226 protein-coding genes, 7 tRNA genes and 3 rRNA genes (2 of these 236 cut by a window edge) are annotated in these 230,686 nt (G+C 27.6%); 76 read left to right on the top strand and 160 right to left on the bottom strand.

What is annotated here, in order from left to right; genetic code table 11:
• Together AMYT_RS10735 and nosZ are read right to left on the bottom strand one after the other, a co-directional pair.
• On the bottom strand, positions 1-222 hold the beginning of the coding sequence (locus tag AMYT_RS10735) for a cytochrome C (RefSeq protein ID WP_114842527.1). The gene continues 540 nt to the left of window position 1, outside the view; the window shows 222 of its 762 coding nt (coding positions 1-222); it begins with the start codon at positions 220-222; the stop codon falls past the left edge of the window.
• Between the two features lie 58 nt (positions 223-280).
• A complete protein-coding gene (nosZ, locus tag AMYT_RS10740) occupies positions 281-2,875 on the bottom strand; it encodes a Sec-dependent nitrous-oxide reductase (RefSeq protein WP_114842528.1) in 2,595 nt (864 codons plus the stop codon).
• 495 nt (positions 2,876-3,370) lie between these two features.
• Between nosZ and AMYT_RS10745 the strand changes: the two genes are divergently transcribed.
• The 10 genes from AMYT_RS10745 to AMYT_RS10790 all read left to right on the top strand — a co-directional run bounded on the left by AMYT_RS10745 (position 3,371) and on the right by AMYT_RS10790 (position 10,629).
• The gene (locus tag AMYT_RS10745) at positions 3,371-3,805 is read left to right on the top strand and encodes an NUDIX domain-containing protein (RefSeq protein WP_114842529.1); all 435 of its coding nucleotides are present in this window, start codon (positions 3,371-3,373) and stop codon (positions 3,803-3,805) included.
• Between the two features lie 3 nt (positions 3,806-3,808).
• The gene (locus AMYT_RS10750; RefSeq protein ID WP_114842530.1) at positions 3,809-5,332 is read left to right on the top strand and encodes a sensor histidine kinase; all 1,524 of its coding nucleotides are present in this window, start codon (positions 3,809-3,811) and stop codon (positions 5,330-5,332) included.
• Positions 5,333-5,390: 58 nt separating this feature from the next.
• Complete coding sequence (locus AMYT_RS10755) at positions 5,391-5,687, top strand: hypothetical protein (protein WP_114842531.1); 297 nt, start codon at positions 5,391-5,393, stop codon at positions 5,685-5,687.
• A gap of 335 nt (positions 5,688-6,022) precedes the next feature.
• Positions 6,023-6,250 carry a hypothetical protein gene (locus tag AMYT_RS10760; RefSeq protein WP_114842532.1) on the top strand — a complete coding sequence of 76 codons (228 nt, stop codon included), beginning with the start codon at positions 6,023-6,025 and terminating at the stop codon, positions 6,248-6,250.
• Positions 6,251-6,410: 160 nt separating this feature from the next.
• Positions 6,411-7,562, top strand: a complete 1,152-nt coding sequence (locus AMYT_RS10765; RefSeq protein WP_114842533.1) for an Opr family porin — start codon at positions 6,411-6,413, stop codon at positions 7,560-7,562.
• Positions 7,563-7,793: 231 nt separating this feature from the next.
• A complete protein-coding gene (locus AMYT_RS10770) occupies positions 7,794-8,120 on the top strand; it encodes a DUF2325 domain-containing protein (RefSeq protein WP_114842534.1) in 327 nt (108 codons plus the stop codon).
• Positions 8,120-8,884 (top strand): hypothetical protein, encoded by a 765-nt coding sequence (locus AMYT_RS10775; protein ID WP_114842535.1) that lies wholly within the window; start codon positions 8,120-8,122, stop codon positions 8,882-8,884. Before AMYT_RS10770 ends, AMYT_RS10775 begins: the two co-directional genes overlap by 1 nt.
• 17 nt (positions 8,885-8,901) lie before the next feature.
• Complete coding sequence (locus tag AMYT_RS10780; protein WP_114842536.1) at positions 8,902-9,399, top strand: flavodoxin; 498 nt, start codon at positions 8,902-8,904, stop codon at positions 9,397-9,399.
• 124 nt (positions 9,400-9,523) lie between these two features.
• The gene (locus AMYT_RS10785; protein ID WP_114842537.1) at positions 9,524-10,033 is read left to right on the top strand and encodes a flavodoxin; all 510 of its coding nucleotides are present in this window, start codon (positions 9,524-9,526) and stop codon (positions 10,031-10,033) included.
• A 92-nt stretch (positions 10,034-10,125) separates the two neighbouring features.
• Positions 10,126-10,629 (top strand): flavodoxin, encoded by a 504-nt coding sequence (locus AMYT_RS10790; protein WP_114842538.1) that lies wholly within the window; start codon positions 10,126-10,128, stop codon positions 10,627-10,629.
• A 23-nt stretch (positions 10,630-10,652) separates the two neighbouring features.
• On the opposite strand, the gene AMYT_RS10795 is transcribed toward AMYT_RS10790, so the two are convergent.
• The 10 genes from AMYT_RS10795 to AMYT_RS10835 all read right to left on the bottom strand — a co-directional run bounded on the left by AMYT_RS10795 (position 10,653) and on the right by AMYT_RS10835 (position 17,593).
• On the bottom strand, positions 10,653-11,096 hold the full coding sequence (locus AMYT_RS10795) for a Fur family transcriptional regulator (RefSeq protein WP_114842539.1): 444 nt from the start codon (positions 11,094-11,096) through the stop codon (positions 10,653-10,655).
• Between the two features lie 85 nt (positions 11,097-11,181).
• Entirely contained in the window at positions 11,182-11,391 is a 210-nt protein-coding gene (locus tag AMYT_RS10800) for a hypothetical protein (RefSeq protein WP_114842540.1), read from the bottom strand.
• Positions 11,378-11,500, bottom strand: a complete 123-nt coding sequence (locus tag AMYT_RS15150; RefSeq protein WP_265936023.1) for a hypothetical protein — start codon at positions 11,498-11,500, stop codon at positions 11,378-11,380. Before AMYT_RS15150 ends, AMYT_RS10800 begins: the two co-directional genes overlap by 14 nt.
• 87 nt (positions 11,501-11,587) lie before the next feature.
• The gene (locus AMYT_RS10805; RefSeq protein WP_114842541.1) at positions 11,588-13,693 is read right to left on the bottom strand and encodes a heavy metal translocating P-type ATPase; all 2,106 of its coding nucleotides are present in this window, start codon (positions 13,691-13,693) and stop codon (positions 11,588-11,590) included.
• 3 nt (positions 13,694-13,696) lie between these two features.
• A complete protein-coding gene (locus AMYT_RS10810) occupies positions 13,697-14,026 on the bottom strand; it encodes a YtxH domain-containing protein (protein ID WP_114842542.1) in 330 nt (109 codons plus the stop codon).
• Positions 14,019-14,396: a hypothetical protein gene (locus AMYT_RS10815; protein WP_114842543.1), complete on the bottom strand. Its 378-nt coding sequence runs from the start codon at positions 14,394-14,396 to the stop codon at positions 14,019-14,021. The genes AMYT_RS10810 and AMYT_RS10815 overlap by 8 nt, the downstream gene beginning before the upstream one ends.
• Positions 14,381-14,668, bottom strand: coding sequence for a hypothetical protein (locus AMYT_RS10820; protein WP_114842544.1), 288 nt, complete (start codon positions 14,666-14,668; stop codon positions 14,381-14,383). Before AMYT_RS10820 ends, AMYT_RS10815 begins: the two co-directional genes overlap by 16 nt.
• A gap of 3 nt (positions 14,669-14,671) precedes the next feature.
• A complete protein-coding gene (locus AMYT_RS10825) occupies positions 14,672-15,343 on the bottom strand; it encodes a ferritin-like domain-containing protein (protein WP_114842545.1) in 672 nt (223 codons plus the stop codon).
• Positions 15,343-15,657: an HMA2 domain-containing protein gene (locus tag AMYT_RS10830; RefSeq protein WP_114842546.1), complete on the bottom strand. Its 315-nt coding sequence runs from the start codon at positions 15,655-15,657 to the stop codon at positions 15,343-15,345. The genes AMYT_RS10825 and AMYT_RS10830 overlap by 1 nt, the downstream gene beginning before the upstream one ends.
• 100 nt (positions 15,658-15,757) lie before the next feature.
• Positions 15,758-17,593 carry a sensor domain-containing diguanylate cyclase gene (locus AMYT_RS10835; protein ID WP_114842547.1) on the bottom strand — a complete coding sequence of 612 codons (1,836 nt, stop codon included), beginning with the start codon at positions 17,591-17,593 and terminating at the stop codon, positions 15,758-15,760.
• Positions 17,594-17,770: 177 nt separating this feature from the next.
• On the opposite strand from AMYT_RS10835, the gene AMYT_RS10840 reads away from it, so the two are divergent.
• Together AMYT_RS10840 and feoB are read left to right on the top strand one after the other, a co-directional pair.
• Entirely contained in the window at positions 17,771-17,998 is a 228-nt protein-coding gene (locus AMYT_RS10840) for a FeoA family protein (protein WP_114842548.1), read from the top strand.
• Complete coding sequence (gene feoB, locus AMYT_RS10845; protein ID WP_114842549.1) at positions 17,988-20,096, top strand: ferrous iron transport protein B; 2,109 nt, start codon at positions 17,988-17,990, stop codon at positions 20,094-20,096. The genes AMYT_RS10840 and feoB overlap by 11 nt, the downstream gene beginning before the upstream one ends.
• Before the next feature lie 20 nt (positions 20,097-20,116).
• Here the strand turns inward: feoB and AMYT_RS10850 are convergent, their stop codons facing one another.
• Positions 20,117-20,563 (bottom strand): Fur family transcriptional regulator, encoded by a 447-nt coding sequence (locus AMYT_RS10850; RefSeq protein ID WP_114842550.1) that lies wholly within the window; start codon positions 20,561-20,563, stop codon positions 20,117-20,119.
• The gene (locus AMYT_RS15155; protein WP_265936024.1) at positions 20,563-20,694 is read right to left on the bottom strand and encodes a hypothetical protein; all 132 of its coding nucleotides are present in this window, start codon (positions 20,692-20,694) and stop codon (positions 20,563-20,565) included. Before AMYT_RS15155 ends, AMYT_RS10850 begins: the two co-directional genes overlap by 1 nt.
• A 139-nt stretch (positions 20,695-20,833) precedes the next feature.
• Here AMYT_RS15155 and AMYT_RS10855 point away from each other — a divergent pair, with 139 nt between their 5' ends.
• Positions 20,834-21,250 (top strand): hypothetical protein, encoded by a 417-nt coding sequence (locus AMYT_RS10855; RefSeq protein ID WP_114842551.1) that lies wholly within the window; start codon positions 20,834-20,836, stop codon positions 21,248-21,250.
• Here AMYT_RS10855 and AMYT_RS10860 read toward each other — a convergent pair whose 3' ends face one another.
• From AMYT_RS10860 to trpA, 4 genes are read right to left on the bottom strand one after another with little or no spacing between them, the layout of a single operon-like run.
• Entirely contained in the window at positions 21,251-21,583 is a 333-nt protein-coding gene (locus AMYT_RS10860; protein WP_114842552.1) for a hypothetical protein, read from the bottom strand.
• A 2-nt stretch (positions 21,584-21,585) separates the two neighbouring features.
• Positions 21,586-21,801 carry a hypothetical protein gene (locus AMYT_RS10865; RefSeq protein ID WP_114842553.1) on the bottom strand — a complete coding sequence of 72 codons (216 nt, stop codon included), beginning with the start codon at positions 21,799-21,801 and terminating at the stop codon, positions 21,586-21,588.
• Positions 21,791-22,528 carry an arginyltransferase gene (locus AMYT_RS10870; protein ID WP_114842554.1) on the bottom strand — a complete coding sequence of 246 codons (738 nt, stop codon included), beginning with the start codon at positions 22,526-22,528 and terminating at the stop codon, positions 21,791-21,793. Before AMYT_RS10870 ends, AMYT_RS10865 begins: the two co-directional genes overlap by 11 nt.
• Before the next feature lie 2 nt (positions 22,529-22,530).
• The gene (gene trpA / locus AMYT_RS10875; RefSeq protein WP_114842555.1) at positions 22,531-23,271 is read right to left on the bottom strand and encodes a tryptophan synthase subunit alpha; all 741 of its coding nucleotides are present in this window, start codon (positions 23,269-23,271) and stop codon (positions 22,531-22,533) included.
• A gap of 99 nt (positions 23,272-23,370) precedes the next feature.
• Between trpA and panB the strand changes: the two genes are divergently transcribed.
• Genes panB through AMYT_RS10895 form a run of 4 tightly spaced genes read left to right on the top strand, consistent with a single transcriptional unit; the run spans position 23,371 to position 27,154 of the window.
• Positions 23,371-24,216: a 3-methyl-2-oxobutanoate hydroxymethyltransferase gene (gene panB / locus AMYT_RS10880; protein ID WP_114842556.1), complete on the top strand. Its 846-nt coding sequence runs from the start codon at positions 23,371-23,373 to the stop codon at positions 24,214-24,216.
• A 13-nt stretch (positions 24,217-24,229) separates the two neighbouring features.
• On the top strand, positions 24,230-25,255 hold the full coding sequence (gene ruvB / locus AMYT_RS10885) for a Holliday junction branch migration DNA helicase RuvB (RefSeq protein WP_114842557.1): 1,026 nt from the start codon (positions 24,230-24,232) through the stop codon (positions 25,253-25,255).
• Positions 25,252-26,286 (top strand): AI-2E family transporter, encoded by a 1,035-nt coding sequence (locus AMYT_RS10890; protein ID WP_114842558.1) that lies wholly within the window; start codon positions 25,252-25,254, stop codon positions 26,284-26,286. Before ruvB ends, AMYT_RS10890 begins: the two co-directional genes overlap by 4 nt.
• Positions 26,287-26,311: 25 nt before the next feature.
• A complete protein-coding gene (locus tag AMYT_RS10895) occupies positions 26,312-27,154 on the top strand; it encodes a response regulator (RefSeq protein WP_114842559.1) in 843 nt (280 codons plus the stop codon).
• A 2-nt stretch (positions 27,155-27,156) separates the two neighbouring features.
• Here the strand turns inward: AMYT_RS10895 and AMYT_RS10900 are convergent, their stop codons facing one another.
• The 6 genes from AMYT_RS10900 to clpS all read right to left on the bottom strand — a co-directional run bounded on the left by AMYT_RS10900 (position 27,157) and on the right by clpS (position 32,800).
• The gene (locus AMYT_RS10900) at positions 27,157-27,903 is read right to left on the bottom strand and encodes a ferredoxin-thioredoxin reductase catalytic domain-containing protein (protein WP_114842560.1); all 747 of its coding nucleotides are present in this window, start codon (positions 27,901-27,903) and stop codon (positions 27,157-27,159) included.
• 97 nt (positions 27,904-28,000) lie between these two features.
• A complete protein-coding gene (gene aat, locus AMYT_RS10905; protein WP_114842561.1) occupies positions 28,001-28,672 on the bottom strand; it encodes a leucyl/phenylalanyl-tRNA--protein transferase in 672 nt (223 codons plus the stop codon).
• A 34-nt stretch (positions 28,673-28,706) separates the two neighbouring features.
• Entirely contained in the window at positions 28,707-29,555 is an 849-nt protein-coding gene (locus tag AMYT_RS10910) for a flagellin (protein ID WP_114842562.1), read from the bottom strand.
• 17 nt (positions 29,556-29,572) lie between these two features.
• Positions 29,573-30,193 carry a c-type cytochrome gene (locus tag AMYT_RS15195; RefSeq protein ID WP_322934303.1) on the bottom strand — a complete coding sequence of 207 codons (621 nt, stop codon included), beginning with the start codon at positions 30,191-30,193 and terminating at the stop codon, positions 29,573-29,575.
• 99 nt (positions 30,194-30,292) lie between these two features.
• Positions 30,293-32,497 (bottom strand): ATP-dependent Clp protease ATP-binding subunit ClpA, encoded by a 2,205-nt coding sequence (gene clpA / locus AMYT_RS10920; RefSeq protein ID WP_114842563.1) that lies wholly within the window; start codon positions 32,495-32,497, stop codon positions 30,293-30,295.
• Positions 32,498-32,500: 3 nt separating this feature from the next.
• Positions 32,501-32,800: an ATP-dependent Clp protease adapter ClpS gene (gene clpS, locus AMYT_RS10925; protein WP_114842564.1), complete on the bottom strand. Its 300-nt coding sequence runs from the start codon at positions 32,798-32,800 to the stop codon at positions 32,501-32,503.
• Positions 32,801-32,859: 59 nt separating this feature from the next.
• On the opposite strand from clpS, the gene bioD reads away from it, so the two are divergent.
• Positions 32,860-33,492, top strand: a complete 633-nt coding sequence (gene bioD / locus AMYT_RS10930; RefSeq protein WP_114842565.1) for a dethiobiotin synthase — start codon at positions 32,860-32,862, stop codon at positions 33,490-33,492.
• Here the strand turns inward: bioD and AMYT_RS10935 are convergent.
• The 38 genes from AMYT_RS10935 to AMYT_RS11120 form a co-directional block, all read right to left on the bottom strand.
• On the bottom strand, positions 33,461-35,452 hold the full coding sequence (locus tag AMYT_RS10935; protein WP_114842566.1) for a sensor histidine kinase: 1,992 nt from the start codon (positions 35,450-35,452) through the stop codon (positions 33,461-33,463). The two genes, bioD and AMYT_RS10935, sit on opposite strands and share 32 nt — an antisense overlap.
• 164 nt (positions 35,453-35,616) lie before the next feature.
• Positions 35,617-36,798, bottom strand: a complete 1,182-nt coding sequence (locus AMYT_RS10940; protein WP_114842567.1) for an MFS transporter — start codon at positions 36,796-36,798, stop codon at positions 35,617-35,619.
• Positions 36,785-37,645, bottom strand: a complete 861-nt coding sequence (locus AMYT_RS10945) for a molybdopterin-dependent oxidoreductase (protein ID WP_114842568.1) — start codon at positions 37,643-37,645, stop codon at positions 36,785-36,787. Before AMYT_RS10945 ends, AMYT_RS10940 begins: the two co-directional genes overlap by 14 nt.
• Positions 37,620-38,492: a molybdopterin-dependent oxidoreductase gene (locus AMYT_RS10950; RefSeq protein ID WP_114842569.1), complete on the bottom strand. Its 873-nt coding sequence runs from the start codon at positions 38,490-38,492 to the stop codon at positions 37,620-37,622. The genes AMYT_RS10945 and AMYT_RS10950 overlap by 26 nt, the downstream gene beginning before the upstream one ends.
• Positions 38,479-39,186, bottom strand: coding sequence for an HlyD family efflux transporter periplasmic adaptor subunit (locus AMYT_RS10955; protein WP_114842570.1), 708 nt, complete (start codon positions 39,184-39,186; stop codon positions 38,479-38,481). Before AMYT_RS10955 ends, AMYT_RS10950 begins: the two co-directional genes overlap by 14 nt.
• The gene (locus AMYT_RS10960) at positions 39,183-40,649 is read right to left on the bottom strand and encodes a BatD family protein (protein ID WP_114842571.1); all 1,467 of its coding nucleotides are present in this window, start codon (positions 40,647-40,649) and stop codon (positions 39,183-39,185) included. The genes AMYT_RS10955 and AMYT_RS10960 overlap by 4 nt, the downstream gene beginning before the upstream one ends.
• A gap of 1 nt (position 40,650) precedes the next feature.
• Positions 40,651-42,765, bottom strand: a complete 2,115-nt coding sequence (flhA, locus tag AMYT_RS10965) for a flagellar biosynthesis protein FlhA (protein ID WP_114842572.1) — start codon at positions 42,763-42,765, stop codon at positions 40,651-40,653.
• A 12-nt stretch (positions 42,766-42,777) separates the two neighbouring features.
• Positions 42,778-43,923: a flagellar hook-associated protein FlgL gene (flgL, locus tag AMYT_RS10970; protein WP_114842573.1), complete on the bottom strand. Its 1,146-nt coding sequence runs from the start codon at positions 43,921-43,923 to the stop codon at positions 42,778-42,780.
• A complete protein-coding gene (fliI, locus tag AMYT_RS10975) occupies positions 43,920-45,227 on the bottom strand; it encodes a flagellar protein export ATPase FliI (protein ID WP_114842574.1) in 1,308 nt (435 codons plus the stop codon). The genes flgL and fliI overlap by 4 nt, the downstream gene beginning before the upstream one ends.
• Positions 45,227-47,221 carry a YfgM family protein gene (locus AMYT_RS10980; RefSeq protein ID WP_114842575.1) on the bottom strand — a complete coding sequence of 665 codons (1,995 nt, stop codon included), beginning with the start codon at positions 47,219-47,221 and terminating at the stop codon, positions 45,227-45,229. Before AMYT_RS10980 ends, fliI begins: the two co-directional genes overlap by 1 nt.
• Before the next feature lie 4 nt (positions 47,222-47,225).
• Positions 47,226-48,278: a flagellar biosynthesis protein FlhB gene (gene flhB, locus AMYT_RS10985; protein ID WP_114842576.1), complete on the bottom strand. Its 1,053-nt coding sequence runs from the start codon at positions 48,276-48,278 to the stop codon at positions 47,226-47,228.
• Between the two features lie 8 nt (positions 48,279-48,286).
• Entirely contained in the window at positions 48,287-49,036 is a 750-nt protein-coding gene (locus AMYT_RS10990) for a flagellar biosynthetic protein FliR (RefSeq protein WP_114842577.1), read from the bottom strand.
• Positions 49,036-51,558, bottom strand: coding sequence for a ring-infected erythrocyte surface antigen domain-containing protein (locus AMYT_RS15085; protein ID WP_228197859.1), 2,523 nt, complete (start codon positions 51,556-51,558; stop codon positions 49,036-49,038). Before AMYT_RS15085 ends, AMYT_RS10990 begins: the two co-directional genes overlap by 1 nt.
• Before the next feature lie 2 nt (positions 51,559-51,560).
• Positions 51,561-52,022, bottom strand: a complete 462-nt coding sequence (gene flgC / locus AMYT_RS11000) for a flagellar basal body rod protein FlgC (RefSeq protein WP_114842578.1) — start codon at positions 52,020-52,022, stop codon at positions 51,561-51,563.
• A 12-nt stretch (positions 52,023-52,034) separates the two neighbouring features.
• Positions 52,035-52,337, bottom strand: a complete 303-nt coding sequence (gene fliE / locus AMYT_RS11005; protein WP_114842579.1) for a flagellar hook-basal body complex protein FliE — start codon at positions 52,335-52,337, stop codon at positions 52,035-52,037.
• Positions 52,338-52,348: 11 nt separating this feature from the next.
• Positions 52,349-52,672 carry a hypothetical protein gene (locus tag AMYT_RS11010; protein ID WP_114842580.1) on the bottom strand — a complete coding sequence of 108 codons (324 nt, stop codon included), beginning with the start codon at positions 52,670-52,672 and terminating at the stop codon, positions 52,349-52,351.
• A gap of 77 nt (positions 52,673-52,749) precedes the next feature.
• A complete protein-coding gene (locus tag AMYT_RS11015; RefSeq protein WP_114842581.1) occupies positions 52,750-53,565 on the bottom strand; it encodes an AAA family ATPase in 816 nt (271 codons plus the stop codon).
• A 2-nt stretch (positions 53,566-53,567) separates the two neighbouring features.
• Positions 53,568-54,719: a flagellar biosynthesis protein FlhF gene (gene flhF / locus AMYT_RS11020; RefSeq protein WP_114842582.1), complete on the bottom strand. Its 1,152-nt coding sequence runs from the start codon at positions 54,717-54,719 to the stop codon at positions 53,568-53,570.
• Positions 54,716-55,114, bottom strand: coding sequence for a hypothetical protein (locus AMYT_RS11025; protein WP_114842583.1), 399 nt, complete (start codon positions 55,112-55,114; stop codon positions 54,716-54,718). The genes flhF and AMYT_RS11025 overlap by 4 nt, the downstream gene beginning before the upstream one ends.
• A complete protein-coding gene (locus AMYT_RS11030) occupies positions 55,101-55,478 on the bottom strand; it encodes a hypothetical protein (protein WP_114842584.1) in 378 nt (125 codons plus the stop codon). The genes AMYT_RS11025 and AMYT_RS11030 overlap by 14 nt, the downstream gene beginning before the upstream one ends.
• A 2-nt stretch (positions 55,479-55,480) precedes the next feature.
• Positions 55,481-55,780, bottom strand: a complete 300-nt coding sequence (locus AMYT_RS11035) for a hypothetical protein (RefSeq protein WP_228197860.1) — start codon at positions 55,778-55,780, stop codon at positions 55,481-55,483.
• Entirely contained in the window at positions 55,777-56,559 is a 783-nt protein-coding gene (locus tag AMYT_RS11040; RefSeq protein WP_114842585.1) for a flagellar motor protein MotB, read from the bottom strand. Before AMYT_RS11040 ends, AMYT_RS11035 begins: the two co-directional genes overlap by 4 nt.
• A 9-nt stretch (positions 56,560-56,568) precedes the next feature.
• Positions 56,569-57,324 (bottom strand): motility protein A, encoded by a 756-nt coding sequence (locus tag AMYT_RS11045; RefSeq protein WP_114842586.1) that lies wholly within the window; start codon positions 57,322-57,324, stop codon positions 56,569-56,571.
• The gene (locus AMYT_RS11050) at positions 57,325-58,224 is read right to left on the bottom strand and encodes a FliM/FliN family flagellar motor switch protein (protein WP_114842587.1); all 900 of its coding nucleotides are present in this window, start codon (positions 58,222-58,224) and stop codon (positions 57,325-57,327) included.
• A 22-nt stretch (positions 58,225-58,246) separates the two neighbouring features.
• On the bottom strand, positions 58,247-58,558 hold the full coding sequence (locus AMYT_RS11055) for a flagellin (RefSeq protein WP_114842588.1): 312 nt from the start codon (positions 58,556-58,558) through the stop codon (positions 58,247-58,249).
• 65 nt (positions 58,559-58,623) lie between these two features.
• A complete protein-coding gene (locus tag AMYT_RS11060) occupies positions 58,624-60,621 on the bottom strand; it encodes a tetratricopeptide repeat protein (RefSeq protein ID WP_228197861.1) in 1,998 nt (665 codons plus the stop codon).
• Positions 60,622-60,630: 9 nt separating this feature from the next.
• Positions 60,631-60,960 carry a hypothetical protein gene (locus AMYT_RS11065; RefSeq protein WP_228197862.1) on the bottom strand — a complete coding sequence of 110 codons (330 nt, stop codon included), beginning with the start codon at positions 60,958-60,960 and terminating at the stop codon, positions 60,631-60,633.
• A 50-nt stretch (positions 60,961-61,010) separates the two neighbouring features.
• A complete protein-coding gene (locus tag AMYT_RS11070) occupies positions 61,011-63,353 on the bottom strand; it encodes a flagellar hook-basal body complex protein (RefSeq protein WP_114842589.1) in 2,343 nt (780 codons plus the stop codon).
• A 95-nt stretch (positions 63,354-63,448) separates the two neighbouring features.
• Complete coding sequence (locus tag AMYT_RS11075) at positions 63,449-64,906, bottom strand: flagellar hook-basal body complex protein (RefSeq protein ID WP_114842590.1); 1,458 nt, start codon at positions 64,904-64,906, stop codon at positions 63,449-63,451.
• 9 nt (positions 64,907-64,915) lie between these two features.
• A complete protein-coding gene (locus AMYT_RS11080; protein WP_114842591.1) occupies positions 64,916-65,662 on the bottom strand; it encodes a flagellar hook assembly protein FlgD in 747 nt (248 codons plus the stop codon).
• Between the two features lie 9 nt (positions 65,663-65,671).
• Positions 65,672-65,959 carry a FliM/FliN family flagellar motor switch protein gene (locus AMYT_RS11085; RefSeq protein ID WP_114842592.1) on the bottom strand — a complete coding sequence of 96 codons (288 nt, stop codon included), beginning with the start codon at positions 65,957-65,959 and terminating at the stop codon, positions 65,672-65,674.
• A 91-nt stretch (positions 65,960-66,050) separates the two neighbouring features.
• Positions 66,051-66,722, bottom strand: a complete 672-nt coding sequence (locus AMYT_RS11090) for a FliH/SctL family protein (protein ID WP_114842593.1) — start codon at positions 66,720-66,722, stop codon at positions 66,051-66,053.
• Positions 66,722-67,729: a flagellar motor switch protein FliG gene (gene fliG / locus AMYT_RS11095; protein WP_114842594.1), complete on the bottom strand. Its 1,008-nt coding sequence runs from the start codon at positions 67,727-67,729 to the stop codon at positions 66,722-66,724. The genes AMYT_RS11090 and fliG overlap by 1 nt, the downstream gene beginning before the upstream one ends.
• Positions 67,726-69,468 carry a flagellar basal-body MS-ring/collar protein FliF gene (gene fliF / locus AMYT_RS11100; RefSeq protein ID WP_114842595.1) on the bottom strand — a complete coding sequence of 581 codons (1,743 nt, stop codon included), beginning with the start codon at positions 69,466-69,468 and terminating at the stop codon, positions 67,726-67,728. Before fliF ends, fliG begins: the two co-directional genes overlap by 4 nt.
• A gap of 15 nt (positions 69,469-69,483) precedes the next feature.
• The gene (gene flgB, locus AMYT_RS11105; RefSeq protein ID WP_114842596.1) at positions 69,484-69,888 is read right to left on the bottom strand and encodes a flagellar basal body rod protein FlgB; all 405 of its coding nucleotides are present in this window, start codon (positions 69,886-69,888) and stop codon (positions 69,484-69,486) included.
• The gene (locus AMYT_RS11110) at positions 69,885-70,604 is read right to left on the bottom strand and encodes a flagellar hook-basal body protein (RefSeq protein ID WP_114842597.1); all 720 of its coding nucleotides are present in this window, start codon (positions 70,602-70,604) and stop codon (positions 69,885-69,887) included. The genes flgB and AMYT_RS11110 overlap by 4 nt, the downstream gene beginning before the upstream one ends.
• Before the next feature lie 22 nt (positions 70,605-70,626).
• Positions 70,627-71,628 (bottom strand): hypothetical protein, encoded by a 1,002-nt coding sequence (locus tag AMYT_RS11115; protein WP_191287668.1) that lies wholly within the window; start codon positions 71,626-71,628, stop codon positions 70,627-70,629.
• Between the two features lie 38 nt (positions 71,629-71,666).
• Positions 71,667-72,041, bottom strand: coding sequence for a response regulator (locus tag AMYT_RS11120; RefSeq protein ID WP_114842599.1), 375 nt, complete (start codon positions 72,039-72,041; stop codon positions 71,667-71,669).
• 154 nt (positions 72,042-72,195) lie between these two features.
• Between AMYT_RS11120 and flgG the strand changes: the two genes are divergently transcribed.
• The 3 genes from flgG to AMYT_RS11135 are packed head-to-tail and all read left to right on the top strand — an operon-like array spanning position 72,196 to position 74,527.
• Positions 72,196-72,984 (top strand): flagellar basal-body rod protein FlgG, encoded by a 789-nt coding sequence (flgG, locus tag AMYT_RS11125; RefSeq protein WP_114842600.1) that lies wholly within the window; start codon positions 72,196-72,198, stop codon positions 72,982-72,984.
• 16 nt (positions 72,985-73,000) lie between these two features.
• Entirely contained in the window at positions 73,001-73,438 is a 438-nt protein-coding gene (locus tag AMYT_RS11130; RefSeq protein WP_114842601.1) for a hypothetical protein, read from the top strand.
• Positions 73,439-73,441: 3 nt separating this feature from the next.
• Positions 73,442-74,527, top strand: coding sequence for a coiled-coil domain-containing protein (locus AMYT_RS11135; protein ID WP_114842602.1), 1,086 nt, complete (start codon positions 73,442-73,444; stop codon positions 74,525-74,527).
• Between the two features lie 8 nt (positions 74,528-74,535).
• On the opposite strand, the gene rimM is transcribed toward AMYT_RS11135, so the two are convergent.
• The 14 genes from rimM to AMYT_RS11205 form a co-directional block, all read right to left on the bottom strand.
• Positions 74,536-75,069 carry a ribosome maturation factor RimM gene (rimM, locus tag AMYT_RS11140; RefSeq protein WP_114842603.1) on the bottom strand — a complete coding sequence of 178 codons (534 nt, stop codon included), beginning with the start codon at positions 75,067-75,069 and terminating at the stop codon, positions 74,536-74,538.
• A gap of 5 nt (positions 75,070-75,074) precedes the next feature.
• Positions 75,075-75,314, bottom strand: a complete 240-nt coding sequence (locus tag AMYT_RS11145; protein ID WP_114842604.1) for a KH domain-containing protein — start codon at positions 75,312-75,314, stop codon at positions 75,075-75,077.
• Positions 75,315-75,328: 14 nt separating this feature from the next.
• Complete coding sequence (rpsP, locus tag AMYT_RS11150; protein ID WP_114842605.1) at positions 75,329-75,556, bottom strand: 30S ribosomal protein S16; 228 nt, start codon at positions 75,554-75,556, stop codon at positions 75,329-75,331.
• An 88-nt stretch (positions 75,557-75,644) separates the two neighbouring features.
• Positions 75,645-76,997, bottom strand: coding sequence for a signal recognition particle protein (gene ffh / locus AMYT_RS11155; RefSeq protein ID WP_114842606.1), 1,353 nt, complete (start codon positions 76,995-76,997; stop codon positions 75,645-75,647).
• Between the two features lie 179 nt (positions 76,998-77,176).
• On the bottom strand, positions 77,177-77,920 hold the full coding sequence (locus tag AMYT_RS11160; RefSeq protein ID WP_114842607.1) for an RluA family pseudouridine synthase: 744 nt from the start codon (positions 77,918-77,920) through the stop codon (positions 77,177-77,179).
• Complete coding sequence (waaA, locus tag AMYT_RS11165) at positions 77,913-79,058, bottom strand: lipid IV(A) 3-deoxy-D-manno-octulosonic acid transferase (RefSeq protein ID WP_114842608.1); 1,146 nt, start codon at positions 79,056-79,058, stop codon at positions 77,913-77,915. Before waaA ends, AMYT_RS11160 begins: the two co-directional genes overlap by 8 nt.
• Positions 79,058-79,777 carry a zinc ribbon domain-containing protein gene (locus AMYT_RS11170; protein WP_114842609.1) on the bottom strand — a complete coding sequence of 240 codons (720 nt, stop codon included), beginning with the start codon at positions 79,775-79,777 and terminating at the stop codon, positions 79,058-79,060. Before AMYT_RS11170 ends, waaA begins: the two co-directional genes overlap by 1 nt.
• Positions 79,770-80,534, bottom strand: a complete 765-nt coding sequence (locus AMYT_RS11175) for a Nif3-like dinuclear metal center hexameric protein (RefSeq protein WP_114842610.1) — start codon at positions 80,532-80,534, stop codon at positions 79,770-79,772. Before AMYT_RS11175 ends, AMYT_RS11170 begins: the two co-directional genes overlap by 8 nt.
• A gap of 1 nt (position 80,535) precedes the next feature.
• Positions 80,536-81,417 carry a glycine--tRNA ligase subunit alpha gene (gene glyQ / locus AMYT_RS11180; RefSeq protein ID WP_114842611.1) on the bottom strand — a complete coding sequence of 294 codons (882 nt, stop codon included), beginning with the start codon at positions 81,415-81,417 and terminating at the stop codon, positions 80,536-80,538.
• The gene (locus tag AMYT_RS11185; protein ID WP_114842612.1) at positions 81,418-81,651 is read right to left on the bottom strand and encodes a glutaredoxin family protein; all 234 of its coding nucleotides are present in this window, start codon (positions 81,649-81,651) and stop codon (positions 81,418-81,420) included. It lies immediately after the preceding gene.
• Positions 81,651-82,145, bottom strand: coding sequence for a 5-(carboxyamino)imidazole ribonucleotide mutase (gene purE / locus AMYT_RS11190; protein WP_114842613.1), 495 nt, complete (start codon positions 82,143-82,145; stop codon positions 81,651-81,653). The genes AMYT_RS11185 and purE overlap by 1 nt, the downstream gene beginning before the upstream one ends.
• Positions 82,146-82,183: 38 nt before the next feature.
• Positions 82,184-83,491, bottom strand: coding sequence for a glycosyltransferase family 9 protein (locus AMYT_RS11195; protein WP_114842614.1), 1,308 nt, complete (start codon positions 83,489-83,491; stop codon positions 82,184-82,186).
• The gene (locus AMYT_RS11200; RefSeq protein ID WP_114842615.1) at positions 83,488-84,783 is read right to left on the bottom strand and encodes a peptidase U32 family protein; all 1,296 of its coding nucleotides are present in this window, start codon (positions 84,781-84,783) and stop codon (positions 83,488-83,490) included. Before AMYT_RS11200 ends, AMYT_RS11195 begins: the two co-directional genes overlap by 4 nt.
• A 141-nt stretch (positions 84,784-84,924) precedes the next feature.
• Positions 84,925-87,819, bottom strand: a complete 2,895-nt coding sequence (locus tag AMYT_RS11205) for a methyl-accepting chemotaxis protein (RefSeq protein ID WP_114842616.1) — start codon at positions 87,817-87,819, stop codon at positions 84,925-84,927.
• 337 nt (positions 87,820-88,156) lie between these two features.
• Between AMYT_RS11205 and AMYT_RS11210 the strand changes: the two genes are divergently transcribed.
• Positions 88,157-90,049 carry an ankyrin repeat domain-containing protein gene (locus AMYT_RS11210; protein WP_114842617.1) on the top strand — a complete coding sequence of 631 codons (1,893 nt, stop codon included), beginning with the start codon at positions 88,157-88,159 and terminating at the stop codon, positions 90,047-90,049.
• Between the two features lie 8 nt (positions 90,050-90,057).
• Here the strand turns inward: AMYT_RS11210 and AMYT_RS11215 are convergent, their stop codons facing one another.
• From AMYT_RS11215 to rpsL, 5 genes are all read right to left on the bottom strand, one after another.
• Entirely contained in the window at positions 90,058-91,581 is a 1,524-nt protein-coding gene (locus AMYT_RS11215; protein ID WP_114842618.1) for an AAA family ATPase, read from the bottom strand.
• A 5-nt stretch (positions 91,582-91,586) separates the two neighbouring features.
• Complete coding sequence (locus AMYT_RS11220) at positions 91,587-92,453, bottom strand: NAD(+)/NADH kinase (RefSeq protein ID WP_114842619.1); 867 nt, start codon at positions 92,451-92,453, stop codon at positions 91,587-91,589.
• Positions 92,454-93,042: 589 nt separating this feature from the next.
• Complete coding sequence (gene fusA / locus AMYT_RS11225; protein WP_114842620.1) at positions 93,043-95,151, bottom strand: elongation factor G; 2,109 nt, start codon at positions 95,149-95,151, stop codon at positions 93,043-93,045.
• A 9-nt stretch (positions 95,152-95,160) separates the two neighbouring features.
• Entirely contained in the window at positions 95,161-95,628 is a 468-nt protein-coding gene (gene rpsG, locus AMYT_RS11230; protein WP_114842621.1) for a 30S ribosomal protein S7, read from the bottom strand.
• A 16-nt stretch (positions 95,629-95,644) separates the two neighbouring features.
• On the bottom strand, positions 95,645-96,028 hold the full coding sequence (gene rpsL / locus AMYT_RS11235) for a 30S ribosomal protein S12 (RefSeq protein WP_114842622.1): 384 nt from the start codon (positions 96,026-96,028) through the stop codon (positions 95,645-95,647).
• A 305-nt stretch (positions 96,029-96,333) separates the two neighbouring features.
• On the opposite strand from rpsL, the gene AMYT_RS11240 reads away from it, so the two are divergent.
• Positions 96,334-97,479, top strand: coding sequence for an MFS transporter (locus tag AMYT_RS11240; protein ID WP_114842623.1), 1,146 nt, complete (start codon positions 96,334-96,336; stop codon positions 97,477-97,479).
• 3 nt (positions 97,480-97,482) lie between these two features.
• Entirely contained in the window at positions 97,483-98,235 is a 753-nt protein-coding gene (locus tag AMYT_RS11245; protein ID WP_114842624.1) for an alpha/beta fold hydrolase, read from the top strand.
• Between the two features lies 1 nt (position 98,236).
• On the opposite strand, the gene AMYT_RS11250 is transcribed toward AMYT_RS11245, so the two are convergent.
• From AMYT_RS11250 to AMYT_RS11285, 8 genes are all read right to left on the bottom strand, one after another.
• Positions 98,237-99,166 carry a methyltransferase domain-containing protein gene (locus AMYT_RS11250; RefSeq protein WP_114842625.1) on the bottom strand — a complete coding sequence of 310 codons (930 nt, stop codon included), beginning with the start codon at positions 99,164-99,166 and terminating at the stop codon, positions 98,237-98,239.
• 44 nt (positions 99,167-99,210) lie between these two features.
• Positions 99,211-100,023, bottom strand: coding sequence for a DUF2971 domain-containing protein (locus tag AMYT_RS11255; protein ID WP_114842626.1), 813 nt, complete (start codon positions 100,021-100,023; stop codon positions 99,211-99,213).
• A 9-nt stretch (positions 100,024-100,032) separates the two neighbouring features.
• Positions 100,033-100,785 (bottom strand): arylamine N-acetyltransferase family protein, encoded by a 753-nt coding sequence (locus AMYT_RS11260; protein ID WP_114842627.1) that lies wholly within the window; start codon positions 100,783-100,785, stop codon positions 100,033-100,035.
• A 76-nt stretch (positions 100,786-100,861) separates the two neighbouring features.
• Positions 100,862-101,512 carry an energy-coupling factor ABC transporter ATP-binding protein gene (locus AMYT_RS11265; protein WP_114842628.1) on the bottom strand — a complete coding sequence of 217 codons (651 nt, stop codon included), beginning with the start codon at positions 101,510-101,512 and terminating at the stop codon, positions 100,862-100,864.
• Positions 101,509-102,153: an energy-coupling factor transporter transmembrane component T family protein gene (locus AMYT_RS11270; protein WP_114842629.1), complete on the bottom strand. Its 645-nt coding sequence runs from the start codon at positions 102,151-102,153 to the stop codon at positions 101,509-101,511. The genes AMYT_RS11265 and AMYT_RS11270 overlap by 4 nt, the downstream gene beginning before the upstream one ends.
• Positions 102,150-102,623, bottom strand: a complete 474-nt coding sequence (locus AMYT_RS11275) for a hypothetical protein (protein ID WP_114842630.1) — start codon at positions 102,621-102,623, stop codon at positions 102,150-102,152. Before AMYT_RS11275 ends, AMYT_RS11270 begins: the two co-directional genes overlap by 4 nt.
• Entirely contained in the window at positions 102,620-103,222 is a 603-nt protein-coding gene (gene cbiM / locus AMYT_RS11280; protein WP_114842631.1) for a cobalt transporter CbiM, read from the bottom strand. Before cbiM ends, AMYT_RS11275 begins: the two co-directional genes overlap by 4 nt.
• Before the next feature lie 8 nt (positions 103,223-103,230).
• A complete protein-coding gene (locus AMYT_RS11285; RefSeq protein ID WP_114842632.1) occupies positions 103,231-103,953 on the bottom strand; it encodes a DUF4198 domain-containing protein in 723 nt (240 codons plus the stop codon).
• Positions 103,954-104,344: 391 nt separating this feature from the next.
• On the opposite strand from AMYT_RS11285, the gene AMYT_RS11290 reads away from it, so the two are divergent.
• From AMYT_RS11290 to AMYT_RS11305, 4 genes are all read left to right on the top strand, one after another.
• On the top strand, positions 104,345-104,563 hold the full coding sequence (locus AMYT_RS11290; protein WP_114842633.1) for a cold-shock protein: 219 nt from the start codon (positions 104,345-104,347) through the stop codon (positions 104,561-104,563).
• Between the two features lie 397 nt (positions 104,564-104,960).
• The gene (locus AMYT_RS14980) at positions 104,961-105,113 is read left to right on the top strand and encodes a hypothetical protein (RefSeq protein WP_162919503.1); all 153 of its coding nucleotides are present in this window, start codon (positions 104,961-104,963) and stop codon (positions 105,111-105,113) included.
• A 159-nt stretch (positions 105,114-105,272) separates the two neighbouring features.
• Complete coding sequence (locus AMYT_RS11300; protein ID WP_114842634.1) at positions 105,273-105,887, top strand: trimeric intracellular cation channel family protein; 615 nt, start codon at positions 105,273-105,275, stop codon at positions 105,885-105,887.
• A gap of 116 nt (positions 105,888-106,003) precedes the next feature.
• The gene (locus AMYT_RS11305; protein ID WP_114842635.1) at positions 106,004-107,128 is read left to right on the top strand and encodes an SGNH/GDSL hydrolase family protein; all 1,125 of its coding nucleotides are present in this window, start codon (positions 106,004-106,006) and stop codon (positions 107,126-107,128) included.
• A gap of 16 nt (positions 107,129-107,144) precedes the next feature.
• Here the strand turns inward: AMYT_RS11305 and AMYT_RS11310 are convergent, their stop codons facing one another.
• The 10 genes from AMYT_RS11310 to AMYT_RS11355 form a co-directional block, all read right to left on the bottom strand.
• On the bottom strand, positions 107,145-108,164 hold the full coding sequence (locus AMYT_RS11310; RefSeq protein WP_114842636.1) for a hypothetical protein: 1,020 nt from the start codon (positions 108,162-108,164) through the stop codon (positions 107,145-107,147).
• A 9-nt stretch (positions 108,165-108,173) separates the two neighbouring features.
• Entirely contained in the window at positions 108,174-109,643 is a 1,470-nt protein-coding gene (locus tag AMYT_RS11315; RefSeq protein WP_114842637.1) for an MBOAT family O-acyltransferase, read from the bottom strand.
• Between the two features lie 7 nt (positions 109,644-109,650).
• Positions 109,651-110,622, bottom strand: a complete 972-nt coding sequence (locus AMYT_RS11320) for an SGNH/GDSL hydrolase family protein (protein WP_129085757.1) — start codon at positions 110,620-110,622, stop codon at positions 109,651-109,653.
• Positions 110,623-110,881: 259 nt separating this feature from the next.
• The gene (locus AMYT_RS11325) at positions 110,882-111,724 is read right to left on the bottom strand and encodes a glycosyltransferase family 2 protein (protein ID WP_114842639.1); all 843 of its coding nucleotides are present in this window, start codon (positions 111,722-111,724) and stop codon (positions 110,882-110,884) included.
• A gap of 37 nt (positions 111,725-111,761) precedes the next feature.
• Positions 111,762-112,385, bottom strand: a complete 624-nt coding sequence (locus tag AMYT_RS11330) for a cyclase family protein (protein ID WP_114842640.1) — start codon at positions 112,383-112,385, stop codon at positions 111,762-111,764.
• Positions 112,386-112,389: 4 nt separating this feature from the next.
• The gene (locus AMYT_RS11335) at positions 112,390-113,259 is read right to left on the bottom strand and encodes an NAD-dependent epimerase/dehydratase family protein (RefSeq protein ID WP_114842641.1); all 870 of its coding nucleotides are present in this window, start codon (positions 113,257-113,259) and stop codon (positions 112,390-112,392) included.
• Positions 113,256-114,185, bottom strand: coding sequence for a phosphoglycerate dehydrogenase (locus AMYT_RS11340; protein ID WP_114842642.1), 930 nt, complete (start codon positions 114,183-114,185; stop codon positions 113,256-113,258). The genes AMYT_RS11335 and AMYT_RS11340 overlap by 4 nt, the downstream gene beginning before the upstream one ends.
• On the bottom strand, positions 114,175-115,635 hold the full coding sequence (locus AMYT_RS11345) for a B12-binding domain-containing radical SAM protein (protein ID WP_114842643.1): 1,461 nt from the start codon (positions 115,633-115,635) through the stop codon (positions 114,175-114,177). Before AMYT_RS11345 ends, AMYT_RS11340 begins: the two co-directional genes overlap by 11 nt.
• On the bottom strand, positions 115,632-116,567 hold the full coding sequence (locus tag AMYT_RS11350) for a transketolase family protein (RefSeq protein WP_114842644.1): 936 nt from the start codon (positions 116,565-116,567) through the stop codon (positions 115,632-115,634). Before AMYT_RS11350 ends, AMYT_RS11345 begins: the two co-directional genes overlap by 4 nt.
• A gap of 8 nt (positions 116,568-116,575) precedes the next feature.
• Positions 116,576-117,403 (bottom strand): transketolase, encoded by an 828-nt coding sequence (locus AMYT_RS11355; RefSeq protein WP_114842645.1) that lies wholly within the window; start codon positions 117,401-117,403, stop codon positions 116,576-116,578.
• A 383-nt stretch (positions 117,404-117,786) separates the two neighbouring features.
• Between AMYT_RS11355 and AMYT_RS11360 the strand changes: the two genes are divergently transcribed.
• The 5 genes from AMYT_RS11360 to AMYT_RS11380 all read left to right on the top strand — a co-directional run bounded on the left by AMYT_RS11360 (position 117,787) and on the right by AMYT_RS11380 (position 124,739).
• Positions 117,787-118,887 carry a hypothetical protein gene (locus AMYT_RS11360; RefSeq protein WP_114842646.1) on the top strand — a complete coding sequence of 367 codons (1,101 nt, stop codon included), beginning with the start codon at positions 117,787-117,789 and terminating at the stop codon, positions 118,885-118,887.
• A complete protein-coding gene (locus tag AMYT_RS11365; RefSeq protein ID WP_114842647.1) occupies positions 118,884-120,176 on the top strand; it encodes a cytochrome P450 in 1,293 nt (430 codons plus the stop codon). The genes AMYT_RS11360 and AMYT_RS11365 overlap by 4 nt, the downstream gene beginning before the upstream one ends.
• 37 nt (positions 120,177-120,213) lie before the next feature.
• Positions 120,214-122,145 carry a carbamoyltransferase C-terminal domain-containing protein gene (locus tag AMYT_RS11370; protein WP_114842648.1) on the top strand — a complete coding sequence of 644 codons (1,932 nt, stop codon included), beginning with the start codon at positions 120,214-120,216 and terminating at the stop codon, positions 122,143-122,145.
• A gap of 141 nt (positions 122,146-122,286) precedes the next feature.
• Positions 122,287-123,720, top strand: coding sequence for an MBOAT family O-acyltransferase (locus AMYT_RS11375; protein ID WP_129085758.1), 1,434 nt, complete (start codon positions 122,287-122,289; stop codon positions 123,718-123,720).
• Positions 123,721-123,728: 8 nt separating this feature from the next.
• On the top strand, positions 123,729-124,739 hold the full coding sequence (locus AMYT_RS11380) for a hypothetical protein (protein ID WP_114842650.1): 1,011 nt from the start codon (positions 123,729-123,731) through the stop codon (positions 124,737-124,739).
• A gap of 445 nt (positions 124,740-125,184) precedes the next feature.
• Here the strand turns inward: AMYT_RS11380 and AMYT_RS14985 are convergent, their stop codons facing one another.
• The 23 genes from AMYT_RS14985 to mraY all read right to left on the bottom strand — a co-directional run bounded on the left by AMYT_RS14985 (position 125,185) and on the right by mraY (position 146,040).
• Positions 125,185-125,322 (bottom strand): hypothetical protein, encoded by a 138-nt coding sequence (locus tag AMYT_RS14985; protein WP_162919504.1) that lies wholly within the window; start codon positions 125,320-125,322, stop codon positions 125,185-125,187.
• Between the two features lie 30 nt (positions 125,323-125,352).
• On the bottom strand, positions 125,353-126,543 hold the full coding sequence (locus AMYT_RS11385) for a Fic family protein (protein ID WP_114842651.1): 1,191 nt from the start codon (positions 126,541-126,543) through the stop codon (positions 125,353-125,355).
• 181 nt (positions 126,544-126,724) lie between these two features.
• Positions 126,725-127,954 carry a tyrosine-type recombinase/integrase gene (locus AMYT_RS11390; protein ID WP_114842652.1) on the bottom strand — a complete coding sequence of 410 codons (1,230 nt, stop codon included), beginning with the start codon at positions 127,952-127,954 and terminating at the stop codon, positions 126,725-126,727.
• Positions 127,955-128,114: 160 nt separating this feature from the next.
• Entirely contained in the window at positions 128,115-128,399 is a 285-nt protein-coding gene (locus AMYT_RS11395; protein ID WP_114842653.1) for a YciI family protein, read from the bottom strand.
• A gap of 57 nt (positions 128,400-128,456) precedes the next feature.
• The gene (locus AMYT_RS11400; protein ID WP_114842654.1) at positions 128,457-129,164 is read right to left on the bottom strand and encodes an EAL domain-containing protein; all 708 of its coding nucleotides are present in this window, start codon (positions 129,162-129,164) and stop codon (positions 128,457-128,459) included.
• 54 nt (positions 129,165-129,218) lie between these two features.
• Positions 129,219-129,605: a hypothetical protein gene (locus AMYT_RS11405; protein WP_114842655.1), complete on the bottom strand. Its 387-nt coding sequence runs from the start codon at positions 129,603-129,605 to the stop codon at positions 129,219-129,221.
• A gap of 28 nt (positions 129,606-129,633) precedes the next feature.
• Positions 129,634-134,166 (bottom strand): DNA-directed RNA polymerase subunit beta', encoded by a 4,533-nt coding sequence (rpoC, locus tag AMYT_RS11410; protein ID WP_114842656.1) that lies wholly within the window; start codon positions 134,164-134,166, stop codon positions 129,634-129,636.
• Positions 134,159-138,304, bottom strand: coding sequence for a DNA-directed RNA polymerase subunit beta (gene rpoB / locus AMYT_RS11415; protein ID WP_114842657.1), 4,146 nt, complete (start codon positions 138,302-138,304; stop codon positions 134,159-134,161). The genes rpoC and rpoB overlap by 8 nt, the downstream gene beginning before the upstream one ends.
• 173 nt (positions 138,305-138,477) lie before the next feature.
• Entirely contained in the window at positions 138,478-138,849 is a 372-nt protein-coding gene (gene rplL / locus AMYT_RS11420; RefSeq protein ID WP_114842658.1) for a 50S ribosomal protein L7/L12, read from the bottom strand.
• 56 nt (positions 138,850-138,905) lie between these two features.
• Positions 138,906-139,394, bottom strand: coding sequence for a 50S ribosomal protein L10 (rplJ, locus tag AMYT_RS11425; RefSeq protein ID WP_114842659.1), 489 nt, complete (start codon positions 139,392-139,394; stop codon positions 138,906-138,908).
• Positions 139,395-139,557: 163 nt separating this feature from the next.
• Positions 139,558-140,256: a 50S ribosomal protein L1 gene (gene rplA, locus AMYT_RS11430; protein WP_114842660.1), complete on the bottom strand. Its 699-nt coding sequence runs from the start codon at positions 140,254-140,256 to the stop codon at positions 139,558-139,560.
• Positions 140,257-140,327: 71 nt separating this feature from the next.
• Positions 140,328-140,753, bottom strand: coding sequence for a 50S ribosomal protein L11 (gene rplK / locus AMYT_RS11435; protein ID WP_114842661.1), 426 nt, complete (start codon positions 140,751-140,753; stop codon positions 140,328-140,330).
• A gap of 99 nt (positions 140,754-140,852) precedes the next feature.
• Positions 140,853-141,383, bottom strand: a complete 531-nt coding sequence (nusG, locus tag AMYT_RS11440; RefSeq protein WP_228197923.1) for a transcription termination/antitermination protein NusG — start codon at positions 141,381-141,383, stop codon at positions 140,853-140,855.
• Between the two features lie 7 nt (positions 141,384-141,390).
• Complete coding sequence (gene secE, locus AMYT_RS11445; protein ID WP_114842663.1) at positions 141,391-141,573, bottom strand: preprotein translocase subunit SecE; 183 nt, start codon at positions 141,571-141,573, stop codon at positions 141,391-141,393.
• 76 nt (positions 141,574-141,649) lie between these two features.
• A tRNA-Trp gene (locus tag AMYT_RS11450) sits at positions 141,650-141,725 on the bottom strand.
• Positions 141,726-141,749: 24 nt separating this feature from the next.
• On the bottom strand, positions 141,750-141,908 hold the full coding sequence (gene rpmG / locus AMYT_RS11455; protein WP_407657359.1) for a 50S ribosomal protein L33: 159 nt from the start codon (positions 141,906-141,908) through the stop codon (positions 141,750-141,752).
• Positions 141,909-141,927: 19 nt separating this feature from the next.
• Positions 141,928-143,136 carry an elongation factor Tu gene (gene tuf / locus AMYT_RS11460; RefSeq protein WP_114842665.1) on the bottom strand — a complete coding sequence of 403 codons (1,209 nt, stop codon included), beginning with the start codon at positions 143,134-143,136 and terminating at the stop codon, positions 141,928-141,930.
• Between the two features lie 249 nt (positions 143,137-143,385).
• Positions 143,386-143,462, bottom strand: a tRNA-Gly gene (locus AMYT_RS11465).
• An 11-nt stretch (positions 143,463-143,473) separates the two neighbouring features.
• Positions 143,474-143,558, bottom strand: a tRNA-Tyr gene (locus AMYT_RS11470).
• A 61-nt stretch (positions 143,559-143,619) separates the two neighbouring features.
• Positions 143,620-143,696 (bottom strand) — tRNA-Thr (locus AMYT_RS11475).
• Between the two features lie 8 nt (positions 143,697-143,704).
• Positions 143,705-143,780: transfer RNA gene (locus tag AMYT_RS11480), tRNA-Phe, on the bottom strand.
• Positions 143,781-143,818: 38 nt separating this feature from the next.
• Positions 143,819-144,982 carry a UDP-N-acetylmuramoyl-L-alanine--D-glutamate ligase gene (murD, locus tag AMYT_RS11485; protein ID WP_228197924.1) on the bottom strand — a complete coding sequence of 388 codons (1,164 nt, stop codon included), beginning with the start codon at positions 144,980-144,982 and terminating at the stop codon, positions 143,819-143,821.
• Positions 144,979-146,040: a phospho-N-acetylmuramoyl-pentapeptide-transferase gene (mraY, locus tag AMYT_RS11490; protein WP_114842667.1), complete on the bottom strand. Its 1,062-nt coding sequence runs from the start codon at positions 146,038-146,040 to the stop codon at positions 144,979-144,981. Before mraY ends, murD begins: the two co-directional genes overlap by 4 nt.
• A gap of 95 nt (positions 146,041-146,135) precedes the next feature.
• Here mraY and gpmI point away from each other — a divergent pair, with 95 nt between their 5' ends.
• Genes gpmI through AMYT_RS11510 form a run of 4 tightly spaced genes read left to right on the top strand, consistent with a single transcriptional unit; the run spans position 146,136 to position 150,714 of the window.
• On the top strand, positions 146,136-147,611 hold the full coding sequence (gene gpmI, locus AMYT_RS11495; RefSeq protein ID WP_114842668.1) for a 2,3-bisphosphoglycerate-independent phosphoglycerate mutase: 1,476 nt from the start codon (positions 146,136-146,138) through the stop codon (positions 147,609-147,611).
• 10 nt (positions 147,612-147,621) lie between these two features.
• A complete protein-coding gene (locus AMYT_RS11500) occupies positions 147,622-148,002 on the top strand; it encodes a response regulator (protein ID WP_114842669.1) in 381 nt (126 codons plus the stop codon).
• 7 nt (positions 148,003-148,009) lie between these two features.
• Positions 148,010-148,705 carry an ATP-binding cassette domain-containing protein gene (locus AMYT_RS11505; RefSeq protein WP_114842670.1) on the top strand — a complete coding sequence of 232 codons (696 nt, stop codon included), beginning with the start codon at positions 148,010-148,012 and terminating at the stop codon, positions 148,703-148,705.
• A gap of 2 nt (positions 148,706-148,707) precedes the next feature.
• Positions 148,708-150,714 carry a penicillin-binding protein 1A gene (locus tag AMYT_RS11510; RefSeq protein WP_114842671.1) on the top strand — a complete coding sequence of 669 codons (2,007 nt, stop codon included), beginning with the start codon at positions 148,708-148,710 and terminating at the stop codon, positions 150,712-150,714.
• A 60-nt stretch (positions 150,715-150,774) separates the two neighbouring features.
• Here the strand turns inward: AMYT_RS11510 and glnA are convergent, their stop codons facing one another.
• The 5 genes from glnA to AMYT_RS11535 form a co-directional block, all read right to left on the bottom strand.
• Entirely contained in the window at positions 150,775-152,202 is a 1,428-nt protein-coding gene (glnA, locus tag AMYT_RS11515; protein WP_114842672.1) for a type I glutamate--ammonia ligase, read from the bottom strand.
• 113 nt (positions 152,203-152,315) lie between these two features.
• Positions 152,316-153,122: a histidinol-phosphatase gene (locus AMYT_RS11520; RefSeq protein WP_114842673.1), complete on the bottom strand. Its 807-nt coding sequence runs from the start codon at positions 153,120-153,122 to the stop codon at positions 152,316-152,318.
• Positions 153,119-154,372 (bottom strand): diguanylate cyclase, encoded by a 1,254-nt coding sequence (locus tag AMYT_RS11525; RefSeq protein ID WP_114842674.1) that lies wholly within the window; start codon positions 154,370-154,372, stop codon positions 153,119-153,121. Before AMYT_RS11525 ends, AMYT_RS11520 begins: the two co-directional genes overlap by 4 nt.
• Positions 154,372-154,815, bottom strand: a complete 444-nt coding sequence (locus tag AMYT_RS11530) for a molybdopterin synthase catalytic subunit (protein ID WP_114842675.1) — start codon at positions 154,813-154,815, stop codon at positions 154,372-154,374. Before AMYT_RS11530 ends, AMYT_RS11525 begins: the two co-directional genes overlap by 1 nt.
• A 4-nt stretch (positions 154,816-154,819) precedes the next feature.
• Positions 154,820-155,041 carry a MoaD/ThiS family protein gene (locus AMYT_RS11535; protein ID WP_114842676.1) on the bottom strand — a complete coding sequence of 74 codons (222 nt, stop codon included), beginning with the start codon at positions 155,039-155,041 and terminating at the stop codon, positions 154,820-154,822.
• A 67-nt stretch (positions 155,042-155,108) separates the two neighbouring features.
• Between AMYT_RS11535 and AMYT_RS11540 the strand changes: the two genes are divergently transcribed.
• A complete protein-coding gene (locus AMYT_RS11540; protein ID WP_114842677.1) occupies positions 155,109-155,768 on the top strand; it encodes an MqnA/MqnD/SBP family protein in 660 nt (219 codons plus the stop codon).
• A complete protein-coding gene (locus AMYT_RS11545; protein WP_114842678.1) occupies positions 155,768-156,553 on the top strand; it encodes an undecaprenyl-diphosphate phosphatase in 786 nt (261 codons plus the stop codon). Before AMYT_RS11540 ends, AMYT_RS11545 begins: the two co-directional genes overlap by 1 nt.
• On the opposite strand, the gene AMYT_RS11550 is transcribed toward AMYT_RS11545, so the two are convergent.
• Both AMYT_RS11550 and AMYT_RS11555 read right to left on the bottom strand, forming a co-directional pair.
• Positions 156,521-157,546: a UDP-N-acetylglucosamine--N-acetylmuramyl-(pentapeptide) pyrophosphoryl-undecaprenol N-acetylglucosamine transferase gene (locus tag AMYT_RS11550; protein WP_114842679.1), complete on the bottom strand. Its 1,026-nt coding sequence runs from the start codon at positions 157,544-157,546 to the stop codon at positions 156,521-156,523. The genes AMYT_RS11545 and AMYT_RS11550 overlap by 33 nt on opposite strands.
• Positions 157,547-158,773 carry an FtsW/RodA/SpoVE family cell cycle protein gene (locus tag AMYT_RS11555; protein ID WP_114842680.1) on the bottom strand — a complete coding sequence of 409 codons (1,227 nt, stop codon included), beginning with the start codon at positions 158,771-158,773 and terminating at the stop codon, positions 157,547-157,549.
• 28 nt (positions 158,774-158,801) lie between these two features.
• Between AMYT_RS11555 and AMYT_RS11560 the strand changes: the two genes are divergently transcribed.
• Both AMYT_RS11560 and AMYT_RS11565 read left to right on the top strand, forming a co-directional pair.
• On the top strand, positions 158,802-160,676 hold the full coding sequence (locus AMYT_RS11560) for a peptidoglycan D,D-transpeptidase FtsI family protein (protein WP_114842681.1): 1,875 nt from the start codon (positions 158,802-158,804) through the stop codon (positions 160,674-160,676).
• A 9-nt stretch (positions 160,677-160,685) separates the two neighbouring features.
• Positions 160,686-161,195 (top strand): peptidylprolyl isomerase, encoded by a 510-nt coding sequence (locus AMYT_RS11565; protein WP_114842682.1) that lies wholly within the window; start codon positions 160,686-160,688, stop codon positions 161,193-161,195.
• A 759-nt stretch (positions 161,196-161,954) separates the two neighbouring features.
• Here AMYT_RS11565 and rrf read toward each other — a convergent pair.
• From rrf to AMYT_RS11615, 10 genes are all read right to left on the bottom strand, one after another.
• Positions 161,955-162,070, bottom strand: a 5S ribosomal RNA gene (gene rrf / locus AMYT_RS11570).
• A 114-nt stretch (positions 162,071-162,184) separates the two neighbouring features.
• Positions 162,185-165,098 (bottom strand): 23S ribosomal RNA (locus AMYT_RS11575).
• Positions 165,099-165,373: 275 nt separating this feature from the next.
• Positions 165,374-165,449: transfer RNA gene (locus AMYT_RS11580), tRNA-Ala, on the bottom strand.
• 19 nt (positions 165,450-165,468) lie between these two features.
• Positions 165,469-165,545: transfer RNA gene (locus AMYT_RS11585), tRNA-Ile, on the bottom strand.
• 85 nt (positions 165,546-165,630) lie between these two features.
• Positions 165,631-167,147 (bottom strand): 16S ribosomal RNA (locus tag AMYT_RS11590).
• The 16S, 23S and 5S rRNA genes sit together here with 2 tRNA genes alongside, the layout of an rRNA operon.
• 349 nt (positions 167,148-167,496) lie before the next feature.
• Positions 167,497-168,126, bottom strand: a complete 630-nt coding sequence (locus tag AMYT_RS11595) for a type II secretion system protein (RefSeq protein ID WP_114842683.1) — start codon at positions 168,124-168,126, stop codon at positions 167,497-167,499.
• Positions 168,123-169,322 (bottom strand): ArnT family glycosyltransferase, encoded by a 1,200-nt coding sequence (locus AMYT_RS11600; RefSeq protein ID WP_114842684.1) that lies wholly within the window; start codon positions 169,320-169,322, stop codon positions 168,123-168,125. The genes AMYT_RS11595 and AMYT_RS11600 overlap by 4 nt, the downstream gene beginning before the upstream one ends.
• Positions 169,319-169,888: an anthranilate synthase component II gene (locus tag AMYT_RS11605; RefSeq protein WP_114842685.1), complete on the bottom strand. Its 570-nt coding sequence runs from the start codon at positions 169,886-169,888 to the stop codon at positions 169,319-169,321. Before AMYT_RS11605 ends, AMYT_RS11600 begins: the two co-directional genes overlap by 4 nt.
• Before the next feature lie 236 nt (positions 169,889-170,124).
• Positions 170,125-170,394 (bottom strand): hypothetical protein, encoded by a 270-nt coding sequence (locus AMYT_RS11610; protein ID WP_114842686.1) that lies wholly within the window; start codon positions 170,392-170,394, stop codon positions 170,125-170,127.
• A gap of 49 nt (positions 170,395-170,443) precedes the next feature.
• Positions 170,444-170,692: a hypothetical protein gene (locus tag AMYT_RS11615; protein WP_114842687.1), complete on the bottom strand. Its 249-nt coding sequence runs from the start codon at positions 170,690-170,692 to the stop codon at positions 170,444-170,446.
• A 144-nt stretch (positions 170,693-170,836) separates the two neighbouring features.
• On the opposite strand from AMYT_RS11615, the gene AMYT_RS11620 reads away from it, so the two are divergent.
• Genes AMYT_RS11620 through AMYT_RS11630 form a run of 3 tightly spaced genes read left to right on the top strand, consistent with a single transcriptional unit; the run spans position 170,837 to position 174,450 of the window.
• Positions 170,837-171,844 (top strand): Fe(3+) ABC transporter substrate-binding protein, encoded by a 1,008-nt coding sequence (locus AMYT_RS11620; RefSeq protein WP_114842688.1) that lies wholly within the window; start codon positions 170,837-170,839, stop codon positions 171,842-171,844.
• Between the two features lie 6 nt (positions 171,845-171,850).
• Positions 171,851-173,458, top strand: coding sequence for an ABC transporter permease (locus AMYT_RS11625; protein ID WP_114842689.1), 1,608 nt, complete (start codon positions 171,851-171,853; stop codon positions 173,456-173,458).
• Positions 173,459-173,460: 2 nt separating this feature from the next.
• Positions 173,461-174,450: an ABC transporter ATP-binding protein gene (locus AMYT_RS11630; RefSeq protein WP_114842690.1), complete on the top strand. Its 990-nt coding sequence runs from the start codon at positions 173,461-173,463 to the stop codon at positions 174,448-174,450.
• 18 nt (positions 174,451-174,468) lie between these two features.
• Here AMYT_RS11630 and AMYT_RS11635 read toward each other — a convergent pair whose 3' ends face one another.
• Positions 174,469-176,283: a menaquinone biosynthesis decarboxylase gene (locus AMYT_RS11635; RefSeq protein WP_114842691.1), complete on the bottom strand. Its 1,815-nt coding sequence runs from the start codon at positions 176,281-176,283 to the stop codon at positions 174,469-174,471.
• A 77-nt stretch (positions 176,284-176,360) separates the two neighbouring features.
• Between AMYT_RS11635 and AMYT_RS11640 the strand changes: the two genes are divergently transcribed.
• The 20 genes from AMYT_RS11640 to AMYT_RS11735 all read left to right on the top strand — a co-directional run bounded on the left by AMYT_RS11640 (position 176,361) and on the right by AMYT_RS11735 (position 200,326).
• A complete protein-coding gene (locus AMYT_RS11640; protein ID WP_114842692.1) occupies positions 176,361-177,524 on the top strand; it encodes a MalY/PatB family protein in 1,164 nt (387 codons plus the stop codon).
• Between the two features lie 150 nt (positions 177,525-177,674).
• Positions 177,675-178,037: an NADH-quinone oxidoreductase subunit A gene (locus tag AMYT_RS11645; protein WP_114842693.1), complete on the top strand. Its 363-nt coding sequence runs from the start codon at positions 177,675-177,677 to the stop codon at positions 178,035-178,037.
• Positions 178,028-178,543, top strand: a complete 516-nt coding sequence (locus tag AMYT_RS11650) for an NADH-quinone oxidoreductase subunit B (RefSeq protein WP_114842694.1) — start codon at positions 178,028-178,030, stop codon at positions 178,541-178,543. The genes AMYT_RS11645 and AMYT_RS11650 overlap by 10 nt, the downstream gene beginning before the upstream one ends.
• Positions 178,536-180,170, top strand: a complete 1,635-nt coding sequence (locus AMYT_RS11655; RefSeq protein ID WP_114842695.1) for an NADH-quinone oxidoreductase subunit D — start codon at positions 178,536-178,538, stop codon at positions 180,168-180,170. The genes AMYT_RS11650 and AMYT_RS11655 overlap by 8 nt, the downstream gene beginning before the upstream one ends.
• On the top strand, positions 180,170-180,667 hold the full coding sequence (locus AMYT_RS11660) for an NADH-quinone oxidoreductase subunit NuoE family protein (protein WP_114842696.1): 498 nt from the start codon (positions 180,170-180,172) through the stop codon (positions 180,665-180,667). Before AMYT_RS11655 ends, AMYT_RS11660 begins: the two co-directional genes overlap by 1 nt.
• A complete protein-coding gene (gene nuoF, locus AMYT_RS11665) occupies positions 180,645-181,895 on the top strand; it encodes an NADH-quinone oxidoreductase subunit NuoF (protein WP_114842697.1) in 1,251 nt (416 codons plus the stop codon). The genes AMYT_RS11660 and nuoF overlap by 23 nt, the downstream gene beginning before the upstream one ends.
• Before the next feature lie 15 nt (positions 181,896-181,910).
• On the top strand, positions 181,911-183,197 hold the full coding sequence (locus AMYT_RS11670; RefSeq protein WP_114842698.1) for a citrate synthase: 1,287 nt from the start codon (positions 181,911-181,913) through the stop codon (positions 183,195-183,197).
• Between the two features lie 30 nt (positions 183,198-183,227).
• The gene (locus AMYT_RS11675; protein WP_114842699.1) at positions 183,228-184,664 is read left to right on the top strand and encodes a 2Fe-2S iron-sulfur cluster-binding protein; all 1,437 of its coding nucleotides are present in this window, start codon (positions 183,228-183,230) and stop codon (positions 184,662-184,664) included.
• Complete coding sequence (locus AMYT_RS11680) at positions 184,661-185,944, top strand: complex I subunit 1/NuoH family protein (RefSeq protein WP_114842700.1); 1,284 nt, start codon at positions 184,661-184,663, stop codon at positions 185,942-185,944. The genes AMYT_RS11675 and AMYT_RS11680 overlap by 4 nt, the downstream gene beginning before the upstream one ends.
• A gap of 1 nt (position 185,945) precedes the next feature.
• On the top strand, positions 185,946-186,452 hold the full coding sequence (locus tag AMYT_RS11685; RefSeq protein WP_114842701.1) for a NuoI/complex I 23 kDa subunit family protein: 507 nt from the start codon (positions 185,946-185,948) through the stop codon (positions 186,450-186,452).
• Positions 186,445-186,966 carry an NADH-quinone oxidoreductase subunit J family protein gene (locus tag AMYT_RS11690; RefSeq protein WP_114842702.1) on the top strand — a complete coding sequence of 174 codons (522 nt, stop codon included), beginning with the start codon at positions 186,445-186,447 and terminating at the stop codon, positions 186,964-186,966. Before AMYT_RS11685 ends, AMYT_RS11690 begins: the two co-directional genes overlap by 8 nt.
• On the top strand, positions 186,966-187,280 hold the full coding sequence (nuoK, locus tag AMYT_RS11695; RefSeq protein ID WP_114842703.1) for an NADH-quinone oxidoreductase subunit NuoK: 315 nt from the start codon (positions 186,966-186,968) through the stop codon (positions 187,278-187,280). Before AMYT_RS11690 ends, nuoK begins: the two co-directional genes overlap by 1 nt.
• Positions 187,277-189,163: an NADH-quinone oxidoreductase subunit L gene (nuoL, locus tag AMYT_RS11700; protein ID WP_114842704.1), complete on the top strand. Its 1,887-nt coding sequence runs from the start codon at positions 187,277-187,279 to the stop codon at positions 189,161-189,163. The genes nuoK and nuoL overlap by 4 nt, the downstream gene beginning before the upstream one ends.
• Position 189,164: 1 nt before the next feature.
• Positions 189,165-190,646, top strand: a complete 1,482-nt coding sequence (locus AMYT_RS11705; RefSeq protein WP_114842705.1) for a complex I subunit 4 family protein — start codon at positions 189,165-189,167, stop codon at positions 190,644-190,646.
• On the top strand, positions 190,643-192,145 hold the full coding sequence (locus AMYT_RS11710; RefSeq protein ID WP_114842706.1) for an NADH-quinone oxidoreductase subunit N: 1,503 nt from the start codon (positions 190,643-190,645) through the stop codon (positions 192,143-192,145). Before AMYT_RS11705 ends, AMYT_RS11710 begins: the two co-directional genes overlap by 4 nt.
• A 225-nt stretch (positions 192,146-192,370) precedes the next feature.
• On the top strand, positions 192,371-193,153 hold the full coding sequence (locus AMYT_RS11715) for a fumarate reductase cytochrome b subunit (protein ID WP_114842707.1): 783 nt from the start codon (positions 192,371-192,373) through the stop codon (positions 193,151-193,153).
• A gap of 1 nt (position 193,154) precedes the next feature.
• On the top strand, positions 193,155-195,140 hold the full coding sequence (locus AMYT_RS11720) for a fumarate reductase flavoprotein subunit (RefSeq protein WP_114842708.1): 1,986 nt from the start codon (positions 193,155-193,157) through the stop codon (positions 195,138-195,140).
• Positions 195,140-195,871, top strand: a complete 732-nt coding sequence (locus tag AMYT_RS11725) for a fumarate reductase iron-sulfur subunit (protein WP_114842709.1) — start codon at positions 195,140-195,142, stop codon at positions 195,869-195,871. Before AMYT_RS11720 ends, AMYT_RS11725 begins: the two co-directional genes overlap by 1 nt.
• A gap of 109 nt (positions 195,872-195,980) precedes the next feature.
• Positions 195,981-198,308 carry a dynamin family protein gene (locus tag AMYT_RS11730; protein ID WP_114842710.1) on the top strand — a complete coding sequence of 776 codons (2,328 nt, stop codon included), beginning with the start codon at positions 195,981-195,983 and terminating at the stop codon, positions 198,306-198,308.
• Positions 198,305-200,326, top strand: a complete 2,022-nt coding sequence (locus AMYT_RS11735; protein ID WP_114842711.1) for a dynamin family protein — start codon at positions 198,305-198,307, stop codon at positions 200,324-200,326. The genes AMYT_RS11730 and AMYT_RS11735 overlap by 4 nt, the downstream gene beginning before the upstream one ends.
• A 59-nt stretch (positions 200,327-200,385) precedes the next feature.
• Here the strand turns inward: AMYT_RS11735 and AMYT_RS11740 are convergent, their stop codons facing one another.
• The 3 genes from AMYT_RS11740 to AMYT_RS11750 all read right to left on the bottom strand — a co-directional run bounded on the left by AMYT_RS11740 (position 200,386) and on the right by AMYT_RS11750 (position 202,580).
• Positions 200,386-201,537 carry a glycerate kinase gene (locus AMYT_RS11740; RefSeq protein WP_114842712.1) on the bottom strand — a complete coding sequence of 384 codons (1,152 nt, stop codon included), beginning with the start codon at positions 201,535-201,537 and terminating at the stop codon, positions 200,386-200,388.
• Between the two features lie 20 nt (positions 201,538-201,557).
• Positions 201,558-202,079, bottom strand: a complete 522-nt coding sequence (locus tag AMYT_RS11745) for a GNAT family N-acetyltransferase (RefSeq protein ID WP_114842713.1) — start codon at positions 202,077-202,079, stop codon at positions 201,558-201,560.
• A gap of 69 nt (positions 202,080-202,148) precedes the next feature.
• The gene (locus AMYT_RS11750; protein WP_114842714.1) at positions 202,149-202,580 is read right to left on the bottom strand and encodes a hypothetical protein; all 432 of its coding nucleotides are present in this window, start codon (positions 202,578-202,580) and stop codon (positions 202,149-202,151) included.
• A gap of 201 nt (positions 202,581-202,781) precedes the next feature.
• Here AMYT_RS11750 and AMYT_RS11755 point away from each other — a divergent pair, with 201 nt between their 5' ends.
• A complete protein-coding gene (locus AMYT_RS11755; RefSeq protein ID WP_114842715.1) occupies positions 202,782-204,173 on the top strand; it encodes a chloride channel protein in 1,392 nt (463 codons plus the stop codon).
• An 11-nt stretch (positions 204,174-204,184) separates the two neighbouring features.
• Here the strand turns inward: AMYT_RS11755 and AMYT_RS11760 are convergent, their stop codons facing one another.
• Positions 204,185-205,744, bottom strand: coding sequence for a nitrite/sulfite reductase (locus AMYT_RS11760; RefSeq protein ID WP_114842716.1), 1,560 nt, complete (start codon positions 205,742-205,744; stop codon positions 204,185-204,187).
• Positions 205,745-205,897: 153 nt separating this feature from the next.
• Here AMYT_RS11760 and AMYT_RS11765 point away from each other — a divergent pair, with 153 nt between their 5' ends.
• From AMYT_RS11765 to AMYT_RS11795, 7 genes are all read left to right on the top strand, one after another.
• Positions 205,898-206,401, top strand: coding sequence for a M48 metallopeptidase family protein (locus AMYT_RS11765; RefSeq protein WP_191287669.1), 504 nt, complete (start codon positions 205,898-205,900; stop codon positions 206,399-206,401).
• 361 nt (positions 206,402-206,762) lie between these two features.
• Positions 206,763-208,433, top strand: a complete 1,671-nt coding sequence (locus AMYT_RS11770) for an acetolactate synthase large subunit (protein WP_114842717.1) — start codon at positions 206,763-206,765, stop codon at positions 208,431-208,433.
• Positions 208,426-209,820, top strand: coding sequence for an aldehyde dehydrogenase family protein (locus AMYT_RS11775; protein ID WP_114842718.1), 1,395 nt, complete (start codon positions 208,426-208,428; stop codon positions 209,818-209,820). The genes AMYT_RS11770 and AMYT_RS11775 overlap by 8 nt, the downstream gene beginning before the upstream one ends.
• 115 nt (positions 209,821-209,935) lie before the next feature.
• Complete coding sequence (locus AMYT_RS11780; protein WP_114842719.1) at positions 209,936-210,130, top strand: DUF1653 domain-containing protein; 195 nt, start codon at positions 209,936-209,938, stop codon at positions 210,128-210,130.
• Positions 210,131-210,214: 84 nt separating this feature from the next.
• Positions 210,215-211,381, top strand: a complete 1,167-nt coding sequence (gene sucC / locus AMYT_RS11785; RefSeq protein WP_114842720.1) for an ADP-forming succinate--CoA ligase subunit beta — start codon at positions 210,215-210,217, stop codon at positions 211,379-211,381.
• Positions 211,381-212,256: a succinate--CoA ligase subunit alpha gene (gene sucD, locus AMYT_RS11790; RefSeq protein ID WP_114842721.1), complete on the top strand. Its 876-nt coding sequence runs from the start codon at positions 211,381-211,383 to the stop codon at positions 212,254-212,256. The genes sucC and sucD overlap by 1 nt, the downstream gene beginning before the upstream one ends.
• Before the next feature lie 105 nt (positions 212,257-212,361).
• Positions 212,362-213,099 (top strand): phytanoyl-CoA dioxygenase family protein, encoded by a 738-nt coding sequence (locus AMYT_RS11795; RefSeq protein ID WP_114842722.1) that lies wholly within the window; start codon positions 212,362-212,364, stop codon positions 213,097-213,099.
• Between the two features lie 13 nt (positions 213,100-213,112).
• Here the strand turns inward: AMYT_RS11795 and AMYT_RS11800 are convergent, their stop codons facing one another.
• The 7 genes from AMYT_RS11800 to AMYT_RS11830 all read right to left on the bottom strand — a co-directional run bounded on the left by AMYT_RS11800 (position 213,113) and on the right by AMYT_RS11830 (position 218,120).
• A complete protein-coding gene (locus tag AMYT_RS11800) occupies positions 213,113-213,478 on the bottom strand; it encodes an acyl-CoA thioesterase (RefSeq protein WP_114842723.1) in 366 nt (121 codons plus the stop codon).
• Between the two features lie 93 nt (positions 213,479-213,571).
• Positions 213,572-214,342 (bottom strand): NUDIX domain-containing protein, encoded by a 771-nt coding sequence (locus AMYT_RS11805; protein ID WP_114842724.1) that lies wholly within the window; start codon positions 214,340-214,342, stop codon positions 213,572-213,574.
• Between the two features lie 10 nt (positions 214,343-214,352).
• Positions 214,353-214,970: a LysE/ArgO family amino acid transporter gene (locus AMYT_RS11810; protein ID WP_162919505.1), complete on the bottom strand. Its 618-nt coding sequence runs from the start codon at positions 214,968-214,970 to the stop codon at positions 214,353-214,355.
• Positions 214,967-215,593, bottom strand: a complete 627-nt coding sequence (locus AMYT_RS11815; RefSeq protein WP_114842726.1) for a MarC family protein — start codon at positions 215,591-215,593, stop codon at positions 214,967-214,969. Before AMYT_RS11815 ends, AMYT_RS11810 begins: the two co-directional genes overlap by 4 nt.
• Positions 215,594-216,559, bottom strand: coding sequence for an amino acid ABC transporter permease (locus AMYT_RS11820; protein ID WP_114842727.1), 966 nt, complete (start codon positions 216,557-216,559; stop codon positions 215,594-215,596). It lies immediately after the preceding gene.
• Between the two features lie 3 nt (positions 216,560-216,562).
• Positions 216,563-217,378, bottom strand: a complete 816-nt coding sequence (locus AMYT_RS11825) for a transporter substrate-binding domain-containing protein (RefSeq protein WP_114842728.1) — start codon at positions 217,376-217,378, stop codon at positions 216,563-216,565.
• 13 nt (positions 217,379-217,391) lie between these two features.
• On the bottom strand, positions 217,392-218,120 hold the full coding sequence (locus AMYT_RS11830; RefSeq protein ID WP_191287697.1) for an amino acid ABC transporter ATP-binding protein: 729 nt from the start codon (positions 218,118-218,120) through the stop codon (positions 217,392-217,394).
• 192 nt (positions 218,121-218,312) lie between these two features.
• Here AMYT_RS11830 and AMYT_RS11835 point away from each other — a divergent pair, with 192 nt between their 5' ends.
• Entirely contained in the window at positions 218,313-219,425 is a 1,113-nt protein-coding gene (locus AMYT_RS11835) for a glycosyltransferase (protein ID WP_114842730.1), read from the top strand.
• Between the two features lie 6 nt (positions 219,426-219,431).
• Here the strand turns inward: AMYT_RS11835 and AMYT_RS11840 are convergent, their stop codons facing one another.
• The 9 genes from AMYT_RS11840 to AMYT_RS11880 all read right to left on the bottom strand — a co-directional run bounded on the left by AMYT_RS11840 (position 219,432) and on the right by AMYT_RS11880 (position 226,058).
• Complete coding sequence (locus AMYT_RS11840) at positions 219,432-220,223, bottom strand: class I SAM-dependent methyltransferase (protein ID WP_114842731.1); 792 nt, start codon at positions 220,221-220,223, stop codon at positions 219,432-219,434.
• Positions 220,224-220,225: 2 nt separating this feature from the next.
• A complete protein-coding gene (locus AMYT_RS11845) occupies positions 220,226-221,131 on the bottom strand; it encodes a bile acid:sodium symporter family protein (protein WP_114842732.1) in 906 nt (301 codons plus the stop codon).
• Between the two features lie 62 nt (positions 221,132-221,193).
• On the bottom strand, positions 221,194-221,739 hold the full coding sequence (locus AMYT_RS11850; protein WP_114842733.1) for a cysteine hydrolase family protein: 546 nt from the start codon (positions 221,737-221,739) through the stop codon (positions 221,194-221,196).
• Positions 221,705-222,589, bottom strand: coding sequence for a DMT family transporter (locus tag AMYT_RS11855; protein WP_114842734.1), 885 nt, complete (start codon positions 222,587-222,589; stop codon positions 221,705-221,707). Before AMYT_RS11855 ends, AMYT_RS11850 begins: the two co-directional genes overlap by 35 nt.
• 4 nt (positions 222,590-222,593) lie before the next feature.
• A complete protein-coding gene (locus tag AMYT_RS11860) occupies positions 222,594-222,971 on the bottom strand; it encodes a tautomerase family protein (protein ID WP_114842735.1) in 378 nt (125 codons plus the stop codon).
• An 83-nt stretch (positions 222,972-223,054) separates the two neighbouring features.
• Positions 223,055-223,624: a TetR/AcrR family transcriptional regulator gene (locus AMYT_RS11865; RefSeq protein WP_114842736.1), complete on the bottom strand. Its 570-nt coding sequence runs from the start codon at positions 223,622-223,624 to the stop codon at positions 223,055-223,057.
• A 5-nt stretch (positions 223,625-223,629) separates the two neighbouring features.
• Positions 223,630-224,133, bottom strand: coding sequence for a dihydrofolate reductase (locus AMYT_RS11870; RefSeq protein ID WP_114842737.1), 504 nt, complete (start codon positions 224,131-224,133; stop codon positions 223,630-223,632).
• On the bottom strand, positions 224,133-224,996 hold the full coding sequence (gene thyA / locus AMYT_RS11875; protein WP_114842738.1) for a thymidylate synthase: 864 nt from the start codon (positions 224,994-224,996) through the stop codon (positions 224,133-224,135). The genes AMYT_RS11870 and thyA overlap by 1 nt, the downstream gene beginning before the upstream one ends.
• A gap of 84 nt (positions 224,997-225,080) precedes the next feature.
• Positions 225,081-226,058 carry a hypothetical protein gene (locus AMYT_RS11880; protein ID WP_114842739.1) on the bottom strand — a complete coding sequence of 326 codons (978 nt, stop codon included), beginning with the start codon at positions 226,056-226,058 and terminating at the stop codon, positions 225,081-225,083.
• A gap of 180 nt (positions 226,059-226,238) precedes the next feature.
• On the opposite strand from AMYT_RS11880, the gene prpB reads away from it, so the two are divergent.
• The 3 genes from prpB to acnD all read left to right on the top strand — a co-directional run.
• Positions 226,239-227,123: a methylisocitrate lyase gene (gene prpB / locus AMYT_RS11885; RefSeq protein WP_114842740.1), complete on the top strand. Its 885-nt coding sequence runs from the start codon at positions 226,239-226,241 to the stop codon at positions 227,121-227,123.
• A gap of 63 nt (positions 227,124-227,186) precedes the next feature.
• Complete coding sequence (gene prpC, locus AMYT_RS11890) at positions 227,187-228,335, top strand: bifunctional 2-methylcitrate synthase/citrate synthase (protein WP_114842741.1); 1,149 nt, start codon at positions 227,187-227,189, stop codon at positions 228,333-228,335.
• 167 nt (positions 228,336-228,502) lie between these two features.
• A protein-coding gene (gene acnD / locus AMYT_RS11895) for a Fe/S-dependent 2-methylisocitrate dehydratase AcnD (protein ID WP_114842742.1) crosses the window boundary here: on the top strand, positions 228,503-230,686 show its 5' portion. 411 nt of this gene lie beyond the right edge of the window; only the first 2,184 of its 2,595 coding nucleotides appear in the window; it begins with the start codon at positions 228,503-228,505; its stop codon lies off the right edge, out of view.

Consider the following 230,686-nt stretch of genomic DNA (forward strand, 5'->3'; position numbering starts at 1 on the left):
CAACATATTTTCTAAAGAACCAATTGCTTTTTTAGGTGTATTAGGACTTTGATATTGAAATTTCTCATAAAAATTCCAAATAGAATATGAATAAGAAGGAATTGCATCTGTATTATGATTTTTAATTTTATTCATAACTCCGTGAAAACCAATTATTGGTATTGTAAAACAAAAACTTATTAATAATAAAGCCAATACCGTAAAAACTTGGTATTTTTTCATTTAATTTCTCCTAAAGGGTATATAATCAGTAAGAAAAAACTTTCTTACTGATTATTATTTATTGATTTAAATGTGCGTTTTCGTCAATCCATTTCATATATTCAATAATATTTTTAACCTCATCTGGTTTCATATTTTGATTTGGCATTCTTAGATTAAATGCTTTAATCATTGCATCAATATAAGGATGGTCATAATATTTTTCTGGATTTAAAATAAAGTTATATAAGAATTTTTCTGCATTCTCATGTCTTAAAAGTGCACCCGTTAAATCAGGACCTGAACTTACTTTTCCAATAACATGGCAGCCATTACATCCACCTCTTAAGTAAGCTTCTTCACCTTTTCTAGCTTTTTCACTCATAGGAGTTGATAACTCTTTTGCTAAAAGATTTTTAGCTCTTAATCCAACATCTGCTGTTTTAACCATATATTGCCATACTTGGTTTTCCCATAAAATTGCAGTATTTAAATCACCCTCTTTATAAGCTTTATTTGCTTTTTCTTTTTCCGCAGGAATTTTTCCATATTGGTCTAAAGCATCAGTAACTAAGGCTTTAACTTGAGGATATTTTTCAAAACCTTTCTCTTTTAAGAATTTAACAACAGTTTGAATAACAGCATCTGTTGCTTTATTTGTAGCTACTATTTTTTTATACTCTTTTTGTAACTCTTCAGGAGACATTTTTGCTACTTTTGCAGCTTTATAGTTTGGATATTTTTTATTATCATCTTTAATTGTTAAATATCCCATCATCTCTAAGTGTAAGGCAGAACAAAATTCTGTACAATAGTAAGGGAATACTCCCTCTTGGTCAGCTTTAAATGTAACAGAAGCTGTTTTTCCAGGCTCAACAGAAGCGTGTACATTTAATCCTGAAACACCAAAAGCATGAGTTTCATCTGTTGCTCTTTCTAAGTTTGTAATATAAATAGTAACTTCATCACCTTTTTTAACAGTGATATTTTCTGGATTTAAGTGACTTCTAATAGCAGTCATATAAACTTTAACTTTATTACCATCTCTTTCTATTCTTTCTTGTCCAGCAAGTGTAGCACCTTCGTGAACTTCTCCTGTTCTACTATTTGTACCCATTTTGTCATAAGTTTTTTTAGGTTTAATTTTACTTGCATGAATAGATACAACATCATGAGGCTCTCCTAAAGGTAAAGGCATATCATAAATTAATTCCATCTTATCACTTTGTAAATCAATTAATTGATGATTTTGAGGATGAAGTGGTCCCACAGGTAAAAATCTATCAATTGATAGTTTATTTAAAGCAATACCGTATTCACCCCTTGGTTTTGTAGATTTACCTTCCATTGTATCTAGGTGTCCAATATTATAATGAACATTTACCCTATCAAGAATTTTTAGATTTTTATAATCCCATTTTACAATTTGAGAATCCACATAAAGTGAAGTATAAAGAATCCCATCTTCTTTATCAAATGAAGTATGTAAAGGCCCAAGTCCCAACTCAAGCTGACCATGTAAACTTTTTTTCATATCTAAAATTGGAATACCAAAAGGGTCTTTTCCAATAAAATCTTTAGTATCAATTAAATTTTTAATCTTTTTAAAGTCATAAATAGAAACATGCGTATCTAATTTTCCACCAACAATTAAATATCTTCCATCAGGAGATACATCAACCCCATGGGGAGATTTTGCTTCAGGAATTAAAAATAAAGCTCCAGCTTTTACAGCTGCATCAATAGTTACAACTTTATGATTATTAATAACCTTTACATTTTTAGGATCTTTTGCAAGTTTTTCTAAAATTTGCCAGTTATAAATATGCATATAGTCTGTATCATTTCTACTCATACCAGCTTCAAAAGGAGGTAAGCCTTTTTCAATACCACCAGTATACATCTCTGAGTTAAAACTATTTGTAAAAGCCCATCCCATTGAAACACCCTTACCAGCATCACTTAAATCTTGCATATAAGGTGGAAGTTCTAAAGTAAAAGACTCTTTTTCATTAATCTTTCCTTTTTCATAATCAAACTTCCATAAAGTTACTCCTCCTCTATATTTTTCTTCATATGCTTCAATTGGAACCCATTCATTTTCAAAAGGAGCAGCATATTGTGCAGCATCAACTATATATTCAGTATTTGGAGTAACAAAACTACCTCCATGAGTACTTCTTAATACTGGGTTTACCACTATTTGAGTTGTTTCAAAATCATGAAGATTAATAACTGCAACTCTTGGGTTTGCCTTATCATTAATAAATAGATAATCTCCTACATATTCTCCATTTTTTTCACTAAAATTAGGATGGTGTGTATCTCCCCATTCTATTTTTTGTCCTCTAATATAACCACTTTCAAGAATTTTTCTTGATTCATTATCAAAACCATATCCTTGCCAAGGTTCAGGTGTAAAAACTCCAATATATTTTAGAATTCTCATAGAAGGAACACCATATACTAATACTTGTCCAGATTGTCCTCCTGAACTAAATACATAGTATTCATCTTTCATACCTGTTGGAGTATATGTCTTTGCTGCTGATAAAATATCTCTTTCAGTTAAACCTCTATTTTTCATGATTGTTTGCAAATCAGAAGAAGCAAAACTAGAAGAGACAAATAACGCAGAAAGTAACACTATACTTTTACGAAAATTAGATAGCATCTCGTCTCCTTAACTTTAAATTTATTAAAGTTTTAAATTTTAATTTTTAAAATTAACATTTAATTAACTTTAATATGATTGTAATTCTAACCCTTAAAGGAAAATTTTTCATTGATATATATCATTAAAATTTTCTTAAAAAAAATAGTTTGTTATAAGTTCTATTTATAAAAAAATTATTAAATATCTATTTGATGGTATCTTGTAAAGCATTTAGTTTTTAATAATATTTAAATTAGTAATTTATATTATAAGATATAATTATTTTTAATTTTTCAAATAAATTATAATTCTAAAAAAAAAGCCATAAAATAGGAGTTTTGTGTTTTATTTTAATTTAATAATCAGTTTATATTTTACTAAATCAAAATATTTATCTTTTTAAAAAAATTTATTGTTTTTTTGTAATATTTATACTAAATAAAAAAGAAATAATTAGTAAAAATAAGTTATGCTAAAATAAAAATAATATTTTATATAAGAATAGGAAAAAACTTGCAAAGCTTTAAACATAAACTAAAAACTCCTTTTTTAGCAACAGATGGAATTATAAAAATTTATACTAAAGAAGAGAAATTAAAAGGCATTGTTTTAATACAAAGAAAAAATCCTCCATTAGGATTTGCCCTACCTGGTGGCTTTGTTGATGTGGGAGAAAAAGTAGAAGAGGCTTTAAAAAGAGAGATGAAAGAAGAGGTAAACTTAGAAGTAAGTATTGAAAAATTATTAGGAGTATATTCAGACCCTAAAAGAGATAAAAGATTTCATTGTGTATCTTGTGTATATATTTGTAAGGCATATGATGACCCAATTGCAGCAGATGACGCTAAAAGCGCACACATTTATAGTTTAAATGAAATCCCTTTTGATAAACTTACATTTGACCATGAAGAGATAATTAAAGATTTTTTAAAAGATGAGGGTTTATAAAAAATGACTAAAAAAGGTTTCTCTATAATAGAAGAACTTCTATTTAATGCAAATGATATTGTATTTATAACAGATATAGAAAACTCAACAATATTCTATGCAAATAAAATGTTTTTAGATAAATTTGAATATTCAAAAGAGGAACTTTTTAAAATTGATATAGAAAAAATAAGAAAACCCTTAGAAAATGAAGCTTTTCCAAAACTTATAAAACAAATAAATAAAACTCAAGAAAGCACAACATATTCTAAATATTTTTCTAAAAGTGGAAAAAAATACTATTTAGAATCAAATAATAAATTACAAATAATTAATAATAAAAAATATGTTATTACTATTGCAAGAGATATTACACAAAAAATAGAAAAAGAAATTGTATTAGAAGATAAAATAAAAGAAAAAATAAAAGAGATTGAAAATCAAAAACTATTTTTGCATACTTTATTGAAAAATAATCCAACTTCAATTTTTTATAAAAATATAGAAGGTAAATATCTTGGTTGCAATAAAGCATGGGAAAAATTAACAGGAATAAATGCAGATGAAATTTTAGGTAAATCTGTATATGATATAGCCCCAAAAGATATTGCACAAATCTATCATTTACAAGATGAAAAAGTATTTAAGCTAGAAGAAAACCCTCAAATTTATCAATCTGAAGTTTTTAATAAAAGTGAAAATAAAAGATTTAATGTTGTTTTTTATAAATCTGCATTTTTTGATTCAAATCATAAGGTAGCTGGTCTTATTGGTGTAGTTATTGATATTACAGATATAACAATTCTTGAAAAAGAAAAAGAAAAAAAAGAAAAGCTTTTATATCAACAATCAAAAATGGCAGCAATGGGAGAAATGATAGAAAACATTGCCCATCAATGGAGACAACCCTTATCTACTATGACAGCAAGTGCTAGTGGTATAAAAATGCAAAAAGAGTTTGGTATTTTAGATGAAACTAATTTAAATGAATTTTTAGATGCAATTTTAGAATCAGCAAAACATCTATCTCAAACAATTGATGATTTTAGAAACTTTTTTAAGTATTCTAAAAATGAAGAAAACTTTAATATAAAAATTGTTTTTGATAAGACTTTATCTTTACTTTCGTCAAAACTTAAAAATAGAAATATTAAAATAATAAAACAAATAGAAGAGATAAATATTTTAGCCTTACAAAATGAACTAATTCATGTAGTTTTAAATATTTTAAATAATGCAAATGATGCTCTTGAAAAAATAAATGAAGAAGAAAAATATATTTTTATTTCTTGTTATAAAGAAAATAATCAAGCCATAATTGAGATAAAAGATAATGCAAAAGGCATAGAAGAAAAGATTTTTAATAAAATTTTTGAGCCTTACTTTACAACAAAACATCAGACAAATGGAACAGGGATTGGGTTATATATGAGTAAAGAAATAGTACAAAAGCATCTATATGGAACAATTGATGTTCAAAACTCTACATATACATATAAGAATAAAACTTACACAGGAGCAAAGTTTATTATAAAACTTCCTTTATAATAAGTTCTATTTAAGAACAGAATACATAAAATAGTAAACTTTAATAAAGAGGAGTGTTATGCAAAATTTTGATCAAATTATAGTTTTAGTTATTGTTTTTACAGCTGCATTTGTAACTTGGAAGATGGTAAAAGATTTCTATATTACAAAGATGAATATGGTTTTTGCACATATTATAGCCATTGCAACTTCATCATTTATGCTTCTTTCTACAATGTTTTTATTTGTGCCTAAAAACTACCAAAGAGGACAAACAGCAGAAGTAGAGCTATCATTTTTATCTGTTGGAATAGTTATAATTATGGTAGGTATTTTATATTTATTTTTTAAATATATTCCTTCTAAAGATAAATAATTTTATCTTTAGAAACTTTTTTTATCTTTCATCTATAAATTCTAAAATAAGAATTATTAATTTATATCAATGATACTTACTATTATTTCTGACACTATTCTAAAAATTAGAATTTAAACTTTGGAAAAATTCAGATAAATTAAGTATAAACTATAAAATATCAAAAAATGGTGATTTTTTTATTGGAATTGCTAATATTTTTGATAAAAAAGTAGAAGAGGTATTAGAAACTAATATTAGAATATTTTTTACACGGAAGTAAAATTTAAATTCTAATTAATTTTTTTATAAGTTCAGATTGATAATAATTATCAAAATTTATTATAAGGGCTTAGATGGAAGATTTTTTTCTTATTGAACTTGGAGAAGATGAATATAGTCATCAACTAGAATATGAAGAAATGGTTATTGAGTATTGTATTGATGTACTTGATATTCCAGAAGAAAAAATTGAATGTGTAAATATCTTAAACAACCAGTATATTGAACTTACACTTCAAAATTTACAAAAAGAGGATGTAAGTGAAGATTGGTATGTAAATTTACATAAAATTTCAAGGTAAATGCAACTAAGTTGCATTTAATCTCTTTTAAGATAATATTTTTATAAAAGTTTTTGGTATGATATTAATAACAACTATCATTATAAGCTTTTTTTAATGTTTATTTTTTTATTATTGCATCACAAAAAAGATTCTTCTAAAAAATACACAAAGGAAATATATGAAAAAGAATTTAAGTTTATTTGCAAGCGCGGCAATTTTATGCACTACTTCTTTATTTGCTGACTCAACTTCTATTGATGAAGCGTTTAAAAATGGTAAAGTAAGTGGAGATATTTCTGTTCATTATGAAACATGGAATAAAAAAGGTGGTGAGGAAGATAGTGGTTTTTCTACACCTTCAGTTGGATTAAAATTTGAAACAGATACATATAAAGGTTTCCAAGCAGGAGTTGCATTTAGAGGTAATACAGAATTATCAGAAGAAAATCACGATGATTACGAAGCTACAATGCAAAAAGATGGTTCAGTTACAGAAGCATATGTACAATATGAAAATGATACTTTTTTAGTAAAAGCGGGGAGACAAGAGATTGATTTAGAGTGGTTAGGAGATTATAATGATGGTGTTGTTGCTGTATTAAAAGCAATCCCATATACAACTTTAACTGCTGGATACACAAATAGACAAGCGGAAATTACACTAGATACACATGACAAATTTGAAAGATTTGAAAATAAAAAAGGTGATAACTCTGCTGGATATGTAATTGATGCAAAAGTTGAGCCATTAAAAGGTTTAGTATTTAATCCATATTTTTATACTGCAAAAGATATTGCTGATTATTATGGATTAAAAACTACTTTTGATACTGATGTTTATGGATTAACTGCACACTACGCACAAACAAACGAAGATAATGTAAATGGTTCAAATGATGAAGATGGAAGCATTTTAAATTTAGAAGCAAGATTAAATATTGCTGATTTTACTTTTACAGCTGGATATATAAAAACAGATAGTAAAGGAGGAATTGGTTCAATGGATGCATTAGGTGATAATATTGATCCAACAGAAGAATTAGGTGATGCAGTTTATGCAACTGATTCAAAATCTTACTATTTAGGTGCAGGATATACATTTAAAGATTTAGAAATTTCTGCACTATATACTCAATCAAAATATGAAAATACTGATAATAATGAAAACAATGTAAAAGATAAAGAATTAACTTTTGCAGCAGCATACAGTATCACTGAACAACTAGGTGTAGAAGTAATCTATACTGATGTAGATGCAGATAAAGACTCTGTATTAAATGATGGACATGATTTTAATAAATTTGTAGCAAATGTTACATATAGTTTTTAAAATATTTTCTCTTTTATTAAGATAAAAGGTCAAGATTAACTCTTGGCCTTTTTTTATTTTCAATCTTTTTGATAACAAGTATCAATATTAATCTTACTTTAAGAAAACTTTCTATATTATTTTAATAATGATTATCATTTAAAGGATAGAAAATGGCTTCTTTATTTATTTGTAATAACAAAGATGAACTAATTAAACCAACAGGTTGTACTTGCTAAAAGGGGAAATAAAATGAGCGTTTTAATTATTGGAGGAGATAAGATCTCTCAAATATCAACAATGTTAGAAGATTTAGGTGCAAAAACAATCAATCATTGGGATGCAAGAAAAAAATCATCTGCTCCCAAGAAAAAAATACCACAAGATACAGATTGCATTATAATGCTTACTTCTTTTTTAAACCATAATACTATGCTTAAGTATAAAAGTGAAGCAAAAAGAAAAGAGATACCTTTTATTTGTGCTAAAAGAAGTGTAAATTGTGTTTATGATGAATATGTAAAAGTTATGGGTATCAAAAATTGCAATGACTGCTATGCAAATTGTGGAAATAAATAATGATATTAAATACTATTGATTTTCATAAAAATTTTTTAGGTTTTATTGATAGTAATGAGTTCTTGCCGGAAGATTTTGATCAATTCAACTCTAGTTTTAGATTAAGACAGCTTTTTTTAAACTTAAGTAATAATATATTAAAAGACACATGTACTTTTAATAAATTTGAGCAAAAAAAACTGGCAAGATACCCATTAAAAAATGCTTTTAAATATAAAATTGATTCATTATTACCTATTAGTTATATAAAAACTTTTAAGCTTTCTTCATCTTTTAATTTCTGTAAAAATTCTACATTAATAATTAATGCTTATAAAAATAGAAAATCTACTTTTATAAGTAGTTCTCAAAAGATGTTAAAAATAGCAAAGCTTATTAATTTATGCTATGTAAATAATCAACTTCAATTAATGCTAGATAAAGATTTACTATTTCATGAGTTTGTTTTTCAAAAAATTAAAAAATTACATAAAGATAAAAAAGTTCAAGATTTGGGTGATTCTATTTCCATAAAAGGAAAAGATATTGATTCACTTAAAATTTACACTTCTTGGAAAAATATAGAAGTTAAAAAACCAAATATTAAAAATGAATTAGAAAATGCAATCAAAAGTATCAAAAATGAAAACTATACGCAAGTATATTTAGTCTATCCAAAAGCAAATGATTTTAAAAGACATATACCTGTTTTTGTAGATGAATTAAAACATAAACCTTATGTAATAAAAGCAATTCCATATTCATTAAGGTCAATAATTAGATAAAAGGAGAATAATAAAATATGGCAACAGCACTTTTTTTTGCTAGTAGCACAGGAAATACTGAAGAAGTTGCAAATAAAATTGCAAAATCTTTAGGGGATATTAAAATATATAATATATGTGATAGCGATGTAAATGATATATTAAACTATGATAAGATAATCCTAGGTACTTCAACTTGGGGAGAAGGTGAACTTCAAGATGATTGGGATGAGATTTGGGAAGAGTTTTGCTCACTAGATTTTTCAAATAAAACAGTAGCACTATTTGGACTAGGGGATCAAGATGGTTATGGTGATGAGTTTTGTGATGCTTTAGGAATAATGTATGAACAAGTTAAAAAAGCAAATGCAAATATTATAGGATTTACTTCAACTGATGGTTATGAGTATGAATATTCTAAAGCACAAATTGGTGATGAATTTGCAGGTTTAGTTATAGATGAAGATAACCAAGATGACCTAACTGATGAAAGAATTGCTTCTTGGATTGAGAAAATAAAAAACAAGATTCTATAAAAAGTCAAGATTTACTCTTGACTTTCTTAAATAAAACTTATTATACTATCTAAACAAAAATTTATACCTTATTTAAAAATAATTGTTTTACTATATTAATAAAGATTAAAGCAAAGGAGTTACTATGACTTGTGCAATATTTTATGCTAGTAAGAGTGGACACGCAAAAGAGGTAGCAAATAAAATATCTTTTGCTTTAGATGAAATTAGAGTTTTTGATATAGCTGTTACAGGAAGTGAATATATCAATGACTACAAGCATCTAGTTTTTGGTATTTCAACTTGGAATCATGGTCAAATGCAACAGGACTGGCAAAAGATTTGGAAAGATTTTTCACATATTGATTTTAAAGGTAAAAAAGTTGCAATTTTTGGTCTAGGAGATCAAAAAAAATACCCTGATGAATTTGCAGATGCAATGAGATATGTTTATGATGATTTAATATCTCATGGAGCAACTGTTGTTGGTTTTACTTCAACTAAAGGATATGAATTTAACTCTTCAAAAGCAGTGATTGATGGTAAATTTGTAGGTTTAGTTTTAGATGAAGATAACCAAAGTCATTTAACAGATGAAAGAATAAAAAAGTGGGCAGAAGAGATAAAAAGTGAAATCTTATATGCAACTTCTTAAAAATAAATTAACAAAATAGATACTTAATTTAAATAAGACATTTTTTATCCTATTTATATAAAATTATAAAAAATTTTATATAAAGGATTAAAATGTCAAGTGCCATATTCTATGCAAGTAGTACAGGAAATACTGAAGAAATAGCAAATAAAATTATAGAAAAATTAGGAAATATTGATTCATATAATATAAGTAATAATCAAGAAGATGTAAAAAAAATTGCTACTTATGATAAACTAATCTTAGCCACTTCAACATGGGGTGATGGGGATTTACAAGATGATTGGGATGAATCTTGGGATAATTTTAAAGAAATTGATTTTTCAAATAAAATTGTAGCACTAGTTGGATTAGGAGATCAAGAAAGCTATGATGATACTTTTGTAAATTCACTAGGAACAATGTATGAACAAGTTATTTCTCAAGGTGGGAAAGTTATTGGTTTTACTTCTAAAGAAGGTTATGAGTTTGAAGAATCAACGGCACTAAAAGATAACCAATTTGTAGGTTTAGTTATAGATGAAGATAACCAAAGTGATTTAACTGATGAAAGAATAGATAATTGGATAGAGAAAATTAAAGAGGAAATCTTATAAGTGTTAAGGAGTTTACTCCTTAATTACTTATCTTGGCACTCTTTACAAGTTCCATACAATTGCATAGAATGACTTGTAATTTTAAAGTTATTCTTTTTAGCAATTCTATCTTGTCTTTTTTCAATCTCATCATCTATAAATTCAATAATTTTTCCACAAGTTGTACAAATCAAGTGGTCATGATGTGATTTTGCATTACTTTCATATTTTTTACCTTCAGTTCCAAAAGCAATTGATGTAATTAAATCAACTTCTTCTAAAAAACCCAAAGCTCTATAAACTGTTGCAATTCCTATATTTGAGTCTGAATATTTATTTTTAATCTCATTATAAACATCTTCAGCACTTAAATGTCCCTTAGCATTTATAAGAATATCTAAAACAATTTCCCTTTGTTCTGTATATTTTAGACCTTTTTGTTTTACTATTCTTTTAAGTTCTTCTATTACTTCTTCATTATTTGTCATAAAAATACGCCCTTCAAATTTTATACACAATTATAGTATATCTAAAGTTAGCAAAAATTTCAACATAAATATATATAAGTAAAATTTATTTGTTTTTCAGTTTTTTACTCTTTTTTTCAGGTTGGTAAAGCATATGATGCCATAAAGCAAAACCACAAAATGCGGCACCGGCAACTATGTGAGTTTTTTTAGCAATACTATTTTTCATAAACATAGAAGTTACAACCGTTGCTCCTAAAGTAGCAGTCATTCCTATTTTTGCAACTTCTTTTTTTATTTCATTATCGACTTTCATTCCTTTGTTTCCTTCTTTGTCTTCTTTGAATAGTCTTTTTTGTCCCTTTTATAGTCTCATAAGTTAATGCTGCTGTTAATATAGTAGCAATAGGTAAAATGAAAGGCATAAATTTATCTCCTAATGATAATAGTTATCATAATTTTATCCTTTTAAAGTTTAAATAAAACTGATACTAATTATCATAATAAATTTATTAAGCCTTTACTCCTTTTATAGAGTTTAAAAGTAAACCAATTGTTGTTCCATTATGTAAAACTGCAGTAACAATAGGAGAAAAAGCTCCAAAAGTTGCACCTGCTAAAATTGCTGAATTTACCCCAACTGTTGCTTTAAAGTTTGTATTTATAAGTCTCATAGTTTTATTTGCTAACTCTTTTGCTTCAACAACAGCTTGTATATCATCTTTTAATAAACTAACATCTGCTGTTGCTTTAGCAATATCAGCCCCTTTACTCATAGAAATACCAACACTAGCACTAATTAAGGCAGGTGCATCATTTATCCCATCACCAACAAAAGCAACTTTTCTACCTTCATCCATCATTTTTTTAACAATTGCTGCTTTATCAGTAGGAAGTAATTCAGAAAAAACCTCATCAATACCTAATTCTTCAGCAACCATTTGGGCTTTTTTATCAACATCTCCTGTTAGCATAACTAGATGTTTTACACCCAATTGTCTTAATCTTAATAAAGATTCTTTTGCATTATCTCTAATCTTATCACTTAAAGCAATTGTTCCTAATAGTTTCCCATTAAATCCAATATAAAGTAGAGTTTTACCCTCATCTAAACTTTTATTTATTTTCTCTTTATGTGAAGAAAAATCTATTTTTTCATCATCCTCTAGAAAATGTCTACTTCCAATTATAACTGATTTACCATCAACTTCTGTTTTTACACCATGAGCAACAATAAATTCTACTTCTTCATGGTGCATATGTACAAAGCCCCTTTGTTTAGCAGCTTTAACAACCGCTTCTGCAACTGGATGAAAGTAGTGTTCTTCTGTACTTGCTGTTAGATTTAAAACCTCTTCTTCTGTCCATTGTTCATCAAAAGATTGAACTTCTATTACTTCTAAATCACCTTTAGTTAAAGTTCCTGTTTTATCAAAAATAAAAGTATCCACATTTGATAACGATTCAATTGATTTTGCACCTTTTATCATAATTCCATTATGACCTGCTTTTGAAATAGTTGATTTAAAAGCAACTGGAGTAGCAAGTTTTAAAGCACAAGAATAATCAGCTTGTAAAATAGAAGCTACCCTTTCAAAATCTTTAGTTATCAAATAAGAAAAACCTGCTAAACCTAAAGTTACAGGAACTAATTTATCGGCTAATTTTGTTGCTTTTAGTTGTACTGAAGATTTTTCATTTAATGAACTTTCAATATAGTGTTTAATTCTTTGTGTGGCAGTATTTGCCCCCACATGTTCAGCCCAGATTTTTAACCTACCCTCTTCTAAAACAGTTCCAGAAATAACCCTATCTCCCCTTTGTTTTTTTATAGGTTCAGCTTCACCTGTCATAGATACTTGATTTACACTTGCATCTCCAAATACAATATGTCCATCAACAGGGATTGTACTACCAGCACTAACTACTACTATATCTCCAACATCAATCTCTTCTGTTTTAACTAAAACTTCAACTTTTTTACCATCTTGAAGCTTTTCAATCCATGCCTCTTTTACATTTGGTTTAGCTAACTCTTTTAATAAATCATCACTTTTATGAACAGTAGTCTCTTCAATATACTCACCAAGAGCTAGCATTGTATTTGTTGAATTTGCTGCTAAATAATCTTTTCTATAAACAGAAATACCAACGGCTGCACTTTCTAAAACCTTTGAAGTTAAACCTTCATTAAAAAGTTCTTTTGTTCCTTCAATTAATAAAGGAGTTGCAGCTGTTGTAGTAAGTAAAGCTTTAGCTAAATTATTAGAAATAAACCTTTCAGCAACTAAAGCACCACCTGCTCTTACAACTCCTTCTAAAGAAGGCTTTTCATTTTTTATACAACTAACACAAACAGCATTATCTTCACAATTTGTTGAAAGAAGATCTTCTAAAGTAAGAGTTTTTAAACTCTCTTCAATAGTTTTTTTAATATCAATATTTTCAATATTAAAAATAATACTATATGCTTTTTTATTTACACGAACACTATTGACACCTTGTATATTCTCAAGATATGCTTTTAAAATATTTTCATCAATAAACTCTTCTTTTAAAAGTTCAAATTTATATCTTAATCTTGTTAAGGTTTCATGTACTTTTATAAATTTATTCATAAACTACTCTTGATTTGCTTCCATAGCAGCTTTAGCATCTTCCATTCTCTCTTTTAACTCTTCCATTCCAGCTTGAAAAAGTTCAGTACCTTTTGATACAGCTTTCATTATATTTTCTTGCGCACCTTTATTTGTAAGAAGATAAGTAACAGCTGCACCAATTAATGCACCTTTTATAAAATCACCACTATTAAATCCACTATTTTGCCCATTTTGCATATTTTGTACATTTGTTGGTGATTGATTTATATAAGGATTTTGATTTAAAGTATTATTTTGAATAGCTCTACTATTTTCAATATTTATATCATACATATTTGTATTCTTATTCATAATCTTCCTCTTTTAAAGTTTTAATTTCATCTTCTTCATAAGCCAAAGTTTCATATTTTTCATTTAATTTATCATCAATAACTTCAACAGCATAAATTCCAGCCATCCCAATACTTAAAGCAGTCATAGCTTTTAAAAAGCCACCTTGTTGCCCTAAATAATTTGCAGTAGCAATTGCAGTTCCTGTTGCAATCGCACCTTGTGTTGTTTTTTTAACTGTATCTTTTATAGCTTCATTTGAAGAAATTTTAGCCTCTTTTGCTTTTTTATAATTAATTGTTCCTGAAACTACCGCACTTGCTATTGCACCACTTATTACATGTCCTAAGACATTTCTTGGTGTTCCTGTATCAATTACGCCTTTTTGCATTCTTCATCTTCCTTTATCTCTTCGATTTTTTCAATTACATCTTCTTTTATTTCTTTTAAAGACTCTTTTTTCTCTTTAATGCACTCTTTTGTTGCATTTATAGTATCTTTAACATCACTTGCTAAATCTTTACTTTTTTCTAATTTAGATGAAGCAAAATCTTTTGATTTACAAAACAACTCTTTTGATTTTTCTTTTAAAGTTTTACTTTTAGTAAAAGCAATAACTGCCCCTGCTCCAATTGCCAATCCAGCTATAAATGGTAATGCCATAATTTACTCCTTTTCTTGAGAATAACTATTTAAAAAAGCAACTAATGCTGCACCAAGTCCTGCACCACTTAACATAGAGATATTTAATTTTGATAAAAGTAAAGAGATTTTATCTTGATTAATATTCCCATTTGCAATATCTTCTAAAAGCATTTGATACTCATTTGCTTTTCCCATCATCTCTTCAATACTATTTAAGCTAGTTGAATTACTTACGCCATTATAATGGTTTAGCACAGCTTTTCTAAAAGCTGGAAGATGGTTGTTATATGAAGCTGCTTGAAGCTTGAAAAGCATATCTTTAATATCCTGCTGTTTTGTATTTGCTATTAAATTATCATACATTGCAATATTATTAATCTCACTTGCAACACCCAATTCACAACATTCTATATAAGTATTTGGTACTTTTATTTTTTCTGCCCAATCATTAATTGGAACTTCAACATTATATTTTTGTAAAAGGGGAATTAATGCACTATAATGTATTGCTTCAGCCTCTTTTATATTAATAAAAGGAGTTATTGCTCCAAATTTTTCTATTATTTTTGTATAAGTTTCATAAGCTTTAAATTCATCATAAACAGCAATTCTTAAAACTTGTGAAACAACAGGTTGTTCATTATTTAAATCAACTCTTTGAGAAAGTAAAATATTCTCATCTAAATTTACCACTACATTACCTCCTTTGCAAGATTATTTATAATTTCTGTAATCTCTTCTAAATTTCTTTTATTTATTAAATCTTCCCAAATTTGAGGTTTAAAAATAGTAGCATCATAAGTTATTGTAACAGAAGCAATAATCTTATTTATCTTAATATCTTTTATTCCATTTATTTTCTTAGGTAAATTTTCAATATCCAAAATTGAAATATTTGAGCTTTCATTTTTTATTTTTGGATTTACTCTTACTCTTAATCTACCTGGAGTATGGGCAATTATTGAAAAATAACTAGCAATTTTAATAATATCTTCTGTTTTTATCAAAAAAAATCCTTTAATTTCTTTAATCTTTCCTAAATCTTTTTTAAGTCTGACTTAATATAAATTTACACTCATTATCAAAAAAGAGCAAAATTATGAATAATTAATTATAACATACTTTATTTCTTCCACTTCTTTTTGCTTCATATAAAGCTTCATCTGCTCTTTTATATACAACTTCATACTTTTCATTTCTTTTACAAAAAGTTGCACCTAAACTAATTGTTACATTTATTTTGTGATTTTCATATACAAAATTATAATCTTCCACAACTTGTTTTAATCTAGTAGCTATATTTATTATATTTTCATTACTATTATCATCAACCAAAACAATAAACTCTTCTCCACCAAATCTTCCAATAATATCCTCTTTATGTAAAAAACTTTTAATTAATTTTGATAAATCTCTTAAAATACAATCTCCAATATAATGTCCATAAGTATCATTGATTTTTTTAAAATAATCAATATCAAAAATAATTAAACAAAAATCTTTTACTTCTAACCAACAATTTAAAAGTGAAGTTATAGTATTTTTATTATAAATAGAAGTTAGCTCATCAATTGTTGCTTTTTGTTCTAAATGACAAAGCTTTTCATTGTAAGAGGAAATATCATTCATACATATTAAATATTTTTTCATATCAAGTTTTTGAACATCAAAAATAAAATATTTATGATTATCATCCTGTACTTTTAATTTTGCAGGATTTTCATAGGATTCATATTTTTTAGCAAAATTAACTAAATTTGCTTGTGTTTGATTATCTAATAGTGCAATATTTGTCATAAAATGATCTTTTGATTTAAAAATATCCACAAATTTTTTATTTGTACTTTCTATATCTTTTCCATCAGTAATTAATATAATATTTTTTTGAGAATCTAAAACTGATTGTAAAAAATCTCTTTCTTTTTTTAACTCTTCATGTTGTTTATTATTAATAGAAATAAACATTTCATTAATTTTTTTTGAAAGATAACTAATCTCATCATCATAATCTATTTTAATTTTTAATTCTAAACTATTACTTTTAGATACTTTTTTAATAATATTTGTAATATTTTTAATTCTTTTTGCAAAAAGTTTATCAATAAAAAAGTAAATGCACATAATTAATAATATAAAAGTAGTTATAAAAATGTAAAATAAAAACTCATTATTTTTAGATATTTGTATAAAAAAATCCCTATTAATTTTCATACTTATAAAAAAAGAGCTATTATCAAACTCATCAAATAATTCAATAAAAGAAAAAAGATTTTTTTCATCTACTCTATTTATATCATAATTTATCAAACTATTTTTTATTTTTAATTCATTTTTATTTTTTAAAGAGTATGAAGGTAAAAATGAAATATAACTATGAGTAATTTTTGTAAGATTGGATAAAAAAGAAGAATCCAAGGTTCTTCCTATAAAAATATAGCCTAAAAGCTTATTTGCTTTTTTTACTTCTTCAATTGTAAAAAGAACTTTTTCATAATCAAGGGTAATAAAATGTATCTCCTCTTTATTTTTTAAATACTTATTTAAATTTTTTGATTTAAAAAAGTTTTTTATCTCATTTGGAGTAGAGATAAATTCATCTGAATTTATATCATATACATCACCAGAAACAAACTGTTTATTTTTATCAAATAGTATAAAATGAGTATATTTATCTTTGATAAAATATCTTTTTTTATCCTTTTTAATGTGTTCTTCTAAACTATTAATGATTTTTTCATTTGAAGAGTACTCATAGGCTATATTATTTAATAAATCAACTTTTGAATATAAAGCTTCAAAAAAAATCTTGATATTCTTTTCCACTTGAATATTTTCAAAACTTAAAGTTTTTTTTTCACTATCTTTTAAAATTGCAAAGATACATATTACTAAAAAAACTAAAATAGAACTAAAAAATAATGATATTTTAGTGGTAATATTCATAGCATTATACCTTTTTATAATTTTTCAGAAGTATAGTCTTATTTTCTTTAAATTTTAATGATAATTATTATCATTTTAATATTTTAATAAAATATTTGAAAATTATTATCATTATTAAGTAATATTAAATTTTAAGTTGAATATAATTTTATTTTTAAATTCATATAAGGATGTATTATGAAATTAAGTGAACTAAATAAAGGAGATAAAGCAATAATTGTATATATTAATTGTGAGAATACATTAAAAAATAGATTCTATTCTTTTGGTATTACTAAAAATAGTATTATTACTGTAGAAGAAGTAACTCTTACTAAAAGTACAATAGAAATAAAAATCAAAAATACAAAAGTTGCTTTAAGACTAAGTGAAGCTTCACAAATTGAGGTGAACTATGCAAACTAATATAATTAAAATTGCATTAGTTGGACAACCAAATGTTGGAAAGAGTATGCTTATTAACTCTATTTCAAATGCAAAATTAAAAGTTGGAAATTTTTCTGGTGTTACTGTTGCAAAAGAAGAGGTATTTGTAAAATATAAAAACTATAAAATTCAAATTGTAGATTTACCTGGTTCATACTCTTTAAATGATTATACACTAGAAGAAAAAGTTACAAAAAGTTTTTTAAATAATGAATATTATGACATTATTTTAAATGTAGTTGATTCTACTAATTTAGAAAGAAACCTGTTTTTAACTTCTGAATTGCTTGCTTTAGATAAAAAAATGATAATAGCTTTAAATATGAATGATGAAGCAATAAAAGAAGAGATTCAAATAGATGAAAAACAATTAACTAAAATTTTAGGGAAACCTTGTATAAAAACAAGTGCAGCAAATAAAGAAGGTATTGATTTACTTCTTGAAGAGATTGTAAAAAAATTTGAAAGTGAAAAACTTCCTACAAAACTTATCTTTTCTGATGTTATAGAAGAAGAGATTTCAAATATAAGTAAATTTTTTGAAGCAATAAATTTTAAAGCAAATGTTACATATAGAGAAATTGCTATAAAACTTTTAAAAGAAGATAAACAAACTTATAAATTTTTCCATGATGAACCAATATGGACAAAACTACAACCTTTATTAAATGAAGCTTTTGAACATATTTCATTACACTATAATACAAAAAATATAGAAGATATTTTTAATGAAGAAAAATTTGCCTTTGCAAGAGGTGCAGTTACAGAAACTGTTAAAGAAAAAGGATATAAAGAGAAAACTTTAACAGAAAAAATTGACTCAATTTTAATACATAAAATTTTTGGATTACCTATTTTTCTTTTTTTAATGTGGGGATTATTTCAATTGACATTTGAAATTGGAAATATTCCAATGGATATAATTGATACTTTTTTTGCAAATTTAATTGATAATACAAAAGAAGTTTTAGGAGATAATCAAATCTCATCAATTATAGCTGATGGGGCTATTGCTGGAGTTGGTGCTGTTATTTTATTTGTACCTAATATTGTAATACTATTTTTTGGAATTGCTTTACTTGAAACAACAGGATATATGAGTAGAGTTGCTTTTTTATTAGATGGTTTTTTTCATAAATTTGGACTTCATGGAAAATCATTTATTCCTTTAGTTACTGGATTTGGTTGCTCTGTTCCAGCCTATATGGCAGCAAGAACATTAAAAAATGAAAAAGATAGATTACTTACTTTATTTATTATTGGTTTTATGTCTTGTGGAGCAAGACTTCCTATTTATGTACTTTTTACAGGTGCATTTTTTAGTGAAAAAAATGCTGGAAATGTTTTATTTTTAATCTATATTGGTGGAGCAATTTTAGGTTTAATTGCAGCAAAAGTTTTAAAAATTGTAGTATTTAAAAGTGAAGATGAACCTTTTGTTATGGAAATGCCAAAATATAGAATGCCTTCATTTAAACTTATTTGGCATACAGTTTCAAATCAAGCTTTAATGTACTTAAAAAAAGCAGGAACATATATCTTAGCTGCTTCACTTTTAATTTGGGTGGCAAGTAATTATCCAAAACATTTGCAAGTAGAAGAAGCCTTTAATCAAAAAATTGAATTAGCCCTTACAGATGAAGAAAAAACCTCTTTAAAAAATGAATTGGCTTTATATAATTTAGAAAATTCATATTTAGGATATGTAGGTAAATTTTCAGAACCATTATTTGCCCCTTTAGGATTTGATTGGAGAATGTCAGTTGCGCTTGAAACAGGTCTTGCCGCAAAAGAGATTGTTGTATCAACTTTAGGTATTTTATATGGATTAGGAGAAGAAAATGATGAAAGTTCAAAAGGACTTATAGATAAAATCAAGGCAAATATTCCTTTTGCTTCAGCAATTGCATTTATTGTATTTGTAATGATTTATCTTCCTTGTTTAGCTGCTTCAATGGTATTTACAAAAGAAGCAGGTGGTTGGAAATATTTAGCATATTTATTTGTTTTTACAACTACAACAGCGTGGGTACTTTCATTTATAGCTTATAATGTAGTCTCATTTTTAGTAGCATAAGAGTTTTCTTATGCTACAACTTATTGGCAATCTTTACATAGACCATATATTGTCATAATATGATCTTTTAAAATAAAGTTACTATTTTTTGCAACTTTTTTTTGTTGTTCTTCAATTACATCATCATGAAATTCTATAATCTTATTGCATAAAGTACAAATCATATGGTCATGATGTAAAGATAAATTTAACTCATATCTTTTTACCCCATCTCCCACATCTAAAGAGTTTACTATATTTAACTCTTCAAAAAATTTTACAGTTCTATATACAGTTGCTATTCCCATATCTACTTTATAATTAGTTTTAGCAATTGCTACAATTTGTTCTGCACTTAAATGATCATCATTAAAATATAAAATTTTTAAAATATAATCTTTTTGAATAGAGTTTTTATACCCTAGTTTTGAAACTGTATTTTTAAAATTTTCTAAAAATGATTCAAAATTATCTTCATACTTTTCCACTAGCTTATTCCTTTTGTTGCAATTATTACTATACTAATTATCAAAGCTAGGGTATAAGGTATCCATAAATTTTTATGAATTTTCACATTGTGTTTATATAAAAAACCTTCACTTTGGCATTTTCTTTTCATTTTAAACCTTAATAATTAGTATCATTAGTATAATATTACACTATCCTTTCTTAACCATTTATTAATGATAATAATTATCGTTTTAATATACAATTAAGTTTATTTTATATAAGATTTCTAAATTATTTAAGGAGCAACTATGTTTAATATTAGTTTATCTTTAGTGGGGCAAGTTGCAAAAACTGCTGCTTTTGGTGCAATTGCAACTAAGGTTATTGATACTTTTATACTTTCAAAAGTAAATAATAAAATAGATCAAAAAAGATGGCTTAGACAATCTAAACTTGAAGCCTTTACAAAACTATCTCAAGAGATTTTATCAATTGATTTAAATAATCCTAAAGAAGAGTCATTAAGAAGTATTAAAGAGTATAGTGCAAAAACTATTTTATTACTTGAAGATAGAGTTTTAATTAATACAATTGAAGATTATTTAACTTATTTAGTAAATTTAAATAAAACTTGCCATGATAGCAGTAAAAATATGTTAAGTGTTGTAGATAAAAAAGGAATTAATTTAGTTATGGCTTTAAATAAAAATTTGAAAAAAGTATAACTACTTTAATTCAAATTTTGCTTCGTAAGCTTTATCTTGATCTATAACTTTAAAAGTCCAAATACCTTTTTTTCTTCCATCAATATATCTAAAATCATAAACTGAACCATGACCTGCTGGTATAAGCATCTCTCTACTTCTTGAAAGTTCATTTTCAGGATCAATCCACTGTATTGTTACTTTTTTTTCAAAATCAACTCTATCTTGTACATATTTACAAATTATTGAATTTTCATCTTCTAATATAACACAATCTACACTTTCCACTTCTACTTGTTCACTAGCAAATAGTGAAAATAAACTAAAAACAATTAAAAAAACTATTTTCTTCATAACTATTCCTTCTCTTCTTCAACACCCATTTTTTTAATTAGATAATATTTTATAGGTGCGTAAAATGTTGTCATTGTAACAATAGCAATTATTAATTGAACAATTTTAAATAAAGAATGTTCTTCTTCAAAAAACATTAATGTAAAATAATGACTTGCTAAAAGTGCAATAACAGCTGTAATTGCAATTGCAATAACTGAAACCATATTATAACTCATATTTTTCCCAAATTGTGTCTTCTTCTAAAGAAGGCCTATTTTTAAGTACTTCAAAGGGTTGATAAGAAACCTTATAACCCATTGAAAAATGATCTTTTATCCAATATCCCAAATAAATATATGGAATTTTTAACTCTTTAGCAATTTTTATTTGTGCTAAAATTGAAAATTTACCAATTGATAAATCTTGATAATCATGGTCATAAAAACAATAAATTGCAGAGATAGATTTTGGCAATATATCTACAAGTGCAACTGCTATTAGCTTATCATTTCTAAAATATAAAAACTCTTTTGCATACTTTTCTTTTCCTTGAACATATGAACGAATATATTCATCAGGAGTTATTTGATGATAAGGCCAATCTTTCTTATCACTCATAAACTTATGATATTTATCATAAAGTTGCAAATGGTCCATACTAATACTTGGAGGTTGAATAAAAAGTTTTGTATTTTTATTTTTAGCAATTACTCTTTTTTCAGATTTAGAAAAGTTATAATTTAGTGCATCTATTCTCATACTTACACACTTTGTACAATTTGCACACTCAGGTACAAAGTGCATTTTACCAAATCTTCTCCAACCATGCTCTAACATATTTTGATAATCTTCAATGCCACATTTATTTATATATCTATATCGCATATCTGATATTTCATTGCTAAAGTAAGAACATTCCCTATTCTCTTCTACAAACTCTAAGTCTTCATTTATAATTTGCATATTTATTCGTTAATTTTCCCTTTAATCTCTTTTGCAATTAAACAAATTTTATTTATTTTTTCATTGTATGATAAGGAATCATCAATTAAATATTTAACAAAAGCACTTCCTACAATTACTCCATCAACACCAATAGCTTTCTCTTTACAAGTTTTTTCATCCACTCCAAAACCTATGTATAAAGGTGTTTTAGTATTTTCTTTTACTGTTTTTATAATTTCAGTTAAATCTTCACTTTTCCCACTTCCTGTAATACCTGCATATGCCACCATATAAATAAATTTTTTTGCATCTTTTACAATTTGTGCAATTCTTTCTTTTGTATGAGTAGGTGCTACAAAAGCAATAAGTGCTTGTTCATATTTGGCAGCTAACTTTTGATAAGCTAAAGCCTCTTCAAAAGGTAAATCAGGAATAATCTCTCCACTTATTCCAAACTCTTTAGCCTTTTGCATAAAATTTTCCATTCCATAATGATAAAAAGGATTTAAATATCCCATCCATAAAGTATCTATATTTGGTGCAATTTTTGATGATACTTCAAATAAATCTTTTAATTTAAATCCTTTTTGTAAAGCTAATAAATTTGCCTTTTCAATTACTGGTCCATCAGCAACTGGATCTGAAAAAGGAATACCCAATTCTAATATATCTACACCTGCTTCTTTCATATTAAGTGCTAAATCTACTGTAAAACTGTTTTCAGGATAGCTAGCTGTAATATACCCTACAAGTTTTTTCAAAATAAAATCCTATATTTAATTAATTTGGCTATAATAGTACCATAATATAACAAGGTTATAGATTAATACTACTAAAATTTAATTTAAGGAACTATTACTATGAGTATTATTAAAAATGATTTTCAAGAGAAGTTGGCTTCTAATGATATTACAAACTTTGAAAAGATGAATATAACTAAAATTAAAAAAGCAAAAAATATAAAAAAACTTACAATGATTACTGCTTATGATGCACTTTTTGCTAAATTATTTGAAAAAATTGCAGATATGATATTAGTAGGAGATAGTTTAAATATGAGTTTTGCAGGGAAACCTGACACACTTTCTGCTACTCTTGAACAAATGATTTACCATACAAACGCTGTTTGTGCAGGTGCACCACAAGCTTTTGTAATTCTTGATATGCCTTTTGGAACATATATAAACAAAGATGAAGCTTTAAAAAATGCCGTTGAAGTTTATGCAAAAACAAATGCTGCTGCTATTAAAATTGAAGGTGGAGAAGATAAAGCTGAGATTATAAAACATTTAACTTCAAACTCAATTGCAGTTATGGGACATATTGGTCTTATGCCTCAATATGTTAGAAGTGAAGGTGGATATAAAGTAAGAGGAAAAACAAAAGAAGATGAAGAACAACTAATAAAAGATGCCCTTGCTGTACAAAATGCAGGTGCTTTTGCCATAGTTGTAGAAGGTGTTTTAAGCAGTGTTGCTAAAAAAATCACTGAAGCAGTAAAAATACCTGTAATTGGAATTGGTGCAGGTAATGTAACAGATGGGCAAGTTTTAGTTTGGTCTGATATGTTAGGTTTCTTTGAAGAGTTTAAACCTAAATTTGTAAGAAAATATTTAGAAGGTGCAACTTTAGTAAAACAAGCAGTAGAGCAATATAAAAGTGATGTTCAATCTCAAGCTTTTCCTGCAAAAGATGAAGAGTATTAATTTGGAGTAAAATGTGGAAAGACTTGTTGAAGTAGAGCAAATCTCTTTTGAAGAAGATAATAATGAAATAAGCTTAAGACCTTCTTCTTGGGATGATTATATTGGTCAAGAAAAAATCAAAAAAAATTTAAGAGTATTTATAGATGCTTCTAGAAAAAGAAATGAAGCATTGGATCATATTTTATTTTATGGACCTCCAGGTCTTGGGAAAACTACACTTTCATATCTAATTTCAAATGAGATGAATTCAAATATAAAAATCACTGCTGGGCCAATGATTGAAAAAAGTGGTGATTTAGCAGCTATTTTAACTAATCTTGAAGAGGGGGATATTTTATTTATTGATGAAATTCATAGATTAAGCCCTGCGGTTGAAGAGATACTATATCCAGCAATGGAAGATTATCGACTTGATATTATTATTGGAAGTGGACCAGCAGCACAAACAGTAAAAATTGATCTTCCAAGGTTTACTCTTATTGGAGCAACAACAAGAGCTGGAATGTTATCAAATCCTTTAAGAGAAAGATTTGGTATGCACTTTAGAATGCAATTTTACACTTATGAAGAGTTAGCAAAAATTATTCAAAAAGCCTCTTTAAAATTAAATAAATTTTGTGAAGATGATGCAGCTTTGGAAATTTCAAGAAGAAGTAGAGGAACACCAAGGGTTGCTTTAAGACTTTTAAGAAGAGTTAGAGATTTTGCTGAAGTTGAAAATGAAACAAAAATAATAAAACAAAGATGTGCTTATGCTTTAGATGAGCTAGGAGTAAATGAAAGTGGTTTTGATGAAATGGATATTAATCTACTTGAATTACTTGTATCAAATAAAGGTAAACCTATGGGGCTTTCAACAATAGCAGCTGCCTTAAGTGAAGATGAGGGAACAATTGAAGATGCAATTGAACCATATCTTTTAGCAAATGGCTTTATTGAAAGAACAGCAAGGGGTAGAGTTGCAAGTGTAAAAACTTATGAAATGTTTAGATTATCACACCCAAGTAGTTCAAAAATTCAAGAGGAAACCCTATTTTGAAACCACAACATTTTTTAATAGCTATTGCAGTAGCTGTTTTATTTTTTTTATTTGAACTTTTTAATCCTTTTATAAAAGCTATATTTGTAGCATTTTTATTATCTGTTGCTACAAATTCTTTAGATATTTTTATTACAAATAGAGTAAAAAGCCAAACCCTATCAGCCATACTTATGACAATAGTTCTTGCTGTCATCTTTTTTGTGCCAGTGATGTACTGTATTTTTTCTTTTGCAAATTTTATTAATAAACTTGACCAGCAAGCAATTATAAAAAACTTTGAAAATATTCAAAATTGGGTAGAGAATATACCAAGTGATTTTCAATTTTTAAAACACCAATTAAATTTAATCTTAGATAAAATTGATGTGGCAGAGGCTGTAAAAAATGTACTTTCTATTGGGGCATATTTAGGTAAAAATTCTGCTTCATTTATGATAGATATGGTTATGATTCTTATTTTTTATTTTTTCTTTACTCTTTATGGGACAGGATTATCTCACTATATAAAAGATATTTTGCCTTTAAAAAAAGAGGATGCAAACGCACTTTTTTATGAATCATCAAATGTTATGAGTATTGTTTTATATTCTATTTTAGTTACTGCTATTTTAGAAGGAATGTTATTTGGATTTTTTATCTCAATATATGGTTATAATGGTTTCTTACTTGGAGTTTTATATGGATTTGCTTCATTGGTTCCTGTTGTAGGAGGCTTAATAATGTGGCTTCCTATTGCCATATATGAAATATTTAAAGGTAATTTATATGATGCAATAGTAATAATTAGTTACTCAATTATTGTAATTTCAATAATAGCTGATACTTTTGTAAAACCAATTATAATTAAATATATAAATCAAAGAATAGTGAGAACTCCTTCAAAAATCAATGAATTATTAATCTTCTTCTCAATTATTGCAGGGTTATCAACTTTTGGTTTTTGGGGGATGATTATAGGGCCTGCAATGGTTACATTTTTTATCTCTATTGTACAATTATTAAAAAAGTATAGTAATGATATGATATAATGAGAAAAATTTGGGGAAAATATAAATGCAAATAGATTTAAAAGAGTTAAAAAAGATTACAATTTTATATGTGGAAGATGATGATATTATAAGAACTCAAACTCTAAGCCTATTTGAAAAAATTTTTAAAAAAGTATATAGTGCTTCAAATGGAGAAGAAGGTATTAATTTATTTAATGAACATATGCAAACTCTTGATGTTATAGTAACTGATTTAAATATGCCTAAAATGTCTGGTATGGAGATGGCAGAGGAGATTCATAAAGTATCAAAATATATACCTGTGATTTTTACAACTGCTTATACAGATGAAGAGTTTTTATTAAAAGCTATTTCATTAAATATTGATAGCTATGTAACTAAACCTCTAAAAATTAAAGAACTAACTGCAACTATTTTAACAAGTGTTAAAAAATATAAAGAAAGTAGAAGTTTATATAAAACAACAAAAGCTCTAGCAAATGAAATGCTAACAACAAGAAAAGATTATGATGAGTTAAAAGAAGAATATGATTTTTTGCAAAAAGAAGTTAATTTTTACAAATTTTTAGCTGAACATTTTATTGCTTCAGTAAAACTTGATAAATTTGGAATGATTGAAAAAATTTCAAATCAATTTTCAAATATCTATAAATATACAATTATTGAATTAAAAAATAAACCTCTTAGTGCAATTACAAGCAATCATGCAAATTTACAAAAAAAGATGCTTGAAGCAATAAAGAAAAAAGAAGCAGTTGGATTTAATGAGAAGTTTATAACTGCTGATAACCAAGAATTAAATTTTCATAATATTTTATATCCCCTATATGAAAATAAAGATGAATATGCAAGTGGATATATGTTGTATCAATCTTTAGAGAGATGAGATTACTCATCACCTCTTAGTATTTCACCTTTATAAGTCATAATTCCATAATTTAAGTTTGAAACAGATTTAAACCCTAAGTCTTTCATAATTTTTTGACAATAAGCACTTCTACTACCACTTAAACAATATACAATAACAGGCTTTTCTTTTTGATTTATTATTTGCTCTAAACTTTGATAAAAAGAAGTTGTAGGAATTAAGTAATCGCACCCTTTTATTCTTTGTCCTACCCACTCCATCCACTCTCTTGTATCAACTAAATTAAAATCTACATATTTTAACTCTCTTGCTTCTAAAAGTGATTCTAACTCATAAGCATCTATTTGTTCTTTTTTTAATAATACTTCACACTCTAGCTTAGTTAAACCTCTTGAGTGAGTATGAGTTGCTTCATTTATCTCTTCTTCAACCATTAAGCTTTTTGCATATTCAGGTGTACAAAAAATTCCACAATGACATTTTCCATCTTTTGGAATTTCAACTTCTAAAGCAGGTTTACAAGGACATAATCTATTATCTTCTTTTTCTTGTTCTTCTTTTGTTTGTCCAACTACCATAAAACAGGGACAAAACCTTTTATCATATATAAGTTTATTTCTTGTAAGACCTTGTTGGATTGATTCGTTTATCTCTTCTTGTGGATTATAAACAAAATTATATTTTTTTAAAACATCATTCGTAAACTCTTTTGTAAGTTCAAATTCCACTTGAAATTCATCTGAATTCATATCAATTTTTTTTATCATAATATACCTTGAGTTTATTTATTTTTGGTATTATAGAAAATTGTTCTTTATCTTTTTTGAACTATTTTATTATAAGTTTTTCTTAATTTACTTTTTATTAATTAAAACTTGGAAAGTTTTGTATTGAATGTGAGAGTCTATCTAAAAAATCATCCCTACTTATACATTTTGCACCTAAAGATTGAAGATGTTCTGTGGGAGTTTGGCAATCAAGTAAAGAAAAACCTTTTTCTTTTAATCTTTGAACTAAATAATATAAAGCTACTTTTGAAGCATCACTTTTTTTAGCAAACATAGACTCACCACAAAACATATCTCCTATTGATAAGCCATATCCTCCCCCTACAAGCTCCCCATTATAGTAACTTTCAAAAGAGTGGGCATAACCTAAATTATGTAAAGTAGTATAAGCATCAATTAATTCATCTTGTAACCAAGTTCCATCTTGCTTTGGTCTATATATATTTTTACATTCAATCATTACTTGCGTAAAATTTGTATTAAATCTTATTTCAAATTTATTACTTTTTATTACTTTTAATAAAGATTTTGAAACTTTAAATTCTTCCAATTCCATAATAAGCCTAGGATTTGGACTCCACCATAAAATTGGTTCATCACTATTGTACCAAGGAAAAATTCCATTTGCATATGCAGAAATAAGTCTTGTGGGAGTTAAATCTCCTCCATAGGCTAAAATTCCTTCATCACAAGCAAACCTTGGATTAGGGAAAGTATAAACATCATCAGTTAAAGAATAAATTTCCAAAAGTCACCTTAAAAGTTTTAAAATATTATCAAATTTATCTAAATAGATATTTTATCATGGTTTCTTGTACTTTAGAAGCTTGTGCCATTGCAAACATTCCAGCTTGAACTAATATATTTAATCTACTAAATTCTGCAGCTTCTTGAGCATAATCCACATCTCTTATTACAGACTCACTTGCTTTTAAATTAGTTTTTAATGTAATCATATATCTAACAGAAGATTCTAACTGATTTTGAGTAGAACCAAATTGGGCTCTAAATGTATTTAAAGAAGTTAAAGCATTATCTAAAGTCTCTAAAGAATTAGCAGCCACATCAGCTGTTAGAGCATCTTGTGCCAAAGCTTTCAAAGAATCAAGTCCTAAACCTATAGTATTTGATTGAACTGCTTGCATAGTAATAATATTATGAGCGTTTTCACCTACTTGAAACTCTTTTTTAGTAGAAATAGCACTATCTAATTGGCCTTTTTGTAAAAGATATACTCCATTATAATTAGTTTGAGAAGCAATATTATCAAGTTGAGAAAGAAGTTTTACAATATCTTTTCTTATTGCTTCTCGTCCCTCTTGTGTAGTTGTACTTGTTCGTGCTTGAATAAGCCTTACTTTAACCATATCAATAATATTTGATTGTTCAGCCATAGCCTTATCAGCAATTTGAGTTAAAGCTATAGCAGAGTTTGCATTTTCAATGCTTTGTTGTATTCCACTTGCTTGAGTTCTTAATTTATCAGCAATTGCTAAGCCAGAAGGATCATCACTAGCACTATTAATTTTAAGTCCTGTTGATAATCTTAGTAAAGATTTTGATAGAAGTCTACTATTGTAACTATAATTTTCATATGCCATTAATGCAGAAACATTTGTAAATAGTACCATAGTAAACTCCTTAAAGTTTATTTTAAAGTAGAAATATACTCAGCTAAAGCTTCTATCTCTGAATCATTTAAAGATAAAACTTGGCTTTTCATTACACCTTTCATTACAGATCCATAAGTATCATTTTTATAACCATTTAAAGCATCAATAGTTTTTTGTTTATCCCAACCTTGAATTACTAAAGATTTTCCTAAGGCTGGTTTTTCTCCATTTTGTCCATGGCAACCCGCACATTTTAAAAATAGTTGTTTCCCTTCACTAGAAGAATCACTATTTTTCATAATATTGTCTATTGTTTCTTCAATTTTATCTGCTGATTTTTTAACTTCAGTTGTAACTTGTTTTGTTATATCGTCACTTTTATCAACTATTTGTGATGCAACAGTTGAAGCTTCAGAACTTATTTCTTTTGAAGTATCAGCTACAATTTTACCTATTTCTTTCGAAGCTTCTGTTACTTTTGTAGTAATATTAGAGCTTGATTCTTTTATTTTATTTAATAAATCTTCTTTTGCATTAGATGACTGCTCACTACTTGATAAAGAAGAAGTTGTATTAGAACTCTCTTTAGTTTTTTCTTCCAAACACCCTGTTAGAAATAAAACAGCAACAAATGAACTTATCAAAATATTTCTCATAAACTTACCTTTTAGTAAATAATTATTCATATTATCTCATATTTCTTTTAAAATAAGATTAAACTACATTTCTAAATATTAACTTAAAGCTAATACTTTTTACTTATTTATTTCATACTCAAATACGAATTTGTCATTTGTAAAATCAATTTTTACTTCACCGCCTTTTTTAAGCTTACCAAATAAAATCTCATCTGTTATTTCATCTTTTATTTTATCACTTATTACTCTATTTAAAGGTCTTGCACCCATTGCTTTATCATAACCTAAAAGTGCAAGTTGTTTTTTTGCTTTTGTACTAATAGAAATTTTAATTTTTTTATCACTTAATTGTTCTTCTAAATCTTCTATAAATTTACCTACTACTTTTACAACAATATCCATATTTAAAGAGCTAAAGCTAACAATACTATCTAATCTATTTCTAAATTCTGGTGCAAAAAATTTATTTATTGCTTTATTTTCATTTAATGTTTCATCTTTTGCAAAGCCCATTACATTTGCTTCACTAGCCCCTAAATTTGAAGTCATAATTAAAATTACATTTTGAAAATCTGCTTTATTTCCACTATTATCTGTTAATTGGGCATTATCCATAACTTGCAATAAAATTGACATTAAATCAGGATGAGCTTTTTCAATTTCATCAAGTAATAATACACAATGAGGATGCTTTCTAATAGCTTCTGTTAAAAGACCACCTTTTTCAAAACCAACATACCCAGCAGGTGCTCCAATTAGTCTTGAAACTGTATGAGCTTCCATATACTCACTCATATCAAATCTTTCAAAATGAATTCCCAATTGCAAAGATAATTCTTTAGCAACTTCTGTTTTACCAACACCTGTTGGTCCAGAGAAAAGAAAAGTTCCTATAGGTTTTTTATCAAGTCCCAATCCAGCTTTATTTCTTTTTATTGATTTAACAATTGTACAAATAGCATCATCTTGTCCAAAAACTCTTTTTTGCATATTTTTTTCTAAATTTTTTAGTAAAGTCAAATCAGATTTCGTTGCTGATTTTGGAGGAATATGTGCCATTTTAGCAATAACTTCTTCAATATCATTTTTTGTAATTACTACAGCTTTTTTTGATTTTGTTTCTATTTTTTTAGAAGCTCCAACTTCATCAATAACATCAATTGCACTATCAGGTAAAAATCTATCATTAATAAATTTTTTACTTAATTCAACAGCAAGTTCAATGGCATTTTTATTATATTTTACATTATGAAACTCTTCATATTTAGATTTTAGCCCTTCTAAAATCTCTATAGTATCTTCAATTGAAGGTTCATTTATATCTACTTTTGCAAATCTTCTACTTAAAGCCTTGTCTTTAGAAAAATCATTTCTAAATTCACTAAAAGTAGTTGCTCCAATACATCTTAATTTTCCATTTGAAAGCATTGGTTTTAAAATATTTGAAGCATCCATTGCACTTCCACCAACACTTCCAGCACCAACTATTGTATGAATTTCATCTATAAATAAAATAGCATTTTTAACTTCTGTTATCTCTTTTAAAAGTGCTTTTAATTTTTTTTCAAAATCTCCTCGATATTTTGTTCCAGCTAATAAAGAACCCATATCTAAAGAGAATAATTTTGCATCTTTTAAACTTTCAGGTACATTATTATTTGCAATTTCTAAAGCTAAACCTTCTGCAATTGCAGTTTTTCCAACACCTGGTTCACCTACTAAAATAGGATTGTTTTTCTTTCTTCTACTTAAAATTTGAATTACACGGTGTATTTCTCTTTGTCTTCCAATAACAGGATCAATTTCACCATTTTTTGCTAAGGCTACTAATTCAGTTGCATTTTTTTCTAATACATTTGAAGATTTATCTTCACTTGAAGAATCTTCTATCTCATCATTTTGATTATGAGAAATCTCTTCTAAAATATCAACTTTTTGAATTCCATGGGATTTTAATAAATATGAAGCATAAGAGTTTTCATCTTTTATAATAGCCACAAACATATCTTCAACGCCAGCATCTCTTTTTCCACTTGATTGAGTATGAGCAACCATATATTCAATAGTTTTAGTTAAAGTAATACTTTCAATAGGTTCATCTTCAATACTTTCAGGTAAAAGTGGTGTATTTTCATCTATATATTTTTTTGTTTTTTCAAAAAGATCATCACTATTTAAACCTAAATTTAAAAGAAGATTCTCTATTACCTCATCATGTAAAGTCATTAAAAAAATATGTTCTATTGTTAAATATTCATGCTTACTTGTTTTTGCATAACTTACAGCTTGTGCAAAAATACTTCTTAATTCATTGCTTATCATAACTTACTCTTCTTCCATTACAGCTTTTAAAGGAAAGCCTTTTTCTCTTGCTAATACTTTTACTTGTGCTACTTTTGTTGAAGCAATTTCATGAGTATATACTCCACATAATTCTTTACCTTTATTATGTATATTTAACATTATTTTTGTTGCTTCATCTTGACTTTTTCTAAAAACTTTTATTAAAACATCTATTACAAAATCCATTGTTGAATAATCATCATTTAATAAAAACACTTTATATTTCTTTGGTTCTTCCAATTTTATGTCATTATCCAATTCTACTTCAAATTCATTAGCCACTTCAAACCTTTTTTTGATAAAATATAAGTCTATAATATTATACCAAAAAAGAAATTACAATGATAAAAGATAAAAATTACTATTTAAATAAAAGCTTATTTATAAGTGCTACAAATACAGATGTGGGTAAAACTTATGCTTGTAAAAGATTTGCTAAAGCTTTAGCTAGTTTAGGTTTAAAAGTAGGATATTTTAAACCCTTTGAAACGGGAGTTATAAATAAACCTATAGATGGTTCAAATATGTTAGAATTGGTAAAACAGTTAAATCCTAGTTTTGATTTTAATATAAATGATGTTGTTCCTTATCAGTTTACTCTTCCTGCTGCACCCTATGTTGCCAAAAAACAAACACAAATAGATTTTGATTTTCTATTAGAAAAGAAAAAAAAGTTAATGCAAAAGTGCGATGTTCTTATAATTGAAGGGGCTGGAGGTCTTATGGTTCCCATACTAAAAGATATTTTTATTATTGATTTAATTAAAATGTTTGATGCTAAAGCTATTTTAATTACCCCTAGTAAATTAGGATGTATAAATGATACTTTACTTAGTATTCAAGCTTTAAAAGCTAAAAATATTGATTTTGAATTTTATATAAATTTATATGAAGATAAAGATAGTTTTGAAGAAGTTTCATTACCTTTTTTAAAAGATTATTTTACACAGCTTCAATATTTACAGGAAGTTTAATCTCAAAACAAGCGCCTAGGTATTTAATACCTTCGTGCTCAAAACTTCTATTTTCTACTTTAATTTCACCTTTCATATGTTTTATAATTATCTCTCTTGTCATATAAAGCCCTATTCCTGTACCTTGAGATTTATGTTTTGTTGTAAAGTATGGTTCAAAAATTTTATCAATTATCTCTTTTTTTATACCCTTCCCATTATCTTGAATATAAATATATACAAAATCATTTATAGCTTTTGTTTGAATTTTTACAATTCTTCTTTCTTCAAGATGATTTATTTTTTCTATTAATACATCTTTTGCATTTGTTAAAATATTTAAAATTGCTTGAGTTAATTCATTTTGAATACTAAACATAGTTATATCTTCTAATGAAGTTATTAATTCAATATGATTATTTTTAAATGAAGAGTTTATTATATTTATATCTTTTTTAATTGAATCTACTAAATTAAAACTCTCTTTATGTTTATTTTCAATAAAAAAGTTTCTAAAATCTTCAATAGTTTGAGATAAATATTTAGTAGTATCCACTATTGATTTTAAATCATTTTTTGTCTCTTTTTCATTATACATTTTAAAATCAATATTTAAAGAAATTCCACTTGCAATAGTGCTAATCATACTTAAAGGTTGTCTCCATTGATGGGCAATATTTTCTATCATCTCTCCCATTGCTGCCATTTTGGATTGGTTATATAAAATTTGGTCTTTTTCTCTATTTTTACAAACCTCTTCTTTTATCTTATCTTTTAACTTTTTATTAAATTCTTTTAATTCTTTTGTTTTTTCTTTTACTCTATGCTCTAAAGTTGCATTAATATTTTTAAGTGCATTTTTTTGGCTTTCTATACTATTTTTATAACTTTTAAAAATACTTTCTATTTTTTTTGAAATTAGAAAAGTTAATAAAGTTCCAAAAATTATCACCATAAAAGCAATTTTAATACTCTCTTTTATAAATTTATCTTCTTCTTGTTGCTTTGAACCTAATATGTCAAGAATAATATCTTCTAAACTTTTTAAATTTATACTTGTAATAATTATCCAATCCCACTCTTTGATAAATTTATAAGCAAATAATTTTTCATAATTTTTAGTCCAATAAAAATTTGTTTTATCAAACTCTTTATTTTCTATACTTTTATCAATATAAGAATACAACTCCTTATATAAAAAGTTTTTATCTTCTACTCCATGAATAAACTCTTTTTTAAAATTTATTGTATAAATTAAGTTATTATCTTCAAAGTTTATTGAGTTTAGTCTAGCAAGAATGTCTTGTTTTGTTAGATTATCAATATCAAGTAAATACTCTCCATAGCCTATAATCCAATTAAAAGGTTCAAATTTTTTAATATATGAGATTTTTTCAAAACTATTTAAAGTATTGATTTTTTTTAAAGAATAAGTAATAAAACCAGCTTTTTTATCTTTTAAAAGCTCTTTACATCTATTTAAAAAATCTTTATGTTCTTTATCTTCTATATTTGTAATATCTTTATTTTCATATAAAATATATGAGGGATAAATTCTTGCAAAAATTTTATCTTCTTTTATTTCTTTTAAAAAAAGATATCCATTATTATCATATTTTACTTCTTTTAAAATATGAATTAATTCCTCTTTTATTTTATCTTGTTTTATAATTCCTGCATCTTTATTATATTTATTTGAAATAATATTATAAGCTAAATCAACTCTTTTTTTAATTCTATTTTTTAAAATTTTATTATTTTTAGATTTTTTATAGTTTATATAATTGCTAATTGAAGTTAGTTTTTGAGAAAGTTTATTTTTTTCTTCTTCTATAAGTTTTTGTTTAATCTTTTCTCTATCACTTAAAAACTTTTTTTCTAAATGGCTAATTTGAGAGAAAGTTACTAAAGTAGTAACTAAAATAATAAGAATAATTGGTGTAAAAATTATTAATTTAGAAAGATTTTTTTCTAAAAACATTTCATTTTAACCACTTTTTTACAACCACAGTAAAACCTTTCTATAATAAAAAAATAATATAAATTATTATATTTAGAAAAGTTTTAAAATATCCTTAAAATAATATTTAAAATTATTATTTTAGAAAGATTTTTTTCTAAAATCATTTCATTTCAACCACTTTTTTATAGCCATAGTAAAACCTTTCTATAATAAAAAGCAAATATAAAGAAACCAAAAGAAATAATATAAGTTATTATATCAAGTGAAGTTAAACTTGCCATTAAACCAATAAAAATTGTTGTAGCAACATTTGCTAACATAAAAATCATATCATTATATGAAATAACTCTACCCAAATACTTTTCTTCACAATTTTCTTGTAATAAAGCATAAGTATATGACCATATAATAGTAGTAAAAAATCCTGTAATAAATAAACCTATTAAAGCTAAATAGAAGTTAAATTGTAAAGAAGCCCAAATAGAAATCCCTACTCCTTGCAAAATTAAAAGATAAAAAAAGTTTTCTTTATTTGCAAATTTTCCTAAATAGTATGGACCTATCATAAGTGCTAAAGCTCTAACTGCATTTGAAATACCAATAGATAAAGGAACTGAAATTACATATTTATACTCATTTTTAGCAAGTAGTGTAACTAAAGTATCAAAAGAGGTTAAACCTACACTTGAATGTAAAATTATTAGATGTATTATAATTTTATTGTTTTTAATATAAACAAAACCATCTTTTATAATTCTAAATATTTTATCTTGAACTTCAGATTCTTTTACTACAAAATTAATATTTATAAATACAATTAGTGCAATTAAAAATAATAAAGCATCTAAAATAAAAGCTATTTTAACTCCCACATAATTAACTACAACCCCACTAATAGCCATACCAAAAGCATAACAAAAAGACCATAGAATTGAGTGAATTTCATTTGCTTTTTGTAAAGCAGGCCCTTTAAGTAACCTAGGAAGAAGTGACATTTCTGTTGAAAAAAACATAGAAGCACTACTCATTCTAATAAAAATTAAAATAAGCAATAACCACATATCTTCACTACTATCAATTAATAAAAAACCTAAAGTCATTAAAAATTCTGTAAATAATAAGCTTAGCATTAATGGTTTTATTTTAAATCTATCAATAATCGCCCCAGAAAAAGGAGCAATTACTATTGCAGGAATAAAGTGCATTGCAGTAACTACAGAAATAGCAAAAGCAGTAGATTGAAATTGTACTAGCATTGTATAAATTGCTACATTTGAAAACCAAGCACCAAAATAAGAAATAAACTGCACAAGGGATAAGTCTCTAATTACCTTGTGCTCTTTAAATAATTTACGATAGTTCAATATTAACTAAAACCTCTTGATACATAGCGCTGTGAGAAGATTCATCGCTTTGATAAGGAGTTAAATAATTTGCATTTTTATTACCAGCATAACATAAAACACAATTTTCTTTAACATCAAATGTTGTTTTTACTTCAAATTTAGCATTACCATATTTTGAAGATAAAGTTACAATATCACCATCTTTATAACCAGTTTGAGGATTTAAATATAAATAGTTGTCAATTTTAAAAGAAGAATTTAAATTTTTCTTTTTCTTTGCAGTTATAAAATAATATTGTTCTTTTAGTTTTTTTTCATATAGATGTTCTACTTCTATATCATCTATAAATTCAAACTTTTCAAACTCATATGCTTTAGGCTGATATTTTATATAATAATCCAATATCTCTTTTTCTTTTTTTAAACCATCAAATTTAAAAGTATCAAATAAATATTTTGTTAAATTATATTCGCTTATAGTCTCACTTAAAGGTTCTTGTACTTTATTTGAAATAGCTTTATATTCATGACCATAAGAAAGTCTTACATCATCTTTTTGTAAAAAAGAACAAGCAGGAATTATTAAATCAGCATATTCACAAGTATCATTTATATTTATCCCCAAATAAACTACAAAACTATTTTTTAATCCTTCAATAACTCTTTTTGTATTTGGAGCACTTACAACAGGATTTGCTCCTTGTATAAAAACAAGTTCATATTTTGAAAAATCAACTTCACTAACATTGATTTTTTGATGTTTAGTTGAAAAATTAAATTGTTCTTCATAACCATATTTTGAATTACTTAAATACCAAACCCCACAATGCTTTAAAGGATTATGCAATCCTAAAAAAAGCTGCAAAAGAGTCTATACATCTAGTAATATTTGCACCTTCATAATATTTTTGTACACCAAGTCCTAAAACAAGTGCTACTTTTTTATTTTCAATTATTTCAAAAAATCTATTTATATCCTCTAAGCTAACACCTGTTGCCTCTTCATAAGAAAGGATTGGTCTACTTTTAGCCAACTCAAAAAACTCTTCACTTGTTTCAAATTTATTACAAAACTCTTCATCTTCCAAATCTTGCATATATGCAAATCTTGTAAGTAGTAAAGCTAACTCATAATCTGTTTTTGGATTTAAAGCTAAATGTAACTCTGAATTCTTTGCTATATGAGTTTTTATTGGATCAATTGTAATAAAACTTTTATTTTTTACCAATTCATACATATGAGAAGAAGTAACAGAGAAATTTCTTCCCCATACAATTATCACATCAGCTTGTAATAGTTTTTCTAAAGGAGGGTTTACAACTTCTCCACGAGTAGCCTTAATCCCTTCTCCTCCTCCACCATCACATAAACTACCTTGTGTTAAAATAGAACCATATTTTGCAAAAAAACTTTTTAAGCTACTTTGCATTACTCCTAAATTACCACTACCTTTATAAAATAAAGAGTTTTCTGGTTTAACTTCTTTTAATTTTTCAACTAAAATATTTAATGCTTTATTTAATGTTATTTCAGCATTATTATAAATAGGAGTTTTTAAATATTCTTGTTTAATACAAGATATAAAATTAGCACACATATTTCCATTTGTAGGATAATGCTTTTTATTTCCTTTTATTTTTCCATTTTCAAAAACTGCTTCACAAGCATCATAACAATCTAAAGGACAAGCAATTTTATTATTTAAACTCAATTTTAATTAACCTTGAAAATTTTTTTGGATTTTTTATATGTATTTCCACTTTATATGAAGAGATATGTTCACTATCAGCCACATCATATATTTTTGTAATTTTTATATCTGATTTTTTATCATCAATATAAATATTTTTTGTTTTAATATCTTCAATATCTGCAATTGGAATAAAAATTTCTAATTTTCCTTTAGATAAATCTTTTGCTTCATAAAGTAAAGTTCCAGGAGTTACATAGTCTCCCTCTTTTACATTTATATTATAAATATAATTACTCTTCTCAACTAATTTTTTATTTTTAATACTATCTTCAAGATTTGCTATTTTTATTAAAGTATCAGCTTTTGAAGTCTCCAAATTTATAACTTTTATTTTTTGAGTATCTTTTTCAAACTCAGATTTTGAAGAGACTTTTGTTAATCTTTCAAAATTTCTTTGCTCAATAGAAATCATATTATTTATAGATTTTAATTTATTTTTAGTTTGTTCTAAATCAACTCTATCAACATATGAATCAAGTTCTATTACAGTGGAATTATTTGCAAGTTTTCCTTCTAATTCATCATTTGAAAAAATAACTTTACCACTTACACTTGCTTTTATTTGATAACTATTAATTGGTTCAAGTTTTGCATAATAAACAGATGCAAAAGCTAAATTCATAGTAAAGAAAAATATAACTAAAAGCCTCATTTTTTTATCCCTTTTTCATTTTTAATAATTGTGTAAATCTCTTTTTTTAAAGTTTTAAAATCTTTTTCATCACTTATATCTTGAAGTTGAAAAATCTTTTTGTCTAAAGTTTCATTAACTTTAAGAAAAACAATAATAATTTTTATTAATTCATTTTTATTTTTACTATTTTTTATTTTAGCTAGAAGATTACTCTCTTTTTGCTTTTTAAACTTTAAATTTATAGCGTATTTATATAAATAAATTATAAATAAAGTAAATATTACTCCTAAAAGGAAAAATAAAATTGAATTTTTATATGAGAATTTTTCTACTATTACCTTATTTACAACTTCTTGCTTTTTAGAAGGTAATAAAAGCTGTTCTTCTTTTTTATTTTGTTTAATTACTTTTATTTTATATAAAGGTGTACTTTTTTCTACAACTTTTTGTAAGTTTTTATCAAAATATTTTATTGTAATTGGTTTAATTAACATATCTTTATTTGGAATAATAGAAAATACCTTTTCATAAGTTCCAAAATATCTATTTTGTACAATATTAGTATTTATTGTTGGTTTATTTTCATAAATAGTTGCTTCAGTAATATCTAATTTTATATCATCTATATCATCTATATTTCCAAACCCATCAATTTTTACTTTAAATGAAACTGCATCTCCTTGAGTAACCTCAGTTTTAGATAAAGAACTATCAATATTAAACTCACCTACTAATTTAATACTTTGTGGTAATTCTTTTACTTCTAAAGTAAGTTTATTTGAATATATTGATTTATAAATATAATTATTAAAAAGCATAAAATCATTTGAGCTATTATCAACTAATTTCATAACCATTTCAAAAGGTTCAATATTTAAAGTTCCACTTTTTTGAGCAAATACTAAAAACTCCATTTCATGGACATAATACTCACCTTGTTTATATTCCTTTTGATTTTTTGTTTGTTTATACCAAAAGTTATCAAAATTTACTTGGGCTAAATTTAAGCCTTTTATATTTAAAGTATCTAAATATTTAAACTTTAATTTTAATCTAAACTCTTCTGAAACATATACACTAGCTTTTGAAACTGATAACTCAAAATCTGCATATTTACTAAAAGTTTTTGAAACTTCTTGTTTTTTTACTTCTACTTTTGTAGTTAAAATTTCTTTATTATCAATTACAAATTTAAAAGAGGGAATTGTAAAATCAGTTGTAGGAATAAAACTATATTTTCTTATAAAGTTTCTAGTAACTTTTGAATTTATTACATTTAAGCCATTTACAGAAGAGATTAACTCAACTTTATTACCTTGTATTTCTTCTATTTTGGGAAAATTTACTTCATTTCCACTTGCTATTATTTCAAAAACATAAGGCTTATTTACTATAAATGTTAAAGGTGCATTTATTTTTACCTCAGCATTTAAAAAGTTAAAAAAAAGTAATAAAATAATTAGAGTTTTTAAAGCTTTCATCTTAGAACTCTACTGTTCCTTCAATTGCAAAGTTTGCTCTTGAATCAAGTTCTGCATGGGATAATACAGCTACTTGTAAACCAAACTTTTCATATATTTCTGAAATTCTTTTTCTTAAAAGAGGATCAACAACCATAGCAACTTTACTATAGCCTTTTAGTTCAACCTCTTCCATTACAGCTTTTGTTTTTGTTACAAGATTATTAATTTCAGCAATTGATAACATAAGTTGTGAAACTCCATGATGTTCTTGTAATTTTCCAATAAATTGTTGTTCAATTTCTGGTTTTATTGTAATTATATGTAAAACCCCGTCTGTATCTTTAAATCTTTGTGTAATTAGTCTATATAACTTACTTCTTACATGTTCTAATAATACATCCGGTGCTTTAGTAAACTCTGCAATATCTGCAATTGCTTCAACTATTGTTAGCATATCAACAATTGGGATTTTCTCATGTAAAAGGTCTCTACAAACTTTTAATAGTGAGCCATAAGAAGTAACTTTCATAGCCTCTTCTACAACAATTGGGAAATCTTTTTTTAAACCATCAATTATATCAACAATATCTTGTCTTGTTATAATATCTTCTGCATGTTTTTTTATAACTTCTGAAATATGAGTTGAAATAATTGTTGGAGCATCAACTACTGTAAAACCTTTCATTAATGCTTCTTCTTTTAAATCCATATTAATCCAAGTTGCTTCAAGGTTAAAAACAGGTTCTTTTACATGTAAACCTTTTAGTTTTTCATTTCCTATACCACCCATTGCAAGAAGCTTATCTGTTTCAACTTTTCCTTTTACAATTGGAATTCTTTTTAAATACAATTGATACTCATTTTGCATAAGTGAGGCATCATCTGAAATTCTAATTTGAGGTATTATAAAACCTAAATCAGCCGCAATTGTTTTTCTTATACCTTTAATTTTATCTAATAATTCAGAATTTCCTTGCACTAATTGTAAAAGCCTAAAGCCCAGCTTTAATTCTAAAACTTCTAGTTTCATAATATTTTCAATTACTTGTCCCTCATCTTGAGTTTTTTGTTTTTTCATCTCTTTTAACTCTTCAGGACTTTTTGTAATTTTTTTAGATTTTTCACTAATTTGAGGTTTAAAAAATCTTGTTAATGCATTATCTTGATTATCTTCTATCATATAAATCGTATAACCAATAAACATCATTAAAATTCCCATAATCATTAAAATTCCCGTAGGGAACCCTGGAACAAAACCAAATAAAATCATCCCTATACCAACAAGGATTAAAGATTTACTATCTTTTACTAATTGTAAAACCGATTGATTTGCAAATCTATCTTCATCCATATTTGATCTAGTAATAATAATTGCCGTTGCAGTTGATAAAATTAAAGCTGGAATTTGGGCTACAAGACCATCTCCAATAGTTAAAATAGTATAAATTCTTCCACTTTCAGAAACAGTTAAATCATGTTGGAAAAGACCTATTAATAATCCTCCAATTAAGTTTACTAAAGTAATAATAATACCAGCAACAGCATCACCTTTAACAAACTTCGAAGACCCATCCATTGCCCCATAAAAATTTGCTTCAGAGATTAAAGATTTTCTTCTTATTTGAGCTTCTTTATCATCTATAAATCCAGCATTTAAATCAGCATCAATTGCCATTTGTTTACCTGGCATAGAATCAAGTGTAAATCTTGCAGTAACCTCTGCTACCCTTGTAGCACCCTTAGTTACAACCATAAAGTTAATAAGCACTAATATGATAAATACAATAACCCCAATTACCATATTACCACCTACAACAAACTCACCAAAAGCTGAAATTATGGAACTTACTGCATCAGGACCATTATGTCCTTCACTTAAAATTGATCTAGTAGTTGCAATATTTAAAGATAGCCTAAATAGTGCTAAAATTAAAATTAAAGTTGGGAAAGTTGTAAGATCTGATGGTTTTTGAATATATAAAGAAATTAATAAAATAAGTAGCGATAAAGATAAAGATACCACCAAAAAGAAATCCAAAATCCCTTTTGATAAAGGAACAATGATAATCATTAAAATAGCAACAAAAAGTGCTACAACAACTAAGTCTTTTGACAGTATCTTTTTTATATTCATTTATACCTAAAATTAGTTAATATAATTTACTAACGACAATTGATTCATTTTATTTACAGTTGAATAAAGTGCTGTAAATGTTAATTCCAAAGCTTTTGCCTCCATAGCAACTTTTCCTAAATCTACACCAGCAGTCTCTCTAAATAAAATATTAAAGTGAGTTATCTTTGCTGAAACTTTCTCAGAAGAAACTTCAAATATCTTATTTCTTACTCCCAAGGCACTATGTGCAGCATTAATTGAATCAAAGGCTTGATTTACTTTACCTAAGCCATCTTTTAATTGAGCTTTAGCTTGATCCTCAGTAATTGGGGCACCTGTTGAATCAACTTGATTTAAAGCATTTACAAGATTATCAATAACATCAAAAATATTCTCTTTTGATTTTAATACTTGACCTGGAGTTGAAATTGGATTTGTTGTTTCATATTTTGCAGGAACAGTTGCTGGTAAAATCTCTGTTAAAGGCATAGTTTCTGTTGATGCACCTATTTCAGTATGTTTTACAAGCTGCGGAACACCTGCATCTAAAACCCATTCATTTCCTGAATTATCAACTACTCTTTCATTTGCAGTAAATGTAAGTTTTTCTCCATAATAAGCTGTGTCATTAGTATTCATCATCATATCAAAACCAGTAACACCCCTATCCCTATAAGAGCCTTCATCTACAGCAACTTTTTTTAAGTAGCCATTACCTACATATGTTACATCTCCTGTAACTGGGTCTTGTTCAAAAGGAGGTTTAGTACCTTCTGTTCCAGAAAATAAATATTCTCCATTTGATTGTTCATTTGAGAATAAAAATAAATTCTTTTTCATCCCCTCTAAATTAATAGCAATATTCTTTTTTGATTCAGGATCAATTCCATCATCTAAAGCTCTAATAATTTCTGATTTTAAAGAAGAGATAATATCTTTAATTTCAGCCAATGAAGAATCAGCTGATTTATTTTGTGCTGCTGTAATATCAATTTGTTTTTTAATACCATCGAAAACAGATATTTTATCTTCAATATAAATCTCTTTTGTAAAAACTAATGAATCATCACTTCCATTATCTATCTTTTTTCCAGTACTTGATTGATAACTTATTCTTTCTTGCTCTGCATTTAGCAAAGATAGTCTATAAATAGATTCGCTTAAACTATTAATCATTGTAGCACCTCCTTAAACATTCGAACAATCTCTTCAAAGCTATATTGTTCTTTAGTGCTTTGAGTTAGAAAACTTCTAATTTTCTCTTTTTTAGCCAAGGCAACATCTAATTCAGGGTCCATCCCTGGTTTATATGCACCTACTCTAACTAACACTTCATTCTCTTTTATAAGAGATAATACTCTTTTTAACTTTAAAAAGTAATTATAGTGCTCATCTTCAACAACTTTATCCATTACCCTAGAAGCTGATTTTAAGAGATTTATAGGGGGATAAAACCCTTGTTCTGTTAAATCTCTTGTTAAAACAATATGCCCATCTAAAATTGATCTACTTTGATCAGCAATAGGGTCATTCATATCATCTCCATCAACTAAAACTGTAAAAAAAGCAGTAATTGAACCTTTTTGATTACTACCTGCTCTTTCCATTAATTGAGGAAGTAAAGCAAAAACGGAAGGAGGGTATCCTCTACTAACAGGTGGTTCACCTGTACTTAAACCTATTTCTCTTTGAGCCATTGCAAATCTAGTAACTGAATCCATCATTAAAAGAACATCATGCCCTTTATCTCTAAAAAATTCAGCAATTGCCATAGCTGTAAAAGCACCATATTTTCTCATTAATGCTGATTCATCAGAAGTTGCTGCAACTATAATTGTATTTTCAAGATTATCCCCTAAATTAAAGTGGATAAATTCAGGTATTTCTCTACCCCTTTCTCCAATTAAAGCAACAACTTTAATTTGAGCTTGGCAACCTTTAACAATCATACCCATTAAAGTAGATTTACCAACACCACTTCCTGCAAAAATACCAACTTTTTGCCCTTTACCTGTTGTTAGCATAGAATCTATTGCCTTAACACCTGTTGAAAATCTTTGATTAATTATACCTCTTTCAAGTGCAGGCATTGATAATTTATTTATAGCAGAACTCTCAAGAATATCTTTAATTTTTCCTTTATTATCAATAGGCTCTCCTAAGGCATTTACAACCCTACCTAAAAGACCATATCCAGTTTTAACACTAAGACCTTCTTTTTGTAAATAAACCTTATCATTTATTTTAAACCCCTCTATAAAAGAAAAAGGAACAATTGTAAAATTTTGTCCATCAATTGAAGCTACCATACCAAGAACAGTATAAAGATGTTGAACTGATTCAATTTTTACTATATCACCAACAGCTACTTCAATACCTGCTGCAACAATTGTTGTAGAACTAATATGATTAATTCTACCAAAAGCAATAGATAAATTTGCACTGTCAATACTATTTAATAAGCTATCAATATCTATCATTACATCTCATCACACATTTTTTTATATAAGCTATCTGTTGCGTCTTTTATCTCTTTACACTTTAATACAAATTCTGCTTTTTTTTCATTATTACCAAAAGTTTCATAGCTTTTAATTATTTCATAATAAGCCCTAGCCAAATCATTTGGTTTGATTTTTCTATTAGTATCCACTCCTTCAAGTAAATACTCCAAAGCCTTTGCTAAATTATTTTTATCTTTTTCATATTTTGCTAATTCTAATTCTACAAAAGGAGAATAAACTCTTGCTTTTATCTGCTTTTGTTTATTGTATAGTTTTAGTAAAATATCATACGCTTCATCTTTTTTATCTTGAGATAAAAGATATAAATAGTATTGATAATAAAAGTCAATTATTAAAGGATTATCTTTATTTTCTTCAATATAGTTTTTATTATTTTGAGCATAAGCATAAAATCTTTGCATTGAAGTTGGTTCATTTAAAGCATTTATAATTAAAAATCTATATAAAAACTCTTTACTTAGAATCTCTTGTTCATTTACCATTTCTACTTTAGCAGAATATGATAAAGCCTCTTCTAAAAGGCCTAATTTATAAGCAATTTGTTCTAAATATAAATAAATTTGTCCATCTCTACTTCTATTAAAAGCATCTTTTGCCATAAGATATGCTCTTTCATAAGGCTCTTCTACCATACACTGGAAAAATTTATATTTTGTATCATTATCTTCAATTAGCTTTTGTAAAGTCTCTCTTCTTGAAGTTTTTAAAACTTCAGTTAATTCAGAACATTTACCCTCTTCTAAATACTGCTTAATCATTTCAATATTAACCACATCAAAAATAGCACTCATACTATCATAACCAAATCGTTTAGCTATTTCATTTGAGATTTTACTATACACTCTTTTTTTTCTAAGAATAGTTTGATATTTTTTATCTCGCTTTTCAAGTAATAATTCTTGTAATAAAACTTTTTGTTGCATTGATTCAGAATTTAAATATTTATTAGCAATAGTAGCAGGGTCAATTTTCCCCTCCCTCATAAAAATCTCATCAATATACATTTTAGCTTTATCTACATACATACCCTCTGGAAATTCATTTAAAATATCTTCATATAAATCTTTTGCAAGTAGGAGATATTTGGGTGTTCCTTCATACATTAGCATATATGTATTTGCTAATTTATATTTAAAATCTTCAATAGCTTCTTTTTTTTGTGCTTTTTTTAGTAACTCTTTTAAAATTTCAACAGCAAATTCAGGCATCTTTGCTTTTATTAATTTATCAACTTTTTCTAAAGCCAAATAAGAATCATTTGCATAATAATCTATATTTTTCTTTAAAACTTTTGAAATTAAATCATAAGCTTCATCATATTTATTATCAGCAATATATACATCAAAAAGTTCATCAGCAACAATTGTTGCAACTAAAATATCAGTTGTTTTAGTTAAAACTTCATATAAAATTCTAATTGCTTTATCATATTTATATTGGTATTTATAAACCTTTGCTAAATGGATTTTACCATAAGCTTTTGTAACCTCATCATTAAAGTTATTTATAATAATTTCTGCAAAATATTGGGCTTCTGTTGTTTTATTTGATTGTAGTTTTAAATCCACTAATAACATATAAGCTTTTGGTAACTGGTCTTCCCTAATTTTTGAACTATTTATTGCACTTTCTAACTCTTTTGCAGCATCTAAAATATATTTTTTAGATTTTTTTCTTAATGAAAGTTCTGAATATAAAACATAAATATCACTTTCCAATAGTTTTATTTTATTTTTATTTTTAAAATCATTTATTTGAGTATAAGCTTCATCCACTTTACCCTCTTTTGCTAATCTTTTTGCATTTTCAATAATATCAAAACCATCAGTAATAGCTTGTTTTCTTTCTTGTGAAATTTGTTCATTTGAAGAGTTTATAAAGCTATAATAAAAATCTTTTTTTCCATAGGAAAAAGAAAATAACAATATTAAAATTAATAGATTTTTCAAAACTTTACCTTTTCTTCTTTTTTAATTCAAATACATAAGCAAATATTTCTGCAATAGCTTTATAAAAATCCCCAGGTATTTCTTGAGAAATTTCAATTTGGTCATATAAAGATCTTGCAAGAGCAGGATTTTCAATAATAGGAATATCATTTTCTTTAGCAACATCTTTTATTCTTAAAGCTAAAAAATCAATACCCTTTGCAATAACTTTTGGTGCAGTATCAACTTTATTATCATATTTTAAAGCAACAGCATAATGAGTTGGATTTGTAATAACAACATCTGCATCAGGTACATCAGACATCATTCTTTTCATTGCCATTTGCATTTGTATTCTTCTAATTCTACCCTTAACTAATGGATCCCCATCCATATTTTTAAATTCATCTTTAATATCTTGCTTACTCATTCTTAAAGATTTAAGATAATAATATCTTGTGAAATAAAAATCCATTATAGCAAAAATTATTATAATTAATAATATAGCTGCTAAATAGTAAATTGTTAAGTCAATCATCTTTTGCAAAGAGGCATATAAATTCATATCCATCATTGCTAAAAAGTCATTTCCTGTTAGTAAAATAACTATTACCATCACACCCATAATAATTATAAGTTTTAGGGTTAATTTAAAAGACTCTATTGCTTTTTTTACACCAAAAATATTTCCAAAACCTTTAATAGGGTCCAGCTTTTGTAAATCAAATTTTAAAGCAGTTGAAACAAAACCAAACTGCGTCCAATTTGTAATTAAAGTTAAGAGTATAACCAAAGCAAAAATTGGTGCAAGAGCTGTTAATATAGTTATTGTCATAGAATAAGTAATTGTATAAAGTACACTATTATCTAACTCTTGCCCTATAAAACTATAAGAATACATCATTAACTTTTTAATTTGAAGCCAAAAGTGATTTGAAAAAAACAATAAATATATAGAACCAAAAAATAAAATAGCTGCACCCGTAACTTCCATAGATTTATTGACATTACCTTCCTTTTTGGCATCTTCAATTTTCTTGGGTGTGGGTTCTTCGGTTTTTTCGTCTTCGTCAGCCATCTATTTTCCTATTGAAACTTTTGTATAAAAAAATTAGTGAAAGATTGAGTAAAAATCTCCATTCCAAATATCATAAAGATAAATATTATTGCAAATTTTAGTTGAAAAGTAATAACAAAAGGAGAGAACGCAGGCATAGACCTAGTTCCATATCCATAATATAAATCAAGAATAAAAGCTATAAAAAATAAAGGTAAAGCAAAAGCAAAAGCAAAGGCAAAAAGCCTATTTATCTCATCTATTATAATCTGTATTCCATTATAAGAAAAAATATCAAAATATCCTAAATGTATCATTGAAAAACTTTTAACTAAAATTACAAAAGTCATTTCATACATACCTGTTTCAAAAAATAAAACCAAAGCAATTATATAAAGTAGCCTATTTATTACCCCCTCTTGTGTTCCTGTAGAAGGGTCAAACATATTTGCCATAGATAAAGCAGTTGCATACTCAACTAACTCTCCCATAATTTTTACAGCAGAAAAAATCACATGTACAAAAAAAGCAGCAACTGCCCCTAAAGTAATTTCACTAACTAAAGATAAAATAAAAGTATCTTCAGTAATAATATTTTGTACTTCTATTATAGGAAATAAAAATACTGTTATAAAAAAAGCAAAAGTAACTCTAATAGTAGGATTTACAGAAATATGACCATATACAGGCATAAAAGCAACAAAAGATAAAATTCTAGCAAAAAGCAGTAAGAATTTAAATACTACTGCTTCATTTAATAAAGATAGAAATGCTTCCATTACATATAGTTTGAAATATCAGCTTTACTATTTTTATTACTATTTAATGAATTTAAAATTTCATTTGAAGAAAGACTCTCTCTTCTAGTAGAAGCTTGTTGTTCTTGAGGATTATTTGAAGAGCTATTTTGACTATTTTCATCTGAATTAAAATCAAGATTAAATTCACCTTCTGATTCAAATGTTTTTAATAAAGCACTTTTTAACCCCGTTTCATTATCAACAAAAGCTTCTAAAGTTGAAGAACTAGAGATATTTAAAGAGATATTTAATCCACCATTTTCTCTATCATTTTTCATTAAAATTGCAATTGTTCCCAATTGTGCAGGAAATAAATTAATTCTAAAAGCAGTTACAGGTGGCTTATAGTTTTCATACATAGTTCTTGCAATATCAGACATCATTGAAGACATTTGTTGCCTTGCTCCAATAATTTTACTTTGAATACTCATTGCCAAAGTTGAAGGTACAGTTAATGAAACATCAGGCATTTCATTTATAATAGTGTTATCTTGAGTACCTGCCAAACCACTTTGAGTTAAAGAAGAAGTAACTTGAGTTGGTAAATTACTATTTGTAAACTCTTGTACAAGATTTCTATTCATTATCATTTTTTCTAAAATTGTATTTTTACTAATCTCTTTACTTGCATTATCTTTAATTTCTACTTTTGCTTCAGTTAATTCTAATTCTAAGATTTTTGCACTTTTTTTAATATCTTCAATATTATTAGCCTCTTTTGCAATTTTTACACCCTCATGCTGTGCAATAATTGCTTGATTTGTAATACTATTTTTTTGAGAACTTAAATATATATTTGTTAATAAATCATTTTTAGTATTTAAAACCGTTTTTTCTTCAGTTTTTGTTTCTACTTTAGTTTGAATAATCTCTTCTTTTTTTAAACTATTATCTTCTTCTACTAGCTTTTCAATTAAAGTTTTTTTACTAGCAGGTTGTTCATTTTCTAAAGAAGTATCTTTTAGTTCTTGAGTACCTATTTGAACCTTTTTATTTTCACTTGCAGTTGTATTATCAATTTTTGCAAGTTCATTTGCTACTTTTTCATTTTTTGTGCTAGCTAAAGTTTCATCAATTGTACTTTCAACTGATGTTGCTGTATTTTTCGAAATTGTAGATTCATTATTTATATTTTTCTTCTCTTCAACAGCTTTTATTTCAAGTTCATTATTTTCAATTTTTTTATCAATTACTTTTGTTTCAGTAGCTAAGTTTTCTTGTGTTTTCACTTCTTTTACCACATCAGTTTTTACACTTACTTCTTCTTGTGCTGGTTTACTTAAAACCGCTTCATTTACAACTTTTGTTGAAAGTTCTTTATCTAAAGTTGCTTTTTCTTTATTAGTTAAAGTCTCTTTAGTATTATTATCTTCAACAACAAGCTCACCTTTATCTAAAGGTGTAGAAGGATTAAGAACAGTTGAAGTTTCATTATCTTTTAAAATCTTTTCATTTAAATTACTAGTTTCTACAATTGTTTTTTGTATAGAAGTTTTATCTTGAGTTGGTTGTATTACTAATTTTTGTGTTTCATTTTTAGAAGTATCTATATCTAAAGTAGCAGTTGTATTTATTGATTTATTTTCAATAATTACTTCAGAATTTTTTATCTCTTTTAATACTTGTGCACTTTCATTATTTTTAATATTACCTTTACTATCTTCAACCATTTCTAAAGTGTCATCAGTTGAAATTTGAGAACTATTTTCTGCAGTAATAACTTCAATATTATTTTCTTGATTTAATTGTGAATTTTTAGCTATTGCTGTATCCAAATTTGGTTTTTCTATCTTTTTATCTTCAACTAAATCTTCAGTTTTATTCTCTACTTTATTTTCTACTTTTTGCTCATTATTTAACTCTTTTTTAAAGTCATTATTTATTTTACCGTTTGGATTCTCTATTTTATTCTCTATTTCCTTATTATTATTTGATATAGTAGTATCTTGTGTTTTTTCACTTGTAATATTTTTACTATTTTCTTCTTTACTAACTAAAGTTTCTTGGGGTGTTTGTCTATTTTTAATATTATTTAAAATTTCATTACTTGAAGGTATCTCTTTTGTAGAAGAGTTTAATGGATTTGAAGTTATTTCTTCTGCTGTTGCTTCATTAGAAATACTTTTTTGTGCTTCTAAAAGCATCCTATCTAATAATGATAAAGAAGAAGAGTCAGTTTTAACAGAAGAAGTTTGAACTTCTGTTTGAACTTTTTCACTCTTATTTTCTACTTTATTTTCTATTGTATTAGCTGTTTTTATTTCTGTTTTTTCTTCAGTTGTTGTATTTAAAGAAATACTGTTTTTTCCAGTATTTTCATTAGATTTATTATTTACTTCTTCTTTTGAATTGCCACTTTTTGCAATATTTTCAGAAGAAGCTTCACTTAATAATGAATCAAATAAAGAAAAGCCTTCTTTTTTAACCTCATTTGAAGTAGTTGATGAAGAAGTATTTTCACCTTTTATTTTAGAAGAAGATAATAAATCTATTGTTTCCATAATTAAGCCTTTAAAATCTCCAGCGTTTTTGTATCAATACTTTTATGAGTATTAAATGCTGCGATATTTGCTTCATAAGATCTTGTTGCTTCAATAAGATTAACCATTTCAGTTACAGGATTAATATCTGGATATGCCACATATCCTTCCTCATTTGCATCAGGATGAGCAGGCTCATATCTCATAACTGGTTTAGCATCAGATTGAATTACAGATTTTACAGCAACACCTCTTAATTCATAATTTGAATCTTTACTATTTGTTTGTTCAATATCATTACTATTAACTTTTTTTCCAGTATTTAAAAGTACATCTTCAAATACAACATTTTGTTTTTTATAAGGCCCACCCTCAGCTGTATGAGTAGTTTGAGCATTTGCAATATTTGCACTTACTACATTAATTCTAGTTCTTTGAGCACTCATACCAGAAGTTGCTACATTGTATCCATCAAAAAACCCCATAACTACTCCTTATTATGCTTGAATTCTAGCAACTTCTTTATAAGCTGCAATTGCTTTATTTTTTACTTCCAATGCAAGTTTTAAAGAAAGTTCAGCTTCTTCAATTCTTTGAACTGCTTCTTGTAAATTTGCAACTTTACCAGTTGCAATTCCTTCCATTGCATTATACCCTTCAACTTGTGCTTGATTTACTTCACCAATAGCATCTTTTAACATATTTGAAAAAGATCCTTGACCTTGATTTTTTACATCAAGATTATTGTTTGAAGATATTCCTAAAGAACTTATCGAGTCTTTAATTGATGAAATATTCATTTATAAATCCTTTACTCTTTTTTCTCACCAGCTGCTGCTGCATCTTTTATACTTAACTCAGCTAACATTGCATCAATCTTTTCTGCATTATATTTAAAATCCAACTCTGAACGTTTGTTTTCTAAATTAAAAAGTAATATTATCAAAGATAGCATCATATTGGATACACCTTTTAAAACAACAGTTACACCAACTATTCCAAAAATCATTTCCAAAGGAGTAAATAAGTCTGCATTAATTACAAAAAATATAAGTGTAGCAAAGAATCCAGTAGCTATATATAATCTAAAGATTCCCGTATTAATTACGTTTTGCGAGAACTTTTCAATAATCATTAGATAATCCCGCTAATAAAACAATAATAATATTTAGTACACCTATTCTGTAAGATACAGACACCCTAGACTACCTTCTATTTAATATTTTTTAGTAAGGTATCAATTATTGCTTGTAGTTGTCTCGTTGAGTCATCATTTTTGAACTCATGACTAAATAACTTTCTTAACCGGCCAGTCGTTGAAATATTTGCAGAAGTTGATACATTACCTATATATTTTACCATAAAATTGTCATTTAATCTATTTTTTTTAGCCAAATTTATTAAAGAATTTGAAATTGTATCTCCAATTTGATGATTTCTTGTATGATTAAAGCACAACATAAGCTCTTCTTTATCTTTGGACAACATTTTCATAAGGGCATATAGGTCTGTTAAGGCACTTGGGTCTGTTGTAGTTATTGCTAAAATATTATTAGAAATTGCTAAAAACTCTTTTACATATTCATTTAATCCAGCCCCAGTATCAATAAGAACTATATCAAATTCATTTAAGTTTATTACATCTTCTACTATTCTTGCAAAGACAAAAGAATTAGAGTGATTTGCATATTGGTATCCACTTTTTCCAGCTACTAAAAAAAGATTTTTATAAGAAGTTTGCAAAAGGGCTTCTTCTATTGTAATTTTACCTTCTATATAATCAAATAAAGTAAATTTTGGTTTAATATCAAATAAAACTTGCATATTTGCTAAACCAATATCTGCATCTATTACAGCTACTTTAAAACCTCTTGAAGAGAGTAAATAAGCTATATTTCCAGTAAAAGTGGATTTACCAACTCCACCTTTTCCAGAAGTAATTGTAATAAGTTTTGTTTTTGAAAGTTGCTTATTTCTTCTTGTTAAATTAATAAGCTTACTAGCTTGATTTGAGATTGTATTAAACACTCTTATCTCCTTGGACAAGAGTTGTTCATAAAACAATCAATTAAAAAAGAAGCATCAGAAACAATTAAATCATCAGGAACATTTTGACCAACTGAAAAATAAGTAATTGATTTTTTTGTTTTATGTGCAAAGGAAATTAAATTACCAAAACTTCTTGTTTCATCAAGTTTAGTAAAAGTTAAATAATCAATATTTAATCTTGAATAATTTGTATATACTTCTAATAAATCACTTTGCTTCACATTTGCAGGTAAAACTAAAATTTTTTCAATAGGTAATTCATCAACTCTATTTTGATACTCATTTATAAGTTCAATTTTATCCACATCATATTGAGATGACCCAGCAGTATCAATAAAAATATAATTACAATCTTTTAATCTTAATAAAGCTTCTATTAAATCTTCAGGATTTTTTACAATTTCCAAAGGAAGTCTCATAATATTTGTATAAGCTTGTAATTGCTCAATAGCACCAACTCTAAAAGAATCCAGTGTAACAATTCCAACTTTATAATTTTGTCCTAATTTATAAGCATATCTTGCAGCCAATTTTGCAATTGTTGTTGTTTTCCCAACTCCAGTAGGCCCTACCATCATGGTAATTTTTCTTTGATGTTTTCTTAATGGAATTTCATGCTTTATTGGAATAATTCTTCTTAAAATTAATTTGAAAAAATCATTTACTTTTTTAGGATTTACTTTTAAAGAAACAGGCAATTGTTTAATTGTCTTTTTCATAATTGTATAAGTCATTTCTTGATCAAATTCATTTTGTTCAAAAAGATTATACATATCTACAAATTCAGGAGGAATTGTTAAATCATAAAGCTGACTTTTTGGGTCCCATAGTGATTTTTGAACTTGACCTATTGCATCTTGCATTTTTAAAATCTCAGCCCTAAAATCATAAACTGAAGCTTGAAATTTCTCATCTTTTTTAGGGTCTTTTGAAACTATTTTTTTTGTATAAACTGATTTTTTTACCTGTGTTTCATCCTCTAGTGCAACAACCACTTCATACATATCTTTATTTCCATCTTTTGCACTAGAAATTTTTTTTGTAGAAATTACAATTGCATCTTCACCACACTCTTCTTGTGCCTTTCTTAAAGCAATTGTAGGTGTTTCACCTAAAAAGGAAAGCATATTCATTCTATTCTTCCATCTTTATATATTTTTTCAATTTTCCCATCATTTCTTTTAATTCTTATATACTCTTCATTTTGAAAAATAATTTCACCATTTTTTTCAATTTCTATTGAGCCAAAACTAAAAACAACAGATTTCTTTTCAAAAATGCTAACATCTTTTGTGCAAATAATTGAACCTCTAGCAATATAATGTAAAGCTTGAAAAACTTTTCCATCAATATCAGAAAGTTTAAGAGGAGTACAAGTACTTTTTACAGAATCAACTTTCTGTAACATTAAATCTTTTACCTCTATTTTAGCTTTATAATGAATAACATTTTTTGCAACTAAAACATCAGTTGCTGCATAAGAGCTTGATAAAAAAACTAAAAATGTAAAAAGACTAAGCCTTAACATCAAATAGAACTCCACCATTTTTTTCTGTTAATTCATCTACAATATCTTTATACATTTGCTGAACAGGTAAAACTATTGCAGCAAGTTCTGAATTTAAACCATATAGTTTTTTTAGTTCACTTTCTAAATTATCAACTTCATCTCTATATTTATTTACATCTTCACCATTTTTCATAGCAAGAATTAATTGTTCATTTAGTTGAGATTTTAATTTAGCTATTTCATTAATCATCTCTTCTTTTTCATCATTTCTTTCAAGCAAGTTTTCATGTTTTGCTTGCTTAATATCTTCTATATCTAGGAGTATTGATTCTTGCATTTTTAAAGTAAGAGATAACATTTTATTTACTAATTCATTTATCATATCTACGACCTATTATTTTCACTTAAGAATTGATATAAAAGCTGACTAATACCCAAAGTACCTTGTGTATTTTTAGAAACAGCTTCAGTATACATACCTTTTATAATATCAGAACCTGTCCCCTCACCTGCAACACTAGTATTTTTTAAAGAGATATCCATAAGTTGCTGTGCAAAAAATGATTCAAAATCATCACATACTTTTTTAAGATTTTCTTCTTCTAATTTTTTAACATCAATATTTTTAAATTTATTATCGTCATATTGATTATATTGTACTAGGGGTGCACTTAATTCTATCATTTTTCTTCCAACCTATCAAAGAAATTTTCTTCATTTAAAATATCTGATTGAATATTTTCTGAAAAGAATCGCATTTCAACTCTTCTATTATCAGAAGCAACTTCACTTTTTGGATGATAAGAAGCAAAAGCAGAAACTTTTAATTGCGCTGGGTCAATTCTATTTTTAATTAACTCTTTTACCACTTCTATTGCTCTTAAAGCTGATAAATCCCAATCATCTCTTGGAATTTTATCACTTTTAAAAGCCCCATTATCAGTATAGCCTATTATTTCTATAGAGAAAGTTTGAGGCATTGTTCTTATTACTCTTGCTATTTTAGCAATAAATCTCTTAGAAGCAGGATTATCAATTTTATATTCTCCTGGTTTAAACATAATAGTTGAAGGAATATCTAAAACAAACTCATTTTTACCTTTTGTTATTTGCATAACCTGAGATTGATCAGCAGCTGTATCATTGGCCATCTCTACAATTTCTTTAATTTCATTAGAAGCCTCTTCTACACCCTCTTCAGCAGCCGTCATATTATCATCACTATCACTATTACTTTTATTATTAGAGTGTTCATCTGTTTGTTCTCTAACATCTGCTGTTTTATCCAAAAAGCCCATAGCTTTTCTCATAATATCAAAATACTCTTCAACTTTCTTTTTATCCATTACAGCCATAGATAGTAATAAAATAAAAAATGTTAAAAGTAATGACATTAAGTCACCAAATTGTACTAGCCAACCTGGTAAACATTTTGGGCATTCAGGACATTTATTTTTAGCCATATTTTCTTTCTATTCTGGTAATTCAACTAAGATTGCATTTAGTTTCATTTTTATATTACCAATTGATTCTTCTGCTGCAATCATAGAAGCACCAGCGATAATAACCTCACACGCTGTTATTTCAAGACTATGTTTTCTTGATAATTTATTTTCAATAATACCTGCAAATAAAGTACCTAAAAGGGCCCCATACATTGTAGTTAATAAAGCAACGGCCATTGCAGGTCCAACAGCAGCAGGGTCAGAAAGGTTTGCTAGCATGGCAACTAGTCCAACTAATGTACCAATCATCCCCATAGCTCCAGCTGTTCCACCAATATTTCCAAATATAGAGATCATTACGCTATGTCTTTTATCAATATGCTCTAATTTAGTCTCTAATAAAGGTTCAAGTACATCTGGTTTAGTTCCATCGACTATAAGTTGAAAGGCTTCTTTTAAGAAAGGATTTGTCTCTTCTAAAACTTTTTGTTCAATATGCATAACCCCATGTTTTTTAACTTCTGTTGCATAAAAAACTATTTTTTCTACCAATTCAGGTAAAGGTTCAGATTTAACTTCATTAAAAGCTACTTTAATTGCAGGAGTAATTCTTTTTAATTCTGAAATTTCAAATTGCCCTGCTGTAACAGCTAAAGTACCACCAAATACAATAATAATTGAAGGCACATCAACATATACACCAAAACCTGCACCACCTAATATAATAGCAAGAGAAACAAATGCCCAACCTGCAACTAATCCACCTAATGTACTCTTATCCATCTATTTTAATCCTAATTGATTCAGTCTTAAAGACTCATTTCCTATACTTTTTACTTTTAAACCAAATTTTCCTTCAACAATTACGGCTTCACCCTCTCCAATTTTAATTCCATTAACTAAAATCTCAAGTGGCTCATTTACCATTTGGTCTAACTCAATAATTTCACCAATATCCCATCTAAGAATATCTTTTAGTAAAAAGTTTTTTGTACCTAATCTTACACTTAACTTCAATTTTATATTAAATAATAGCTGTAAATTATGTGCTGAATTTTCAGAAAGTAAAGAACTTATGCTTAATTCATCACTTCTTATTGCTTCATTTGTATTTGAAGATGAAACAGCGGGAACATCAGGAGTTAAAGGTATATCATCAACTTTTGTTCCTGTTATAGAACTAACAAATGGTAAAATCAAATTATCAAAACTTATAATAATTGGTAATTTTTCATTATCCATAAGTAAATTTAGTTCAAAAATATTACTTTTTGAACTTATTGTTGAAGATTCAACAATAGATGCATTTAATATCTCAAATTTTAAAGTTCCCACATCTGGAAAATTTTGTGCATTTACTGAAGTTGCAAAACTTCCACAAATATTTGAGATTATTTCATTAACTGCATCAGCAATCTCATCATCAATATGTTCTTTTAAATCTCCCATTCCACCTAACATAAAATATTCAAATTTTGTTGCTGAAATAGTAGGAATAAAAAAAGAACAAGTTGAACTTCCTGCACTAAAATCAAATTTTACATCAACTTCAATACATTGACTTGATTCTAAAGAAGAAGTATCAAATTCAGAAATAGAATCAATTGAAGCATTTTTTGATAATAGTTGTTCTAGAGTATTACATAACTCATCTTTTAAAATATTTGATAAATCTGATGCCAATTAAACTAACCTTTTATTTTGTCTATTTTAGTTTTGATTCTAACTCTTGAAGTAACTGAGCTTTTACTCTCATCATATCTTCAGTTGGATACTTATATTCAGCTTCACCCCTTGTAACTTTTACAAAGAAATCTTGCGAATTTTTGTTATATCCAAATCTAACATTATCTAAAATCACTTCATTTTTATCTGAAATTTGATTTGAAGATTGTGCATTTTTATACTTTTCATCTGGTACAATTTTTTCTTTTGTATTAACTTCAGAAACTTTCTGAGCTTTTTCAATTTGGTTCATCTTTGCATTATCAATTTCTGCAATTCTTCCTAATTCCATAGAACGCTCCTATAAAATAGTATCTGCATTGATTATATCAAAAAATAAATAAATTTTTAACTGATTTATAAAGATTCTAAAAACTCATCTATATTAAGCAATCTAAAATCTATCATACTATCTAAATATTTTGATTTAAAATATTGTTTAGCACTAGATAATTTTAGCTCTTGAATTAATTGAACACCTGTTAAAAAATCTGCATCATGATCATTTAAAATCGCTTTAATTAATGAGATCTGAATTGAAGCTTCATTATATTTTTCTTGATCTAAAAGTGCAGCAACTTGCATATACATTGTATATCTATCTTCTAAACCATACTCTTTTTGAAGGTCATTTAAGATTTTAATTGTTTCATCTGCATTGCCAAGATATAACTGTTTTAAGGCTCTTGTTCTTAAATATGATGGTGTTTGTTTATTTTCTATATTTAAATTAGCTTTATAAAATAAACCCATAGCTTTTAAAATATCTAAGTAATATCTAGTTACAACTAAAGGTCCTTCTAAAAAGTTATCATTTATAAATAAAGGTACACTATCTTGAAGTTTTGAAAAATATTCAAAATCATTTTGTTTTTTATCTCTTTTTACTAGTTTAATTAAATATACAAAAGGATCTTTATAATACTCTTCAAAAAGTGGATGTGCTAAAGTATCTTTATTTTCTTTTTTTAAAGATAAATAGTCTAAAGCTTTATAAAAAATTGTATCTTTATAATATAAAGGATCTACTTTTACATTAAATTGATTATTTAAAACAGCTTTATATAAAGATAATCCAAAATATTTATATAAACCATGTTCAGATTTTATATTTGTATCAATATACTCAAAATCTGAAACTTTCTTATCAATTCTTTTAGCTGCAATTAAGGTCATAACAGCATATAGTTTATTCCCTGGATTTAATTTATATGCTTTTTCAAAATAGTTATAAGCATTGTTAAAATCAAAAATTTGAGCATATGATAAAGCTAAGTTATAATATACATATGATTTTGTTTTAGGAGTAATTAACTCTTTTAACTTCTTAACTCTTATAATTGGGTCTTCTTTAATAATTTCAATAAATTTAGCATTATATTCAACCATTTTTTCTAAGCTTTGAATATTTTGTTTACTTTTAAAGATAAATCCTTTAGAAATATCATAAATAATCTCTTGACTATCAGAAAAAACAAAAGGTGCAAAATAGAATAGATAATCTATCTCTCTTTTTACTGTAAAATTTGTAATAAAATCCAAATAATCTTTTGATGTATATTTATCTTTATTAAAAAATATTTGTAAAGGTAATTCTAAATTTGCTTTAAAATTACTTTTTCTTTTATTTATTAAATCAAGATTTTCTACTAATTTTTCTAAATCATTTGCTTTTAAATCTCTATAAACCATAATCCATAATATCTTATCTATCATATTTTGATTAAAAGTTTTTTCTTTTGCTTTAATTAAAAATTCTTGTGCTTTTTCATAATTTCTAAGTTTTAAATATAAAATAGCTTTTTTTAAATCCAAAGGAAATTTCATATTATTTAATACTTCTAAAGCTTTTTCATAATCTTTTAAAATGATTAAAGTATCAGCAAGCATTCTTTTTGAATGTTCTGTTAAATTTTTATGTTTTTTAGAAATATCAATAATAATATCTAAATATTGAGTATCTTTACTAATTTGATATAAATAATAGCAAGCAGACATATAAGAATAAGTATCAGTAAAAATTGCTTTCTTATATTCATAGATATTATTTAAATACAATTTAGCATTATCAAACTCTTCTAATTTATAATAAGCAATTGCAATATTTAAAAATGAAGGGATTTTTATAATAGTTGCAGTTTGTTTAAAGATTTCTATTGCTTTTTTATACTCTTTTTTTTCCATCATAAGTACAGCTTTATTAAAATCAAACTGTAAAGTAAAATTATCTTGTTCCTCTTTTAATTTATCATAATTGAAAATAATTTCTGGTTGAGATTCAATTAAATCTTTTTGTGCATATAAAGAGGTAAAGAAAAAGGGTATAAAGAAAAAATATAAATAAAATCTTCTCAAAATATTACCTTAAACCATTGTATTTACTTGGGCATATAACTCTTCAGTTCTTTGCTCTAAAATATCAATTTTATGCCTAAGTTCTGCATTTTCAAGCTTTGCTTTTTGTAAATCATTTCTTGCAACTTGTAAATTATCTTGATTATTCTTTAATGTAGATGTACTAATCTTTAACTGCTTTTCATATCTTTCAATAATATTTTCTAATTTTTTGTACTCTTCTTCCATAATATTTTTCTCTTCATTTACTTTTCTATATAAAGATTTATAAACACTCATACTAGAGAAAAAGTATAAAAGTAATACACCTGCTAAAATTAGTAATAAAAAATTTTCCAAGTTTATCCTCTGTATTAAAATAAAGTAGGAAAAATTCCTACTTTATTATTTTATCGTTTTAAGTTTATAAGAGTATTTAACAATTCATCAGATGTTGTAATTGATTTAGCATTTGCTTCAAATGCCCTTTGGAATACCATTAAATTAACTAAAGACTCAGATAAGTCAGCAGTACTTAACTCTAATGTTTTTCCTTCAATTTTAGCTGTTTTATTATTGTTAATATTATAAATAGGGTCACCAGACTCATTTGTTTTTGCAAGTAAGTTATCCCCAGAAGGTAATAATCCTCTTTGGTTATTAAATAAAGCAATAGATACTTGACCAATTGCAAAATCAACTCCACCTTGCTTCATAGTAATAAGTCCAGTTTGGTCAATATTAAATTCACCAAAAGGAGAGTTTGAAATATTTAGTGCATCAAGCTTTAATTGTAATGAACTTTGAGTTGCTGTTTGTTCAATAGTATTTGTAATTTCTAAGAACTCAGCACCTGCACCTTTTCTACCACTATAGTCTCCATTTTTATCTTTAACTATATTATTTGTAATATCAGTTAAAGTTGTACTAAATTCTAAATCATATTTAGAGTCTTTAGTAGAGATTACTAAATTTCCATTTACATTTTCAACAGTAAAATAGTTATTAAATTGAACTTGTTTTGTTGTATCAGCAGGGTTTCCACCAGCTTGAATAGCAGCTACCAATTCATCAACTGAAGTAATATCAACCCCACCACTTGTTCCAGCTAAATTCATTGTAAATTCAATATTTTTCTTTAATGTTGGATCATAAATAGAAAAATCTAAAGTATGATCAATTCCTGAAGCAAGTGCTGCTAAATCAGCAGGAGCATATACATTTCTTTGATTTCCTGTAATTGCTCTTGATAGTGCATCTCTAATACTTTCTAAAGCACCAACACCTGTTCCTGATTGTGCTTTTGTTCTACTTAAAGTATCATTTACTTCACCATTAACAGTTGTACTTGAACTCATCTCTTCAACTGTATTAATAATAAAATCTTGCCCAGGAATAAGTGATTTAATTTCAATCATACCTTTATATACTTCTAAAGGATTTGTTGTTGCAAAGAAAATATCTTTTTCTTCAAATTTACCTTGATCAACTGCTGTTGCAGTAACTGGGTCAATAATATTATAAGCTACCATTCCAGGAACAGTAGAAGAGATTTTATCTGCTAAAGCTTTATATGTTGCAATTTTACTAGCAACTAAATCATAATCTTCAGTTACATTACTTGCATATGTAGCTTCTGTTACAGTTGCATTTGAACCAAATGTTAATTGAATTGTTCCACCTACAGCATCTTTAGTAATACCAGTTACAGGATTAGCACTACCACTAATAGTAGCATTTGTACTAATTGCATTTTCTAATCCATCTAAAATCTCTTGCATTGTTGCATCTGTATCTGAGTCATAGTGAACTTCAACTCCATCAATAGTCATAGAGTATCTTGTATTATTTGCAACTACAATTGAAGTTGTTACAGTTGTTGTTCCTGACCCTCCAACTGATGCACTACCTGTATCAACAGCAAAATTTACTAATGAAGTAATTAAAGCATCGGTTGCATTTGTACTTAAGAAGTTTTGAGGAATTTTTGTACCATTAATAGTAATAGAGATTTGATCTCCTTCACCTTTAAATGTATCTCCCTCAAATCTTACTTGAGATTTTTGTGAAATTGATGTTGAAGAAGGTCCATCTGGAGTATTTTTAAGATCTTGTAATCTTCTAATATACTCTTTTTTTAACTCTTCAATATCATTTAATTTTGCAGCTTTATTTTTAAGTCCAGTTCCAGAGAAAGCATCAACTGCATCTCCTTTTGCTGTAGTTTCATAATCTGTTGATTTTGCTGTAACAGTTTCTACATATGTATCATGTCTAATAATTCTTGAACCTAATAATTCTGAATAATCATCAGAAAATAAAGTTGCATTTGGATTAGTAGAAATTACATCTGAATCAGGATCAATTGGTCTCATTGCCCAACCTTGAACCTCATTTCCAGCAGAATCTTGAAGAGTTCCATTGTCACCCATTCTAAAGTTTCCTGCTCTTGTATAAAATGTTTCAGATGTTCCACTTTGTCTACTATTTTTTACAGTAAAGAAACCATCTCCACTTAGAGCCATATCGTAATTAACACCAGTTAATTTAAGGTTACCTTGAACATAAAGTTTTTCTGCATCTAAGATTTTAGAACCTTTACCAATTCTATCTTGATACATTTGATCTGCAAAAGAGATCCTTGAGCTTTTATATCCAATTGTATTTACGTTAGCTATATTATTAGATTCATTATCTAATGCCGTTTGTTGCGACGATAGCCCTGAAATACCTGTCCAAAGTGCTCCAATCATGATTTATCCTTTTTTATAAATCTTAAACATTTAAAGTTTAAATGTTCAAAGCTTAATACTTAAAAAAGTACTAAGCTCTAAACATTCAGTTAAAACTATTGTTTTAACTGAATTGCTGTTTTTAAAAACTCATCTGAAGTTGTAACTGCTTTTGAACTTGCTTCAAAAGCTCTTTGATAAACCATTAAATTTGTAAGGTTTGTACCAAAATTTGAGTTACTTAGCTCTAAAGTTTTTCCTTGAAGTTTATTTGCTTTACTAGCATCAATAGCATCTCCTGATAAAGTTGTTTTAGAAAATAGATTATTTCCTTCAGGATTTAAACTAAGTTCATCATTAAAATATGCAGTAGAAATTGCACCAATAATAAATTTATTATCTCCATCTTTTGCAAAAATTTGTCCATTTTCTATTGAAATATTTCCTAAACCATTATCTGAAATATTTAACTTATCAAGTTTTAATTGTAAATCAGTTGTTACTAAACTTGCTCTTGCTGTTAAATCTAAATTTGTAGTCATATCAAGTAGTTTAGCCCCTGCATTTTCAAGGGCATTTTTTAAAGCTTCTCTTGCACTTGTTACAAGTCCTATACCACTTCCAACAACTGGAGTTACAATTTCATTTACAGCTGGTGCTTGGTCATTTAAAGAAGGATAAGTAACTTTTAAATCCTTTCCTGGAACCAAAGAATTAATAGTTAATAAACCATTTGCATCAACTGTTGCAGTAACCCCTTGGATTTCACTAATTTTATCTGCAAATTTATTCATTGTTGTTTGGGCATCTGTATCAAACTTTTGTTTTACAGTAATATTATTTATAGTAATTTGTAATAAATCATTTTCATCATCTAAATCACCTACAAAGTTATTAAAAGGAACTTGAGTTACAGCAGAAACAGAATCAACTGAAGTTGCATTTGGATCTGAACTATATAATTCAAGTTTATCTTTATAGTTAGTAATTAAAGCTTGTATATCATTTATTTTTGAAGATGCTGATTTATAACCTTGCCCAGAAATTCCACTAGCTTCTGCAGTTTTTGTAAAATCAGTTGCTCTTGCATTTATTGTTTGAATAAAATCATTATTTGAAATTGTTCTACTTGCAATAAATTGATTATATGTAGAGTTAAATTGTGTATCATTTGGATCAGTGGCAATAATAGTTGAATCCATACTTTGAAGACCTTGAACCTTCATTCCATCAATACTTTGTAAAGTACCATCAGAACCCATCTTAAAGTTACCAGCTCTTGTATAAAAAACCTGATTAGTGCTTAATTCTCTAACTAGAAAAAAACCTCTTCCATCAATAGCCACATCATAACTATTTCCAGTAAGTTTTAAATTTCCTTGAGAAAAATCTTTTTCTACAGTTTGAATATTTACACCTTTTCCATATCCTGCTTGATACATTAAATCTTGAAATGTAACATCATCTGATTTATGTCCAATTGTATTAACATTGGCAACATTATTTGATTCAGCACTTAAAGCTTTTTCAAATGCACCTAAACCAGAGATTCCATTCCATAATCCAGTAATCATAATAAATCCTTAGAAAATTTTAGTAATGTTTTCAAATGGAATTGTAGAAATTTCACTTGCAAAAACAGCTGTTGTTAAACCTTCATATGTATAAGTATGATCAGTTACTGTTTCATTGTTTTCATCTAAGATAACAGGTTTCCCCTCAGCATCAGTTGCAATTTCTCCAGGATTTTTTAGAACAATTTTTTGTCCTGTTTTTTCCCCATCAGTATTATAAATAAATCCATTTTGATCATACAATAATCTATTACCATCAGCATCTTTTACAACATCTTCCATATACATAATTTGCCTAGCTTTTACAACTAGTTGGTCATCTATTGTTTCAACAGAAAGAACTTTATAAGCTTTTGCAACACCATTTTCATCAGTATTAATATCTTCAATATTTTTACCAATAATATTTGCAGCATTTGATAAAGATGTTTGATTAAAAGTTGAAACTAATTTATCCATAGACTTAGCCATAGCCATATTTGTCTCTATTGTAGACATTTGAAGCTGTGTATCCATCATTCTTTGTGAATCCATAGGCTTAGTTGGATCTTGTAATTTTAACTCTTGAATCATCAAATTTAAAAAATCACTATTTGTTAATTGGTCATTACTAACAGAAGTAGTATAACTATTTCCATTTGCATCAGTAGCAGATTTAGTATCTACTTCTCTAGTTGTATATCCATTATCATCTCTATTTTTTATCTGATTATATTGCGCATCAGTATAACTACCTGTGTAACTTCCTGCATACATAATAAACTCCTATAATAAGTTTTCTTCAAAGAAGTATCTAACAACATTATCTGAATCCATAGCATCCTGAACTCGAACTGCTAATTTTTCATCGATTACTATAATATCGCCTGTTCCTATGATTCTAGAGTTAACATAAATATCTCCACCAGCACCAGCTAGTTTATCTAAAGATAAAATATCACCCTCACTAAGATCTAAGAATTCTTTAATCGTAATACTAGTTGAACCTAAGATTACATCAACAACAATCTCCGTATCAACTAATAAATCATAGTCCCTTTCACTAATTTCCATAGCCATTCTTTTTATTGTTTTGATATATTATAACACAAAGTTTTAGATATTGGGTTAAGTAAGCCTATTTTATAAGAAATTTTTTTAATTATTAAATTACAGTATCTAAGGTTTCTAGCATTGAAGCAACTTTTGCTTCTATATTTCCATCAAAATTACCTAAATCACTAGCAATTACTACTCCACCAATAGCAACATTTGCATCTTGAACTAATTCAATAAATGATTCTAAAGTTAATTCATGTCTTAAAATTTCATAATCTCTTGGGTTTAGATGAATTTTTACTTTTGAAGCTGTTTTTATTTTTGACATTAAATGAGTTATTGTCTCTTTTGCAATTTTTGAAGAGTTTTCTCCCACTTCAATAGAGATAATTTTTTGTGCAATTGCAATAGAAGTTTTAAGAAGTTTTGTTTCCATTTGAAAAGTTGCTTGTTCAAAAAAAGTAGCATAATTTTTTAAATCTTTTATTGCAGTTACAACTTGTCTATCAATATCTTTACTTGATACTCCATTTACTTCAATTGTATCAACTTTATTACTTAAAAAAGCAATTTGTTCAGAGATTTTTTTCATCTCTTCAACTAAAGGATCAACACTTAAAGGTATTTCTCTATCACTTAAAGTTGCTACACTTTGCATTTGTTGTGTTTGAGCAGTATTATCTAATTTATTATGTAAAAAAGTACCTAATTTATAATCTTGTACTTCATCATTAGTACTTATAATTTTTGCAGTTGAATAAACATTATTATTTGCCATTATTCATCCATTTCTCTTTCAATTACACCCTCTTCAATCATTTTTTGGGCCACATCTAGCATCTTTCTTTGAGCTGCTTCAATATCTTTAATTTTTACTTTATTTAACATCTCAAACTCTTCTTTAAATCTATCACTTGCCCTTTGAGACATAGCACTTGTGATTTTCTCTAAATCTTCATCAGTTGCATTTTTCATAGCAACAGCAACATCTGCTGTATCAACATTTTGTAAGATTTTCATTACATATTCTGTATCTAAATTTAGTAAATCCTCAAATACAAACATATTTTCTTTAATTTTTGTTGCCAATGAAGTATCAACTCCATTGATATTTTTAAGAATATCTTGTGATTTTGGCCCCACTCTATTTAACATATCAGCAACAACTTTAACCCCACCAACATTTACAATAGAAGATAAAAGTGATTCTAGTTTTTTCTCTAAAATAACAGAAATAGTTCTTACAACATCAGGAGAAACATCTTTAATTGTTGCCATTTGCATAGTAACTTTTATCCTAATATCTTCATCTAATTGCATCAATACTTCTGCTGCTCTTGGAGCTTCCATATGAGATAAAATTACTGCAATTGTTTGAGGAGACTCATCTTTAATAAAGTCTGAAAGTTGTTTTGGATTAATAGCATCTAAATAAGCAAATGATTGAGCAGCAAGTTTTAATCTTGAAAGTTTTGCTAAAACATCATCTGCTTCACCTTTTCCTAAAGATTTATATAAAATATCTTTAGCATAATCAAACCCACCCGAACTAATAAAACCTTTAGAACGAGTATAAAGATGAAATTCATCTAAAATTGCTAAAGAGATATCTTTATCAATAGCATTAATTTGAGTAATTGCTGTTGAAATATCTTCCACAACATTTTTAGGTAAATGTTGAAAGATTTTAACAGTAGCATCTTCTCCAATTAAAACACAAAAATGAGCTACTTTTTCTGTCATAGACATACCTTTAAGTAATTCTCTGCTTATTTCTTCACTCATTTTTTATTACCTCTTTTAACAAATTTACTATCACCTTCTGCTAATAGTAATTCTATCATTTTAGCCATTTCAGCTGGATTATTATTGATCTCTTTATCAAGTTCTTCAATTAGAACTTCATATTTAGCAGCACCCTCTTCATCTAATCCATTTAAGTTATTCATAATTTGGCTTTTAATTTTTGCTTTTAGTCTTCCTTTTGCACTTTGCATATCAAATTGCTCTTCAAAACCAGAAAGCATATCATCAACCAAACCATCAGAAGATCCATCTGCATTTCTCTTTTTAACAGTTCCATCACCTAATACAACCACATCATGATTTACAATAAATTTTCTATAAAAAATAAATAGTAAAATTGCTGCAATTATATATTGAATATACTCACTAAACTCTTTTAGTAAAGATTTTACCATAGCTAAAGTATCAGCAGTACTTCCTTCTTCTATAATATTACCATTTTCATCTACTTTTTGTCCAGCTGCATTAGCTATTGCTTTTAACCCAAAAAATTTAAAGCTTTTTACACTAATTTGATCACCTCTTTTTTGATCATAACCAATTGTATCTTGAACAATTGCTTCCATAGAAGAGATAAATTCATCTTTATTTTGAATACTATCTAATACAGTTGAATCAAATGTCACAGCAGCACTTATTTTTTGAATTGTTGAATAATTATTATCTTTTTGTTCAATTATCTTTTTTGAAATTTCATAATTTGTTAGAGTTTTTGTTGATTCACTTGAAGATTTGCTTCCTTCAGTCCCACCTGCTTCTTGAGGTTCTTGAATATTGCTATCAACTCCTGCAACTCCTCCATTATTATTTGGTCCACCTGTAGAATTTGAAACATTTTCAGTAGTCTCTTGACTTCTAATTGTTCCTTCTGGATCATATATCTCTTCTTGAATATTTTTCTTTATAAAATTTAAATCTATTGTAACTCTTGCAACTACTCTATTTGGACCAACAATTGGTTCAAGTAAAGAGATAATCTTTTTTTCATAACTGCTTTCTAATTTCTCTTTATATTTATTTTGAGTCATTGATTTTAAGTTATCAACATCATCTTTTGAATGTTCTAATAATGAACCATCTTGGTCAATTAATTTAATATTTTCATTTTTTAAGTCACTTACAGCAGAAGCTATAAAGTTTTTAATTCCATCAATTTGTTTTTGAGTTAAAAATACTCCAGGTTTTAAACTTAAAACAGCAGAAGCAGTTGGTTCACTTTTTCTTTCAGTAAAAATTGTATCTTTAGGAATAGCTATTTTTACACTAGCTCTTAAAACACCAGATAAAGACTCCAATGATCTAGATAATTCCCCTTCTAAGGCTCTTAAATATTTTACTTTATTTTCAAAATTTGTAGTACCTAAAGAAGATTTTTCAAAAATTTCCCAACCAACATGCTTGCTTGTTGCTGCTTCACTTGTTACTAATTTAATTTTTGCAATATTAATAAACTCTTTTGAAGTTCTAAGTGTTAAATCATTTCCAGAACCTATAACGGAAAAAGGAACTCCAGAAGCTTCAAGTTCGCTACTTGCTAACATAACTTGATTTTTTGTAAGATTAGAAGCAATTGTATAGTTAAATTTTTTATCTTCAGCTTTTATATTTGAATATATTAATAGTCCAATTAATAACACAAAGAGTAAAGAAAAACCCCCTATAATAACTGCTCTTTGTGCAGCATTTAAATTATTTACAAACTTAAAAAGTTGATCCATATACTATATATCCTATTAATTTTTTGCAGAAGAGTCAATTACTGATCTAAATAATAATGAGTCTTTTTTAATAGATGTCTGCAAAGCATCAAATATTACTTTATTTTTTGACATTTCACTCATTTGTGCATCAAGATTTACATTATTACCATCATTTTGTTCTTCTAAACCTTTTACATCAACCATTTGACTTTTAAAAGGTTTATTTATTTCATTTGAAGAACTTAAATGCATCTCATTAGTTTTGTATAATTGTAGTCTGCTATCATTTGCTTTTTGTAATTCATTTGCAAAAACCAAATCTTTTGTTTTATACTTAGGAGTATTTATATTTGCAATATTACTTGAAATAACCTCTTGTCTATCACCACGAAAACCTAATTGTGTAAAAAGTAAATCTGTTACGCTACTTGGCTTCATCTGTTATTATTCCCTATTTTATCAATTACTTTTGCATTAATATCATCAATTGTTAATACACCTTTTTGAGCTTGTTCAAATCTTCTATGTGCATCAATTAAAGCAACCATTGTAGAAACAGTATTAATATTAGATTTTTCAAGAGAACCTTGAATGAGTTGTCCATCATTTAGCTCTAATTGTTCAATTTGAGCATTTTGTTTTGTTTTATAGTTGTTGTAACCTACTTTTTCTAAATCTTTAAAGTCTATTTTAACTACAGAAATTTGATTTATAAATTCACCATCAGTAACAATTGGTTCATTATCATTACTTAAAATATTTCTACCTTTAGAATCAACTAAAAAGTTATCTAATATTTTAAAAGAACCATCTCTTGTATATTCAACATTTCCATTTTCATTTAAAACTTTAAAAAAAGCATTTGAATCTTTTAAAGCAAAATCTAAAGCATTGCCTGTAGCAACAATTGGTCCAACTTCTTCATTTATATATTTACCATCTAATTTTGGTATAGTATTAGTAATTTCATTTACTTTTGTAGGAGTGAAACCTTCATTTGAAGCCCTTGTAAGATAGTAATTAAATGAACCTTCTATCATTCCTTCTTGCTTAAACCCAACAGTATTAGCATTTGCTAAGTTATTGGAAATCATATCAACTCTATTAAGTTGATTTATCATTGCCGCTGCTAAAGGATATGTACCTTGATTCATTTATTACTCCTTCTTTAAGTTTTTAGTTACCAAATTCCGCTATTAGTGATTCTAAATCTGCATCATCCACAACATCTGCTGTGTTATCTCCATGAATATGTTTTGCTACAGCTATTTCTTGATGAGAACCTTCATCTTCAAATAGATTATTTAAATAAATTGATAATTTTCTAATTACTGCCATTACTCTTTCAATTTTTTGTCTATTAATATCATGAAATTGCATTAATTCCATAGCTTCAAAAATTTGCATATTTTCTGCATCTAATTTACCACTAATTGCAGAAATCCCTTCTTTTATTTTAGAAGCTTCTTCTAAATGTTGATTAAAAACTGAAATATTTGGAAATTTTTTATTTAAAGAGTCAAGTAGAGCTATTTGTTTTACTAAAAATTCATCAAATGATTTAATACCTCTTTGAACATCATTATTATCATCTAAAATAAAACTTAATACATCAAATATTTTAGATGCTTTTTCTTCTGAGTCATTAGCCACTTGGCTTAACTGATTTACTACTTTTGTGTCTTTTTCTGCTGGTAAAGGGAAAATCCCACTATCTATTTTAGACACTATATCATCTTCATCTGGTTTAGCATTATTTTCATTTACAGTTACTTTCTTTTCTACCATAGGTTCTTTAAGAGGCTCACTATCAGTTATACCATCAATCCCTGCTAAAATATCATCAAAGTTTTCTTCATCAATTGTTTCTTCTTCAACATCATTTAAATTATCAGTTACACCATCAATACCTTTTAAAAGCTCATCTATATCATCATTTGATACAGGACTATTATCATCCTCAGCTTCATCTATACTTGCTAAAATGTCATCTAAATCATCTTGTGAAGTTATTGAATTGTCTTCTTCGTCTATTATATTACTTTCAGATAATAATTTTTCAATATCATCATTTGACATAGGGTCATTTGACATTTCTTCCGTAGTAACTTCTTCTGACTTTTCATTTTCATTTAAATCTAAGCCATTCATTAGTGATTCAATTTCTTCTTGACTCATACTCATATTTAAACCTTTATTATTAATAAGTTACTAATTTAGTGATTTTTTAAAACCCCATCAAGTTTCTCTTTTAAGACATCTGCACTAAATGGTTTAACAATATAGTTATTTACACCAGCTTTTAAAGCAGTGATAACTTCAGACTTTCCACCCTCTGTTGTAATCATAATAATCGGAGTTTTTTGATGATTACCTTCCGATCTAACCTTTTTAACTAACTCTAGACCATTCATATTTGGCATATTCCAGTCAGTTAAAATAATATCATATTTCCCTTCAGATAATAATTTCCAAGCTTTCACACCATCTTCAGCTTCATCAAAATCCTCTTTTGAAAATCCAAGTTGCATTACTACATTACCAATAATTCTTCTCATAGTAGAACTATCATCAACTATTAAAATTCTCATTACTTAAGCCTTTTAAACATTTTAATTTTGAAAATTGTTAATTATTATATTTAATTTGTTTTAAATTTACACTTAATATTTTAATAAAATTTTATCTAACTTTAAAAATTCTTTAAATATAATCATTATATTATCTCTTTTAAAGGATTCTATTATGATTAGAGGTTTATACACTGCGGCAACTGGAATGAATTCCCAACAAAGTCAAATTGATGTTACATCAAATAATATTGCCAATGTTAATACATTAGGTTTTAAAAAAGATAGAGCTGAATTTCAAGATTTAATGTATGAAACATTAAACTATACAGCTGGACAAACTTCTGAAACAACAAGAAATCCAACAGGTATAGATGTGGGAATGGGAGTTAGAATTTCAGGTATTCAAAAAAGCTTCTTGCAAGGGGATTTAAAACAAACAAGTAACCCTTTAGATGTTGCTATTGAGGGTAATGGTTTTTTTAGAATTACTATGCCAGATGGAGAAACAGCATATACAAGAAGTGGTGCTTTTAAGCTAGATGATGAGGGAGCAATTGTAAACTCAAATGGATATAGATTAGACCCTGAAATAGTAATTCCTGACAATGTAATAAAATTAACTATTGGTAAAGATGGAGTGGTAACAGCAACAGATAAAGCAACTGAAACTATAGTTACTTTAGGACAAATTACACTATCAGATTTTATAAATCCAGCAGGACTTGCACCAATTGGTGAGTCACTATTTAAAGAAACAGAAGCATCAGGAGCTCCTGTTGAAGGCAATCCAACAGAAAACCAATTTGGAAATTTAAGACAAGGTATGGTTGAGTTATCAAACGTAAAACTTGTAAATGAGATGGTTGATTTAATTACTGCACAAAGAGCATATGAAGCAAACTCTAAAGCAATTACAACAACTGATGATATGTTAGATATTGTAAATAGATTAAAAAGATAAGGTAATTAGATAAAAGATGGATTTAGAAGAATTAAAAAGGCTTCGAAAAGAAAACTTTTTAGCTCATAAAAAGAAAAAAAGAGAATACTATCTTAAAAAGAAAATAGAAAAAACTCTTACTAAAAAAAGAAATAAAGTTAAAGAGTTTGATTATGAAACGGACTTAAATCCTTTAAACTTCGAAAGAAAGATTAAAGAGATTATCAAACAACAAAAAGAACATGTTGATAATAGAAAAGATAAAATTATTGAAAAAATAAGAGAATATAAAGAGAAAAAAAGAGAATACTATATAGAAAATAAAGATAGAAGACTTGAATATGATAAAGAGTATAGAGAACAAAAAAAAGAAGAATTAAGAGAATACAGAAGAGAATATTATCAGAAAAATAAAGATAGAATACTAAAAAAACAAAAAGAAAGAAGAAAACAACAATCTAATAACAAAGAGTAAAGAATGGCAGAACAAAATAGTACAAAAAATTCAAATGAAATTGTTGATGAAATTAAATTGGAAATTGAAGAGAGTTCTTTAGATGATAAATTATCAATTGATGAAGATGCTAACGAAATACAAATAGAAGAATCACAACTTGATAAAGATAAAAAAGATGTTTCTGAAAAAGATATTAGTGAATATGCTATTGATGAAGATGAATTAAAAGATTATTCTGTTCAAAAAAAGCAAACTAAAGTTCAAAGAATATTAACTGCTGTAATTGCAGTGTTACTAGTTGTTTTAACAATAGGTATTATTTTGTATATTACTGGTTTTTTTGATAAAAAAGAAGAGCCTAAAGTTCAAACAAAAGTAGAAGAAGTAAAAGAAGAAAAAACTTTTGATTTTAAATCAAGAGATATTGATTCTGATAAATTAAATAAAAAATTTGATAGATTAACTAAATATGACCCTTCATTACAAGATCAACTTGCAAAAGAAGAAGCTATAAAAAAAGCTAAAGAGGAAGAAGAAAGAAAAGCTTTAGAAGAGAAGAAAAAATTAGAGGAAATTGAAAATTTAAAAAAAGAATTAGAAGCTGAAAAAAAAGCTTTAGAAGAGAAACAAACAGCCTTAATTTCTGAAAAAGAACAATTAGAACAAATGAAAGAAAAATTACTTCAAGAAGTTGAAGAAAAGAAAAAAGAATTAGAAGCTTTAGAAAATAGTAAAGAACAAACTCAAGAAGAAGTAGTAGCTGTAACAAATGAGGAAGAAGAGAATAAAATGCCAGAAGCTATACAACAAGTTGTAGAAAATAGTGAAAATGCAAATATAAATACTTCTAAATCATTTTTACCTTTAATTAATGTTTCAGTAATAAAAGGAAACCTTAAAAAAGATTATTTAGCAAAAATTGAAAGAATTGATAAAAATATCTTACTATGTAGAGATAATCAAAATAATATTGAAATTTATGTTGGTCCTTATGAAATGCCAAGTGCTAGAAACAACTTATTGAACAAATTTCTTGATAGTGGGTTTAATCAAGCAATGCTTATAGATTTAACTAAAGAAGAATTTGATAAAAGATGTAATTATTAGAAAAACTCTTACGAGTTTTCTAATATATCAAAACAATCTTGTGTGAAAATCTTCTTCTCTTGAACATCTACATTAGTAATATAAGTATCTAAAATATATGGAATTAAAAAAGTTTTCGGTAAATTCTTTTCAACTAATTGCATAGAAGTAGTAACCTCTAAATAATCAGTTATAGGGTATCTGTGTATCTCTTTTACTTTTCCTAAAACTATATTTTTTTCAATAATTTCACAATCAATTATATCAAACCAAAAATGTTGATTCTCTTCCAATTGACAATTATCTTTTGTTGCTTCTTTAGAAGTGAAAAGTTCTTGATTTATAAGCTTTTTTGCTAAATCAATATCTTCATATGTTTCAAATTTAATTGTTCCATTATTATTGTTGTAGTTTAAGACTTTTAAAGTGAGATTTCTATTAGTAGTAAATGTAGCACCTTTTTTAAACTGATTAGGGAAATCAGAGTCTATATGAAGTTTTAAATCTCCTTTTAGACCTACTGTTTTTCCTAATTTTGCTACGTAAATTTTATCTTCTGTCATTGTGATTAATTTGATAGAACTTGTATCTTATATGATACACCATCTTTTGCTTTACAACCATTTGCCATAACTTTTAAAGCATTAATCATATTACCATTTTTACCAATTAGTTTACCTATATCTAAACTATCAGCTTTTATAGTAATTTCAGTAAATGTATCATCAATTTTCTCTTCTGATACACTTACCTCTTCTGGTTTACTTACAATTAGTTTGGCATAATTTTCTATAAAATTTACTATCATGATAAAAGCTGAAATTATTTAGCAGCTAATTTTTTAACTTTTTCACTTGGTTTAGCACCAACACTTAACCAATAGTTATATCTTTCTTCATCAATTTTTAAAACTTTTGGTTCAGATACTGGGTTGAAATATCCAATTGATTCAATCCATCCTGAATCTCTTCTTTTTCTTGAATCTGTTACAACGATTCTGTAAAATGGTTTTTTGTTTCTTCCCATTCTTGTTAATCTAATTACTGTCATGTTTTTTTCCTTTGTTTTTTTAATATATAGTATTGAATTCTAAACTCAAAATTTTAAGTTTACAACTCAATACTACATCTGTTGTTAATTATCTTGGAATTTTAGGCATTCCACCAGGACCCATTTGACTTAACATATTTGATAAGCCTTTCATACCACCTTTAGTAGAAAGTTTTTTAGCCATTTTTGATGCATTTTTAAACTGTTTTAGTATTTTATTTACTTGAACCTCAGTAAGTCCAGAACCAACTGCAATTCTTTTTTTTCTACTTGGATTTAATAAACTTGGTTCTTCTCTTTCTTTTGGTGTCATAGAACCAATTAAAGCTTTAATTCTTTTAATCTCATCAGAGTTTTCAAAATCCATATCTTTTATTGGTCCTGCCATTTGAGAAAGACCAGGAATCATACCAATAATTGATTTCATAGAACCTAACTTGCTCATCATTGAAAGTTGCTCTAAAAAGTCATTAAAGTTAAATTCACCTTTTTTAATCTTTTTAGTAACCTCTTTTGCTTTTTTCTCATCAATAATTGCAGAAGTCTTTTCAGCAAGTCCTTCAATATCCCCTAAACCTAAAAGTCTAGAAACAATTCTATCTGGAATAAATACCTCAAGGTCTGGCATTTTTTCACCAATACCTATAAATCTTAAAGGTGTTTCAACTTGATGTGCAATTGATAAGGCAACCCCACCTTTAGTATCTCCATCATATTTTGATAAGATAACTCCATCAATTCCAATTTTTTCTTTAAATGTAGTTGCAGTTTTAGTTGCATCATGTCCAGTTAAAGCATCCGCAACATAAAAAATTTCATCAGGTTTTACTGCATCTTTTACATTTGCAAGTTGTTTCATTAACTCTTCATCAATTGCAAGCCTACCAGCTGTATCTATTAATAAAACATCATAAAGCTCTTTTTTTGCTTTTTCTTGGGCTGCAACAGCAATTTTAACTGGGTCTTTTTCATTATCATCAAAATAAATATCAACTTCAATTTGAGCTGCAATTTGTTTTAATTGCTCAACTGCTGCTAATCTTTGTAAGTCACAAGCTGCAACTAAAACTTTTTTCTTTCTAATTTTTAAATAATTTGCTAATTTTCCAGTTGTTGTTGTTTTACCAGAACCTTGAAGTCCTGTCATTAAAATCGTTGTAGGAGGTGTATTTGAAAATACAAATCCTTGATTTCCTTCTGTTGTTAGAAGTTTTGTTAACTCTTTTCTTAAAGCATTAATAAAAGAGTCTTGTCCAATTCCATTTCTTTTTGTTTCAAGTTCAACTTCACTAACTAAAACTTTTGTAGTTTTATGGTGAACATCTGCTTTTAAAAGTGATTTTTTTAATTCTGCTGCAGCTTTTTTTAATGCTGCTTCATCATCTTTATGTCTTATTTTATTTATTGCATTTTTCAGTGAACCTGTTATTGAATCAAACAAAACGAACTCCAACTTTTTTAAAATTTTGTGGATTTTACAACTTTAATACTTTAATAAAGTTTAAATATGTATCATTTTAAGGAAAATTTAATTTTATAGGTTTTTATTTTAATTTAGAGACTTCCCATAAAATGGGAAGTTATATATTTTTGTTTTAATTTAGTAACCTTAAACTTTAATTAAAGGTCAAATACTTTAAACTCTCTTGGTTCAGGTGCTTCAAAAGTGTAATCAAAAATTTGTGTAACTTTTGAATGTAATAAAACTCTATTTACATTTGGAACAACTTTTCCATAAATAGAATCACCTATTATTGGAAATCCAATATAGTTTAAATGTACTCTAATTTGATGTGTTCTTCCTGTATCTATTACAACTTTGACTTTTGATTTATTACCTTCTACAAACATTGGAATAACTGTTGTTTTAGCAGGTTTACCTTTTTTAGCATCTACTTTTGATGTTGCTATACCATTATGCTTTGCAGTTAAAATTGGTTTATCTATTTCAATTTCATCAACAACTTTACCTTCAACTATTGCCACATACTCTTTATAAACCTTATTATCTTTAAACTCTTTTATTGCTCTTTTTTGAAACTGTTCATTTTTAGCAAATAACATTACTCCACTAGTCTCTTTATCAAGTCTATTTAATAAAAGATAATCTGGATACATTTTAGAGATTTCATCAGTTGTTATAAAAGGTGGTTTATCTACAACAAAAATATCATCATCTTGAAAGATAACCTTTACTTTTGCTAACTCTTTTACTACAAATCTAGTATTAACTTTTATTTCACCTCTAGCAATTAAAACTTTCTTTCCATTTGCTCTAACTAATCCTCTATCAATTAACTCTTTTGCTTTAGAATTTGAGATATTCTCTTGTTTAGCTAAAAGCTTATACGCTTTTTCATACATTTTTAAGTTCCTTTATTATTGGCTCAATTGTACCTGCTTTTGCCAATTGAGGCTTTTCTAACTTTTCTATTTTTTCTAAATATTCTTTTAATTGTGTAACTTCTATTATATAATAATTTTGTATACACTCAAACAAAGATTTTTGATTAAATATATTTTTGCCACTAATTATTTTACAACCAAAATATGCTGGTTCTATTGGATTGTGTCCTCCAACCTTTTCAAAACCACCACCTAAAATAACCACATCTGAAATTGCATAGATATTATTTAACTCACCTAATTTATCAACTAAAATAATATCTGAATTAAAATCTTCATTTTTTGAAAATCTATGATAAGTTAATGACTTATCTTTTATATACTCTTTTATTAATTCATCAACTTTATCAAATCTTTCTGGATGCCTTGGAACAATTATTAATTTTCCATATTTTCTTTCATAGGCATTTAAAATTAACTTTTCTTCATTTTGATGAGTACTACCTGCTGTTATTACAACTTCTTCTAACCTTTTAAACTTTTTAGTTATTTTAGGTAATTGTGCAAGTTTTATATTTCCAATTACTTCTATATTTTTAGCCCCAAGTTCTTCCAATCTTTTTTTATCAGTTTCACTTTGAGCAAAAATTTTATCAATATTTTTAAAAATCTGTTTATAAAACCATCTCATTTTTTTATATGAATTATAAGATTTATCTGAAATTCTTGCATTTATTAAATAGGTTTTAGCACCTTTTGTTTTTGCAAATAAAAATAGCATATACCAAAGTTCTGCTTCCATAACAACTAAGGCTTTTTGTCTATTTATCCAAAAGGGTAAAAATATCTCATAAGGAAGATACCTAACATTATTAGAGTACTTGCTTGCCTCTTCAAAGCCCGTATTTGTAATCACTGATAAATTACAATCACTAAATTCATCAATTAAAGGTTTTATAGCTTTTGTTTCACCCATAGAGCATGAATGAAACCAAATTTTATCTTCTTTAAATGAAGGATTATTTTTTAAAAAAAATTTAGCTGGAATTGCAATTTTATATTTATTGTTTCTAAGCTTTAAAAGTAATAGAGGCATAGCAATTATATAAACAATAATTGCTAAGATATAATAAAAAAAAGAGAAGAGGCTCAAAATTAAGCCTCAACAGTTTCATCTTCTTTATAAAGGATTCTTCCACAATGAGGACAGTTAATAATCTCTTCAGATTTAATAACCTCAGCATAAGTTTTATCATTGATTTTCATAAAACATCCATAACAAGATTGTTTTTTAACAGGAACAACAGCACTTTCTTTTGCCCATCTTTTTATTTTTTCATAGAAAGTTAAAATTTTATTATCAAATTTTTCTAATAATTCACTTCTTTCATGATACACAACATTTCTTTGATTGTTAATCTCTTCAATTTGATTATCAACTGCAACTTGAATATCTTTAATTTCTGCTTCTTCATTAGCTAGTTTTTCTTGTGACTCTTTTAACTCTATTTCTTTTACTTCAGTGATTTGATCCAATCTTTGAATCTCTTCATTTGCAAATGAAATTTGCTCTTTTGTAATCTCTTCTTCTAATTGTAAAGCTTTTACTTCTTTTTCATTTTGAACAAGATTATGTTTTTTTGAAATATCTTCTAATTTATTTTTTAATTCAGATAAATGAATATTATTTTTAGTTCTTTTTGATTTTACATCATCAATTTCTGCATAAGTCTTATTAATAGACTGCTTAATAGCTTCAGCTGTTTCTACAAAAGTAGCTAGCTTTGCTTTTTCTCTTTCAATTTGAGGTTCGAACATACTAATTTGTGTATCAAATTTTGATAATTTAACTAAATCCTCTAAATATTTATTCAACTGTTTCTCCTTGTATACAAAACTTAAATGGATTTTTCGAAGCTGATATTATAGCTTTTAATTCATTTTTTTTCAAATATTTTTCTAATAAGCCCAATAAAAGGGTATTAAAATACCTTTCACTTTCATAATGTCTTATATCAATTAATGAAATTCCTCTTGATTTTGCTTCCATTGCATCATGATATTTTATATCACCTGTTAAAAAACAATCAGCTTGAACTTCATTAAGTAAAGACATCCCTGCACCTGTAACAATAGCTACTCTTTCAACTTTTTGATTACACTTTACAACATTTGTATAATCAAGTTTTAATTTAGAAGTAATCTCTTTTGCAAATACCTCAAAATCTTTATTTACATTTGCATAGATAATAAACTCTTCTTCATTTTGTTTTTCAATAATATCTAAACCTAAAATTTCAGTTGCTACATATTTATTTAAATGAGTTTTATCTATATTTGTATGCATTGAAATTAATGCAATATTTTTTTGTATTAAAACTTTTAAAAGTTTTGTGGCATAAGTATCATAATTGATTCTTCTAAGAGGTGAGAAGATTAATGGATGATGAGTAATTACTAAACTATTTTCTTCAACATCTTCTAAAAACTCTTCATCTAAATCTATACTTATATAAATCTTTTTTATTTCATCTTCAAAACTACCTACAAGAAGACCAGAATTATCCCATTTTTCTTGTAAAGCAAAAGGTGAAATTTCATCTAAGATTTTATAAATATCTTTTACTTTCAAATTATCTTCCAACTCTTTTTAATCTCTCTTGTTCTTGCTCTTTATATAAAACAGCACAACCTTGAGCTAATTCTCTTACTTTTAAAATATAATTTTGTCTTTCTGTAACAGAAATAGCTTTTCTAGCATCAAGTGTATTAAAAGCATGAGAAGCTATCATACATTGATCATATGCAGGAAGAGGTAAACCAGCTTCTAAGCAAACTTTGCACTCATTAAAAGCATCTTCAAAATGTCTAAATAGCATTTGAGTGTTTGCCACTTCAAAATTATATTTAGAAAATTCATATTCACTTTCTTTATGAACATCAGCATAAGTAGTTTTTCCATGTGAATTTTCATTCCATACTATATCAAATACAGAATCAACCCCTTGTAAATACATAGCTAATCTTTCTGTTCCATAAGTAATCTCAACAGCAACTGGCTCACAAGGTAATCCACCCACTTGTTGAAAATATGTAAATTGAGTAACTTCCATACCATCTAACCATACTTCCCAACCAAGTCCCCAAGCGCCAAGTGTTGGAGATTCCCAGTTATCTTCTACAAATCTAATATCATGCTTTGATACATCTAATCCTAGATATTCCAAAGATTGTAAATATAAATCTTGAATATTTTCTGGGCTTGGTTTAATTAACACTTGGAATTGATAATAAGAACCTAATCTATTAGGATTTTCACCATATCTTCCATCTGTTGGTCTTCTACTAGGAGCAACATATGCTGTACTCCAAGCAGTTGAATCTAAACTTCTAAGTAATGTAGCAGGGTGAAATGTTCCAGCACCAGCTGGAATATCATAAGGTTGAACAATATTACACCCTTGTTCTGCCCAGAACTGTTGAAGTTTTAATAACATATTAGAAAATGTAATCATCTATTTAATTCCTAACTCTTTATTTATTTTTTCCTTATCAAAACCACAGATCCAACGATTACCTATTAAAATTACAGGGGCTCCATTGCATCCATGCTTTTGACAATCTTTTAATGCTTCTTTGTTTCTTGATACATCAATTTGATTAAATCTAATTTTTTTAGATTTTAAGTAAGCTTTGGCATTGTCGCACCATTTACAATTTGGTAGGGTAAATAGTGCGACAGGCTTCATTATAAAATAACTTCTATTTCTTTAGAGTCTGTTTCAACTGCTTTAGATTTAACAATTCTATCTTCTTTAAGTTTAACTGCTAATTCTTTATCTGATAGTGCTAAAATTTGCATTGCTAAATATGCAGCATTAACTGCACCAGCTTTTCCTAATGCAACAGTAGCCACAGGCATACCAGAAGGCATTTGAACAGTAGAAAGCATAGCATCCATACCATCCATTGCTCCACCTTTCATAGGAACACCAATTACAGGTTTAGTTGTAGTTGCAGCTAATGCACCAGCTAAATGAGCAGCCATACCAGCAGCAGCAATAAAAGCAACAGCACCTTTTTCTTCAGCACCTTTTACATACTCTTTTGTTCTTTCTGGCGATCTATGCGCAGAAGAAACTATCATCTCATACTTAACATTGAATTTTTCAAATGTATCAGCACAGTTTTTCATGATTTCATAATCTGACTTACTTCCCATTATAATTGAAACAAATTGCATATTTTTCCTTATTTATTTTTTTAAGTGTAGATATTTTATCAAATTTTTTCTAATAATTTTATTATCTTTTTTACTTTTAATTCTTTCCAACCTCTGAACTTATGCAAAATTAGGGCATCTTCACTGAATTTAAAAAATGATAAATTCTTTGATTTATTCTGTACAACTACTGCTTTTGTATAGATAAAATTTTCAATTCTTTTTAATGGATTTTCATTTGTAAAAATTACAATTGTAGGAATAAAAAAAGCTTCACTTATATGATAAGTTGCAGTATCAGTTGTAATAATATTATCCACATTAGAAATAATATATGAAAAATCATAAAAGCTTTTAGAATAAGAACTTAAGTCTATATAATTAGCATCATTTACTCCATCAATTTTTAAAGCTGATACAATAGTATAATCATGCAAATGATAAAGTAATTTTTTTAAAAACAATGTTGCTATTTCTTTAGGCATAGAACGCTCTACACTTGCAGAATATGGATGAAAAAGTAAAATCTTACCTTTTAGTCGTAACTCTTCAAACTTCTGTTTTAAAATTGAAGTAGGCTTATAAAAATTTAAATTTAAACTATTATATTTTCTACTTTTATCTATTTTCTTAAAATCAATCCCAAATTTATAAAGCCACGCATCTACATAATTTAACTCTTTATAAAAAAAACTTTTAGTAAAAAAACTTGTATCAATATAATAATCATATTCACATATTTTATTTACACTAATAGACAAAGCTGTTACTTTATTTATAAAAGATTGAGTTTGCATAATTTGCTTATCTCGCGTAAAGTTTCTATTATCAGAAGAGTTTAAATAAATATCTAAAATAACTGTTGAAAACTTTTTTTTAAGTTCTTCATAGAAAATTCTTAAGGCTGTTAAAGAGCTTAACATTTCTCCTATTTCAAAGCCAATATTCCCTAAAATTGCCACTTTTATATCAGGTTTTATTACCTCTTTTAATTGATCTTGCAAAAAAATTGTTTTGTCATTTAAATATGTAGCTAAAAAATCAATATTTTCAGAATAATCATGCTCTTTTGTAATAAGTTGTTTTTTTGCATTTGTTAATAATTCAAATTGATTTTTATATTCTAAACCTAATTCTTTAGGGAATTGTTCTAAGGAAGTAACTCTTTTTTCATCAATTACTTTTGCTTGATACTTTTTTTTATCAACATTTGAAAAAACTCTTCTAATATCTTGAAAGTCTTCATATGTTGTAATATATAAAGTATCATTTTGTAAGTTTGATGGAGTCTTTAGTTTATAATAGCTAACTAAAGTTCCATCAGTAGTCTTGATATTGATATTTTCAGTAACTCTAAAGATTATCATTCGAAACTACAACAATCCTTTTCATCAATTTCTACTCTTAACATTGTAAGATAAGGTAATTTTCCAGGTAATTGAATTTTATTTGTATTTCCACTATGTACTGACTCTAACTCTTTTGCAGTTTCTGTTAAAATTTTATTAAATGAGATATAAAATTTACCATTTTCTTTTTGATAAATTTTTCCAAGCTCATTATCACACTCTTCAATAGTAGAGTTTAAAGGTGCAAAAATTTCTATTTCATCATGTGGATAAATTTTATATTTGCAATAAAAATGTTTTTCATCTTCTGTTACAAGTCCACTAACTTCATAGCTTCCTTTACTTAAAGCATAATCATGATTTTGAGAATCTGTTTTTTCAAAAGGTCTATGAATTAAATAAGCATCTGTAAACCCTCTATTTTTTGTAGTATGTAATTCTCTTTGATATTTATCAGCTTCGAACTTATCTTCAAAATAATCATCAATTGCTTGTCTATATGCATAGGCAGTTACTCCTGCATAATATGGTGATTTTGTTCTTCCTTCAATCTTTACAGAATCAACTGCACCAGAATCTAAAATCTCTTTAATATGAGAAGCTAAATTCATATCTTTTGAGTTAAAAATATATGTTCCAACACCCGGTTCTTCTTCAAGTCTAAAAAGTGTTCCATGGTCTTCATTTGCTGCATATAAAGTGTATTGAAATCTACAATCATTTGCACAACTTCCTCTATTTGGAACCCTACCCATTTGAACAGCACTTATTAAACATCTTCCACTATATGCAAAACACATTGAACCATGCACAAAAATCTCTATTTCCATATCTGGTAAATGTTTTTTAATCTCTTGTACATCTTTTAAAGATATTTCTCTTGCCACAATTATTCTTTTAACACCCATATCCCAAAAAACTTGTGCATCTAAATAATTTAATACATTTGCTTGTGTTGATAAGTGAATATCAATTTGTGGAGCTAATTCTCTACATAATTTTACAACTCCAGGAGCTGCAACAATAAAAGCATCAGGTTCTAACTCTGCCATTTTAATAATATGCTTTTTTAATAATTCAATTTGAGAGTTAAAAGGAAAACCATTTATAGTTGCATATACTTTTTTACCTCTTGCATGGGCATAATCAATTCCCTCTTTAAAAGTTTCAAAAGTAAACTCTTTTCCTGCTCTAATTCTTAAACTAAAGTGGCTTACCCCACCATAAACTGCATCAGCACCATAAGCAAATGCAATTTTTAATTTTTCTAAATTCCCTGCAGGGGATAATAATTCAACATTTCTATTCATTAATAAATCCTTGTGCTTTATTGCACATTAAAATTTTTGGCAATTATATCAAATATAATGTATAAAAAAGATTTTACTTTAAATATAGAATTTTTTTTTATAAAAAAGTTAATTATTCAGGATAAGAAAGAAGGAAAGCTTTTAAAAGCTTTCCCACTCATCATCATCTTTTGAAGGTTTTGAAACTATTTTTGGTTGCTCTTTTGGCTTTGAAATAGTTTGTTTTTTAGGCTCTTTTTCTAAAGCTTTTGCTTCAATTACAACCTCTTCTTTTTTTATAGAAGTAGTAGTTTTTGAAAAAGAAGAACAATGTTCAGTTTTAATCATATCTAAACACTTAAATAGTTCATTTGTACAATAATCAACCTCTTTTGAGATTTCTGCTAATTTAATATTTGAAGCTTTTTTAGCATTTTCATCAATATACTCTTGAACTTTTTTATGTACACAAGAATGAAACTCTTTCATCACTTTCCAATTATTTGTTCTTGTATATGAACTACCTTTTGATTCTTCTTGTGCTATCCATTTTCCAAAATTACAATCAATGCATTTTGTTACTTGCCAAGAAGTTATATTTTGTTCTCCAACTTTTGCAAAGTTATTATCTTTAAATAAAATATGATCATTTTTTATTTTAGATATTGTAAATACCAAATCTATATCACAAATTTGTTTTTCTTTTGATTTATCAAAATTTGCTCTTTTTGCAATTGCATTTAAATCAGCAGAAAGTTTTGTAACACCCTCTGATAATGAACTTATCTCACTTGCAGAAGCTGCATTAATTTGTGTTGCTCTATCCAATGAATTAATAGCATCATTAATTTGAATAATTCCTGTTTCTTGCTCTTTACTTGCACTTGAAACATCTTCTATTAAATTAATTGTTTGATTAATTTTTTCATTTAATTCATTATATCCACCAATCATCTTATCAGAGATTGTTTTACCTTCATTTGCTTTTAAAGTAGCTTGTTCAACAATATTTTTAATCTCTTTTGCTGCTTCTGCACTTCTACTTGCTAGATTTCTCACCTCTTGAGCAACAACTGCAAATCCTTTACCAGCCTCACCTGCTGTTGCTGCTTCAACAGCTGCATTTAATGAAAGAATATTCGTTTGAAAAGCAATTTGATCAATTACAGTAATTGCATCATTAATAGAACTTACTTGTGCATCAATATCATCCATAGCTTTTGTAGTCATCGAAGCTAAGTTTTCACCTTGTTTTGCAGAATTTGTTAAATCATTTGCTAAAACTGACATTTGATGAACTTTTGAAGCACTTGACTTAATAATTGAAGTAATCTCTTCAACCGCTGCTGCTGTTTCTTCAAGTGAAGCTGCTTGTTCATTTGCTGATTTTGCTAATTTTGAAACTTCTAATGATAAGATTTTCGTATCATCATCAAGTTTTCTTCCACTTGTTGTAATCATTGCTAAAAACTCAGAAACTGTATTTCCAATAAATGATGTACTTGTAGAAATTGAACCTACAATTCCATTTGCACTATGATGTTCTTTGTTATTTACTTTATAATCAAAATTAGAATTTCCATACTCAACTAAGATTTTATTTATCTCTTCTAGTTTTTCATTCGTTTTATCAATCATTGAATTTATAGAAGTTTTTAGTTTTTGTATTTGAGGATTAGCTGAATTTTCATGTACTTTATAAACATAAAATCCATTATTTACTTTAGTAATAACATCTTCAACCTCTTCAATAACTTTTGAATCTTGTTCAAAACCTTCTTTTAATTTTCCAATATAAGAGTTGAAACTATCTACAACTTTTCCTATTTCATCATCAGAAGATTTTTTAATTAAATTATTTAAAGTAGTATCAGAACCTAGATTTTTAATTGCACTATTTAAATCATCTAGTGGATTAATAATTGCTCTTCTAATTAAAAATGTATAAATTAAATAAACTAAAATAACTGTAACTAATGTAGAAATTAAGATAAATTGTACAATTGTATTAATTTCATCTTCTGTTTTTTCTTCCATTTTTACAATTTCAGCTTGAATATCATCAACATAAGCTCCAGTTCCTATTATCCAATCCCACTCTTTAAATTTTTGAACATAAGAGAATTTTTCTTGTGGTTTATCAAAACCTGGTTTTGGCCAAAGATATGTAACTAAACCGCCCTCTTCTTTAGCATTTGACATTTTAGAAAATTCAACAAATAAAAGCTTACCTGCTGGGTCTTTGATTTGAGATAAATCTTTTCCATCAAGTGCAGGTTTTATAGGATGCATAACCATTTTAGGATAAGAATCATTTATCCAAAAATAACCATCTTCCCCATATCTCATCTTTGAAATAGTCTCTAAAGCTTCAGTTTGTATTTTTTTAGTAACATCATCCACATATTCACCTGTTCCTATTACCCAATTAAAAGGTTTAAATAGTTTTACAAATGATACTTTTGGTTGAGGAGTTTCAAAGCCTGGTTTTGGCCATACATAATCAACAAAACCTTCACCATCTTTTTTTGCAACTTGAGAAAATACAGAAAAGATTTTCTTTCCATTTTTATCTTTAAACTCAGATAAATCTTTTCCATCTAATGCAGGTTTAATTGGATGTGTAACTATAACTGCATTTGTATCATTCACCCAAAAATAACCAGTTTTTCCATATCTTGATTCTGCAATTATCTCTTTGATAATTCTTTTTAATTCTGCATCTGAAACTTTCCCATTAAGTTTATTATACTCAGCTTCAATAATAGAAAAAATAAAACCTGTTTGTTCTTTTAAATACTCTTGAACTTCAAGTTTAATTTTATCTATTGCAGTTCTCTTATGATATGCACTAACTGTTTTCATTGCCAGTGAAACATAATTTTTAAGTTCTTCTTCTTTTTTAGCATAAGCTTGTTCTTTATAATCTTCAACATTTTGCTTTGATAATTTATTAATTGAGTAGATAGACTCAAATGACACTATTAAAGCAACGGTAAATATTGATATAAGTGCTAAAAGTAGAAGTTTTGCTTTTATAGATACTTTACCTAACATACAAACTCCTTGTTTAATTAATTTATTATTGTATCTTTAGGTTTTATAAAAAGTCAAGACTAAATATAAAAATTATTAGTTAAAAATTAAAGTGTTTACATTAGTTTCAATTATAATTTATTTTTTGGCTATTATTCATTATATTTGATTTTAAATAGATTATTTAATTATTTTGCAATAGTGTTGTTTTTTTATTATTAAATATAAAATAATTTTTTTGATAAAAAAATAAGAGTTAAATAAGAGTTGAAAATGAAAAAAAGATAATAGGAGTTAATTTTTTCAAAACAATAGTTATGTTATTATTTATAGAATAATATAAAAATAGGTAAAATTTATGCTAGATAGACTTTTTAAAAAATATACTAGAGAAGATTTATTAGATGTACTAAAAAGTTCAACTTTTAAAGAAACAAAAGCAGATGCAATTTTAAAAGATGTTGATTTAACTTATAAAGATGAATATAATAGGTCTTTCTTACATATAGTTGCTCAAGATAACTTATTAGAGTCTGTAAAATGGCTAGTTTCTAAAAAATTAAATATAAATGATATAGATACAGATGGAAACACTGCTTTAATACTTGCAGCACGTGCAGGAGCAACTCAAACAGTAAGAACTCTATTAAGCTATAATGCAAATGCAGATATTAAAAATAAAGATGGAAGAATAGCTATACAAGAGGCATTAAAACATAATAAAAAAGATGCTTATGTTTTATTAAGAGATGCAACAAAAAACTATTCAAATATTGACGAAAATGGAAAATCTATAATTTATGATGCAATTGATAGTCAAAATATTGATTTAGTAAAAGATGTGATTAAATTATTGGGTAACTCTATTGATAAAAATATACTTTTTTATCCAAATACTTATGTAGATAGTAATGTTTTAAAATTTATAGGTGAAAATTTAGATTTAAATGTAACAGATAAAAAAGGTAGAACTCCACTTTTTTATCTAATAAAAAATGGTGCTTTAAACTCTAATTCTTTTACTTTTGCTATTGAAAAAGGTGCTGATATTAACCATCTTGATAATGAAGGAAATAATGTACTTTTAGCACTAATTCAAGAAATAATAGATACTCCTGTTGAAGAAAAAGAAAAAATAAAAAGTTTAACAGATATGATTCCTTGGCTAATTGATGAGAATATAGATTCAAATCGATGCAATAACAATGGGGATAATGCTTTAATGCTAGCTACAAAACATAATCAATTAAAAGTTGTAGAAAAACTTTTAGATTATGAAGTTGATCCAAACTTTATTAATGATAAAAATGAAACAGCACTAGCTCATGCTGCAATAAAAGGTAAATCATATATTGATATTGTATCTATTTTGCTTGATTATGGTGCTAGACCAAATATTAGTGATGAAACTGGTAAAACAGTTATTGAAAAACTTTTAGAAATTGAGCTTTATTTACGAAATGGTAAAAAGCTTAAAATGAAAGCAAGACAACATATTGATGAAAATGAAAATTATAAATCAGTTTTAGAAGAGATTTTATTAAATGGGGAAGTAAATCTTACAATGTTAAACTCAGAAGGAAATCCCTACTTCTTTGATGCAGTTGAACATGGAAATATAGATATGGTTAAAATGCTTGTAAAATATGGAGCCGATATAAATCAAAAAAATAAGGATGGATATAATATTATTTATTATTATATGTCTAAAAATACTTCTTTTAGAAAAATCGCTGACCAACAAAACTACTTAATAATGCTAAGAAATATTATAAGCTTAGGTGCAGATGTAAACTCAAGAGATGACTTTGGAGGAATAACTCTTCATAAAGCAATTTTGGATAATGATATTCAAACTATAAAAGTTTTAATAAATGCTGGTGCAGATATAAATGCTGTGGATAATAAAGGAAGAAATATGGTTCACAATACTATGTGGCAAAATAAAGTAAAAATATTTAGACTTTTATATTCATATAATAAAAAACTAATTAATAAACCAGATAAATTTGGTGTATTACCTATAAACTATGCTGCTTTTTTAGGATATGGAGAGCTTGTAATTGAGTTAATTGATTCTGGTTCTTATGTAAATAATCCATATAAGAAAACACACTATATTTTTAATTTCTTAAAGAAATTTCATAAAAACTTAAAACCTTTATTAGAAAATACTAGAAATCCAGCAGATCATTTAAAAATGAAAACTTTAGTAGAAAATATGATAAAAGAATTTAATGTACAACTATAAGTTGTACATTAATTTAAAAGATTTTTAGCAAATTGTAAAGCCTCTTTAGAAATATCTTCACCACTAATCATTCTTGAAATTTCATCAACTCTTTGCTCTTTATTTAAAAGTGTAACTGTAGATTCACCATTTACTTTATCAACTAAAAAATGCTGATTAGCACTTGAAGTTAATTGAGGCTGATGAGAAATTGCAAAAATTTGATATGATTTTGATAATTGGCTAAGTACAGTGGCAATTGCTGAACTTTCCTTTCCACTTAAATTTGCATCAATTTCATCTAAAAATAAAACTCCATTATTTACTATTTCAAACTCACTTATTGAAGTAAGTAAAGCAAGTCTTAATCTATTGAACTCTCCTGAACTAATAGTATCTAAATCAACTCCATTTAAATTAAATATAATTTCATCTATTCCTGTAGAATCTAATTCTTTTTTATTTGAAGTGATTTTTGCATTTGAAAGATATAGAAATTTTAAATAATGATTTACCCTATTTTCTAATTTAATTAAAGCTGTTTTTCTATATTCACTAATTTGTGAAGCTAAAGAGAATACAATAGCTGTTAAGTCTTCAATTCTTTTTTCTAATTTAGTTTTTTCAAAAGAGATATTTTCATATTTTTCTAAATCTTCTTGTTTTTGTTTTTTATACTCTAAAGCTTGTTGTATTGAACCAAACCTTTTTTGTAAAGAAGATAACTGCTCAATTCTATTTAAAATATTTTCAATATCTAACTCTTCTAATTCACTTAATGAGTCATTAAACTTTTCAAAATGATTATTTAACTCATTTATTGCATCATCAAAAAAAGAGCTATCAACTTCTAGTAATTCTAAAGCATTTGATACTAAATGAGAGCTATCAAAAATAGGAGCTAAACTTTTAAGTGCAGCTTCTATTTTATCTTTTTTTGATAATTTTCTTTTAACTTCAATTAACTCATCATATTCATCAATTAAAGGATTAATTGCTTCAATTTTTTCTATTTCAAATTTTGCAAACTCTTTTAAATCTTCAACTTTTTTTTCATCTTCTATTAGTTTATTTAACTCTTTTTTTTCTTTTTGAAGTGCTTGAAAAGTTGTATCAAATTCTTGTTTTATTTTTTTAAACTTACTGTTTTTTGAAGAAACTATATCTAAAAATTTTATAAGCTTCCAGCTTTCAAAATCAGTTTTATCTTTTAAACTTAGATGTTTAATAAGCATAGAAGAAAAAGTATAAAGTCTTTTTTTAGAAATAGATTGATTATTTAAAAGATACCTAGTTTTTTCCTTTTTTAACTCTTTTATAACAATTTCATCACCTATATTTATATCAAAATCTTCATCAATAATTGAGCTTTCAAGTATAACTTCAGAAAGTTTTGCTTTTGGCTCTTTTATACCAAATAAAGATAAAATTGCTTCCATTAAAATTGATTTTCCAGCACCACTTGAGCCTGTAAAAACAACTAAACCTTTTTCAAACTCTAAATCAACTTCTTTAAAAGATAAAAAATCCTTAATATATACTCGATTAATCATCTAAATTAATTTCCCCATTGTAGTTTTTCATTTAATACTTCAAAATAGTTTCTTTCTCTTCTATGAAGTAATTTTGCTTTTTTTGATGCAATTTGTATTTTAATTGATTGATTTTGCTCAATTTCATATATATCTTGACCATCTACTATAACAACAGCTCCTTGATTATCAGAAATTGTAAACTCAATTTCAAAATCAGCAGGTAATACCAATGGTCTTTGTGTTAAAGAGTGAGGTGCAACTGGTGTTACAATAAAAGCATCAGTTAAAGGATATACTAATGGTCCTCCTAAAGATAGATTATAAGCTGTTGAACCTGTAGGACTTGAAATAATTACTCCATCTCCATAATATGAGTTAAACGGTCTTCCATCTAGTTTTGCATCAATTCTTATCATAGAAGAAAGTGAATTTCTTGAAATTACAATATCATTAAAAGCAAAAAAAGTTCTTAGATTTGCACTACCTTTTATCATCATTCTGCTATCAATTCTATAATTATCTTTATCAAGATTATCTAAAAAAGTCTCTAATTCATTTAATCTAATATCAGTTAAAAAACCTAATGTTCCTAAATTTATCCCAAGAACAGGCTTATTATAAGAAAAACTTCTTCTTACAACAGAAATTAAAGTTCCATCTCCACCAACAGAAACTAAAAAATCAACATTTTCACAAATAGTATCTAACTCTATACCATCTTCATTAATCATATTTGCACTATTTCTTTCTAAATATACTTTTATATTGTGTTTTTCAAAACACTCTTTTATTTTTAAATAGCTATTTTTAATTTCTGGTGTTGAAGGTCTTAGGACTATTCCTACTTTTGATTTTGAAGCTAATCTTTCTTTTGATATTGTTCTTTTCAAATTTTATTCCACTTTGTTATTTATTTGGAATATTTTATCAAAATGTTAATAAAAGTAGGAAGAATTAGTAATTATTGGTGTATTTGTTAGATAAATTCTTTAAATAAGGTAGTTTGTATTATATAAAAGAAAAAAAGCCCCAGACAAGCTAGGGCTTTTTTAAAGAACGGACATTTGTGGTTCGCTTCGCAAACATCACAAATCTCGTTAAAACCTAAAATCGTGAAGCAGTTCACTTAAATGCAAAAAGCCCCAGACAAGCTAGGGCTTTTTTAAAGAACGGACATTTGTGGTTCGCTTCGCAAACATCACAAATCTCGTTAATCACTATAAGAGTGAAGCAGTTCACTTAAATGCAAAAAGCCCCAGACAAGCTAGGGCTTTTTTAAAGAATGGACATTTGTGGTTCGCTTCGCAAACATCACAAATCTCGTTAAAACCTAAAATCGTGAAGCAGTTCACTTAAATGCAAAAAGCCCCAGACAAGCTAGGGCTTTTTTAAAGAATGGACATTTGTGGTTCGCTTCGCAAACATCACAAATCTCGTTAAAACCTAAAATCGTGAAGCAGTTCACGATTTTAAACGGTTTTAACCATTTCTCTTTTTAATGATTTCTTCAGAAACGTTTTTAGGAACTTCTTGGTAAGAATCAAATAACATAGAATATGTTGCTCTACCTTGAGACATAGATCTTAAGTCAGTAGAGTAACCGAACATTTCAGATAATGGAATCATAGCAGTAACTAGTTTTACACCAGCTCTATCATCCATAGATTGAACTTGTCCTCTTCTTTTGTTACAATCACCAATAATATCTCCCATATATTCTTCAGGAGTTTCAATTTCAACTTTCATCATTGGCTCAAGGATAACTGCACCAGCTGCAGCTGATCTACAAGCTTGTTTAAATCCCATAGATGCAGCTAATTTAAATGCCATCTCAGATGAGTCAACTTCGTGGTAAGAACCATCATAAAGTGAAACTTCAATATCTACCATTGGGTAACCTGCTAAAATACCACCAGCCATTGCTTCTTCACAACCTTTTTGAACTGCTGGAATATACTCTTTTGGTACAACCCCACCTTTAATTTCATTGTTGAATTTAAAGTTTTCTTCACTTCCAGATGGTAATGGTTTAATATCTAAGTAAACGTGACCGTATTGACCTTTACCTCCAGATTGTTTTGCATATTTGTACTCTTGTTTTACATTGTTTCTAATTGTTTCTCTGTAAGCAACTTGAGGAGCACCAACTTCTGCTTCAACTTTAAATTCTCTTTTCATTCTATCTACAATAATTTCTAAGTGTAATTCACCCATACCAGAAATAATTGTTTGACCTGATTCTTCATCAGTATTTACTCTAAATGATGGATCTTCTTCAGCTAATTTACCTAAAGCAATACCCATTTTCTCTTGGTCAGCTTTTGTTTTTGGTTCAACTGCAACAGAGATAACTGGATCTGGGAAATCCATTCTTTCTAAAATAACTGGATCTTTTTCAGATGCTAAAGTATCTCCAGTAATTGTATTTTTTAATCCTACAACTGCACCAATTTCACCAGCATAAAGTTCTGTAACTTCTTCTCTGTTGTTTGCGTGCATTCTTAGTAATCTTCCGATTCTTTCTTTTTTCATTTTTGTAGAGTTAACAACGTATGTTCCAGATTGTAAAACACCTCTATAAACTCTTGCAAATGTTAATTGACCAACAAATGGGTCAGTCATAATTTTAAATGCTAGTGCAGCAACTTCACCATTATCAGTAGAAGGAACAATTACTGCATCACCATCTTGAGTTTCACCTCTAATATCAGCAACTTCAGTTGGAGCTGGTAAATACATAGCAACAGCATCTAATAAAGTTTGAACCCCTTTATTTTTAAATGCAGTACCACAAGTCATTGGAGTAAGAGACATAGATAAACAACCAGCTTTTAATCCAGAAACGATTTCTTCTTCAGATAAATCACCCTCTTCAAAGTATTTTTCCATTAACTCTTCAGAAGCTTCAGCAGCTGCTTCAACCATCTTTTCTCTATACTCTTGTGCTTTATCTAATAAATCAGCTGGAATTTCTTCTACATGGTAGTTAGAACCCATAGCAGCATCATCATCCCATACGATAGCTTTCATTTTTACAAGGTCAATAATACCTCTAAAGTTATCTTCTGCACCAATTGGGATTTGAATTGGAACTGGATTTGCTTTTAATCTTTCACTTACTTGTTTTTCAACATTGTAAAAATCTGCACCAGTTCTATCCATTTTATTAACAAAAATCATTCTTGGTACTCTATATTTGTTTGCTTGTCTCCAAACAGTTTCAGATTGTGGTTGAACCCCACCTACTGAACAAAATACAGCTACAGCACCATCAAGAACCCTCATAGATCTCTCAACTTCAATTGTAAAGTCAACGTGACCCGGAGTGTCAATAATGTTAATTTGTAATTGCTCATTTGTTTTTGGGTGAGTCCAGTGACAAGTTGTAGCAGCAGAAGTAATTGTAATACCTCTTTCTTGCTCTTGCTCCATCCAGTCCATAGTTGCAGCACCCTCGTGAACCTCACCTATTTTATGAGATACACCTGTGTAGAATAAAATTCTTTCAGTTGTTGTAGTTTTACCTGCATCAATGTGAGCTGCAATACCAATATTTCTAACTCTATTAAGTGGTGTTTTTCTAGCCATTTATAAATCCTACCATCTATAGTGAGCAAATGCTTTATTAGCTTCTGCCATTCTATGCATATCTTCTTTCTTCTTGAAAGATGCACCTCTTTCGTTTGCTGCTTCGAATAACTCGTTAGCTAATCTTTCAACCATAGTTCTTTCATTTCTTTTTCTAGAAGCATCAACAATCCATCTTAATGCTAATGTTTGTCTTCTTACTGCTCTAACTTCAACAGGAACTTGGTAAGTTGCTCCACCAACTCTTCTAGATTTAACTTCTAAAAGTGGTTTAACATTTTCAATTGCTCTTTCAAATAATTCAATACCAGCTTCTTCACCTCTAGCATCTAAGTTTGCAATTGCACCATACATAATTTTTTCTGCTACTGATTTTTTACCATCTAACATAACAGTATTAATAAATTTTGTGATCACTTTACTATTGTAGATAGGATCTGCCATTATTTCTCTAACTGGAGCTTTTCTTCTTCTCATTTTCTTATCCTTCTACTTATTTTTTACCAGCTTTTGGTTTTTTAGTACCATATTTAGATCTTGCAACAGTTCTGTTTGCAACACCAGCTGTATCTAAAGCACCTCTAACGATGTGATACTTAACCCCTGGTAAGTCTTTTACCCTACCACCTCTAACTAATACAATAGAGTGCTCTTGTAGGTTGTGACCTTCCCCACCAATATATGAGATAACCTCAAATCCTGTAGTTAATCTAACTTTTGCAACTTTTCTTAAAGCCGAGTTAGGTTTTTTTGGAGTTGTTGTATATACTCTTGTACATACCCCTCTTCTTTGTGGACATTTTGCTAATGCTGGTGATTTAGACTTTTTAATCACCTTTTTTCGCTCTTTTCTAACAAGCTGATTAATTGTAGGCATATTTTCCCTTTGTTTAAATTGGTTTGAGCAATTAAAGCAATGCTCATGCTTCTCGAATACTTTAACATACGGTAAGAACCATAGTTAAATCGATACTACCATTCTAGGAAACTGAAAGTTTACTAAAAAAGTTCAGGATTATACTTAAGTTTGACTTAATTTAATCTTAGTCTTTTTTTAATTCTATTATTGTTTTTTTTACAATTTAGAGATTTTTTTTAAACTTATAATATAAACACTATCTTTTAAGTTATCAATAAACTTTGAATACTATAATTCCCAAAATTTTTAACTAAAGTAAAAATATGACGAAACAACTTTTCCCCTTAGCATTAGGTGGTCTTGGTATTGGAACTACAGAATTTGTAATTATGGGACTTTTACCAGATATTGCAAATGATATAAATATCACAATACCAGTTGCAGGACATCTAATCTCATCTTATGCCTTTGGAGTAGTAATAGGTGCTCCAATACTTGTTGCACTTAGTGCAAAATTTCCAGCTAAAAATATCTTAATTGCTTTTATGCTTTTATTTACTATTTTTAACTTTTTATCAACAATTGCACCTGATTATTATACTTTAATGCTCTCTAGGTTTTTAAGTGGTTTACCCCATGGAGCTTTTTTTGGGGTAGGAACTGTTGTTGCAGCAAAATTGGCAAAAGAAGGTAAAGCTGCCCAAGCAATAGCTTCTATGTTTACAGGGCTAGCAATTGCAAATCTTGCTATGGTTCCTCTTGTAACATATATAGGGCATCACTTTCATTGGAGATATGCCTTTGGTATTGTTTCACTTATTGGTATTTTAACAATTTTATTTTTATATAAGTGGTTGCCAAAACAAAAAGCCTTAAGAACTGTAACTTTTAAAGAGGAGTTGGAGTTTTTTAAAACTATTAAAGCTTGGCATATTTTAATGATAGTTGCTATTGGATTTGGTGGTTTATTTGCTTGGTTTAGTTATATTGCACCTTTATTAATTTATGTATCAAAATTTGAAGTGGGAAGTGTTTCTTATCTTATGATAGTAGCAGGGGCTGGTATGGTTGTGGGAAATATTTTAGGTGGATATTTAGCAGATAAAAAAAATCCAGTTATTGTTTCTATTTTTTTACTTTTTTCTATGGTTACAGCTTTAATTTTAGTATTTTTCTTTTCTGAGTTTAAAGTTATTTCTATAATTCTTACTTTTATTTGTGGAGCATTAGCTATGTCTATTGGTTCTCCTATAAATATGATTATGTTAAGTAGTGCAAAACACTCAGCTATGTTAGGAGCTGCTTTTTTACAAGCCGCTTTTAATGTGGCAAACTCTTTAGGTTCTTTTTTTGGAGGAATACCTTTGTTTTTAGGATTTGAGTATAATTATCCTTCTTTAATTGGTGCAGCGATGGCTTTAGTTGGTGCAATTTTATGTTTAGTATTTTTAAAAAAGTATAAAGGATAAAATATAGAACTAAAATATAAAACTTTAGGAAAAGGGAAAAAAGCAGTATTTTTTTTGCATGAACTTATGGGAGATAGTAGAAACTATAATGCAATTATTCCTTATTTAAATATAAAAGATTTTAAATATTTTTTTATAGATTTAAGAGGATATGGCTTATCTATAAAGCTAAAAGGAAGTTATAGTTGCAGTGAAGCCATTGAAGATATTTTAACTATTATAAAAAAAGAAAAGCTATCAAAAGTAAATTTAGTAGGACACTCTATGTCTGCATTAATTGCTCAAAGCTTTGCTATTTCGTATGAAAACTATTTAGAAAATCTTATATTAATTACTCCTGTTCTTGCTAGTGGAGTAAAGATGAAAGAAGAAGCAAAACAAAAACTTTTAAAAGATATGCAAGAAGATAATAAAATAGAAGAAGTTGTACTTAATTCTAGTAAAAGATACAACCAAACTTGGATAGATTATAGAATAAATATGGCATATACCTCATCAACTAAAGAAGCAAGAGTTGGTTATATGAAGATGTATTTAAATGAAGATTTTTCAAATGAAGCTTCTAAAATAACAGTTCCAGTAAAAGCAATTGTAGGAAAATATGATTTTGTGGTTTTTAGTAAAGCTGTTGTAAATAAAGCTTTTAAAAGTTGGTATAAAAACTTAGAGCTAATAGAGTTTGAAGAAGCAGGACACTATCCTATGATAGAAACTCCTGTTTTATTTGCAAGTAAACTTGAAGAATTTCTTCTTTAGTTTACTTTCTAATTGAAGTTGCTGTTAAAAATATATAGTTTTTACCAGTAAGAGTTACTCTAAACTTCTTTTGTTGAAGATATTTTTTACAAAAAACCGCATCTTTATAAAGTAAAGACATCTCTGAATAAGAGTAATTTTTTGCCATTGCCCCATATATCATCTCTCCATCTATCCATCTACAATTTGGAAAGCCAAGTATCATTGAACCCTCTTTTTTTAGTAAGTTTTGAACAATACTCATAAAAGTAAGGTTAAAATTTATAGAAGAACTTTGTAAAGTTCCAATAGAAATAATTAAATCAAATTCTCCTAAATTTAAACTTTCTAAATTATTTATATCCTCTTTTAAAAAACTTACATTAGAAAACTCTTTAAATCTTTGTTTTGCTTCATTTATAGCAGATTGTGAATAATCAATACCTACTAACTCTAAACTTGAAAAATTTTCAACTAGATTTTTTATAACTTCAAACTCATCAGCTTTATTTACTCCTAAATTTAAAATTCTAATTCTATCTTGTACTTTTACATTTTTTAAAGCACTTATATAACTAAGTAAAAAAGCTGGTTCTTCATTTTTATTTATTTGATTAAAAGTTGATTGTATTCCATATTTTTCCTCTTTTTGAAGTTCTTGAATATGGAAGCTATCTTCTTTATTTAGTTTTTCAAAAGTAAGTTTTACAAGCTGATTTTCTATTATTATTGGTGTTTTAAATCTACAAAACAGACTTTCAGCCAAATCCATCCAAGCTTTATAACTTCTATAAAGATACTCTTTATTTTCTATTATTACTTTTTGTCCAGCATAAAAAGAAGGAAATTTATCAGGATTTAAAACAATAAACTCAACTTTATTTTCTTCTTTTAAGCTATTTTGTAAAATATTTATTATTTGAAACATTGTTTCATTTGAAAAGTGGTACATTAAGGCTCTTTTTTTTGCAAATTATAAATTAATCTGTATTAATCTTATCTATAAGAGGCATTGGATTTTTCTATTTTCATATCATGAAAGCCATTTATTGACATAAACATTCTAATTTCTTTGTCTATTGCTCTATTTTTTGGCCCTTTAATTATCTCTATAATTGGTGGTGTTTCTTCTTTATATTTATTAAATTTTAGTTCAAAATATGGGATTAAATTATCATGGCAACTTCTAAACTTCATATTTGAAATACTATTTTCAAACTTATAACAACCATTTTCTTTATCATTTATAATTATTGGATTATGTAGTATTCTTACTTCTTGTTCTTCTTTAAAAAGTTCATTTTTTGATTTTGCTGCAAGATTATTAATAGTAGTAATTGTTTCTTGACATAAAGTTTCAAACTCTTGTGTTTTTACTAAAGAGTTATCAAAGTTTTCAATAGTTGATAAAATAGACTCTATTTGCCTATTTTGTTCCTCTTCACTATATAAAACCTTGGAGATTTTTATATTTGATATTTCTTCAAAAAAGTTTGCATTAAACCCAATAGCTACACCTTTGCCATCATTTGCATAGGCTCGCCATTGACTAAGTAAATCTTTACCTTGGGAAAAAGAAGCCACATACACTAAAGGATGCTGTTTTAAATATAACTCTTCAAATATTTTATATTTTTTAAAACTATCTTTTGTAGTTAAATCTTTTATTCTTTTTGCAACTTTATCTTTTATCCAATGTATCTCTTTATAATCATTTAGATTATATATAGAACTTAGCCATAAAGTTTTATTTTGAATAATTGCTTTAAAAGAGTCAATATTACAATAATGGTATATTATATTTTCCATAATTAGCCTTTAAACTTCAATATCAAAATAGTCTCTTAAAACCTCAGCTCTATTTTCTAAAGAGATACCCCACATTCTTTTATCATTGTTTTTTTTATAAGTTATCATATCATCTGTTAGGGTTATTCTTCCATTTTTTAGTGCTTTTGTGACAATTAATGGGACATGATTAGAAAAATGTTCATAATTATTTTGATTTTGAAATATACCTGAAAAATCAGCAACTCTTTTTTCTTCTTTAGTAAAAATATATCTAGTTTGCCAACCTTTATGCTTATGGTTAAACATTAAGTGGTACTCTTGGTTATTCTTTTTTATTTTATACTCAATATTTTCACTAACAGCTATAAAATTTTCATCTTCAAGAGGTAAAGGAACTCTTACATTTTGTCCATTTGCCACATCCACTAAATACTCTTTATTATCAATTTCAACTAATAAAGCCAAATGTGGATAATCTGCACCAATATAAGTAATATCCATAACTTTAGAAAAAATCATCTTTGATTTAAAACCTAAAGTTTTTAATAAATATATAAATAAAGTATTTGATTCATAACAAATACCACCTCTATTATTTTCAACAATTTTTTCATATATTTTTAAAATATTTACAGAAAACTCTTTTTTAAAAACAAAGTCCAAATTTTCATAAGGAACATTTAAAATATATGCTTCTTGAAGTAAAATAAGGTTTTGCAATGTTGGTTCTATTGTATTTTTATCTATGCCAATTCTATTTAAGATTTTCTCAATTTCCATAAAATAATCCTTTGAAAAAATCTATTATATTAAGTTTTAAATAATTTATACTTAAGCCATAATCAATAAAAAAAATTTAAATTAATTCTAATTCATTACAACTTAGGTTATATATAGTAGGAGCTAATTTATCTATAAATGATTTATGATGAGAAACTATAATCATAGACTTTTTTATAGAGTTTAGTATCTCAATAATTCTATTTTCTGCTTGTGTATCTAAAGCATTTGTAGGCTCATCTAAAAGTAAAATTTTAGGCTTAGTTATTAAAATACCTGCAAGAGCAACTATTTTTTGTTCACCTCCACTTAACTCATATATTATTCTATCTTTTAAATGTGAGATTCCAAGTTCTTCAAGCATCAATATTGCTTTATGGTAAGCTTCTTCTTTAGCTTCACCTTTTGCTCTTAGATTAAACATCACATCTTCAATAACAGTGGGACACAAAAAATAATCATTTACATCTTGGGGTAAATAGCCCACATCACTTCTAAATTTTTCATACTCTTTTTTATTTTTTATTGGATTATGAAAAAGTTGAAGTTCCCCTTCAAAACAGAAGTTTAAACCTGCAATTATTTTTAAAAGAGTACTTTTCCCTGCTCCATTTGCACCAATAATTGCAACTTTTTCTTCATGTCCCACATTTAAATCTATATTTTTAAAAAGTTCATTTGCTTCATTTTTATATGAAAGCTTTTTTAATGTAATTGAGCAACTCATAAACTAACCTTTAAAATAATGATAATTCCTACTAAAAGTAATAAAAGTATATCTTTATTTGTAGTTTTAAACTTATCATTTAAATATATTTTTTTATTAAAACCTCTTGCTTCAAAAGAGTCTTTTAAACTTTGTGATTTTCTAATTGATTTTACAAAAAGCATACCTAAAATATTTCCAAAAGTATAATAAGTAAAAAGATTTGTTTTTGCTTTAAATCCCCTTGCTTTTAAAGTATTTTTTATATTTGAAAAATCATTTTTTAAATTTTCTATCATTTTTAAAGTAAAATATGTTGTAGATATAAAACTATCAGGAAATTTTAAAATATATAACCCTCTTACTATATCATAGCCTTTTGAATTATAAAAAATTGCAAGATTAAATAAGATAATCATATTTGTTCTAATATAGATATTTAAAGCCTCTTCATACTCATTTTGTATTAGTAAAACTAAAGCTAAAACAACTATAAATAAATTTAAAAATACTAAACTTTTAAAAATAGAAAAAATATTGTTTTTATTTAAATAAAGTATAAAAGCTATTGGTAATAAGTAGTATAATTCGTAGTTAGAAAAACTAACTATAATAGAAAATAAAAATGCAGCTATTAAAGAAATAGCAGGTGAGATTATCATTTTTTAACTCTTTTTAAAATATAAAAAATACCAAAAATTATAAATAAAGCAAAAATAGTTTTTAAAAACTCTAATTTTTCAAGTTTTTCTTCTAAAGCTTTAACTTTTGCTTTTAATTTAAAATTCTCTTCTTCTAAAGAATTAAGAGGCTTTTTTTCCTCTTTTACTATTTTATCACTTATCTCTTTTGTGATTTTTTCTTTTACAATATGTCCCCCACCAGCATCAACTAAAATATAAAAACTGTTTTTATTTATATTAAAAGAGGCTTCTCCTTGAGTATTTGTAAAAGCTTTTTGTATTAACTGACCAGTTTCATCTTCTATTTTTATCTTACAATTTTGACAACCATTTCCTGATGCAAAATATGCACTAATAAATAAAGTATCCTTTTCATAAGTTGTAAAAAGATTTAATTTATGAGCAAATAGTTGTAAAACAAAAATTGTTAAGATTAAAAATATTTTCATAATTTTGTACTTTTTAGTAAACTAGGAATTGATTTTTTTATATATTGTAGTAAAAATAAAGTTATAATTCCTTCTAAAATCATAGCTGGCATATTAGCTGCAATAACTGTATAAGAAGCTATTAAATACTCATCTTTTGCTAAAAGTAACACTAAAGCTAAAAAAACTGTTGCAAAAAAGACTCCTAGAAAACCAACTAAAAAAAATCTTATTTTTTCATTTATTTTTTTTGTAAATTCTAAACTAAAAATAAGATATACTAAATATGCTGGCAAGGCCATTATTATAATATTTGCGCCAAGAGAAGTTACTCCTCCAAAACCTAAAAGTGTTGCTTGCAATAATAAAGCAATTGAAATTGATAAAAAGCTTAAACTTCCTAAAAAGACTCCTATTACTCCAACTAATACTAAATGTATTTGAGTAGGACCTAAAGGAATATGAATAAAAGAAGCTATAAAAAATAAAGCACTCATTGCTGCACATAAAGCAATATTTTCATTTTTCATTTGCTTTAAAGAATAAGCAACCATTGATACAGCAACTACCCCTAAAGTTGTAGCTACTTCTATACTTAAAATTCCATCAGAAATATGCATCTATTTTCCTAATATGCTTTTACCCAAATTAAAGCACCATTTTCAATTGGGTATTTTTTACCTTGATACTCTTTTTCACCCTCTTCTATTAAAGCTGCAAATCCCCACCAACCTTTATGATTCATAGAAAAAGAGAAAACTCCATTTTCATCTGTTTTAACCACCTGAGTAATATGAGCATCACTTGGTGCTTTTAAACCAAATTCATTATATAACTCAACTTCTACTTCCACATTACTAGCAGCTTTTCCATTATGTAAAACCTTACCTTGAAAAAGATTTCCAGCATATAAAGCAAAAGGTTTTACCATAGGAATAATTTCATATTTTAAACCTATTGGCTCATCCCACCCCTCTTCAAGGCCAAAAGCACTTACAATGATTTTTGGTACATGTGAGATAAATTTTCCTTCACTTGGCTCAAAATATGGTTTTGGAATAGTAAAGAATTTATAAATACCTGGTCTTTTTATATTGTAAGTTGTACTCCAAGCAAGGTTATCAAATCTTTTTATCTCTTTTAACTCTAAAGCATTATTTTTACTATTTAAAAATATTCCTTCTGGTTTTTCCATATGCATACCACTTTGCTCAAAGGGATGAATAAACATAGCTTCTATATTAAGCTTACTATTTTTTTTATCACTAATATTATCTGTATTTGGTATAAGTGTTAAAAAATGTGCTTTTGCAAAAATTGCAAAAAGAATTAAAAGTAAAAAATTCTTCATATCTACTATTCCTTGTACTAAATTTAAAGTATTATATTCATATAGAAATAATATAAGTATAAATTTTTACTTTTCTTATGTATTTTTTGAACAAATTTGAATAGTTATTCGTTATATAGTAAACTATTTTTTTCTTTATAAAAAAGTATTAAATATGCTTTATAGCAGATAAAAAAAGCCTAAATAAGGGATTTGTACTTAAAATATATGCAAAATTTGCTTTTATTTGCTTTTTTGGCTACAATGAAAAACTTAAAGATGATTTAGGGTTTATAACCTCTTTTGTTTGCTTTTACTGTTAACTACAATTAATACTAATCTCTTACCAAAGAAAGCTTTATATTAAACTTTATATATATAACTTCATAGCGAAGAAAAACAAGGACATACCATGGCAAATCAATACAATGGAACTGTAAAATGGTTCAATAGTGAAAAAGGTTTTGGATTTATCCAATTAGAAAATGAGAATAAAGAATTCTTTGTTCATTATAGTGAGATTAACTATTCAGGATATGGAAGATCATCGTTAGAAGATGGGCAAAAAGTATCTTTTGAAATAGGTCAAAATGTAAAAGGTGAACAAGCTAAAAATGTTAAAATCGTATAGTAAAATATCTACTATACGATTTAAATATCAAACTAAAAAGTTTGGTTCATATAAGAACTCTTAGAGATAAACAGCAATTTTATGATGAAGATAATATTGCAGAAAAACTAGATATTTCTAATGCACTATGGTCGTTATTTGGTATTATTTGGTCCTCAAGTGAGGTTTTAGCTAATTTAATATACAAATATTACTAAAACTTACTATCTTCTTGAAGAAAAATAAAATACTAAACTTAGTAAAAATAATGAAATAATATTTGTAAGAATGCAAGAAATAAAATGCTTGATTTTGGTTTTACATGTGTATCTTTTAAACCTTCAAACATAGATTATCTAGATAAACCTTATAAAGGTAAAATCTTTAAGTATATTAAAAATTAAAAAAAGGAGAGAAAATGTCAATAATAAATATTAGTATAAAAATTAAATATTTAGTTTTATTAAGACTTATTACAAAAGGCGAAAATTTAATTGATGCTTGTTCAAAAGCTGGACTTAGTATTCAAACTGCTAAAGACTACTTATCTATTAAAAATATATCTTTATAATATATTTTTCAATACCCCATTTAACTACATAAACTAAAATACAATTTATCATATTTTTGTAGCTTTAAGTTTATTTTAGTTATCTCAATATTTATAAATAAATTTATTCTTTCTTATGCTTTATGGTTATACAATACGAAAATTTTTAAAGTAGGTCAAATGGAAATTATATTATTTATTGAATACATAGGTATCGCATCAGCAACTCTTAGTGGTTTTTTATTTGGAGTAAAAAAAGGTTGCGATTGGCTTGGATTATTTTTGGCTGCATTTTTAACTGCACTTGGTGGAGGAATAATTAGAGATATTATGGTAGGAAGAGAAATATACTCTTTTACATACTATATGCCAATGCTTATTGTAATAACTGTTTTATTTATGTCTAGATTTTTTAAAGTTTATAAAAAAAGAGAAGAATTAGAGAAAAAATTTATTTTTATTTTTGCAGATGCTATTGACTTTATTTGTTTTTCTATTGTTGGAGCAATGGTTGCAATTGAGTTTGGGTATAATATTTTTGGTGTTGCCTTTATCGCATTTTTCAATGGTGTTGGAGGAGGTATTTTAAGAGATATTTTATTAAATGAAGTACCTTGGTTTTTAACAACAGGACTTTATGGAACAATAAGCTTTTGTGTTGGAATAATCTATTATCTTTTATATCTAATGGATATAAATAATATCTTTGCTATTATAGTTTTACTAGCTTTTGGAATATCAATGAGAATGATTGCATATTATAAAGGTTGGCAATTACCTCCATTGAAAGATTAAGAGAAGTCTTATTCTCTTAATCCATAAATTTAAAAATCTAATTTGTATATTTTATTAATTTAACTTTAGTTATACTATTTAAAATCATAAGCAATAATTTTCTAAAGGGCTAACTTTTGTTCACATCAAAATCTATCTTTTCTATTTTAAAACAAATAATTATTAATATTAGTATATTTATATTATTAATAATCTTTCTTGCTTTTTTATCAATCACTATTAGTTATTTATATTACTCTTTTATTAAAAAAGAACCAACTTTTGGTAAAGATTTTATTGCGTTTGAGAATAAAAATTGGTTAATTAAGTATTTTCAAGAAGTTGAAAAAGTAAAAAATCTAGTATATTATGATTCATATGTTGCTTGGAAAAGACTTCCTTTTAAAGGAGAATTGATAAATATAACAGAAGAAGGGATTAGAAAAACACCTCAACATCATAATTTAAAAGAAGATGCTAAAACCGTTTATTTTTTGGGAGGTAGTACTATGTGGGGGCTTGGTTCAAGTGATAAACAAACAATTCCTGCATATTTTTCTAAATATTCAAAAGGAAATTTTAAGACAGTAAATTTAGCAGAACCAGGATACTCTTCCTTTCAAGAATATATTACACTAAGTATTAAACTAGCAAAAGGAGGAACTCCAGACTTAGTTATAATGTATGATGGAGTAAATCAAGCAATAACATTAGTTAAAGAATTTAATCAATTTTCTCATTTTGAAGAAAAAAGTATAAAATCTGCATTGGAGATTAAAAAAATTCAAGATTTAAAGAATATTACTTATTCTAATTACTTTTATTCAATAATAAATCCTATTTCAAAATTATTAGAAAAGATTATTAAAAAAAATAAAGAACCTCTTTTTGATTTAAATGAACAAAGAGTATATGAAAGTGCAATAGAAACAATTGAAAGTTGGGCTATGGCAAAACAAATAGCAAATAGTAAAGGCTCAAAATTTATAGCCATTTTGCAACCTGTTTCAGCAATAGGAAAGCCAAAAATTGATCATTTAAATTTAGATGAAAATTTAATAGAAACATATAAATTATTATATACAGAAATAAAAAAACTTTTAAAAACAGAAAAGTATAAAGATATATCAAAAAGTGTTTATGACTTATCAAATATATTTAATATTGATAAGTACCTATATTATGACTATTGCCATACATCTCATGAAGGTAATAAGATTGTGGCAAAAAAAATTATTGAAATTGTAGATAAATTAAAATAATAAGAACTAACTATTTTTAAATAGTTAAATGTAAAAATATATTAGTTTTATCTTTATATGTTTTATAATTAACTTTATATTTTTTTTCGTTTTTAATAGAATTAATTATAAATGAATTTACAGTTTCATTATAATGTATAAAATCATAGTATAAATTAGTATTTGTTATTAATTCAATATTATTTTGAAAATCATATAATTCCACATTATTATATTCTAATAAAGTTTTTGCAATATAATATTTAAAGTCCATCGTTGTTTTTAATTGAGAATTTCTATTTAAATATTTAAATAAATTTATTGAATATGGTGGATAAAATATTATAAATTTTATTTGAGGATTTTTTTTAATAATAGAAAGAATATTAAAATTAAAAGATTCTTTTAATTGTTCTAATTTATAACTATTTTTATTAAAGAGTTTATATAAGTTTTTTTCAAGTAATAAATCAACTCCATTATTAGATGCTTCAAGAAAATACATAGTATTAAAATCAAATTTGGGATCATTTGAATAATAATAGCTTCTAAATAGACTTTTTAATGATTCTTTTAATATATCAAAAGAGACTAAATATTTAAAATCATTGAAAATATTATTATCATAAAGATATTTTGGAAAATCCATATTATTATAATTTAATCTATCAATTTTACCACTAAATGAAAAAACATCTAATCCCAAAAATATTGTTTTTATATTTTTATTATTTTCTAATACACTATTTAATGTGATAAAATATTCATAAGCACTACCATTGCTTATTCTAAGTTTAATAGGATTTTCTATAATAGTTTTTAATTCATCTATTTTAAAATTTGCAATCATTGAACTACCAATAGCTATAGAGTCATAATTATATGTTTTTATCATTCCTGAATTTAAATATCTTGAAAAACTACTATTATAATAAACTTTATAAAGTTTTGCCTGTCTATATTGCTGAAAAGGGTCTATAATATAATTAAAAAGTCCAATAATAGGGATAATCATCAAGAAAAGAAACCAATATTTTATCCATTTTTTCTCACTCACAAATTATCCTTAGAAATTAAAATAAATAAATTCTGAAAACTTATTTAGTGATAATATACTACAAGAAAAAAGTATCACACTAATTATTAAAGTTTTATAGTTTAATTTAAAATTATCTCGTAACTGCATACTATTATTAAAAAATAAAACTACAATAAAAGCAGAAAGTAACCACAAAATAATATATTTATCTGCATTTATATTTTCAAAAAGATATCCAAAAGTAATATTATAATCTTTTAAAAAATAAAAACTTGAAGATAAAAATGATGGTAAAATTATACCATTAAAACCAAACATACCTTTTATTACTTTTATAGCATCTGCCCATTCATTTGCTCTAAAAAATATAATAGAAATTACAAAGGTATTAAAAGTTAGCACCCAGCCTATGTATTTATGTATTTTTATTTTAAACTTTTTCTTCCATATTTGATTAATTACAAGTGCTATAGCATTTATAAATCCAAATATTATAAATAACCAACTTGCTCCATGCCAAAGTCCAGAAATTAACATACTTAAAAAAATTGCTAGTAAAGCTTTTGAAAAACTATAAGTTCCTAATAAATTTAAAATAGGCTTAAATATATATTTATTTATAAAGCTTGATAATGTAATATGCCATCTATTCCAAAACTGTGTTATTGAAGTTGCTTTATATGGAGAATTGAAGTTTATAGGTAATTTTATATTAAATAGAAGTGCCAAACCTATTGCCATATCAGAATATGCACTAAAATCAAAATATAATTGAAATGCATAAGCATATGCAGTAGCCCAAGCTTCAAAAAAAGTCAATGTAATAGAGGTATCAAATCCTATATTTGCCCATTTTGCGAAAGTATCAGCAATAATTACTTTTTTAAATAATCCAATTGAAAAAATAAAAATACCTAAAACAATATTTTGATAATTGATTACTTTATTTCGTATATTAGAAAATTGTGGCATTACTTCTTTATGATGTACAATTGGACCTGCAATTAACTGAGGAAAAAAAGAGACAAATATTCCATAGTTTAATAAACTATACTCTTTTATTTCATATCTAAAAGAATCAACTAAATATGCTATTTGTTGAAAAGTAAAAAAAGATATTGCTAAAGGAAGTGCTAAATTTAACAACTCTTTATTTAAATTAAATACAAAATTAAAATTTTCAATAAAAAAGTCACTATATTTAAAGTAACCTAATAAAGCAATATTTCCTATTATACCTATGGCTAATAATTGTTTTCGAACCAATTGCTTAAATCTATTTTTTTTACATAAAGAAGAGCCTATTAAAAAATTAAATAATATTGAAGATAAAATCAAAGGTAAATAAATAATATTCCACCAACTATAAAAAAATAAAGAGCTAAGAAGTAAAAAAACTTTTGATAAAAGTGTTAATCTTTTTTTATTTAAATAAAAATATATAAAAAAAGATATAGGTAAAAATAAAAATATAAACTCATAACTATTAAATAACATCTAAATCTCAATCTAAAAGTTTTGTATTTAATATATAATTAGCTATTACTTCGTTACCTTTTGAAGTATGATGATAAAAATATAATTCTTTAATAGGTTTATTGTTAATTCTTGTTGCATTATATGTATCAATATATTCAATACCTAATTTTTTTAGTTTACTTAATAGATATTTTTTTTCTTCACTTATTATTTCATTCTCATCCCCACCATATTGTAATAAAAATATTTTTTTATAAGGCATTTTAGAAAACTCAGTTAATACAAAATCAATAATCTCTTCTTTACTTAATGCATCTTTATATGTTCTATCTAGTCTTTTTTGATAACCTTGAATTTGTTTCGTAAATAAAAGTCTTATAAAGTGAGAATATTCTGATAGTGTAATAAAAATATTTTTATTAGTCTGCACTGAACTATATTTTGATCCTATTATATCTAAGTCATTTTTACTAGGACAAAAATATTTTATAATATTATTTTCATTTTTATAAAGTGCAGTAGAAGGAAAACCTGAATAAAAGTCATAAGTATCTCTAATAAAATCAAAGCCCACTAAGGTTTGTAATATAACTAGTTTAGGAGTAATATTATATTCATCAATAAATGTTTTAAGTCTTAATAAGCTTTGAGCTGTCCCATAACCACCAACACCTAAATTATAAATATTATATCCTGCTTTTTGTAAATATGCTGGCCAAGTTTCATCATCATTTACTTGATTACCAAATACAAAAGAATCACCAGCTATTAAAATAGGATTATTTTTATCTATACTTTTTTCTATTCCTTTTCTAAATCCAAGTTCGTTTATGGTTAAAATTGATGAATTCCAATTTTGTAAATCTACTTTAAAATGTATATTTTTAATAGGAACATATCCTAAAGTAGGTGAATATTCAATAATACTACGATATTTATCCATTATAATTAAAGGTGGATTTCTTAAAAAAGATAACTCCATTTTATTAGTTATCATTAAATAAATTCGAGTAGAAAACTCTAAAAATATCAAACCTATAATAAGAAAAAAAACATTTATTCCTATTAATTTAACTACATTTTTAATCAAAAGAAAACTCTTTTTGTAAAATAAGTTGTTTCATAAAATTATTTTTGATGCTATGCTTCCTAAAAATTATTTGAATATAAATTTTTATAAAAATTAAATTGCAGTATATAATAAACTATTTAAAACTTATATAATTTTAATTAATAATCTAATTTATAAAAAAATTTCATATATTAAATAAATTTTTTATATATCTTTTTGTATATCTTGCATAATAATAAAAATTTGTCCAAAAAATTGATCCACCATTTTCAAAAGAGGATTCACGCACTTCTTTTATACCTTTAAAGTATTGAATATGAGAATTACCATCTAATGTAAAATAAGTAATTATATTTTCATTATATTTCCCTTTTAATCCTTTTTTATACAATCTAAGTAACCAATCATAATCAGGTGCAACTTTTTTATTTAAATTATAAAAACCAACTATATCTAAGCACTCTTTTTTAAAAACAATAGTTGGTTGATTTATCCTTGGCATAGTATATGAAATTTTTTTATAATAATACTTATCACCTTTTATCTTATGATTATACTCATTATAAGGTTTGCCTATAAACATATCCCCAAAAACAAAAGCACTATTATTATCAAAAGTTTCTACTGCTATTTTTATAAAATCACTATTTACAAAATCATCCGCATTTAATAAAAATATATAATCACCTTTTGCAATTTTAAAACCTTTATTTATTCCTTCTGTTGCACTTTCATCTTTTTGTGATAACCAAAAGCTAATATAAGCTTCATTTTTTTTAATAATATTAATTGTATTATCTGTTGATTCTCCATCAATTAATATATATTCTATATTTTTATAAGTTTGATTAATAACAGAATCAATAGTTTTTTGTATAGTTTTTTCTGCATTTCTACAAACTGTAATAATTGTAACTAGTGGTAAATCTTTATTATATTTTACATCTTCTTTTAAATATTTGCCACCTTTTAATAAAGTATCATCTTTTATATATGTACTTAAATCATTATAAATATTATTCGTCAATTAACTTTTCCTCTTTTTTTATAATTTTTATACTTAACTATGTAGAATAAACAAAACAAGGTACACCATCTGCTTCATTTATAAGTAAAGGACCAACAATTATTTTATTTGGTTTTGAATTTAGTTTATTTAGTTTCATATCTTCAAGTAGTAAAATATTATTTTTGCATAAAAATTCTATATGTGCTTTTCTTCCCATTTGTCTATCAAGATAGCTAGAGATAGAAAGCATATCAAAACCTAATACTCTAAGGTTTTTAAATTTTTTTCTTAATATATTTGCTAAGATAGGTTTTACTATTGGTTGTTCCATAATATACTTTTTAGTTCCTCTATACTCTTCAAAACCTGTTTTAACAATCAATATTTCAATATTGCAATCAAGTAAATCTAATTTAGAAACTAATTGATCAAATGAAGACTCAATAAAACCTACATTATTAAATAACCAAAAATCATCATTATAATTATTTAGACTTTTTCCATTATTACAAAAATGCTTAGGAAAATCAATATGCGTACCAATATGATTGGACATATTTATAAAAAGTGAATTAGAAGTAGCACCTTCACTTATAGAAGAAGATTTAATAATACTAATTTGTTCTTTTTTATTGCCATAAACTGGAGAATCATTATCTATAATATGCGATAATATCATCTACTTAGCCTTTATTTTGTATATCTATCATAATTTCAAGTAATCCTTGTCCAAAATCAATATAAGGATTATTTACAATTTTTTTACCAACTTTTGGATGATATAAAGAATAAGGTGAAAATTCATAATGTCCCTTATAATTTTCATTTGAGTATGTAATTACAATATCATCATTTATTATTTCTTTAATAATATTTAGCAATTCTTTATAAGTATGTTTTTCAATACCTGTTAAAATTATATGTTCATTTTTATATGATTCATTAAGAATTTCTACACTTAATTTTGCGGCATCTTTTACATGAATATATTCTCTAACCTCATTACCTGTACCTTTATATGTAATAGTATTACTTTCTAAAGCTTCTTTAATTAAACAATATATTCTATTTTGTTTATCTGCTCTTGGCCCATAAACAGAACCATATCGAATAATTGTATATTCTAAATTAAATTGTTCGTTATACTCTTCTATCATTTTTTCAGATGCTTGTTTGCTTATACCATAAAAAGAGCCTTTTTGAGAAAATACATATGCACTACTTGCATAAATATACCTTTTAATATTACTTAACCTACAAGCTTCTAAAATATTTGTATTACCTAAAATATTGAGTTTAACAGTTTTTAAAGGCTCACTTATAGCAATATTTATATCAGCTAAACCAGCAAAATTATAAACTATATCACAACCAGCAACTGCTTGTATAACACTATTTAAATCTAATATATCAACATATTTAAATATCTGTTTTTTAGATATATATAAAGACTCTTTAATATCAGCTATAATTACCTCAAAATTATTATTACTTAACTCATCAGCAACATGACTTCCTAAAAATCCAGAACCTCCAAAAACTATAGCTTTCATAAGTTTTTTTCTCCAAGGAACTTTTTTATATGTTTTATTGCACTTCTTCCCATTAATAAAATTGATTCATTTGAATTACCTCCAATATGAGGAGTACAAAATAATCTATCTTGATTTATTAATTTTTTATCAAAATTTGGTTCTTTTTCATAAGTATCAAGTGCAGCTGCTGCAATTAATTTATCTTTTAATGCTATTTTTAAATCATTATTATTTACGATTTCTCCTCTAGCAGTATTTATTAAAATAGCTGTTTTTTTCATTTTTTTAAATACTTCTAAATTAAACATATATTTAGTCTCTTTAGTTAAAGGGGTATGAATTGAAATAATATCCGAATTAGCAAATATTTCTTCTTTTGTTGCTTCTATTAAATTATATTTTTTATAAAACTCATCTTGAGAAAATATATCATTTACTAATATTTTACAATTAAATGGTTGCAATAGCTTTATAACTTCTTTACCTATATTTCCTACACCAATTATTCCAATTACTTTATTAGATAAATTATTACCACCTACTTTATTCCATAAGCCATTTTTCATTCCATATGAAGCAAATACCATATTTCTAATTGTAGTTATCATAAAACCTAAAGTCATTTCAGCAACTGATAGTTTATTTACACCACTTGTCCAACCAATACCTATATTTTTTGCTTTACAATAATCAATATCTATATTATCAAGTCCTACCCCATATTTTGCTATAAATTTAAGCTTTGGACAACTATCAAGAAGCTCTTTATCAATAGTTTCCAAACCAATAATTGCAATATCAGCATCTTGAAGATATTCTTTTAATATATTATCTTCAAAATGAATATTTGTATCATTTAATACAACATTATCAAAGTTATTTTTTAATTCTTCTATTAATATTGGATGAGTTGAAAAAGATGGAGAAGTTACTTTAATTTTCATAATTTCTTTCTAATTTTTTACTTGTCATAAATTTGATATGCTCTACTACTTTAACACCAAATTTTTCTTCAATCATATCTAAATATTTTTTACTTGTAAAATATTCTTGCCATGCTTTATCTCTAAATTTCAATACATCCATTGCACTTAAATATTTAGTTGATAAGGGTAATTGATTTTTTGCATGTTGAGAATAATCACCCCAATTTGAGGGTAATTTAATTCCTTTTTCAATTGCTTCATCATATAGTTTAGAACCAGGATATGCCATAGCACTATAGATATTAAAAAACTCTGTATTTAAATCAATAGCCATATCAAGAGTTTCTTGCATTGTTTTTTCATTATCATCAGGTAAGCCAACTATAAAGTTTGTAAGAACCCTTATTTTGGCATCTTGAATTGATTTTACAACTTCTTTTATATCCCTATATTTTAACTTTTTATCTGCTCCATCTCTAACAAATTCACTTGCAGATTCAATACCTAAACAAAACCAATTAAATCCAGCTTTTTTCATCTTTGGTAAGAAATCTTTTTTTACAGTATCTACTCTTGCATAACACCAAATATTTATATCAAGATTTTTTTCTAATAGTAATTCTGTTATTTTCATATAATGATTTTCATTAAGTATAAACATTTCATCAATAAATTTTATATTTTTAACATTATATTCTTTAGCTAAGTGTTCAATTTCATCTACTACAAGTTTAGGACTTCTATATCTTATACTTGGTTTTCCAAAAGTTGCATTTATACAACAAAAACTACATTTATAAGGACACCCCAAGCTTGTATATATTGCACCATAAGGTTGTCTTTCATCAATATTATCAAAACAGTGCCAATTGTGGGCTTTATACTTTTCCATTGGCAATAGATCCCAAGCTGCCATTGGTAAATATTCATCTAAATTATCAATTAATTTAGGCTTTTGGTTATTTACTATCATATTATTTTTATAATACCACAGCCCAGGTACCTCATCAAGAGATAAATTATTTTTTAATACTTCAATTAATCTTTTTAAGGGTATTTGCTCTTCACCTTCTATTACATAATCTACATCCTCTTCTTCTAAAGTTCTTTGAGGTAAAGCTGAAGGATGTAATCCTGCTATAACTATAGGCATAGAACAATTTTGTTTTATGATAGTACACATTTTACTTGCAATTGCCATTGTTTGGGTTGAAGCAGAGGGTTGCCCTCCGTAAACAATCATACAAACTAAAAGAGGGTTTATTTCATTTATTTTTTTTGCTGTTTCTTCAGGAGTTAAATTCTCAGCATTTGAATCAATAATATTTACACTTATATCATTATTTCTTAAATAAGCAGCAATAGAGGCTATCATAAATGGTGGTTCAACTGCAGCTAAATCAACTCCTAAATTTTGAAAAGTTATTTTTTTATTTCCAGGATTTACAAATACAACATCTATTTTCATTCTTTGTCTTTATAATAAAATTTTTTTATTTTTTCAATAATTGTATTAATATCTATACCAGATAATTTATGGATATATTCTCTTCCACCATTATCAAATACATATTTATCAACAATACCAATTCTTAAAACGGGTATTAAAATCTCTAAATCAGCTAATGTTTCTAATACACAGCTACCTAAACCTCCATCTAAGAAATGTTCTTCTAGAACTATTAATTTATTGTAGTTTATAGCTATTTCTTTAAGTTTTTCTTTATTTAATGGTTTTATAGTAAAAATATCAACTAAACCTAAATTAATACCTTCTTTAGCTAATTTTTCTTTTACAATTATTGCTTTTTGAAACATATATCCATTTGTAAGTATAGCAATATCTTTACTCTTTTCAATTTCAGATATTCCATCTAAAGGATTTTTATTTATATATATATCTGGTAAATATTTTCTATCAATTCTAATATATCTAAATTTAGGTTTTTCATATGTGACTTTAGCAGCTTGAATAGTAGATTTTTCGTCACTTGGATTTAAAATTTCAATATTTGGAATTACTCTCATACAACTTATATCTTCAATTGCATAGTGTGTTGGCCCAGCATCATCATAACTATACCCTGCACCTACTCCTATTATAGTAACAGGAAGATTCATACTAGCAATTACAACTTTAATCTGCTCATAACAACGATAAGTAACAAAAGGAGCCATTGCATAAACATATACTTTTTTCCCACATTGTGATAAACCAGCTGCAACATCAATCATATTTTGCTCTGATATACCACAATGAATAAACTGACTTGGAAGTTCTTGCCTAAATCGATCTAATGCTTTTGCTCCAAGATCAGCACTTAAGAAGTATATATCTTTATCTTTCTTTGCCAAATCAAATATAATATCTATAAACACATCTCTAGGTAAATTACTCATTTTCATCCTTACTCTATTATGCAATTTGTTGCTAATTCTTTATATGCTTGCTCAATTTGCGCTTTAGTTGGCATTTTATTATGCCATAAAGGATGATTTTCCATAAAAGAAATACCTTTACCTTTTACTGTATGTGCGATAATAGCTTTTGGTTTACCATTTTTATTGTTTATTATTTTAAACCCTCTTTGTATATCTTTATGAGAATGTCCATTTACATTAATAGTTTCAAAACCAAATGATCTAAATTTATTTTCTAAAGAACCTTGATCTATACAGTTTTTTGTTTCACCCATAATACATAATCCATTAACATCTAAAATAACAATTAGATTATCTAACTTATAATGTGAAGCAAACATTGCACTTTCCCAAATAGAACCTTCATAACACTCCCCATCACCTATAATTACAAATGACTTATAATCTTTATTATCTTGTTTTGCAGCATATGCATAACCATTTGAAATACCAAGTCCATGTCCTAAAGAGCCAGTGATAGCTTCTATTCCAGGAATTGTATGATCAGCATACATTCTTAATATCCCATCAGGTTTTGTAAATTTTTTTAATTCAGATTTATCAAAATAACCTAATTCTTGTAAAATAGGATATAGTACCATCGCAGCATGACCTTTACTAACAATAAGTCTATCTCTATTAGGATTATTAGGATTTGTAACATCAAAATTCATAATCTTTCCATAAAAAAGATTAAGTACAATTTCAAGCGATGAAAAAGAAGAAGGAATATGACCTTTCATATCTTGCATTACTAAATCAAATAACTTAATTCTTATTTCTTGTGATTTATTTATTAATCTTTCAATCTCCAATAAGGAACTCCTTAATTATAATACTACACATTATTTAACTTAAAAATTGAAATAATAGTTTTCTTTTTAATATTTTCTATATAAAAAACTGAAAAGCTTTTGTATTTTTTATAGTATTTGTTTTTTTAATTTATCTAATAATTTAAATAATACTATAAAAATAATAATTTTTTCATAAAGTATCTTTTTTATAACACCTAGTTTACTTTATAAGAAGACCTTTAAAAAGCCATATAAATTAAGATTTTATTAGATACAATAATAATTGACTCAAATTTTAAAGTGTTCATAAAATAACTTTAATATCCTTCTTAAATTAAAAAATAGGTTATTTATAAAAAATGGCATTTAAAATATTTAATTTAATAAAGTTAATTTAATATATGATTGATAATAAAAAAGAAACTAAGTTAGTATATAGAACTATACAAAGACATCTAATCTCATCACCTAATTTAAAACCTGCTTATGATATTGTTCAACAAATAATTCATATTTTTGCTAAACCAGCTTTTTATGAAATTAGTAATAAATGTAATTTAAAATGTGAAGGATGTTACTACTTTGACCCTTCAGTATTTAAAAGTGAACCTTTAGAAAATGAAATCTTTTCAAATAACTGGGAAAAGTTACTCGCTAGTGAATCAAAGCGAGGAGTAACAATGCCTTATTTTTTAGGTGCAGAACCTGCTTTAGAAGAAAAGCGTTTAATTGTTGCTGCTAAATATTTTAAAAGAGGTAATATTGGAACAAATGGCACAGTTTTTTTAAGTTCTGAGATTCCCTTTCGTATAAGTATTTCAGCTTGGGCTGGAGATGAAACAGATGATATAGTTTATCGTGGAGGTAAAGCTTTACATAAGGCTTTAAAACTTTATAAAAATGACCCAAGAGCAATAGTTTTATATACACTTAATAGATACAATATTACGCAAACAAAAGATATTGTTAAACTAAGTAGAGATAATGGTTTACCTATAACATTTAATTTATGGTCTCCTCCAAAAAACTTATTATTAAATTCAAATAAATCTATAAATTTATCATTTAGAAATGAAGATTTAAAAAAAGTACGTGAAACTCTTGATGAAATGATTGAAAGTTTTCCTGATACTGTAATTTATTCTCATAAATATAATCAATGGTCTACAGCATCTGGTCCCTTATATGATCTTGACTCTCAAGGAATTGCTAAAGATTGTGCATCTCGTCTTAAGGGTAATTTTGCATATTATGGACTTGATTTACAAAAAAAAGATTTTAAATGTTGTACATCATCTATTGAATGTAGTGAATGTAGACTCTATTCTGGTGGTTGGTCTAGCCATTTTTCTCCAAAAGAAGAACAAATAAGAACTATTAAAGATTTTTCCCAATGGATTGATATGATATTAACTATTGGACGAATTTTTCTTAGAAAAGAAATAGATACCAAAGCTTTTTTAAATAATGAAAACATCAACTACAAGGATATAATAGTATGAAATCTTTAATTCCACCACAACTAAAATTTCAACCACTAAAAAATATTAAAGCAACAAGTGCATTACGAGCAATGTTATATGCTGAAGAGTTTTGGCCAGAAGAAATTTTAAATAAACCTTCAGTATCATTAAAAACAACAACAGGAGAATTACTTTTTTTATCTGATCCTTTTTTAGTAAAAGAAGTTTTAACAAGAAATGATGGAACAATTCCTAGATCTAGACTTCAACAAAGATTTGCAGGACATGGGACAGGAAGAGAAAATGTGATTACGGATATTGGAAAACGAAGTGCTATGCATAGAAAAACTCTTGCACCTTTATTTTCTCCTGATAGATTTAATACATATTTTCCTTTTATCAAAATGACTTTAGAAGAAGCTATTAAACCTATATTTGATGCTATAGAAAAAAAAGAGCCCATAGATATAGGACGAGTATGTGTAAATGGAACATTTGGTGTTATTTGGCAAATATTATTTGGTGAAGACAAAAAATTAACACCTCCTTTAATCGTAGAACAAATGGCAAATACACTTTATGAAGCAGGATTAAGTGGCGAATTAACTCAGACTTCAAAAGCAGTTAAACAAGCAAAAGAAATAAGTTTATCTTTACGTCCTTTAGTACCTTTAGTATCAGATACACCCTTTGCAAAAAATCCTAAAATAAATTTACAATTAACAAATAAAGAATTAGAAGATAATGCGCAGTTTTTATTAACTTCAGGGCATGAAAGTACAGCTTTAACAATTACTTGGGCCTTATTTTTATTAGCTCATTATCAAGATGAACAAGAACTTATTGCAAATGAAATAAAAAATATTCTTGGAAACAAAGAACTTACATTGGATATTTTACATAAATTGCCAAGGCTTAATAATTTATTCAATGAAACCATGCGTCTTTATCCATCAGCAATTTTAGTTAATCGTGAAACAATACAAGATGTTACAGTAGGAGAACTAAGTATAAAAAAAGGTACACAAATAGCAGTTTGTTTTTATAGTATGCACCGGCATAAAAATTATTGGAAAGAACCAGATAGTTTTAACCCAGACCGGTTTAATACATTAAATAAAGAGCAACTTCGAGCTTTTATGCCTTTTTCAACAGGACATCACAGCTGCTTAGGTGGAAAACTAGCTTGGTTAGAAGCTATGACTATTTTAACAACTATTTTAAAAGATGTAAAAATACTTTCATGCAAAAATTCTATAAAACCCATAGCAAGATATACTCTTCGTCCAGATGGTCCTGTTATGTTAGAAGTTCAAAAAAGAAATTAATAGTTTGTATTTTTATTTAATATATGGATTTTAATCTATGAAAAAAAAGACCTATTTTTTATCTATTTATGCCCATATTGGTGAATTAGAAGCAGCATATAAAATTGTTAGAAGACATGACCAATGCATGGCATTATGGTATATTATTGAAAATAAACTCACTTTAGTTCGATATTGGGAATTTGAACGTTTAAGTGGTATTAAAAATCATGGTATCTCTTTTTCAAATATTGAAAATGCTAAAAAATTTATTATAGATCTTTTGAGTGAAGAAGGTTTAAAATTAGAAGATATTGATAATATTATTGGGACACCAGGATTAGAAACTATATCAGATAAATTTAGCTTAAATACAAAAAATTCCTTAACATATCATAGCTTATGTCACTTATATACTGGTTTATTTATAGACTCCTCAATCTTTTATAAAGAAAAAATACTTTGTTTAGCCTTAGATGCTGGTCCAGATCATGTACTAGATTTAGATGTATGGGAAAAAGACAATTATTTAGCTGCATATGTAAATAAAGGTGTAATGACAACTTTTTCAGTGGACTCTCCTGCAATTTTATGGGCTTTTTTAAGAGAATATTGCAATATGCAAGAAGGAACATTAATGGCTTTAGGAAATGCTTGTTTAGCAAAAGCAAATATTTCAATTTCTGCTTTACCAAAAATTTTTTCTTTAAAAGATAGAAATGAAGCTTATAAATGGTTTATTAATATAGCTGAACAAATTAATTCCTTAACAGAAAAAGATGAAGGGATTTTATTTGAAAATTTAGATTTAAGATTTAGTTTTTCAGAAAATAAAACTAGTATGCTTGTTAAAATCATACAAACATGTTCTGTAATGATGATTGAAAAAACTATTTGCAAAATTATTGATAGATTTAATATTTCTCCTAGTGAAGTATATTTATCTTTAGTAGGAGGTTTTGCTTTAAATTGCCCAGCAAATGCTCAATTAATGAATATCTTTAAATTTAAAGGATTTAAAGCTCCACCTGTAGTTAATGACTCAGGTATGGCTCTTGGAATAGGACTAATTTATGCTCATTTAACTTTAAATAAGTTTGAATTTTCTTTAGATAATGCCTATTATGGAAGAAAATATAATAATAAAGAATTACTCAAACAAACTAATAGCTTTAACAACTTAATTGAAAAAGTTGAAAAAGTAAATTATGATAAAATCGTTTCAGATATTATTGATAATCCAATTGTTTGGTTTGATGGTAGTGCAGAAATTGGACCTAGAGCTTTAGGTCATCGTAGTTTACTTGCTGATCCCCGTTATTTAGAATCAAAAGATAAACTTAATGATATAAAACAGCGTCAATGGTGGCGTCCAGTTGCACCTATTGTTCTTTTAGAATTTGTACATGAATGGTTTAACCTAATTGGAGATTCTCCTTTTATGTTGCAAGCAGTTGATGTTATAGATTCAAAAAAAGATAAGATACCTGCCGTATGCCATTTAGATAAAACTGCAAGAATCCAAACAATCACTTCTAAAGATTCTTCTAAACTATATGAAGTAATACAATGTTTTTATAAAAAAACTGGCGTACCAATGTTATGTAATACATCTTTAAATGCAAAAGATGAACCAATTATTGATACTTTAGAAAGAGCTATACTCTTTGCTTTAGAAAAAAATATCAAAATTGTTTATTTAAATGGTTATCGTATTCAATTAAGAAATACTATAAAAAAGCACTCTATAAGTTATAAAAGAACAAAACTTGATTACTTTATAAAAAACAATACATTAATAGATATTAAACTTAATCCATATAATTTGGCAAGAGAAGAACTTGTGGCTTATTTTTCAGACCCAAGGCTTATGAAAAAATATGATTTAACTAAGTATAAAGATGTTTGTATTATTCGTCGTCATTTAAATATAGAAAAAAAACAAAATAGTATAAGAATGCAAACAATGTTATCTAATGTTAGAAAATAAGTATAATAAAGAAAAATATTATATTCAGAAATATTTAGATAAAAGTTACTTTAGTTTCTAAAGATATATTACTATTCAAGAGATTATAAGTAATTAAATTGTATTTTAAGAAAAAATTATTTTAAAGTGTCATAATATTTCATGCAGTTTCACAGTTTTGAATACGCTGTTTTTTTAGTTCTTATTGTAATTAGTTATTATTTAATTCCTCACCGTTTTAGATGGGGATTATTATTGGCAGCTAGTTACTTCTTTTATGGAGCTTGGAGAATAGATTTCCTCCTATTATTAGTTATTTCTACATTAACAGATTTTATATTATCAATATTTATTGAAAAAGAAAAATCTGCTTATATACGAAAAGTATTATTAATCGTTAGTTTATCAATTAACTTGGGACTTCTATTTATTTTTAAATATATTGGTGTAATTATTAATTTTATTATAGGTATTATTTCTTTTGAAAACTTTTCTGAAATAGATATTATATTACCACTTGGAATATCATTTTATACTTTTCAAACTATTAGTTATACAGTTGATGTATATAGAAAAAGAATTCCTGCTGAAAAGCATATTGGTTATTATGCTCTTTATGTTGCCTTTTTCCCTCAATTACTTGCAGGTCCAATAGAGCGTGCATCAATGTTACTAAAACAGTTTAAAATTCCTAAAAAAATTAATTTTACAGGGATTAAAATTGGATATGGTTTAATTTTATTTGGTTTATTTAAAAAAATAGTAATTGCAGATAGTATTGATGAATACTTTGATCCAATTAGATTAAATCCACAAACATATAATGCTTTTGATGTATTTTTAGCTGCACCTGCAACAATATATCAGTATTATTGTGATCTATCTGGCTATGCTGATATTGCTATTGGTTCAGCACTTTTATTAGGTATTCAACTAAGTCAAAACTTTGATAGACCCTTTGCTGCCACAAGTACAAGAAAGTTTTGGTACAAGTGGCATATTACTGTTACAAGTTGGTTTAGAGACTATTTATTAAGGCAGTTTACAACAAAAGATAAACGTTCAGTTACAACAATTAGACCTATGCCACTTATTTTGACAGGATTATTAATTGGATTATGGCATGGGGCACAATTGGGTTGGATAATTGCAGGAATTTCTGTTGGAGTTTTATCTATATTAGAAAGTAGATGGATAAAGTGGAAAGTTAAATATAAAATTACTCCTAAAAATCGTTTTCAAAGAAGAATTTTTGATTGGATTGGACGATTTTATGTTTGGATAATTGTTTTTTTTGTAATAGGCTTTCCTTTAACTTGGGAAAATTTCAATAATATTCAAGCTGTTATAAATCAATTTATTTTATTCCTTCCTACGGATATTTTTCAATGGAAATTTAGTTTTATCTCATCAAAAATCATTATCTTAATTATAATCTTGGAGCTTTGGCAATGGCTAAATGAACAAAAAAAAATAAAACAAATAAAAGAAGCTGTTCCTTTTGAACTTTGGTGGTTCTTTCAACTTTTTTTCTTGATTTTTATTTTAAATTTTGCGGTATATGGAAAACCAGGCTTTTTATACTTTAAGTTTTAGGAGAAAAATTGCATCAATTAAAACAACTTATAAATCTTCGTAAAATATTAATTATTATCATAGGAACTATTATTATAGTAACTGGTTTAAATAAAATTAGTATAGTTTATCCTTCTAGTCATGAAACATACAACAAATATATTGATGAGGGTATTAAATTATTATCTACTAATGAATATACTGCAATTGCAATAGGAAGTTCAATAGGTTTTTCACTAAATTTTGATGATTTAAATATTAAAGGTCTAAATTTTTCTTATGCTTCAAGAGACCTCTTAGAAGATGCTTACTTATTAAAACTTTTAGTAGAACAGTCTAATTCCATAAAGTATATTTTTTGGAGTGTTGGTGGAGCAAATAGTATGATGACAAATAATGCTTGGTATGCACCTTTTGTAAGAAGAGAGTTCTACCGCGCTGTAAATAAATATGAAACTAGTTTATTAGAACCAATAGCTAATGATTGGAGTAATTATATACAAGGAAATTTTTTCCCTTTAATAAGAAAAGATTTTTGGAAAGAGCCTATAAAAAAAATTTTTAAACCTTCTAAAACTTATGAACAAAAAGATCTTTTTAAAGCTTTAAAAATAGTTAGTAAAGACTCACTATTAAGTAGAAATAGTAATACATTAACTCAAGAATATAATATTCAAAAAAATAATATGAAACAATTTGAAAACTCTCAATACTATTATCATAACACACCACAGTTAATTATGGAAGAAGTAATCAAAATGTGTAAATTTGTTGCTTCAAAAAATAAACAATTAATTTTTATCACTCCTCCATTTACTAAAAGTTATTTAGAACTTTCTAATACTCTTAATATCAAAGGAAAAGAATATTGGCAAAAAGTTATAAAAGAATGTAAAGAAAATAAAGCAATAGTTTTAGATTGGTCAAAAGATGATAACTATAAAAATAATTATAAATATTTTTATGATTATATTCATCTAAACCAAGAAGGCAATAAAATTTTTATGAAAGACCTATATAAAACTTTACAAAGACTTTAATAATATTATTTATATTAACTAATAACAAAAAAAACATAGAGTGTTTAATTTATATAAAGATAATTTCACTTTACTTTTTCAAGTTTAATTAAAATATTCATATCTTTGTTCAAATCAATCCATTGCCTTTTTGATTTATAGCCATCTTTTGTATTAAAATATCATATTTATCTTTTTTAACATAATTCCTTGTTTAAACTTTGTTTTTATATTCATTATTTTGATTATTGGGTTATCTACTTTCACTAATTTTAACATAATGTTTTTCTATGTCCTATTTAGTGTAGCCAGATCAAATAAACCTACTGTACCACTTAACCACTTTATTGCATTATTAATATTATTAAACATTAAATACTTTTATTTTTATAGAATTCTATTTGTTTATAAATTAAAATAGTTATACATGCTTCAAAATTTGGACATGCTAACAATTTTAAATTTTCTAATCTAAAATCTTTTTTTGTTCAATTGCAAATAAAAAATCAGTTATTACATCTGTATGGTGTTCATCTTTTTTCAATTGATTTACTGCATTTATATAATCATCTTGTGTAATTTCTTCTAGTTTTGATATTTTCATATTAGAACTCCTTTTATATTAAATTAATTATCAGTTCTCAAATAAATCAGGTATAAGATAGCTAGACAACTTACTATTTAATTTAAATCTTAATTTCCCTCTAGGACTATCTGTTTGTAAATAATCTTCTTCTAGTAACTCTTTTACAATAGCTATAGCCTTAGGAGCACTTACACCTAAGATTTCTTGAGCATCGCCTCTAGTTACTTCTCCATGAACCAATAAATACTCTAAGAGTTTATTTGAGTTTTTTGGTAGAGGTTTGACATTATGAATTAATTTTTTTTGTGATAGTTCAACATAAGCTTTTATTTTTGTTGCCATAGAATCTAATTTTAAATATTCACTCATAAATAATACTTGATCTAATGCAATATCTAACATAAATTCTAAAAAGTTTTCAAGTCCTTTTAATGTTAATGGTCCTCTTCCATCATTATATCCACTAAACTTTTCATCTGCTAATGATAAAAACTTTCTATACTCTTTTTGATTTCTAGCAAGCCCTCTTGATATATTCCATAGTCCATAACCTTGGATATCGCAATGATACATTAAGTAATCTAAATAAAGTCTAGATACTCTTCCATTTCCATCATAAAATGGATGTATATATGTTAATCTATGATGGGAGCACAAAGCATAGATTAGTTTCATTGTATGTGTAGAGTTTTTAGATTGATTATATAACATCTCAAATTCATTGAAACAAGCTATTAATTCATCACTTTGAGGTGGAATATGTTCTCCAACTTGAACATAACCTTCTCTTAGTTTACCAGGTATCATTTCTACTTCTAACTCACCATTTTTAATATTTAGTGCATATTTCATCTCTTCTTTACTATAAAATTCTTTATGAATCTCTAGTATTTTTTCTAATGAATATGGTTTAGTTGAGATATCTAGTGTTGTTTCTAAAAATTTTTGTACTTCAATATGTACCAATGACAGTTGTTGCATACTTTTCTTTTTAGTATCTTTAGAAAATTCATTTTTCATTGCACGTTCAATATCAATAGGATGTGTACCTTCTGATTCAATTTTATTTGAGTAATAAGAGTTTATAGTCCGTAAATTTTCTTTTATTGCATTAATTATATGAATATTTAAATTTCCTGTTAACTTAGCACTCTCAATTATAATACGTTCCGCTTTATTAAGTATCTCTTGTTTTAAAGGATAATGTTCAGTTTGTGGTATAATTGGAGTTGTGTACATTCGTAACCTTTTTATAGAAAAAGTATAGATTATATATACTTTTTTTTAAATTCTTTTTTAAATCTTTTAATAGATTAAATATACCATAAAATAGATATTTATAACACTATTTTTTTAAATTATATTATAAAGTTTTTAAATTCTTTTTTAAATAAAGGAAATTGATACTTATTTATCAGTTTTAAACTAATTTAATATTATCCAACCAATCAGCATACCACTGTATCAATTCTCTTTTCTCTTCAAAATACTTAAATTTTGATTCTCTATTATAAGCCCTTCTTACAGCATTTCTATCTTTATGAGCTAAACAAGCTTCTATAACATCACTATTAAATCCATGAGATTTCATATTATCATGACATACAGTTGAAAACATACTTCTAAAGCCATGAAATGTATGTTTATCTTTATAACCTAATTTGTTAAGTGTATCAGATAAAGTTGCACCAGCAACACCCCTATCATTTTTATAAGGAGAAGGAAAAACAAATTCACTTCTATTTTTAGAGTAAATTTCAACATTTTTAAGTATTTGAATTGCTTGTGTAGGTAAAGGGAAAATAAAATCATTATTAGTTGATACTTTCATATTCTTTTTAGAAATAGTCCATATACCTTTTTCTAAATCTAATTCTTTCCATCTCATTAATCTAATATTTGCACTTCTTACAAATACATACGGTACTATTTTCAATATCAATGCAGTACTAATATCAGTTTTAAATTTTTTTTGAATAGTACTAATATCTTTTAAAAGCTCTTTTATTTCATTTGGTTCTGTAATTGCAGGTAGATGATTTTCACTGTTTTTAACCAAAATAGATGACTTATCTATATCACCAATTATATTACGTTCAACATACTCATTAGTAACTGCAAATTTAAATATTTTATCTAGTAATGAAAATAGTCTATGAGCTGTTTCAATGTTACCTTTTTTTTGTACAACCTGTAAAGCAGAGATAATATCAACTCTTTTAATATCTTTTAGTGCAAAATCACCTAAAGTAGAAGTTACATTTTTTAGTATTCTTTCATTTTGTGTTACAGTAGCAGGACTACTATTTAACTTTCTTAAATCAAGCCATTTTGATACAATAAAGTTTAAGTTAATACCCTCTTCTAGCTTTTGACTATTTTTATATGTTATAGGGTTAATATTCTTTAAAAGTTGTTCTTTTGCTCTTTCCCTAGATTCTCGTGCTTCTTTTAAAGAAACAAGAGGATAAGTACCAAAAGACATTGATTTTCTTTTACCACCATAAGAAAAATCAAATCTCCACATTTTGTTTCCACTTTTTCTAACAAGTAAAAAAAGTCCATTTCCATCAGATAACTTGTATTCTTTATCTTTTGGCTTAGCTTTTCTAATTTCTGTATCAGTTAGTGGTTTTACGGTAGCTGGCATTTTTTACGGTACTCCATATTAAAAATCAATTTTATACCGTAAAATATACCGTATAAAAGCTGAAATTTGTTTGAAAAAATATGAAAAAATATGAAGTAATATGAAATATATAAGATAGACAAAGCCCCATTTTAAAGGGGCTATATGATTTTAAATGAAGTTATTTGTTAAGTAATTTAACTGGCACGATTTGGAATTCTTCCATATTCCAAACACCATTTGTTACATATGGCTCATTATCTAACCAGTCATTTAATTCATCTTCTGTTTCAAAATCTACAAATAAAGTTGAACCTACCATTTGTTCTTCTTCAATTAATGCACCAGCATTGATAATTTTACCCTCAGCCATTAGTTTTTTTGCACCTTCAACATGAGCTTCTCTAACAGCTAATCTTTTTTCTAAAGCATTATCATTATCATATGCGATTATTAAATATTGCATTTTTTTCCTTTTTAATTTTTAGAAATTATATCATAAATAAATAATATTAAAAAACAGTTAGACAACTATTTGATATTCATCAAAATAGTAGCCTTGAACATAATCACAATCTAAAGTTTTAACTAGATTATAATCAGCTTGTGTTTCTACTCCTTCTATAATACTTAATTGGCCATTTAATCTAATTGTTTTTAATATACCTTTTAAATAGTGTAAATAGTTTCTATTACACTCTATTTGTCTTAAAAAAGATTTATCAATCTTTATATATTTACTTCCATTCATCATATAAAATGAAAACATAGAACCATCTTGCCCAAAATCATCAAGTGCAGTATCTATTTGCTTGGAATTAAGCCAAAGAGAAAAGTTTCTCATTATATTTGCACTTGTTTCATCATCACTACCATTTTCAGTAATTTCAACTACGATATTATCTTTTAGTTCATTTAAAAAAAGTTCCCAATAAGATTGCTGTTCATTCGAGACACAAATATCAGCATCAAAATTTAAAAATAACTTTTTTTTCTTAGGGAAATTTTTTATTTGTAATAATTTATTTCTTTTTTCAAGTTCAAAAAATAATTTATTATTATGGTGTAAATGTCTAAAAATTTCTTCAGTAGAAATTAGATTATTATCAATTTCAAATTTTGACAAAGCCTCATAGGCAAAGATTTTTTGTGTTTTTATATTAATTATGGGTTCATATTTTGTAAAATATTTCGCATTTAAAATTAAGTGTTTAAACTCTATATTATTCATAAATAATAATATAACAAAAAACTACTTAATATTTTATGATAATTAGTATCAATATTAAAAATAATCGGAAGCAAATAGAAAAGTTATAGGATAAGCAACTGCATTAAAATATCTAAGCATAGGAGTGATTTTAATATTTGGCATAATCTCTTCAAAATATGCACCTTGATTTAGTTTTTGCATAAGTGAAAGTTTAAAAGCAATATCAAAAAATTTAATTCCAACAATACTTAACATTAAAAAATTATAATTATGTAAATATACAGTTAAAAAAATAGAGTAAATAAATCCAGTATTTAATAAGAAATATAAAAATAGGCTTTTATTAAAAACCATCAAATTGTTAGATAATAAACCATAAAGAGTTTCAGCTTTTTGCCAGTTTGATTCAAAAAGCTCAATAGCAATAAAAATAAAAAACAGAATTAATATTGTATCCATAGGTAAAAATAAGTAAGGAATTCCTTACTTATTTTTTATCTCCATAAGAGAATTTTACTCTTTTGTTTTTATATAGACCAGTTCCAACAGGAATTGTTCTACCAATAACAACATTTTCTTTTAAGTCTTCTAACATATCCATTTTTGCAGAAATTGCGGCTTCTGTTAGAACTTTTGTTGTCTCTTGGAATGATGCAGCTGAGATAATAGAGTCAGATGTTACAGCAGCTCTTGTAATACCTAATAATAAAGGTTCTGCAATAGCTGGTTCTCCACCAAGTTTAATAATTCTAGTATTTTCAGCTTGAAATCTTTTCTTAGAAACCATATCACCAATGATGAATTTTGTATCTCCACCATCTAAAATAGATACCTGTCTTAACATTTGAGATAAAATAACCTCAATATGTTTATCAGCAATATTTACCCCTTGAGATCTATATACTTGCTGTACTTCAGATACAATAAATGAGTGAAGTGCTTTTTCACCTAAAATTCTTAATATATCATGAGATGAGATTTGTCCATCAGTTAATGCTTCACCAGCATGAACGAACTCACCTTCGTGTACTAAAATTTGTTTAGATTTTTCAACTAAATACTCAACTTTAGCACCATTTTCATCTGTAATTAAGATTCTTTGTTTATTTCTTAATGGTTTTCCAAAAGAAACAATTCCATCAAATGAAGCTAAGATTGCAATATTTTTTGGTCTTCTTGCTTCAAATAATTCAGATACTCTTGGAAGACCTCCAGTAATATCTTTTGATTTTTGAGTAGCTTTAGGAGTTTTACCTAATACATCTGCTACTTCAACTTTTTGTCCTTCATTTACGTTTAATGAAGTTTTTGGATCCAATGTATATCTAATTAACTCTTTTTTATCAGTAGCTAATACGATAGCTGGTTTATATCCAGCTGGGATATACTCACTAACAACAAGTTTTGAAGTTCCTGTTAGTTCATCATATTGCTCAGAAACTGTTACACCAGGAATAATATCTTCAAATGTAACTGTACCTGCTTTTTCAGCAATTGTTGGGTTTGCATATGGATCCCACTCAGCAATTACTACTTGCTCAGAAGTTTTTGGAACTGCAATTAAAGAATCTTTTTCAACAGCAACATTGTCATCTAATTGAACAATAGATCCTCTTGCAATATAGTGTCTTAATGCTTCTCTATCGTCTGCATCAACAATAACTGCAAAAAGTCCTTTTTCATTTACTTCGTCACCAGATTTAATATCATGTCTTCTTTCTAAATAGTCACCAGTTAATTTATAATATTTAACTACACCTTTTGCATTTGATACAATTTTAGATGTAATTGGCGCACCATCTTCAACTTTTAATAAAGATGCATAAGGGATTCTGTTTGGTACATTCCATCCATCTTTAATCATCTCAACAATAGATTCATTTACATCTACTTCATCACCATCTGAGTATGGAAGATATAATTTACCATCAATTTTTCCAGAAACACCTGCTAATTCATTTGCTTTAGCAACATCATTCTTTCTTAAATAGTATTTTTTCTCTTCTTTTCCATTTGAGATTGTTAAAACTGTCTCTTCGTGGATAGTATCAACTGTTACTCTACCTTTAAATGGAGCATTGATTTTTGGTTCAACTAATAAAATACCAGCATTTCTTCTGTTAGCAACAATGTTTTTACCATTTTTATCAACATACTTTTTAATGTTATAGTATCTAATGAAACCTTCTTTATCTACTCTTAACTCTCTTTCTGTTTGAGTTGCACTTGCAGTTCCCCCAACGTGGAAAGTTCTAAGTGTCAGCTGAGTTCCTGGTTCCCCAATAGATTGAGCAGCAAGTACCCCAACAGCTTCACCTGGATTTGCTTTTCTTTGCTCACCTAGGTTTAGACCATAACATTTTGAACATAAACCATTTTCTTCTTTACAAGTTAATGGAGTTCTAATAACTACTGATTTAACTTCCGCATCTGCAACAACTTTTGCATCTTCTTCAGTAATTAGAGTCCCTTCTGTAAATAAAATCTCATTTGAGATAGGGTCAATAATATCTTCAGCAATTACTCTTCCTGTAATTCTCTCTTCTAAACTTTCAATTAACTCATTACCAGAAGATAAATCTGTAATTTCAATACCCTCATGAGTTCCACAATCCTCATTTGTAATTCTTACATTTTGTGAAACATCGATAAGCTTTCTTGTTAAATACCCTGCATTGGCAGTTTTTAAAGCTGTATCGGCAAGACCTTTTCTAGCTCCGTGAGTAGAAATAAAGTACTCAAGAACGTTTAGACCTTCTCTAAAGTTTGAAATAATTGGTGTCTCAATAATAGAACCATCTGGTTTTGCCATAAGACCCCTCATACCTGCTAGCTGTCTAATTTGAGCAGCAGAACCCCTAGCTCCTGAGTCAGCCATCATGTAAATTGAGTTAAATCCATCTTTATCAGATTGGATCATTTCCATCATCTCAGAACCAAGAGTATTATTAATCTCTGTCCAAATATCAATAATTTTATTATATCTTTCTTGCTCAGTTAATAAACCTTGCGAGAATTGTTTTTGAACTTCAATAACTTCTTTTTTAGATTTAGCTACGTGCTCAGTTTTTGCTTCTGGTACTCTAATATCATCAATAGATACAGAAATTCCAGCTTCTGTTGCATATCTAAAACCTAAGTTTTTAAGGTTATCTAAAAATCTTGGAGTTACACTATATCCACCATGTTTATAAATATAATCAACTAATGTTCCAATATCTTTTTTCTTTAATCTTTTATTCCATAATGTATCAGGAACAAATGATGGTAAAATTTCTTTAATAATAAGTCTTCCAATTGTTGTATGGATAACTTTATTATCTACTTTTGTTCTAATTTTTGCATGTAAATCAACTTTACCCATCTCTAATGCAGCTTTTGCTTCATTAACATCAGTAATAAGTTTATGCTCTCCTTTTACACCATCTTTTTCTAATGATAGGTAATAAATACCTAAAATCATATCTTGTGATGGAACTGCAATAGCTCTACCTGATGCAGGTAAAAGAATATTCATAGAAGACATCATTAAAATTTTAGCTTCTGCAACTGCTTCTTGAGATAAAGGCACGTGAACAGCCATTTGGTCACCATCGAAGTCGGCGTTAAACGCAGCACAAACAAGTGGGTGTAACTGAATAGCTTTACCATCAATTAATACAGGGTGGAACCCTTGAATTGAAAGTTTGTGAAGAGTTGGTGCTCTGTTTAATAATATAGGATATTCATTTACAATTTCCGATAAACATTCCCAAACTTCATTTGTTTCACTCTCAATTAATCTCTTTGCAGATTTTAAAGTTGTTGCATAACCTTTTTCTTCTAACTTAGCCATTAAATGTGGTTTAAATAATTCTAAAGCCATTTTCTTTGGAATACCACATTGATCCATATTTAAACTTGGACCTACAACAATAACTGATCTTCCAGAGAAATCAACCCTTTTACCAAGTAAGTTTTGTCTAAATCTTCCTTGCTTACCTTTGATAATTTCAGATAAAGATTTTAAAGGTCTTTTATTTGCACCTTTAACCGCATTAGCTGTTTTACCATTATCAAATAAAGCATCAACTGCTTCTTGAAGCATTCTTTTTTCATTTCTAATAATAATTTCAGGTGCATCAAGTTCTGTTAATCTTTTTAATCTGTTATTTCTATTAATAACTCTTCTATATAAATCATTAACATCTGAAACAGCAAATTTACCACCTTCTAAAGATACAAGTGGTCTTAAATCTGGTGGAAGAACTGGTAATTTAGTTAACATCATCCATTCAGGTCTATTTCCAGAGTTAATAAAGTTTTCTACTACTTTTAATCTTTTAACAATAGTTTTTCTTTTTGCTTCAGATTTAGTATTTTGCATTTCATCTTTTAAAGATTGTAAAAGCTCAAATAAATCTAAATTTTCTAATAAATCTCTAACTATATCCCCACCCATATTTGCTCTAAATCCAGTGTGGTCAAATAAATCAGAAATTGTTCTATATTGTTCTTCATTTAAAATATCATATTTTAAAACTTTTTTAGTTTTTTCATTATCATAATAAGCTTCACCTGGTTCACTTACTATATATGCTTCATAATATAATACTCTTTCTAAATCTTTTAGTTTTACACCTAATAAAGTACCAATTCTTGTAGGAAGAGAAGATACCATCCAAATGTGTGCAACTGGAGATACAAGGTCAATATGACCCATTCTGTGTCTTCTAACTTTTGCAGATGTTACTTCAACACCACATTTTTCACAAACAACACCTTTATATCTCATTTTTTTGTATTTACCACAAAGACACTCGTAATCTTTTATTGGTCCAAAAATTTTAGCACAAAAAAGACCATCTCTTTCTGGTTTTAAAGTTCTATAGTTAATTGTTTCTGGTTTTTTAACTTCACCACAAGACCAAGAAAGAATCTTCTCTGGACTTGCTAATCTTAATTGAAACGCAGAAAAATCTTGTGGTCTTTCTAACTCTTTTATTTCGATAGGTTCTAATACTTTTTCGTTATTACTCATTCTCTTCTACCTCGTCAAAAATATCAACGTCTAATCCTAAAGCTTTTAACTCTTTAGTTAATACGAAGAACGTTTCAGGAACACCTGATTTTGGAACATTTTCACCGTTTGCAATAGCTCTATATGCTTTTGTTCTACCTTCAACATCATCCGATTTTGTAGTAAGCATCTCTTTAAGAACTGAAGTTGCACCATAAGCTTCTAGTGCCCAAACCTCCATTTCTCCGAATCTTTGTCCACCAAATAGTGCTTTACCTCCAACTGGTTGTTGTGTTACTAATGAGTAAGGTCCAGTAGATCTTGCGTGTACTTTTTCATCAACTAAGTGGTGAAGTTTAAGCATATACATATAACCTACATTAACTCTCTCTTTCATTTTATTACCAGTTTTTCCATCATAAAGTGTAGATTTACCATCGCTATCAATTTTTGCTAATTCAAATAGTCTTTCAAACTCTTCACCTTTAACACCATCAAATACTTGAGTAGCAAATCTTACACCTTTTGCCCAATCTTGTGCATAAGATACTAAATCTTCATCACTTAAAGTTTCAATAAATTCTTTTGCTTTCATTAGTTTTGCAACTGAAGCAATTTCAGTCATCTTATTTCTAAGGTCATTAATAAAGTCTTCTCTTTTTGCTTCAAAAATACCTTGGATTTGATTACCTAATCTTTTACCAACTAATCCTAAGTGTACTTCTAGAATTTGTCCAATATTCATCCTTGAAGGAACCCCTAGTGGGTTAAGAATAACATCAACTGTTGTTCCATCTTCTAAATATGGCATATCAACTTGAGGAACTATGTTAGAAACGATACCTTTGTTACCGTGTCTTCCGGCCATTTTATCCCCAACTTTGATTTTTCTTTTTGTAGCAATATAAACTTTTACTTGTTTAATAACACCACTTGCTAAAATATCATCGTGCTCAAGAACTTGAAGTTTTTCTTCATGCTCTTCTCTTAAAATAGATTTTTGTTTAATAAAGTGTTCTTTAATATTATTATATTCATCTTGAACTGCTTTACTATAAGAAGCAACTACTTTTTTCATAGCAAATCTATTTACATTTGCTAAAGCATCTAAAGGAATACTTTCACCTTTTTTAAATACTGTTCCTTCTACATCTACATCTTTTTCTAATGCTGCTTTAGATAATAAATTGTTGATTTTTAAAATCTCTTCTCTATCTAACATTAGTAATTTATCATGATGCTTAACATCTAATTCATTTTTCTCAGATTCAATTTCAGCTATTGCTCTTTCGTCTTTTTCATATCCTTTTTTAGTGAATACTTTAACATCAACTACAATACCTTCCATTGATGTTGGACAATATAATGATTTATTAATAACATGCCCAGCTTTTTCCCCAAAGATTGCTCTTAAAAGTCTTTCTTCAGGAGTTGGTTTAATCTCACCTTTTGGTGTTACTTTTCCAACTAAAATCATTCCAGGTTTTACATAAGTACCAATTTTAACGATACCTGATGCATCTAAATGAGAAATTGACTCTTCTTTTACACCTGGTAAATCTCTAGTAATTTCTTCATTTCCATGTTTTAATTCTCTACATTCAACTTCTTTTTCATAAATATGAACAGAAGTAAAAGCATCTTCTTCAATTAATCTTTGAGATAATACAATTGCATCCTCGTAGTTATATCCATTCCATGGCATAAATGCAACCATTGCATTAACACCTACTGCTAACTCACCTTTATCCATAGATGGACCATCAGCAATAACTTGTCCTTTTTCAACTACATCACCAGCTTTAACTGCAACTCTTTGACCAAATGAAGTATTATTATTTGTTCTTACATTTTTATTTATTTCATAGTGATCAATGAAAGCACCGTTTTCATCTTCACCTCTAATATAAATATTTTTAGCATCTGCTTTTTCTACAACTCCACCTCTTGAAGCTTTAATTGCTTCCCAAGCATCTCTTGCAACTGTTTTTTCTAAACCAGTTCCAACGATTGGAGCATTAGGTCTTAATAGTGGAACAGCTTGTCTCATCATGTTTGAACCCATTAATGCCCTGTTGGCATCATCGTGTTCTAAGAATGGAATTAATGAAGCAGCAACTCCCATAACCATTTGAGAAGAAATATCAATATAATCTACTTTATTTTTTTCAATAAGTAGGATTTCTCCATCTTGTCTTGCTTCAATTAAAGGCTCAATAATTTTTCCATTATCATCAACTTTTGTTGAACCAGGAGCAATTACAAGTCCTTCTTCTAATGTTGCAGTCATATAAACGATTTCGTTAGTTACAACACCCTCTTTTACTTTTTTATAAGGAGCTTCAATAAATCCTAATTCATTTACTTTTGCAAATGTAGATAAAGTATTAATAAGACCAATATTTTGACCCTCTGGAGTTTCAACAGGACAGATTCTTCCATAGTGTGTTGGGTGAACGTCCCTTACTTCAAATCCAGCTCTTTCTTTTACTAAACCACCCTCACCTAATGCAGAAAGTCTTCTTTTATGAGTAACTTCTGATAATGGGTTAGTTTGATCCATAAACTGAGATAATTGCCCAGATGTAAAGAATTCAGTAATTGTTGATGTAATCATTTTAGAGTTAACTAAATCATGTGGCATTAAATCTTCTAATGTTCCACTTAATGTAGTCATTTTATCTCTAATAGCTTTTTGCATTTTAATAAGTCCAGAGTGTAACTCATTTGCTAAAAGCTCACCAATTGCTCTAATTCTTCTATTACCTAAGTGATCCCTATCATCAATATGTCCATGACCAGATTTAACTTTTACAAGGTATTGAACAGTTTTAATAATATCTTCATATGTTAATACTGTAACATACTCAGGAACACAAACACCTAATTTATGGTTCATTTTCATTCTTCCAACTTTTGTTAAGTCGTATCTCTCTGGATCAAAGAATAATTTTTTAACGAACTCTTTTGCTGCTTCTTTAGTTACAGGCTCACCTGGTCTCATAACTTTATAAATTCTAATTGCTGATAAATCATTTTCATCATCAATTTGTTCTGTTTGTTTTAATAATTTTAAAGATTCAGCATCAGCTTTAAATGCATTAATAATAGAATCATCAACACCAGCAGCTAAATCGTTTGCAATATCAAAAGAATCAAAACCTAAATCTAAAAGTTTTTTTAATTTTAATTCATCTAAATTTGTAAGTGCATCAAATAATACTTCTCCTGATTCTGGATCAAAAATAGCATTAGCTGTTGATCTATCCATTAATAATTCAACTGGATATTCAACTAAGTCAAGACCACCATCAACTAAAGCTTTTGCTTTTCTAGCTGTTAGCCTTTTCCCTGCACCTAAGATTAAGTTACCTTTATCATCTTTTAAATCAAAATCTAATCTTCCAGCATAATCATCTGCATTAAATTTTGTTAAGAATTTATTATTTTTAATCTTAATATTAATAATTGGGTAGAATAATTTAATAATATCTTCTTTAGAGTAACCTAATGCTCTAAATAAAATAGTAACAGGAACTTTTCTTCTTTTATTAATTCTTACATATAATACATCTTTTGCATCATACTCAAAATATAACCAAGAACCTCTATCTGGAATAATTTGACCAGTATAGATTAGTTTATTACCTGCTGTATTAGCCTCTTCTTCTTTGAAGATAACACCTGGAGATCTATGTAACTGATTTACAACAACTCTCTCAACACCATTAACAATAAATGATGTTCTATCTGTCATAAGCGGTATTTCTCTGATAAATAAAGATTGCTCTTTCATATCTTTAACACCGATTTTTTCACCAGTTTTTTCGTCAAGTTCCCATAATGTTAATCTAATATTGATTTTTAAAGGAATTGAATAAGTTAGACCTCTAACCATAGACTCTCTAACATCATATTTAGGTTTTCCTACTTCACTTCCTAAATATTCTAAAGTTATTCTGTTTTGAGCATCATGAATAGGGAAAACTGATTTAAAGACTTTTTCTATACCAGCTTCTGTTCTTTCATCTTTGCCAATCATTAGAAAGTTATCATAAGAGCTTTGTTGTAATTGTAGTAGATTTGGAATTTCAATTTGTTGTGGATTTTTTGCAAAATCAACTCTAAGTCTATTACCAGATTTTAAAGAGTTTAACATTGTCGACCTTAATAAATTTGGTTTAGTATTTTAGCTTTTTTTATAAAGCGCAAAAAGCATCCCTAAAGGATAAGGTTAAAATTCTTTGAAAATTCTAAACTTAGCCCTCAGTGATGCTAATCTTCTGTAAGGTAGGAAGTTCTACCTTACATACAGTAAATTTAAAAGAGAAATTATTTAATTTCTACTTTTGCTCCAGCAGCTTCTAATTGAGCTTTTGCAGCTTCTGCATCTTCTTTAGATACACCCTCTTTAATTGTAGATGGAGTTTCTTCAGCAGCAGCTTTTGCTTCTTTTAATCCAAGACCAGTTAAAGCTCTGATCTCTTTAATAACATTGATTTTTTTGTCACCTGAATCAACGATAACTACGTCAAATTCAGTTTTTTCTTCAGCAGCATCAGCAGTAGCAACTGCAGCACCAGCTACAGCAACTGGTTGAGCAGATACTCCAAATTTTTCTTCAAATTCTTTTACTAATTCAGATAATTCTAATACAGATAAACCTGAGATGTATTCTAATACGTCTTCTTTAGAAATTGCCATTTCATTTTCCTTATAATATTTTTTTTATTTATTATTTAATTATATAATGCTTAAAATTAAGCAGCCTCTTCTTCTTTTTTTCTTCTAAGAGCATCAAGACCAATAGTAAAGTTTCTAACAGGTCCCATCCATACAGATGCAAGCATTCCAAGAAGTTCTTCTCTAGATGGTAATTTAGCAAATGCATTAACTCTTGCAAGATCAGCAATTTGACCTTCAATGATACCAGATTTAATTGCAAATTTTTCTTTATTTGCTTCAGCAAATTTATCAGCAACTTTACAAGCAGAGATTTGATCTTCTGACCATAAGAAAATGTTAGTTCCACTTAACTCAACATCTCCTAACTCAGCATTTTTAACTGCAACTGTTACTAATGTATTTTTTGCAACTTGAACTTTAGTATTGTTAGCTTTTGCTTCTTTTCTTAATCTTTCTAACTCTTTATGAGTAAGTCCTTTATAATCACATACTACTATAGCTAATGATTGTTTAAACTCAGAAGTTAAGAAATCAACTACTTCAGCTTTTTGTTGTTTAGTCATTTTTTATTCCTCCTTCCAAAACATGAAACTTAAGCAGGTCTTACAAAAAACGGAGGTGTTTTTTACCGGCTGTCTTCAGTTTTATATCAGTGTTTTGATAACACTCAATAATATTGAAAACTTCAACACTATTGAATGTTATGGTTAAATAAGGAGTTTATCCTTATTTAACATCCATTAATTCTACTGTGTCTAATCTAATTGATGGAGACATAGTTAATGATACTGCTGCATTTGTAATATATTTACCTTTAGCAGTAGAAGGTTTTGCTTTATTAATTGCTGCAACGAAAGCTCTAATGTTTTCGTTAATTGCTTCACCAGAGAAAGAAACTTTTCCAACTGCTGCTTGCATATTACCTTTTTTATCAACTCTATATGTAACTTGACCACCTTTAGCATCATTAACTGCTTTAGTTACGTCCATTGTTACTGTTCCAGTTTTTGGATTTGGCATTAAACCTTTTGGTCCTAAGATTCTACCAACTTTTCCTACAATTCCCATGCAATCAGGAGTTGCAATTAAAACATCAAAGTTGATATTACCAGCTTGAATATCAGCTGCTAAATCATCATTTCCAACAATATCTGCACCAGCTGCTTTTGCTTCATCCATTTTAGTTCCCTTAGCAAAAACTGCAACTCTAACAGTTTTACCAGTACCATTTGGAAGAACAACTGCACCTCTAATCATATGGTCAGCATGTCTTGGATCTACATTTAGGTTTAATGCAATTTCAACACTTTCGTCAAATTTTGCAGACTTTAACTCTTTTAAGTGATTACAAGCTTCTGCTAAAGAGTAGCTTCTATCTTCAATTTTTTCTAATAATGCTTTATATCTTTTTGAAACTTTTGCCATTTTATTCTCCGCAATTTTTTTATTTGCTACCGCCTATTTATAGTCTGGTGGTGAGACTTATAAAACACGAATTATGCTTCTACGTCAATACCCATAGATCTAGCAGAACCAGCAACAATTTTTGCAGCTTGCTCTTTATCATCTGTATTTAAGTCAGCTATTTTCATATCAACTATTTCTAAAACTTGTTCTTTAGTTAATTTTCCAACTTTGTTTTTAAGTGGATTATCTGAACCTTTTTTAACTCCAGAGATTTTTTTAATTAAATCTGTCATTGGTGGTTGTTTTAATTCAAATGTAAAACTTTTATCTGTATAAACAGTAATTTCTACAGGGATTGTGTATCCTGCTTTATCTTTTGTTTTTTCATTAAATGCTTTACAAAATTCCATAATATTAACACCTCTTTGACCAAGAGCAGGTCCTACTGGAGGTGATGGATTTGCAGCACCAGCTGGTATTTGAAGTTTAAGTTTACCTTGTACTTTTTTAGCCATCTAAAATTCCTTTTCTAAATTTAATAATAATGTATAGGCATTAGGCAATAAAACTACAGTGAGAAGCAAGTTTATATTGCCTAATGCCTATAGATAATGTTATATTACTCTTTCTACTTGCGTATAAGAGATTTCAACTGGAGTATTTCTTCCAAAAATAGAAACATTCAGTTTTAAAATACCTGCAGTCATATCAAAATCTTCAACAATTCCGTTGAAGTTTGCAAATGGACCTTCATTAATTCTAACCATTTCACCTTCATCAAATGAAACTTTTGGTTTAGCAGCTGATCTATTATTAACTTTTTCTAAAATTAAATTAATATCTTTTTCTGCTAATGGAGTTGGTTTTTTTGATTCACCAATAAATCTTCCAACTTTTGGCATTGATTGAATTCTATGCCATAATGCTGTATCTAAATCAATTTTAGCAAAAGCATATGCTGGATATAAAGGTCTTTCAACAATTACTTTTTTGCTTTTTTTAATTTCAATTAAATCTTCTGTTGGAACTAGAACCTCTGCTATTCTATCATTACCCATCTCTTCAGCTAATTTTTCTAAAGCTTTTTTTACAGTTAATTCACTTCCAGAGTGAGTTTGAATTGCATACCATTTATGTGCCATTATTAAATCCTTAATTCATTACAGAAGATAAGCTTAATGACATTACTGCATCAATTAATGCTAAAAATAAAGTAATTACTGTTACCACAATAAACACTGATAAATAAGCTGATCTGATTTGTTCTTTTATAGGAAAAATAACTTTAAATAGTTCTTCTTTAGCGTTTTTATAATAAGTTTTGAATTTATTCACAAGTGACTCCAGTATTTATTAAGCTTATAAAATTCTTTTAAAAGAAGTCAACTACTGCTTTTAAAAAAATTTAAAATGGCAGGCCAGGAGGGACTCGAACCCCCAACCATCGGATTTGGAATCCGGCGCTCTACCATTGGAGCTACTGACCTGTGAGTAAAGAGTAAGTCAAAGTCTTACGACTTTAACTTAACTTCTTTATGAATTGTGTGTTTTTTTAATCTTGGACTATATTTTTTAACCTCAAATTTCTCACTATGAGTTTTTGGGTTTTTCCAAGTAGTGTAGTTAATATCTCCACTTTCTTGACATTTTAATCCAATTTTTATTCTAATTGCTGCCATGAATCAACCCTTACTCGATGATTTCTGCAACAACTCCAGCACCTACAGTTCTACCACCTTCTCTAATAGCAAACTTAGTACCTTTTTCTAGAGCAATTGGAGCAACTAATTCAACTGTCATTTCTACGTTATCACCTGGCATAACCATTTCTACACCCTCAGGTAAAGAAATTGAACCAGTAACGTCTGTTGTTCTTACATAGAATTGTGGTCTATATCCTGAGAAGAATGGAGTATGTCTTCCACCCTCTTCTTTAGAAAGAATATACACTTCACATCTGAATTTTGTATGAGGTGTGATTGAACCTGGTTTAACTAAAACTTGTCCTCTTTCAACATCCTCTTTTTTGATACCTCTTAGTAAAACACCGCAGTTATCACCAGCAACACCTTGTTCCATTTCTTTTCTGAACATTTCAATACCAGTAACTGTAGTAGTTTGAGTATCTTTGATACCAACGATCTCAATAGTTTCACCTAATTTAACTGTACCTTTTTCAATTCTACCAGTAACAACTGTTCCTCTTCCTGAGATAGAGAAAACGTCTTCTACAGGCATTAAGAATGCTTGATCAACATCTCTAGCTGGAGTTGGAATATAAGTATCAACTGCATCCATTAAAGCCATGATTTTTTCAGACCATGCACCTAAAGTACCAGTTTTAGCTTCTTCTAAAGCTTTAAATGCAGAACCTGCAATAATTGGAGTGTCATCACCTGGGAAATCATACTCAGATAATAATTCTCTAATTTCCATTTCAACTAGTTCTAACATCTCTTCTCTATCTTCTTCATCTAGTTGATCTTCTTTGTTCATAAATACAACGATATATGGAACACCAACTTGTTTAGATAATAGAATGTGCTCTCTTGTTTGAGCCATTGGTCCATCTGTTGAAGCAATAACTAAGATAGCACCGTCCATTTGTGCAGCACCAGTAATCATGTTTTTAACATAATCGGCGTGTCCTGGACAATCTACGTGTGCATAGTGTCTTGCATCTGTTTCATACTCAATATGAGAAGTAGCAATTGTAATTCCTCTTTCTCTTTCTTCTGGTGCATTATCGATTTGATCGTAATCCATCATTTTTGCGTTACCCTTAACTGCTAATACTGCAGAAATTGCAGCAGTTAAAGTAGTTTTACCGTGGTCAACGTGACCAATTGTACCAATGTTAACATGCGGCTTGCTTCGTTCGAACTTTTCTTTTGCCATTGAAATTCCCCTTAAAGATTTTAAAAATTCCCTCTGAGTAGATAAGCCATATAAAGCTTCTCTATTCAGAGGGTTTAATATTTTTATTATCGCATACAGCTTAGAAATAGTGCCAAAAACTTAGCAAAATTTCTAAGCTGTATGATTAAAAATCGTATTATATCAAAAATTAGATTACAGGGAGATTACATATTTAGAGTTATATACAAGAATGTGCTTATAACTCAGCTCCCAGTATCAATAAATAAATGGAGCGGGAGACGAGACTCGAACTCGCGACAATCTGCTTGGAAGGCAGAAGCTCTAGCCAACTGAGCTACTCCCGCAATCATTTGCGTGGTGGTGAGAGAAGGATTTGAACCTTCGAAGCCATAGGCGGGAGATTTACAGTCTCCTGGATTTGACCACTCTCCAACCTCACCGTTGAAAATTATTAATCTGGTCAAGCGCTGATCTTTTAAAGATTACGCACGACAATAAAAATGGAGCTGGTGAAGGGACTTGAACCCCCGACCTGCTGATTACAAATCAGCTGCTCTAGCCAACTGAGCTACACCAGCGTCCAAAATGGTGGCGCGGGGCAGAATCGAACTGCCGACACAAGGATTTTCAGTCCTTTGCTCTACCGACTGAGCTACCGAGCCACTTCCTAAATTGGAGTGAAATTATACACATAGTTTTATTAAATTTTGCTTAATTTAGATACAAGTTCTTTAAAAAGATTTCCTCTATGTGCATATGAACTAAATTGATCTAAAGAAGCAGCAGCAGGCGAAAGCATTGCAACTGCGCTTTTATGGTGTTTCAATGCTATTTCTTCAACTGCTTTTTCTAAGATTTCACAAGCAGTTACTTTTATATTATATTGTTTGCAAAAGTTTAAAACTCTTTGTAAATTAATCCCTATAGCAAAAACTTCAATATTTAACTCTTTAATATACTCAAATAAAGGTTCTAAGTTTGCACCTTTATCATCTCCACCAAGAATTAAAAATATCTCTTGTTGTTTATAAGGAATTATTGCATTTATAGTAGCATCCACATTAGTAGCTTTACTATCATTTATCCATAATCTATCTAAACTATCATAAACTTCTTCAATTTTATGCTTATCTATTATAAAAGAATTGATTTTTTCATAATCAATTTCATCAAATAAAATTTTTTGAGTTGCCATTGCTAAAAGAGCATCTAATAAAAATGGCTCTTTAAATTTAATTTTTGATTTATCTATATTAAACTCTTTTGCTAAATCATTACTATTTTTATATGTGATTTTATAAGCATTTGTAGGATAATCTTTAAATTCTTCTGGTATTATAGCTATTTCACCTTCTTTCATAAAATCAAGAGGTTTTAATTTAGCTAATTTATACTCTTCATATGAACCATGCCAAGAGATATGATCTTCACTAATTGGAAGCAAGATATATAAGCTTGGTTTTGCTTTATTTGTATAATGTAAAGTAAATGAAGAAGTTTCTAAAATCCATATTTTAGCATTTGTATCTAATTTACATGTGGGAACTCCAATATTTCCTCCATATACACTATTATACTTTTCTAAAAGATACTGTGTCATTTGAGTTGTAGTTGTTTTTCCATTTGTTCCACTAATCCAAATAGAAAATGGCATTACATCAAATAAATAGTCATAATCACTTTGAAGATTTTTTGCTTGTTTCACCATATTATTTGAAGGGGGAATTCCAGGACTTACAATTGTTACCTCATCAGAATTTTTATCATATAAATTAAAATCATTATCATCATATAAAGTTACATCAACAAACTTTTCTTTTAATGCTTGTGCAGTAATACCTTTACCTAAAACTCTAATCATTATCTAACCTTTAAACTCATTAGTGCCAATAGATTTGTCATAAATGAAATTATCCAAAATCGTACAATAATTTTATTTTCTTTCCAACCTTTTTGCTCAAAGTGGTGATGTATTGGAGCCATTAGAAAAACTCTTTTTTGTCTTAATTTATATGAACCAACTTGTAGTATCACAGAAACTGTTTCTAAAACAAAAATAAACCCAATTAAGATTAAAAGAATTTCAGACTTACCAACAATAGCCATATAGCCCATAAAAGCACCAAGAGGTAAGCTTCCACTATCTCCCATAAAAATTTGTGCAGGATGAGAGTTATACCATAAAAATGCGATTAATGAACCAATAATACAAGCACCTAAGATTGCTAATTCTCCTGTAAGCTTTATATTTGGTAAGAGAAGATAAGAAGATAAAATAGCATGACCTGTAATATAAATAATAATGGATAAAGTAAAAAAAGCCATAATTGAAGGAACTGTAGCAAGGCCATCTAAACCATCAGTTAAATTAACTGCATTTGAAGTTGCAACTATTACTAAAATCCAAAAAAATGTAATAAAAAAGCCAATATCAAATAATGGCAATTTATAAAAAGGTGTATAAAGTTCAGTTGTGTGGTTGTAAAAAAAAAGTATTAAAACTACTATTGCTGCAGAAAAAACTTGAAAAATCAATTTCATTCTAGCACTTAATCCTGCATCATTTTTATTATTTGAAATCTTTGCATAATCATCTTTTATTCCAATTAAAGAAAAAAGAGCTAAAGTTAATAATCCTCCAACCACATAAAAATTGTTTAATTTTACTGTTAAAAGTGTAGCAATTATCGTTGAAAAGATAAAAACAACTCCACCCATTGTAGGAGTACCTGCTTTTACTTGGTGTGAATCTGGTGCATATTTATAAATAGGTTGTGATGCTTTTTTATTTTTAGCCCAAACAATGAACTTTGGTAAAAGATACATAGTTAAAAAAAATGAGATAAAAAAACCAATTCCTGCTCTAACAGAAATATATTGAAATATATTAATATCTAAGTGTCTATAAAACCAATAAAACAAATTTAAACCTTCATTTGGATATAATCGTGCGATTATATTATATAATACCAAATAATTAGATAAATTTTTTGATTGGTAATAAAAAAAGGTTTCGAATGACAAATAAAACTATTTTAGTAATAACTGATGGTATTGGACACAATAACTCAGATAGTTTTAATGCTTTTAAAAATGCAAATACTCCTACATATGACTATCTATTTAAAAATGTTCCATATTCATTAATTCATACTTACGGGAACTATGTTGGACTTCCAGATGGACAAATGGGTAATAGTGAAGTTGGACATATGACAATAGGAAGTGGAAGAATTTTATATCAGGATTTAGTAAAAATTAATCTAGCAATAAAAGATAATACTTTAAAAGATAATGAGATATTAAAAAATACAATTTCTAACTCAAATAATCTTCACTTAATTGGTTTAGTAAGTGATGGTGGTGTTCACTCTCATATTGAACATATTATCGCCCTTGCAAAAATTGCAAAAGCTAATGGAAAAAAAGTATTTATTCACGTAATAACTGATGGAAGAGATGTTGCATATAATTGTGCAAATAAGTATATACAACAATTAATTGAAATTTGTGATGAAGATATTGTAATTGCAACTATTTCAGGAAGATACTATGCTATGGATAGGGATAACAGATGGGAAAGGGTAAAAAAAGCTTATGATGCTATTGTTTTTGCTAACCCTAAAACTTCAATGCCTATTTGTACATATGTAGAAGAATCATATAAAAAAGAGATATTTGATGAGTTTATTGAGCCAACTTCTTTTGAAGGCTTTAATGGAATACAAAATAATGATGGAATAATTTTTTGTAATTTTAGAAGCGACAGAATGAGAGAAATCTCTTCAGTTTTTGCAAAAAAAGAGTTTAGTGAATTTGAAATAAAAGAATTATCATTAAATATTGCAACAATGACGCAATATGATAAAAATACTCCTTTACCTATTTTATTTCCAAAAGAAAGCCCTAAAAATACCCTTGCAGAAGTTATTTCAAATGCAGAATTATCACAGTTACATACAGCAGAAACAGAAAAATATGCCCATGTTACATTTTTCTTTAATGGAGGAGTTGAAGAGCCTGTATTAAATGAAAGTAGAGTATTAATTCCATCTCCTAGTGTTGCAACTTATGATTTACAGCCACAAATGAGTGCACCTGAAGTTGGTGAAACTGTAAGAAAAGCAATGCAAGAAGAACAAGATTTTATTGTAGTAAATTTTGCAAATGGAGATATGGTAGGACATACAGGAGTTTATGAAGCTGCCATTAAAGCTGTTGAGGCAGTGGATTTAGAGCTAGGACTTATAATTGAAAAAGCAAAAGAAAAAGGATATAATCTAATACTTACAAGTGATCATGGAAACTGTGAAATGATGAAAGATGAAAATGGAAATACTCTTACAAATCATACAGTTGGTGATGTATATTGCTTTGTAATTGCAAATAATGTAAAAGAAGTTAAAACTGGTGGACTAAATAATATAGCTCCAACTGTTTTAAAACTGATGAATTTAGATATTCCAGAAGAGATGGATGAACCATTAATTTAAAAGGAAAAATATGGCATTAAATGAAATTAAATCAGATTTAAAAAATTTAAATATATTAATAGTAGAAGATGGAAAAGATATTATTAATATTATGAATAGAACTTTTAAAATGATAGTAAATCAAATATCCTTGGCAAATGATGGCGATAAAGCAATGGAATTATATAAAACAAATAATCCAGATTTAATTCTAACTGATTTAAGAATGCCACATAAAGATGGTGTAGAATTTATAAAAGAGTTAAGAAAGATAGATTTAGAAATTCCAATTATTGTAATTACAGCTTATGAAGATGATTTAAAAGAAGAAGAGAAGCAATTAGTAAATGCAATTTTTCCAAAACCTATAAATTTTATAGCATTAGTAAATAAAATGAACGAGTTTTTATAAGTTTATTATGTTAAAGATTGAAGTTAAAGAATTAAATATATCACATCAAAATAAGCAATTAGTAGATATTAGTTTTAATATTGAAAATACTACTGCCTTAATTGGCGAAAGTGGTAGTGGAAAATCTTTAACTTTAAAAGCCCTTTTAAATTTATTACCTAGTGAGCTTAATGTAAAACTTAATTTAAAAAGCCAATTTGAATTAGATGTTTCAAATATTGGATTTATTCCACAAAATCCTTTTACTTCTTTATCTCCTATGACAAAAATTAAAAATCAATTTTTTTGTGATAAGGAAAAGAAAAAAGAGCTATTAAACCTTGTAGGATTAGAAGAATGGGTTTTAAATAGATTTCCCATACAATTAAGTGGTGGTCAGCTTCAAAGAGTTGTTATTGCAATGGTATTAAGCAAAAAGATTAAACTTTTATTACTTGATGAACCAACTACTGCTTTAGATGAAAAAAGCAAAATAAAAATTATTGAGCTTATTAAACAAATTACTTCAAAGTTACAAATACCAATACTTTTTGTAACTCATGATATAGAATCAATTAAAACAATTTGTGAAAATTTAATAATTATAAAAAAAGGTAAAGTTATAGAAAAAGGTAAAACTTTAGAACTTATAAAAAATCCAAAAAATGACTATACTAAAGTATTAATTGATTCAAATTTTAAAAATAGAGAGTTTAGGAAATAAAGATGTTAAAATATATATTTGGTTTTTTTGCAGTAGTTACTATTGGTGTAATGGGATGGCTATTATATCTTTATTCAAATATTAGATTTGAGTTAGATAAAGTAGTTGATTATAACCCAAAATTAACAACACAATTTTTTGATAAAGATGGAAGACTAATTTCAAATCTATTTTATCAAGAGCATAGACTATATGTGAAATATGAGGATATTCCAGCACGTGTTATTGAAGCCTTAGTAGCAATTGAAGATACACAATTTTTTGAGCATAATGGAATTAATCCAGATGCAATAAGCAGAGCTATTATAAAAGATATTAAAGCTGGTGCATTAGTTGAAGGAGCTAGTACCTTAACTCAACAATTAATAAAAACTTTAGTTCTTTCAAGGGAAAAAAAACTTATTAGAAAAATAAAAGAAGCCCTACTTTCACTTAGAATTGAAACTTTATTAACTAAAGAGGAAATTTTAGAAAGATATTTAAATCAAGTATATTTTGGACATGGTTATTATGGAATTAAAACAGCTGCACTAGGATATTTTAAAAAAGAGTTATATGAACTAAATTTAAAAGAGATTGCTATTTTAGTTGGACTTCCAAGAGCTCCAAGCTTTTATGACCCAACAAGAAACTTACAATTTGCCCTTGCAAGAGCAAATCAAGTTATTTCAAGAATGAATACTCTTGGATGGATTAATCAAGAAGAATATAGTGAAGCTATGAAATATACACCAAATGTATATGATGAAACATTAACTCAAAATAAAGCTCCTTATATAATTGATTATGTATTAAAAGAGTTATCAAATGAAATAAAAGATATAAAAACTGGTGGATATAAAATTTATTTAACTGTAGATTTAGATGCACAAGAAATTGCAAAAGAAGGATTAAAATTTGCATATAATCAAATACTTTCAAGAGATAAATATTTTCAAGAATTAAATAAAAAAAATAAAATTGAAAAAGAGTATGATGAAGAAGGAAATGAGTTAGACCCAAATAGATATATAAATAAATTAAATGGTTCACTAATTTCAATTGAAAATAAAACAGGTAAAATCTTAGCTTTAGTTGGAGGAATTGATTATAAAACTTCTTCATTTAATAGAGTAATACAAAGTAAAAGACAACCAGGTTCTGCAATAAAACCTTTTATTTATCAAGCAGCATTAGATTTAGGTTATTCTCCTGCAACTCAATTAGCTGATATTAGTAGAACTTATGAATTTGAAACAAATGATTCAGAAGAGAAAAAATTTTGGCAACCAAAAAACTATAGTGGAAAATATAAAGGTTTATTAAGTTTAAGAGAGGCTTTAGTTCATTCAAGAAACTTAGCAACTATAAATTTAGTTACTGATATAGGAATAGATGTGGTTTATGATTCTTTAAAAACTTATGGTTTTAAAGATATGCCTTTAGATTTATCAATTACTTTAGGTTCTTTTGTTATTTCTCCTCTTGATTTATCACAAGCTTATTCTATTATTTCAAATGATGGAGAAGAGGTAAAACCTTATATTATTAATTCAATTATAAATAAAAATGGAACTGTTATAAATTTTGAAGCTCAAAAAAGATATGTAACAAGTCCTGAGCAGGCTTTTTTAGTAAAAGATATTTTACATGATGCTGTTGATAGAGGAACAGGAAGAAGAGCAAAAGTTAAAAACTTAGAAATTGCAGGAAAAACAGGAACTACAAATAATAATGTGGATGCTTGGTTTTGTGGATTTTCGCCTACAATTCAAACTGTTGTATGGTTTGGACAAGATGATAATACACCTATGAGAAAAACAGAAACAGGTGGAAGAACAGCAGGTCCTGCTTTTGCATATTTTTATGAAAAGTATTTAAAACTACATCCTGAATTAAAAAGAGAGTTTGATATGCCAGAAGGTGTAAGAACTTCTATTTTAAATGGACAAAAAGAGTATTTTACAACTACTTCAAAACTGCCTACTGATGAAATTAATATTCCAAAAGAAAATCAAATTCAATTTTAATATTTCATAAAAAAAGGGAAGAGATAAAATTCTCTTCCCTTTATATTCTCTTTTAAACTCTTAGCAAGAATAAGTTGTTTTAAACTCAAATGCAGTTGGTCTAGCTTCGTATGGCCAAACTTGTGTTTCAAATTTATAGTGTTGATAAATATCAATCATCTCTTTTGTAAATACTGGTTGTAAGAACTCATTATCTCTAATTAATGCTTCTAATGAACCTCTTAATGTATGAGGCATTTGTGGAATTTCTCTTTCTCTAATTTCATCTAAAGATAATTCAAATAAATCATCATCCATTGGTCCAATAGGTTCATATTTATTTTTAATACCATCTAATCCAGCACATAACATTGCAGCAAATGCTAAGTATGGACAAGCAGTTGAATCTGGGAATCTCATCTCAATTCTAGTTGCTTTTTCTCCAGCACCATAAGGAATTCTACAAGATGCAGATCTATTTTGTGAAGAGTAAGTTAAAATTGATGGTGCTTCAAATCCTGGAATTAATCTTTTATAAGAGTTTGTTGAAGGGTTAGTAAACGCAGCAACAGCTCTAGCATGTTTAAAAATTCCACCCATATAATGTCTAGCCATATCAGAAAGATTTCCATACTCACCTTGTTTATAAAATAAGTTTTTACCATCTTTCCAGATTGATTGGTGTACGTGCATTCCATTTCCATTATCACCAAATAATGGTTTTGGCATAAATGTTGCAGATTTACCATTTAAATGTGCTACCATTTTAACAACATATTTTAATTTTTGAACATTATCAGCAGCTTCAATTAAATCACCAAATACTACACCAATTTCATGTTGTCCTTGTGCAACTTCGTGGTGTCCTAAAACAACTGTTAAACCAACTTGTTTTAATACTTGCATCATTTCAGCTCTTAAATCAACACCATTATCAATAGGAGCTACTGGGAAATAACCACCTTTTGTTCTTGGTCTATGTCCAATATTTCCAACTTCATAGTCAGTTGAATCATTCCACTCACCATCTTCTGAATCAACTTTATAATAAGACTCATTGATTGTATCTTTAATTTTTACATCTTCAAATACAAAGAATTCATTTTCTGGTCCAAAATAAGCAACATCACCAACACCTGACTCACTTAAGTGTTGTAAAGCTTTTTTAGCAATTGATCTTGGACATCTTTCATACATTTGACCTTTGTAGATATCATAAACATCACAAAATACAATAATTGTTGGATCAGCAGTGAAAGGATCTAAAAATGCAGTTTCAACATCTGGTTTTAAAATCATATCAGATTTATTAATTGGTTGCCATGCTTCAACTGATGAACCATCAAATGGTAAACCATTATCTAATTGTTCTGCACTTACAGCATCCATCATATAAGTTACATGGTGCCAAGTACCTTTTAAATCTGTAAATCTAAAATCTACAAATTCTACTTCATTTTCCTTACAAAATTTAAAAAATTCTTCTGTACTGTTTACAAACTTACCCATTTCAATAACTCCTTGAATTTATAATTGCACAATTGTAGCAAAATAAAAGAAAAAAAACATAAATTAACTGTATATTTTTTATACAGTTTGATATTTTTTAAACTTTTTATTTTTTAAAAATCTACTAACTGCCTATCTCTTGATTTAAAAATTGCACATTTTGTAAAACCTATTGATTTTGCAAGCTTTATTGCTTTATCATAACCATAACCAACTTGTTCAACACTATGGGCATCACTACTAAATGTTATGGGAATATTTTCTTCATAAATTAATTCTAACAACTCTTTTGAAGGATATTGTTCCTCAATAGGTTTTCTAAACCCAGCAGCATTTATTTCCACTGTCATATTTGATTTTTTAATCTGTTTAATTGCATTTTTTGCAAGTAAACGAATATCTTTTTTAGGAAGAAATTTAAATACTTTTATTAAATCTAAATGACCTACAATATCAAACTTATTTGATTTTGCTAATTCTTCTATTGCTCTAAAATATTCTTCCCAGATTTTATCAATATTTACATTTTGATATTTACCAATAAATTCTGGATTATCAAATCCCCAAGGCTCATCATTATTATTATTTTTTGATTCTAAAAAATGTACAGAGCCTATTAAATAATCAACATTTGAAGTTAATATTTCATCAAGCATTGTAATACTTTTTATAAAATCAACTTCATAACCAAGTAAAATATCTATACTTTTTGAATATTTATCTTTAAAATATAAAATTGTACTTTCATAAAACTCTTTTTCTTCAAGTCTCATTCTATATTTTTCATCAAAATTCATAGGAGCATGTTCACTAAAACCATAAACATCTATTTTTAACTCAATTGCTTTTTTAATATACGCTTGCATAGTTCCAGTTGCATGGTTACATAAAACTGTATGATTATGTAAATCTACTCTCATCCTCTATACCTTATTTGATTTCTTCCAGCATCTTTTGCACAATAAAGCTCTTTATCTGCATCTTGAAGCATTAGATCTAATGTAGGTGCAATTGAAAAACTACATCCTATTGAAACCGTAAAACTTAACTCTATATTATTAACTTCAATAGTATTATTTTCAAATTCAAGTCTTATTATTTCTAATTTATCTTTTATTATATCTTCATCTTCACCATAAAAAACAATACAAAACTCTTCACCACCAAGTCTTGCTACTATTTCATTATTATAAAAATGGCTTTCTAAAATCTTACTTACTTCTTTAATAGCAATATCACCCACATCATGTCCATAAGTATCGTTTATTTGTTTAAATTTATCTATATCTATCAAGGCTACACTAATCTTTTCATTTTCCAATCTGGCATTAATTAATTTTTTAGTACCTTCTTCAAATAAATATCTTCTATTATATAAATTTGTTAAAAAATCTTTATTTGCCCTATTTTTCAACTCTTCAAAAAGTTCTAAAACTTCTAAATTAGCACTTAATCTTACAAATAATTCTTCTTGAGTAAAACCTTTATATAAAAAGTCATTTGCTCCATATTTTAAAAATTTTGAAGCAGTATTTTTTTCTTGTGTTCCAGAAGTTACTATAATTGATAATTCATCTTTATTATATTTTTTTCTAATAGTTCTTACTAATTCTAAACCATCCATAATAGGCATATAATAATCTGTTAGTATTATTTTTATATCTAAATTGTTTTCTAATATTTCTAAAGCTTCTTTTCCATTAGTTGCTGTAAATACTTCTAATCTATATCTTTGTATTAAGCTTTTTGTTGTTTCTAAAAAGCTTATTGAATCATCTACTATTAAAACTTTAATATTTTCATTTTTAATTACTCTTTTAATTACAGATAAAGCATATTTAAAAGAGTATAAACCATCTTTAATTACATAATCTACAATATTTTTATTTCGATATTTTATTTCATCTTCAACTAAAGTTGAACCTGTTAGTATAATTGTTGGTATATTAAATTTTGTTACAAAATCTACTATTTCTCCATTTGTTGAATCAGGTAATCCTAAATCAAGAAGTGCAACATCAAATTTACCTTTATATTCTAATAATATTTTAGCACACTCTTTTACAGAAGAGGCAAGTACTGTTTTGTACCCCAAATTTTCTTTTATCATTAAACTTAATGTACTTGCTACAGATTTACTATCTTCAACAATTAAAACTCGTTTTGACATTAATTTAAAATTCCTGCACCAAAAATAGGAGTACTTCTATCTTCAGCATAAACTCTATTTCCATTTATAATATCATATTTCCAAATGGGAGCATTTGCTTTAAAATCTTCAACAAATTCATCAATCATTTCTAAAGCAACTCTTCTTTTAGGAGAACACACAGCAGCTATATAAGAGCTTTCATGATTTAAAACATCTCCCCTACTATGAGCCATTAGAACAATTGCATTTTTTTCATTTGCTTTTTTTTGCCAAGCTTCAAACCATGATTTTAAAATTGGTTCATAAATATCAAAAGATAATCCTTGAATATTACCTTCATCTCTTACTACACCAACAAATGTAATTATTGCACCATAATTTGAATTTTTAAATTCATTATACCAAGAGTTTGTAATCTCTTCTACTGGTAAACTTCCATCGAATAACTCTAATTTATCCATTAAATCATCCCCCACAAACAGGAGGTAATAAAGATATTTTATCTCCATCATTTAAAGTTATATCTTTTGAAGTAACTAAAGTATCATTAACAGCAACTGCACACTTTTGTAACCAAGATGAAATCTCTGCATCATCTTTTAATACTTCACTTAATTGTGAAAGATTTGAGATTTCTAAATTCAATTTTGCTTTATTTATAGGTCCAAGAAATTCCACTTCAACCATCTTAACCCCTTATTTACCAATTTTTTATTATTATATCCAAATTAATTTTAGTTTTAGGAATAGCAAAATGAACTTTGCAAAGATAGATTTTATTAATTTATTACCATTTAATGTATATTTAAAAAAGAATTTTAAATCAAGTCAAATTAAAGCTATAATCGAGTATAAAAAATCTTATCCCTCAGCAATTAATAAAAAATTTAAAAGTAGAGTTGTTGAATCTGCTTTTATTTCTTCTATTGCTTCAAGAAGAGAAAAAGGTTTAGATTATGGAATAATTGCAAGAAGTAATGTACAATCAGTTTTATTGGTCCCTGGAGTATATGAAAAAGATTATCAATCTGATACTTCTAATGCTTTAGCAAAAGTTTTAAACTTAGAAGGGAAAGTTATAATTGGAGATAAAGCACTTAAATATTTCCATACACATAATCAAGATGAATTTATTGATTTAGCAAAAGCTTGGCAAGATAAATATAATCTTCCTTTTGTATTTGCAAGATTGTGTTATAACAAAAATGCAAAACTTTTAAAAGAATTAACAAAAAATTTCGATAAAAAACATATAAAAATACCACAATATATTTTAGCAAAATATGAAAAACGTTCTGGAATTTCAAAAAAAGATATTTTAAACTATTTAACAAAAATTGATTATGATATAGGAATAAAAGAGAAAAGAGCTTTAAAACTATTTTTTAAATTAGCAAAACAAAAAGGTATATAATGACAATATATGATTCAATTATATTAGGAATTATTGAAGGGTTTACAGAATTTTTACCAATCTCTTCAACAGGGCATTTAATTGTAGCAAGTGAATTTTTAAAATTGGAACAAACAAGTGTAAATAAAGCATATGAAGTAATAATTCAATTTGCTGCAATATTAGCTGTAATTTTAAATTATCCAGATAAATTTAATTTTAAACATATTAATTTATGGACAAAAATATTTATAGCTTTTTTACCAATAGCCGCTATTGGATTTATTTTTTCATCACAAGTTAAAGCACTTTTTTCTATACAAATAGTTGCTTATATGTTTATAATTGGAGGTATTATATTTTTAATTGTAGAGAAGTTTTATGATGAAAGCAAACATACAGTTTCAAATGTTGAAGATATTAGTTTTAAACAAGCAATATATATAGGATTAGCTCAAATTTTTGCTTTAATCCCAGGAACTAGTAGAGCAGGTTCAAGTATTATTGGTGCAATGCTTGTGGGACTAAATAGAAAAGCTAGTGCTGAATTTTCTTTTTTACTTGCCTTTCCTGTAATGTGTGCAACAACAGCTTATGATTTATTAAAACATCATAATGAGCTATTGCAAGGAGCTAACCTTGCAAATTTAGCTATAGGATTTGTAGTATCTTTTATAGTTGCTTTTTTAACTATAAAACTATTTTTAAAATTCCTTGAAAGATTTACTTTTGTAAGTTTTGGAATTTATAGAATTTTATTTGGTATTTTACTTTTAATTATTTTCAACAATAATATCAACTATTGATTCAATGGCATCACAGCCTACTGAATCAATAAGCCCCTTACTCATACTATTTATATCACTAGCTAAAATCTTATCTAAAACCTCTACTGATAAATTTTTTTCTCTACAAATAAAACATAAACCTTTATCTTTTAAAAATTTTGCATTATAATATTGATGGTCTTGTGCAGCATGGGGAAAAGGTACAAACATTGCAGGAAGGGAATTAGCAGATAGTTCCCATAAAGTTGAAGCTCCACTTCTACTAATAGCAAAATCTGCTTGACTCATCTTTTTTGCAATATCAGGTGTAAAATCAAATACATCAGCATTAATATTTAATTTTTCATACTCTTTTTTTACCCTTTCATAATCAACTCTACCAGTTTGATGAATTATTTTTATTCCTAAACTATCTAATTTAGAAGCAACACTTAATGCAAAATTATTAATTGCTACTGCCCCTTGAGAGCCACCTAAAAAAATAATTGCATTTATACGTTCCCTAACTCTTGCATTATCAAAAAATTCACTTGAAACAGGATAGTCTTTAACTAATGAAGAGGGAAGATATGAAGAAAAAATTTCTTTTGCAAATCTTGAAGTTAATTCATTTAATTTTCCCATTTTTGAATTTTGTTCATGAATAAATAAATCACAACCCATTGATAAAATTGAAGCAAAAGTTGCTGGTGCAGCAGAAAATCCTCCCACTGAAATGACTGTACCAACTTCTGCTTTATCAAAAATATCCATACATCTATTTGTTTCTTTTAGTATTTGAAAAAGAGATTTTATTTTACCCCAAAGATTTTTATTTACAACACCTTTTGTATCTAAAAAAAATGCTTTTTTTACTTTTCTATCATCTTTAAACCATGCTTCATCTTGTCCATTTTTTGAACCAATAAAAATAACAGGTATTCCTCTTTTATGAAACTCTTCCACAAAAGCCTTTGCAACTTTTAAATGGCCTCCTGTTCCTCCACCTGTAACTACTACTCTACCTTTCATCTATTTACTACTCTCCTTTTTTACTGTTCTGCTAATTGATAAAACTAACCCTATTGATAAAGCCATTGAAAGCATAGAAGAACCTCCATAACTTAAAAAAGGAACTGCAATACCCTTTATAGGAATAATTCCTGAAATACCATAAGAATTAATTAAAAAAGCAATAACTATCATAAGTGCAATTCCTAGTGAAAAAAGATGATAAATTGGATTATCAACTCTTCTACTTATTTTAAAAATTCTCCAAACTATAAAAAACATTAATATAATAATACAAATTAAACCTACTAAACCTAACTCTTCTGTAATACCTGCTAAAACAAAGTCCGTATGAACTTCAGATAAAAAGCCAAGTTTTATATCCCCTAAAGAGACCCCTTGACCAAAAATTCCTCCATTGTGTATAGCATTTAAAGAGTGGGATACCTGATATGGTTCTGGTAACTCATCAATTCTTAAATATTTATCTACCCATGAAGGCATAATTGCTAAAATCCCATCTTGGTTCATAGCCCACCAAGAATAAATTCTATTAATTCTATGGGGAGCTGAAACAATTAAAATTACAAAGGCTATTAAAGCACTTGCACCTAAAGATAAAAAGACTTTGAAACTTCTATTTGCAAAAACTAATAAAACAATTAAAATAAGTCCAAGTAAAACAACTTGTCCTAAATCTTTTTGTAAAAAAGCTACAATAAATACAACAAGTAAAAATGCACCAAAATAAGGAGCTAGTAAAAGTAACTCATCTTTTAAAGTCATCTTTTTAGGCATAACCATCACCCTTCTATGAAAAGACCAAGATAAAAAATATATAAATCCTATTTTAAAAAATTCAACAGGAGATAAAGAAACTCCAGGTAACCTAATCCACCTATTAGCTCCTCCACTTTCAGTAACAAGTGATGAGGGTAAAAATGGCATTACAGCCATAAGAAGAAAAAACACTATAAAAAGACTCATTCCAATACGACCAACAATTTTATCAGGATTAACCTGTGCTAATCCCCACATAATAAAAAATGAAACAACTCCTACTAAAAGTTGTCGTATAAAAAAATGAAATTGGTTATACCCATAATATTCAATAGTATATATAGTTAATGAGTATGAAAAAATAATACTTACTATAATTAGCATACAAACTAAGACAAAAAGTAAATAGTCTGGCTGATTATTAGAAGGTTGGGCTTTTGATTTAATCTTATTTTTGCTAAAATTCATTTCCTATTATAATATATAATGGATAAATATGACTTCAAACAATATCGAAAATATAAATAAAACTAAAAAAATTGTAATCTTATTTTTATTAATTTTATTATTTCTTATAATTTTAATATTTTCTATTGCAAATACAATGACAAATGATAGAAGATTACCCTCTTTACAAAGCACTAAAAAAGAGTTAGCTGTAAGGGGAGATATAGTAAGTTCTGATAACTTTAAAATTGCTTCATCAAAAAAATTGTATAAAGCATCAATAGATACAAGATATTTAGATTTAAATAAAAAAGAGCTATTTATAAAATTATTTTCTATTTACAGTGATATTTCTTATGGGAAATTAAAAACTAAAATAGATGAATCATTAAAAGACCCAGGGAATTTAGTATTATCATATAATATTGATTCAAGAACAGCAAAAAACTTAAAAGAATTAGGATTTAAGTTAAGAAGACTTGGTGTTTTTAAACAATTAAAAATTGATGGTGGAAGAATTTTAAGAGGACTTAATATTAGTGAAAGTGGTGAAAAAAGAATTTATTCTTATGAAACTACTTTAACGCCTGTTGTTGGATATATTACAAAATATGAATCAAATATTGGAAAGACTAAAGTTAGAGGAATAAAAGGTTTAGAAAAAAAATATGATGATATTTTAAATAAAACAGAAGATGGTGTTTTACAAGGGAATAGAGATGTTTTATCATATATCTCTTTTGATAAAAATTCTATTATTAAAAAAAGAGAAGATGGAGCAAAACTTGTACTTAATGTACCTTTAAAACTTCAAAAAAATATTGAGATGATTTTAGATAAACATAAAGAGAAATTAACTGCCGATGAAATTATAGTTTCTATAATGAATAGTAAAACAGGTGAAGTAATCTCTTTAGCCTCTTCTAATAGATTTAACCCAGAGAGTATTAAACAAGAAGATATTCCCTCACTAAATGTTAATGCTGTTGAGTATCAATTTGAACCAGGTTCTGTTATAAAACCAATTGCACTGGCTTTAGTTTTAGATAAAAATAGAGCTAAAACAAATGAACTTTTTTATGCATATAATAAAGGAACACCAAATTCAAGAGGTGAATATCCAAGAGGTAGATATAAAATAGATAGATTTTATATTAAAGATGACCATAGATTTAAGAAAAATTATCTAACACTAGATGATATTATGATTTTTTCAAGTAATATTGGTCTTTTACAATTGGCTCAAAGATTAAAAGGTGCTGAAATTTTTGAAGGTTATAAAAGATTTGGCTTTACAAGAAAAACAGGGATAGATTTACCTTATGAAAAAGTAGGACAAATTCCTCCTGTATTTAGACTAGCAGCAGGAGAAAATAAAAATCAAGATAATGTATTTAAAGCTACTGTTTCTTATGGACAAGGTATGACTTCAACTTTTATGCAAGTCTTAAAAGCTTATAGTGTATTTAATAATGATGGATTTAGTGTAACACCAAGAATAGTTTCATATGTAGAAATGGATTCAGGAAAATATAAACTTGATACTCCTCCAAAAGAAAAAGTTATTTCTAAAGAATCAGCTGATGAGATAAAAAGAATGCTTATAAAAACAGTTACTGATGGTACTGGGAAAAGTGCCCAAATGGAAGGCCTAGAAATTGGTGGAAAAACAGGAACTGCACAAATTGCAAGAAGAGGTAGCTATTTAAAAAAATATATTTCTTCGTTTTTTGGTTTTGTAAATGATGATAATAATTCATATACAATTGGAGTTACAGTTATAAATCCAAATTCAACAGGAAAATATTGGTATTATTACTATGCAGCACAATCTGCTGTTCCTGTTTTTAAAGAGGTTGTAAAAAATTTAGTTTCATTAAACTATATCACACCAAAAAACGATATAATTTCAAATAAAAATTAAAGGAAAATAATGTTTGGTTTTAGAAAAGAACTAAAAGAATACAACTATACAAAAGAAGAATTAGAAAAATTTAAATATGCAAAAATAACTACAGAAAATGGAGTTATTTGGATTAATCTATTTTATAATGAAACACCAAATACAGTATCTAACTTTGCAACATTAGCAAATGATGGATTTTATAATGATTTAAACTTTCATAGAGTAATCCCAGGATTTATGGCTCAAGGTGGTTGTCCACATGGAACAGGTACAGGTGGTCCAGAATGGGCAATTCCTTGTGAAACAGATGCAAATAAACAAGTACACCATAGAGGAAGTTTATCTATGGCTCATGCAGGACCAAATACAGGGGGAAGCCAATTTTTTATTTGTTTTGTACCTTGTCCACATTTAGATGGTGTTCATACAGTATTTGGTGAAATTGATGCTGAAGATAAAGATAGCTTTATAGCTTTAGATGCAATTAATCAAAATGATAAAATTATCTCTATTGAAATCAAAGATTCAAGAGAATAATAAAATATATTTTTTGTAAAAGGTCAGCAAATTGCTGGCCTTTTTTTATATCTAAAAAAAAGTAAAATAAAAAACAATACAACTAATATAAAAGCCTTATAAGATGTCTAGAAGAAAAAGAAAAGAGAGATAAGTATATTTACTTGTTTTTTATAAATTAATCCATTTAAAGCTTTATTTTAATGACTCTTTACACAACTTATACTTTTTAGTTCATTAAAGTTAAATTACTAGATAAAAGGGTGAGCATTTAAAAAAAGATTTAGCGTAATTTTTCATCTAGCGAACGATTTTTTTTGTTTACTTTTTTTATAAAAAAAAAGTATTTTAGTCTAAATATTAATTATAGAAATATATATATTTTTTATAAATGATAAAAGAATAAGAACTATTGAAATTTAAAATATATAAATCAATTTATTTTATATTTCTTTTTTTAATTGCCTTTCTTTAACCGTAAAGAAAGGTACAAAGAAACTCCCAGACAAGTTATTGAAGGCATAAATGCTTCCCAAAAATATTATTCTAATTTTCTGCCTTGCGGAACTTATAAAAAGAGTGAATTTATCACTCTTTTTATTTCAAACAGTCCTCAGGCTTTCTCGAAAATTATCTTCCTATTTTTGGCTTCAATAAAGTCTGGCTCTTTTTCTAGTAATCAAAGATAAAAGTAAAATATATATAAAAAAAAGCCTCTATCGAAATCAACAGTAAATATTGACTTAGATAAAGGCTAAATTGTTATATAAAAAACTCAAGAGCTGGCAGAGACCTACGTTTCCACAACTGAAAGCTGCAGTATTATCAGCGCTGAAGTGCTTGACTTCCAGGTTCGGTATGGGTCTGGGTATTTCCACTTCGCTATATCCACCAGCAAGTTGAGTGATAAAAATAGTTCTTCTATTCTTAACACTCAACTTTGTGAGTTTTTTGTTAAAGTCTTTTACACAACTTTTATATTTAATAAGATAGTAAACCAAAGAATTGTAAAAAAAAAGCCAAACGATCTATTAGTACTAGTCAGCTAAACAACTTTCATTGATTACACATCTAGCCTATCAACCTCTTAGTCTTAGAGGGATCTTCAGGGAAAGTTCATCTTGGAGTTGGCTTCGAGCTTAGATGCTTTCAGCTCTTATCTCATCCGTACGTAGCTACCCAACGATGCTCTTGGCAGAACAATTGGTACACCAGTGGTACGTTCATCCCGGTCCTCTCGTACTAGGGACAAATCTCCTCAACTTTCCTACGCCCACGGAAGATAGGGACCGAACTGTCTCACGACGTTCTGAACCCAGCTCGCGTACCGCTTTAAATGGCGAACAGCCATACCCTTGGGACCTGCTCCAGCCCCAGGATGCGATGAGCCGACATCGAGGTGCCAAACCTCCCCGTCGATGTGAGCTCTTGGGGGAGATCAGCCTGTTATCCCCGGCGTACCTTTTATCCTTTGAGCGATGGCCCTTCCACTCAGAACCACCGGATCACTATGACCGACTTTCGTCTCTGCTCGACATGTACGTCTCACAGTCAGGCTAGTTTATGCCATTATACTCAGCTGGCGATTTCCATCCGCCATGAACTAACCTTTGTAAGCCTCCGTTACTTTTTAGGAGGCGACCGCCCCAGTCAAACTACCCACCAGACATTGTCCTAGTAGAGGTTTACTCTACCTAGTTAGTAACTCAAATATTCAAGGGTGGTATCTCAAGGGTGGCTCCGACTCTACTGGCGTCTAGTCATCTTAGCCTCCCACCTATCCTGCACATGAATATCCAAGCTACAGTGTCAAGCTGTAGTAAAGGTGCACGGGGTCTTTCCGTCTTTCCGCGGGTAGGAGGAATTTTCACCTCCACTACAATTTCACTGGATCCCTGGTTGAGACAGCTCCCATCTCGTTACGCCATTCATGCAGGTCGGTATTTAACCGACAAGGAATTTCGCTACCTTAGGACCGTTATAGTTACGGCCGCCGTTTACTCGGGCTTCAATCAAATGCTTCGATTGCTCTAACATCATCAGTTAACCTTCGAGCACCGGGCAGGCGTCACACCTTATACATCCACTTACGTGTTAGCAAAGTGCTGTGTTTTTGGTAAACAGTCGGGAGGGACTCTTTGTTGCAACCTTTCTAGCTTTTTGAAGCAAGTTCATATACCAGAGGAGGCACACCTTATACCGAAGATACGGTGCTAGTTTGCAGAGTTCCTTAACCAGGGTTCTTCCACGCGCCTTAGAATACTCATCCCACCCACCTGTGTCGGTTTACGGTACGGGCAACATATAATATACTTAGTGGCTTTTCTTGGCACGACAGTATCATCGATTCCAAACGCTCTCCTAAAAGATTGTTCGGCCTGTAAGATCTCGGTCTCGTGATACCCGGATTTGCCTAAGTATCAACCTACTTCCTTCGAGCCACACTTCCATCAGTGACCTCGATTAACTCTATGCGTCCCCACATCGCGCTTATATGCTGGTATTGGAATATTAACCAATTTACCATCGTCTACCCCTTTCGGACTCGACTTAGGTCCCGACTAACCCTACGATGACGAGCATCGCGTAGGAAACCTTGGGTTTTCGGCGTTGAGGATTCTCACCTCAATTATCGCTACTCATGCCTGCATGCTCACTTCTATCCGCTCCAACGCTCCTTACCGGTACATCTTCTACGCTGAATAGAACGCTCTCCTACCACTCATATATAATATGAATCTAAAGCTTCGGTGTACATCTTAGCCCCGTTATATTTTCCGCGCAGAATCACTAGACCAGTGAGCTGTTACGCTTTCTTTAAAGGATGGCTGCTTCTAAGCCAACCTCCTGGTTGTCACAGTAACTCCACATCGTTTTCCACTTAGATGTAACTTTGGGACCTTAGCTGTTAGTCTGGGTTGTTCCCCTCTCGACATATGATTTTATCACCCTACGCCTGACTCCCTAGATTCCACATGTAGTATTCGAAGTTTGATAGGGTTTGGTACCGCGGTGAGCAGCCCTAGCCCATTCAGTGCTCTACCCCTACATGCTACTTCTAGAGGCTATACCTAAATATATTTCGGAGAGAACCAGCTATCACGAAGTTTGATTGGCCTTTCACCCCTATCCACAGGTCATCCGGAGGCTTTTCAACGCCTATCGGTTCGGTCCTCCACTGGCTCTTACACCAGCTTCAACCTGCCCATGGATAGATCACTTCGTTTCGGGTCTGCAGCATCTGACTTAGTCGCCCTATTAAGACTCGCTTTCGCTACGGCTTCGTACTTGACTTAACCTTGCCAGATACCACAACTCGCAGGCTCATTATGCAAAAGGCAGTCCGTCACCCTGTTAAAACATAGGGCTCCGAATGATTGTAAGCTAATGGTTTCAGGTTCTATTTCACTCTCCTCGCTGGAGTACTTTTCACCTTTCCCTCACGGTACTTGTTCACTATCGATCTGTAAGTAGTATTTAGGGTTGGAGGGTGGTCCCCCCGGCTTCAGTCAAAATACCACGTGTTCCGACCTACTCAGGATACCATTTGAGCTATTGATAATTTCGTATACAGGAGTATCACCTTCTATGCTATAGCTTTCCAACTATTTCTACTATCATCTTTAGTCTCTTATTATGGTCCTTCAACCCCCTATGCAAGCATAGGGTTTGCCCTCTTCCGCGTTCGCTCGCCGCTACTTACGGAATCTCGTTTGATTTCTCTTCCTCTGGCTACTGAGATGTTTCACTTCACCAGGTTAGCCCCCCGTAGGGTAACATAATCTTCATTATGCTGGGTTGTCCCATTCGGAAATCTTCGGATCAATGCCTCTTGACGGCTCCCCGAAGCTTATCGCAGTCTAGTACGTCCTTCATCGCCTCTTACAGTCTAGGCATCCACCATTAGCCCTTAATAGCTTTCTTTGTATAAATTAAATATTCCTATTTAATCTACCTTTGATAATTATTCCTTGGCTACTATCTTATTAAACATAAGATAGTTGTGTTTTCTTTTTTGAAATTTTATTTTTTATTAAAACTTTCGTTTCAATAAAACTCTTTCGAAAAATTTAAAGACTTTAACATTGTGTTTTTAAATAACTTTTAGGTTTTTTAAACCTAATATAAAAACTAATCTCTTTTAGTTCTTATATTAAGTTTCTTTTCTCACCTTATTTTCTTCTTTTTTATTTATAAGTTGGTGGAGAATAGCGGGATCGAACCGCTGACCTCCTGCGTGCAAGGCAGGCGCTCTCCCAGCTGAGCTAATTCCCCATAAAGATTATCTTTCTTATGGTGGGCCTAACAGGACTTGAACCTGTGACCTCACGATTATCAGTCGAGCGCTCTAGCCAGCTGAGCTATAGGCCCCTTTCACCTATCTTTAAATAATCTTTATAAACTGAATATATTGACTTTCAGATTAAGAATTGAATCTTAATCTGTTTTTTCTCTGAAAGGAGGTGATCCAACCGCAGGTTCTCCTACGGTTACCTTGTTACGACTTCACCCCAGTCGCTGATTCCACTGTGGAAGGTAGCTATCTTAGCATCCCTGCTTCGAGTGAAATCAACTCCCATGGTGTGACGGGCGGTGAGTACAAGACCCGGGAACGTATTCACCGTAGCGTAGCTGATCTACGATTACTAGCGATTCCAACTTCATGTAGTCGAGTTGCAGACTACAATCCGAACTGGGAGGTATTTTTGAGATTTGCTCCACGTCACCGTATTGCTGCTCTTTGTATACCCCATTGTAGCACGTGTGTAGCCCTGGTCGTAAGGGCCATGATGACTTGACGTCGTCCTCACCTTCCTCCTACTTGCGTAGGCAGTCTCGTTAGAGTTCTCAGCCGAACTGTTAGCAACTAACGACGAGGGTTGCGCTCGTTGCGGGACTTAACCCAACATCTCACGACACGAGCTGACGACAGCCGTGCAGCACCTGTATGTAAGTTCTAGCAAGCTAGCACTATTCTATCTCTAAAATATTCTTACTATGTCAAGACCAGGTAAGGTTCTTCGCGTATCGTCGAATTAAACCACATGCTCCACCGCTTGTGCGGGTCCCCGTCTATTCCTTTGAGTTTTAATCTTGCGACCGTACTCCCCAGGCGGTACACTTAATGTGTTAACTGCATTACTGCCATATCTAGTATGGCAACAACTAGTGTACATCGTTTAGGGCGTGGACTACCAGGGTATCTAATCCTGTTTGCTCCCCACGCTTTCGCGTCTCAGCGTCAGTTATGTTCCAGTAGATCGCCTTCGCAATCGGTATTCCTTCTGATCTCTACGGATTTTACCCCTACACCAGAAATTCCATCTACCTCTCCCATACTCTAGATTGACAGTTTCAAGAGCAGTTCTATGGTTGAGCCATAGGATTTCACTCCTGACTTATCGATCCGCCTACACGCTCTTTACGCCCAGTGATTCCGAGTAACGCTTGCGCCCTCCGTATTACCGCGGCTGCTGGCACGGAGTTAGCCGGCGCTTATTCATATAGTACCGTCATTATCTTCCTATATAAAAGGAGTTTACGCACCGAAATGTGTCATCCTCCACGCGGCGTTGCTGCATCAGGGTTCCCCCCATTGTGCAATATTCCCCACTGCTGCCTCCCGTAGGAGTCTGGACCGTGTCTCAGTTCCAGTGTGACTGATCATCCTCTCAAACCAGTTATGCGTCATTGTCTTGGTAGGCCATTACCCCACCAACTAACTGATACAATACAGGCCAATCCTTTACCGATAAATCTTTCCCTTGCATACTTTAGTATTAAAGGCATATAGGACATTAGCAGTCGTTTCCAACTGTTATTTCCTTGTAAAGGGCATGTTACCTATACATTACTCACCCGTGCGCCACTTAGCTGACAAATATAGCAAGCTATATCCCGTTCTCGTTCGACTTGCATGTGTTAAGCACGCCGCCAGCGTTCACTCTGAGCCAGGATCAAACTCTCCAAAAAGTGTTTGAAACTGACAAATTATGTAACTCTATTTGTTACAAAATTATCACTCATTGTTTTTTAATTAAAATTAATTAATTAAATTTTTGTTATAGACGAAGAATTTTCTATTCTTCTTGTTTTTCATTGTCATATATATTCAGTTTATAAAGATTACTTTCCTTATAAACTTTTTGTTTTTAAAGAACTCAATTTCTATCTCTCCCGCTTCTTAAGCGTTCCAGCGAATTTGGACGGGAATTATAATAGATTTTTTACCCCTTGTCAAGGGTTTTTCCTAAATTCTAACTTAAATTTTTAAATTCTTTACTCTTTTTTCTCTTTGCTTTCTTCTTATTATCCTATTTCTCTATATTTTATAGATATTACCTCCCTCATTTTCTATTATTATTTCTCTATATTTTCCTTTTTTATCTATTAATTTTATTGTGCAAGGCTCTTTTAGTTCATTTTTTTTATCTTCTTTTTCATTTGTACTTAATTTGTTATATATTTTTCCATCATAACCAAAAGATATTTTCCCTAATGAATTATCACTTTTGCATGAAATCTCAACATTAGTTATATCAAACTCTTTTGTAAGTAAAACATATTTTGATGTATCTGATTCTTCATTACAACTATTAGAACTATAAATATATCTATTAGTAAGTGGGTCTTTTAAACTCTCTTGTTTATTAGGATGACCTTTTTTATTTTTATCACTATATATAACATAATATATTCCGCCAACATTTTTACTACATCTAAAAAATGATAAAGTCCATCTTTTTTTATGCCATAAGTTATCATTTAAATCATATTGGCTATCAATTAATGCTTGCAGTCTAGTTTGTTTTAAATATAAAACTAATTTATTTGTAACTATATTGATTTTATTTTCTAAGATAGTCTCTTTATTATAAAAAAAGGAAAAAGAAATTATTGAGATTATTGTAAGAGTTAGAATTAGTTCAAGTAAAGAGAAACTTCTTTTCATTTTAATTTTAATACATATGCTGTTTCAACTTCAATACCAAAATATGAAATAGGTATTTTAAAAGTATAATTGTTCTCTTCTTTTAAAGAAAGATAATATTTTTCCCCTTTATATATTTTATAAAACATTAATCTTAATTGTAGCTTTTCATCATTTGTTATTACCATATTTATATTTCTTTTTTTTAACTCTTGACTTAGTTCTTTTACTATATGGTATTTATATACAAAATGTTTTTTTGGATTATCAAGTATTAAATATAAAGGTTTATTAAAAATTGTAACAACAATATTAATACATAAAGTAACTAATACTAAAAAAGCAAAGAAATTATGCTTTTTTCTAAACTCTTTTAATCTAATTCTATATGAATGAAAAAATAGTTTTACCATTAAAGGAATAGAAATAACAACATAAGGAGCAAAATCTTCAATATATATTTGTTGTCTAAAAGAAAAAATAATTGAAAATAATAAAGCTGTTACACTAATATACCAAATAAAACTTCTTTCATTTTTTACACCCAATCTATATAAAGAATAAAAAAAGTATAAAAATAAAAAAGGAGAAAAAATTGAAGCATATATTGCAAAAGTATCTACTAAAAATCCCCTTGGTTTTCCAGAACTATCAAATCCATATATACTCATAGATAAACCAAAAAGAATCAGTGATATATATAGCATTGTATTATCTTTTTTATTTAAAGAGTAGAAAAACAACGCTAGATAAAAAATTGCAAAAGAGTTATCAACAAATAAAAACACAATTAAAAATAGATAATTGTGTTTTAAAGTTCTTTGATAATAATAGATATAAAACAGTGTACAAAAAGTAACTACAATTGCACTATTTACTAAAAGTGAAGCACTAAGCACCCCTGGTAAAAACATAAATATAAAAGTAGAGACCACTCTATCACTTTGATATTTAAAAAAGCTTCTTGTATTTTGATATAATAAAACAACACTAAAAAAATAAAATACAATAAAAGGTAGTCTAAGGGCTATATCATTTTGCCCAAAAATAGAAATAGAAATATTTGTTAATAAAGATAGCATTGAGTTATTTTCAAATACATTTAAGGCCTCTTTATAAGAGATACTTAATGTATTTGAAACAAATATTAATATAATAGAAGTAATTACTAATATAGTATAAACTAAAGTATTATGTTGGTTTTTAATCTCTATCATAATTTTAAGAAATTATTTATTATCTCATGTCCAAATTCACTCATAATTGATTCTGGATGAAATTGAACTCCATATATTTTTTTATCTTTAATTTCTAAAGACATAATTTCATTATCATCTAAGCTATAAGAAGTTGGGATTACAACTTCAGGTAAATTTTCTTTATTTACAGTTAAAGAGTGATACCTTGTTTGTGTAAATTCTTTTGGCAAGTCTTCAAAAATCTTTGTATCTTTTACAACTTTGATTTTAGAAGTTTTACCATGCATCATTTTTGGTGCTTTTATAACTTCTGCACCAAATACTTGTGCAATACTTTGATGTCCCAAACAAATACCTAAAATTGGTTTTTTATCTTGAAAATATTCAATCACTTCAAGACAAACTCCTGCTTCATTGGGTGTTGCAGGTCCAGGAGAAAGAATAATCTTTTCAGGATTAAGTTCTTCTATTTGCATTACAGTTAATTCATCATTTCTTATTATTTTTAAATCTGCACCTAACTCTTTACAATATTGAACTATATTATATGTAAAAGAATCATAATTATCAATCATTAAAATCATATTTTATTTTTCCCTTATCAAGCCTAAATAAGGCTTTTCAAATTTCATTTGCCAATAAATCTTATCTAAAATCTCTTTTAATAGATAAATTAGGGATATTATATCCATACTTTAGTATTTTTTGAATTAAATCTAAAATATATATTTAATTAACCTTTTGTGATTTTTACTTACACAAATAATAAATTTGTAGATATAAAATTGCTTGCTAATTTAAGAAAATTATAAAAGATTTATTAATCTTTAGAGTTATTAAATAACTCTTTATAATAATTTGCCATTTTAGCTTTCACTTCACTTAAATGTTCAGCTGTAACATTTGAATCTACTTGCCACTTAACTTCATCTATATGTCCACCATAATCTTCACCCATTTTTTCAATAGTAAAAGAAAATTCTTCTAAATCATTACATTTTTCTACTCTATTAGACATAGTATCTTTTATTTCTAAATACCAGCCTCCAATACCATTTTCTTTTACAATTGCTTCAAAAATTATTCTCATACTTTAACCTTATAATAAAAATATCATTGTAGCAAAATAAAATTTAAGGCTATTGAAAATAATTTGTCAATAATTTTTCTTTTACTTCTATTATTTGTTCAGAAGTAACATCTAAATCAACTTTCCATTTAATTTCATCAATTTTCCCATTATATTCTTTACTCATTTCCTCAATTGCCACAGAAAATTCTTCCATATTATTACATTTTTGAGTTTTTTTTGAAATTGTATCTTCAACCTGTAAATACCAACCCCCAATTTCATTTACTTTTATTGTTGCTTCAAAAATAATTTGCATATTTCACCTTTTAAATAATCAAAAATATTATATCAAATATATATTAAAGATAATATTTTGATGAGAATAATTCTTATTATTCAGTTTAATAAAAGGATTGCTAAATTATAATTCCAATAACTATTATCAAAAAAAGGAAAATTAATGATAAAAAAACTAGCTCTAAGTGCAGTATTACTTGCTTCTTCATTATTTGCAAGTACAGAAGTAAATGTTTATTCACATAGACATTATGATACAGATAAAAAACTTTTCAAAATGTTTGAAGAAAAAACAGGTATAAAAGTTAATGTAGTAAAAGCTGAAGCAAGTGCATTAATTGAAAGAATTGAAAATGAAGGGAAAAACTCACCAGCAGATGTTTTAATTACTGTTGATGCAGGTAGATTATATCAAGCAAAAGAAAAAGGAATTTTACAAGCAATTGAGTCAAAATACTTACTTGATAATATTCCTGAAAAATTAAGAGATAAAGATAATCAATGGTTTGCTCTTACTAAAAGAGCTAGAGTTACAGTATATAAAATTGGTTCAGGTATGCATAAAGAATTATCAACTTATGAAGATTTAGCTAATCCAAAGTTTAAAGGTCAAATTATGGTTAGATCTTCAAATAATATATATAACCAATCTTTAATGGCTGCAATGATTGCACACCATGGTGAAGAATATGCAGTTAATTGGGCAAAAGGTGTTGTAGCAAATATGGCAAATGCACCAAAAGGAAATGATAGATACCAAGTTAAAGCTATTGCTAATGGAATTGGGTCAATTGCAATTGCAAATACATATTATATTGGACAAATGGTAGATAATAAAGATTTATCTCAAGCAGAATCAGTAAAAAAAGTTAAAGTATTCTTCCCTAAATTTGAAAAAGGTGGAACACATATTAATGTAAGTGGTGCTGGTGTTGCTAAATATGCTCCAAATAAAGAAAATGCAATAAAATTTATTGAGTTTTTAGCTTCTAATGAAGCACAAAAACTATTTGCACAAGCAAACTTTGAGTACCCTGTATTAAAAGGGGTTGAATCTTCTGATATTGTTAAATCATGGGGAACTTTTGAAGATGATACAATTTCTATTAATACTTTAGGTGAAAATAATAAAGCAGCAGTTAAAGCTTTTGATTTAGCTGGTTGGAAGTAGTAGTAATTGAATCAAGCTGTTTCGAAAATAAAGATAAGTAGCATATTTCTTACGCTACTTATCTCTGCTCCTGCAGTAATAATCTTTTTATATCTTTTTATTGGACATAGTGATAATTGGCAACATTTAAAAGATACTTTACTTTTTGAGTATATTTTTAATTCACTATATATTATGTTTGGTGTAGCAATACTTACATCAATTATAGGTTTTACAACAGCATATCTTACATCACTTTATACATTTACTTTTTCTAGATTTTTTCATTATGCACTAATTTTACCTTTTGCTTTTCCTGCATATATAGTTGCCTTTATTTATGGAGGAATGTTTGATATTACAGGAACAGTAACAACTTTTATTTTAAATTTAATAAATAAAGATTTAAGTGAAGTAGTCTTTTTTGATATTATGTCAATTGAAGGTGCTATTTTAGTTATGTCTTTAGTTTTATATCCATATGTGTATCTAATTTGTAAAACATATCTTAGTTTTGAATCTGCTTCAATTATTGATGCAGCTAAAACTTTTAATCTTTCATCTTGGCAAATTCTAAAAAAAGTAATTTTACCTATTTCAAGGCCAGCAATTGTTGCAGGAGTAACACTTGCTGTTATGGAAGCTGTTGCTGATTTTGGAGTTATGGATTATTTTGGAGTAAATACTTTTGTAACAGGTATTTTTAAAACTTGGTTTGGAATGGGAAGTGTTGATGATGCTGCAAAATTAGCAAGTATTTTAATGACTTTTGTCTTTTTAATTATTATTTTAGAAAGATTACAAAGAAGAAATAAAGTATTTAAAAGTTCAGGGAAAGATTTTAAACCTATTGATAAAGTAAAGCTTACTGGATTTAAATCATTTTTAGCATTTATTAGCTGTTTTATACCCGTATTTTTTGGTTTTATTTTACCATTTATACAGCTATGCTATTGGTTTTTTATCTCATATGAAGATATTATTGATGAAGATTTTATGACTATTTTATATCAAACTTTATCATTGGCAATTATTAGTGCATTTATTATTACTGCTTTAGGACTACTTTTTGTATATAATGTACGAAAAAATAAAGATAAGACTTCTTCAATTTTAACTCAAATTGCTAAATTAGGTTACTCAATTCCAGGAGCTGTTGTTGCAGTGGGGATTTTATCATTTTTTACTATTTTAGATAAAAATATTATTGAGATATTTACTTCTAATTATGTAATTAGTGGAACAATAATTGCTATAATTTTTGGATATTGTGTTAGATTTTTAGCAATTACTATTAATAATTTTGAAGCTGGTTTTAGTAGAATTCCACAAACATACGATGATGCAGCAAAAACATTAGATGTGGGCGAAAAAAGAACTTTTATAACTATTTTTATGCCTTTACTAAAAAATTCTGCATTTGCTTCTTTTATAGTGATTTTTATTGAAGTAATTAAAGAGTTACCTTTAACTATGATTTTAAGACCTTTTAATTATGATACATTGGCAATTTTATCACTAGAATTAACACAACAATCACAAATAGTAGAATCTTCTGTTCCTTCTATGTTTATTTTAATCATAGGAATGATTTCAGTTGTTTTACTAGCAAAAAATATGAATAAGGCACACTAAATATGGTAAGTATTGATAACTTTGGAATATCATTTAATGAAACAAAAATTTTAGAAGATATAACTTTTGATGTAAAAGCAGGAGAAATTGTAACAATACTTGGAGCAAGCGGTTGCGGAAAAACAACTATTTTAAGATCAATTGCAGGGTTACAAAAAGAACATGAGGGATATATTTGTATTGGAGATGTTTGTGTATCTTCAAAAGAGATTTATAAAAAAGATAGAGAAGTTGGATATATTTTCCAAGACTATGCTTTATTTCCCCATTTAAATGTGGAAGAAAATATTGCTTTTGCTTTATTTAAACTTTCAAAAAGTGAAAAAACAAAAAGAGTAAATGAGCTATTAGAACAATTTAATTTAACTGAGCATAAAACTAAACAAATTCATCAATTATCAGGGGGACAACAACAAAGAGTTGCTATTGCAAGAGCTTTGGCTAATAACCCTAAGATTTTACTTTTAGATGAACCCTTTTCAAATCTTGATGCAATGTTAAGATATAAAACAAAGATTTGGTTAAAAGATATTATAAAACAGTTAAATCTAAGTGCTATTTTAGTAACTCATGATAAAAAAGAGGCCTTATCAATTTCAGATAAAATTGGAATAATAAATGATAAAAAACTTATTCAATTTGATAGTGCTAAAAATATCTTTGATAAGCCTGCAAATTTATATGTGGCAAACTTTTTATGTGAAATAAACAAGCTTCCTAATATATATTTAAAAACTTTAAATCTTGAAATACAAGAGAATAAAGTTTGTATTGTAAAAATTGATAAATGTAAACTTTCTAAAGAAAAAAATGATTTCTTAGTTGAGATTTTAGATATTTCTTTTTGTGGAGATTATTATGAATTAATTGTTCAATTAAAACAAAGTAAAGATACTTTACTAATAAAAATGAATAATATAGAAGATTTTAAAATCTCTGATTTTGTATATTTACATATAAATAAACAAGATTTAATGATTATTGATAAATAAGAGTAGAATTACTCTTATTTATAATTGGAATTTCTTTTCAAATTCTAAAGAAATATCAATAATTCCCCTTTGTTTTAGTGACTGTAAAACTTCTTTGTTACAATCAACATCATCAGGCCATCTTCTTTTAAAGTTATCATAACTATTTTTATTTGTAGCATCAATTGAGATTGTATTATTTTCAATATAAATATCTCTATTTGAATCAATATTATTTACAACTCTCCAAATTAACATATAAGCATTTTCCACATCATTTTGATTTGCTGCATCTACAATTACTAAAATTTTAATATGTTCAAATAGTGGCTTTAAATCTTCAATTAGATACTTTTGACTTCTTTTTTTATCTACTGTTATTACTGTAATTGGATTTTTAGTGTGAGTAAAATATTGTTTTAAACTCTTTACTTCATCACTTATTTTTTGCATCTTTTCTAATAATTCACTATCACTTAATAAAGTAATACCTAACTCTTTTATCTCTTCACCTGTACAATCAAGTCCTAATTTTCCACCAATTGCAAATTTTGGACTTGAATGGTCAAGTGCATCAACTACCCCTTTAGAAATAAGCATATCTTCAATATTTATTCTATTTAAAATATATTGCGTTATAGCTTCATGGTCTTCAAGTTCTGGAGCATCTTCATTTACAAAAATAGCATGTTTAACAAAACTCATTTGCCCTACTCCCCAAAATGCATGCATCATTTGAGAAGCATGACCTGGATATAAAGTTTTAATTTTTGCTAATATTAAATTATGAAATACTCCATTTTCAGGCATATAATAATCTATTAAATCAGGTGCTGTTGTTTTAAGTAATGGTAAAAATATTCTCTCTGTTGCAAATCCCATATATTTATCTTCTAAAGGTGGCTTACCAACAACTGTTGCTAAATATGTAGGTTTTTTCTTATGGGTAATTGCTGTAACTTCTAAAAATGGATACTCTTCTTCTAAAGTATAATATCCTGTATGATCTCCAAAAGGTCCTTCTATTCTCATCTTAGAAGTATCTACAAATCCTTCAATTATAAAATCATTGTCTTTTGGTACATAAATATCATTTGTAATAGATTTTACAAGTTGAGCATTTTTATTTTTAACAAAACCATAAAGCATAAGTTCAAAAATACCAATTGGAAGTGGTGCTTGTCCACACCAAATATACATGGGATCTCCTCCAATACCAATTGAAACTGGCATTTTTTTACCAGCTTTTTTATATTCATGGAAAAAGTGATTTGAGTCTTTATGTATTTGCCAATGCATTCCAAGTGTATTATCATCATATACTTGAAGTCTATACATACCTAAATTTTTCATCTCCCCATTTAAAGAAGTTGTATAAACCTGTCCCATTGTAATAAAAGGACCCCCATCTTGTTCCCAAGTTGTTAATATGGGTAAATCAGAAAGTTTTGCTTCACTTCCTAATTTAATAACTTCTTGACACTCTCCTTTTCCCTTTAGCTTTTTAGGAATTGTATTTTTAAGTGCAAATAGTTTTCCAAATGTAGAAAGTTTTTCACTAAAAGTTGTAGGTGGTTTCATTTTTAGTAAAGATTCAATCTCTTTTCCTATTTTATCTCCATCCCCAATAAAAAGCTCAACTGCTTTTTTTGAACCAAATACATTCATCAATACAGGTATATCAAATTTTTTATTGTTTTTTTTATCTACAACATTTGTAAATAATAATGCTTTAGAATCCTCTTTTTTAACTTCTATATATGCAATATGAGGAATTTCTAAATATATATCTAATTCATCATCAATAATTTTTAATAAATTATGTTTTTTAAGTAGTTCAATAGCTTCTTTCATTTAAAACCTTATTTCTAATTAATCTTATTTTTATATCATTATATCTATAAAAATTAGTTTATAGTAGAGAAAAAAAGATGAAATATAATTTTGATGAGTATATAAATAGAAAAAATACAAATTGTGTAAAGTATGATGGTTTAAAAAGATATTTTAATATTGAAGATGCAAAACCTATGTGGGTTGCTGATATGGATTTTAAAACACCAAATTTTATTTTAGAAGATTTAAAAAAGGTTTTAGATTATGAAATATTAGGTTATCCAGAAGTAAGCCAAGAGGTATATAGTTCTATTATATCTTGGTATGAGAAAAGACATAAAATATCTAATATAAATAATGATGAGATATTACTTACAACAGGAGTAGTTACAGCTATTAGTGCTTGTATAGAAGCCTTAAGCAAAGAAAATGATGAAGTAATTATACAAACTCCTGTCTATTATCCATTTTTTTCTTGTGTACAAAATAATAATAGAAAACTAATTATTAATCCTCTTATAAATGAACAAGATTATTATAAAATTGATTTTAAAGATTTAGAAGAAAAAATCACACCTAAAACAAGACTTTTAATACTTTGTTCACCTCATAATCCTGTGGGAAGAGTTTGGGATAAAGAAGAGTTATTACAACTTTGCAAGATATGTTTAAAACACAATATTATTATTATAAGTGACGAAATACATTCTGATTTAGTTTTTAAACCTTTTACTTCAATACTTCATTTAGAAGAAAAATATATAAATAACTGTGTAGTTTTAAATTCCCCTAGTAAAACTTTTAATATTGCAGGTCTTAATAGTTCGTATATAATAGCAAAAAATGAAATTTTAAAAAATAAAATCTCAGTTATTATAAAAAAAAGAGAAATTGGGAACTTAAATCTTTTTGGATTACAAGGAATTATCTCTTCTTATACAAAAGGAGAAGAGTGGCTAAAAATGTTACTATTTTACTTAAATGAAAATATCACTATTGTTAATCAATCATTAAATAATAAATGCAATAATATCACTTTTAAAATCCCAGAAGCTACTTATTTATTGTGGTTAAATTTTACAAAAGTAGAAGATTCCCATAAAAATATTTTTTCTAGATTGCTCAATAAATCGAAGTTAGCACTGAATGATGGTTCAACATTTGGTAAAGAAGGAGAGTTTTATTTTAGACTAAATATTGCACTTAGCAAGAATGAACTAATAAAATCACTTATATGTTTAAATAATGAATTTAATTGATTAATTTAAGTTAAAAAAAAAGTTATTTTAAAGTATTACATTTCTTCTCACTATTTTATTGAATGTGTAAAATAATCCGTTAATACCTTTATACTTACTGTAAAATATTGTACAATCCAAACATAACAAAACTATATGGGAAGAAGTGCAATGTCAACAGAACTACTTTTATCGACAAGCATCTTTGTTATCATAGGCCTAGTCTTAGTTTCAGTTTTTGCTTTAACTAAGTACCTCGGACCAAATAACAAAGACGACAAACAAAAAAACTTAGTATACGAAAGTGGGGTATCAAACCCTGTTGGTACTACAAACCTAAGATTTTCTATCAAATTCTATCTTGTAGCAATTCTTTTTGTGATTTTTGATGTAGAAATTATCTTCATGTTTCCTTGGGCTGTAAATATTAGAGAACTTGGATTTTTAGGACTTGCAGAAATGTTTATGTTTATGGCATTATTATTTGCAGGATTAATTTATATTTATAAGAAAAAGGCGCTATCATGGGATTAGGAGCAGAATCAGCATTTGGTGATTCAATAATCACTACAAAACTTGATCACGCGGTTAATTGGGGTAGATCATACTCATTATGGCCAATGGTGTTTGGTACTGCATGCTGTGGTATTGAATTTATGTCAGTTGTTGGAGCTAAATATGACCTTTCTAGATTTGGTGCAGAGGTTGTAAGATTCTCACCAAGACAAGCAGATTTAATGATTGTTGCTGGAACAATCACTTATAAGCAAGCTCCTATTTTAAAGAAAATTTATGATCAAATGTGTGAACCAAAATGGGTTATTTCTATGGGTGCGTGTGCATGTTCTGGTGGATTTTATGATAACTATACAACAGTACAAGGAATAGATGAAATTATTCCTGTAGATGAATATGTATCAGGTTGTCCTCCAAGACCAGAAGCTGTATTAGATGCGGTTATGAGAATTCAAGAAAAAGCACAAAAAGACTCTGTATTAAAAGAAAGAGCTAGAAACTTTAAAGGAATTCTAGATGCATAAAAATGAAATTTTAGTTAATGCAAATCAAATTAGAGAAACAATTTTAAAATTAAAAAACAATGATGGTTTTAATCTACTATTAGATATTACTGTAATTGATTATTTAAAATATCCAGATGTTACTCCTTCAAGATTTGCTGTTGTTTATATTTTAAGAGATAGAACTTTTAAAAAATTTATAACTGTAAAAGCATTTGTAGATGATAATACTTTAGAAGTTGATACTATTTCTGATCTATTTTATAGTGCCAATTGGGCAGAAAGAGAAGCTTATGACCAATATGGTATAAAATTTAAAGGTCATCAAAATTTAAAAAGAGTATTAAATCACCATCAATTTGTTGGACATCCTTTAAGAAAAGATTATCCAGTTACAAAAAGGCAACTTTGTACTGAAACTGAAGATTTAATGGATGAGATGACTCCACTATTAAAATCTTATGGATATGATGAGAGTGATTTTGAAGATTTAATGTTTTTAAATGTTGGACCATCTCACCCTGCCTCACACGGTACTATTAGAAACTTTTTAGCTATGGAAGGTGAAACAATCAAAGCTTGTGTAACTGAAATTGGTTACTTACATAGAGGTTTTGAAAAAGCTTGTGAAACACACACTTACTCACAAGTAATTCCATATACAGATAGACTTAACTATTGTAGTGCAATTTTAAATAATATTGGTTATTCAAAAGCTGTTGAAGATATGTTAGGAATCGATATAACGCCAAGAGCTAAAATGATTAGAATTGTTATTGGAGAATTAAGTAGAATTATTGACCACTTAGTATGTAATGCTGCTAATATGGTTGATTTAGGAGGTTTAACAAACTTCTGGTATTTATTCGCTCCAAGAGATAAAACATATGATTTATTATCAAAACTAACAGGTGCAAGACTTACAAACTCTTATACAAGAATAGGTGGATTAGAGTTTGACTTATATGAAGGTTTTGAAGAAGATTTAAATGAAGTAATTAAAGAGATTGAAAAAGGTATTAGTGATGCTTTATCTTTAGTTGAACATAATAGAATTTTCCATGATAGAACACAAGATGTTGGTGTAATTAAAGATGATTTTGCAATTAGTGCTGGAATTACAGGACCAAATCTAAGAGCAGCTGGAGTTGCTTTTGACTTAAGAAAAAATGCTCCTTATTATGGATATGAAAACTTTGAATTTGATATTGTTATAGGAAGTCATGGAGATGTTTATGACAGAATTATGGTTAAATTTGAAGAGATTAGACAATCAATTAGAATTATTAAACAAGCTATGAAAGAGTTACCTGATGGACCACTAAATGTTGATCATCAAGGTATTTTCTTACCATCTAAAAAAGATGTATATGGAAATATTGAAGGATTAATGAATCAATTCAAACTTACTTTTGAAGGTATTAAAGTTCCAAAAGGTGAATACTACGGATACACTGAAGGTGCAAATGGTGAGTTAGGATTTCATATTACAAGTGATGGTTCAGGAACACCTTATAAAGTTAAATGTAGACCACCTTGTTTTTACTCTTTAGGTGCATATTCAAAAATAGTTGAAGGTGGAATGTTAGCAGATGCTGTTATTACAATGGCTAGTATGAACTTTATTGCAGGGGAGTTTGATAGATAATGAGTAAATTTAAATATACACCTGAAAATGAAGAAAAATTTCAAAAACAGTTAAAAAGATACCCAAATAGTAACTCGATGATGCTACCAGCTTTATGGTTAGTTCAAGAGCAAGAAGGATGGGTAAGCCCTGAGGCAATGATTTTTGTTGCTGATAAATTAAATAAACAACCAATTGAAGTTTATGAGTTTGCAACATTTTATACAATGTTTAACTTAAAACCAATTGGAACTTATCATATAGAATTATGTAAAACTCTATCTTGTATGGTTATGGGAAGTAGAGATTTAAAAAAATTTATCAAAGATACAATAGGAATTGGTCCAGGTGAAACAAGTGAAGATGGACTATTTCATTTTAGTGAAGTTGAGTGTTTAGGTGCTTGTGGTGGAGCTCCAATGTTTGCTTTAAATGGGCAATACCATGAAAATCAATCAGTTGAATCATTAAAAAAGGTAATTGAGGAGTGCAAAAATGCTAGTAAAAGTAGTAAGTAAAAATTTTGATATTCCTAATTCTCATAAATTAGAAGTTGCAAAAGCAAATGGAAGATACTCTTCAATAGAAAAACTTTTTACTATGACTCCTGATGAAGTAACTAAAGAAGTTACACTATCTGGACTAAGAGGAAAAGGTGGTGGTGGAGCTCCATGTGGACCAAAATGGGAATTAATGCCTAAAAATGATCCAAGACCAGCTTATTTAATAGTAAATGGAGATGAGTCAGAACCTGGAACATTTAAAGATAGACAAATTTTTCAATATGATCCACATCTTTTAATTGAAGGAATTATCTGCTCTTGTTATGCAATAAATGCCCATGATGCATATATTTATATAAGAGGTGAGTATAAGTGGTTTATTGATAGATTAAATGAAGCTATTGATGAAGCATATGAAGCTGGAATTATTGGTGAAAAAGTAATGGGACACGATTTTAGAGTTGATATTACTGTTCATAGAGGTGGTGGAGCATATATTTGTGGAGAAAAATCTGCACTTATTGAATCACTAGAAGGTAAAAGAGGACATCCAAGATTAAAACCACACGGTAAAGAGTGTGAGTGGTTCTTTGATAATCCAGCAACTGTAAATAATGTTGAAACAATTGCTACTGTTCCATTTATTGTGGAAAATGGTTATCAAGCATATACTGCATATGGAACTGAAAAATCACCTGGAACAATGCTATTTGCTATGAGTGGTCCAGTTAAAAATCCAGGTGTATATGAGTTAGCATTTGGAAATAAGATGATTGATGTTATCAATCAAATTGGTGGAGGGATGAAAGAAGGGAAGAAACTAAAAGCAGTTATTCCAGGAGGTTCATCTTGTCCAATTTTAACTGCACAAGAAGTTGAAAAAGCTGTACTTGATTATGAATCAATGTGGGATATTGGTTCTACTTTAGGTACTGGTGGAATGATGATAATTGATGATAGTATGAATATGGTTGAAGTTGCTAAAAACCTAATAGAATTCTATCATCATGAATCTTGTGGACAATGTACACCTTGTAGAGAGGGGTGCGGTTGGATTGATAAAGTTTTAGCAAGGGTATTAGCTGGTGAAGGAAGTGAAAAAGACTTAGATATTATCTTAGATGTTTGCGAAACAATGAATGGAAAAACTGTTTGTGTTTTTGCACCTGCTGTTAAAGATATTATTAAAAGTATCGTTCAAAAATTTAGACATGAATTTATAAAAGAATTTAAAAATAATTAAACCAAGGAGAAAACTATGGCAAAAAATACAATGACATTAACTGATAACAGAAGTGGTAAATCTTACGAGTATAATATTATTGATGGTACAAGAGGACCAAGTGTTGTAGATATAAGAACTTTCTACAAAGATTCAGGTATGTTTACTTATGACCCAGGTTATACTTCAACTGCATCTTGTGAATCTAAAATCACATTTATTGATGGTGAGAACTCTGAGTTAAGATATAGAGGTTATGATATTACTGAACTTGCTGGTAAAAAATCATATCTTGATGTTTGTCACCTTTTAATGGTTGGTAAATTACCTGATGAAGAAGAATCAAAAGCTTTTGATTTAGAAATCAGACATAGATCTTTCTTAAATGAAGGTATTATTAGATTATTTGATGCTTTACCAGATGGTGCACACCCAATGGCTACTATGGGTGCAGCTACTATGGCACTTGCTGCATTTTACAAAGATCACTTACATTTAGAAGATGAAGATGAATTTAAAACAATGAGAAGAAGAATCTTAGCAAAAATGCCAACTATTGCAGCTATGGCTTATAGAAATTCAATTGGTACACCACTAATTTACCCAGATGTAAATAGATATTTTACTGAAAACTTCTTATATATGTTAAGAGCTTACCCAGGTGGAAAGATGAAATACCTAGGTGATGGATTAAATGATGAAATTAAACAAGTTGAAGTTGATGCACTTGATGCTATCTTAACTCTTCATGCTGACCATGAACAAAATGCTTCTACTACAACAGTTAGAAATGTAGGTTCAACAGAAGCTCATCCATATGTTGCTATTTCTTCTGGTATTGCTGCATTATGGGGAAGTGCTCACGGTGGAGCAAATGAAAAAGTTATGGATCAATTAAGATTAATTGGGGATGTTAAAAATGTTCCTGAATATATTGCTAAAGCAAAAGATAAAAATGATCCATTTAGATTAATGGGATTTGGACATAGAGTATATAAAAATAGAGATCCAAGAGCTGAAACTCTTAAAAAATTACAAGATCAATTAAGAGTTGAATTAAAACTTGATTCTAAATTATTAGATATTGCTCAAGCTGTTGAAGAGGCTGCATTAAGTGATGATTACTTTAAACAAAGAGGACTATATCCAAATATTGACTTCTATTCAGGTGTAATTTTAACAGCACTTAAAATTCCAGTAGAGATGTTTACTCCAATCTTTGTTATTGGAAGAATTCCAGGATGGATTTCTCAATGGTCTGAGTTAAAACAAGATCCAAACCACAAAATTGCTAGACCAAGACAATTATATACAGGTAACTAATAAGTAGTTACTTAAAGGAGATAACAAGAAATGAGTGAAATGGTAAAAATATCAGTAAACGGAGAAGAATTAGATGCCCCAAAAGGTGGGCTTCTAATTGATACTTTATTAGAGAAGAATATTCACATTCCTCATTTTTGCTATCACCAAGCACTAGGGAAAGATGGAAATTGTAGAATGTGCATGGTTGAAATTGAGGGGCAAAAAAGACCTCAAATTGCATGTGATACACCTGTTAAAGATGGAATGATTGTAAGAACAAAAGGTGCAAATATTGAGAAAGTTAGAAGAGATATTTTAGAACTTCAACTAATCAATCACCCTATTGACTGCCCAACTTGTGACCAAGCGGGTGAGTGTAAATTACAAGATTACTATATGCAATCAGGTTTCTATGAGTCAAGAGTGAATGTTGATAGTAAAAATCATGCAAGAAAAAGAGTTGATCTTGGTGCAAATGTTATGTTAGACCAAGAAAGATGTGTTCTTTGTACAAGATGTGTAAGATTCTGTTCTGATATAACAGGGACAAATGAACTAGGAGTAATCCATAGAGCTGATCACTCAGTAATTGGAACATTTCCAGGAAGACCTTTAGCTAATCCGTATGCTATGAATGTTGTTGATTTATGTCCAGTTGGAGCATTAACAAGTAAAGATTTTAGATTCAAACAAAGAGTTTGGTTTTTAGAAAGCTTTGATGCTATTTGTAATGGGTGTTCAAAAGGGTGTAATATTCATGTTGATCATAGAAAAGAAAAATATAAAGATGATCAAATTTTTAGATTTAGACCAAGAGTAAATAAAGCTGTAAATGGTTTCTTTATGTGTGATGAAGGAAGACTTTCTTATCACAATGAAAATAAAAATAGATTTACAAATGCAATTGTAGATTCAAAAGAAACAACTATTGAAAGTAGCATTGCTTCTATGTTTAAATTAGTTGCAAATAATAAAGATATACTTTTTGTAGTAAGCCCTAACCTATCTTGTGAAGAGTTACAAAATGTTAATTCTTTTGCAAAAATGTTAAAAGCAAATGTTTCTGGATATTCACCAAATTATATTGATGAATCATTTAAAGATGACTATTTAAGAAGAAGTGATAAAAGTGCAAATAGAGCTGCTTTTAAAGAGTATGGAATTAGTGAAGATGAAAAAGAGTTTAAAGCTAATTTAGAAAAAGCATCATTAGTAGTGATTTTAGATACTAACTATTTTGATGAAAATATTAATTTATTAGATAATAAAAAAGTAGTAAGCTGTTTTTCACATAACTGCTTAACAATAGGAAAATCAAATGTTGCAATTCCAATCTCATCTTTTTATGAGAAGAGTGGTACATATATAAATTGTGATAATATCAAACAAAAAGTTATCTCAAAAATGCAAAAAGATAAGCCTACTGCTTCTATTACTACTTTATTAGAAGAGATGAAAAGTATGGTGGAAAAAGGAAATATATGACAACAGCTTCTTTAATAATTATTATTGTAAATATAGTTCTTGCATTAATCCTTGCAACAGGAATGACTCCTATTTTAGTATGGTGGGAAAGAAGAGTTGCAGGTTTTATTCAAGATAGAACAGGTCCAAATAGATGTAATGTTGGACCTTTAAGACTTGGTGGTCTAATTCAAAGTATTGCTGATATGTTAAAACTTGTATTTAAAGAAGATTTTACATCTGCTCATATTAAATATAAATTTTTCTTTGCAATAGCACCCGGAATTTTATTTTTCTGCTCTTTTTTAACTTTTGCAGTTATTCCTTTTGCTGATACATTAGTTATTGATGGAAAAGAGCATGTAATGCAAGCTGTTCCAACTCAATTGGGGATTATGTGGTTTTTAGCTTATGCTGGATTATCTACTTATGGAATTATTTTAGGTGGGTATGCTTCTGGAAGTAAATTTGGTATTTTAAGTTCTATTAGAGCAACTGCACAAGTTATCTCTTATGAAGCTGCTATGGCTTTAGCAGTTATTTCTATGTTATTAACATATGGTTCTATTAACTTATCAGAAATTGTAACTGAACAAACAGGAACAATATTTGGTGTTATTCCAGCATGGGGTGTATTTATGCAACCATTAGCTGCATTGATTTTTATTGTTACAGCTTTTGCTGAAACAAATAGAACTCCTTTTGATATTGCCGAAGGTGAATCTGAAATTGTTGCAGGTTATCATACAGAATACTCTGCTATGAAATTTGGTCTTTTCCAAGTTGGTGAGTTTGCTGCTATGTGTGCAGGAAGTGCTATTATTGTTACACTATTCTTTGGTGGGTACCATGTTCCTTGGTTAGATACACAAACATTAAAAGATAATATTAATATTGTAATTATTGTAATTATGGTTTTATTACCTTTAAAAGTTTTTGTTTTAACAAAATGGATGAAAAAGAACAATAACTGGAAAGATTCAAATAATATTAGAGCTAAAGAAACAGCTATTTTAACTAAAGTATTTTGGTTATTAGCAATAGCAGTTGTGGCTATTTTAGGTTCATTTTTAGCTACTGGACTTGGAGAAAATGGTGTAAATATAGCTGTAACAGTTATTCAAATTGGAACTTTCTTACTTAAGTTTTTATTAATGAGTTTAGTTTTTATTTGGGTTAGATGGACACTATTAAGATTTAGATATGACCAACTTCAAATGTTAGGATGGAAAGTGTTATTACCATTATCTTTACTAAATATTGTAATAACAGCAACATATATTGTAGTAGCAGGAAATTAATATGGGAATAAAAATAGTACCAAGACATGGAAAGTCGTTAAAAGATAGACTTTATCTACCTGCAATTGCAGGTGGTATGAAGACTACATTTACGCACTTTGTTAAGAATTTAAAAGATACATCAAATCTTAAAACACTTCAATATCCAGAGGTTCAACCAACAGATTTAACTGATAGATATAGAGGTGTACATAGACTTACTAAATGGGAAGATGGAAGTGAAAAGTGTGTTGCTTGTTATATGTGTGCAACTGCTTGTCCTGCTCAATGTATTTTTATTGATGCCCAAGAGAGATTTGATGGAGTTGCTGAAAAAAGACCAAAGCAGTTCAAAATTGACCTATTAGAGTGTGTTTACTGTGGATATTGTGTAGAAGCTTGTCCTTGTGATGCAATTAGAATGGATACTGGAATTTTCTCTTTTACAGGTTCAAAAAGAGAGGATTTTTTAGTAGATAAAGATTATCTAATGTCAAATGAAAGATCAAAGGATTTTAATAATGACTGATATAGTATTTATAGCACTTAGTCTTTTTGCAATAGCTGGAGCTGTTGCTATGCTAGTTAATAAAAAACCATTAAATAGTGCATTAGGTCTTTTAATAACTATGTTATCAATTGCTGGATTATTTGCTCTACTTAGTGCAAGTTTCTTATTTATGGTTCAAATAATTGTTTATGCGGGTGCAATTATGACTTTAATTTTATTTATATTAATGTTTCTTAATATTAAAGATGAAGAGTTACCAGATGAGCCTAAAAAATATATGTTTATAGGATTAGGGGCAGCATTAATGATTCCTTTAAATGTTCTAATTCTAAAAGCTGTTTCAAAATTACCAAATGCTGATTTAAGTATTGTTGAGGGTGATTTTGGTGATATTAAACCTGTTGGTATCACACTATATAATAACTGGCTAGTATCTTTTGAGTTAATCTCTATTTTACTTCTAGTTGCCCTTGTAGGTTCTATTGTTCTTGCAAAAAGAAGAAAACCTAAAGAAAAAAGAGGAGAGCAATAATGATAAGTTTATCATCATATGCATTCGTTTCAATGATACTATTTTCAATAGGTGTTATTGGTGTTATTGCAAGAAGAAATGTTTTTATAATTTATATGTCAATAGAGTTAATGTTAAATGGTATAACACTATTTTTAGTGACATTTGCAAGATACCACTTTAATTTGGATGCACAAGTTATAACTGTACTTGTAATTGCAATTGCTGCTGCTGAAGCTGCAATTTTCTTATCAGTTATTATTTTATTATATAGATCTAAAAAATCTTTAGATACTGATATTTTTACAACTCTAACACAAGGAGAAAATTCATGAATACTCCTTTATTAGTTTGGATTATTTTAGCTCCTTTAATTGGTGCTATTGTAAATGCAGGTTTTTATTTTTATCACATTAAAAAAGAAAGCATTTCTGATAAGGTATTCTCGATTATTGGAACAATTACTCCTTTAATTGCATTTTTAATTACTTTATGTTTATTTTTACAAATGAGAGAAGAAGGAGTAGTATTTACTCAAACTTTATTTACTTGGCTTTCAATTGGTAATTTAAATATTGAGATGAAATTACTAGGGGATAACTTAGCAATTTTTATGTCTATGTTTGTTACTTTTGTTGGTTGGTTAATTCATATTTATGCAATAGGATATATGAAAGGTGATAATGGGTTTGGAAAATTCTTTGCTTATTTCAACCTATTCTTAGCATCAATGTTAATTTTAGTATTAGCTGATAACCCAATTATCTTATTTATTGGATGGGAAGGGGTTGGAGTTTGTTCTTACCTTTTAATTGCCTTTTATTATTCAGATAAAGAGAATGTTATTGCTGGTAATAAAGCCTTTATTGCAAATAGAGTTGGAGATTTTGGTTTCTTACTTGGTGTTGTAACACTATTTTTTGCAATTGGTGCTGATTCTTTAAGTTTCTCAACAATTGAAGCAAACATAAATAATGCTTCTACTGAATTATTAATGTTAGCTGGTTTCTTACTTTTTGTAGGAGCTATGGGTAAATCAGCACAAATTCCTTTATATGTTTGGTTACCAGATGCTATGGCAGGACCAACACCAATTTCTGCACTTATCCACGCTGCAACAATGGTTACAGCAGGGGTTTATATGGTTGCAAGATTCCACTTTTTATATAGTGGTATTGAAGATATTGGAACATTTATTGCTTATATTGGTGCTTTTTCTGCCCTACTTGCAGCTATTATTGCAACAAGACAACAAGATATTAAAAAGATTCTTGCATACTCAACTATGTCTCAATTAGGATATATGTTTATAGGTGTTGGACTTGGATTTTATAGTTCTGGATTATTTCATGTATTTACACATGCTTTCTTTAAAGCTATGTTATTCATGGGTGCTGGAGGAATTATTATAGCTCTTCATCATGAGCAAAATATCTTTAAAATTGCACAACATAGAGCACAATTACCAATTATTCATTTTACTTTCTTAGTTGGTGTTATTGCAATTGCGGGAATTCCTCCATTTTCTGGATTCTTCTCAAAAGATGCAATTTTAGCAGCGGCATTTCAAGATGGTGAGTATTTAATTTGGGGAATTGGAATGTTTACAGCATTTTTAACTGCATTTTATATGTTTAGATTATATTTTATTGTATTTATTGCACCAAGCAAACATGTAGCACAATATGTATATACATCTAAAACAATTACAATTCCTTTATTAATCTTATCAATTGGTGCAATTGGTGCAGGTTTCTTAAACTTCCCAGCTATTTTTGGAGGAAGTGCTTTTGTAGATACTTGGCTTTCTCAATTAAATTCGCAAAAGATTCATCTAGCACACTCAACTGAATATATCTTAATGGCTGCTTCTATTTTAGTTGCAGTTGCTGGTATTGTTGTAGCATATAAAAAGTATGCTAAGTTTGATATTTACAACCCTGAAAATGAAGAGGGAATTATTGCTAATAAATTCTATGTTGATGAATTCTATGACAAAGTATTTGTACAAACTAGTAAAAAAGTAAGTACATTTATTGATAAAGTTGTTGATGACAAAATCATTGATGGATTTATTATGACAGTATGTAATGAGTTTGTATCATTTGGTAAAAAAGTTGCAACTATTCAAAATGCAAATGTAAGATTTTATGCTGCATTTATGTTAGTTGGTATGAGTTGCATCTTTGTTTATTTATATATTTCATTAGGATTGTAGTATGAGTGCAGATGTTTTATCTTTTATAATATTTTTACCAGCTGTTGTAGCCTTTGGACTTTTGGTTACAACAAAGAATATTGAAGCTGTTAGAAATATGGCTTTTCTAACAACAATAGTTGTTCTAGCTTTAGTATTAAAATTATATTTAGAGTTTGAACCAAGTGAAGGAATACAATTTGTAACAAATGCCTCATGGATTAGTAGTTATGGTATCAATTATTATATTGGTGTTGATGGAATTTCATTGACTATTCTTATGATGATTGCTATTTTAATTCCTACTTCTTATTTATTATTATGGGAAGGAAGAACTAAAGGTTACTGGATTAATATGTTATTAGTTCAAACAGGTGTTACAGGTTCTCTTTTATCACTTGATATTGTATTATTTTATTTCTTCTGGGAAGTAATGCTTTTACCTGTATTCTTACTAATTGGTATTTATGGTTTTGGACAAAAAGAATTTACAACTATTAAAGTTACAGTTTATACAATGGCAGGTTCATTATTAATGTTTGTTGCTGTTTTATATCTTGGAGTTACTTTTAATAGTGAATTTGGATATTGGTCTTTTCAATATACAGATTTAATGAGAATTACTACTTTAAATTATAATGAAAAAATTTGGTTATTTTTAGCATTTTTAGCTGCATTTGCAATTAAAATTCCTATTTTCCCGTTACATACTTGGATAATGGAAACATATAAAAATGCTCCTACAGGTGCAGTTTTCTTATTATCTTCAATTATGGCAAAACTTGGAGTATATGCAATTATTAGATTTATGATTCCTATTTTTCCTGACATTTATGTAGAGTTTTCTATGTGGTTTGTAATCTTTGGATTATTTGGTCTTATCTATTTTGGTATAGCTGCACTTATGCAAGATGATATTAAAAGAATGTTTGCATACTCTTCAGCTTCACACCTAAGTTTTATTTCAGCAGGTATTTTCTCATTAAATGCTTATGGAATGAATGGAGCTTTATATTTAATTATTGCCCATGCAATTGCAACAGGTGCGCTATTTTTACTTGTTGGAATTATTCATGATGAGACAGGAACAAAATCTATTAAAAAACTTGGTGGATTAGCTAAAACTGCTCCAATTTTCACAGTAATTTTTGCAATTATGTTATTTGCAAATGTTGGTTTACCAGGAACAAATGGTTTTGTATCAGAATTATTAATTATATTTGGTATTTATGAATTTAATCATACGTTAGGTTATATCTCAGCACTTACTGTTATTATTGGGGCTTCATATATGTTATGGATGTTTCAAAGAGCTATTTTACAAGATAGAGATGGTGAGTGTTTAAATATGAGAGATTTAAAAATTAAAGAGATTATTGGTTTAACTCCTTGGGTTATTTTAGTATTCTTAATGGGTATTTATCCAGATATATTCATAGATAAATTTGAGCCAACAGTTACTCACTATATCAATGACATCTTAAAAATTGGAGCAATGAAATGAATGAATTTATCTTAATAATACCAATTTTAACGGTTTTAACAGCAAGTATTGTTTTAATGCTTTTAAGTATGTATGATAAGTTTTCAACAAAGAACTTTATTACAGTTGCCTCAATTTTTTTAATTATTGCTTTAGGTTTTTCTATTGGAACTTTTACTGAAATATATTCAGTAAAAATTTATAGTGATATATTTAATAATGCTTTGATTTTTGACTCATTTTCAAACTTCTTTAGTATTTTATTAATTTTTGGTACTCTTTTAACATTACTAATTGGTGAACACTATTTTCTACATAGAAAATATTTTAAAGGTGAATTTTTTACTATTTTAATGTTCGCTTTATTTGGTATGATTTTATTAGCAAATGCAAATGAATTAATTACTGCATTTATTGCTTTAGAAATTGCATCATTTTCTGTATATGTAATGGTTGGATATAATAGTGATGATTCTAAAAGGGTTGAAGCTATTTTTAAATATTTAGTTTTAGGTTCTTTTATTGGTGCATTTTATCTTTTAGGTTCTGTTTTAATTTACGGTGCAACTCAAACTACAAACTTAACAGAAATTGCAGTATATATCTCTAATCATAGTGGAAATGATTTAACATTAGTATATATTGGTATGACTCTAATTTTATTTACATTTTTATTTAAAATTGCAGCATTCCCATTTCAATCTTGGGTACTTGATGTTTATAGAGGTGCTCCTATGATTATCACTGCTTATATGGCAGCTACATTTAAAATTGCTATTTTCTCTTTCTTCTTAAGAGTTTTCTTACAAGATATTTCAAATGTAATTGATTTTTGGGATTCAATTATGTATGTTTTAGTAATACTAACATTAGTATTTGGAACATGGCTAGCAGTATCACAAAAAATTGTAAAAAGAATGCTAGCAGCATCATCAATTGTACATACAGGATACTTACTTTTAGCATTTCTTGCATTAGGACAAAATATTGAAGCTGCTTATGCAACAATGTTTTATTTAATTGCATATTTATTATCTGCTCTTGGAGCATTTGGTTTAATTTCACATATTATTTCTGAAACAAGTGTAAGAGTAACATTTGAAGATTTTAAAGGTTTATCAAAAGAAAGACCTTTCTTAGCAGCAATGATGACAATTTTCTTATTAAGTTTAGCAGGTATTCCTTCAACTATTGGATTTATTGGTAAATTCCATGTATTTACTGAAGCAATTAGTGCTGGTTTTGCAAGCTTAGCAGTATTGGCAATTATTGCAACAATTGTGTCAGTATATTACTATTTTAGACTTATTGCAATGATGTATTTCTATCCTGCAAATGCTTCTTGTGAAAGTCAAGGATTTAATGATAAAAGAGTTTCAACTTATGTAATCGCATTTATTGGAGTTCTTACTATTTTAGGTGGTATTGGTAGTGCAATCGTATTTTTTATACCTGTTATAAATATAGATTCTATTATTTCTATCGCACAAATGACGGTACAATCTTTATTTATAAAATAAAATGTGTTAATATGTAACAAGATTACGTATGACATTTTTATTTTATTATTTTTCTAACACTATATAAAAAGCCCTAGAAATAGGGCTTTTTTTTTAATATTTTTATTTTTTCGTACAATAATTGTACATACTCAATAAATAGTTTTATAATAATTTTTGAAGAACACTTTTGCTATTATATCGCTACGTTAAAAACATTAGTAATATCACGAGAAAGGATGTAAAATGAGTGACCTAATAGAAGGTTATATTGGTACTACAACGGAAAGAAAAAAGAGTAGACTTCCTGCAAAACTTGACTATATGCAAAGTGCTACAGGTCTATTTTTAGCTCTTTTTATGTGGGCTCATATGCTATTAGTATCTTCGATATTAATTAGCAAGGATTTTATGTACAGCGTAACAAAAGCTTTAGAGGGTAGCTTTATTATTGAGGGAGGACACCCTATATTTGTAACTATTGCAGTTGCAGTTGTTTTTGTTATTTTTATTACTCATGCCGCTTTAGGTATGAGAAAATTACCTGGTAACTTTAAACAATACCAAGTAATTAAAGCACATTCTAAGAATATGAAACATGACGATACAAAACTTTGGTTTATCCAAGCATTTACTGGTTTTGCTATGTTCTTCTTAGGTTCTGTACACTTATATATTATGATGAGTAATCCAGGAGATATTGGACCATACGCTTCAGCAGATAGAGTTGTAAGTGATTGGATGTGGCCTTTATATATCCTTTTATTATTAGCTGTTGAATTCCATGGAACAATTGGTCTTTATAGATTATGTGTTAAATGGGGTTGGTTTGACGGTGCAAACCCAAGAGAGACTAGAAAATCTCTTAAAAAAGTAAAATGGGCATTAACAGTATTTTTCTTAGTATTAGGTTTTGCTTCATTAGCTGCTTATATTAAAATTGGTCTTGAGCATAAAGCTAACTATGGTGAAAGATATGTTCCAACTGCAAAAATTTTAAAAATTGACAATAATGGGAGGCTAGCATAATATGAAAATTAATTACTGTGATGCGTTAGTAATTGGTGGTGGATTAGCAGGTTTAAGAGCTGCTGTTGCTGCACAAAAAAAAGGATTAAGTACTGTTGTATTATCGTTAGTTCCTGTTAAAAGATCACACTCTGCTGCTGCACAAGGTGGTATGCAAGCTTCTTTAGGTAACTCAAAAATGTCTGATGGGGACAATGAAGATTTACACTTTGCAGATACAGTAAAAGGTAGTGACTGGGGATGCGACCAAGAAGTTGCAAGAATGTTCGTACATACTGCACCAAAAGCTATTAGAGAGCTAGCATCTTGGGGGGTTCCTTGGACTAGAGTTAGAGCAGGAACAAGAGAAGCTGTTATTAATGCTAAAAAAACAACTATTACTGAAGATGAAGATAGACATGGATTAATTACATCAAGAGACTTTGGTGGAACTAAAAAATGGAGAACATGTTATACAGCTGATGCTACTGGTCACACTATGTTATTTGGTGTTGCTAATGAAGCATTAAGACATGATGTTGATATAAGAGATAGAAAAGAAGCTTTATCAATAATTCATGAAGATGGAAGATGTTATGGAGCTGTTGTTAGAGATTTAATTACTGGTGAATTAGAAGCTTATGTTGCTAAAGGTACTTGTATTGCAACTGGTGGATATGGAAGAGTATTTAAACAAACTACTAATGCAGTTATTTGTGAAGGTACAGGTCAAGCTATTGCTCTTGAGACTGGTATTGCAACTTTAGGAAATATGGAAGCAGTACAATTCCACCCAACTCCAATTGTACCATCAGGTATTTTATTAACGGAAGGTTGTAGAGGTGATGGTGGTATCTTAAGAGATGTTGATGGTCATAGATTTATGCCAGATTACGAGCCAGAGAAAAAAGAACTTGCTTCAAGAGACGTTGTTTCAAGAAGAATGATTGAACATATTAGAAATGGTAAAGGTGTTCCATCTCCTTATGGATACCATGTATGGTTAGATATTTCTATTTTAGGTAGAGAGCATATTGAAAAGAACTTAAGAGATGTTCAAGAAATTTGTCAAATCTTCAATGGTATTGATCCAGCTGATGAAGGTCCTAAAGGATGGGCTCCTGTACTTCCAATGCAACACTACTCTATGGGTGGTATTAGAACAAAACCAACTGGTGAATCACAAAACTTAAAAGGTTTATTTGCTTGTGGTGAAGCTGCTTGTTGGGATATGCATGGATTTAACAGACTTGGAGGAAACTCAGTTTCTGAAACAGTTGTTGCTGGTATGATTATAGGTAACTACTTTGCAGATTTCTGTTTAGAAAATGATGTTACAATTCCAACTGCAACAATTCAAAAATTCTTAGATGAGCAAGATAAATATCTTGATGAAATTTTATCTTACAATGGTTCTGAAAGTATTTTTAAAATTAAAAATAGAATGAAAGAATTAATGGATGAAAAAGTTGGTATCTTTAGAGATGGTCCACACTTAGAAGAGGCTGTAGAAGAGTTAAAAGAACTATTAGTTAAAACAAAACAAATTACAGTTAAATCTAAAGAAAGAGCTGGAAACCCTGAACTTGAAGAAGCATATAGAGTTCCAAAAATGTTAAAAGTTGCTTTATGTGTTGCTAAAGGTGCTAGAGATAGAACTGAATCAAGAGGTGCACACTATAGAGAAGATTATCTAAAAAGAGATGATGTTAATTGGTTAAATAGAACATTAACTTCTTGGCCAAATTCTGATGCTTTAGAGCCTGAAATTACATATGAGCCACTTGATATTATGAAAATGGAAATGCCTCCAGCATTCAGAGGATATGGTGCTAAAGGGATGATTATTGAAAATGAGCTTTCTGCAAAAAGACAAGCACAAGTTGATGAAATCACAGAAAAAATGCAAGCAGAAGGTAAAGATAGACATGAAATTCAAGATGCTTTAATGCCATTTGAATTACCAATGAACTATAAAGAAAGAAATGAAAGAGCAGGAGATAAATAATGAGTGCACAAAAAGGTAGAGAAATAACTATTTCAGTTCTTAAATTTAATCCAAGAAGTAAGGTTTCAAAACCTCACTTTGTTGATTATAAATTAGAAGAGACACCAGGGATGACTCTTTTTATTGCTCTAAATTATATTAGAGAAAATTTTGATCCAGATTTATCTTTTGACTTCGTATGTAGAGCGGGTATTTGTGGTTCTTGTGGTATGGTTGTAAATGGTAAACCAGCACTTGCTTGTAGAACACTAATTGCAAACTATCCAGAAGAAAAATTAACTTTAATGCCAATGCCTGCATTTGAATTAATTAAAGATTTATCAGTTAATACTGGTAAATGGATGGATAAAATGTCAAAAAGAGTTGAATCTTGGATTCACTCAAATGAAGAAGTTGATATTTCTAAAATGGAAGAAAGAGTTGATCCAGATATTGCTGATCAAACATTTGAATTAGATAGATGTATTGAATGTGGTATTTGTGTTGCATCTTGTGGTACAATATTAATGAGACCAGATTTTGTTGGACCTGTTGGATTAAATAGAATTGCAAGATTTGAAGTTGATCCACATGATAATAGAACGGCAGAAGATTTTTATGAATTAATTGGTGATGATAATGGAATTTTTGGTTGTATGTCATTAATGGCTTGTGAAGACCATTGTCCAAAACACTTACCATTACAAAATAAAATAGCATATTTAAGAAGAAAGCTTGTTTCTTTAAGATAAAACTTTCTTAATAAAAGGGGCTTTGCCCCTTTATAAACCCCAAATATAAAAAGTTAATTACCAATTGTGGTAATTAACTTTTTATATTTTAATAGGTATAGGAGGCATAATGAATTTAGCAAAAGATTACTTTTTACTATATCATGGAATTCAAGCCCAAAAAAACATTTCATATGAAATAACAAAAACAAAAGAAGCCGAATTTTTTGAAATTGTAGCATTAATATTAAGTGCATCAAGAAAAAACTACGATAAATATCTACCTTTAAAATCTTTTAATGATATTTGTACTTTTATTACTACAAAAGCACCTGTAAACTTAGAAGAACTTTACTCTTTACAATACAATTTAATAGAAATTATAGCAAATGATAATCATCATGAAGATATTGAAAAACTTCATAATGCCTTTGAATACCTTGCAAATGAAGAGATAATTACTAAAGCTGATAATGAAAAATTAATCTCACTATTTGATCCTAGTGAAATTGTAATAAAAAGAAAAGATGAAGAGATTTTAATTGATAATTCTAAAACATTTAAAGAACATAAAGAAGAGATTGATTTAGTAATTCAAGAACTAAAAGAGATAATAAAAAAAGATGACTTATTAAATGAATTAAAAGAGACAAATAATTATATTAATAATCAAAAATTCTCAATTGGTATTACAGGTGTTATGAATGCCGGTAAATCTACTATGCTAAATGCACTTATGGGTAAAGAGATTTTAGGAAGTGCTGTTGTACCTGAAACTGCCAACTTAACAATTGTAAAATATGATAAAAATCCAAGTGCAAAAGTTTTCTATTGGAATAAAAAAGAGTGGGATAGAATAGAAAATAGTGCAAATGAGATTGAATCAATAAAAGAGTTTGTTCAAGAAACAAAATCTATTTTTAAAGATGAACTAAAAAACTATATAAAAGATGATTCAAGAAATGATGAAGTAGATATAAATAATCTTGCACTATATACTTCAGCAGAAGCAAGTGGTAAAAAATGTAATCTTGTAAAATATGTGGAATTAAAATCTGATTTAAATTTTTTAAAAGATGGTATAGAAATAGTTGATACTCCAGGTCTTGATGACCCAGTTATTCAAAGAGAAGAGATAACTAAAGAGTACTTAAATAATTGTGATATGATGATACACCTAATGAATGTATCACAAAGTGCAACTTTAAAAGATGTTGAGTTTATTATTGATGCTTTACTTTATCAAAATATCTCAAAATTATTAGTTGTAATTACAAGAGCAGATACAGTTACAAAAGAGCAATTAGAAGAAGTAATTAATTACACAAAAACTTCTATTAAAAGACAACTAAAAGCTTTAAATAAAGATAGTCAATTAGATTATATTTTAAAAACTATAAAATTTATTCCGATTTCTGGGAAAATGGCACTTTTACATAGAACAGGTAAACAAAAAGAAGCCTTAGAAGCAGGTTTTAAACTTGAAGATACAGGAATTTTAGAAATTGAAAACTATTTAAATGAGTCTTTATTTGGGAAAAATAGCTCTAAAACTGATTTAATTATAAAAGGTGCAAAAGCACAACTATATAAAACAACTGAAAAACAAATTTCTGCACTAAATTATGAGCTTAGACTTTTATCAAAATCAAAAGATGAATTAGAAGAAGAACTAATAGAATTTAATAAGAAAAAATCAGCAAATGAGAAAATCTTTCAAGCTATGAAAGAGGATATTTTATACTATAAAAATGATGCAAAAAACTATATTGCTTCTTTGGAAACATTTTTAACTTCAGAATTAATTGACTTACAAACAGTAATTAAACAAAGAGTTATTAGTGATGTAAGATATACATATGAAAAAGAGAAGAAAAAAACTCCTGCTTCAAGAGTAAAAACAATAGTTGAAACGGCAATAAAAGATGGTATTGTTGATGTTATAAGAGATTATAGATATAAATTTATTAAAAAATCTCAAAATATTGGAGAAATTTGTGAACAAAAATACCATGACTTTGGCTTTGCATTGGGACACAAAAATGATAATTTTGATGCAAGAGGTTTTTTCCAAGATGATTTTAAAGCTGGATTTTTAACTTCATCAAATGATATTCTAATTTCAAAAGTAATAGCTGCTGTTGAAAAATGCAAACCTACAAAATTAGAAGATTTAGAAATAGCTTTAGATAGAGGTTTAAAAGAAGAGTTTTTTAATATTGAAGAGAATATTAAAACAAAAGCAAAAGAAGTTTCACAACTTTTAATTGAAAACTTCTTTAAAATATTAAATGCTCCATTAGATAACTTTGAAGCAAAACTAAAAAGTGATGAAGAGATTTTACAAAATCAAATAAAATCATTTGAAGATAATGAAAAAAATAAAGATGAATTATCTATTATAATTCATAAAAATCTAAAAAAATTAGAAAGTATTAAAGAGGGTTGTAAAAGATGAAATTATTACAACAGTTTATAAATGAATATAAAGTTGCCTATGAAAAAAAAGAGGTTGTATATGAAAATAGTATTGAAGGAGAGATAAAAAGAGTTAAAGATTTACTTTTAGATGATAATTTTTTCCCATCAATACAATTAAAATCAATTTTAGATAAGTTTATTAGAAGAGCAAGATACCCTATGGAAGTTGCAATTACAGGTCAGTTTTCAGCTGGTAAATCAACTTTTTTAAATGCTTTACTTTCAAGAAATGTTTTACCAACAGGTATCACTCCTGTTACTTCAAAAGTAAACTTTATTAATTATGGGGAAGAATATAAGTTAAAAATCACTTATAAATCAGGTGCTGAAGAGTATCATAGTATTGATGCAATTGCTGAGTTTACTGACCAAAGAAAAGAAGAATTAGATGATGTAAAATATCTTACTTTATATGCTCCAATGGATATTTTAAAAGATATTTCTTTTGTGGATACTCCAGGTCTTAACTCTCAAAGTCAAAGTGATACTGATACTACAAGAAAAGTATTAAGAGATGTTGGTGGAATTATTTGGCTTACACTTATTGATAATGCAGGAAAAATGAGTGAAGCAGAAGTTTTAGAAGAGTATATGCAACACTTTAAAAATAAATCTTTATGTGTATTAAACCAAAAGGATAAATTTACACAAGAGCAAATACAAACAACAACAAACTATGTAAAAACAAAGTTTAGTAAATATTTTGCAGAAGTTATACCAATATCAGCTAAACAAGCTTTAGATTCAAGAAAACATCAAAAAAATATCCTATTAGATACTGTATATGAAGATATTACAAATAAATTTAAATCAAAACTAAGTGAAAATTTAGAAGTTAATTCAATGGAGTTTTTTAAAGAAGAGTTTGAAAACTTTAAAAAAGAAGTATCTTCTATTAATTCAAAAGATAATACACAAGATATGAAACTTTTAGAAGAATCAAATATCACAAAAGTTTTAGATTTTATAGAAAATGTTATTAGACCTCAGGCAAAAGAGTCAAAAGAGTTTGCAATTAAAAAGGATTTAAAAGGGGTTTGTGATATTTTAATAAAAGAGTATGAAACTATTGTTGGGACATATAACTCTTTAATTGATATTTTAACTTTAGCAGAAGAGAAAATTTTATTAGCCTTTGATGAAATTCATAAAAAATACTCAAAAGATTTATACAATATTTATAATTCACTTGAAGCAATTATGGAAAAAATTGCAAGTGAAACTTATAAAAATGTAAAAAGAATCCCAGCTATTAGATACCAAGAGAAAAAAGGAAACTTTTTAACAGGAACAAAAATTGAAAAAGTTGAATATGAAACTTTTTGGATAGATAGTGATAATGTATATAAAAACCTATTTTATGATGATCAAACAATAGATAAAATGTTTAAACGCTCAATTAAAATGTTAAAAAACAATGAACTTCAAACTGATGAAGCTTTTAGAGATGTTTATAGATTATTAAAATCAGAAGTTCACAAATGGCAAGAGCCTTTTGAAAAAATAAGAAAACATAGAGAAATTGCTTCTGATTTAGAATTTTCTTTTACAAGACACTTTGCAGCAAAAGTATATGAAAATGTTTTAATAGAGTACCATAAAGCTATTTTAGAAAATATTTCAGCATTAAGAAAAAAATTCGCATATTTTAATGGGGCATTATCATACTCTTATATTCAAACAACACAAGCAACAATTGCACATTTTGAACAACAAATTAAAGAATCAGAAGAATTATATAAAAAAGAGCCTACAAAATTTAGTGTAAATCATCCAAGAGAAGATGAAATACTTACTAAATTAAAAGTAAATTTTGCCTTTGAAAAAATAGAGGATTTCTTAACTTCAAAAAGAAACTACTTATTTAAAATTGTTAAATACTCAAAAGAGCAATATTTAGAGATAAATACAAATAGAATAAAATTTGTAGAATCTAAAAAAGAAGTTTATTTAAATAAAATAAAAAAACTTCAAGAGATTAAAAATAGTATATAAAAAATACAATTTTTAAATATCCCTACTAAATTAGCTTTCTTTATAAGAAAGTTAATTTATCAATCTTTTAATTTTAATTGCAAAATATTTGCAATATTATATGCAGTTGATACTAAGTTCTCTTTACTTGAAACTTTTAATTCTTCAAAACTTAAATTATTACTAAAAGTAGTATCAAAAATAGCTGTTACTCCATGTGCATAAAGTTTTTCATACCCCTTAGCTAAACTGCCAGCAATTACTATACAAGGTTTATCATATTTTTTAGTATATTTTAAAACTCCCATTATGGTTTTTCCATAAGTAGTCTGCTCATCAACTCTACCCTCACCTGTTATAACTAAATTTGCTTTTTGTATTTTATCTTCTAGGTTTATTAAAGAACTAATAGTATCAATACCACTTGAGAATTTTGCATTTAAAAAACTATGTAAAGCAAAGCCAACTCCACCAGCAGCACCACTTCCTGCTTCATCCTTTGTTTTTTTTATAAGTCTTTTTTCACATAAAACTGCAAATTTTGTAATTAATTCTTCAAGTAAAATAAGTTGTTCTTGTGTAGCACCTTTTTGTTTTGCAAAAATATAAGTTGCTCCCTCTTTTCCACACAAGGGATTTGAAACATCACTTGCTATTAAAATTTTTATATCTCTTAAATATCTAATTTCACTTATATCAAAACTATCAACCAAAGCTAAATCTTTTGCTTTTAAAACTCTTTGGGCTGAAATATCAATATTGTGTTTATCAAAAAATTTAACTCCCAAAGCTTGTAACATCCCAAGTCCAGCATCATTAGTAGCACTTCCACCAATTCCAATAATTAGTTTTTTAGCACCTCTTTTTACACTATGAGCTATTAATTGCCCAAGACCAAAAGAAGTAGAATTTAAAATATCTCTTTTATTTTCATCTACTAAAGTTAGTCCTGTTGATTTTGCCATTTCAATAAGAGCAGTGTCTTCATCAATAAAAGCATACTGTGATTGTATTTTTTCTCCCAAAGGATTTAATACTTCATCTTTAAAAATAGTACAATCTTTTAAAATAGAACAAACTGACTCTAAAGTTCCCTCACCTCCATCAGCTAAAATAACTTTTTCATATTCTGCTTCATTAAGGATTTTTTTTAAACCTTCTTCTATACACAAAGCTACCTCTTTTGAAGATAAAGTACCTTTAAATGAGTCACTGGCAATTAATATTCGCATTTAAACTCCTATAAGTATAATTAAAATCTAGTTAATGCTTTTTGCATATTTTTATATAAAGATTTATATTGTTCAGAATTTAATCGTTTTTTATAGGAAAGTATTAATAACTCTAAAGGAAGGGCGTCTTTTCTAAAAGGAATTTGATAATGCCTATATTCATTTATATAAAAATCAAATCTTTTATAAAAATCAAATCTTTTTTGAGTAATTATATTTGTAATTTTTTCTATTTCTAAAACTACATTATCTTTATCTTTTAAAAACTCTGTTAAGATTTTACTACCATAAGATTGTCCTCTTAATTGTCTATTTATAGCTAAATGTTCAATAAAATAAAACTCATCTAATTTCCAATAGAAAAGTATTCCAACAATTTTTTCATTATCTATACAAGTAGTAGCATTATAAGAAGGTTCACTAAATAACTCAAGTTGTTCACTTAATAATCTCTTTTCTTCTTTAGGAAAGGCTTCTTCATATATCCCCCAAGAGATTTGAAAGTTTTTATCCTCAGCACTGTTAAGTTTATAAAATTTCATTAAACTATCCTATATATAAGATAAGAATAGTTTAACAATAATATTTAAAAATTATACTTATAAGAAATTTTAGTTATTAATAAATCGCCATTTTTCAGGCTTATTTTTTAAAAAGATTTCTCTTACATTTTGATAATAAGTTACATTTTTAAAATCTAACTCTTTTAAGGCTTTTTTATATCTAAATCTAATATTTTCCCAATTAGTAGTATCATCGTGATCATTTAAGACTTGATTTTCTATCCACTTTAACTCTGTATCTAAATCTAATATTTTACTATTTGCTGATCTTGGATAATCACTATCAAAAGATACTTCAAAAAAGATTTTATTATTATTTTTATTTACCCAAATAATATCGTCTTTAGTTAATAAATTACCAACTTCATCAAAAAGCTCTTCATTTTTTTGTAAAATATCAATAACATCAGGCATATTATCAGTAATATTTGTAATTCTACTTGAAACAATAACTTCAGATATCTCTTTTGCTAAATTCACACACTTACCCTTTTTTTTTAGAAAGTATATATATTATAGCAAAATTTAAAGAGATTAATAACTATTTTATCTCTTTTTTTATAACTTTATTTTACTTTTGCCTTAAAATAGGCATTTTTTACATTAAATTTTCTACTTTATATTATCTTAAATTCAAATTAATTACGTTAAAATTTTAAAAAACTATTATTAAGTACTAACATGAAAAAACATATTTTAGAACAATCACTTATTTTTTTTAGTGTAACAAAATGGGTTTTATTATCTTCTTTTATTGGTGTTACAATTGGATTTATTATTACATTCTTTTTAAATATAATTCACAATGCAGAACAATCAAGGGATCTTTTACCTTTTCATTATTATTATCTTTTGCCTTTTGCTTTAATGCTAAGTTTATATTTAGTAAAAAAATTTGCTCCTAATGCAAGAGGACATGGAACAGAAAAGGTAATTGAAGCTGTTCATAAAAAAGATGGGAAAATAGAAGTTGCTGTAATACCTATTAAACTTTTAGCCACACTTATAACGCTTTTTGCAGGTGGTTCAGCAGGTAAAGAAGGACCTGGTGCACAAATAGGAGCAGGAAGTGCTTCTTTTATCTCTGAGCTTTTTAAATTTTCTAAAAATGATAGAAAAAAATTGGTTATTTGTGGTATAAGTGCAGGTTTTGCTTCTGTTTTTGGAACTCCTATTTCAGGAGCAATTTTTGGGGTTGAAGTTTTAATTGTAGGTATTATTATGTATGATGTTTTATTACCTTCATTTATTGCTGGATTTGCAGCTTATACTACGGCTAAAATATTAGGTGTAAACTATACATATTTTAATCTGCATTTTTCACAAACTATTCCTTTTGATATAACCCTAATCTTTCAAGTAATTATTGCTGGTCTTTTTTTTGGAATTATTTCAGATTTTTTAGTAACTGCTTTTAAAAAATCAGATTATTATATAAAAAGAATAAATATAAATATCTATTTAAAAGCTTTTTTAGGTGGATTATTTTTAGTAATTTTATCTTTTTGGGTAGGAGATAGATATTTTGGATTGGGATTAAATACTATTTCAGATGTTCTTTATTCCGACCCAAGCTTATCACAAGATATTCCTTGGTATGCCTTTATTTTAAAAACTATCTTTACTTCTGTAACTTTATCAGCAGGTGGTAGTGGAGGTGTTATTACTCCAATTTTTTATATTGGTGCAACTAGTGGACATTTTTTAGGTACCCTTTTTGGGGAGAATATGGCACTATTTGCAGCTTTAGGATTTACAAGTGTATTAGCAGGTGCTGCAAATGCTCCAATTGCTGCAACTATTATGGCAGTAGAGCTATTTGGTGTTGAAATAGCTCATTATGCTGCTATTAGTGCTGTAATTAGCTTTTTAATTACTGGTCATAGAAGTGTATTCTTTTCACAAATATTAAAAATGAATAAATCAGATATGCTTAGTATAGAATTTGGTAAAGATTTAGAAAATAACGATATTCATCTTTCAACAAAAAGTAAAGAAAAAATAATAAAAATGAAAAAAATTTTAAGAAATTTAAGAAGAGATACAAATAATGAAGAGACAAAAGAGAAATAATCTCTTTTGTCTTAAAGTTCCAATTTAGTTAAATACTCTTTAAAAGTAAAAGAGTTTTTATTATCTTTTTGATAATCATTAATTAAATTTCCAATAAATTCCCCTACTTCATTTGCAGGAACTTTTAATTTAGAACCTTCAGCAAATCTACTTTTTGAAGTTCCTTCTAAATGTCCACCTAATTGTACCTCATAAGCATCAACTCTATCACCTTCAACTCTTGTTTTACAACCAATTAAACCAATATCTGAAATTTGAGGGTGAGAACAGGCATTTCCACATCCAGAAATTGAAATCATTAATTGTTCATTAAAAGTTGGAAATTTTTCTTCAAGATATTTAATTAAAGAACTTGCATAAGTTTTAGTTTCAGTAATTCCAAATTTACAGAATTGTTTTCCTGTACAACTTTGAGTTCTTGCTCTAAATGTATTTGGTCTATAAGAGTATCCTAAAGTTTCAAACTCTTGGGCTAAACTTAAAGCTACTTCATCTTTAACTCCATAAACAATAAAGTTTTGTGTAGTTGTTAATCTTATACCTTTTGCATTGTATTTTTCAATAATTTTTGCAAAAGAAGCAAAATCTTCTCCGGGAATTCTTCCTGCAAGTGTTGCGAAACCTATATAACTTTCACCTTGAATTTTTGATTTATTTATACCAAAATGATTTCTTTTTTCAATAGGTGTAATTGTTGGTTCTTCTAAACCTTCTTGTAATTTGTAGCCAATTTTATTTTCAATTTCTTCTACAAATTTTTCAACTCCCCAATCATTAATTAAGTGTCTAACTCTTGCTTTATTTCTATTTTGCCTATTTCCATTATCCCTAAAAATTTCAGCAACTGCAACAGCAACATCTTTTATTTGCTCTTTTTTTACATATCTATTTGCTCTATAAGCAATTTGTTTTGATTTAGATAATCCTCCACCAATTGTTAAGTCAAATAAAACTTCTTCATCTTTTTTAAATGCAGTAAATGCAATATCTTGTATTTCATGCCCACAGCAATGACAAGCACACCCACTAATAGATAATTTATATTTTCTTGGGAAATTACAAAATTCATCTTCATTTGTATCAAAATATGTATCTATTTCTTTTACAATTGAAGTTACATCAATTATCTCATTTTCATCTAAACCACTTACAGGACAAGTTACTATTGGTCTTGGACCATCTCCTGAAGCCATTCTTGAAGTTAAACCAACAGAATTTAACATATCAAAAATTGTAGGTAAATCTTTTATTTGAATAAAATGAAATTGTACATTTTCTCTTGTTGTAAAATCCACTAATCCTTGTGCATATTTAAGAGCAATTTCTCCCATAACTTTTAGTTGTTCTAAATTCATTGAAGCATCAACTAATTTTATTCTTTTCATAAAATAGTTTTTATCTTCTAAATTATCATGATTAATATGAGGATACATACCATACCATTTTAATAAACCAATATAATCAGAACTTAAAGCAATTCCTTCTTGTGCCTCTTTATAAATATCATCAATTACTCTTAAAGGATTTCTTGAAGCCTTTAATTGTTCTAAAGCTGATAATTCTTTTTCCATAATTATTCCTATTAATCTCTATTTTGTTATTATTACAGTGTAAAAATATTTTTTATAATTTTATATAAAATAAATTTATCTTAATTATAAGTTTATAATATTATATTTTTTTTTTACTTAGATTAAAGATTTTTTAGGAATAAAATAATATAAATGGATAAAATAAGTTACATAAATGGATATTCAAAAGAACTACAACAAAAAGTTTTAAAATTAATTGAAGAAAATAATTTAGGCAAATACCTAAAATCAAAGTATCCAACTTGCCATAATATCACTAATAATAAACTACTATATACTCATGCAGTAAGCTTAAAAAATGAATTATTAAATAATAAAATTCCTCTTTCTAAAATTGAGTATGATAGTAAAATAAATAGTGTTGAGAATGCTTTAGGCTTACATACTTTTATTTCAAGAGTTCAAGGAAATAAATTAAAATCAAAAAATGAAATAAAAATTTCAACTCAAGTAAAAACTGCACCTTTAGAATTTTTAAATTTACTTATTATTCATGAATTAGCTCATTTTAAACATAAAGAACATAATAAAGCTTTTTATAATTTATGTGAATATATGATGAGTAATTATTTTCAAATTGAATTTGATTTAAGACTATATCTTACTTATTTAAAACTCTTTGGAAAACTTTATTAGATTACTTAAATCTTATACTTTTTTAATTTTAGTTCTACTTTTTACTAAATTACCATTTTTTATTATTTTTTATGTGGAAAAAAGTAACAGTAAAAAAACAAAAAGTAAAATTTCTTTTTTAAAAGTTTTAAAAGCCCATAAATTAGGTGTTTTTGCATAATAATTAATAATTTTAACACAATAATAACAAATTAACTATATATTTTTTATACAATTTGTAATTTATATTGGGTAAAAAGTAATCATTTCTATTCAAAAAGAATTACGTATATAAAGTATATTACAAGTTTAATTTCTATTTAAATCTTTTTGTGGGAAACTAACACAAATTAAATTTTTAAATCAATAATTTGGAGACATTATGAAAGCATCTGATTTATTTATCAAGGCTTTAGAAAATGAAGGTGTAGAATACATTTTTGGTATTCCTGGTGAAGAGAACTTAGACCTACTTGAGTCTTTAAGACACTCAAAAATCAAACTAATTTTAACAAGACATGAGCAAGGTGCAGGTTTTATGGCTGCAACTTATGGAAGATTAACAGGTAAAGTTGGTGTATGTCTTTCAACTTTAGGCCCAGGTGCTACTAACTTTGCTACAAGTGCTGCTTATGCACAACTTGGTGGTATGCCAATGATGATGATTACAGGGCAAAAACCAATTAAAAAATCTAAACAAGGTAGATTTCAAATTGTAGATATTGTAAGAATGATGAGACCAATGACAAAATATGCAAAACAAGTTGTTAATGGTAATAATATTCCTTCAATGGTAAGAGATGCATTTAAAATTGCTACAATTGAAAGACCAGGTGCTGTTCATATTGAATTACCAGAAGATATTGCTGCAGAAGAAGCTGATGATAATGTATATCCAGTAAGAGACCTAAGATACCCAAGAGCTGATAAAACTGCTATTTTAGAAGCTGTAAGAATGATTGAAGAAGCACAAAGACCACTTATCTTAATTGGTGCAGGTGCAAATAGAAATAGAATAGGAAATGCTTTAACTGATTTAGTTAATGATACAGGTATTCCATTCTTTACTACACAAATGGGTAAAGGTGTAGTTGATGATAATCATAAATTATGTTTAGGAACTGCTGCACTTTCAGCAGATGATTTTATCCACGCTGCAATTTCAACAGCTGATTTAATTATTAATGTAGGTCACGATGTAATTGAAAAACCACCTTTCTTTATGAAAGAAGGTCCAGATGCTACTAAAGTTATCCACTTTAACTTCTTCCCATCTGAAGTAGATGATACTTATTTCCCACACTTAGATGTTATAGGTGATATTGCTGGAAGTATTGAAGATTTAAATAGAGCTTTATCTCCACAAGCACACTGGGATTTTGATTTTTATAAATTAGTGATTAAAACTATCAATAAAAGATTAACTAAATATTTTGGTGATATGAGATTCCCTATCTTACCACAAAGAGCTGTTAAAACAATTAGAGATATTTTAGCTCCAGAAGATATTTTAACTTTAGATAATGGAGTATATAAAATTTGGTTTGCAAGAAACTATAAATGTGCTAGACCAAATACACTATTATTAGATAATGCTTTAGCAACTATGGGTGCAGGTCTTCCTTCTGCAATGGCTGCAAAAATGGTAAATCCAGATAAAAAAGTTATTACTGTTTGTGGTGATGGTGGATTTATGATGAACTCTCAAGAGTTAGAAACAGCTGTTAGATTAGGTCTTGATATTACTGTTGTTATCTTAAATGACAATGCTTATGGTATGATTAAATGGAAACAAACAGGAATGGGATTTGAAACATTTGGTCTTGACTATAACAACCCAGATTTTGTAAAATATGCTGAAGCGTATGGTGCAATTGGACATAGACCACAATCTTGTGAAGAGTTTACTGAAACTTTAGAAAAATGTGTTAATTCTAAAGGTGTTCATGTAATCGATTTAGCAGTTGATTATTCATTAAATCATGCTATTTTAAATGACCTAGTTAAAAACGCTGAAACATTATTAGAAGAAGAAGGAGTAAGTAATGAGTAAAACAATAGAAGTTACATCACCATTTGATGGTAGAGTAGTTGGAGAAGTTCCATTTAATTCAACAGAAGAAGTACAAGCTGCGATAGATTTAGCACATACTACTTTTCTAGATCATAAAAATGCTCTACCAAAATATAAAAGAGTTGAAATTTTAGAGAAAGTTGTACAAATTATGTCTTCACAAGTTGAAGAATTAACAATTCTTTGTGCAAGTGAAGGTGGTAAACCTTATATGGACTCTAAAGTTGAAGTTCAAAGAGCTATCAATGGTGTAAAACTTGCTATTGAACATTTAGGTGCATTCGAAGGTAAAGAAATTGCTATGGGGCATACTGCTTCAAGTGCAAATAGAATGGCTTATACATTTAAAGAACCTATTGGTGTGGTTGCTGCAATTTCTGCATTTAATCACCCATTTAACTTAGCAGTACACCAAGTAGTTCCTGCAATTGCTGTTGGTTGTCCTGTTGTAATTAAACCTGCAACTGCAACTCCTATGAGTGCAATTAGATTAGTTGAAATTTTAGAAGAAGCTGGTCTTCCAAAAGGTTGGGCGCAAGCTGTAGTTTGTGGAAGAGAAGGTGGAGAGTTATTAGCAACTTCACCAAAAGTTAATTTCTTAACATTTATTGGTTCAGGTGCAGTTGGTTGGTACTTAAACTCTAAAGTTGCTAATGGAACAAGAGTTGCATTAGAACATGGTGGTGTTGCACCAGTTATTGTAGAAAAAGATGCAGATATTGATGACTTAATTCCATCAATTGGAAAAGGTGGTTTTTATCATGCTGGTCAAGTTTGTGTATCTGTACAAAGAGTTTATGTTCATGAATCAATTTGTGAAGAAGTAGCAACTAAATTAGCTACTTATGCTTCTAAATTAATTGTTGGTGATCAATTAGACCCTAAAACTGAAGTTGGACCACTAATTAACCATAATGAAGTAAATAGAGTTGAAGAGTGGGTTAATGAAGCAGTTGAAAAAGGTGGAAAAATTTTAACTGGTGGAAAAAGAATCTCTGATTCTTGTTTTGAGCCAACAGTTATTTTAAATCCAGCTGATGATGCTTTAGTATCAACTAAAGAAGTATTTGGACCAGTTGTAGTTATCTATTCATACTCAGATATTGAAGAAGCATTTGATAGAGCTAATTCTTTAGAAGTATCTTTCCAAGCTGCTGTATTTACAAAAAATATTGATACAGCTTTAAGAGCAGTAAAAAGATTAAATGGTACTACAGTTATGGTAAATGACCATACAGCATTTAGAGTAGACTGGATGCCATTTGGTGGAGCAAAAGCTTCAGGACTTGGTCTTGGAGGAATTCACCACTCAATGGAAGAAATGTCAAATGAAAAAATGATGGTTATTAAATCTTCTGTACTATAATTTTTAAAAGAGGTGAAGTATTTTCTTCATCTCTTTTTTATAAATTTTTTCTTAACTTATAATCCTTACACTTATCTATAGTTTTTATTAATCTTTTTTTGTTATCATTAGCTTTATGAAAGAGAAAAATTTACAGTTACACAAAGAGTATATACACTATAAAAACCTTAAAACTTATATTCCTATAAACTTTTGTAAAATTCAAGAAAATGATACTTGGGTTGAAGCCATTTTATATAAAGCTGATGATGAAAGTTTGTATGTTAGAAGTAAAGCTGAATTTATAAAAAAATTCTCTTTAAAAAACTAGTAATTTATTTATAAAGCAATATTTAGATATATTTCCAAAATATTTTAAATGTAAAATAATGCTTTAATTATGGAGTATAAAAGAATGAATTTACACGAATATCAAGCAAAAAATCTTTTTAAAAAATACAATATTCCAACTACAAATGGCAAATTATTAACTCATTCTTCTCAATTAGATGATATTTTTAATATCTTAGGTGAAGAAAATCTTGTAATAAAAGCCCAAGTACACGCTGGTGGAAGGGGAAAAGCTGGTGGTGTTGTAATTACAAAAACAAAACAAGAAGCAAAAGAGACTGTTAATAAACTTTTAGGAAGTAAACTTGTAACTTATCAAACAACAAGTGAAGGGCAACCTGTTAACTCTTTATATATAGAAAAGCCTTGTGATATAGAAAAACAATTATATTTGGCTTTTATTATAGATAGAAGTAGTCAAAGAGTAACTATTATGACTTCAACTGAAGGTGGAGTAGAAATAGAAGAAGTTGCAAAAAATAATCCTAAAAAGATTATGAGAAATAAAATTAATCCTGTTGTTGGGATTATGCCTTATCAATGTAGACAAATTGCCTTTGATTTGGGTTTAGATGACCATCAAGTAAATCAAATGATTCCACTTTTACAAAATATGTATAAAATGTTTTTAGAAAATGATTTATCATTAGTAGAAGTAAATCCCTTAGTTATTACAACAAGTGGTGATTTAGTTTGTCTTGATGCAAAAGTTCAAGTTGATAACTCAGCACTATATAGACAAAGAAAATTAAATGAAATTAGAGATGAAACTCAAGAAGACCCAAGGGAGTTACAAGCAGAAAAAATGCAATTAAACTATGTTTCTTTAGATGGAAATATTGCTTGTATGGTAAATGGAGCAGGTTTAGCTATGGCTACTATGGATTTAATTAAATCTCATGGAGGAGAGCCAGCAAATTTTCTTGATGTTGGTGGTAGCACTAATGAACAAAGAGTTATAGAAGCTTTTAGAATTATTTTATCAGATACTAAAGTAAATGGTATTTTAATAAATATTTTTGGTGGAATTGTAAGATGTGATATTATTGCAAATGGTATTATTGCAGCAGTTGAAAAAATGAATATGGATATTCCACTTGTAGTTAGACTTGAAGGTACAAATGCAAAAGAGGGACTAGAATTAATTAGAAACTCTGGATTAAATATTATTGAAGAACAAGATTTAGATAAAGCAACTATAAAAATTATTGAATTAACTAAAGGTAACTAATGGCTATTTTACTTGATGAAAATACAAAAATAATGTGTCAAGGTATGACAGGGGCACAAGGTACATTTCATACACAAAAAGCACTTGAATATGGAACAAATATGGTTTGTGGTGTTGTTCCTAAAAAAAGAGGTTTAACTCATCTTGGATTACCAATATATAATAGTGTTAGATGTGGTATTGATTTAACAGGTGCAAATGCAAGTATTATTTATGTTCCTGCACCATTTTGTAAAGACTCAATTATTGAAGCAGCAGAAAATGGTATTGAATTAATTGTTTGTATAACAGAAGGTATACCTGTTAGGGATATGCTTGATGTAAAAGCTGCTGTTGATGCAAATGGAGCAAGATTAATAGGTCCAAATTGTCCAGGAGTTATAACTCCAGGAATTGGTAAAATGGGGATTATGCCAGGTGAAATTCATAAAGTAGGAAGTGTTGGTATTGTTTCTAGGTCTGGAACACTAACTTATGAAGCAGTAAATCAATCAACTATTGCTGGGTTTGGGCAAAGCACTTGTGTTGGTATTGGAGGAGATCCAATTCCAGGAAGTGATTTTATAGATATGCTAAAATTATTTCAAGAAGATGAACAAACAAAAGCAATTGTTATGATTGGTGAAATTGGTGGAACAAAAGAAGAACAAGCAGCAGAATATATTAAAAAATATATAACAAAACCTGTTGTCTCATATATTGCAGGAGTTACTGCACCAAAAGGTAAAAGAATGGGCCATGCAGGTGCAATTATTGATGGTGGTAATGGAAAAGCTGAAGATAAATATAAAGCTTTAGAAGCAGCAGGAGTTGCAACAGTTAGAACAATTACTCAAATCAAAGATGCTTTATTAGAAGTTCATCCAAAATATTAAAAGATAAAAAAGAGCTAACTTTTTTATCTTTTTTACTTATATTAAATCCCTCATTTTAAAATCATTTATGATAAAATCTCTGCAAATTTATAATAATGGATAACTATGAAATTATCACAAGAACAAATTGATGAGTTTAATTCAAATGGCTTTTTATTAATTAGAAACTTTGCTTCTAGTGAACTATGTGATGAAATTTTGCAAAAAGCAAAATACCATTTAGAAAATATAATAGAACCAATTGAGAGTGAACAAGAATACTTAAGAATAGAAGATAAAAATAATATAACAGTTAGAAGATTAAGACAAGTATATGATAGAGAAGAAGTTTTTAAACAATGGATGACAAATAAAGAGATTAGACCTATTTTAAAACAACTTTTAAATGATACTCCTGTTCTTACTTTAGCTCACCATAATTCAATTATGACAAAAATGCCAAAGGATAGCTCAAGAACAACTTGGCATCAAGATAGAAGATATTGGAATTATGAAAATGATAATTTATTAAGTGTTTGGTTAAGTTTAGATGATGAATATCTTGAAAATGGGCTTTTAGAGTTTATTCCAGGTTCACATAAAATAAAGTTTGAAAAAGAGCAATTTGATGAAACAATAAGTTTTAAAGACAATATACCACAAAATAAGCAGTTAATTAAACAAGCTGTTCATTTTAATTTGCATAAAGGAGATATTGTTTTATTTCACTGTAAAACTCTTCACCATGCAAATAAAAACAATACTTCTAAACCAAAAATCTCTTTTGTATATACAGTAAAAGCAAAAGAAACTAAACCTATAAAAGGTTCTAGAAGTGAATTTAAAGAAGTAATCCTAGATTAAAAGAGTTTCTCTTTTAACTAGGTTCAGGAAGTCCATGAGGAGTTGGTTTTTTATTATAATCTAAAGCAACCATTACAACTTCATCAACAGTTACTATAACTTTATTTGTAGTTTTGTTTTTCAATTCACATTTTACAGTAATTGAAGTTCTACCAATTTTTATTAATTCAGTACCAATTACTAAAATATCTCCAATATTAGCTGGACTTTTAAAAGTAACTTCACTCATTTTTACTAAGGCTAATCTTGTAGTTCCTAGTTTATTTGCTGCATATATGATAACTTCTTCATCAATCCAAGCTAAGGCTTGTCCACCAAATAATATTCCAGCAGCATTTAAATGAGGATACATAACTAATCTTTGTGTACCATATTCCATATTATAAAAACCCTTTTATCAATTAATTGTCAAATTTTATCGAAATTATACTATATAAAAAGAGTTTTTTATCAAAACTATTAAGATTAGTTTTTATTTTATAGGAAAGTAAAGTTCATAAGATTTTGGGATATTTTTAAAACTTTCCAAATCTTTTAAATATAAACCTTTGCTATTTAAAACATAAGATACAATTACTTTATTATATTCAAGTACATTTTCATCTTCTAAATACTCATAAACATTTACCCATTTAGCATCTTGTATTTCATAAGTATCTTTAATTTTAATTTCATAACTAAGTGGCTTTGCTTTACATAAAACATATAAATTTGATTGGGAAAATTGATGGGGATAAAAATGTCCTAAACTAATTATTGATTCAAATTGTACCTCAATTCCTGTCTCTTCAAAAGTTTCTCTAACAGCAGCAGCAGAAATAAGTTCCCCATTATCAATATGTCCACCGGGAAGTTTATATCCTGCTTTTGAAATTCTCTCTTTTATTACAAGTAATTCTTCATTATCATTTATTACAACTACCCCTACTCCTAAAGTATGATTAGCAGCAGTGGGAATAATCGCATTTTCAACTAGTTTTTTTACCATAAAAACATAGTCATTTTCACAAGTATGAAACTCAAAACTATATTTTACAGCAATAGGAATAAACTCACTTTTATTTATATCAATAGTAATCCAAACCAATCTTCTATTTTTTTGTTTTGAAATAAAAAGTAGTTTTTCTAAGTTTTTATCAAAGCTTTGCTTATCTTTTGGAAATGAATTTTTATCAATTGTAATACCATTAAAAGGATCTAAAACAACTTTAAAACCCTCAATTTCTTCAATATAATCACTCATAAAATATCCTTTAAAAGCTTATTAATTCAACCAAAGAATAGGCAATTAAAAGCATAACAAAACCAATTATAGTATCTAAGATTTTCCAAGTAATTGGCTTTTTAAATAATGCAGTTAAGAACTTTGCACCAAATCCAAGAGAAAAAAACCAAACTCCTGAACCCAAAGCACATCCAAATAAAAAAATAAGCTTTTCACTTAAAAAAGTATAACTTGAACCAATACCACCAATTAGTAAAATAGTATCTAAATATACATGTGGATTTAAAAAAGTAAAAACCAATAATAGTGAGATAACCTCTTTTAAACTCTTTTTTTCATTTTTCTCTTCAATATTTAAAGAGTCATTTTTAAAAGCAGCTTTAAAAGAAGTTATTGCATAAAAAATTAGAAAAACAATACCAAAAATAGCAATAATATTTATAAGTAATTGATTACCTTTTATAAAAAAACCTAAACCAAATACTCCAATAGAAATAAAAAGAAAATCAAATAAAGTACATAAAAAAACTGTGATTAATACATAATGTCTTTGAAGTCCTAATTTTAAAATATATGCATTTTGAGCACCAATAGCAACTATTAAAGATAAAGTTAAAAGAAAACCTTTTAGAAATATATCTATCAAGCTAAGTAACCTTTTGTTAAAGCTACAATTCCACTTATAATAAATTGAATTGCTAAAGCCCCAACAATTAACCCCATAAGCTTTGTAATAATATTTTGTCCAGTAACACCTAAAAACTTTTTAATATAAATAGAGTTTTTTAATATAAAATAAAAAATTATTGCATTTATACAGTAAGCTAAACTAATAGATATTAAATCTATAAAATCTTTTGCTTCATGTTTAAAAATAATAATAGTTGAAAATAATCCTGTACCAAAAACTATTGGAATAGCAATAGGAATAATTGCTAATTCTTCATTTGGTTTTCGATCTTTATTAGAAACAAGTGAATTATTTCCATTTATCATAGAAATTGCCATAAGTAATAATACTAATCCACCCATAACTTTTAATGAATTTATATCTAATCCAAAAATTTTTAAAACAAATTCTCCAGCAATTAAAACAACAAAAAAAGCAATTATAATTGTAAGAGTAGTTTTATATGCAACTTTATTAATTTCAGATTTTGTAATATTTGAACTTAAAATAGATAAAGCAATAGCAGAAATTCCTATAGGATCCATAATAGCAAAAAAAGTAATTGCTTCTTGTAAAAAGGTAGAAAAGAAGCTTTCCACTTACGCTACTCCACCCTTTTTACTAAATTTTTTTTCTAGTATATGTCCTAAATAACTTAAAGAGAATGTAATACATAAATATACAACTGCAATTACAATCCAAGTTTCAAAAGGAGAAAAAGTATTTGCAACAATTTCTCTTCCAACTTTTGTTAAATCAGTAATAGCAATTACAGATACAAGTGAAGAATCTTTAACAAGTGCTATCATCTCTCCTACTAAAGTTGGTAAAGCTCTTTTTAAAGCTTGTGGAAAAATAATATATCTCATAGCTTGAAAATGAGAAATACCAAGAGAACTTGCAGCTTCAAGCTGACCTTTATCAATTGATTGAATAGCCCCTCTTAAAACTTCAGCCATATAAGCACCAAAGAAAATTCCTAAAGATAAAACCCCAGCAACAAATCTATCTAATTCAAATATATTTGCAACAATAAAATAAAATAAGAAAATTTGAACAAGTAAAGGTGTTCCCCTAACAAGAGTAATATAAACAGTAGCAATATCCCTTAAAAAAACATATGATGAAAGTTTCATAAGTGCTGTAATAATACCTATTATAAATGTTAAAATTGCAGCAAAAAATGAGATTTTTAATGTTACCCAAAGTCCTTCTAAAACAGGACCTGTTTTTGTTATAGTTTTTGAAGCAATAATATCAAATTCATAAATATCATCACCAATTTGATACTCTAAAGCATATGAACTATCAATATTTAAAGGTGTTTCACCATCATCATTTTTTAAGAAATATTTTCCCTCTTTTTCCATTAATGTTCCACCAACAGGTGCAGAAACATTTACAGCTTGTTCATAAATAAAATATTTAGGAATTGAGTTCCATTTCCACTCATAATTCATACTTGAAGCAGCAACATATAAAAAATATCCAACTGCTAGATAAAATGCTAGGGCAATTAAATGCCCTAGTGTTTTATTTTGTGCTAGTGATTGTCTCTTACTCATTCTTTATTGAACTCTTTTTAACCATTCAGTATCAACTAGCCATTTTTCATATAATTTTTGATGAAAATCTAATAGTTTATCTTCTTTGATTTGTCTCATAAAATTATTTAACCAATTAAGAAAATCTGGATCACCTTTTCTAATTGCAAATCCTAAAGGCTCATAAGTTAAAGGAGTATCTAAGTGTACTAATCTATCTTTACCTTTATCAGACATAAATAATACATTGTATGGTTGGTCATAAATAAAAGCATGAGCTTTTCCATTTAAAACTTCAGACACACAATCAGCTTCTGTTTCAAATGTAATAATTTTTGCTTTTTTAAAGAATTTTCTTGCAACAATTTCACCTGTTACACCAGTTCTAGTAGAAATAATATATTTTTCATTATCTAAATCTTTATAAGATTTAATATTTTTAGCAACATCTTTATCAACTAAGATAGTTTGTCCAATTACAACATATGGATCAGCAAAATTAACTTTTAAGTTTCTTTGTTGAGTAATAGTCATACCAGAGATAATAATATCAAATTTTTCAGATAATAATCCACCAATAATTCCATCAAATGATGTTGGGATAATTGTTAATTTAACACCCATTTCTTTAGCCATTTTGCTAGCCATATCCACATCATAACCAATAATTCTTCCCTTTTTATCTTTCATTTCAAAAGGCATATATCCAGGGTCTAGTCCTACTCTTAATTCACCTCTTTCTAAAATTTTATTTAGAGTTGAGTTTTTCCATATATTAATGTCACTTGCAAATACAAAAGTATTTAAAAGAACCATTAATGCTAAAAACAGTTTTTTCATTCATCTCTCCTTATTAATGTACTAAAATTTCATTTAAAAATTTTTTTGCTCTATCACTTTTTGGGTTTTTAAAAAATTCTTCTGGAGTATTTTCTTCTACTATTACTCCATGGTCCATAAATACTATTCTATCTCCTACTTCTTTTGCAAATCCCATTTCATGAGTTACACAAACTAAAGTAAAGTTTTCTTTTGCCAAATCTTTCATAACTGAAAGTACATCACCAATAGTTTCAGGGTCTAATGCTGAAGTTGGTTCATCAAATAGTATAACTTTAGGTTTCATAGCCAAACTTCTAGCAATAGCAACCCTTTGTTTTTGCCCACCACTTAAATCAGCAGGATAAGCAGAAGCTTTATTTTCTAATTTTACTTTTCTTAATAATTCCATTGCAATATCATTAGCATCTTTTTTTGAAATATTTTTTACTAATGTTGGAGCAATTGTTATATTTTCTAAAATTGTTAAATGTGGGAAAAGATTAAAATGTTGAAAAACCATACCCACTTCACTTCTAATTTCTTTTAGATTTTTTTTATTATTATGAATGTGTAAATCATCAACTATAATCTCTCCCTCATCTATTTCTTCTAAACCATTTATACATCTAATTAAAGTTGATTTACCAGACCCACTAGGCCCACATATTACCACAATCTCACCTTGTTTTACACTAAAATCTATATTTTTTAAAACATGAAAATCATCATAATATTTATTGATTTTATTCATTCTTATTATTTCATTATTATCCATTACTTCTCTTTTTTGATAAATCGAAGCTAATATTTTATAATAGAATGTTTTAAACTCAAATTAATGAACAATTTTTATATAATTTTAGTAACACAAATAAAATTATTTTTCAAATGCTTTTTTTATGCAACTATTTATAGTTATAATTAAAACTTCCAATTTAACAAAGGAGAGCCAATGAAAAAGTTTTTATATATAACTGACCAAGATGAATATACAGATCTTAGTTTCATAGGTGCTTTATTTGAAAAATATTTAAGTAAATATTTTGATATGAATATTCTTTATTTTTCAGAATTTAAATCTGATTTTGAAAAAAAAGATGATAAAAGATTCATTTTACCAAAAAAGCTAAAAAAAAATCTACTAGATGAATTGTCAAATAATGGTATAGATATAAATTCCTATTCTTTTATTGTTGTTAGAAATGATATTGAACTTTTAAAACATATACTTAAAAGAAAAATTAGGCATAAATATAAAGTAGGCTTTAGATCGGTATTTCCTAGAAGAATTATAAAACTTCAAGAAGATGAAGCTTCAAATCAAAAAAGTTTTTTTGACATCATAGATGATAAAATCAAAACTTTTTCTGAAACTGCTTTAATAAATGAGTGTGATATTTTTATTCCTAGTTCTTCATATATGAGTGAAATATATTTTCAAGGAGTAAAAACTAAAACTTTTGTAATACCTCCTGCAATTGACCCAGAAGTTTTACATGATAATATACAACATGTGGAAGATTATAAAAGATTTTTTTATGCAGGTACTTTAGATAAATTTAGAAGCTTTGAGACAATTTTAGAAGCCTTTAGCCAAATTAATAATAATCAATTTAGACTAATGATTTCTACAAAAGACCCTCAATATGCAAAAGAGATGTTAAGTAATTTTGAAAATCTTAAAAATTGTGTAGAGATTTATAATGCACAAAATAAAGAAGAATTACTTGATTTAATTTCAAAAGCAGATATTGGACTATCTATTTTACCTGATGTTGCTTTATTTAATTGTGCCACACCTGTTAAAATACTAGATTATTACTCAAGTGCCGTTCCTTGTATTATGACTAATAATTCTAATAATAAAGAGCTATTTACTGATAATAAAGAGGCTTGGTTTTGTAATTTTGATAAAGACTCAATTAAAAATAAACTAGAAGAGATTATTAACCTTTCTAAAGAAGAAGTAGCACAAGTGGGAATAAATGGCCAAAATAGATTACTTGAAGTTAGAAACTATGAAAAACTAGCAAAAAACTTCGCTTTAGAGTTAAATTTATTATAAGAAGGATTACTCCTTCTTATCCCAAGAAATAACTGCCCATTGAACATAATCTTTATTTTTTTTACTAATATCCAAAGAGTCATAATACTCTTCAAGTCTTTTTACCTCATCATTTGTTAGACCATCTATACTCCAAGAAACAGATTGAATAAACTTCTGTTTTGAAGTATAAATACTATTTCTACCTTCACTTTTTATAAAGTTTACACTTGCATTTATTCCAAGTGAATATAAAATATTTATCACATAAATATAATCAGGTTTTTTTATAATCTCTTTTTTCAAGGCTTTTAAAATCTCTTCATCTACAAAAGAGCCACCTTTTTTATATGAAATCATAACTTTTTTATTTGCTTTATCATTTAATTTAAGTAAAGCCTCTTTCATATCTTTTACTTCCATTGACCTTGAAGCAATAACTAAGTCAGCTTTAGGAACACTATGCCAAGAATCATACCAAGAAGTATTAATTGTATGAATATTTAAAAGTTTTTGTTTTTTTGCATTTTCATTTAAAAACTCTAACATTTTAGAAGAATAATCTAAAGCATATACCTCTTTTAATTTTGGTGCTAATTTTAAACTTAAGTTTCCAACACCACACCCCACATCTAATAAAGTATCTATTCCTTCTAAATTTATAAGTTTTAAAAACTCTTCATTATAAATAGAGTTATGTACTCTTTCATTCATTGAAGGTGCTTTATTATTCCAGTCTTCACTGCTTTTAGCTTTAAAAGTGCTTTTTTCTTTTTGTATTTTATATAACTCATTAAAATCTATTTCATTAAAATTCATATTTATTCCTTTTTTGCCCAATATCCAGCAATAATAGAACCTGAAATATTATGCCAAATACTAAAAATAGCCCCAGGTAAGGCACTTAATGGTGTAAAATATTTCATTGCTAATACTACTGCTAAACCTGAATTTTGCATCCCAACTTCAATAGCTACTGTTTTACAACTTTTTTTATCATATCCCATAAATTTAGTTATATAATACCCTAAAGTTAAACCTATTATATTATGAAACATAATTGCTAACATTAAAGATAAAGCAAGTGATGAAATTTTACTTTGATTAATTCCTATAATTATACCTATAATAAATACAATTGCTATTATTGATAAAAAAGCAAAAAAATCGTGTCTTTTTTCAATAAACTTATGGAAAAAATGATTTAAAACAATACCTATAACCACAGGAACAAAAACAATTTTTAAAATACTAAGTAACATATTAAATGCAGGAACAGGAACTGTTTGCCCCACAAAAATAAGAGTTAAATAAGGAGTTATTAAAATAGATAATAAAGTTGAAACTATTGTCATTGTAATAGATAAAGCCACATCAGCTTTTGCTAAATAAGCAATTACATTTGAAGCAGTACCACCTGATACAGCACCTACTAATACCATTCCTACTAATAGCTCCGTTGATAAGTTAAAAGACTTTGAAACAATAAATGCAGCTAAAGGCATTATTAAAAATTGTAAAGATACTGCTAAAGCTATAATTTTTGGCTTTTTTAGTACTCTTTTAAAATCTTCAACTTTTAAAGTAATTCCCATACAAAACATAATTAATATTAATAAAGGGATAATCCAACCTTTTAAATCAACTACTAAGCTTGGTTGCAAATAACAGATAATTGAAAAAATAATTGCCCAAAGGGGGAATAAAGCTGAGATTTTTTTTAACATTTTCTTCCTATGATAATTTTTGTTTATTTTACATAATTAAAACTTACAACTATTCTTAAGCCTTATATACTACAAATAATCTCTTCAACTTTTAAAACTTTTGCAAAAATATATTCAAAACTAGCCATAAAACTATTATGCACCTCTTTTGCTTTTATTATTTTATTATTAATTTTTAAATCTTTTGTAGCACACCCATCATAAGCCACACTACATTTATATCCCATATCAAAAGCTGCTCTAATAGTTGAATCCACACACATATGAGTCATCATTCCACAAATAACCAGCTCTTGTACATTTAATTTTTCTAAATTTTCTTTTAAAGTAGTATTTCTAAAACTATTTGGAAAATTTTTAGTTATAACTAACTCATTATCTAAAGGCTTTAAACTTTCATATATTTGTACACCAAAACTATTTGGAAGAAAAAAAGTTGCATCTTTTTTTGTACTTATATGTTGTATATAAATAATAGGTAAACTCTTCTGTCTAAACTTATCTAATAATATTTTAGAGTTTAAAGCAGCTTGTAAACTATCCACTAATTCACATTTACCCTTTTTAAAATAATCATTTTGAATATCTATTAGCAATAAAGCTTTCATTTTTTTCCTTTTTATTAATTAAAATCATTGCTATTATAATTGTTATTACACCTATTATAATAGTTATATCTATTTGTTTATCAAATAAAATAAAAGATAAAGTAAGAGCACTAATGGGGATTAAATAAAAAACTGAAGAGACCTTTGAAATTTCACTATTTTTAATCATAATGTATAAAATAGATAAAGCACCTATACTTACAGCTATTGACATATAAGACAAAGCAATTATAAAATCTAAATTAAAATTTAAATATCTATTTTCAAAATACAAAAAAGGCAAAACTAAAAGTGCTGACGCAAAAGTTTGAATTGCCCCACCTGCAAAAAGATTCATAGAACTACAATATTTTTTTTGATAAAGACTTCCAAAACTTAAACCAAGTAGTGCAAAAATTGAAAATAATACACCTAAAAATGTGCTATTTTCTAAGTTTATTCCTACTATAAAAAAAACTCCCACTAAACCTAAACAAAGACCTAAATACATATTAAAAGTAATTTTTTCTTTTAAAAATATAGTAGCTAAAATGGTAACTAATAATGGTTGTAAAGTTATAATTAGTGAGCTTAAACTAGCAGAAGTGCCTAAACTAAGAGATAAATACACTCCTATTGAAAATACTCCAACTGTTAGCATTCCTGCAATACTAATATGAAAAATTTGTATTAATTTAATATTTTTAAAAAGTTTAAATATATAGCTAATTGCAAAAAGTATTAAAAAAGCTATAAAAAATCTTATTAGCAAAAAAAGCATAGGACTTACATTTTCTAAGCCATATTGAGTAAAAACAAAACCACTTCCATAAAGTAGTACAAAAGTAATTGGGAAAAAATACTCTTTCATAATCTTAACTTTTAGAGTATCTATACTCTTGAGTAATACCACCATATCCCCAAGAATTTCCAGCTATTTCATCTATTAAAACATAACTAGCTTTATTTATTTTTATATTTAAAGCTTTAAAGCCTTCAAATATCTCTTTTATATATAAAGCCTTTTCTTCTTTTGTATTTGAATCCTTTGTAATTTTAATTTCTAAAAAAAATGTAAATTCATTTTTTTTATTTATATACCAATTATTAAAAGGAACTTTTTCAAGTAAAACTGAAGTAACTTTTTCATCTTTTTTTAGTATCTGTTTTGTTTTTGATACTATAAGTTCTAATATACTAGCTTCTTTATCTTCAAAATCTTGAAGGTTTGTTTTTAAATTTATATATGGCATAACTTCTCCCTTTCTATTTCTTGACCAATTAGTCAAGTAAAAGTATAACAAAATCTTGACCGATTAGTCAAGACTTTTAAATTTTACTTTTTAAGTTGTTTTAGGAAAAATTCTAATTGACAGATGCAGTTATTAAAAAACTCTGCATTATGGGATTTTTTTGCAGTACCTATACAGCCTTCAAGTGAAGCCACTATAAAAACTGCAAGATTTTTTGTATCTTTATACTCTATTTCATTATTTAAAACAGCCTTATCTAATACAAGTTTAATTATCTCTTCAAATCTAAAATATACTTTTTCCAAAGAGTTTTTAAACTCAATATCTTTAGAAGATAATTCTTGAACTAAATTATTTAATTTACATCCAGATACAAAATCAAAATTTTTTCTATCTTTAAATAAAATAATCATTTCATCAATATAATTATCTTTTTTATTTAATAAAACTGAATATTTATCTTCAATATAAGCACTTATTTTTTCATTGATAACTGCTAATGTTAGCTCTTTTTTTGATTTAAAAAAGTGATACATAGAGCCTTTATTCATATTTGCAACTTTTAAGATTTTATCTACTGAAGTTGCATAATATCCATTGTGATAGATTTCATTAAAGGCAACTTCTAGTAACTTTTCTCTTGTATCATTCATTTTTATTAATCTTTTTTTACATAAACTTTAAATTTCCAAGAAGGAGAGATAAGCTTTTGCTCTTGTCTAATTTCTTCATACTCTTTTTGTTCTATTAAATCCCAAGTGGAAAAATCAATTTGCTTTAAATAAGCATCTGCTTCCCCTTGAAAATCAACCTCACTTAAATACATCTTATCAACATATTTAAACATAGTTTCATAGATGTTTGCCCCACCAATTACAAATAACTCTTCTTCACCATTTTGCCTTGCAAAATCTAAAGCTTTTTCAATACTATCAAAAGTATGAACACCTTCTGAAGAAAATCCTTTAGTAGATAAAACTAAAGAAGTTCTATTTGGAAGCGGTTTACCAATAGATTCAAAAGTTTTTCTTCCCATTAAAATATGATGACCACTTGTAATTTGTTTAAAGTTTTTAAAATCTTCAGAAATATGCCAAAGCATTTGATTATTTAATCCTATTTCCCAGTTTTTACCATAAGCAACAATCATTGATATTTTCATTATACTGCCATCTCCCCTTTTATAGCTTCATGACATACATAATCAACAAGCTCAAAATCTTCCATTTTAAAATCATTGATATTTTTTACATTCTTATTAATTTTCATTTTTGGTTTTTCATAAGGAGTTCTTGTTAGTTGTAATTTAACTTGTTCCATATGATTTGAATAAATATGTGCATCTCCAAATGTATGTACAAAATCCCCTAATTCTAAATCACAAACTTGTGCAATCATCATTGTTAAAAGTGCATATGAAGCTATATTAAAAGGTACTCCTAAAAATACATCTGCACTTCTTTGATAAAGTTGGCAAGATAATTTTTTATTTGCCACATAAAATTGGAAAAAAGTATGACAAGGAGGTAAAGCCATATTATCAATCTCTGCCACATTCCAAGCATTTAAAATCAGTCTTCTTGAATCTGGATTTGTTTTTATTTGCTCAATTAATAAAGCTAATTGATCAATACTTTCCCCATTTGCACCCTTCCAGCTTCTCCATTGAGCACCATAAACTGGTCCTAACTCTTTAATTGTGTCTGTATTTGTATATCCAAGATTTTTACCTTGAAAATCTGCATTTGCAGTCCATACAGTCTTTTTACCTATTAGATTTTCAGCTTTATTTCCATAATGAATTTCAGCCAATCTTCTTTCATTTGTACTACCTTCAATAAACCATAAAAGCTCTGAAATAATAGCTTTTAAATGTGTTTTTTTAGTAGTTACTAAAGGAAAACCTTCACTTAAATCAAATCTCATTTGATATCCAAAAACCGAAGTTGTTCCAGTGCCTGTTCTATCTTCTTTTTTAACACCTTTATCTAAAATATGTTGTAATAAATCTAAATACTGTTTCAATGATATTCCTTAGATAATTTATAAATTTTATTCTAACATTTTAATATTTAAAACGTTAAGTTAAAAACTATTCAAAATATAAGATTAATTTCTTCTTTGACCTGATTTTGGTGCACTTACATTTTTTTGTAAATCAATTGATAAATTATTATAAAAAAGTTCCCCATAATCAGTTGTTCTATTTATTGTCTCATAAGCTTGCTCTAAAGTATTATTATATTTTAATGCATCTTGCAAAATTTTTATAATTTTAACTGATTCTAAAAAATTTACATGAGAAGGTGCTTCAATAGGTGAAGAGTAATATCTATGCATTCTTTCAACTAAATTTCTATTTCTTATTTCAATAAATACAGACTCAATTGGTGATTTAAAAAATAAAATCTTTTGTTTTACATTTATAGAGATATATGTAGTTTCCATTCCATAAATTTTCCTTGAAAAAGAATCAAATAAAAAAAGTTTCTTATTATAGTTGTTATTAAATAATTCATATATAAGTTCTAAAATTTTGATTTTTTCCTCTTTAGTAAAGAAGTTTCCAATTTTTGCATAACAAAAACTAAGAACTGATTTTATAGAGTACCACTCAGTTGTATCATAATCATATCTTAGCATTTGATCAATTCTTTTTTGTTTTAAATCTTCTATATTTTTATCTGTTCTTGTTCTATATACATTTTGAACAGCAGTATCTCTATACATAGGCCCTGGAAATTGTGCTTGAATTACAAATCTTCTATTTCTTTCAACTTCCATAATATATTTTAGTCTTCCATGATAATCTTCATCAATTATTCTTACTTCTTTTTGAGGGATTTGTGTAATTGATTTTAAAAACTCATCATCAGTACAACCATCTTCCCAAATATAATCTGGATACCTAAATAAATTACAAATTCTTTTTTTTACTTCATCACTTGGTTCCACATCAGTAAGCCCATCTACCCACGAAGTTACAGTTCTTCTATCTTTTTGAATTAGTGATGAAAATTTTGATATACTTAAATGTGATCTCTTATATATTTCAATTATCTTTTCTATACCTGATTTAAAAGACATTGTGCCTTCCTTAAACAAAAATTATTTTTAATTGTACTATTTTTTAGCATAAAAACAAATATTGTACATAATATATTTTTACGCAAAAAAATTGGGTTTTTTTATGCAGTAATTATACAATCTAGCTTAACTCAATTGATGTATAATGGATTATGAAATTTTATAAGAAGGAACTTTTATATGAGCGCAGGGAAAAAATTTAGAGAAGCATTAAAAGAATCTGCTCCTTTACAAATCGTAGGAACAATTAATGCATATCAAGCATTACAAGCTACAAGAGTAGGACACAAAGCAATTTATCTTTCTGGTGGAGGTATTGCAAACGCTTCTTATGGTTTACCTGATTTAGGTATGACTATGTTAGAAGATGTATGTATTGATATTAGAAGAATTACTTCTATTTGTGATACTCCATTAATTGTAGATGCAGATACTGGTTGGGGACATGCCTTTAATATTGCTAGAACTGTAAAAGAATTTATCAGATCTGGTGCTGCAGGACTTCATATAGAAGATCAAGTTGCTGCAAAAAGATGTGGACATAGACCAAATAAAGAGTTAGTATCAACGGAAGAAATGTGTGATAGAATTAGAGCTGCTGTTGATGCAAAAATGCAATTAGACCCAGAGTTTTATATTATTGCAAGAACTGATGCACACGCATCTGAAGGTCAAGAAGCAGCAATAAGTAGAGCAAGAGCTTATGTTGAAGCTGGTGCAGATGCTATTTTTGCTGAAGCAATTCATACTTTAAAAGAGTATAAAGAGTTCACTGATGCTATTGATGTACCAGTATTAGCAAATATTACTGAATTTGGTGCAACTCCAATGTTTACTACTGAAGAGTTAGCAAGTGTAGGAATTGATATGGTTTTATATCCATTATCTGCATTTAGAGCTATGAATAAAGCTGCATTAGCAGTATATCAAGAATTAAAAGATAAAGGTACTCAAGAAGGTGTTCTTGATACAATGCAAACAAGAATGGAATTATATGATATGTTAAATTACCATGCTTATGAGCAAAAAATGGATGAATTATTTTCAAAAGGAAAAGCTAAGTAATTAGCTTTTTCAATAAGTCTAACATCAAAGTTTAATTTACAACTAGGGAAAAAGGAGAAAATTATGAGTACAACTACAGGATTTAAACCAAAAAAATCTGTTGCATTATCAGGGCATGCTGCGGGGAATACTGCAATCTGTACAGTAGGTAAGAGTGGAAACGACTTACACTATAGAGGATATGATATTTTAGAGTTTGCAAATAAATCAGAATTTGAAGAAATTGCACATTTAATTGTTCATGAAAAGTTACCTAATAAAGCTGAGTTAAAAGCTTATAAAGAAAAACTTCAAGGTATGAGAGATATTCCAGATGGTGTAAAAATTGCATTAGAGCAATTACCTAAAACTGCTCACCCAATGGATGTTATGAGAACAGGTTGTTCAGTTCTTGGTGCAATTATGTCTGAAGATGAATCTCACCCAAAAGAAGAAGCACAAAATATTATTGATAAATTAATGGCTTGTTTTCCTTCTATTTTATGTTATTGGTATCACTATGCATATAATGGAAAAAGAATAGAAGTTGTAACTGACGATGAATCAATTGGAGGGCATTTCTTACACCTATTACATGGTGAAAAACCAAGAGAATCTTGGGTTAAAGCTATGCATGTATCTTTAATTTTATATGCTGAGCATGAGTTTAATGCTTCTACATTTACTTCAAGAGTTATTTCTGGAACTAATTCTGATTTATTCTCTTGTATCACTGGTGCAATTGGAGCTTTAAGAGGTCCTAAACATGGTGGAGCAAATGAAGTAGCATTCTATATTCAAGAAAGATATTCTTCAGCTGATGAAGCAGAAAAAGATATTAGAGAAAGAATGGCAAAAAAAGAGATTATTATTGGTTTTGGACATCCTGTATATACTATTTGTGATCCAAGAAACGTAGTAATTAAACAAGTTGCAAAAGAGTTATCTGAAGAAAATAATAATATGTTAATGTATGATGTTGCAGAAAGAATTGAATCAGTAATGTGGGAAGAAAAGAAAATGTTCCCTAACTTAGATTGGTTCTCAGCTGTTTCATATAACCAAATGGGAATTCCAACAGATATGTTTACTCCAATTTTCATTATTTCAAGAGTAACTGGATGGGGTGCACACGCTATTGAACAAAGAGAAGATGGAAAAATCATTAGACCTTCAGCTAATTATACTGGTCCTGAAAATCTAAAATTTGTTCCTTTAGAAGAAAGAGAATAATTTTAGTTTCTTTTATAAATAGTTTTAAGTAGTCCCTAAGGACTACTTAAATGTTCTAGTAGCTACAACTTAAAATCATAAAAAGTTCTTTACAGTAGCAAACATAAATAGGATTGTCTACACTGTAGGCAATCCTAATTAAATTATATAATATAGGATATACGATAATGACAAACGAAAAATATCTTAAAGATCTTGATGGTGTAGATGGTGTTAAATATTATGATGTTAAATCAGCTGTTGAAGATATTACTGCTGGTTCATTTGAAAAATTAAACTATACATCAAGAGTTTTAGCAGAAAATTTACTTAGAAAGTGTCCAAGTGAAGATTTAAAAGATTCTTTAATTCAATTAATTGAAAAAAGAACAGATAAAGATTTCCCTTGGTACCCAAGTAGAGTTATCTGTCATGATATATTAGGATTAACTGCATTTGTTGATTTAGCAGGTCTTAGAGAAGCAGTTGCAAAAGAAGGTGGTGATCCTCAAAAAGTAAATCCAGTTGTACCAACACAACTTATTGTTGACCACTCATTAGCAGTTGAGTGTGGTGGATTTGATCCAGATGCTTTCCAAAAAAATAGAGATATTGAAGATAGAAGAAATGCAGATAGATTCCACTTTATTAACTGGACTAAAGAAGCGTTTAATAATGTAGATGTTATTCCTCCAGGTAATGGTATTATGCACCAAATTAACTTAGAGAAAATGTCGCCTGTTGTTCACTTAAATGATGGAATTGCAAGTCCAGATACATTAGTTGGAACTGACTCACATACTCCTCACGTAGATGCACTTGGAGTTATTGCTGTAGGTGTTGGTGGATTAGAAGCTGAAAACGTAATGCTTGGAAACCCTTCTTATATGAGAGTTCCTGAAATTATTGGTGTTGAAATTGTAGGAACAAGAGCACCTGGAATTACTGCAACTGATATTGCATTATCTATGACTTCATTTTTAAGAGAAAACAATGTTATTTCTGCATATTTAGAGTTCTATGGTTCAGGTATTAAATACCTTAACTTAGGTGATAGAGCTACTATTGCAAATATGACTCCTGAATATGGAGCAAGTGCTGGTATGTTTGCTATTGATGAGCAAACAATCTCTTATTTAAGAGTAACTGGTAGAGAGGAAAAACAAGTTAAATTAGTTGAAGCTTATGCTAAAGCAAATGGTTTATGGGCAGATCAGTTTGAAAATGCTACATATGCTAGAACTTTAACTTTTGATTTATCAAGTGTAACTAGATCATTAGCTGGTCCATCAAAACCACATAAATTAGTTCCAACTTCTACTTTAAAAGAAGAAGGTATTGTAAAAGAGTGGACTCAAGAAGGTGATTTAATTCCAGATGGTGGTATCTTAATTGCTGCTATTACTTCTTGTACAAATACTTCAAATCCAAGAAATGTTATTGCTGCTGGATTACTAGCTAAAAAAGCAAATGAACTTGGATTAACAAGAAAACCTTGGGTTAAGTCTTCATTAGCACCAGGTTCAAAAGTTATTGAAGTTTATTTAAAAGAAGCTGGATTATTAAGTGAAATGGAAAAATTAGGATTTGGTGTAGTTGGTTTTGCATGTACTACTTGTAATGGTATGTCTGGGGCATTAGATCCAAAAATTCAACAAGAAGTAATTGATAGAGATATCTACTCAACTGCTGTACTTTCTGGAAATAGAAACTTTGATGGAAGAATCCATCCATACGTAAAAGAAGCATTTTTAGCATCTCCTGCACTTGTTGTTGCATATGCATTAGCAGGTACTGTAAGATTTGATATTGAAAATGATGTGTTAGGAAAAGATAAAGATGGTAATGATATTAAGTTAGCTGACTTATGGCCATCTGATGAAGAAATTGATGCAATTGAAAAAGAATATGTTAGACCAGAAATGTATAACGCTATTTATGAGCCAATGTTTGCAAGAAATACTTTAACTGATATAAAAGCTGAGCCATTTTATAGATGGAATCCAAACTCTACTTATATTCAAAGACCTCCATATTGGGAAGCTGAATATATGAGTATGCCAGCATTAAAAGGTATGAGACCATTAGGTGTATTCCCTGATAATATCACTACTGATCACTTATCTCCATCAAATGCAATTTTACCAGATTCTGCTTCTGGTGAGTATTGTTTAAAAATGGGATTACCAGTAGAGGATTTAAACTCATATGCAACACATAGAGGGGATCACAATACTGCATCAAGAGCAACTTTAGCAAATCCAAAACTATTTAATGAAATGCTTAAAGATGAAAATGGAAATGTTAAACAAGGTTCATTAACTAAAATTATGCCAGAGGGTATTGAGTCTAGAATGTGGGAAGCTATTGAA

Origin of the sequence: Malaciobacter mytili LMG 24559 (genome assembly GCF_003346775.1) — a bacterium.
Classification (GTDB): domain Bacteria; phylum Campylobacterota; class Campylobacteria; order Campylobacterales; family Arcobacteraceae; genus Malaciobacter; species Malaciobacter mytili.

Coding starts and splice junctions, on each gene's coding strand:
- AMYT_RS10900 (WP_114842560.1), bottom strand. CDS start 27,903: ATGATAAAAAAAATTGATATGAATTCAGATGAATTTCAAGTGGAATTT.
- AMYT_RS10800 (WP_114842540.1), bottom strand. CDS start 11,391: ATGAAAGTCGATAATGAAATAAAAAAAGAAGTTGCAAAAATAGGAATG.
- flgG (WP_114842600.1), top strand. CDS start 72,196: ATGATTAGAGGTTTATACACTGCGGCAACTGGAATGAATTCCCAACAA.
- AMYT_RS11115 (WP_191287668.1), bottom strand. CDS start 71,628: ATGAGTCAAGAAGAAATTGAATCACTAATGAATGGCTTAGATTTAAAT.
- AMYT_RS10955 (WP_114842570.1), bottom strand. CDS start 39,186: ATGAGGCTTTTAGTTATATTTTTCTTTACTATGAATTTAGCTTTTGCA.
- AMYT_RS11275 (WP_114842630.1), bottom strand. CDS start 102,623: ATGAAAATATTTTTAATCTTAACAATTTTTGTTTTACAACTATTTGCT.
- AMYT_RS10785 (WP_114842537.1), top strand. CDS start 9,524: ATGACTTGTGCAATATTTTATGCTAGTAAGAGTGGACACGCAAAAGAG.
- AMYT_RS11195 (WP_114842614.1), bottom strand. CDS start 83,491: ATGATAATCTTTAGAGTTACTGAAAATATCAATATCAAGACTACTGAT.
- flhB (WP_114842576.1), bottom strand. CDS start 48,278: ATGGCTGACGAAGACGAAAAAACCGAAGAACCCACACCCAAGAAAATT.
- AMYT_RS11800 (WP_114842723.1), bottom strand. CDS start 213,478: ATGGAATATGGTACACAAAGATTAGTTATGTATCCTCATTTAAATGCT.
- flhA (WP_114842572.1), bottom strand. CDS start 42,765: ATGAATATAAAAAAGATACTGTCAAAAGACTTAGTTGTTGTAGCACTT.
- AMYT_RS11160 (WP_114842607.1), bottom strand. CDS start 77,920: ATGTATGAAAAAGCGTATAAGCTTTTAGCTAAACAAGAGAATATCTCA.
- AMYT_RS11840 (WP_114842731.1), bottom strand. CDS start 220,223: ATGAATTTTAATGAAATAGATTTTAATGAGTTATATAAAATACAAAAA.
- AMYT_RS11285 (WP_114842632.1), bottom strand. CDS start 103,953: ATGAAGAATTTTTTACTTTTAATTCTTTTTGCAATTTTTGCAAAAGCA.
- AMYT_RS10780 (WP_114842536.1), top strand. CDS start 8,902: ATGGCAACAGCACTTTTTTTTGCTAGTAGCACAGGAAATACTGAAGAA.
- fliF (WP_114842595.1), bottom strand. CDS start 69,468: ATGGATCAACTTTTTAAGTTTGTAAATAATTTAAATGCTGCACAAAGA.
- AMYT_RS10935 (WP_114842566.1), bottom strand. CDS start 35,452: ATGTTTTTAGAAAAAAATCTTTCTAAATTAATAATTTTTACACCAATT.
- AMYT_RS11755 (WP_114842715.1), top strand. CDS start 202,782: ATGAAAAAACATATTTTAGAACAATCACTTATTTTTTTTAGTGTAACA.
- rplL (WP_114842658.1), bottom strand. CDS start 138,849: ATGGCAATTTCTAAAGAAGACGTATTAGAATACATCTCAGGTTTATCT.
- rimM (WP_114842603.1), bottom strand. CDS start 75,069: ATGACAGAAGATAAAATTTACGTAGCAAAATTAGGAAAAACAGTAGGT.
- AMYT_RS11510 (WP_114842671.1), top strand. CDS start 148,708: ATGTTAAAATATATATTTGGTTTTTTTGCAGTAGTTACTATTGGTGTA.
- AMYT_RS11375 (WP_129085758.1), top strand. CDS start 122,287: ATGCAGTTTCACAGTTTTGAATACGCTGTTTTTTTAGTTCTTATTGTA.
- AMYT_RS11070 (WP_114842589.1), bottom strand. CDS start 63,353: ATGATTGGAGCACTTTGGACAGGTATTTCAGGGCTATCGTCGCAACAA.
- AMYT_RS11880 (WP_114842739.1), bottom strand. CDS start 226,058: ATGTCTTTTAAATCAGGTATAGAAAAGATAATTGAAATATATAAGAGA.
- AMYT_RS11685 (WP_114842701.1), top strand. CDS start 185,946: ATGGGAATAAAAATAGTACCAAGACATGGAAAGTCGTTAAAAGATAGA.
- AMYT_RS10815 (WP_114842543.1), bottom strand. CDS start 14,396: ATGCAAAAAGGCGTAATTGATACAGGAACACCAAGAAATGTCTTAGGA.
- rpoB (WP_114842657.1), bottom strand. CDS start 138,304: ATGTTAAACTCTTTAAAATCTGGTAATAGACTTAGAGTTGATTTTGCA.
- fliG (WP_114842594.1), bottom strand. CDS start 67,729: ATGAGTGAAGAAATAAGCAGAGAATTACTTAAAGGTATGTCTATGACA.
- AMYT_RS10855 (WP_114842551.1), top strand. CDS start 20,834: ATGTTTAATATTAGTTTATCTTTAGTGGGGCAAGTTGCAAAAACTGCT.
- AMYT_RS11405 (WP_114842655.1), bottom strand. CDS start 129,605: ATGGATACAATATTAATTCTGTTTTTTATTTTTATTGCTATTGAGCTT.
- AMYT_RS11805 (WP_114842724.1), bottom strand. CDS start 214,342: ATGAGTGATTATATTGAAGAAATTGAGGGTTTTAAAGTTGTTTTAGAT.
- AMYT_RS11735 (WP_114842711.1), top strand. CDS start 198,305: ATGAAATTATTACAACAGTTTATAAATGAATATAAAGTTGCCTATGAA.
- rpoC (WP_114842656.1), bottom strand. CDS start 134,166: ATGAGTAATAACGAAAAAGTATTAGAACCTATCGAAATAAAAGAGTTA.
- AMYT_RS11795 (WP_114842722.1), top strand. CDS start 212,362: ATGAAATTATCACAAGAACAAATTGATGAGTTTAATTCAAATGGCTTT.
- AMYT_RS11670 (WP_114842698.1), top strand. CDS start 181,911: ATGGCAAAAAATACAATGACATTAACTGATAACAGAAGTGGTAAATCT.
- AMYT_RS11250 (WP_114842625.1), bottom strand. CDS start 99,166: ATGTACCACTTTTCAAATGAAACAATGTTTCAAATAATAAATATTTTA.
- AMYT_RS10805 (WP_114842541.1), bottom strand. CDS start 13,693: ATGAATAAATTTATAAAAGTACATGAAACCTTAACAAGATTAAGATAT.
- AMYT_RS11615 (WP_114842687.1), bottom strand. CDS start 170,692: ATGCAAATTATTTTTGAAGCAACAATAAAAGTAAATGAAATTGGGGGT.
- AMYT_RS11825 (WP_114842728.1), bottom strand. CDS start 217,378: ATGAAAAAACTGTTTTTAGCATTAATGGTTCTTTTAAATACTTTTGTA.
- AMYT_RS11350 (WP_114842644.1), bottom strand. CDS start 116,567: ATGAGTAATTTACCTAGAGATGTGTTTATAGATATTATATTTGATTTG.
- AMYT_RS11330 (WP_114842640.1), bottom strand. CDS start 112,385: ATGATATTATCGCATATTATAGATAATGATTCTCCAGTTTATGGCAAT.
- AMYT_RS11780 (WP_114842719.1), top strand. CDS start 209,936: ATGAAAGAGAAAAATTTACAGTTACACAAAGAGTATATACACTATAAA.
- AMYT_RS10765 (WP_114842533.1), top strand. CDS start 6,411: ATGAAAAAGAATTTAAGTTTATTTGCAAGCGCGGCAATTTTATGCACT.
- AMYT_RS11595 (WP_114842683.1), bottom strand. CDS start 168,126: ATGAAAAGAAGTTTCTCTTTACTTGAACTAATTCTAACTCTTACAATA.
- AMYT_RS10790 (WP_114842538.1), top strand. CDS start 10,126: ATGTCAAGTGCCATATTCTATGCAAGTAGTACAGGAAATACTGAAGAA.
- prpC (WP_114842741.1), top strand. CDS start 227,187: ATGAGTACAACTACAGGATTTAAACCAAAAAAATCTGTTGCATTATCA.
- AMYT_RS11740 (WP_114842712.1), bottom strand. CDS start 201,537: ATGCGAATATTAATTGCCAGTGACTCATTTAAAGGTACTTTATCTTCA.
- AMYT_RS11745 (WP_114842713.1), bottom strand. CDS start 202,079: ATGAAATTTTATAAACTTAACAGTGCTGAGGATAAAAACTTTCAAATC.
- AMYT_RS11360 (WP_114842646.1), top strand. CDS start 117,787: ATGATTGATAATAAAAAAGAAACTAAGTTAGTATATAGAACTATACAA.
- AMYT_RS11600 (WP_114842684.1), bottom strand. CDS start 169,322: ATGATAGAGATTAAAAACCAACATAATACTTTAGTTTATACTATATTA.
- AMYT_RS11680 (WP_114842700.1), top strand. CDS start 184,661: ATGACAACAGCTTCTTTAATAATTATTATTGTAAATATAGTTCTTGCA.
- AMYT_RS11395 (WP_114842653.1), bottom strand. CDS start 128,399: ATGCAATATTTAATAATCGCATATGATAATGATAATGCTTTAGAAAAA.
- AMYT_RS11855 (WP_114842734.1), bottom strand. CDS start 222,589: ATGAAAGAGTATTTTTTCCCAATTACTTTTGTACTACTTTATGGAAGT.
- AMYT_RS10840 (WP_114842548.1), top strand. CDS start 17,771: ATGAAATTAAGTGAACTAAATAAAGGAGATAAAGCAATAATTGTATAT.
- AMYT_RS11505 (WP_114842670.1), top strand. CDS start 148,010: ATGTTAAAGATTGAAGTTAAAGAATTAAATATATCACATCAAAATAAG.
- AMYT_RS11530 (WP_114842675.1), bottom strand. CDS start 154,815: ATGGATAAATTAGAGTTATTCGATGGAAGTTTACCAGTAGAAGAGATT.
- AMYT_RS10860 (WP_114842552.1), bottom strand. CDS start 21,583: ATGAAGAAAATAGTTTTTTTAATTGTTTTTAGTTTATTTTCACTATTT.
- flgL (WP_114842573.1), bottom strand. CDS start 43,923: ATGATTAATAGTTTAAGCGAATCTATTTATAGACTATCTTTGCTAAAT.
- purE (WP_114842613.1), bottom strand. CDS start 82,145: ATGCAATTTGTTTCAATTATAATGGGAAGTAAGTCAGATTATGAAATC.
- rpsL (WP_114842622.1), bottom strand. CDS start 96,028: ATGCCTACAATTAATCAGCTTGTTAGAAAAGAGCGAAAAAAGGTGATT.
- AMYT_RS11365 (WP_114842647.1), top strand. CDS start 118,884: ATGAAATCTTTAATTCCACCACAACTAAAATTTCAACCACTAAAAAAT.
- AMYT_RS11025 (WP_114842583.1), bottom strand. CDS start 55,114: ATGTTAAGGCTTAGTCTTTTTACATTTTTAGTTTTTTTATCAAGCTCT.
- AMYT_RS11555 (WP_114842680.1), bottom strand. CDS start 158,773: ATGAATTTTAGCAAAAATAAGATTAAATCAAAAGCCCAACCTTCTAAT.
- flgC (WP_114842578.1), bottom strand. CDS start 52,022: ATGGGGTTTTTTGATGGATACAATGTAGCAACTTCTGGTATGAGTGCT.
- AMYT_RS11145 (WP_114842604.1), bottom strand. CDS start 75,314: ATGATAGTAAATTTTATAGAAAATTATGCCAAACTAATTGTAAGTAAA.
- AMYT_RS10870 (WP_114842554.1), bottom strand. CDS start 22,528: ATGCAAATTATAAATGAAGACTTAGAGTTTGTAGAAGAGAATAGGGAA.
- AMYT_RS11720 (WP_114842708.1), top strand. CDS start 193,155: ATGAAAATTAATTACTGTGATGCGTTAGTAATTGGTGGTGGATTAGCA.
- AMYT_RS11075 (WP_114842590.1), bottom strand. CDS start 64,906: ATGATTACTGGATTATGGAATGGAATCTCTGGTTTAGGTGCATTTGAA.
- AMYT_RS11760 (WP_114842716.1), bottom strand. CDS start 205,744: ATGGAAAAAGAATTATCAGCTTTAGAACAATTAAAGGCTTCAAGAAAT.
- AMYT_RS11655 (WP_114842695.1), top strand. CDS start 178,536: ATGCATAAAAATGAAATTTTAGTTAATGCAAATCAAATTAGAGAAACA.
- AMYT_RS15195 (WP_322934303.1), bottom strand. CDS start 30,193: ATGAGAAATATTTTGATAAGTTCATTTGTTGCTGTTTTATTTCTAACA.
- nuoK (WP_114842703.1), top strand. CDS start 186,966: ATGATAAGTTTATCATCATATGCATTCGTTTCAATGATACTATTTTCA.
- AMYT_RS11865 (WP_114842736.1), bottom strand. CDS start 223,624: ATGAATGATACAAGAGAAAAGTTACTAGAAGTTGCCTTTAATGAAATC.
- AMYT_RS11120 (WP_114842599.1), bottom strand. CDS start 72,041: ATGAGAATTTTAATAGTTGATGATAGTTCTACTATGAGAAGAATTATT.
- rplA (WP_114842660.1), bottom strand. CDS start 140,256: ATGGCAAAAGTTTCAAAAAGATATAAAGCATTATTAGAAAAAATTGAA.
- AMYT_RS15150 (WP_265936023.1), bottom strand. CDS start 11,500: ATGCCTTTCATTTTACCTATTGCTACTATATTAACAGCAGCATTAACT.
- AMYT_RS11545 (WP_114842678.1), top strand. CDS start 155,768: ATGACAATATATGATTCAATTATATTAGGAATTATTGAAGGGTTTACA.
- AMYT_RS11035 (WP_228197860.1), bottom strand. CDS start 55,780: ATGATAGAATTAAGTGCACCCCTAGTACAATATAATCAATATGACGAT.
- AMYT_RS11335 (WP_114842641.1), bottom strand. CDS start 113,259: ATGAAAGCTATAGTTTTTGGAGGTTCTGGATTTTTAGGAAGTCATGTT.
- AMYT_RS11290 (WP_114842633.1), top strand. CDS start 104,345: ATGGCAAATCAATACAATGGAACTGTAAAATGGTTCAATAGTGAAAAA.
- fliI (WP_114842574.1), bottom strand. CDS start 45,227: ATGATAGATATTGATAGCTTATTAAATAGTATTGACAGTGCAAATTTA.
- bioD (WP_114842565.1), top strand. CDS start 32,860: ATGATAAAAGATAAAAATTACTATTTAAATAAAAGCTTATTTATAAGT.
- AMYT_RS10865 (WP_114842553.1), bottom strand. CDS start 21,801: ATGAGTTATAATATGGTTTCAGTTATTGCAATTGCAATTACAGCTGTT.
- AMYT_RS11215 (WP_114842618.1), bottom strand. CDS start 91,581: ATGATTAATCGAGTATATATTAAGGATTTTTTATCTTTTAAAGAAGTT.
- AMYT_RS10795 (WP_114842539.1), bottom strand. CDS start 11,096: ATGACAAATAATGAAGAAGTAATAGAAGAACTTAAAAGAATAGTAAAA.
- AMYT_RS10895 (WP_114842559.1), top strand. CDS start 26,312: ATGCAAATAGATTTAAAAGAGTTAAAAAAGATTACAATTTTATATGTG.
- AMYT_RS11400 (WP_114842654.1), bottom strand. CDS start 129,164: ATGAATAATATAGAGTTTAAACACTTAATTTTAAATGCGAAATATTTT.
- AMYT_RS10775 (WP_114842535.1), top strand. CDS start 8,120: ATGATATTAAATACTATTGATTTTCATAAAAATTTTTTAGGTTTTATT.
- gpmI (WP_114842668.1), top strand. CDS start 146,136: ATGACAAATAAAACTATTTTAGTAATAACTGATGGTATTGGACACAAT.
- AMYT_RS11835 (WP_114842730.1), top strand. CDS start 218,313: ATGAAAAAGTTTTTATATATAACTGACCAAGATGAATATACAGATCTT.
- rpsG (WP_114842621.1), bottom strand. CDS start 95,628: ATGAGAAGAAGAAAAGCTCCAGTTAGAGAAATAATGGCAGATCCTATC.
- AMYT_RS10755 (WP_114842531.1), top strand. CDS start 5,391: ATGCAAAATTTTGATCAAATTATAGTTTTAGTTATTGTTTTTACAGCT.
- AMYT_RS11040 (WP_114842585.1), bottom strand. CDS start 56,559: ATGGCTAAAAATAAATGTCCTGAATGCCCAAAATGTTTACCAGGTTGG.
- rplK (WP_114842661.1), bottom strand. CDS start 140,753: ATGGCTAAAAAAGTACAAGGTAAACTTAAACTTCAAATACCAGCTGGT.
- AMYT_RS11675 (WP_114842699.1), top strand. CDS start 183,228: ATGAGTGAAATGGTAAAAATATCAGTAAACGGAGAAGAATTAGATGCC.
- AMYT_RS11710 (WP_114842706.1), top strand. CDS start 190,643: ATGAATGAATTTATCTTAATAATACCAATTTTAACGGTTTTAACAGCA.
- AMYT_RS11765 (WP_191287669.1), top strand. CDS start 205,898: ATGGATAAAATAAGTTACATAAATGGATATTCAAAAGAACTACAACAA.
- AMYT_RS11205 (WP_114842616.1), bottom strand. CDS start 87,819: ATGTTAGGTAAAGTATCTATAAAAGCAAAACTTCTACTTTTAGCACTT.
- AMYT_RS11240 (WP_114842623.1), top strand. CDS start 96,334: ATGACGAAACAACTTTTCCCCTTAGCATTAGGTGGTCTTGGTATTGGA.
- AMYT_RS11340 (WP_114842642.1), bottom strand. CDS start 114,185: ATGAAAATTAAAGTAACTTCTCCATCTTTTTCAACTCATCCAATATTA.
- AMYT_RS11010 (WP_114842580.1), bottom strand. CDS start 52,672: ATGATTATTGAAAAGTTCTCGCAAAACGTAATTAATACGGGAATCTTT.
- AMYT_RS11130 (WP_114842601.1), top strand. CDS start 73,001: ATGGATTTAGAAGAATTAAAAAGGCTTCGAAAAGAAAACTTTTTAGCT.
- AMYT_RS11345 (WP_114842643.1), bottom strand. CDS start 115,635: ATGAAAATAGATGTTGTATTTGTAAATCCTGGAAATAAAAAAATAACT.
- AMYT_RS11705 (WP_114842705.1), top strand. CDS start 189,165: ATGAGTGCAGATGTTTTATCTTTTATAATATTTTTACCAGCTGTTGTA.
- clpA (WP_114842563.1), bottom strand. CDS start 32,497: ATGATAAGCAATGAATTAAGAAGTATTTTTGCACAAGCTGTAAGTTAT.
- AMYT_RS11725 (WP_114842709.1), top strand. CDS start 195,140: ATGAGTGCACAAAAAGGTAGAGAAATAACTATTTCAGTTCTTAAATTT.
- AMYT_RS11200 (WP_114842615.1), bottom strand. CDS start 84,783: ATGAATAGAAATGTTGAATTATTATCCCCTGCAGGGAATTTAGAAAAA.
- AMYT_RS11370 (WP_114842648.1), top strand. CDS start 120,214: ATGAAAAAAAAGACCTATTTTTTATCTATTTATGCCCATATTGGTGAA.
- AMYT_RS11605 (WP_114842685.1), bottom strand. CDS start 169,888: ATGATTTTAATGATTGATAATTATGATTCTTTTACATATAATATAGTT.
- AMYT_RS15155 (WP_265936024.1), bottom strand. CDS start 20,694: ATGAAAAGAAAATGCCAAAGTGAAGGTTTTTTATATAAACACAATGTG.
- AMYT_RS11540 (WP_114842677.1), top strand. CDS start 155,109: ATGAACTTTGCAAAGATAGATTTTATTAATTTATTACCATTTAATGTA.
- AMYT_RS11265 (WP_114842628.1), bottom strand. CDS start 101,512: ATGAGTTGCTCAATTACATTAAAAAAGCTTTCATATAAAAATGAAGCA.
- AMYT_RS10770 (WP_114842534.1), top strand. CDS start 7,794: ATGAGCGTTTTAATTATTGGAGGAGATAAGATCTCTCAAATATCAACA.
- flhF (WP_114842582.1), bottom strand. CDS start 54,719: ATGAATATGCTTTCCTTTTTAGGTGAAACACCTACAATTGCTTTAAGA.
- AMYT_RS11820 (WP_114842727.1), bottom strand. CDS start 216,559: ATGAGTAAGAGACAATCACTAGCACAAAATAAAACACTAGGGCATTTA.
- AMYT_RS11135 (WP_114842602.1), top strand. CDS start 73,442: ATGGCAGAACAAAATAGTACAAAAAATTCAAATGAAATTGTTGATGAA.
- AMYT_RS11385 (WP_114842651.1), bottom strand. CDS start 126,543: ATGTACACAACTCCAATTATACCACAAACTGAACATTATCCTTTAAAA.
- AMYT_RS15085 (WP_228197859.1), bottom strand. CDS start 51,558: ATGGAAACAATAGATTTATTATCTTCTTCTAAAATAAAAGGTGAAAAT.
- glnA (WP_114842672.1), bottom strand. CDS start 152,202: ATGGGTAAGTTTGTAAACAGTACAGAAGAATTTTTTAAATTTTGTAAG.
- AMYT_RS11620 (WP_114842688.1), top strand. CDS start 170,837: ATGATAAAAAAACTAGCTCTAAGTGCAGTATTACTTGCTTCTTCATTA.
- AMYT_RS11090 (WP_114842593.1), bottom strand. CDS start 66,722: ATGGCAAATAATAATGTTTATTCAACTGCAAAAATTATAAGTACTAAT.
- AMYT_RS11550 (WP_114842679.1), bottom strand. CDS start 157,546: ATGAAAGGTAGAGTAGTAGTTACAGGTGGAGGAACAGGAGGCCATTTA.
- AMYT_RS11300 (WP_114842634.1), top strand. CDS start 105,273: ATGGAAATTATATTATTTATTGAATACATAGGTATCGCATCAGCAACT.
- AMYT_RS11560 (WP_114842681.1), top strand. CDS start 158,802: ATGACTTCAAACAATATCGAAAATATAAATAAAACTAAAAAAATTGTA.
- AMYT_RS11565 (WP_114842682.1), top strand. CDS start 160,686: ATGTTTGGTTTTAGAAAAGAACTAAAAGAATACAACTATACAAAAGAA.
- AMYT_RS11185 (WP_114842612.1), bottom strand. CDS start 81,651: ATGAAGCCTGTCGCACTATTTACCCTACCAAATTGTAAATGGTGCGAC.
- AMYT_RS11660 (WP_114842696.1), top strand. CDS start 180,170: ATGAGTAAATTTAAATATACACCTGAAAATGAAGAAAAATTTCAAAAA.
- AMYT_RS11650 (WP_114842694.1), top strand. CDS start 178,028: ATGGGATTAGGAGCAGAATCAGCATTTGGTGATTCAATAATCACTACA.
- AMYT_RS11870 (WP_114842737.1), bottom strand. CDS start 224,133: ATGAAAATATCAATGATTGTTGCTTATGGTAAAAACTGGGAAATAGGA.
- AMYT_RS11270 (WP_114842629.1), bottom strand. CDS start 102,153: ATGATAATCTCACCTGCTATTTCTTTAATAGCTGCATTTTTATTTTCT.
- AMYT_RS11210 (WP_114842617.1), top strand. CDS start 88,157: ATGCTAGATAGACTTTTTAAAAAATATACTAGAGAAGATTTATTAGAT.
- AMYT_RS10990 (WP_114842577.1), bottom strand. CDS start 49,036: ATGGAAGCATTTCTATCTTTATTAAATGAAGCAGTAGTATTTAAATTC.
- feoB (WP_114842549.1), top strand. CDS start 17,988: ATGCAAACTAATATAATTAAAATTGCATTAGTTGGACAACCAAATGTT.
- AMYT_RS11500 (WP_114842669.1), top strand. CDS start 147,622: ATGGCATTAAATGAAATTAAATCAGATTTAAAAAATTTAAATATATTA.
- AMYT_RS11045 (WP_114842586.1), bottom strand. CDS start 57,324: ATGGATAAGAGTACATTAGGTGGATTAGTTGCAGGTTGGGCATTTGTT.
- prpB (WP_114842740.1), top strand. CDS start 226,239: ATGAGCGCAGGGAAAAAATTTAGAGAAGCATTAAAAGAATCTGCTCCT.
- AMYT_RS11080 (WP_114842591.1), bottom strand. CDS start 65,662: ATGTATGCAGGAAGTTACACAGGTAGTTATACTGATGCGCAATATAAT.
- rpsP (WP_114842605.1), bottom strand. CDS start 75,556: ATGACAGTAATTAGATTAACAAGAATGGGAAGAAACAAAAAACCATTT.
- panB (WP_114842556.1), top strand. CDS start 23,371: ATGAGTATTATTAAAAATGATTTTCAAGAGAAGTTGGCTTCTAATGAT.
- AMYT_RS14985 (WP_162919504.1), bottom strand. CDS start 125,322: ATGAAAATATCAAAACTAGAAGAAATTACACAAGATGATTATATAAAT.
- AMYT_RS11775 (WP_114842718.1), top strand. CDS start 208,426: ATGAGTAAAACAATAGAAGTTACATCACCATTTGATGGTAGAGTAGTT.
- AMYT_RS11320 (WP_129085757.1), bottom strand. CDS start 110,622: ATGATAACTAATAAAATGGAGTTATCTTTTTTAAGAAATCCACCTTTA.
- AMYT_RS11770 (WP_114842717.1), top strand. CDS start 206,763: ATGAAAGCATCTGATTTATTTATCAAGGCTTTAGAAAATGAAGGTGTA.
- AMYT_RS10910 (WP_114842562.1), bottom strand. CDS start 29,555: ATGGTACTATTTACAAATGTTTCTGCATTAATGGCATATGAAAATTAT.
- AMYT_RS11055 (WP_114842588.1), bottom strand. CDS start 58,558: ATGGAATTAGGAAGAATTGCAGAAATTGATAATGCAAAGATGAACCAA.
- AMYT_RS10835 (WP_114842547.1), bottom strand. CDS start 17,593: ATGAATATTACCACTAAAATATCATTATTTTTTAGTTCTATTTTAGTT.
- nosZ (WP_114842528.1), bottom strand. CDS start 2,875: ATGCTATCTAATTTTCGTAAAAGTATAGTGTTACTTTCTGCGTTATTT.
- AMYT_RS11850 (WP_114842733.1), bottom strand. CDS start 221,739: ATGAAAGCTTTATTGCTAATAGATATTCAAAATGATTATTTTAAAAAG.
- AMYT_RS11640 (WP_114842692.1), top strand. CDS start 176,361: ATGAAATATAATTTTGATGAGTATATAAATAGAAAAAATACAAATTGT.
- AMYT_RS11520 (WP_114842673.1), bottom strand. CDS start 153,122: ATGAGAGTAGATTTACATAATCATACAGTTTTATGTAACCATGCAACT.
- AMYT_RS11860 (WP_114842735.1), bottom strand. CDS start 222,971: ATGCCATATATAAATTTAAAAACAAACCTTCAAGATTTTGAAGATAAA.
- AMYT_RS11715 (WP_114842707.1), top strand. CDS start 192,371: ATGAGTGACCTAATAGAAGGTTATATTGGTACTACAACGGAAAGAAAA.
- cbiM (WP_114842631.1), bottom strand. CDS start 103,222: ATGCATATTTCTGATGGAATTTTAAGTATAGAAGTAGCTACAACTTTA.
- sucC (WP_114842720.1), top strand. CDS start 210,215: ATGAATTTACACGAATATCAAGCAAAAAATCTTTTTAAAAAATACAAT.
- AMYT_RS11610 (WP_114842686.1), bottom strand. CDS start 170,394: ATGAGAATAATTTTTGAAGCAATTGTAAAAGAAAATGGTATTGGAGGC.
- glyQ (WP_114842611.1), bottom strand. CDS start 81,417: ATGATTACATTTTCTAATATGTTATTAAAACTTCAACAGTTCTGGGCA.
- AMYT_RS10750 (WP_114842530.1), top strand. CDS start 3,809: ATGACTAAAAAAGGTTTCTCTATAATAGAAGAACTTCTATTTAATGCA.
- AMYT_RS11845 (WP_114842732.1), bottom strand. CDS start 221,131: ATGTTAAAAAAAATCTCAGCTTTATTCCCCCTTTGGGCAATTATTTTT.
- flgB (WP_114842596.1), bottom strand. CDS start 69,888: ATGAAGCCAAGTAGCGTAACAGATTTACTTTTTACACAATTAGGTTTT.
- rplJ (WP_114842659.1), bottom strand. CDS start 139,394: ATGACTAAACAACAAAAAGCTGAAGTAGTTGATTTCTTAACTTCTGAG.
- nuoL (WP_114842704.1), top strand. CDS start 187,277: ATGAATACTCCTTTATTAGTTTGGATTATTTTAGCTCCTTTAATTGGT.
- AMYT_RS11645 (WP_114842693.1), top strand. CDS start 177,675: ATGTCAACAGAACTACTTTTATCGACAAGCATCTTTGTTATCATAGGC.
- fliE (WP_114842579.1), bottom strand. CDS start 52,337: ATGAATATTTCATCAATTAAAGACTCGATAAGTTCTTTAGGAATATCT.
- AMYT_RS10960 (WP_114842571.1), bottom strand. CDS start 40,649: ATGAAAGCTTTAAAAACTCTAATTATTTTATTACTTTTTTTTAACTTT.
- AMYT_RS11315 (WP_114842637.1), bottom strand. CDS start 109,643: ATGTTATTTAATAGTTATGAGTTTATATTTTTATTTTTACCTATATCT.
- AMYT_RS11390 (WP_114842652.1), bottom strand. CDS start 127,954: ATGCCAGCTACCGTAAAACCACTAACTGATACAGAAATTAGAAAAGCT.
- AMYT_RS11255 (WP_114842626.1), bottom strand. CDS start 100,023: ATGGAAAATATAATATACCATTATTGTAATATTGACTCTTTTAAAGCA.
- AMYT_RS11690 (WP_114842702.1), top strand. CDS start 186,445: ATGACTGATATAGTATTTATAGCACTTAGTCTTTTTGCAATAGCTGGA.
- AMYT_RS10820 (WP_114842544.1), bottom strand. CDS start 14,668: ATGGCATTACCATTTATAGCTGGATTGGCAATTGGAGCAGGGGCAGTT.
- AMYT_RS11525 (WP_114842674.1), bottom strand. CDS start 154,372: ATGTCAAAACGAGTTTTAATTGTTGAAGATAGTAAATCTGTAGCAAGT.
- AMYT_RS11085 (WP_114842592.1), bottom strand. CDS start 65,959: ATGGAAATTAGTGAAAGGGACTATGATTTATTAGTTGATACGGAGATT.
- AMYT_RS11030 (WP_114842584.1), bottom strand. CDS start 55,478: ATGATAAATGAATTAGTAAATAAAATGTTATCTCTTACTTTAAAAATG.
- AMYT_RS10810 (WP_114842542.1), bottom strand. CDS start 14,026: ATGAATAAGAATACAAATATGTATGATATAAATATTGAAAATAGTAGA.
- AMYT_RS11730 (WP_114842710.1), top strand. CDS start 195,981: ATGAATTTAGCAAAAGATTACTTTTTACTATATCATGGAATTCAAGCC.
- AMYT_RS14980 (WP_162919503.1), top strand. CDS start 104,961: ATGTCAATAATAAATATTAGTATAAAAATTAAATATTTAGTTTTATTA.
- sucD (WP_114842721.1), top strand. CDS start 211,381: ATGGCTATTTTACTTGATGAAAATACAAAAATAATGTGTCAAGGTATG.
- tuf (WP_114842665.1), bottom strand. CDS start 143,136: ATGGCAAAAGAAAAGTTCGAACGAAGCAAGCCGCATGTTAACATTGGT.
- AMYT_RS11260 (WP_114842627.1), bottom strand. CDS start 100,785: ATGGAAATTGAGAAAATCTTAAATAGAATTGGCATAGATAAAAATACA.
- nuoF (WP_114842697.1), top strand. CDS start 180,645: ATGCTAGTAAAAGTAGTAAGTAAAAATTTTGATATTCCTAATTCTCAT.
- AMYT_RS11635 (WP_114842691.1), bottom strand. CDS start 176,283: ATGAAAGAAGCTATTGAACTACTTAAAAAACATAATTTATTAAAAATT.
- AMYT_RS11535 (WP_114842676.1), bottom strand. CDS start 155,041: ATGGTTGAAGTGGAATTTCTTGGACCTATAAATAAAGCAAAATTGAAT.
- AMYT_RS11630 (WP_114842690.1), top strand. CDS start 173,461: ATGGTAAGTATTGATAACTTTGGAATATCATTTAATGAAACAAAAATT.
- fusA (WP_114842620.1), bottom strand. CDS start 95,151: ATGGCTAGAAAAACACCACTTAATAGAGTTAGAAATATTGGTATTGCA.
- AMYT_RS10760 (WP_114842532.1), top strand. CDS start 6,023: ATGGAAGATTTTTTTCTTATTGAACTTGGAGAAGATGAATATAGTCAT.
- AMYT_RS11110 (WP_114842597.1), bottom strand. CDS start 70,604: ATGAATCAAGGTACATATCCTTTAGCAGCGGCAATGATAAATCAACTT.